This window comes from Bacillus sp. USDA818B3_A, assembly GCF_009928415.1.
In the GTDB taxonomy this organism is placed as follows: Bacteria; Bacillota; Bacilli; order Bacillales; family Cytobacillaceae; genus Neobacillus.
Map to the genome: position 1 here is coordinate 230,686 of NZ_JAABNN010000002.1, position 230,686 is coordinate 461,371.

The 230,686-nt window shown below is 38.1% G+C and carries 215 protein-coding genes (1 of these 215 cut by a window edge); 45 read left to right on the forward strand and 170 right to left on the reverse strand.

Features of this window, described 5'->3' with window-relative positions; genetic code table 11:
• Nucleotides 1-2 precede the first annotated feature (2 nt).
• The 3 genes from GXK58_RS04240 to GXK58_RS04250 all read right to left on the reverse strand — a co-directional run bounded on the left by GXK58_RS04240 (nt 3) and on the right by GXK58_RS04250 (nt 1,783).
• Nucleotides 3-632, reverse strand: coding sequence for an RsfA family transcriptional regulator (locus GXK58_RS04240; protein ID WP_160720184.1), 630 nt, complete (start codon nt 630-632; stop codon nt 3-5).
• 364 nt (nt 633-996) lie between these two features.
• Nucleotides 997-1,170, reverse strand: coding sequence for a 50S ribosomal protein L32 (gene rpmF, locus GXK58_RS04245; protein ID WP_024029176.1), 174 nt, complete (start codon nt 1,168-1,170; stop codon nt 997-999).
• Nucleotides 1,171-1,255: 85 nt separating this feature from the next.
• Nucleotides 1,256-1,783, reverse strand: a complete 528-nt coding sequence (locus GXK58_RS04250) for a YceD family protein (protein WP_160720186.1) — start codon at nt 1,781-1,783, stop codon at nt 1,256-1,258.
• A 265-nt stretch (nt 1,784-2,048) separates the two neighbouring features.
• Here GXK58_RS04250 and GXK58_RS04255 point away from each other — a divergent pair, with 265 nt between their 5' ends.
• Nucleotides 2,049-3,263 carry a nucleotidyltransferase gene (locus tag GXK58_RS04255; protein WP_160720188.1) on the forward strand — a complete coding sequence of 405 codons (1,215 nt, stop codon included), beginning with the start codon at nt 2,049-2,051 and terminating at the stop codon, nt 3,261-3,263.
• A gap of 46 nt (nt 3,264-3,309) precedes the next feature.
• On the opposite strand, the gene GXK58_RS04260 is transcribed toward GXK58_RS04255, so the two are convergent.
• Together GXK58_RS04260 and GXK58_RS04265 are read right to left on the reverse strand one after the other, a co-directional pair.
• Nucleotides 3,310-4,332 (reverse strand): SepM family pheromone-processing serine protease, encoded by a 1,023-nt coding sequence (locus tag GXK58_RS04260; RefSeq protein ID WP_160720190.1) that lies wholly within the window; start codon nt 4,330-4,332, stop codon nt 3,310-3,312.
• A 9-nt stretch (nt 4,333-4,341) separates the two neighbouring features.
• A complete protein-coding gene (locus GXK58_RS04265) occupies nt 4,342-5,121 on the reverse strand; it encodes a patatin-like phospholipase family protein (RefSeq protein ID WP_160720192.1) in 780 nt (259 codons plus the stop codon).
• Between the two features lie 219 nt (nt 5,122-5,340).
• On the opposite strand from GXK58_RS04265, the gene ylbJ reads away from it, so the two are divergent.
• Nucleotides 5,341-6,549: a sporulation integral membrane protein YlbJ gene (gene ylbJ, locus GXK58_RS04270; RefSeq protein ID WP_160720194.1), complete on the forward strand. Its 1,209-nt coding sequence runs from the start codon at nt 5,341-5,343 to the stop codon at nt 6,547-6,549.
• An 85-nt stretch (nt 6,550-6,634) separates the two neighbouring features.
• Here the strand turns inward: ylbJ and coaD are convergent, their stop codons facing one another.
• On the reverse strand, nt 6,635-7,117 hold the full coding sequence (gene coaD / locus GXK58_RS04275; protein ID WP_160720196.1) for a pantetheine-phosphate adenylyltransferase: 483 nt from the start codon (nt 7,115-7,117) through the stop codon (nt 6,635-6,637).
• A 15-nt stretch (nt 7,118-7,132) separates the two neighbouring features.
• Complete coding sequence (gene rsmD, locus GXK58_RS04280) at nt 7,133-7,690, reverse strand: 16S rRNA (guanine(966)-N(2))-methyltransferase RsmD (RefSeq protein WP_160720857.1); 558 nt, start codon at nt 7,688-7,690, stop codon at nt 7,133-7,135.
• Nucleotides 7,691-8,078: 388 nt separating this feature from the next.
• On the opposite strand from rsmD, the gene GXK58_RS04285 reads away from it, so the two are divergent.
• Nucleotides 8,079-8,468, forward strand: coding sequence for a DUF7147 family protein (locus GXK58_RS04285; protein WP_160720859.1), 390 nt, complete (start codon nt 8,079-8,081; stop codon nt 8,466-8,468).
• Between the two features lie 74 nt (nt 8,469-8,542).
• Here GXK58_RS04285 and GXK58_RS04290 read toward each other — a convergent pair whose 3' ends face one another.
• The 4 genes from GXK58_RS04290 to GXK58_RS04305 form a co-directional block, all read right to left on the reverse strand.
• Nucleotides 8,543-8,818: a YlbG family protein gene (locus GXK58_RS04290; protein ID WP_160720198.1), complete on the reverse strand. Its 276-nt coding sequence runs from the start codon at nt 8,816-8,818 to the stop codon at nt 8,543-8,545.
• A gap of 131 nt (nt 8,819-8,949) precedes the next feature.
• Nucleotides 8,950-9,381 carry a YlbF family regulator gene (locus GXK58_RS04295; protein ID WP_160720200.1) on the reverse strand — a complete coding sequence of 144 codons (432 nt, stop codon included), beginning with the start codon at nt 9,379-9,381 and terminating at the stop codon, nt 8,950-8,952.
• 139 nt (nt 9,382-9,520) lie between these two features.
• Nucleotides 9,521-9,760, reverse strand: coding sequence for a YlbE-like family protein (locus GXK58_RS04300; protein WP_160720202.1), 240 nt, complete (start codon nt 9,758-9,760; stop codon nt 9,521-9,523).
• A gap of 21 nt (nt 9,761-9,781) precedes the next feature.
• On the reverse strand, nt 9,782-10,192 hold the full coding sequence (locus GXK58_RS04305) for a YlbD family protein (RefSeq protein ID WP_160720204.1): 411 nt from the start codon (nt 10,190-10,192) through the stop codon (nt 9,782-9,784).
• 147 nt (nt 10,193-10,339) lie between these two features.
• On the opposite strand from GXK58_RS04305, the gene GXK58_RS04310 reads away from it, so the two are divergent.
• Nucleotides 10,340-10,825, forward strand: coding sequence for a PaaI family thioesterase (locus GXK58_RS04310; RefSeq protein WP_160720206.1), 486 nt, complete (start codon nt 10,340-10,342; stop codon nt 10,823-10,825).
• A gap of 17 nt (nt 10,826-10,842) precedes the next feature.
• Nucleotides 10,843-11,193 carry a hypothetical protein gene (locus GXK58_RS04315; protein ID WP_160720208.1) on the forward strand — a complete coding sequence of 117 codons (351 nt, stop codon included), beginning with the start codon at nt 10,843-10,845 and terminating at the stop codon, nt 11,191-11,193.
• A 234-nt stretch (nt 11,194-11,427) separates the two neighbouring features.
• Here the strand turns inward: GXK58_RS04315 and GXK58_RS04320 are convergent, their stop codons facing one another.
• A complete protein-coding gene (locus GXK58_RS04320) occupies nt 11,428-12,534 on the reverse strand; it encodes a CAP domain-containing protein (protein WP_160720210.1) in 1,107 nt (368 codons plus the stop codon).
• Nucleotides 12,535-12,712: 178 nt separating this feature from the next.
• Nucleotides 12,713-13,147 (reverse strand): CBS domain-containing protein, encoded by a 435-nt coding sequence (locus GXK58_RS04325; protein WP_160720212.1) that lies wholly within the window; start codon nt 13,145-13,147, stop codon nt 12,713-12,715.
• 192 nt (nt 13,148-13,339) lie between these two features.
• Between GXK58_RS04325 and GXK58_RS04330 the strand changes: the two genes are divergently transcribed.
• Complete coding sequence (locus GXK58_RS04330) at nt 13,340-13,699, forward strand: YugN family protein (protein ID WP_160720214.1); 360 nt, start codon at nt 13,340-13,342, stop codon at nt 13,697-13,699.
• Nucleotides 13,700-13,743: 44 nt separating this feature from the next.
• Here the strand turns inward: GXK58_RS04330 and GXK58_RS04335 are convergent, their stop codons facing one another.
• From GXK58_RS04335 to cyoE, 8 genes are all read right to left on the reverse strand, one after another.
• Nucleotides 13,744-14,919 (reverse strand): GNAT family N-acetyltransferase, encoded by a 1,176-nt coding sequence (locus tag GXK58_RS04335; protein ID WP_160720216.1) that lies wholly within the window; start codon nt 14,917-14,919, stop codon nt 13,744-13,746.
• A gap of 116 nt (nt 14,920-15,035) precedes the next feature.
• Nucleotides 15,036-15,497 carry a DUF420 domain-containing protein gene (locus GXK58_RS04340; RefSeq protein WP_160720218.1) on the reverse strand — a complete coding sequence of 154 codons (462 nt, stop codon included), beginning with the start codon at nt 15,495-15,497 and terminating at the stop codon, nt 15,036-15,038.
• Nucleotides 15,498-15,601: 104 nt separating this feature from the next.
• Nucleotides 15,602-16,504, reverse strand: coding sequence for a cytochrome c oxidase assembly factor CtaG (gene ctaG, locus GXK58_RS04345; RefSeq protein ID WP_160720220.1), 903 nt, complete (start codon nt 16,502-16,504; stop codon nt 15,602-15,604).
• Between the two features lie 140 nt (nt 16,505-16,644).
• The gene (ctaF, locus tag GXK58_RS04350; RefSeq protein WP_160720222.1) at nt 16,645-16,980 is read right to left on the reverse strand and encodes a cytochrome c oxidase subunit IVB; all 336 of its coding nucleotides are present in this window, start codon (nt 16,978-16,980) and stop codon (nt 16,645-16,647) included.
• A 1-nt stretch (nt 16,981) separates the two neighbouring features.
• Nucleotides 16,982-17,608 (reverse strand): cytochrome c oxidase subunit 3, encoded by a 627-nt coding sequence (locus GXK58_RS04355; protein WP_160720224.1) that lies wholly within the window; start codon nt 17,606-17,608, stop codon nt 16,982-16,984.
• Nucleotides 17,608-19,473, reverse strand: a complete 1,866-nt coding sequence (gene ctaD, locus GXK58_RS04360; RefSeq protein ID WP_160720226.1) for a cytochrome c oxidase subunit I — start codon at nt 19,471-19,473, stop codon at nt 17,608-17,610. Before ctaD ends, GXK58_RS04355 begins: the two co-directional genes overlap by 1 nt.
• Before the next feature lie 31 nt (nt 19,474-19,504).
• Entirely contained in the window at nt 19,505-20,563 is a 1,059-nt protein-coding gene (coxB, locus tag GXK58_RS04365) for a cytochrome c oxidase subunit II (protein ID WP_160720228.1), read from the reverse strand.
• Between the two features lie 192 nt (nt 20,564-20,755).
• Nucleotides 20,756-21,694: a heme o synthase gene (gene cyoE / locus GXK58_RS04370; RefSeq protein WP_160720230.1), complete on the reverse strand. Its 939-nt coding sequence runs from the start codon at nt 21,692-21,694 to the stop codon at nt 20,756-20,758.
• A gap of 617 nt (nt 21,695-22,311) precedes the next feature.
• Here cyoE and GXK58_RS04375 point away from each other — a divergent pair.
• A complete protein-coding gene (locus GXK58_RS04375) occupies nt 22,312-23,220 on the forward strand; it encodes a COX15/CtaA family protein (protein ID WP_160720232.1) in 909 nt (302 codons plus the stop codon).
• A gap of 37 nt (nt 23,221-23,257) precedes the next feature.
• Here the strand turns inward: GXK58_RS04375 and pyc are convergent, their stop codons facing one another.
• The 3 genes from pyc to GXK58_RS04390 form a co-directional block, all read right to left on the reverse strand.
• Nucleotides 23,258-26,701, reverse strand: coding sequence for a pyruvate carboxylase (pyc, locus tag GXK58_RS04380; protein WP_160720234.1), 3,444 nt, complete (start codon nt 26,699-26,701; stop codon nt 23,258-23,260).
• Nucleotides 26,702-26,763: 62 nt separating this feature from the next.
• A complete protein-coding gene (locus GXK58_RS04385; RefSeq protein WP_160720236.1) occupies nt 26,764-27,972 on the reverse strand; it encodes an FtsW/RodA/SpoVE family cell cycle protein in 1,209 nt (402 codons plus the stop codon).
• A 185-nt stretch (nt 27,973-28,157) separates the two neighbouring features.
• A complete protein-coding gene (locus GXK58_RS04390; protein WP_098527041.1) occupies nt 28,158-28,439 on the reverse strand; it encodes a YlaN family protein in 282 nt (93 codons plus the stop codon).
• A gap of 249 nt (nt 28,440-28,688) precedes the next feature.
• Here GXK58_RS04390 and GXK58_RS04395 point away from each other — a divergent pair, with 249 nt between their 5' ends.
• Nucleotides 28,689-29,186, forward strand: coding sequence for a peptidyl-prolyl cis-trans isomerase (locus tag GXK58_RS04395; RefSeq protein WP_160720238.1), 498 nt, complete (start codon nt 28,689-28,691; stop codon nt 29,184-29,186).
• A gap of 116 nt (nt 29,187-29,302) precedes the next feature.
• Here the strand turns inward: GXK58_RS04395 and GXK58_RS04400 are convergent, their stop codons facing one another.
• A complete protein-coding gene (locus GXK58_RS04400; RefSeq protein WP_160720240.1) occupies nt 29,303-30,631 on the reverse strand; it encodes a PhoH family protein in 1,329 nt (442 codons plus the stop codon).
• 211 nt (nt 30,632-30,842) lie between these two features.
• Between GXK58_RS04400 and GXK58_RS04405 the strand changes: the two genes are divergently transcribed.
• Complete coding sequence (locus GXK58_RS04405; protein ID WP_160720242.1) at nt 30,843-31,433, forward strand: YhcN/YlaJ family sporulation lipoprotein; 591 nt, start codon at nt 30,843-30,845, stop codon at nt 31,431-31,433.
• A 136-nt stretch (nt 31,434-31,569) separates the two neighbouring features.
• On the opposite strand, the gene GXK58_RS04410 is transcribed toward GXK58_RS04405, so the two are convergent.
• Nucleotides 31,570-32,025 (reverse strand): pyridoxamine 5'-phosphate oxidase family protein, encoded by a 456-nt coding sequence (locus GXK58_RS04410; RefSeq protein ID WP_160720244.1) that lies wholly within the window; start codon nt 32,023-32,025, stop codon nt 31,570-31,572.
• A gap of 163 nt (nt 32,026-32,188) precedes the next feature.
• Here GXK58_RS04410 and GXK58_RS04415 point away from each other — a divergent pair, with 163 nt between their 5' ends.
• Nucleotides 32,189-32,389 (forward strand): YlaI family protein, encoded by a 201-nt coding sequence (locus GXK58_RS04415; RefSeq protein ID WP_160720246.1) that lies wholly within the window; start codon nt 32,189-32,191, stop codon nt 32,387-32,389.
• A 40-nt stretch (nt 32,390-32,429) separates the two neighbouring features.
• On the opposite strand, the gene GXK58_RS04420 is transcribed toward GXK58_RS04415, so the two are convergent.
• Genes GXK58_RS04420 through typA form a run of 3 tightly spaced genes read right to left on the reverse strand, consistent with a single transcriptional unit; the run spans nt 32,430 to nt 34,908 of the window.
• Complete coding sequence (locus tag GXK58_RS04420; RefSeq protein ID WP_160720248.1) at nt 32,430-32,720, reverse strand: hypothetical protein; 291 nt, start codon at nt 32,718-32,720, stop codon at nt 32,430-32,432.
• A complete protein-coding gene (locus tag GXK58_RS04425; RefSeq protein ID WP_237389562.1) occupies nt 32,721-33,050 on the reverse strand; it encodes a YlaH-like family protein in 330 nt (109 codons plus the stop codon). It abuts the gene before it with no gap.
• Between the two features lie 19 nt (nt 33,051-33,069).
• On the reverse strand, nt 33,070-34,908 hold the full coding sequence (gene typA, locus GXK58_RS04430; protein WP_160720250.1) for a translational GTPase TypA: 1,839 nt from the start codon (nt 34,906-34,908) through the stop codon (nt 33,070-33,072).
• Between the two features lie 173 nt (nt 34,909-35,081).
• Here typA and GXK58_RS04435 point away from each other — a divergent pair, with 173 nt between their 5' ends.
• Nucleotides 35,082-35,267 carry a YlaF family protein gene (locus GXK58_RS04435; protein ID WP_160720252.1) on the forward strand — a complete coding sequence of 62 codons (186 nt, stop codon included), beginning with the start codon at nt 35,082-35,084 and terminating at the stop codon, nt 35,265-35,267.
• A 54-nt stretch (nt 35,268-35,321) separates the two neighbouring features.
• Here the strand turns inward: GXK58_RS04435 and GXK58_RS04440 are convergent, their stop codons facing one another.
• Together GXK58_RS04440 and GXK58_RS04445 are read right to left on the reverse strand one after the other, a co-directional pair.
• Nucleotides 35,322-36,119, reverse strand: a complete 798-nt coding sequence (locus GXK58_RS04440; protein WP_160720253.1) for an inositol monophosphatase family protein — start codon at nt 36,117-36,119, stop codon at nt 35,322-35,324.
• A gap of 255 nt (nt 36,120-36,374) precedes the next feature.
• Entirely contained in the window at nt 36,375-36,569 is a 195-nt protein-coding gene (locus GXK58_RS04445) for a hypothetical protein (protein ID WP_160720255.1), read from the reverse strand.
• Nucleotides 36,570-36,749: 180 nt separating this feature from the next.
• On the opposite strand from GXK58_RS04445, the gene GXK58_RS04450 reads away from it, so the two are divergent.
• On the forward strand, nt 36,750-37,382 hold the full coding sequence (locus GXK58_RS04450; protein WP_160720257.1) for a YktB family protein: 633 nt from the start codon (nt 36,750-36,752) through the stop codon (nt 37,380-37,382).
• Nucleotides 37,383-37,429: 47 nt separating this feature from the next.
• Here GXK58_RS04450 and GXK58_RS04455 read toward each other — a convergent pair whose 3' ends face one another.
• Together GXK58_RS04455 and GXK58_RS04460 are read right to left on the reverse strand one after the other, a co-directional pair.
• Entirely contained in the window at nt 37,430-37,702 is a 273-nt protein-coding gene (locus GXK58_RS04455) for a UPF0223 family protein (RefSeq protein ID WP_160720259.1), read from the reverse strand.
• A 39-nt stretch (nt 37,703-37,741) separates the two neighbouring features.
• Nucleotides 37,742-38,701, reverse strand: a complete 960-nt coding sequence (locus GXK58_RS04460) for an NAD(P)H-dependent flavin oxidoreductase (RefSeq protein ID WP_160720261.1) — start codon at nt 38,699-38,701, stop codon at nt 37,742-37,744.
• 214 nt (nt 38,702-38,915) lie between these two features.
• On the opposite strand from GXK58_RS04460, the gene GXK58_RS04465 reads away from it, so the two are divergent.
• Nucleotides 38,916-40,388 carry an aminotransferase class I/II-fold pyridoxal phosphate-dependent enzyme gene (locus GXK58_RS04465; RefSeq protein WP_160720263.1) on the forward strand — a complete coding sequence of 491 codons (1,473 nt, stop codon included), beginning with the start codon at nt 38,916-38,918 and terminating at the stop codon, nt 40,386-40,388.
• A 50-nt stretch (nt 40,389-40,438) separates the two neighbouring features.
• Here GXK58_RS04465 and GXK58_RS04470 read toward each other — a convergent pair whose 3' ends face one another.
• Nucleotides 40,439-40,561 (reverse strand): GapA-binding peptide SR1P, encoded by a 123-nt coding sequence (locus tag GXK58_RS04470; protein WP_160720265.1) that lies wholly within the window; start codon nt 40,559-40,561, stop codon nt 40,439-40,441.
• 279 nt (nt 40,562-40,840) lie between these two features.
• Here GXK58_RS04470 and GXK58_RS04475 point away from each other — a divergent pair, with 279 nt between their 5' ends.
• A complete protein-coding gene (locus GXK58_RS04475; protein WP_202171301.1) occupies nt 40,841-41,275 on the forward strand; it encodes a DUF1885 family protein in 435 nt (144 codons plus the stop codon).
• A gap of 32 nt (nt 41,276-41,307) precedes the next feature.
• Here GXK58_RS04475 and GXK58_RS04480 read toward each other — a convergent pair whose 3' ends face one another.
• The 6 genes from GXK58_RS04480 to GXK58_RS04505 all read right to left on the reverse strand — a co-directional run bounded on the left by GXK58_RS04480 (nt 41,308) and on the right by GXK58_RS04505 (nt 47,834).
• Nucleotides 41,308-41,559 (reverse strand): hypothetical protein, encoded by a 252-nt coding sequence (locus GXK58_RS04480; protein WP_337248161.1) that lies wholly within the window; start codon nt 41,557-41,559, stop codon nt 41,308-41,310.
• Nucleotides 41,560-41,767: 208 nt separating this feature from the next.
• Nucleotides 41,768-43,183, reverse strand: a complete 1,416-nt coding sequence (gene lpdA / locus GXK58_RS04485; protein WP_160720269.1) for a dihydrolipoyl dehydrogenase — start codon at nt 43,181-43,183, stop codon at nt 41,768-41,770.
• A gap of 5 nt (nt 43,184-43,188) precedes the next feature.
• Complete coding sequence (locus GXK58_RS04490) at nt 43,189-44,493, reverse strand: dihydrolipoamide acetyltransferase family protein (protein ID WP_160720271.1); 1,305 nt, start codon at nt 44,491-44,493, stop codon at nt 43,189-43,191.
• Between the two features lie 107 nt (nt 44,494-44,600).
• Nucleotides 44,601-45,578, reverse strand: a complete 978-nt coding sequence (locus GXK58_RS04495) for an alpha-ketoacid dehydrogenase subunit beta (protein ID WP_160720273.1) — start codon at nt 45,576-45,578, stop codon at nt 44,601-44,603.
• Between the two features lie 3 nt (nt 45,579-45,581).
• Nucleotides 45,582-46,697, reverse strand: a complete 1,116-nt coding sequence (gene pdhA / locus GXK58_RS04500; RefSeq protein ID WP_160720275.1) for a pyruvate dehydrogenase (acetyl-transferring) E1 component subunit alpha — start codon at nt 46,695-46,697, stop codon at nt 45,582-45,584.
• Nucleotides 46,698-47,174: 477 nt separating this feature from the next.
• Entirely contained in the window at nt 47,175-47,834 is a 660-nt protein-coding gene (locus tag GXK58_RS04505) for a YkyA family protein (protein ID WP_237389563.1), read from the reverse strand.
• 169 nt (nt 47,835-48,003) lie between these two features.
• Between GXK58_RS04505 and def the strand changes: the two genes are divergently transcribed.
• The 3 genes from def (at nt 48,004) to rnjA (ending at nt 51,137) form a co-directional block, all read left to right on the forward strand.
• Nucleotides 48,004-48,558 carry a peptide deformylase gene (gene def / locus GXK58_RS04510; RefSeq protein WP_160720277.1) on the forward strand — a complete coding sequence of 185 codons (555 nt, stop codon included), beginning with the start codon at nt 48,004-48,006 and terminating at the stop codon, nt 48,556-48,558.
• Nucleotides 48,559-49,253: 695 nt separating this feature from the next.
• Entirely contained in the window at nt 49,254-49,466 is a 213-nt protein-coding gene (locus GXK58_RS04515; RefSeq protein WP_160720279.1) for a DNA-dependent RNA polymerase subunit epsilon, read from the forward strand.
• A 3-nt stretch (nt 49,467-49,469) separates the two neighbouring features.
• The gene (gene rnjA, locus GXK58_RS04520; RefSeq protein WP_160720281.1) at nt 49,470-51,137 is read left to right on the forward strand and encodes a ribonuclease J1; all 1,668 of its coding nucleotides are present in this window, start codon (nt 49,470-49,472) and stop codon (nt 51,135-51,137) included.
• A gap of 34 nt (nt 51,138-51,171) precedes the next feature.
• On the opposite strand, the gene GXK58_RS04525 is transcribed toward rnjA, so the two are convergent.
• From GXK58_RS04525 to GXK58_RS04580, 12 genes are all read right to left on the reverse strand, one after another.
• Nucleotides 51,172-51,831: a potassium channel family protein gene (locus GXK58_RS04525; protein WP_160720283.1), complete on the reverse strand. Its 660-nt coding sequence runs from the start codon at nt 51,829-51,831 to the stop codon at nt 51,172-51,174.
• A 59-nt stretch (nt 51,832-51,890) separates the two neighbouring features.
• A complete protein-coding gene (locus GXK58_RS04530; protein ID WP_160720285.1) occupies nt 51,891-52,793 on the reverse strand; it encodes a DUF4349 domain-containing protein in 903 nt (300 codons plus the stop codon).
• Between the two features lie 111 nt (nt 52,794-52,904).
• Nucleotides 52,905-53,360, reverse strand: a complete 456-nt coding sequence (locus GXK58_RS04535) for a TlpA family protein disulfide reductase (RefSeq protein WP_160720287.1) — start codon at nt 53,358-53,360, stop codon at nt 52,905-52,907.
• A 59-nt stretch (nt 53,361-53,419) separates the two neighbouring features.
• Nucleotides 53,420-53,968 carry a peroxiredoxin gene (locus GXK58_RS04540; RefSeq protein WP_160720289.1) on the reverse strand — a complete coding sequence of 183 codons (549 nt, stop codon included), beginning with the start codon at nt 53,966-53,968 and terminating at the stop codon, nt 53,420-53,422.
• Between the two features lie 208 nt (nt 53,969-54,176).
• Nucleotides 54,177-55,301 carry an N-acetyldiaminopimelate deacetylase gene (locus tag GXK58_RS04545; RefSeq protein ID WP_442862455.1) on the reverse strand — a complete coding sequence of 375 codons (1,125 nt, stop codon included), beginning with the start codon at nt 55,299-55,301 and terminating at the stop codon, nt 54,177-54,179.
• A gap of 86 nt (nt 55,302-55,387) precedes the next feature.
• Entirely contained in the window at nt 55,388-56,089 is a 702-nt protein-coding gene (gene dapD / locus GXK58_RS04550; RefSeq protein WP_160720293.1) for a 2,3,4,5-tetrahydropyridine-2,6-dicarboxylate N-acetyltransferase, read from the reverse strand.
• 78 nt (nt 56,090-56,167) lie between these two features.
• The gene (locus tag GXK58_RS04555) at nt 56,168-57,055 is read right to left on the reverse strand and encodes a LysR family transcriptional regulator (RefSeq protein ID WP_160720294.1); all 888 of its coding nucleotides are present in this window, start codon (nt 57,053-57,055) and stop codon (nt 56,168-56,170) included.
• 49 nt (nt 57,056-57,104) lie between these two features.
• A complete protein-coding gene (locus tag GXK58_RS04560; RefSeq protein ID WP_160720296.1) occupies nt 57,105-58,592 on the reverse strand; it encodes an MDR family MFS transporter in 1,488 nt (495 codons plus the stop codon).
• A 298-nt stretch (nt 58,593-58,890) separates the two neighbouring features.
• Nucleotides 58,891-59,334 (reverse strand): cyclic-di-AMP-binding protein CbpB, encoded by a 444-nt coding sequence (gene cbpB, locus GXK58_RS04565; RefSeq protein ID WP_160720298.1) that lies wholly within the window; start codon nt 59,332-59,334, stop codon nt 58,891-58,893.
• A gap of 116 nt (nt 59,335-59,450) precedes the next feature.
• The gene (locus GXK58_RS04570; protein WP_098526949.1) at nt 59,451-59,687 is read right to left on the reverse strand and encodes a YkuJ family protein; all 237 of its coding nucleotides are present in this window, start codon (nt 59,685-59,687) and stop codon (nt 59,451-59,453) included.
• Nucleotides 59,688-59,905: 218 nt separating this feature from the next.
• Entirely contained in the window at nt 59,906-60,142 is a 237-nt protein-coding gene (locus tag GXK58_RS04575; RefSeq protein WP_160720300.1) for a hypothetical protein, read from the reverse strand.
• Between the two features lie 72 nt (nt 60,143-60,214).
• Nucleotides 60,215-61,426, reverse strand: coding sequence for an EAL domain-containing protein (locus GXK58_RS04580; RefSeq protein ID WP_160720302.1), 1,212 nt, complete (start codon nt 61,424-61,426; stop codon nt 60,215-60,217).
• 140 nt (nt 61,427-61,566) lie between these two features.
• Between GXK58_RS04580 and GXK58_RS04585 the strand changes: the two genes are divergently transcribed.
• The 5 genes from GXK58_RS04585 (at nt 61,567) to GXK58_RS04605 (ending at nt 65,940) form a co-directional block, all read left to right on the forward strand.
• On the forward strand, nt 61,567-62,421 hold the full coding sequence (locus tag GXK58_RS04585) for a C39 family peptidase (protein WP_237389564.1): 855 nt from the start codon (nt 61,567-61,569) through the stop codon (nt 62,419-62,421).
• Nucleotides 62,422-62,540: 119 nt separating this feature from the next.
• Nucleotides 62,541-63,407, forward strand: a complete 867-nt coding sequence (locus GXK58_RS04590) for a metallophosphoesterase (protein ID WP_160720304.1) — start codon at nt 62,541-62,543, stop codon at nt 63,405-63,407.
• A 118-nt stretch (nt 63,408-63,525) separates the two neighbouring features.
• On the forward strand, nt 63,526-64,005 hold the full coding sequence (locus tag GXK58_RS04595; RefSeq protein WP_160720306.1) for a YkyB family protein: 480 nt from the start codon (nt 63,526-63,528) through the stop codon (nt 64,003-64,005).
• A 226-nt stretch (nt 64,006-64,231) separates the two neighbouring features.
• The gene (locus tag GXK58_RS04600) at nt 64,232-64,432 is read left to right on the forward strand and encodes a hypothetical protein (RefSeq protein ID WP_160720308.1); all 201 of its coding nucleotides are present in this window, start codon (nt 64,232-64,234) and stop codon (nt 64,430-64,432) included.
• 353 nt (nt 64,433-64,785) lie between these two features.
• The gene (locus tag GXK58_RS04605; RefSeq protein WP_160720310.1) at nt 64,786-65,940 is read left to right on the forward strand and encodes an aminotransferase A; all 1,155 of its coding nucleotides are present in this window, start codon (nt 64,786-64,788) and stop codon (nt 65,938-65,940) included.
• Between the two features lie 47 nt (nt 65,941-65,987).
• Here GXK58_RS04605 and GXK58_RS04610 read toward each other — a convergent pair whose 3' ends face one another.
• From GXK58_RS04610 to GXK58_RS04645, 9 genes are all read right to left on the reverse strand, one after another.
• Complete coding sequence (locus GXK58_RS04610; protein WP_160720312.1) at nt 65,988-66,167, reverse strand: hypothetical protein; 180 nt, start codon at nt 66,165-66,167, stop codon at nt 65,988-65,990.
• Between the two features lie 76 nt (nt 66,168-66,243).
• Nucleotides 66,244-67,122 (reverse strand): NAD(P)-dependent oxidoreductase, encoded by an 879-nt coding sequence (locus tag GXK58_RS04615; protein ID WP_160720314.1) that lies wholly within the window; start codon nt 67,120-67,122, stop codon nt 66,244-66,246.
• A 171-nt stretch (nt 67,123-67,293) separates the two neighbouring features.
• Nucleotides 67,294-67,767 (reverse strand): hypothetical protein, encoded by a 474-nt coding sequence (locus GXK58_RS04620; protein ID WP_160720316.1) that lies wholly within the window; start codon nt 67,765-67,767, stop codon nt 67,294-67,296.
• A gap of 210 nt (nt 67,768-67,977) precedes the next feature.
• Complete coding sequence (locus tag GXK58_RS04625) at nt 67,978-68,613, reverse strand: FMN-dependent NADH-azoreductase (protein ID WP_160720318.1); 636 nt, start codon at nt 68,611-68,613, stop codon at nt 67,978-67,980.
• 112 nt (nt 68,614-68,725) lie between these two features.
• The gene (locus tag GXK58_RS26960) at nt 68,726-68,872 is read right to left on the reverse strand and encodes a hypothetical protein (RefSeq protein WP_202171291.1); all 147 of its coding nucleotides are present in this window, start codon (nt 68,870-68,872) and stop codon (nt 68,726-68,728) included.
• Between the two features lie 116 nt (nt 68,873-68,988).
• Entirely contained in the window at nt 68,989-70,701 is a 1,713-nt protein-coding gene (gene ptsP / locus GXK58_RS04630; RefSeq protein ID WP_160720320.1) for a phosphoenolpyruvate--protein phosphotransferase, read from the reverse strand.
• Nucleotides 70,701-70,967, reverse strand: a complete 267-nt coding sequence (locus GXK58_RS04635) for a phosphocarrier protein HPr (protein WP_160720322.1) — start codon at nt 70,965-70,967, stop codon at nt 70,701-70,703. Before GXK58_RS04635 ends, ptsP begins: the two co-directional genes overlap by 1 nt.
• Before the next feature lie 599 nt (nt 70,968-71,566).
• Complete coding sequence (gene glpK, locus GXK58_RS04640) at nt 71,567-73,057, reverse strand: glycerol kinase GlpK (protein WP_160720324.1); 1,491 nt, start codon at nt 73,055-73,057, stop codon at nt 71,567-71,569.
• Between the two features lie 60 nt (nt 73,058-73,117).
• Nucleotides 73,118-73,312, reverse strand: a complete 195-nt coding sequence (locus tag GXK58_RS04645) for a hypothetical protein (RefSeq protein WP_160720326.1) — start codon at nt 73,310-73,312, stop codon at nt 73,118-73,120.
• A 224-nt stretch (nt 73,313-73,536) separates the two neighbouring features.
• Here GXK58_RS04645 and GXK58_RS04650 point away from each other — a divergent pair, with 224 nt between their 5' ends.
• Nucleotides 73,537-73,725, forward strand: a complete 189-nt coding sequence (locus GXK58_RS04650) for a YkvS family protein (RefSeq protein ID WP_160720328.1) — start codon at nt 73,537-73,539, stop codon at nt 73,723-73,725.
• Nucleotides 73,726-73,806: 81 nt separating this feature from the next.
• On the opposite strand, the gene GXK58_RS27200 is transcribed toward GXK58_RS04650, so the two are convergent.
• Nucleotides 73,807-73,926 (reverse strand): DUF6254 family protein, encoded by a 120-nt coding sequence (locus tag GXK58_RS27200; RefSeq protein WP_237389565.1) that lies wholly within the window; start codon nt 73,924-73,926, stop codon nt 73,807-73,809.
• A gap of 147 nt (nt 73,927-74,073) precedes the next feature.
• On the opposite strand from GXK58_RS27200, the gene GXK58_RS04655 reads away from it, so the two are divergent.
• Nucleotides 74,074-74,685 (forward strand): CPBP family intramembrane glutamic endopeptidase, encoded by a 612-nt coding sequence (locus tag GXK58_RS04655; RefSeq protein WP_160720330.1) that lies wholly within the window; start codon nt 74,074-74,076, stop codon nt 74,683-74,685.
• 24 nt (nt 74,686-74,709) lie between these two features.
• Here GXK58_RS04655 and GXK58_RS04660 read toward each other — a convergent pair whose 3' ends face one another.
• Nucleotides 74,710-75,759, reverse strand: a complete 1,050-nt coding sequence (locus GXK58_RS04660) for a YkvI family membrane protein (RefSeq protein ID WP_160720332.1) — start codon at nt 75,757-75,759, stop codon at nt 74,710-74,712.
• Nucleotides 75,760-75,951: 192 nt separating this feature from the next.
• Here GXK58_RS04660 and GXK58_RS04665 point away from each other — a divergent pair, with 192 nt between their 5' ends.
• The gene (locus GXK58_RS04665; RefSeq protein WP_160720334.1) at nt 75,952-78,108 is read left to right on the forward strand and encodes an ATP-dependent Clp protease ATP-binding subunit; all 2,157 of its coding nucleotides are present in this window, start codon (nt 75,952-75,954) and stop codon (nt 78,106-78,108) included.
• Nucleotides 78,109-78,144: 36 nt separating this feature from the next.
• Here the strand turns inward: GXK58_RS04665 and GXK58_RS04670 are convergent, their stop codons facing one another.
• Nucleotides 78,145-79,839 (reverse strand): M3 family oligoendopeptidase, encoded by a 1,695-nt coding sequence (locus GXK58_RS04670; protein WP_160720336.1) that lies wholly within the window; start codon nt 79,837-79,839, stop codon nt 78,145-78,147.
• 90 nt (nt 79,840-79,929) lie between these two features.
• Nucleotides 79,930-80,370 carry a MarR family winged helix-turn-helix transcriptional regulator gene (locus GXK58_RS04675; RefSeq protein WP_160720338.1) on the reverse strand — a complete coding sequence of 147 codons (441 nt, stop codon included), beginning with the start codon at nt 80,368-80,370 and terminating at the stop codon, nt 79,930-79,932.
• A gap of 211 nt (nt 80,371-80,581) precedes the next feature.
• Here GXK58_RS04675 and GXK58_RS04680 point away from each other — a divergent pair, with 211 nt between their 5' ends.
• Complete coding sequence (locus GXK58_RS04680) at nt 80,582-81,817, forward strand: MFS transporter (RefSeq protein WP_160720340.1); 1,236 nt, start codon at nt 80,582-80,584, stop codon at nt 81,815-81,817.
• A 42-nt stretch (nt 81,818-81,859) separates the two neighbouring features.
• On the opposite strand, the gene GXK58_RS04685 is transcribed toward GXK58_RS04680, so the two are convergent.
• Nucleotides 81,860-82,375, reverse strand: coding sequence for a hemerythrin domain-containing protein (locus tag GXK58_RS04685; protein ID WP_160720342.1), 516 nt, complete (start codon nt 82,373-82,375; stop codon nt 81,860-81,862).
• 227 nt (nt 82,376-82,602) lie between these two features.
• Between GXK58_RS04685 and GXK58_RS04690 the strand changes: the two genes are divergently transcribed.
• Entirely contained in the window at nt 82,603-82,950 is a 348-nt protein-coding gene (locus GXK58_RS04690) for a hypothetical protein (RefSeq protein ID WP_160720344.1), read from the forward strand.
• Nucleotides 82,951-83,113: 163 nt separating this feature from the next.
• Here GXK58_RS04690 and GXK58_RS04695 read toward each other — a convergent pair whose 3' ends face one another.
• From GXK58_RS04695 to GXK58_RS04715, 5 genes are all read right to left on the reverse strand, one after another.
• On the reverse strand, nt 83,114-83,398 hold the full coding sequence (locus tag GXK58_RS04695) for a ferredoxin family protein (protein WP_098526926.1): 285 nt from the start codon (nt 83,396-83,398) through the stop codon (nt 83,114-83,116).
• A complete protein-coding gene (locus tag GXK58_RS04700) occupies nt 83,398-84,693 on the reverse strand; it encodes an FAD-dependent oxidoreductase (RefSeq protein ID WP_160720346.1) in 1,296 nt (431 codons plus the stop codon). The genes GXK58_RS04695 and GXK58_RS04700 overlap by 1 nt, the downstream gene beginning before the upstream one ends.
• Nucleotides 84,686-85,717 carry an electron transfer flavoprotein subunit alpha/FixB family protein gene (locus GXK58_RS04705; protein WP_160720348.1) on the reverse strand — a complete coding sequence of 344 codons (1,032 nt, stop codon included), beginning with the start codon at nt 85,715-85,717 and terminating at the stop codon, nt 84,686-84,688. The genes GXK58_RS04700 and GXK58_RS04705 overlap by 8 nt, the downstream gene beginning before the upstream one ends.
• 33 nt (nt 85,718-85,750) lie before the next feature.
• Entirely contained in the window at nt 85,751-86,575 is an 825-nt protein-coding gene (locus GXK58_RS04710) for an electron transfer flavoprotein subunit beta/FixA family protein (RefSeq protein ID WP_160720350.1), read from the reverse strand.
• A gap of 463 nt (nt 86,576-87,038) precedes the next feature.
• Nucleotides 87,039-87,281 (reverse strand): aspartyl-phosphate phosphatase Spo0E family protein, encoded by a 243-nt coding sequence (locus GXK58_RS04715; protein ID WP_160720352.1) that lies wholly within the window; start codon nt 87,279-87,281, stop codon nt 87,039-87,041.
• 415 nt (nt 87,282-87,696) lie between these two features.
• Between GXK58_RS04715 and GXK58_RS04720 the strand changes: the two genes are divergently transcribed.
• A complete protein-coding gene (locus GXK58_RS04720) occupies nt 87,697-88,482 on the forward strand; it encodes a carbon-nitrogen family hydrolase (RefSeq protein WP_160720354.1) in 786 nt (261 codons plus the stop codon).
• 140 nt (nt 88,483-88,622) lie between these two features.
• Here GXK58_RS04720 and GXK58_RS04725 read toward each other — a convergent pair whose 3' ends face one another.
• Nucleotides 88,623-90,917: a thiamine pyrophosphate-dependent enzyme gene (locus GXK58_RS04725; protein WP_160720356.1), complete on the reverse strand. Its 2,295-nt coding sequence runs from the start codon at nt 90,915-90,917 to the stop codon at nt 88,623-88,625.
• A complete protein-coding gene (locus GXK58_RS04730) occupies nt 90,917-91,930 on the reverse strand; it encodes a 2-oxoacid:acceptor oxidoreductase family protein (RefSeq protein WP_160720358.1) in 1,014 nt (337 codons plus the stop codon). Before GXK58_RS04730 ends, GXK58_RS04725 begins: the two co-directional genes overlap by 1 nt.
• Before the next feature lie 347 nt (nt 91,931-92,277).
• On the opposite strand from GXK58_RS04730, the gene GXK58_RS04735 reads away from it, so the two are divergent.
• Complete coding sequence (locus tag GXK58_RS04735) at nt 92,278-94,014, forward strand: B12-binding domain-containing radical SAM protein (RefSeq protein ID WP_160720360.1); 1,737 nt, start codon at nt 92,278-92,280, stop codon at nt 94,012-94,014.
• A 29-nt stretch (nt 94,015-94,043) separates the two neighbouring features.
• Here GXK58_RS04735 and GXK58_RS27470 read toward each other — a convergent pair whose 3' ends face one another.
• Both GXK58_RS27470 and GXK58_RS26965 read right to left on the reverse strand, forming a co-directional pair.
• Entirely contained in the window at nt 94,044-94,172 is a 129-nt protein-coding gene (locus GXK58_RS27470; protein WP_272928119.1) for a hypothetical protein, read from the reverse strand.
• Entirely contained in the window at nt 94,172-94,333 is a 162-nt protein-coding gene (locus GXK58_RS26965; protein ID WP_202171292.1) for a hypothetical protein, read from the reverse strand. Before GXK58_RS26965 ends, GXK58_RS27470 begins: the two co-directional genes overlap by 1 nt.
• 131 nt (nt 94,334-94,464) lie before the next feature.
• Here GXK58_RS26965 and GXK58_RS04740 point away from each other — a divergent pair, with 131 nt between their 5' ends.
• Together GXK58_RS04740 and GXK58_RS04745 are read left to right on the forward strand one after the other, a co-directional pair.
• On the forward strand, nt 94,465-94,818 hold the full coding sequence (locus GXK58_RS04740; RefSeq protein WP_160720362.1) for a DUF3905 domain-containing protein: 354 nt from the start codon (nt 94,465-94,467) through the stop codon (nt 94,816-94,818).
• Nucleotides 94,819-95,012: 194 nt separating this feature from the next.
• On the forward strand, nt 95,013-95,216 hold the full coding sequence (locus GXK58_RS04745) for an alpha/beta-type small acid-soluble spore protein (protein WP_160720364.1): 204 nt from the start codon (nt 95,013-95,015) through the stop codon (nt 95,214-95,216).
• A 47-nt stretch (nt 95,217-95,263) separates the two neighbouring features.
• On the opposite strand, the gene GXK58_RS04750 is transcribed toward GXK58_RS04745, so the two are convergent.
• The 4 genes from GXK58_RS04750 to GXK58_RS04765 all read right to left on the reverse strand — a co-directional run bounded on the left by GXK58_RS04750 (nt 95,264) and on the right by GXK58_RS04765 (nt 99,656).
• The gene (locus GXK58_RS04750; protein ID WP_160720366.1) at nt 95,264-96,376 is read right to left on the reverse strand and encodes an anti-sigma-I factor RsgI family protein; all 1,113 of its coding nucleotides are present in this window, start codon (nt 96,374-96,376) and stop codon (nt 95,264-95,266) included.
• On the reverse strand, nt 96,373-97,119 hold the full coding sequence (gene sigI / locus GXK58_RS04755) for an RNA polymerase sigma factor SigI (RefSeq protein ID WP_160720368.1): 747 nt from the start codon (nt 97,117-97,119) through the stop codon (nt 96,373-96,375). Before sigI ends, GXK58_RS04750 begins: the two co-directional genes overlap by 4 nt.
• Nucleotides 97,120-97,410: 291 nt before the next feature.
• Nucleotides 97,411-97,887, reverse strand: coding sequence for a hypothetical protein (locus GXK58_RS04760; RefSeq protein ID WP_160720370.1), 477 nt, complete (start codon nt 97,885-97,887; stop codon nt 97,411-97,413).
• A 188-nt stretch (nt 97,888-98,075) separates the two neighbouring features.
• Entirely contained in the window at nt 98,076-99,656 is a 1,581-nt protein-coding gene (locus GXK58_RS04765) for a peptide chain release factor 3 (RefSeq protein WP_160720372.1), read from the reverse strand.
• Nucleotides 99,657-99,913: 257 nt separating this feature from the next.
• Between GXK58_RS04765 and GXK58_RS04770 the strand changes: the two genes are divergently transcribed.
• From GXK58_RS04770 to GXK58_RS04780, 3 genes are all read left to right on the forward strand, one after another.
• Nucleotides 99,914-100,174 (forward strand): hypothetical protein, encoded by a 261-nt coding sequence (locus GXK58_RS04770; protein WP_160720375.1) that lies wholly within the window; start codon nt 99,914-99,916, stop codon nt 100,172-100,174.
• Nucleotides 100,175-100,315: 141 nt separating this feature from the next.
• On the forward strand, nt 100,316-102,052 hold the full coding sequence (locus GXK58_RS04775; RefSeq protein ID WP_160720377.1) for an AAA family ATPase: 1,737 nt from the start codon (nt 100,316-100,318) through the stop codon (nt 102,050-102,052).
• Nucleotides 102,053-102,169: 117 nt separating this feature from the next.
• Nucleotides 102,170-102,592: a YkvA family protein gene (locus GXK58_RS04780; protein ID WP_160720379.1), complete on the forward strand. Its 423-nt coding sequence runs from the start codon at nt 102,170-102,172 to the stop codon at nt 102,590-102,592.
• Nucleotides 102,593-102,691: 99 nt separating this feature from the next.
• Here GXK58_RS04780 and GXK58_RS04785 read toward each other — a convergent pair whose 3' ends face one another.
• Nucleotides 102,692-102,829: a YjcZ family sporulation protein gene (locus tag GXK58_RS04785; RefSeq protein WP_160720381.1), complete on the reverse strand. Its 138-nt coding sequence runs from the start codon at nt 102,827-102,829 to the stop codon at nt 102,692-102,694.
• Between the two features lie 19 nt (nt 102,830-102,848).
• Complete coding sequence (locus GXK58_RS04790) at nt 102,849-102,953, reverse strand: YjcZ family sporulation protein (RefSeq protein ID WP_160720383.1); 105 nt, start codon at nt 102,951-102,953, stop codon at nt 102,849-102,851.
• A 242-nt stretch (nt 102,954-103,195) separates the two neighbouring features.
• Here GXK58_RS04790 and GXK58_RS04795 point away from each other — a divergent pair, with 242 nt between their 5' ends.
• The gene (locus tag GXK58_RS04795) at nt 103,196-103,999 is read left to right on the forward strand and encodes a glycerophosphodiester phosphodiesterase (protein ID WP_160720385.1); all 804 of its coding nucleotides are present in this window, start codon (nt 103,196-103,198) and stop codon (nt 103,997-103,999) included.
• 37 nt (nt 104,000-104,036) lie between these two features.
• Here GXK58_RS04795 and GXK58_RS04800 read toward each other — a convergent pair whose 3' ends face one another.
• The 4 genes from GXK58_RS04800 to phaQ all read right to left on the reverse strand — a co-directional run bounded on the left by GXK58_RS04800 (nt 104,037) and on the right by phaQ (nt 107,620).
• Entirely contained in the window at nt 104,037-104,870 is an 834-nt protein-coding gene (locus tag GXK58_RS04800) for an undecaprenyl-diphosphate phosphatase (RefSeq protein WP_160720387.1), read from the reverse strand.
• Nucleotides 104,871-105,033: 163 nt separating this feature from the next.
• Complete coding sequence (locus tag GXK58_RS04805) at nt 105,034-106,233, reverse strand: C40 family peptidase (protein ID WP_160720389.1); 1,200 nt, start codon at nt 106,231-106,233, stop codon at nt 105,034-105,036.
• A gap of 396 nt (nt 106,234-106,629) precedes the next feature.
• Nucleotides 106,630-107,205, reverse strand: a complete 576-nt coding sequence (locus tag GXK58_RS04810) for a hypothetical protein (RefSeq protein ID WP_160720390.1) — start codon at nt 107,203-107,205, stop codon at nt 106,630-106,632.
• The gene (gene phaQ, locus GXK58_RS04815) at nt 107,183-107,620 is read right to left on the reverse strand and encodes a poly-beta-hydroxybutyrate-responsive repressor (protein ID WP_160720392.1); all 438 of its coding nucleotides are present in this window, start codon (nt 107,618-107,620) and stop codon (nt 107,183-107,185) included. Before phaQ ends, GXK58_RS04810 begins: the two co-directional genes overlap by 23 nt.
• 149 nt (nt 107,621-107,769) lie before the next feature.
• Here phaQ and GXK58_RS04820 point away from each other — a divergent pair, with 149 nt between their 5' ends.
• Nucleotides 107,770-108,552: an alpha/beta fold hydrolase gene (locus GXK58_RS04820; RefSeq protein WP_160720393.1), complete on the forward strand. Its 783-nt coding sequence runs from the start codon at nt 107,770-107,772 to the stop codon at nt 108,550-108,552.
• Nucleotides 108,553-108,630: 78 nt separating this feature from the next.
• On the opposite strand, the gene GXK58_RS04825 is transcribed toward GXK58_RS04820, so the two are convergent.
• From GXK58_RS04825 to GXK58_RS04885, 13 genes are all read right to left on the reverse strand, one after another.
• Nucleotides 108,631-109,710, reverse strand: coding sequence for an alpha/beta fold hydrolase (locus GXK58_RS04825; RefSeq protein ID WP_160720395.1), 1,080 nt, complete (start codon nt 109,708-109,710; stop codon nt 108,631-108,633).
• Between the two features lie 17 nt (nt 109,711-109,727).
• Nucleotides 109,728-110,300 (reverse strand): polyhydroxyalkanoate biosynthesis repressor PhaR, encoded by a 573-nt coding sequence (locus tag GXK58_RS04830; protein ID WP_160720396.1) that lies wholly within the window; start codon nt 110,298-110,300, stop codon nt 109,728-109,730.
• A gap of 17 nt (nt 110,301-110,317) precedes the next feature.
• Nucleotides 110,318-111,001 carry a hypothetical protein gene (locus tag GXK58_RS04835; RefSeq protein WP_160720398.1) on the reverse strand — a complete coding sequence of 228 codons (684 nt, stop codon included), beginning with the start codon at nt 110,999-111,001 and terminating at the stop codon, nt 110,318-110,320.
• A gap of 68 nt (nt 111,002-111,069) precedes the next feature.
• Nucleotides 111,070-113,679: a bifunctional acetaldehyde-CoA/alcohol dehydrogenase gene (adhE, locus tag GXK58_RS04840; RefSeq protein ID WP_272928123.1), complete on the reverse strand. Its 2,610-nt coding sequence runs from the start codon at nt 113,677-113,679 to the stop codon at nt 111,070-111,072.
• Nucleotides 113,680-113,912: 233 nt separating this feature from the next.
• Nucleotides 113,913-116,669 carry a phosphoenolpyruvate carboxylase gene (gene ppc, locus GXK58_RS04845; protein WP_160720401.1) on the reverse strand — a complete coding sequence of 919 codons (2,757 nt, stop codon included), beginning with the start codon at nt 116,667-116,669 and terminating at the stop codon, nt 113,913-113,915.
• Nucleotides 116,670-116,840: 171 nt separating this feature from the next.
• Nucleotides 116,841-118,163, reverse strand: coding sequence for a cadherin-like beta sandwich domain-containing protein (locus GXK58_RS04850; RefSeq protein WP_160720402.1), 1,323 nt, complete (start codon nt 118,161-118,163; stop codon nt 116,841-116,843).
• Nucleotides 118,164-118,339: 176 nt separating this feature from the next.
• Complete coding sequence (locus GXK58_RS04855; protein ID WP_160720403.1) at nt 118,340-118,789, reverse strand: CoxG family protein; 450 nt, start codon at nt 118,787-118,789, stop codon at nt 118,340-118,342.
• Nucleotides 118,790-118,891: 102 nt separating this feature from the next.
• The gene (locus GXK58_RS04860; protein ID WP_160720405.1) at nt 118,892-120,073 is read right to left on the reverse strand and encodes an LL-diaminopimelate aminotransferase; all 1,182 of its coding nucleotides are present in this window, start codon (nt 120,071-120,073) and stop codon (nt 118,892-118,894) included.
• 181 nt (nt 120,074-120,254) lie between these two features.
• The gene (locus GXK58_RS04865; protein WP_160720406.1) at nt 120,255-121,028 is read right to left on the reverse strand and encodes a nucleotidyltransferase domain-containing protein; all 774 of its coding nucleotides are present in this window, start codon (nt 121,026-121,028) and stop codon (nt 120,255-120,257) included.
• A 95-nt stretch (nt 121,029-121,123) separates the two neighbouring features.
• On the reverse strand, nt 121,124-121,777 hold the full coding sequence (locus GXK58_RS04870; protein ID WP_160720408.1) for a histidine phosphatase family protein: 654 nt from the start codon (nt 121,775-121,777) through the stop codon (nt 121,124-121,126).
• A 187-nt stretch (nt 121,778-121,964) separates the two neighbouring features.
• Nucleotides 121,965-122,159 (reverse strand): IDEAL domain-containing protein, encoded by a 195-nt coding sequence (locus GXK58_RS04875; protein ID WP_160720409.1) that lies wholly within the window; start codon nt 122,157-122,159, stop codon nt 121,965-121,967.
• A 157-nt stretch (nt 122,160-122,316) separates the two neighbouring features.
• Nucleotides 122,317-123,159, reverse strand: a complete 843-nt coding sequence (locus GXK58_RS04880) for an ABC transporter permease subunit (RefSeq protein WP_160720411.1) — start codon at nt 123,157-123,159, stop codon at nt 122,317-122,319.
• Nucleotides 123,152-124,060, reverse strand: a complete 909-nt coding sequence (locus GXK58_RS04885; protein ID WP_237389566.1) for an ABC transporter ATP-binding protein — start codon at nt 124,058-124,060, stop codon at nt 123,152-123,154. The genes GXK58_RS04880 and GXK58_RS04885 overlap by 8 nt, the downstream gene beginning before the upstream one ends.
• A 239-nt stretch (nt 124,061-124,299) precedes the next feature.
• Between GXK58_RS04885 and GXK58_RS04890 the strand changes: the two genes are divergently transcribed.
• A complete protein-coding gene (locus GXK58_RS04890; RefSeq protein ID WP_160720412.1) occupies nt 124,300-125,154 on the forward strand; it encodes an alpha/beta fold hydrolase in 855 nt (284 codons plus the stop codon).
• Nucleotides 125,155-125,187: 33 nt separating this feature from the next.
• Here the strand turns inward: GXK58_RS04890 and GXK58_RS04895 are convergent, their stop codons facing one another.
• Both GXK58_RS04895 and GXK58_RS04900 read right to left on the reverse strand, forming a co-directional pair.
• Nucleotides 125,188-125,787: a response regulator transcription factor gene (locus GXK58_RS04895; protein ID WP_160720413.1), complete on the reverse strand. Its 600-nt coding sequence runs from the start codon at nt 125,785-125,787 to the stop codon at nt 125,188-125,190.
• Nucleotides 125,784-126,920, reverse strand: a complete 1,137-nt coding sequence (locus GXK58_RS04900) for a sensor histidine kinase (RefSeq protein ID WP_160720415.1) — start codon at nt 126,918-126,920, stop codon at nt 125,784-125,786. The genes GXK58_RS04895 and GXK58_RS04900 overlap by 4 nt, the downstream gene beginning before the upstream one ends.
• 244 nt (nt 126,921-127,164) lie before the next feature.
• Here GXK58_RS04900 and GXK58_RS04905 point away from each other — a divergent pair, with 244 nt between their 5' ends.
• Nucleotides 127,165-127,944: an alpha/beta fold hydrolase gene (locus GXK58_RS04905; protein ID WP_160720416.1), complete on the forward strand. Its 780-nt coding sequence runs from the start codon at nt 127,165-127,167 to the stop codon at nt 127,942-127,944.
• A gap of 71 nt (nt 127,945-128,015) precedes the next feature.
• Here GXK58_RS04905 and GXK58_RS04910 read toward each other — a convergent pair whose 3' ends face one another.
• The 35 genes from GXK58_RS04910 to GXK58_RS05080 form a co-directional block, all read right to left on the reverse strand.
• The gene (locus tag GXK58_RS04910) at nt 128,016-129,080 is read right to left on the reverse strand and encodes an alpha/beta fold hydrolase (protein ID WP_237389567.1); all 1,065 of its coding nucleotides are present in this window, start codon (nt 129,078-129,080) and stop codon (nt 128,016-128,018) included.
• A gap of 21 nt (nt 129,081-129,101) precedes the next feature.
• Nucleotides 129,102-129,668: a polyhydroxyalkanoate biosynthesis repressor PhaR gene (locus GXK58_RS04915; protein WP_160720418.1), complete on the reverse strand. Its 567-nt coding sequence runs from the start codon at nt 129,666-129,668 to the stop codon at nt 129,102-129,104.
• Nucleotides 129,669-129,700: 32 nt separating this feature from the next.
• A complete protein-coding gene (locus GXK58_RS04920; RefSeq protein ID WP_160720419.1) occupies nt 129,701-130,291 on the reverse strand; it encodes a hypothetical protein in 591 nt (196 codons plus the stop codon).
• Entirely contained in the window at nt 130,284-130,754 is a 471-nt protein-coding gene (locus tag GXK58_RS04925) for a hypothetical protein (RefSeq protein ID WP_160720420.1), read from the reverse strand. Before GXK58_RS04925 ends, GXK58_RS04920 begins: the two co-directional genes overlap by 8 nt.
• 90 nt (nt 130,755-130,844) lie before the next feature.
• Nucleotides 130,845-132,470 carry a long-chain-fatty-acid--CoA ligase gene (locus tag GXK58_RS04930; protein WP_160720422.1) on the reverse strand — a complete coding sequence of 542 codons (1,626 nt, stop codon included), beginning with the start codon at nt 132,468-132,470 and terminating at the stop codon, nt 130,845-130,847.
• Nucleotides 132,471-133,026: 556 nt separating this feature from the next.
• Nucleotides 133,027-134,709 carry a 2-polyprenylphenol 6-hydroxylase gene (ubiB, locus tag GXK58_RS04935; protein ID WP_160720423.1) on the reverse strand — a complete coding sequence of 561 codons (1,683 nt, stop codon included), beginning with the start codon at nt 134,707-134,709 and terminating at the stop codon, nt 133,027-133,029.
• A gap of 268 nt (nt 134,710-134,977) precedes the next feature.
• Entirely contained in the window at nt 134,978-135,898 is a 921-nt protein-coding gene (locus GXK58_RS04940) for an aldo/keto reductase (RefSeq protein WP_160720425.1), read from the reverse strand.
• 96 nt (nt 135,899-135,994) lie between these two features.
• Entirely contained in the window at nt 135,995-136,954 is a 960-nt protein-coding gene (locus GXK58_RS04945) for an AraC family transcriptional regulator (protein WP_160720426.1), read from the reverse strand.
• A gap of 145 nt (nt 136,955-137,099) precedes the next feature.
• Nucleotides 137,100-138,401 (reverse strand): MFS transporter, encoded by a 1,302-nt coding sequence (locus GXK58_RS04950; RefSeq protein ID WP_160720428.1) that lies wholly within the window; start codon nt 138,399-138,401, stop codon nt 137,100-137,102.
• A 74-nt stretch (nt 138,402-138,475) separates the two neighbouring features.
• On the reverse strand, nt 138,476-138,790 hold the full coding sequence (gene rhaM, locus GXK58_RS04955) for an L-rhamnose mutarotase (RefSeq protein ID WP_160720430.1): 315 nt from the start codon (nt 138,788-138,790) through the stop codon (nt 138,476-138,478).
• 171 nt (nt 138,791-138,961) lie between these two features.
• The gene (locus GXK58_RS04960) at nt 138,962-140,611 is read right to left on the reverse strand and encodes a response regulator transcription factor (protein ID WP_160720432.1); all 1,650 of its coding nucleotides are present in this window, start codon (nt 140,609-140,611) and stop codon (nt 138,962-138,964) included.
• Complete coding sequence (locus GXK58_RS04965) at nt 140,598-142,448, reverse strand: cache domain-containing sensor histidine kinase (RefSeq protein ID WP_160720434.1); 1,851 nt, start codon at nt 142,446-142,448, stop codon at nt 140,598-140,600. The genes GXK58_RS04960 and GXK58_RS04965 overlap by 14 nt, the downstream gene beginning before the upstream one ends.
• Nucleotides 142,438-143,415 carry an autoinducer 2 ABC transporter substrate-binding protein gene (locus GXK58_RS04970; protein ID WP_237389568.1) on the reverse strand — a complete coding sequence of 326 codons (978 nt, stop codon included), beginning with the start codon at nt 143,413-143,415 and terminating at the stop codon, nt 142,438-142,440. The genes GXK58_RS04965 and GXK58_RS04970 overlap by 11 nt, the downstream gene beginning before the upstream one ends.
• 174 nt (nt 143,416-143,589) lie before the next feature.
• Nucleotides 143,590-144,741, reverse strand: a complete 1,152-nt coding sequence (locus GXK58_RS04975) for an iron-containing alcohol dehydrogenase (protein WP_202171302.1) — start codon at nt 144,739-144,741, stop codon at nt 143,590-143,592.
• Between the two features lie 76 nt (nt 144,742-144,817).
• On the reverse strand, nt 144,818-145,645 hold the full coding sequence (rhaD, locus tag GXK58_RS04980) for a rhamnulose-1-phosphate aldolase (protein WP_160720875.1): 828 nt from the start codon (nt 145,643-145,645) through the stop codon (nt 144,818-144,820).
• Between the two features lie 303 nt (nt 145,646-145,948).
• Nucleotides 145,949-148,285 carry a glycoside hydrolase family 3 C-terminal domain-containing protein gene (locus tag GXK58_RS04985; protein ID WP_160720436.1) on the reverse strand — a complete coding sequence of 779 codons (2,337 nt, stop codon included), beginning with the start codon at nt 148,283-148,285 and terminating at the stop codon, nt 145,949-145,951.
• Nucleotides 148,286-148,326: 41 nt separating this feature from the next.
• Entirely contained in the window at nt 148,327-149,100 is a 774-nt protein-coding gene (locus GXK58_RS04990; protein WP_237389569.1) for a YczE/YyaS/YitT family protein, read from the reverse strand.
• An 18-nt stretch (nt 149,101-149,118) separates the two neighbouring features.
• On the reverse strand, nt 149,119-150,009 hold the full coding sequence (locus GXK58_RS04995; protein WP_160720438.1) for a carbohydrate ABC transporter permease: 891 nt from the start codon (nt 150,007-150,009) through the stop codon (nt 149,119-149,121).
• Complete coding sequence (locus GXK58_RS05000) at nt 150,009-150,875, reverse strand: carbohydrate ABC transporter permease (protein ID WP_160720440.1); 867 nt, start codon at nt 150,873-150,875, stop codon at nt 150,009-150,011. Before GXK58_RS05000 ends, GXK58_RS04995 begins: the two co-directional genes overlap by 1 nt.
• Before the next feature lie 86 nt (nt 150,876-150,961).
• Nucleotides 150,962-152,290, reverse strand: a complete 1,329-nt coding sequence (locus tag GXK58_RS05005) for an ABC transporter substrate-binding protein (protein ID WP_160720442.1) — start codon at nt 152,288-152,290, stop codon at nt 150,962-150,964.
• A 367-nt stretch (nt 152,291-152,657) separates the two neighbouring features.
• Complete coding sequence (locus tag GXK58_RS05010) at nt 152,658-154,145, reverse strand: response regulator (protein ID WP_160720444.1); 1,488 nt, start codon at nt 154,143-154,145, stop codon at nt 152,658-152,660.
• Between the two features lie 3 nt (nt 154,146-154,148).
• A complete protein-coding gene (locus GXK58_RS05015; protein WP_237389570.1) occupies nt 154,149-155,831 on the reverse strand; it encodes a sensor histidine kinase in 1,683 nt (560 codons plus the stop codon).
• A gap of 194 nt (nt 155,832-156,025) precedes the next feature.
• On the reverse strand, nt 156,026-157,594 hold the full coding sequence (locus GXK58_RS05020; RefSeq protein WP_160720446.1) for an alpha-L-rhamnosidase-related protein: 1,569 nt from the start codon (nt 157,592-157,594) through the stop codon (nt 156,026-156,028).
• Between the two features lie 590 nt (nt 157,595-158,184).
• Nucleotides 158,185-159,003: a carbohydrate ABC transporter permease gene (locus GXK58_RS05025; protein WP_160720448.1), complete on the reverse strand. Its 819-nt coding sequence runs from the start codon at nt 159,001-159,003 to the stop codon at nt 158,185-158,187.
• Complete coding sequence (locus tag GXK58_RS05030; RefSeq protein ID WP_160720450.1) at nt 159,004-159,963, reverse strand: carbohydrate ABC transporter permease; 960 nt, start codon at nt 159,961-159,963, stop codon at nt 159,004-159,006.
• 83 nt (nt 159,964-160,046) lie between these two features.
• Entirely contained in the window at nt 160,047-161,330 is a 1,284-nt protein-coding gene (locus GXK58_RS05035; RefSeq protein ID WP_160720452.1) for an ABC transporter substrate-binding protein, read from the reverse strand.
• A 200-nt stretch (nt 161,331-161,530) separates the two neighbouring features.
• Nucleotides 161,531-163,537 carry a beta-galactosidase gene (locus tag GXK58_RS05040; protein ID WP_160720454.1) on the reverse strand — a complete coding sequence of 669 codons (2,007 nt, stop codon included), beginning with the start codon at nt 163,535-163,537 and terminating at the stop codon, nt 161,531-161,533.
• A 182-nt stretch (nt 163,538-163,719) separates the two neighbouring features.
• Nucleotides 163,720-164,781: a response regulator transcription factor gene (locus GXK58_RS05045; protein ID WP_160720456.1), complete on the reverse strand. Its 1,062-nt coding sequence runs from the start codon at nt 164,779-164,781 to the stop codon at nt 163,720-163,722.
• Nucleotides 164,774-166,597 carry a sensor histidine kinase gene (locus GXK58_RS05050; protein WP_160720458.1) on the reverse strand — a complete coding sequence of 608 codons (1,824 nt, stop codon included), beginning with the start codon at nt 166,595-166,597 and terminating at the stop codon, nt 164,774-164,776. The genes GXK58_RS05045 and GXK58_RS05050 overlap by 8 nt, the downstream gene beginning before the upstream one ends.
• A gap of 232 nt (nt 166,598-166,829) precedes the next feature.
• On the reverse strand, nt 166,830-168,299 hold the full coding sequence (locus tag GXK58_RS05055; protein WP_160720460.1) for an apiosidase-like domain-containing protein: 1,470 nt from the start codon (nt 168,297-168,299) through the stop codon (nt 166,830-166,832).
• 18 nt (nt 168,300-168,317) lie between these two features.
• The gene (locus tag GXK58_RS05060; protein ID WP_237389571.1) at nt 168,318-168,647 is read right to left on the reverse strand and encodes a GntR family transcriptional regulator; all 330 of its coding nucleotides are present in this window, start codon (nt 168,645-168,647) and stop codon (nt 168,318-168,320) included.
• A 140-nt stretch (nt 168,648-168,787) separates the two neighbouring features.
• Complete coding sequence (gene glpK / locus GXK58_RS05065; RefSeq protein ID WP_160720462.1) at nt 168,788-170,278, reverse strand: glycerol kinase GlpK; 1,491 nt, start codon at nt 170,276-170,278, stop codon at nt 168,788-168,790.
• 10 nt (nt 170,279-170,288) lie between these two features.
• A complete protein-coding gene (locus tag GXK58_RS05070) occupies nt 170,289-171,257 on the reverse strand; it encodes a transketolase family protein (RefSeq protein ID WP_160720464.1) in 969 nt (322 codons plus the stop codon).
• Nucleotides 171,254-172,084: a transketolase gene (locus GXK58_RS05075; protein ID WP_160720466.1), complete on the reverse strand. Its 831-nt coding sequence runs from the start codon at nt 172,082-172,084 to the stop codon at nt 171,254-171,256. The genes GXK58_RS05070 and GXK58_RS05075 overlap by 4 nt, the downstream gene beginning before the upstream one ends.
• Before the next feature lie 18 nt (nt 172,085-172,102).
• Nucleotides 172,103-173,539, reverse strand: a complete 1,437-nt coding sequence (locus tag GXK58_RS05080; protein WP_160720468.1) for an L-fucose/L-arabinose isomerase family protein — start codon at nt 173,537-173,539, stop codon at nt 172,103-172,105.
• A 388-nt stretch (nt 173,540-173,927) separates the two neighbouring features.
• Here GXK58_RS05080 and GXK58_RS05085 point away from each other — a divergent pair, with 388 nt between their 5' ends.
• Nucleotides 173,928-174,986 carry a LacI family DNA-binding transcriptional regulator gene (locus GXK58_RS05085; RefSeq protein WP_160720470.1) on the forward strand — a complete coding sequence of 353 codons (1,059 nt, stop codon included), beginning with the start codon at nt 173,928-173,930 and terminating at the stop codon, nt 174,984-174,986.
• A gap of 244 nt (nt 174,987-175,230) precedes the next feature.
• Here the strand turns inward: GXK58_RS05085 and GXK58_RS05090 are convergent, their stop codons facing one another.
• The 19 genes from GXK58_RS05090 to pgmB form a co-directional block, all read right to left on the reverse strand.
• The gene (locus GXK58_RS05090) at nt 175,231-177,600 is read right to left on the reverse strand and encodes an alpha-L-arabinofuranosidase C-terminal domain-containing protein (protein WP_160720472.1); all 2,370 of its coding nucleotides are present in this window, start codon (nt 177,598-177,600) and stop codon (nt 175,231-175,233) included.
• Nucleotides 177,601-177,670: 70 nt separating this feature from the next.
• Nucleotides 177,671-179,008, reverse strand: a complete 1,338-nt coding sequence (locus tag GXK58_RS05095; RefSeq protein WP_160720881.1) for a glycoside hydrolase family 30 protein — start codon at nt 179,006-179,008, stop codon at nt 177,671-177,673.
• A 211-nt stretch (nt 179,009-179,219) separates the two neighbouring features.
• A complete protein-coding gene (locus GXK58_RS05100) occupies nt 179,220-180,518 on the reverse strand; it encodes a prolyl oligopeptidase family serine peptidase (RefSeq protein ID WP_160720474.1) in 1,299 nt (432 codons plus the stop codon).
• A 24-nt stretch (nt 180,519-180,542) separates the two neighbouring features.
• Nucleotides 180,543-182,291: a DUF5605 domain-containing protein gene (locus GXK58_RS05105; protein WP_160720476.1), complete on the reverse strand. Its 1,749-nt coding sequence runs from the start codon at nt 182,289-182,291 to the stop codon at nt 180,543-180,545.
• Between the two features lie 89 nt (nt 182,292-182,380).
• Nucleotides 182,381-183,028: a YesL family protein gene (locus GXK58_RS05110; protein WP_160720478.1), complete on the reverse strand. Its 648-nt coding sequence runs from the start codon at nt 183,026-183,028 to the stop codon at nt 182,381-182,383.
• 95 nt (nt 183,029-183,123) lie between these two features.
• Nucleotides 183,124-184,011 (reverse strand): carbohydrate ABC transporter permease, encoded by an 888-nt coding sequence (locus GXK58_RS05115; RefSeq protein ID WP_160720480.1) that lies wholly within the window; start codon nt 184,009-184,011, stop codon nt 183,124-183,126.
• A gap of 18 nt (nt 184,012-184,029) precedes the next feature.
• Entirely contained in the window at nt 184,030-184,899 is an 870-nt protein-coding gene (locus GXK58_RS05120; protein WP_160720882.1) for an ABC transporter permease, read from the reverse strand.
• 340 nt (nt 184,900-185,239) lie between these two features.
• Complete coding sequence (locus GXK58_RS05125; protein WP_160720482.1) at nt 185,240-186,724, reverse strand: ABC transporter substrate-binding protein; 1,485 nt, start codon at nt 186,722-186,724, stop codon at nt 185,240-185,242.
• A 120-nt stretch (nt 186,725-186,844) separates the two neighbouring features.
• Nucleotides 186,845-188,464, reverse strand: a complete 1,620-nt coding sequence (locus GXK58_RS05130; RefSeq protein ID WP_160720484.1) for a response regulator — start codon at nt 188,462-188,464, stop codon at nt 186,845-186,847.
• Nucleotides 188,465-188,484: 20 nt separating this feature from the next.
• Nucleotides 188,485-190,209 carry a sensor histidine kinase gene (locus GXK58_RS05135; protein WP_160720486.1) on the reverse strand — a complete coding sequence of 575 codons (1,725 nt, stop codon included), beginning with the start codon at nt 190,207-190,209 and terminating at the stop codon, nt 188,485-188,487.
• 464 nt (nt 190,210-190,673) lie between these two features.
• A complete protein-coding gene (locus GXK58_RS05140) occupies nt 190,674-192,164 on the reverse strand; it encodes an ABC transporter substrate-binding protein (RefSeq protein WP_160720488.1) in 1,491 nt (496 codons plus the stop codon).
• A gap of 348 nt (nt 192,165-192,512) precedes the next feature.
• Nucleotides 192,513-193,355, reverse strand: a complete 843-nt coding sequence (locus GXK58_RS05145; RefSeq protein ID WP_160720490.1) for a polysaccharide deacetylase family protein — start codon at nt 193,353-193,355, stop codon at nt 192,513-192,515.
• 220 nt (nt 193,356-193,575) lie between these two features.
• Nucleotides 193,576-195,852, reverse strand: a complete 2,277-nt coding sequence (locus GXK58_RS05150; RefSeq protein WP_160720492.1) for a glycoside hydrolase family 3 protein — start codon at nt 195,850-195,852, stop codon at nt 193,576-193,578.
• 18 nt (nt 195,853-195,870) lie between these two features.
• The gene (locus GXK58_RS05155) at nt 195,871-196,746 is read right to left on the reverse strand and encodes a sugar phosphate isomerase/epimerase family protein (protein ID WP_160720494.1); all 876 of its coding nucleotides are present in this window, start codon (nt 196,744-196,746) and stop codon (nt 195,871-195,873) included.
• A gap of 261 nt (nt 196,747-197,007) precedes the next feature.
• Entirely contained in the window at nt 197,008-197,910 is a 903-nt protein-coding gene (locus GXK58_RS05160; RefSeq protein WP_237389572.1) for an alpha/beta hydrolase, read from the reverse strand.
• 192 nt (nt 197,911-198,102) lie between these two features.
• Nucleotides 198,103-198,984 carry a glycoside hydrolase family 43 protein gene (locus tag GXK58_RS05165; protein WP_160720496.1) on the reverse strand — a complete coding sequence of 294 codons (882 nt, stop codon included), beginning with the start codon at nt 198,982-198,984 and terminating at the stop codon, nt 198,103-198,105.
• A 19-nt stretch (nt 198,985-199,003) separates the two neighbouring features.
• A complete protein-coding gene (locus GXK58_RS05170; RefSeq protein WP_160720498.1) occupies nt 199,004-201,847 on the reverse strand; it encodes a family 78 glycoside hydrolase catalytic domain in 2,844 nt (947 codons plus the stop codon).
• Nucleotides 201,848-202,061: 214 nt separating this feature from the next.
• The gene (locus GXK58_RS05175) at nt 202,062-203,786 is read right to left on the reverse strand and encodes a glycoside hydrolase family 3 protein (RefSeq protein WP_160720500.1); all 1,725 of its coding nucleotides are present in this window, start codon (nt 203,784-203,786) and stop codon (nt 202,062-202,064) included.
• Between the two features lie 4 nt (nt 203,787-203,790).
• The gene (pgmB, locus tag GXK58_RS05180) at nt 203,791-204,453 is read right to left on the reverse strand and encodes a beta-phosphoglucomutase (protein WP_160720502.1); all 663 of its coding nucleotides are present in this window, start codon (nt 204,451-204,453) and stop codon (nt 203,791-203,793) included.
• A 300-nt stretch (nt 204,454-204,753) separates the two neighbouring features.
• Here pgmB and GXK58_RS05185 point away from each other — a divergent pair, with 300 nt between their 5' ends.
• On the forward strand, nt 204,754-204,942 hold the full coding sequence (locus GXK58_RS05185) for a hypothetical protein (RefSeq protein WP_160720504.1): 189 nt from the start codon (nt 204,754-204,756) through the stop codon (nt 204,940-204,942).
• A 128-nt stretch (nt 204,943-205,070) separates the two neighbouring features.
• Here GXK58_RS05185 and GXK58_RS05190 read toward each other — a convergent pair whose 3' ends face one another.
• Nucleotides 205,071-206,183, reverse strand: coding sequence for an alpha/beta hydrolase (locus GXK58_RS05190; protein ID WP_160720506.1), 1,113 nt, complete (start codon nt 206,181-206,183; stop codon nt 205,071-205,073).
• A 210-nt stretch (nt 206,184-206,393) separates the two neighbouring features.
• Nucleotides 206,394-207,149 (reverse strand): class I SAM-dependent methyltransferase, encoded by a 756-nt coding sequence (locus tag GXK58_RS05195; protein ID WP_160720508.1) that lies wholly within the window; start codon nt 207,147-207,149, stop codon nt 206,394-206,396.
• A 246-nt stretch (nt 207,150-207,395) separates the two neighbouring features.
• Between GXK58_RS05195 and GXK58_RS05200 the strand changes: the two genes are divergently transcribed.
• Nucleotides 207,396-207,635, forward strand: a complete 240-nt coding sequence (locus tag GXK58_RS05200) for a hypothetical protein (RefSeq protein ID WP_160720510.1) — start codon at nt 207,396-207,398, stop codon at nt 207,633-207,635.
• Between the two features lie 180 nt (nt 207,636-207,815).
• Here GXK58_RS05200 and GXK58_RS05205 read toward each other — a convergent pair whose 3' ends face one another.
• Together GXK58_RS05205 and GXK58_RS05210 are read right to left on the reverse strand one after the other, a co-directional pair.
• The gene (locus GXK58_RS05205; RefSeq protein WP_160720512.1) at nt 207,816-209,336 is read right to left on the reverse strand and encodes a glycoside hydrolase family 43 protein; all 1,521 of its coding nucleotides are present in this window, start codon (nt 209,334-209,336) and stop codon (nt 207,816-207,818) included.
• A gap of 493 nt (nt 209,337-209,829) precedes the next feature.
• Entirely contained in the window at nt 209,830-211,095 is a 1,266-nt protein-coding gene (locus tag GXK58_RS05210; RefSeq protein ID WP_160720514.1) for a glycoside hydrolase family 1 protein, read from the reverse strand.
• A 258-nt stretch (nt 211,096-211,353) separates the two neighbouring features.
• Between GXK58_RS05210 and GXK58_RS05215 the strand changes: the two genes are divergently transcribed.
• On the forward strand, nt 211,354-212,199 hold the full coding sequence (locus tag GXK58_RS05215) for an AraC family transcriptional regulator (RefSeq protein WP_160720516.1): 846 nt from the start codon (nt 211,354-211,356) through the stop codon (nt 212,197-212,199).
• A gap of 98 nt (nt 212,200-212,297) precedes the next feature.
• Here the strand turns inward: GXK58_RS05215 and GXK58_RS05220 are convergent, their stop codons facing one another.
• Nucleotides 212,298-213,398, reverse strand: a complete 1,101-nt coding sequence (locus tag GXK58_RS05220; protein ID WP_160720518.1) for a Gfo/Idh/MocA family protein — start codon at nt 213,396-213,398, stop codon at nt 212,298-212,300.
• Between the two features lie 65 nt (nt 213,399-213,463).
• Nucleotides 213,464-214,333, reverse strand: coding sequence for a sugar phosphate isomerase/epimerase family protein (locus GXK58_RS05225; protein WP_160720520.1), 870 nt, complete (start codon nt 214,331-214,333; stop codon nt 213,464-213,466).
• 280 nt (nt 214,334-214,613) lie between these two features.
• On the opposite strand from GXK58_RS05225, the gene GXK58_RS05230 reads away from it, so the two are divergent.
• Nucleotides 214,614-215,615, forward strand: a complete 1,002-nt coding sequence (locus tag GXK58_RS05230; protein WP_160720522.1) for an AraC family transcriptional regulator — start codon at nt 214,614-214,616, stop codon at nt 215,613-215,615.
• Nucleotides 215,616-215,634: 19 nt separating this feature from the next.
• Here GXK58_RS05230 and GXK58_RS05235 read toward each other — a convergent pair whose 3' ends face one another.
• The 6 genes from GXK58_RS05235 to nikA form a co-directional block, all read right to left on the reverse strand.
• Nucleotides 215,635-216,942, reverse strand: a complete 1,308-nt coding sequence (locus GXK58_RS05235; RefSeq protein WP_160720524.1) for an MATE family efflux transporter — start codon at nt 216,940-216,942, stop codon at nt 215,635-215,637.
• 94 nt (nt 216,943-217,036) lie between these two features.
• Nucleotides 217,037-217,846: a nickel import ATP-binding protein NikE gene (nikE, locus tag GXK58_RS05240; protein WP_160720526.1), complete on the reverse strand. Its 810-nt coding sequence runs from the start codon at nt 217,844-217,846 to the stop codon at nt 217,037-217,039.
• A 10-nt stretch (nt 217,847-217,856) separates the two neighbouring features.
• Nucleotides 217,857-218,684: a nickel import ATP-binding protein NikD gene (gene nikD, locus GXK58_RS05245; protein ID WP_160720885.1), complete on the reverse strand. Its 828-nt coding sequence runs from the start codon at nt 218,682-218,684 to the stop codon at nt 217,857-217,859.
• A gap of 5 nt (nt 218,685-218,689) precedes the next feature.
• Complete coding sequence (gene nikC / locus GXK58_RS05250) at nt 218,690-219,532, reverse strand: nickel ABC transporter permease subunit NikC (RefSeq protein ID WP_160720527.1); 843 nt, start codon at nt 219,530-219,532, stop codon at nt 218,690-218,692.
• On the reverse strand, nt 219,529-220,473 hold the full coding sequence (nikB, locus tag GXK58_RS05255; protein WP_160720528.1) for a nickel ABC transporter permease subunit NikB: 945 nt from the start codon (nt 220,471-220,473) through the stop codon (nt 219,529-219,531). Before nikB ends, nikC begins: the two co-directional genes overlap by 4 nt.
• Nucleotides 220,474-220,490: 17 nt before the next feature.
• Nucleotides 220,491-222,116: a nickel ABC transporter substrate-binding protein gene (gene nikA, locus GXK58_RS05260; RefSeq protein WP_160720530.1), complete on the reverse strand. Its 1,626-nt coding sequence runs from the start codon at nt 222,114-222,116 to the stop codon at nt 220,491-220,493.
• Nucleotides 222,117-222,433: 317 nt separating this feature from the next.
• Here nikA and GXK58_RS05265 point away from each other — a divergent pair, with 317 nt between their 5' ends.
• Complete coding sequence (locus GXK58_RS05265; protein ID WP_160720531.1) at nt 222,434-223,867, forward strand: MDR family MFS transporter; 1,434 nt, start codon at nt 222,434-222,436, stop codon at nt 223,865-223,867.
• A gap of 117 nt (nt 223,868-223,984) precedes the next feature.
• On the opposite strand, the gene GXK58_RS05270 is transcribed toward GXK58_RS05265, so the two are convergent.
• The 4 genes from GXK58_RS05270 to GXK58_RS05285 all read right to left on the reverse strand — a co-directional run bounded on the left by GXK58_RS05270 (nt 223,985) and on the right by GXK58_RS05285 (nt 229,853).
• Nucleotides 223,985-224,890: an alpha/beta hydrolase gene (locus GXK58_RS05270; RefSeq protein WP_160720533.1), complete on the reverse strand. Its 906-nt coding sequence runs from the start codon at nt 224,888-224,890 to the stop codon at nt 223,985-223,987.
• Between the two features lie 117 nt (nt 224,891-225,007).
• Nucleotides 225,008-226,294: an MFS transporter gene (locus GXK58_RS05275; RefSeq protein WP_160720534.1), complete on the reverse strand. Its 1,287-nt coding sequence runs from the start codon at nt 226,292-226,294 to the stop codon at nt 225,008-225,010.
• 205 nt (nt 226,295-226,499) lie between these two features.
• Nucleotides 226,500-229,001: a GH39 family glycosyl hydrolase gene (locus tag GXK58_RS05280; protein ID WP_160720535.1), complete on the reverse strand. Its 2,502-nt coding sequence runs from the start codon at nt 228,999-229,001 to the stop codon at nt 226,500-226,502.
• Between the two features lie 90 nt (nt 229,002-229,091).
• Nucleotides 229,092-229,853, reverse strand: coding sequence for a DeoR/GlpR family DNA-binding transcription regulator (locus GXK58_RS05285; protein ID WP_160720537.1), 762 nt, complete (start codon nt 229,851-229,853; stop codon nt 229,092-229,094).
• 632 nt (nt 229,854-230,485) lie between these two features.
• Here GXK58_RS05285 and GXK58_RS05290 point away from each other — a divergent pair.
• Nucleotides 230,486-230,686, forward strand: partial view of a helix-turn-helix domain-containing protein gene (locus GXK58_RS05290; RefSeq protein WP_160720538.1) — the beginning only. The gene runs 471 nt beyond the window's last position; the window shows 201 of its 672 coding nt (coding positions 1-201); the start codon lies at nt 230,486-230,488; its stop codon lies beyond the right edge, outside the window.

A 230,686-nucleotide genomic window follows, 5' to 3' on the forward strand; every position in this document is an offset into this window, starting at 1 on the left:
TTCTATTTCTCCACTCTCTCAAGATTCCCATTTTTGTCCATCTGGAATTTCACTTTTTGCTGACGATCTTCATCTTGCAGGACCACCATTTTTCGGGCTCTTTCCATAATCTCAATTAATGACCGGTAATCTTCTTCGATCGCCTTGAGGTTTTTTGACAATCTTTCATTTTCTGCAGCCAAGTAGTAAGTTTTCTTTTCTAATTCTTTTATTTTATCAACTGATTTTTTTCTCTCTGTTTCAAATCCTGAAGAGGCTTCTGCTTGTTTATAAAGATCCTCTAAAAAGTGAATCACAGCCGGGAAGGTAACTTTACTTGGTTTCTCCACATTAACAGCGGATTGAACAATTTCAACTTCCACAGGCTCAATTTGGTTTTCTTCCAAAACAGGAACATCTTGTCTTTTTATTTCTTTACGTTGCTTCTTCGCAAGTTCAATTCCTGTTTTATATTGTTTTCTCACATATGAATTCCAACGGAACCCACATGCTGCTGAGGTTCGCGATAATTGTTTGCCAACTTCCTCAAATGCCTGCAGCTGCGTGCCGCCTTCACGGATATGCCTTAAAACCACTTCAGCAAGCAACAAATCCTCATCCTGGGACCATGCATCTTGTCGAGTTGGTGACATTTGTTCATCCCTCCTAGTGTTTTTATATACATATGCATCTACTAGAAAAGATAGACTTAATCGGAAGTTGTCTTTTAATCTTTATACAATGTTTTTTATTGATAGGCTGTGTTGAACTGGGATGTTGACTTCCGTTCCAGGCGGCTTCGCTTTCCGCGGGCGTGCCGGGGAGCATCCTCGGCCCTTAAACGCCTGCGGGGTCTCCCCTGCCCCGTACTCCCGCAGGAGTCTTCGCCGCCTTCCACTCCAATCAACATCGTTACAAAATCAGCAATGATTGCTCCCTATCTTTAAACTTTTTAATAGCAAAAACGACAAAAGCACAAGGGCGTATAGCTCCTTGTGCTTTTTATCCTAACGGAAATTAGTCGTTAACAACGTCTTTTCCTTTGTATGTTCCGCAAGCTTTACATACGCGGTGTGCAAGTTTCATTTCACCACAGTTTGGGCAACTTACCATACCAGGTACGTTTAATTTAAAATGTGTACGACGTTTTCTTTTTGCAGTTTTAGAAGTTCTTCTAAAAGGTACAGCCATTCTTCCCACCTCCTTAAAGAGTATTAAGAAAGTAATGAAGGCCAGGAATGCTGGTTCTTCACTTTGCTTCTTAGATTTTTGCCGATTATGATTCGGAAGAAGAATTGTTTTCGTCAAAAAACTTTGCAAGACCTGCTAGTCGCGGATCAATCTTTTTTGATTGGTCTTCTTCAGAAACAACTTCCCAATCCTTTCCAGATTGAGGGGCTCCTTCATCCGACACGACATCCTCGCAAAATACTTGCATTGGAACCTCAAGTAAAAGAATTTCACGTATGATTGGCATAACATCAATCACGTCACCTTTTACCTGATGTGTCTCCTCTTCAGTTTCATAGACTGATCCTTGTAAGAGGAAAGTTTCAGTTGTGTCGACATTAATTGGAAGTTTTACATCCACTAAAGTACGAGAACAAGGAAGAATTAAATGACCTTCAATTTTTATATGAAACGTCACTTTCGTTGAATCGATATCTCCCCGACCAGTAATATGCATCGGAGAAACCTCTCGAATGGTGGGATCAACTTGTTTGATCTCGTCCACACGAATGATCTCATCAATGATAAAATCCTTGTTTCGATATTTTTGTAATTGATTTAATGTCCATTTCAATTGAATCACCCCAAGGCAACAAAGGTAATTATAGCCTTCGATAATATTTTTGTCAATGTTTTTTCTTTACACCTAAAAGGTGATTAGGATACAAAAAGTAATTGACCGTAAAAAGGTTTCCAGTATTAGTGTATCCAGTTGTATTCTTTACAAACATCTACAACATCTTATCATAATATCTGATTGGTTTCCTTAAAATTTTGCTATAATGTTAAAAAAAAATAATTTCCTAATATAACGGATCAATTTATCGAAGGAGAATGATATGAACGCAGTCGGTTTGATTGTAGAGTATAATCCTTTCCATAATGGGCATGCTTTTCACTTACATGCTTCAAGGGAAGCGGCAGGTGCTGATATAGTAATTGCGGTAATGAGCGGGAACTTTCTACAAAGAGGTGAACCAGCCCTTGTTTCAAAATGGTATCGTACAAATATGGCGTTACTAAACGGAGTCGATATTGTTTTAGAATTACCCTATATGTTTGCAGTACAGAAGGCGGAAATTTTTGCTAATGGGGCAATATCGATTTTAGATGCAGTTGGCTGTAAGTCTATTTGTTTCGGAAGCGAGAGCGGAGATCTTTCTTCCTTCTTGAAAACCATTGATTTTTTATCGGAACAAAGTGACCAATTGGAGGAAAATATTAATCAATTTATGGAAACTGGTGTGAGTTACCCAAAAGCAGTTTCCCAAGCCTATCATCAATTGACGGATTCATCGTCTTTTTTAGATTTAGGAAAACCTAATAATATTTTGGGAATCGAATACATAAAAGCGATAAAGAAACAAAAAAGTTCGCTCACCCCTTTAACTGTGGCACGGAAAAACGCTGACTATCATGATGAACATTTTGCCTCTGAAACCATTGCAAGTGCAACCAGTATCCGAAAAGCAATCTTTTCAAAAGACGGTAGTCAAGTATCTATTGGTCAATATGTCCCTGAACCCACAAAACTATTGTTATCCGAGTATTACAAAGAGTATCAAGTTTTTCATCAATGGGAAAATTATTGGTCCTTCCTGCAATTCCGGCTCCTTCAATCCAGTCCGGAAGAGCTGAGGGAAATCTATGAGGTGGAAGAAGGGCTTGAAAATAGATTATTAGCAGCCGCTATACGCTCGGGCAGTTTTCAGGAGTTTATGGAGAACATTAAAACAAAACGGTATACATGGACGAGGCTTCAGCGATTATGTGTCCATATCTTAACAAATACAAAAAAAGGTCAAATGGCGGGTCCAGAAGATAAAGCAGCTTATCTACGACTTTTAGGGATGACAAGCAAAGGAAAAGCATACTTAAATAAGCGAAAAAAGGATTTATCCCTCCCGCTTGTATCTAAGCTTTCCTCTTATAAAGGTGCAGGAATCCAACTTGACCTAAAAGCTGCCCGTATTTATTCCCTCGGTGTCGCTAATCAGCTATCAAAGGAGTTAATGATCCAGGAATTTAAGCAGCACCCCATAATGATCGGATAAAAAAAGCATTAAAATGGGGGAACCTCTAAGTTCCCCCCAAAAAAAGTCATTCTTTCATCGTTAACTTTTCAAGATATTTTACTGCTTCCTCGAACGTATCAACCGGTACAATTTTCATTTTTGTTTTAATATCACGAGCAGTTTTTACTGCATCCTGATAGTTAGAATCTTTTGAACCACTTTCATTAGGAGCAAAAAAGATTTCAGCCCCAGCCTGATCTGCAGCCACAATCTTTTGTTCAATCCCGCCGATTGGTCCGACATTACCTTTTTCATCAATGGTTCCTGTCCCTGCAATTTTATAACCTTTTGTTAAATCCTCACTTGTTAACTGATTATAGATTTCTAAAGTAAACATCAGGCCGGCAGAAGGGCCGCCAATTTCATCTGTCCTTACCTTTACTTTAGGATCAACAATAATAGACTTGTCATCTACTAATGAAATGCCAATTCCGATTTTTCCAGGGGCGTCTTTGAACCGCTTTAGACTAACCGTAACCGTGCTTGTTTTTTTATTTCGTTCATACGTTAAGGTGATTTGATCTCCTGCTTGTTTTTTGCTTACATAGTCAATGAATTTTTCAGAGGAAGCAAAAGTATGTCCATCCACCTTAAAGATTCGGTCGCCGGCCTGCAGTTTCCCTTCCGCCGGCATCCCTGGCACTACCTGAACCACATAAATGCCTTTATATTTATATTGGATAGGCAGCCCTGCTTTTCGGTAAGCAACTTCGATCGCATTAAATTTCGAGCCTGCCATCATTTGAAGCTGCCTTGCATTGTACTCATCTTCGGTCTCTTTTTCAGACAGGATCATATTCAAGGGATATATCTCTTCGTATTTTCGAATCTTCGCTTCAATGTAAGAATAAATATTTGCCCTTCCCATTCTTACGGTCGTCAGCATAAAGCTTCCTTCTTCTTCATAGCCGTCTTCAACCGTAATAATTGGTTCGAGTTCCTTTGCCATTCCCGGTTTTGAAACATAATAGGGCAATGGGTAATACATTCCTCCTATTAAAATAAAAGCCAGGAAAAATAGTGAACCTATATAAAATTTTCTGCGCATTGCTCGTTGTTACCCCTTCCACTTGTCGATGACGGTTTCTATCTGTTTAATCTGTTTTCTTGTTTCTTCTTTGCCGATATTAATGATTTCTTCAGTATTAGTGAAGGCCCGTGAGCTATACATTTCAACAGGCGGGCGGATCATAATATCAGCAGATATTTCTCTATTAAGGATAATTTCAGCTTGCATAATATCTATACTTTGCATTATCACGTCGTAAATAGTAGTCATTTCAGCGTTTCGTTTAACTCTTGACACATCCACAGCTATCACAATATCAGCACCCATGTCTCTTGCTACAGATATAGGGACCCTGTCGGCCACACCGCCATCGACTAAAATCCGCCCGTCATATTTTTCCGGCACAAATATACCTGGAATGGAGATACTGGCTCTTACTGCCTCAGCGACCGGACCTTTTTGAAAAACAACCTTTTCACCTGTTAATAAATCGGTCGCAACAATTCCAATTGGGAGCGAAAGGTCCTCGATGTTTTTTCCATGTGTAAAAACCCTGATAAATTCTTTAATTTTTTTTCCAGATATAAAGCCCATTTTAGGGACAGTAAAGTCTAAATAATACTTCCTTTTGAAGGCAGTCGATAATTTATACAAGCGTTCCAAATCTAATCCAGCACCATAGAAACTCCCTACAAGTGCCCCCATGCTGCTTCCGGCAATTAAATGAATAGGAATTCCAGCCTCTTTCAAAGCCATAATCACACCTAAATGAGCAAACCCGCGGGCACCGCCCGAACCAAGTGCCAAACCAATTTTTGGGTGCTCCATCACAACTGACCTCCCGTTAATATACTTCAGGAAAGAAAAACTAAAGAGAAACTAAAGAGAAACTCGTTCAATCTTATGGTCTAAATTACGTTTCTATGAGTATATTTGATTTAGGTGAGGACAAGGTCGATTTACCATGTATAAGTTTTAATCTATATTTTAGCATTGATAATATTGATTTGCACAATTTGAGCGATTGTTTGGAAGGAGGTGCCTTAAATGATTTTATCAAAACTAAAAACCATTGTTCTGTCCGTATCAGTTACAATCATAGCGGCATCATTGATCTCTTTTCCAAGGGAATCATTTGAAGCATCCATTCGTGGTCTTAATATGTGGTGGGAAATTGTCTTTCCTTCCCTTTTGCCTTTTTTTATTATTTCTGAAATGCTGATTGGTTTTGGGGTAGTTAAGTTTATCGGGGTTATGTTAGAACCCCTTATGAGACCTCTATTTAAGGTTCCTGGTGTCGGAGGGTTTGTATGGGCTATGGGGATGGCTTCCGGACAACCGGCAGGAGCAAAATTCACTTCCCGCTTACGTCAGGAAGGGCAATTAACGCAAATTGAAGCAGAAAGACTTGTCTCGTTTACCAATTCCTCCAACCCTTTATTTATCTTTAGTGCCGTGGCTGTTGGTTTCTTCAACAATCCAAAAATAGGATTACTTTTAGCGGCAGCGCATTATTTAGGGAATATCTGTGTGGGAGTAATCATGCGTTTTTACGGAAAGGAGACTCCTGAAGAATCAGAGGAAGATAGAAAAAAATTTAAAATTAGAACTGCCTTGTCCGCCCTGCACCAAACAAGAATAAAAGATAATCGTCCCATTGGTAAACTTTTAGGCGATGCTGTAAATTCGTCGATACAAACCTTATTAATGATTGGCGGCTTTATTATTTTGTTTTCTGTAATTAACCGACTGCTTTATGAACTACATATAACAGCAATTTTAGCAAAATCGATTGAGCTTTTGCTCTCCACCCTGTCCTTCCCTGATATGTTAAGCATTCCTTTTATTTCGGGAGTTTTTGAAATCACATTAGGAAGTCAATTGATCAGTGATGTGAAAGATGCTACCCTTTTACAACAAGTAGTTATTACAAGTTTTATCCTTGCATTTAGCGGTTTTAGTATCCAAGCGCAAGTTGCCAGCATCCTTGCCCAAACAGATATAAGATTTAAACCATTTTTCATTGCTAGAATTCTTCAAGGGATTTTCGCAAGCTTTTTTGCCCTGCTTTTATGGAAACCACTTTATATCCGCTTTACTAGTAATGAACAGCCCTCCAACGCCTGGCCTGTGTTTGGAGATGGCTCATTGTCAAACCATTACTATTCTCAAATGGTGGAGTTTGGGCCTATGATAACTATTTTCTCATTGTTTATTTATATCCTTATCTTATTTGCACGGTTAAAAAAGAGCTAGGCAAAGCTGCCAAGCTCTTTTACATATATCTATAGACGTTAAAAGGTGCACTCACCTAGTTTAATAACCAGCTTTTCTTTTTTTCTTACCTTCCAAACTTTTTGTGCAGTTCTTTTTCCACAATCGGCGGAACCAAAGAAGAAATGTCTCCATCATATTTCGCTACTTCTTTTACAATACTTGAACTTAAGAATGAGTATTGGCTGTTGGTCATGATAAAAAAGGTCTCAAGATCCTCGTTTAACACTCGATTCATCGAGGTGATTTGCATTTCGTACTCAAAGTCAGAAACAGCCCGCAGCCCCCTGATGATGGCATTAGCATTAACAGACTTCGCATAATCAACTAATAAACCTGAGTGGACATCTACTCTTACATTAGGAAGGTCCTTTGTCACAGTTTTGATTAAGTTCATTCGCTCTTCAATGGTGAATAACGGATTTTTAGATGAGTTATTTAATACACTCACATAAACAATATCAAATACCTTCGCACCTCTTTTTATGATATCTAAATGACCATATGTAATCGGGTCAAAACTTCCTGGACAAACTGCAATTCTTACCACCTGGACTCCTCCTCATCACTCACTGCTGCTAGAATAAATCGTCACAGCAATAATCCCATACTTTTCATGTTTTATCTGTTTAAATCGGCCAACTGTTTCAGGCAAATCTACATCAAAGCTATGTTCACAGACAATCATCCCATCTGTTTTAACCAGATCCTGCTGGACCATTTTTTCCATCAGGCTGACAAGCTGCTGCTTTTTATAAGGGGGATCTAAAAATATGTAATCAAATTTAATCTCTCTTTTTATGAGGGCTTTTACTGCTCTATCTGCATCATTACGATAAACTTCAGCTTTTTCCTCGAATTTACATGCCTTTAAATTTTCCTGTATCACATGGATTGCCTTAGACTCCCGATCAACAAAGATAACCTTATCTAATCCCCTGCTGAGTCCTTCTATACCTAAACCGCCGCTCCCTGCAAATAAATCTAACCCCATGCCTCCATCAAAATAGGGTCCAATCATATTAAACAAGGCTTCCTTCACTTTATCAGTTGTCGGACGGGTTGTATTTCCGGGAACAGCTTTAAGCGGTCTTCCCTTGCATACACCTGAAACCACTCTCATCGAAAGATCACCACATTTACTGAAATTCATTTTTCTTAATACATCCTACCATAATTCGTAAAAAAGACAATCTGTTATAAGTATCTTTTCACTTGTAAATCTACATTGTTCATCCAATTGGAAAATTTATAAAAAATACGTATAAGCTTTTGCGTAGTGGGGATAATGTAAGTAACAACATCAATTCGAGGATGTTGTTGCCAACCGCGGAGAAGACTTACGTTTCCCCATAAGTTCTTCCTCCGGTTTCTCCTCTCCCTTTGCCTTCTATCCTTAGATTTAGGATATAGAAGGACCCTGCGGATTATTCTGCAGGGTTTTTTTTTATTTATTTGGATGTCACAAAATGATAAAGTAGGGTTAATAAGCTTAAAGGAGAATGTCTAAATTGATACAGCGATTCATTGAACTAGGAGAAGGGTATTCAGATATTTATGAGCTGCTCGAACTGGCAAGAGCCAATCAACACCGCCTGCAGCATATGATGGCACTGCACACTAAAATTGGCGATAAGGATATGACCTCTCTAGTTGTCGTATTAAAACCTACCGATCCTGGTAAGTTCCAAGCACTATATATATGTCGGGAAGGGATTCCAAATCCGAATATTTTTCCAAACCAAAGGTTTGAATTATTTGCCCAAACAGCCGAATCCCTTGGAAAACAAATAATCGAACTATCTGTTAAACCATCGGTTATTTTTAACGAAAAAGAATTGTTTTTCCAGTACTTAATCGGAATTTTAAGACTAAACCATTATATTTTACCATTACAATAAGTAAAGCTTTAGGGCGACAGGTTTATGGGGCAGCTAGATGATATGAAAAAGGTGAGGGACATTTCCCCCACCTTTTATATTCCCATTTTATAATCATATTCCTTGGCTTTATCTGGTGCAGAATTCTCATACTCCATTCTTAAAAATGGTTTATATGATGGTTCTACTTGCTTCACAAAAGAGAAAGAATTTAATTTCTCCATAATGCCTTCTACTTCGTCTTGATTACAATATAACACGACGTATTTTAATTTTTTCGACACATAATGAACGTTGCCGAAACGCCTTAGCATTTTTGCTTGTTTTAAAGAATAAAGCCAAACAACCAATCCTTGTCTTTGAACAAACATTCTATATTCCCCTTCAGCAAAACCATCATCTTTTAGATAAGTCTAGCACATTAAAACGTTCTATTTCAATTCAAACTTGTCTCTTTTATCTATTATTTGCAAAAAAAGTCAGCTGACATAAGCTGACTTTTTTAACTGCATCCGCAGCTGCCTCCGCTGCCACAGCTATGACCCGTTTCGAAGAAAGGATTACCTGAAGGTACTTTGATATGTTGGGATACTGCTCCCCCAATTGATTTACTAATTTCATCCAAAAGAGTCTGCAAATCATTTTCGGCAAGCTTAAAATCTGCAACAAGCGGATCTAAATCCATTTCCCGTTTCGCTTCACGTATTTGCATCATGACACTTTTATAATCAGGATGGTATTTACCAAAACGCTGGACCTCCTCATAAAGGTCCTTTAATTTCGAAAATCGATTGATTTTACGCTGTGTTTCTTTATTTCTCTGCATTCTATATAAACAAGTTTGATATTGTTCTGCTATATCAGAATTTAAAACCATCTTCGCTAGATCTTCAGCGTATTCTAAAAGCTCCATTCTTTCTAAAGTAGCAAGCACTTTTCGCCCACCTCCAAGGATATTTTATCATATATACGCAGAGAAAGCGAAGGATCCTGTCGGCTTAGGGATATTTACCATACCTGTTATGGTTAAAAGAAATAAAAAAAGACCACAAAAATGACAGTGTAGTCTCTTCTTAATTTTGATTTTTCATTGCCTGAAACATATGATACATCATCGAGGCCATTTGAACACTATTAGAAAATTTCTCTACTTGATCAGGTATTGTCTTCTTATAATAGTGTAATGAGGCTATTTCTAATGTTTGCAGGTCATAAGGGTTTCTTGTAAGTTTTCTATACCATAGAGGCTGTTCTCGAATAAATTGTTTTAAATCCTTTTGGCGCTCCAGATAATCTAGTACATCTTTTCGCATTAGTTTTTAGGTCCTTCCCTATTAGTCTTTTCGGAAAGCAAAGGGATGTTTTGGTCCTTCTTGCTGCTTTATCGGGCCGGCTGCGGAATTAACATTTCCCCCTTGAAATTGGGATATCACGCCTTGAACTGCACCAAGAGCTTGACTTAAGTTATTAATATGACTTTGCATTTGATTGGGATCCATTTTTTTTACCATTCCCATGATATTGGATAACCAATCGTTTTTGGACTCTTGGCCAGTTTGAGATTCTGATTCCTTATCTGCCCCAATATTCCCCCATCGTTCATCCTCTTCCCCTAAAAGATACCAGTCTTCATATAATTCCTGCCAGGATGCCTTTCCGCTTCGAACTTCTTTTATGATTTGCGGATTATTTTTTACAAATTCTTTAAATTGGAGTACGGATGGATGTAATTTCTTTTGTGTCATTTTCATCTCACCTCTGCCCATATTAATCGCCAATAATACAATATGTATCAGAACATGAAATGTGAAATCAAATGAACGTAAATAATTTATAAATCTTCCTATAAGTGGTAAGATGGCAACAGATAAGTAATGAAAGAGGTAGAAAGTATGAATGAAGAAATACAATATTTATTAGAATACTCTCTCGAAAATGGTTCGGAAGAAGACCTGCAAGTTATAAAATTACTTCTCGAAGGTGTCAAAAAAAAGATCGAACGCAATCGACGCACCTATATTGATGGAATCTTGCATATGGACTTAAACTTTGAACAAGAATCGTGTGAGATTACCATCCCAATTACGCCAGTTATTCATAACAACCTTAATATTGTTCATGGAGGAATTACCGCGACTCTCCTCGATACCACCATGGGTGTATTGGCTAACCGCCTGCTTCCAAAAGGATTTGGGGCAGTCACCAATCAATTAAATATTCATTATATTGCCCCAGGTATTGGTGATACACTCCGTTGCAATGCTGAAGTTATTCATAAGGGTACAAAAACGATGGTTATTTCAGGCGAGGTCTTCCGCAATGATGGGAAAAAAATAGCTTATGCAACAGGCACCTTTTTTATGATTGAAAAAGCATAAGGGAGGCTCTGAACAAAATGGTCACTGCCATCCTAATTCCGATTATTTGTCTGTACTTTTATTGGTTGACGAAAAAAGAAATGAAAGAACAGGACAAAAAATGGCTTGAAGTTGGGCGAGTACGCCAAGAGTCCATTGTATACGGTGAAATAAAAAGCATAAGCGAGGAGCAGCAACGGTTTTACTACAACCGCCGCATACTTGTTCAAACACTTACGCTTCAAACAGACATTAAGGTCATACATGCCGTGAAGAAGACACCCCTAACAGCAAATGTAAAAACAGATACTTTCTTAGTTGGTACAGCGATAAAGTTATATGGAAGCTGGGAGGGAAGCAGCTTCATATTTGAACATTTCACTCATTAGAGGCTGACCCAAAAGGTGGTTAATGAATAATATTTCACACTCTGTTGATTGGAGCGGAAGGCGGCGAAGACTCCTGCGGGAGTACGGGGCAGGGGAGACCCCACAGGCGCAGTAGCGCCGAGGAGGCTCCCCGGCACGCCCGCGGAAAGCGAAGCCGTCTGGAGCGGAAATCAACAGACTAGATTAATGTATAAAAAATGAGGTGCCCCTAAAACTTTTGGGACACCCTCTTTATTAATCCTCCGCTTTACGTATAAAGTTTTGGGTATAATATTTTTTATAAACCCCCTCACCAAGATGGGAGTAAACCCCCACACCAAGATGAGAGAATTCTTCATTTAAAAGTGAATCACGATGTCCTTTACTATTAAGCCATCCTTCTACGACAGCGGGACCATCCGTATAGTTTGCAGCAATATTTTCACCAGCAGATTCGTAGGTAACTTTGGCTGTTTTTAACCGGTTAGCCAGGTCACCAAATTTTTTGGATGTATGGGAATAGTCGTTGTTCTCAGCCATATCTTTACTATGTTCATACGCTGCATTGGCCGTCTTTTCATCCCAAACTAAGGGTTTTAGCTTATTCCTTATTCTTAGGGCGTTAGTGATGTCAAAAATTTGCTGTTCTGTACTTTGATCGACTAAATTCAATTTTTCCTCGTTTAGTTCAGGTGCTTTAATAAGTTCCCCACGGTATACCAGTTCATAGGGCTGCTGTTTAACTAATGTTTCGGCGTTTAGAAATCGCACACTTGAAAGATTACCAGTAAACTTATCTATGTATAATTGAACGTAGATATCTCCTATTTTAACCATTGGACGTAAGTTTAAATCGGTATCGTTTAATTCAAATCGATACGTATTTCCATTTACTTTTAAATTAATATTAGTATCAAAAAATTGTGTATTAAAAATTTCTTCTACTGGCTGGCCAATCTCGAATGGGGCAATATTCAACGTCTCTCCAAGAGCGAATATAGTTACAACGCGCCCATTTTCAACCCCAGCTTGTAAATAGCGATTATAGTTCTGATTATAGATATACCATTGGTATCCATACATAGAATCGTCAATTCTTATTGGTTTTCCAAACTCTCTTTCAAGACTTGAAACATCTTGTCCAATCAACAATGCCAGCCCTTCCTTTGGCTTTTCCAATTTTGTTTGACTCCCGGTTGTATTGTTGGTATCTTGGGGCATCGATTGATTCATTTCTGATGTATGATCTTCTTTAATCAGTACCTTACTGTCATTATTTTTTTCATTTATACTAACGTAAAATCCAATTGTTAGGAAAACAACTGAGAGTATTAAGATTCTGCTTAGAGTACGCAGCGGCACTCACCCTCTCTATAACAATTTCTATCATTATATGTATTGATAAAATAATTATATCATTTATATACCTATAAGTAAGAGACATTACCCAAAAATGTTTGATTTATAAATAATCTAAAAATAAAACAGGCACATTATGCACCTGTTTCACAAATTAAAAGCTAATATTCATATAATAATTTTAATGCTGAACATCACCAAAGTTTTGTTCAGAGATCTCACTAAGTGCCTCTTTAGCTTGATCATCCGTAAGTTTACGAATAGCCATATCGCCAAGCGATACAATCCCGACAAGCTTACCGTTTTCAACCACAGGTAAGCGGCGGACCTGATGATCTGCCATTAATTTAGCTGCTTCCCTTGATGAAGTATCAGGGCTGACGGTGAACAATTCTTTACTCATAATATCTTCTACTTTTGTAGAACCAGGATGTTTTTCAGCTACCCCTCTAATAACAATATCACGGTCTGTAATCATACCAACAATTTTTTCCTGATCAACAATGGGAATCGCACCAACATTTAGTTCTTTCATCTTTAGGGCAACCTCAAAGACATTATCCAATAAAGTGCAGCACTCAATATCATCAGTCATAATATCCCGGACTTTTTCCATAATATTTTCCTCCAAAGTATTATTATTCCCCTTTTCAATAATTTAGGTTTTACCATTGCAAACGGTTTTATTCGCACAAATCTATTGATTGCAAGTTGCAGAAATTTCAACTATTATTAAAATGAATTATACTTGCTTTAATACCAATTTAGGAAAAAAGGGGCAGGCAACTGTTTTTTAGGAGGGATTTGAATGAAGTTCGAGAATACTGGGATTGAAAAGCTTAAAGCGGACTTAAACCGTTTGGATGATGTTATGCATGATTATGGTTTAGTCCGGGCCGGCCAATGGGATTATGACCGGGTTACATATGACCGTAAATTTGAACTAAAAGAAGGTGTATTTTATCTTCGTGTTCAAGGTTTTGCCGTAGAAGGCGATGTGGATATTTTTAAAGCAACGATTCAATTGCTGACACCATTACTAGGAAAGCATTATTATCCTCATGGTGTTGAATATGGTGAAGGAGAGAACTTTCCTGCTTCACTTGTAAATCAGTGTAAACAAATCCTGCAAAAGGTGAACGAAGAAATTAGTCAATTCGCTATCTAAAAGAAAGCACATGGAATTCCATGTGCCTTTCTTTTTACTTTAATTTAGAAAAAATCATAAAAAGCCGATTTTAGAGGTGGTATTAAAGCTTCGAAACGATTGATCTCCTCTTCTGAACCCTTAATAAGACCCATTTCATAGAGGTCAGCTGGCCTTTTATAGCCAAAAATAATCGTTGATAACTCATTTACGGTCATTTGAATACCCCTCTTTGGCGGGTTGACACAATGACTGCCCTGTTTTGCCTTAAACTCTTTTACTTCGTTATTTCCTACTAAGTAACTTCCATTATTCCAAGAACAAAATGGGTCTTCAAGATGGAGAAAAACTGGCTCTGCGTCCCTATTGAATGGAAACTTTTCCAAGCAAACTTTGGCATTCACAATTCTGCACATAAAATAAGGCATTGTTTCTGTCTTTAATTTCGGTTGATTTAAGTAATAGGGAAAAGGATCATGAACGGAAATGTTCACTGACACACTGTCAGCCATTGAATCATGCTGACAAACAAAATTCCACAGTCCGATCCTTGCTTCTTGGTCTAGACCTATCATTTCCTGAATATCCATTTTCCGATCCTTTACACTATATAAAATATACCCTTGTGCTTCGTTCGAAAGATTGTAGTAGACCGCTGTGTGTGATAGATCATCATAAACATGCTCCTTCCACCACTTTGTTTCACGGACAAGCATCCCTGTATAGTTTTGACAATACTTTTGATATATTTCCTCTATGTCGTCATGATGCTCCGCCTTAGAGAACCTCTTTATCCTCCCCGGTTGAGGGCTAAGGAATTTCAGATTCATTTTTTCAATCGATATTTTCCTGACATCACTTAAAATCTCCCAGCCAAATTTACGATAAAATGAAAAATCAAATGGAGCTAATAAGGAAACTATTTGTCCATCCTCCTGCATTTGTGATAACGCTTTAGTTATTAAGGATGTAACGTATCCGCTTCGTCTATACTCTGGATATGCCGCTACGCCTGCCAGTCCCCCCATAGGCCAGGATTCACCATTCATATACACATCTAACGGAATGATATGTAATTTTGCAGAAAGCTCACCTCCGTCTCTTATACCTAATAATTTATGAGACTTTAACATTTCTAATCTAGCAGGAATCTTTTCTTCTGGTACCCGGTATTGGAAAGCATACTCTGAAAGTCTCAAGGCTTCCAGATAATCATCCTCTTTAAGCAATTGAATATCCATTTATTTTTCCTCCCATTTGCTGTTACACATCTTCCTTTTTATAACTATTCAGATATCTTAAATTAATGTAATAAAAAGGCGCTCGTTACAGCACCTTTTTATTTAGGATATATTATTTATAATCCAAGTATAGCCTTAATCATAGAGGTCGTTTCTCCACCCTCATAAAAAACATATAATAAAAGGTATACAGCTACCCCTGTAATACCAGTAAAAAACCAGATAATACTGGTAATAGGACCGAGCCTTCGGTGAATGGGCAAATTGTTTTTATATCCTGTGACAAGAGAAACAATACCGAACACAGCTCCGATTGTTGCTAGAGTAATATGAAAAATTAAAAAGATCGTGTAATAAATTTTAATGTTATCTGGACCGCCAAAAGAGGTATTCCCTATAAAGATTGTCCTTGATGCGTAAATGATAAAAAAGATAAGAGCAAAAATAGCTGCAATATTCATTGTTTTTTTGTGAGCTTCAATTTTTCTTTGTTTTATTTGCCACCAGCCTACTGCAACGGTCAGCGCGCTTAAAACAATAAAGGTAGTACTTATAGTAGGTAAAATCGGTAAATTCATTACTTATCCTCACTCTCGAATATTCTAACCCCATTGTATTGCAGTTCTTCTTCCATTTCAAATAATACTCGTGATTTCATAAAAAAACTCCCTTAATAGGGAGCTTATTCCAAAGTAGGATTTAATTCATATTTTTTCATTTCACGTTCGGATTCTTCTTGATCCTTACGGTACCATTCAAAGAATACCTGACCTAATACAACCGCAAAAATAACTTCTTGAAGAATCTTCATGACTACTCCGCCGAGCCGCTGGTCTTCCACTGCCGACATAGAGCTAAACAGCTCTGGACCTGTTATGTTCAAATTATCAAACCCGGAACCAACACATAGACTCATTACTTTTGACCAGACATTTGGGTCATGGTAGGTCGCATACATTGAGCTATCTGAAAAAATAATCAGTGCACATGCAGGAGTGATCAGAATGCTATTTACAAAAATATAGGCAACCTTTTTAATACCAGTTATAGTTTTATATTCCGGCAGCGGGCAAACTAATGACCACCACATCCCAATAGCTAGTACAAATAAAATGAAAGAATACCCTGCATGAAGATATCTATTCTGCATGACATGGTCAAAAACCATTGGGATATGATAGAAAGAAAAGAAAGCATTAAACAATAGGATCGCGACAACCGGCTTAGAAAATAACTTAAATAACGATTCAAACAACTTTAGGTTCAATATGGCTCTCCACAGCCAATTCGGAATGGACAAAATAAATAAGGGCGGAACAAGGAAAACTAACAGCACCATCGTTATTCCATGTATATAGAACAAAAGATGCCCCATTAAATCAAGTGGCGAGCCCTTAATGGCATATAATAAACCAATCGATGTTAAGAAAAGAATCGCTTGGTTAACAGTTAATGGTTCGCTATTGTGGAACCTTGTTCTAAATGTTGTCGTAATCAGAAAGAAAGTAACCGTTATTGCAAGTAATATGATTAAAAAGTACGGGCTCCAAAGGGCTTTAAATCCAAAGATATCTAAAGAAAGCACCTTAATCTCACCTCATTATAGTAAAAGAATCTTACTTATATTATATCCTTCACAGTACAGCTTCGCAAAAAAATGAATTTTCATAACTTTTGCCATTAAAAAGAAAAATCGGCTAAAAAGCCGATTTTTCTTTTTATCATTTACCACCAAATAATAGTGGAAAAAGCCAAGATGGCTGTTAAACCTACAAATAAACCAGAAAACAAGAATAACGTAGGCGCCTCGTGTCCTTTATGACTCATATGCATGAAGTAAAATAACTGGAACACTACTTGAACTGCAGCTAACAAAATGATAAACGGAACGGTAAACCATGCTGTAAATCCTTTCATCGCTACTGCAGCAAAGGCCACTAATGTTAAGAATATCATCAGTGTAAAGGAAATGACTTGATAACGCATTTCTTCAGCGCTTTTTTTACGTCGATATTCAAGGTCAACTCTTGGATTACCTGAGCTTAATGGCTGATTTGTCATTTTATTCCACCATCCCCATTAAATATACTACAGTAAAGATGAACACCCAAACTACGTCAATAAAGTGCCAATATAGACTGGCAACATAAAATTTAGGAGCATTGTATAAATTTAGCCCGCGTTTAGAGTTTCGAATCATTAATGTTAAGATCCAGCATAAACCAAACGCAACGTGACCCCCGTGGAAGCCAACAAGTGAATAGAAGGCTGAACCAAATGCACTGCTTGTAAATTTATGTCCTTCATGGACATAATGTGTGAATTCATATACCTCAAGACCTAAGAAACCAAGGCCGAGCAGTACCGTAAGACCAAGCCAGAGCATCATTTTCTTAAAAGCGAAATTCTTCATGTGATACATAGCATATACACTTGTAATTGAGCTGGTTAATAACAGCATCGTTGCAACAAAGGTAAGAGGCAGTTCAAATAATTCTTTTGCTAAAGGCTGACTTGTATTTGGCACCTTATCTTTTAATGCAAGATATGTCGCAAATAAAGAGGCAAATAAAACTGTCTCTCCCCCTAAGAATAACCAAAAACCAAGAAATTTATTTTTTGCTTCAAGGGTAGATTTCTCCGGCTCTGCAGGCCATGTTTCAAACGTCATTTTCTCTTCAGCGTGCATTATGCCTTAGCCCCCTTTTCATCTTGTAATTCCTCTTTATGGATATGGAATCCATGATCATCTTTCACAGAACGAGTGAACATAGAACCAAATGTGATTAACAGCCCGATAATCATAACTGGCAGTGCCCATGCTACTTTATCAACGTGATACATCGCACCAAATGCTGCAATGAACAATCCTAGTGCAATCACAAATGGGATAAATGAACCGTTTGGCATATGAATATCTCCAAGGGGCTCAGCAGGTGTCATCCCTTTTTTGCCTTCCATTTTTTCAATCCAATAAGCATCTAAACCACGAACTAATGGAAGCTGCTTAAAATTGTAGAATGGCGGTGGTGAAGGAATAGCCCATTCAAGTGTTCTACCGTCACCCCATGGGTCATTACCAACCTTAACATTTTTCACAGAAGTCAAAACAACATTATATAGCAAGACAAGAACTCCTACCGACATAAATGCCGCTCCAACAGAGCTGACCATATTTGCCGTTTCAAAACCTTGACCTGGAAGGTAGGTAAATACGCGTCGAGGCATTCCCCATAGACCTAAGAAATGTTGAATAAAGAATGTTAAATGGAAACCGATAAAGAAGAACCAGAAAGTTATTTTTCCTAAGGTTTCATTTAACATTGTTCCAAACATTTTTGGCCACCAAAGATGTACTCCAGCGAAAACACCGAACACTACACCACCAACAATAACATAGTGGAAGTGAGCTACAACGAAGTAAGTATCATGATACTGATAGTCTGCGGAAGCAGCAGCAAGCATTACGCCTGTAACCCCCCCCATAAGGAAGGTAGGGATAAAAGCAAAAGCCCAGTACATTGGAGTAGTGAATTTGACACTTCCCCCCCACATCGTAAACAGCCAGTTAAAAATCTTGATACCCGTTGGTACACCAATTGCCATTGTTGCCACAGCAAAAATAGCATTGGCAACAGGTCCTAAACCAGTTGTGAACATGTGGTGTGCCCATACCATGAATCCTAAGAAACCGATTAACACCGTTGCAAATACCATGGATGAATAACCGAATAGACGTTTCCTTGAGAAAATCGGAAAGATCTCTGAAAAGATACCAAATGCAGGAAGTACTAAGATATACACTTCCGGGTGTCCAAAAATCCAGAAAAGATGTTCCCAAATAACCGTATTACCACCCATTGTTACATCAAAGAAATTAGCCCCAAAAAGGCGGTCAAACATCATTAAAGTTAAACCTACTGTTAGTGGAGGGAATGCAAATAAAATTAACGCAGACGCAACAAATGTGGTCCAAGTAAATAAAGGCATTCTCATGTAGGTCATACCTGGAGCACGCATATTGATAATGGTAACTAAGAAGTTAATACCACCGATCAATGTACCGATACCGGAAATCTGTAAGCCTAGCACATAGAAATCTATTCCGTGACCTTTAGAGTGAATGGCTAGTGATGCATATGAAGTCCAACCTGCATCAGGAGCACCGCCAAGGAACCAAGATAAGTTTAGAAATATTCCACCGAAGAAGAACAACCAAAACCCTAATGCATTTACAAATGGAAAGGCAACGTCACGAGCCCCAATTTGCAATGGCATTACCGCATTCATAAAACCAATTAACAACGGCATAGCCGCTAAGAAAATCATTGTTGTTCCATGCATTGTAATAATCTCGTTAAATGCACCTGCACTAACAAAATCATTATTAGGTACAGCAAGCTGGATACGGATAAAAACTGCTTCTAGTCCTCCGACTAAGAAGAAAAATCCGCCTGCAATAAAGTATAGGATGGCAATTTTTTTATGGTCGACTGTTGTTAAATAGTCCCATACTGTTGCGCCGAATCCCTTTTTTTGAGTAATGGTACTCACAATTTTACCTCCCTTTCAACCAATTCCTCTATTATTCCTGAACCTTTAAGCCCATTAAATAATCCGCTACTGCATCAATTTGGTCATCAGTTAAGTTTCCATATTTACCAGTCATCATATTACCTGGTTTATAGGTTTCAGGATTTTTAATCCAATTTTTAAGTTCTTTTTTATTATGATCTAAGATACCTGCAACACGGGATCTGTCTCCAAAGTTTGTTAAGTTTGGTGCTACACGAGCCGTGTCAGGCATTTTGTTAGCAGGTGTAACAGCATGACAGCCAATACAGCTTTGATTAAATATTTCCTGTCCTTTTGCAGCTGAAGCAGTTGTTGCTTTTTGTGGTTCTTTTACATTTTGCATGTCTTTAACCCACGCATCAAATTGATCACGGCTCATTGCTTTCACTTTGAAGTCCATCAAAGCGTGTGATGGTCCACAAAGCTCAGCACATTTCCCATAGAAAAGATTACCAGCTTCGTTCGAACGCTTATCATCGAATTCCAGCCAAAATTTATTGGCATTATCTGTGTTGGTATCGATCTTACCTCCGACAGCAGGAATCCAGAATGAGTGTTTAACATCCATAGATTTTAAATTAAAATAAACTTTTTCATTTGTAGGAACTACTAATTCCTGACTTGTTACAATTTTTTGACCAGGATATTCAAAATCCCACCAATATAAATGCGATCTAACATTTACAATAAGTGCTTTTGTATTCTTTTTGTCCATCTGACTTACATCAGCAAGCTTAAATGTTGACGCAACAGTTGGAACAGCCAAAATGAGTAGCAATAATATCGGAATCGTAGTCCAGATAATTTCTAACCGATGACTTCCCTCAACTTGTTTTGGGATATTTTCGTCTTTTCTTCTAAAACGGACAAATACCAAAACAAAGATTACTACTACCACTAGGATTACTCCTACCATGATATAAGTACTTAACTTCATTAAATCATATTGTGTGTCTGCAACTTCTCCAGCTGGATTTAACGCTGATAAATATGGTTTACCACACCCGGAAAGTACTAGCGCTAAGATCGCAAACAACGAAGCTAAACGCCACTTTGCAAGCCTTTTCATGCTTAATCAAACCCCTCTTTCGCTATTGAATTCTAAAAAAATTTGTTGGTCAAAGAAGTATGTACGTTGGTTCTCCCCTGCATTAGTTATGAGCGGCATCTGTTTTTTTACCCCTAAATATAAGCGCCTACAATAGCTAATTAGGAAAAAGAAAGAAACACTTTCTTTTTCCCGGATCGAACCTGGGCAAAACTAAATTAATGTAACTAGAACCATTGCTACAAAAATAATCGTTAAATATTGCAAAGAATAGACAAACATTAGTTTCGCCCACTTAATGTCATCTTTGACCTTATATCCATAAATCCCCAATACAAGCCATCCTATATTTAATACGCTGGCTAGAATCAGAAATGGGATTCCTAACTTAGTAAGGAAAAACGGAATTGGCAATAAAGCAGCCACCCAAACCACAATATGGATCTTTGTTGTTTTAAAGCCTTTAACCACCGGCAGCATTGGAACGCCTGCTGCTTTGTACTCCTTCACTCTTCTCATTGCAAGAGCATAGAAATGCGGGGGCTGCCAAATGAACATTAATACGAATAGCGCCCATGCCATCATATCAAGATTAGCATCAACGGCTGCCCAGCCAATTAAAGGCGGTACGGCACCAGAAATGCTCCCGATAATGGTATTAGATACTAATTGGCGTTTAGACCAAAGTGTATATAGGAAAACATAACTAAAAACTCCAAGCAGTCCAATTACTGTTGCAGTTATGGTCGTAAAGAATAAACACAGTGTTCCCAATCCGATAAGCACAATACCAAGACCCAACACTTTTCCAGGTATTACTTTTCCCGTTACCGTCGGTCTTGATTTGGTCCGCTCCATTAAATGGTCAATATCCCGGTCAACATAGTTATTGATTGCACAGGAACCCGCAATAATTAGAGAAGAACCAGCAACTGTAAAAAACACTATATCTAAATGATCTAAGAAGCTTTGTCCAGAAAAATGAAGTGCCAGCCATAACCCCGTAAAAGTTGTGATTAAATTGGAATTTACAATTCCTATTTTGATCAGGGCCAAAAAATCTTTCCAGGCTGTCGTTTTTTCTAATGTTCCTTGCAGACTTGCAGGACCATTTTCAATCGCCGAATCTCCATATGCCTTAGAGTTGGACATATTATTTCCTCCTAATCCTACTTACTATCAAATATTCACCAATTAAGGGACATCAATACTGATCAGTTTTATAAAAAAAATAGTGCTGACTTTTAATGAAAACTCTCTCTTAAATAGAAAGTCCTCTAAACCTATAAGAAGATTCAATCTTTAAAACACTTTCTCTGTATATTAAATCACACTTTTGGTTATTTTTGTGAACTTTTTTTGAATAATTTTTGAATAAATTATGACAAAACGTTAAGATACTTGATATTCTTTGCATTTTATATTCCCTGGATTTCTTTATTGAAGGATTTTGAGAAAATGTATGAAAATACCCGTACGTTTTATATTATTTTTTATTCTTTTAAGCGTCTTCTTTATTTTCTCTATAATTAATTTTACAGACTTAGAGCAAAGATTCAACCCTTTCAACTATTTTCACTATAATAATAGTGAAATACGGTTATTATTCATGCTCTGCTTTTTATTTGTAGATTCTCAACTAAAATTCTGTTCTTTTTTATCTATTTTCGATATGATTAATAGGGAATTTTAAATCAAGTTACTTTTGCATTTATTATACTGTCAGGATTAACCAATGACAAATTATTGAACTTTAAGAGGTGAATTTTTTGCGGCGTTCTTTGAAGTGGTTGGCAGTTGCAACTACCATTGCAATGATATTTATTTTGATTGGAGGTGCCTTGGTGACTAAGACTGGTTCTGGGATGGGGTGCGGAAGATCTTGGCCTTTGTGCAACGGCAGATTTGTTCCCTCGGAAATAACTCCAGAATTAATGATTGAGCTTGCTCATCGGCTCGTCTCTGGTGCTGGCGGTTTGATGGTACTTGCCCTATCCGTTTGGTCTTGGAAAGCAATCGGTCATATTAGAGAAACTAAGTTCTTATCCTTACTGTCCTTTTTCTTTTTGCTGTTACAAGGATTAATTGGTGCGGCCGCAGTATTATGGGGGCAATCAAGCTTTGTCCTGGCCCTTCATTTCGGTATCTCACTAGTATCGTTTGCTTCTGTATTCTTACTCACATTACTTATTTTTGAAATTGATAAGAAATTTGAAGCAGATAAAGTCTACATAGATAAGCGAATGGGGTTCCACATAACAGCTGTCTCCATTTACAGTTATTTTGTCATCTATACAGGAGCATTAGTGCGGCATTTGAAGGCAAGCTTGGTTTGCCTCGACTGGCCTTTTTGCTCAAATAATGCTTTTTCTCTTCCCTCCAACATATACGAATGGGTGCAAATGGGACATCGTCTGGCAGCTGGGCTGATTTTTGTCTGGATTGCTTATATTTTTTACCTTGCTGCACGCTATTATAAAAATCAAAAGGTAATTTATTGGGGATGGCTGATCGCTTTCATTCTAGTCTGCTTACAGGTCATTGCAGGTGCTTTTATTATTTTCAGCCTTTTAAATTTATATATTGCACTTCTCCATGCCTTTTTTATCACTTGCTTGTTTGGCGTTTTAAGTTATTTTCTGCTTTTATATTCCAGATCGCGAAGGAATCACCAATAAAAAAAGTTGCCAAACGGCAACTTTTTTTATTCTAACTTTATGCTTTAGACAGTTCAATTAATAAATCCCCTGTAAGAATGGCATCCCCGCTCTTAATGTATAAATCTTTTACTACACCTGAATACGGAGCTTGAACGGTGGTTTCCATTTTCATTGCTTCTGTAATGAGCAAATGATCACCTCGTTCTACTTTTTCCCCTTTTTCGACTAACACTTTAATTACTGTTCCTGGCATAGATGCTGAGAGATGTTCATCGTTTTTAGGGTCGGCCTTTAGTCTGGATACAACCGTTGCCTTAATACTTTCATCCTTTATAGATACTTCACGCGGCTGTCCATTCAGCTCGAAATATACGACTCTCGTACCGTCAGCCTGTGGCTGGCCAATAGAAACTAGTTTTACAATCAGGGTTTTACCTTTTTCAATCTCTACTTCAATTTCCTCACCCAGCCGGAGACCATATAAAAATGTTGGTGTATCAAGCATCGAAATATTTCCGTAACTTTCATTAGCCTTAATATATTCTAAAAACACTTTAGGATAGAGGGCATAAGATAATATCTCGAAATCTGTTACTTGTCTTCCCAGCTCTTCAAAAAGCTCTTCCCTAAGCTTATCAAAATCAACATCCGGAAGGAGTTCACCTGGTCTTACTTCTAAAGGCTTCTTTCCTTTTAGAATTACTTTTTGGAGTTCTTCAGGGAATCCTCCATACGGCTGTCCTAGGAATCCTTCAAATAATTCAACAACTGAGTCTGGAAAGTCTAAACTGTTTCCTTTTAATAGGACATCTTCTTCTGTTAGTTCATTTTGCACCATGAACAATGCCATATCCCCCACAACCTTAGAGGAAGGGGTAACCTTAACTATGTCCCCGAACATTTTATTGACACGGGAGTACATTTCTTTTACTTCATCCCACTGCTCACCAAGCCCTACTGCTTTTGCCTGTTGCTGCAGATTGCTATATTGTCCGCCGGGCATTTCATGCTGATACACTTCCGAATGCGGCGAAATCATTCCACTCTCGAAATCCTGATAGTACTTCCGAACATCTTCCCAATAAGAGGATAACTTTTCTATTCCTTCAATATTTACACTCGGCTTTCTCTTATTCCCTTCGAGTGCATAGTATAGTGAATTTGCACTTGGCTGTGATGTCAATCCTGCCATCGTACTTAGCGCGGTATCAACAATATCAACCCCGCCCTCAATCGCACGGGCATAAGTAAAAATACCATTTCCGCTTGTATCATGAGTATGAAGGTGAATAGGGATATCCACGGCTTCTTTTAATTCAGAAACTAACCTATAAGCTGCTTCAGGTTTTAAAAGTCCAGCCATATCCTTGATGGCTAAAATATGTGCCCCTTGCTGCTCCAACTCTCTTGCTAATGTTCGGTAATAGTTAAGATTGTACTTATCTCTAGCAGGATCTAAAATATCTCCGGTATAACAAATGGCAGCCTCTGCAATTTTTCCAGATTGACGGACAGAATCAATGGCCGTTTCCATACCTTTCACCCAATTTAGACTATCAAAGATTCGGAACACATCAATGCCTGCGGCAGCGGATTTATTAATAAATTCACGAATTAAGTTGTCCGGATAATTCTTATAGCCAACCGCATTTGCACCCCTTAACAGCATCTGAAACAGAACGTTTGGTATCTTTTCGCGAAGAGTTAATAGCCGGTCCCAAGGATCTTCCTTTAAAAATCTATAGGCAACATCAAACGTTGCTCCTCCCCACATCTCAAACGAAAATAAATTTGGTAATAATTTAGCCGTTTCTTCTGCAATATGAACCATATCAGTGGTCCGCATCCGTGTCGCTAATAATGACTGATGGGCATCCCGATAGGTTGTATCCGTTAATAAGACTTCTTTTTGGTTTTTTATCCACTGGATGAGGCCTTCTGCCCCATATTTATCTAATATTTGTTTTGTTCCGTCCTGATATGGAACATCAAAATTTAGATTCGGGATTCTAGGTTTTGAGAACACTGGTCTCTTCTTTTTTTCAACCCCAGGAAAACCATTTACTGTTACTGTACCGATATAGCTTAACAGTTTTGTTCCCCTGTCTTTACTAACTGGAAAGATAAATAATTCAGGTGTGGTATCAATAAACGATGTATCATATTCACCGTTTCTAAATTTTTCATGTTTGACTACATTTTCAAGGAAAGGAATATTGGTCTTGATCCCTCTAATCCTAAACTCTTGTAAATTCCGTACCATTTTGGCTGCTGCTTGTTCAAAGGTCAATGCCCATGTTGAAAGTTTCACAAGTAATGAATCATAATATGGCGTGATAACAGCCCCTTGAAAACCATTTCCGGCATCAAGACGCACGCCAAAACCGCCGCCTGACCGATAAGCCATAATTTTTCCTGTGTCAGGCATAAAATTATTTAGCGGATCTTCCGTTGTAACCCTGGATTGAATCGCGTACCCATTCAACTGAATTTCCCCCTGGGCAGGGATACCAATGATTGGGCCATGTAGTTCATGCCCTTCAGATACTAAAATTTGCGTTTGAACGATATCTATACCTGTTACTAATTCCGTTACAGTATGTTCCACCTGTACCCTTGGATTCACTTCAATAAAATAAAAATCATTACCGGCTACCAGAAATTCAACCGTTCCTGCATTTAAGTATTGAACATTGCTCATTAATTTTACCGCAGCTTGGCAGATTGAGTTCCGCAGTTCATCCGAAATAGACACACTTGGCGCCACTTCCACTACCTTTTGATGGCGCCTTTGAACGGAACAATCCCGATCAAAAAGATGAACGATATTTCCATGCTGGTCACCAATAATTTGGACTTCAATGTGCTTGGGATTTGCAATTAGCTTTTCTAGATACACTTCATCATTTCCAAAAGCGGCCTTTGCTTCAGATTTTGCCCGTTCGAAGGCTTCAGTAACCTCGTCAGCGGAGTTCACAATTCTCATTCCACGTCCGCCTCCACCTAAGGAAGCTTTAATGATGATTGGGAATCCGTGGGAAGCAGCAAACTCTTCCACTTCACGTATGTCATTGACCGGACCATCACTGCCCGGGATTACCGGAATATCGGCTAATTCCGCTTGACTTCTCGCTTTCACCTTATCCCCAAACATATCTAAGTGTTTAGAAGTTGGACCGATAAAAATAATTCCCTCTTCTTCACAGCGTTTGGCAAAATGGATATTTTCCGACAGAAATCCATAACCGGGATGAATGGCAGTAACTCCACTTTTTTTGGCAATGTCGATAATCCCGTCGATATCTAAATAGGCATCAATCGGTTTTTTGCCTTCCCCTATTAAGTAGGCCTCGTCTGCCTTATAGCGATGATAAGCCCCCGAATCTTCTTTCGAATAAATGGCAACAGTCCGAATATTCAGTTCAGTACACGCACGAAAAACCCTAATGGCAATCTCTCCACGATTAGCAACCAATACTTTATTAATCTGTCTTGTCACGTAAAGCACCTCAAGTTCCTATGTATTTTTAAACGCAAGGGAAATGAATCCCCTGCGCTTTACTAAAGATAAAAGACCTTCCCATCATCCGTTTTTAATTTTTTATCTGTGCTCCCTTGTTTGTTTTTATATTTACTTTCATATTTCACAAACATCGATACATTTACAAGAATACCAGAGGCTCCCGCAAGCATTAAGAGTGAAGAACCTCCATAGCTGATAAAGGGCAGCGGGACACCTGTTAGAGGAATGACTCCAGACACACCTGCAAGATTGATAAAGGACTGGATCCCTATCATACTCGAAATACCAAAAGCTAATAGGCTTCCAAATGGGTCCTTACACTTCATCCCTATATAAATTCCCCGTAACACAATATAGGCCAGAAGCAGAATAACAAAACCTACTCCCCAAACTCCTAATTCTTCAGCAATAATAGCCATAATAAAGTCTGTGTGGGACTCTGGCAGATAGCCCAGCTTTTGAATACTTTTACCTAATCCCAATCCGTTTACCCCGCCAGATCCGATCGCAATAAAGGAATTCGCCAAATGGAAACCCGCATCCTGAACGTATTTCTCATCGAACGGATTTCCCATTACCTCAAACCGGCTCATTTGTTCATTAGAAAAAATCTTTCCCCAAGACACTAGCACAATTGGAAGAAGCAGGATTAGCACCATCATTACTAATTTTGAGATCGTTTTAAAGTTCATACCTGAAGCAATAATAATTGTACCTGCAATCGCAGCAATAATAACAGCTGTTCCAAAGTCTGGCTGGGCTGCAATTAGGACACAGACAATAAAGAGATAGACTAAAGGCGGCAGTACACCCTTATTAAATTGGTTGATGTATGGCTGTTTTTTTGCATAAACTGATGCCAAATAGATAATAACTGCGAGTTTTACAAATTCAGCTGGCTGTAAAAGGAAAGTGCCGATAGCATACCAGCTTTGCGCATTGTTCTTTACCTGCCCAAAAACAAATAGACCTAGCAAGGATACAATCGAAGCAATTACCATCGGGGCCTGAAACCATTTTGTAAAATTCATTATTTTATAAGGAACAAACGCTGTAAATAAAAATATAACAGCAAATATTAACAAAAATATTTTTTGCCTCTGGTAGAAATAATCAGGTTGAACTTGATACCTTTGTACCGCGTAAGCCATGCTCGCACTATAGATCATCACAAGACCAAATGCACACAAAAGAGTAATGGCAACAATCAACGTGTAGTCATATGATTTTAATATTTTTTTCAGCATTTAAGACGTCCTCATTTTCAAATATTGATAGTATCCATTCTATTATAATAAAAAAATGGTTTTCTTACTTGAGGAAATCCTCATTGTTACAAGATTTTAATAAAGAGTATTTGACCGATCCTGCCCTTTATGTATAATAAAAAACTCAAACATTACGCTGTATTGTTTGAGTTCTTATTTATGCATTATTTTTTTAAGGATGCATCATGAAGAGCAGAAAGTTCTCTCTCTAATTGATCTAGAATTGTTTTTCCATCCTTAGCATCTATTAAGCCTAATCGCACAGCAAAGTCTATTTCTCTTGAAAGGCCAAACATTTGTGTATCCAATACCTCTTCATAAAGAGGGCATTGAGGCATCGTGAGATTGTCCATTTGCACTTTGATAAGCTTTAATATCTTTTCAGCGTCAGCCTGAAGCAAGGCATATGCTTTTTCATGGTGATTCACGATCATTTCAGACGCCAACATTGATCCCCCCATTTCAGAGCGATAATTCAACTTATCTATAAATTTTAACGTTTACACCACAAAAATGCAAGAACAATAAAGGAAATAACAAACAAGAATTCCTATTATGACAACCTTGATAAAACAAGTTATACTAAGAAAGAGTATCATGTTATCTAAGCGTGCAGTATTCTAGTAAAATTGAGTTTTCATGAGAGAGATGAACATACATTTTTTCATGCAGGCTAGCCTCGAGGGGGATGTATAATGGAAAATATTTTAACGATAACAGGGAATGTAAAATATACAATTACTCTTGATCCAAGCGTTTGGATTTTTGATGACCGCCGGGTTGATTTAACAACTTATTTTTCACTAGGAAATAAAACCTCTAATGCGGAAGAAGCTTATACCAAAGCAGTTTCTAAACATTGGGATCGTGAAATTATGGAGGGAGCTATTTATCCCCCAACATTGAAAACAGAAAAGAGATTTGAAAAAGAAAAGGTCCTGACAGGTACTTTCGGAATCCCATTCAAACCATTCCTATTAAATTCGGAACCTGATCAGACTGCAAAAACTTTAGTTGTTCATACTACGACGGAAGAAATAGAATATCCTCTTGAGGAGGCCTATCAGTTTATTTTAGGTTATTCAAAAAATGGTAAGCCGCTAAATCCTGATGGCCCCGTCCATATCTATTATGGTGATGGCTCTAATCGGGAAAACCCTGTTAAGAACATTACAGGATTTACAATAAAGTGAGCATAAACGGGCGCCTGACTGGCACCCGTTTTTATAATGGCTATGTTTTAGGGGGATGTTGATTGGAGCGAAAATCAACATCCTTACATAATCAACACTGATCTCCAACAAAGCCTTTATAATAAATCAGCTGCCAGTCTTGCCAGTCCTGAGCGTTCTCCTTTTAACAGCTTAACATGTCCAGAAATTTCCTGATCTTTAAACTTCTCAACCACATAGGTTAAGCCATTGTTATATGCATCAAGATATGGATGGTCAATCTGTTCAGGATCCCCCATCAGCACAATCTTACTGCCCTCACCTACACGTGTTAAGATCGTTTTTACTTCATGTTTGGTTAAGTTTTGTGCCTCATCGATAATAATAAACTGCTTTGGCAGACTTCTTCCACGTATATACGTTAGGGCCTCGACCTCGATTGAACCCATTCCGGCTAAAATGGCATCAAGCTCTCCTGGTTTTTTTGTATTAAATAGATATTCTAAGTTATCGTAGATCGGCTGCATCCATGGTCTAAGCTTTTCTTGTTTTTCACCTGGTAAAAATCCAAGATCTTTTCCAACCGGAACAATCGGGCGTGCGACTAAAAGCTTTTTATATTCTCTAAAGTCCTCTGTCTGCATTAGACCAGAAGCCAGTGCAAGTAATGTTTTTCCTGTTCCTGCCTTCCCGGTTAATGTAACTAGCGGGATATCTTTGCGCAACAATAACTCGATTGCCATCGTCTGCTGGACATTTCGGGAATGGATTCCCCAGACGTGCTCTTGATTTAACGTTAATTTTTTCACCTTTTTACTGGTTTTATCGACCATCCCAATGGCTGAGGCTGAACTGCCAAGGACATCCTTCATAATTAAGAACTGATTAGGATAGAATGGATGATTAGCTACCTCTGAGAGGGATAGTTCTCCCTTTTCATAGAAACGGCCTAACAGTTCAATCGGCAGTAACAGTTCAAAAAATCCTGTATATATATGTTCAATTTCTACGACTCGGTCGTTTAAAAAGTCCTCTGCAGTAAGTCCAATCGCATCTGCTTTTACTCGAACGAGTGCATCCTTGCTAACGATAATAACGGGCTTTCCATTTTCCTTTGCTTGTTCCTCTAAAAATAAATTTTTCGCCACCGCTAAAATGCGATTATCATTTGTTTTTTCAACAAAAATGTCTTGTAATTCGTGAAAAGAACGATGGTTTAACTCAATCCTAATCGTTCCTCCATTTTCAAGAGGAATTTTTTCATGCAGTTTCCCTGAGGCCCTTAGACCATCAATTAATCGCGATACGTGTCTTGCATTCCTGCCAACTTCATCCATATTTCTTTTCTTTGAGTCCACCTCTTCAAGTACGACTGCTGGAATGACAACTTCATTATCTTCAAAAGAAAAAATGGAATACGGATCTTGGAGCAAGACATTTGTATCTAACACGTATATTTTACTCAAAGCAACGCCTCCTGCTTCACTGGTGTGTGGTTTGTGAAAAATTAGTTTCAACAACCCTTTGCTAGATTGGACTTTGGTAAAATATATGTTTATTGGAATAAAGATAGAAGACGTTCCACACAATAATTGTTATTAAGACTATTTATTTTATATGAAAGACTACTGTTCAAGCCCATTTAACCATATTTAATCATCCTGGAGGTGGTTTAGAATGAAGAAGATCTTAGTAACAACAGCGATTGGTTTACTATTGACAGGCTGCAACATCACAAATCAGAAGGAGAATACACAAAACAGTAATCAATCACTAGTGAAAGTTAAAAACAGTTATATTAACAGTGTAGACCGGAAATCCGGGCAAGAAATTTCCAAGCATCTAGTTGAACTAGCAACTAGCATTCCAGATGTTTCAGATGCAACCGCGGTAGTGTTAGGCAGGTACGCCATTGTCGGTATTGATGTTAATTCAAAGATTGACCGTTCTCAAGTCGGTTCAATTAAGTATTCTGTTGCAGAAAGTTTAAGGAAAGATCCTTACGGGGCCAAAGCCATTGTCGTGGCGGACGCGGACACAAACCAGCGTCTAAAGGAAATCCAAGCAGATATAAATAAAGGCAGACCCATCCAAGGAATTATGGAAGAATTAGCAGATGTCGCCGGCAGATTAATTCCTGAAGTACCAGGAGATTTAATTACTCCAAGTCCGAAAAATGCAACAGAAAAACCAGATCAAAATCTGCAAGGCAAAGACGAAAAGAAACTTAAAAAAGAGCAGGATGAACAATCAAATCACCATAAGTAACCCGCTCGGCATCCCAAAACCTCTTTTTAATAGAAAGGCTGAGTTTAAAACTCATATTTAATTTTGTAACGATGTTGATTGGAGCGGAAATTAACATCCAAGTTTAACACAGACAATGAAAAAAGCTTAGTTATTACTAAGCTTTTTTCATTGCTTCCATGACTTGATTGTCAAGTCTCTCGGCAGCTTTTTTATCATAGGTTTTATCATACTGAACTTCTGTCACAATTTTTGAACCATAAAACATCACGTCTCTTACTTCATTGATCACTACTTCAACCAATGCAAGCTTTAAAGGCACTTCCGGTAAACGTTCTTCTTTTACGCGGGCTTCTCCTTGAATGGAGTATGTAGACTCATTTGCAATTAGGTTAATAACAACCTTATTATTTTTATTGATATTTTCTAATATACGAGACCGATTATCTACTGCAAAATAAATGGTTCCTTCATCTTTCGCCAGAACCCAAGAAATAGCACTAACGTTTGGACCGCCAGTTTCATAATCAACTGTTGCCAATGTTACAAATCGTTCCTTTTGAAGTTCATCAAATAATGGCTGGATGAGTTTTGGTTCTACCTGATTTGCCATGTTTACAACCCCTTTATTTATTCCTAAAAACAGATATTCTCATATTACTACTATCCCTATTTTTCATCAACTCTAACCAATTGATTTACCCCTTGATGGTATGTCATGGTATACTTATAGCAAATATTTTGTTTTTCTAATGAAGAAGTAAAGAGGTGTTTGAATGAGAGTTAAATGTGTGATCTGTGATAAAATAGAATCCATAAATGATGAGTCATTAGTCGCAAAGCGACTTCGAAACCGTCCCATCCATACATACATGTGTAATGAGTGCAGCAATAGAATCACCGAAAAAACAAATGCCCGAGTGGAATCAGGCAACTTCCATTTGTACCGGCCAAAATCTGATAAGGATGAGTGGTAATAAAGAAAAAACGCTTGTAAACTACAAGCGTTTTTCTTATTTAATCGAGCGGATAGTCTTTATACTTCTCGGGCTCTTGATTAATCTGGTTAATCATTATTTCAATTAACTCCCGAGGATAGCGTCCTTTTTTTGTTTCGTTTCCATGCTGGTACGAAATGTAATACATCACATCATCTGTGGTTATTTCAATATTTGAAACGTGATGCTGTGTGCTAAGGATTTCCTCAAAGAACTCCCTTGTTTCAATCGCAGCTGCGTCATCAGGCCGGGCATCACAAACGACTTTAATCGTTAGCCAATTATAAAGGGCATCCTGCAATGAGTGCATTTATTTCCCCCCAGTGACTTCTTTTTGCGTCTGCCTTTTTGATTGGTGAAGGCGGATTTTATAAACAATCAATAATAACGCTGCGACTCCCAACCCTTCTGCAATCGGTAAGGCATAGGAGAAAAACAACATCAATACGCATCCAACACAGAGGCTGAAATAAATTACAATATTTTTACCAATGGACAGCTTTTTTGCAAAACCCAGACGATAGACAATAACTGATAAAATGACAATAAAAACATATTGCAGCATGACACCAGTTTGAATATCATTCGTAAGTTGAATAAAGAATCTTAAACTTGGTGAAAAGGATCTTAATTCTTCCACGGTTTGCACCTCATCATCCTTAACTCAATTCAGCATACTTTTTCTTTTTAGCCATTCTTTCCCGTTCATTCTTATCAAGAATTTTCTTTCTCAAACGAATAGATTCAGGTGTGACTTCACAATATTCGTCGTCATTTAAGTACTCTAGTGATTCTTCTAAAGTCATAATCCTAGGTTTTTTAATAACTGACGTTTGATCTTTGTTTGCAGAACGAACATTGGTTGCTTGTTTTACCTTCGTGATATTAACAGTAATGTCGTTCTCACGAGTATGCTCCCCAACGATCATTCCTTCATATATTTCCGTACCAGGCTCAACGAAGATAGTACCGCGATCTTCAACCTGCATAATTCCATAAGTGGAGGCTTTTCCAGATTCCATTGAAACTAGAACCCCTTGACGTCTTCCGCCCACCTGTCCTTGAAGCATTGGCTGGTAACTGTCAAACGTGTGATTGATAATTCCATAACCACGAGTCATTGTTAAAAACTCCGTAGTATAACCAATTAAACCACGTGCTGGAACATTAAAGATTAAACGGACTTGACCTGAGCCATTATTAATCATATCAATCATTTCGCCTTTACGTGCACCGATTGATTCCATTACTGATCCGGTATGCTCTTCAGGCACATCAATTTGTACACGTTCTACTGGCTCACAACGAACTCCATCAACTTCTTTTACAATTACTTCCGGTTTTGAAACTTGAAGCTCATAGCCTTCGCGACGCATATTTTCGATTAATATAGATAAATGGAGCTCACCACGGCCCGAAACAATCCATGCATCCGGTGAATCTGTATTTTCTACCCGTAAGCTTACATCTGTCTGCAATTGAGCACGAAGTCTTTCTTCAATCTTTCTTGAAGTCAAGTACTTACCTTCTCTACCTGCAAATGGGCTATTGTTTACAACAAAGGTCATTTGTAATGTAGGTTCATCAATTCTTAAGATCGGTAATGCTTCTTGTTGTTCAACCGGACAAACGGTTTCACCTACATTGATGTCCTCCATACCGGAAACAGCAATTAAGTCACCTGCTTTTGCCTCTTCTATTTCTTGACGTTTTAATCCAAAGAAGCCGAAGATTTTGGTAACACGGAACTGCTTAACAGAACCATCAACCTTCATTAGTGCTACCTGCTGTCCTACTTTCATCGTTCCGCGGAATACACGCCCGATACCAATACGGCCAACATAATCATTATAATCCAATAATGCTACTTGGAACTGAAGCGGCTCATCACTATTGTCTACTGGAGACGGGATATGTTCGACAATCGCGTCATATAATGACTGCATGTTTTCATCTTGCTTCTCAGGGTCTATACTTGCCGTACCGTTAATTGCAGATGCATAAACAACCGGGAATTCAAGCTGGTCTTCGTTCGCCCCAAGCTCAATAAACAAATCAAGTACTTCATCAATAACTTCTAAAGGACGGGCAAAATCACGGTCAATTTTATTGACAACAACAATTGGGGTTAGGTTTTGTTCTAAAGCCTTCTTTAACACAAAACGTGTTTGCGGCATACAGCCTTCGTAAGCATCCACGACTAACAATACCCCATCAACCATTTTCATGATCCGCTCTACTTCACCACCGAAGTCAGCGTGTCCTGGTGTATCCAAGATGTTAATACGAGTATCTTTGTATTGGATCGCTGTATTTTTCGCAAGAATCGTGATTCCACGTTCTCTCTCTAAATCATTGGAATCCATTGCACGTTCTTCGACATGCTCATTAGTACGAAATGTTCCTGATTGTTTTAACAGTTGGTCCACCAGCGTTGTTTTACCATGGTCAACGTGGGCAATAATCGCTATATTTCGAATATCATTTCTTAAATTCAAACAATTCCACTCCTGCCTTTTATTCATAAAAATTAAGTTTAATTATAGTTTTACATTCACAACTAAAACATTATACCACAAATAAAGTGGAAACTTAAAATGATTTTATGTAAAATTAAAATATGCTTAGAAATTATACCATACCATTTGAAATGAAAAAGGGGTAAGTGCATATGAACAATGTCAAATGGCCGTTACTTTTTTATTCAATTCTTGCAGCGGCAAGTATTGTCGGAATCGGTATTGCGATTAGTGAACAGAGCCTGCTTGCGGCTTTAGGCTGCATTCTTGCTGTAATTGTTATTATGGGAATGGGTTTCAAGACAAAAAAGAAAATGAGAGAAAATGGGGAATTATAAAAAAGCTTGGGTGATCCCAAGCTTTTTTACTTTTTTTAGTGGAGGTTTTTCCTTCTACCATTGTCCTCCCTTTAAATAGTCTTTTAGAATCGATTCGTGAAGACCTGGCTTTGCCGCAAATAATGAATCATTGGAAAGAAGATCAAGCTTCTCCCCTCTAAGATTAGTTACAACTCCGCCTAGTTCCTCTAGGATAACAGCTCCCGCAGCCACATCCCATGGTGCAAGGCGCATAGAAAAATAGGCATCTACCCTCCCGGCAGCTAAAAATACTAGTTCAAGTGCGGCCGTTCCATATGATCTTGTTCCCCTGGCAGCTTTTACTAAAGGGATCAACAGGTTATGGTCAATCCTTTTATTTTCCACGACCCATGTAGCATTAAGGGCAAGTATCGATTCGTGAATAACAGCCTCATTCAGTGCTGGTATTGCTTTTCCATTTATGTAGGCACCCTTGCCGCTTATAGCATGGTATAGTTCATCGTGAACCACATCATATATAAGTCCTATTTTTCCAACACCATTTTCGTATATTCCAATTGAAATAGCAAAATTCCTTTGTTGATGAACAAAGTTCATTGTCCCGTCAATCGGGTCTATGAACCATACAATTCCTTCCAAGCTTTGAAGTTTGTCGCCAAACCCCTCTTCCCCCATTATTTTATGGTTCGGATAAACCTCCTTAATATGCTTGATAAAGAACTGTTCAATTTCTTTATCCATATTTGTTACTAAATCATTTGCATTGGATTTAGTTTCAATATCTAACGTTGCACTAAAGGAGGTACGGATCCTTTCTCCGGCCTCTTTCACCCACTGCTTTGCATGGGTGTCGATTTCTTCCCAATTCATAAACTTCCTCCATTCATTCCAGATTTTCCAATGTATGTAGTATGAAGCACTGTTAATTAATTGATGTACTATTAGCTTAATAAAATTAACCTGACACAGCAACTTTTAAACTTCCGTCCGTTTAATCTTTCACACACCAAGGCACAATAATAAACGAACTCCTCTTAACCCTCAATTGGAGTTCGTTCAAATCAAGCGATGTATTATCTCTTCAAAGTTCATTCCATCTTTATACTCCCTTAGATTATAAATCGATCAAAAAGCTTTTAACCGTAATAAATCCAGGCGGATTTTTTCTAATTTTTGCTTACATTCTTTGATTTTCTTTTCATTCTTCTCTTCAATCGCCTCAAATAATGTTGCTAATTCATAATCCATTTCTAATCTTAATACCGCTCTTTTTTCCTTTTCAGTTGCTTTTTTTAGGGATGTATTCATTAATTGTTTCATCCAATCATTTCCCCCTTTCGGTATGTTTACTAATTTTTCTGATTATTTGTTTTAATGTATAATATGAGCCAGGTGTATATGTTGCAACAAATATGTGCACTAACCCATACGAGCAACACACTTCTTGGTTTTTCTATCTTATGCTACAATAATTGACAAACAACTGTTGGAGGTAAGAGGATGGAGTTCGGCGGATTTACGAACGAGGACTTTGATGTATTTTTAATAGATGGTTTAGAACCTAGAATGGAAGCTCTAAAAAATACCATACGACCCAAATTAGAACAGCTCGGTGAGTACTTTGCGCCTGGTTTAGCAGCTTTAACTGGAGATGAAATGTTTGTCCATGTAGCTAAACATGCCAGACGGACCATTAACCCGCCTAAGGATACCTGGGTAGCATTTGCTTCCAATCCCCGTGGTTATAAAATGCTTCCCCATTTCCAAATTGGTCTATGGAATACGCACTTATTTGTTTGGTTTGCAGTGATTTATGAAGCACCGCAAAAAGAGGTCATGGCTGAGCGGTTTATAAAAAAAGCTGCAAAAATCTATAAAGAAATACCAAAAGAGTTTTCGTGGTCTTTAGACCATACCAAACCAGATACAATTAAACACGAGCAATTATCAAAGAATGATCTACTTGCCCAATTTGAGCGATTGAAGACCATTAAAAAGGCAGAATTATTATGTGGTTTCACTATGGAACGGGATCGTGCGATTGAATTAGGATCACAAGGATTACTGGAACAATTAGAAAGTGTATTTACTACCGTTGCCCCATTGTATAAAATAGCTCAAAATATTAAATAAAACAGAAAAACTCCCGATTGCCTTTCGGCAATGGGAGTTTTTCTGTTTTATTTCATGATAATTCGATCTCCAGACACGGATTCCTTTGCTTTTTTTATTGTTCTGTACGATGAATAACCGCTTATTTCTTCAAATTCCCCGCAAACGGTCTTTTCCTCTGCTTTGCTGGGGACAATCTCTTTGAACCTGCGATAAGCATTCATTACCTCATCTCGTTCAATGCCTTTTTCATAAGCCCTTTCAATTGTTTCAAAAAATTTAATTACATCAACAATTTCATCTGTTGACCAACTATAGTCAATTGGGTATTGATAATCCAAACTTTCACCTACTTTACCTTTGCTAATGGTATGATATCTCTATTTTCCCCATTTTGCACGGATTTGTTCCGCCTCATTAATCATTCGGTCAAAGAGTTCGGCCACTCTAGGTACATCTTTAATCAGCCCCATAACTTGTCCCGCCCATGCAAATCCCTCTGATGGATTCCCATCGTATATGTAACGCCGATTAGCTTTACCGCTTATATAATCTTTTAACTGGTTGTAATCGCCATGGTTTTTTTCTATCTCAAGTATTTTTTCTGTCCAGCTACTAGCAATAGCCCTGCCAGGTGCTCCGAGTGTCCTTTTAATCACAACTGTTTCACTTTCCGTTCCCTCAACTAATTTTTGTTTATATACATCATGAGCGTGAACACATTCAGTGGTCGCAATAAATCTTGTACCCATCTCAATTCCCTCTGCCCCTAGGCTAAGTGCTGCCATCAGTCCTCTGCCATCACCAATCCCGCCTGATGCAATCACAGGAATAGACACAGCATCAACTACTTGTGGGATCAAAACAGTAGTACCGATATCATCTCTTCCAAGGTGACCGCCCCCTTCCTGACCAACAACCATTACTGCATCGGCCCCTAACTCCTCTGCTTTAACCGCCTGTCTCCTCGCTGCTACAAGCACGAGTGTTTTTATCTTTGTTCCTTTTAATTGGTGAAAAATCGGGGCGGGATTTCCTCCGGTCATTGACACAACGGGGACTTCCTCCTCGATTGCCACCTGAAGATAATCAGCAAACGGTCTGCCTTGCTGTCCAATTGCAAAATTTACTCCAAATGGTTTTTCGGTTAATTTCTTTACCTTACGGATCTCTTCTCTAAGTAATTCAGGTTTACTTAGAGACATTGCTGTGATTTGACCAAGTCCCCCTGCATTCGATACTGCGGCAGCTAATTCTGAGTAAGCCAAATAGGCTAACCCCCCTTGAATAATAGGAAACTGTATATCTAAAAGTTCAGTAACCCGCGTTTTCCAATTCACTCCAAATCCCCCTTATTTTATTGTTATTTTGTTTATTCTTCTTAAAAGGTTAATTTCCCTTTCTTTATGGGAAACTAACTTTAGTCAAAATATATCTGTAAAAGTTCAATTTAGTCCTTTAAAATACTGTGGAATAATGCTATAATTCCTTTGTTTTGATGTCGAATATAGACGAATAATCTGAGCATTTTTTTATAAAGAGGTGTATTTATCATTGTCACAAGACCAAACACCGTTATTTAGCGGTTTAGTAGAACACGCGAAGAAAAAACCCGTTCAATTCCATATTCCCGGCCATAAAAAAGGGGCTGGAATGGATCCAGACTTCCGTCAATTTATTGGTGAAAATGCCTTGTCAATTGACTTAATTAATATTGGCCCTCTTGATGATCTACATTCACCAAAGGGAATGATTAAACAAGCACAAGATTTAGCAGCTGAGGCTTTCGGAGCCGATCGCACCTTTTTTTCTGTACAGGGAACAAGCGGTGCGATTATTGCGATGATTATGGCTGTGTGCGGGCCTGACGATAAAATCATTGTTCCACGGAACGTGCATAAATCCATAATGTCCGCTGTTGTTTTTTCAGGTGCAATCCCAGTATTTATTCATCCAGAAATCGATAAAGAATTAGGAATTTCACACGGCATCACAACTGATTCTGTGGAAAGAGCCTTGGAGCAGCACCCGGATGCAAAAGCTGTGTTAGTCATTAACCCAACCTACTTTGGAATTTCTGCAGATCTAAAGAAAATAGTTGAAATTGCCCATTCTTATCATGTTCCCGTTCTAGTTGATGAAGCCCATGGCGTTCATATTCATTTCCATGATCAACTACCGCTTTCAGCCATGCAGGCAGGGGCAGATATGGCAGCAACAAGTGTTCATAAACTTGGCGGTTCTATGACCCAAAGCTCCATTCTTAATGTCAGAGAAGGGCTCGTATCAGCTAAGCATGTACAAAGTATCTTAAGTATGCTAACAACTACTTCAACTTCCTATTTGCTTTTGGCTTCTCTAGATGTTGCTAGAAAGCAGCTTGCAACTAAAGGAAAAGAGTTAATTGATAAAACGATTAAGTTAGCTCAGTCTACTCGTAAAAGAATTAATGAAATAGACCATATTCATTGTGTTGGTGAAGAGATTTTAGGTTCAAAAGCGACGTTTGATTATGATCCAACGAAACTTATTATTTCGGTTAAAGATTTAGGCTTAACCGGTTATGAAGTAGAAAAATGGCTGCGTGAAAAACATAATATTGAGGTTGAACTATCAGATTTATATAACATTCTCTGCATTATCACACTAGGTGATACAGAGGCAGAAACAGACATATTGGTCAATGCATTAAAAGAACTTGAAATGGAATGTGAGCACCGTGCAGGACAGATGGTACCACTTGAGGTACTGCTTCCTGAAATCCCTGTGCTTGCTCTTACACCAAGAGACGCATTTTATTCAGAGACAGAGGTTGTACCTTTTGAAGAATCAGAAGGCCGTATTATTGCAGAGTTTGTAATGGTATATCCTCCTGGTATTCCAATTTTTATACCTGGTGAAATTATCACTAAAGAAAACCTCCATTATATCCGGAAAAACCTTGAAGTTGGACTTCCTGTACAAGGTCCTGAAGATGATGAAATTAAAACCATTCGTGTGATAAAAGAATATAAGGCCATTCAGTAAATGGCAAAAAAAAATGGATTCCTGCAAAGGAATCCTTTTTGATTTACTATTTATATTTCTTCTTCATGTTTATATTCATCACAGCAATTGCATTTAGAGTAGAGCACAGTGACTTTTTCATCTTCAAAGTGATCGATAGTAGAATTACATGTTTGGCATACAAGTGTACCCATTTGTTCAATCCCCTTTTCTTATTGAATGATGATGATTTTAAAACGCTTTCTAATCTCCTTAATCCAATAATAATATAACACATTTCATTTTTCAAGCCCAAATCGTATATCACATTAAAATATTTTTTAGCATTAAAGACCTTTATTAGGTCTACTATTGATACTAATAAAATATATAGAATAGTTAGTAAGGTTATTTTGGGTTTATTGTTGTCAGTACTTTTTAATCAGTGCTAGAATAGAGTTGCATAAATTATGAACGTTAAAGGGGGAATGATGATGGCTGTTAATGCATTTATTAAGCTCGTGCCCTCATCTGTTAAACAAACAATTACCATTGAAGAAGTGAAAGAACTGTTTCATTATTATAAAGATATAACTTCAAAAACGGGCGACCAGTTAAATTGGCAGTACGGAGAATCAGCATTTCCTTATCAACTAAAAGAATCAAACGGGAATAACACAAATGCTTTTTATTTATATTCTGACCATGAACGCTACCGGGCAATTTTGATTGGTGTTGATAAAGAATCGATTAAAGAGGAAGATGGGACAGAAAGAGAACAACAATACATACAAGTGACGCTTCCAGAACAATCGACCCACGGTGATAAAGGAAAAGCAAATGAGTTCTCTAAATTCCTTGCTAAAAAACTTCAAGGTGAGCTTCACCTTTTTAACGACAGGGTCATGTATTATTATCCTAGAAAATAAGATGGGAAAGACTCCTTTTTACGGGGTCTTTTTTAATGGACAACAAGCGCAAAAGTATAATGAAGGGAGGTATAGATAACCAGGCTTAGGGCTGTTATAAAAAGTGTCTTTTTACGGGATTTGGTCACATAATTTCCAAATGCAAATGCCAAGTAAAAAAAGACAAAGAACATAATGACTTTATAAATAAGCTGATCGCGTGTCGAAAGCCACTCAATCAATGTATAACCGCTCCAAATAATAAATTGGAATATAACTACAAGATAGACCTTCAATTTTATCACCACACAAATTACATTGATCTTTTTATTTAAGAACAAAGTCCTTGGCTAGTGTTATAAATATATGTTCTTTTATCAGCGGTTAGAGATGAATTTACATATTCTTTTGGAAGTCCTCCTTCCTTTATAGGTTTATATATTAGATAAATTCGCCCTAAAAACACAAAGTCCTTTCCGCATTTAACGGAAAGGACTTTGTATTAAATATATATTATTTAATAATATGAATTGGAGTTCCTAGAACCACTTCAGCAGCTTCCATCGTAATTTCTCCAAGAGTTGGATGAGCATGGATGGTAAGGGCTAAATCCTCTGCTGTCATACCAGTTTCAATAGCTAGACCTAATTCAGCGATCATATCTGAAGCACTTGCCCCAGCGATTTGAGCACCGATTACTACGCCATCTTCAGCACGAGTGATTAATTTCATGAAACCGTCGCTTGAGTCTAAAGATAACGCACGGCCATTTGCAGCAAATGGGAATTTCGCTGCTTTAACCTTAATTCCTTCTTCTTTAGCTTGCGCCTCAGTATAACCAACAGAAGCTAATTCTGGGTCAGAGAATACAACGGCAGGAATACCTAGGTAATCAATCTCTGATGGATGACCAGCAATAGCTTCAGCAGCGATTTTCGCTTCATAAGAAGCTTTATGAGCTAATTGAGGACCTGCAACAATATCACCAATTGCATAAATATTGCTGATATTTGTACGGCATTGCTTGTCAATCTCAATTAATCCACGTTCGCTTAATTTGATTCCAACTTGTTCTAAGCCCATTTCATCCGTGTTTGGACGGCGTCCAACCATGACGAAAACATAGTCAGCTTCAATTTGCTTTGCTTCACCTTTAACTTCAAATGATACTACAACACCATTTTCAGTTTCTTCTACACCTTTAGCAAATGCATTAGTATAGAATTCTGCTCCGCGTTTAGCCATTGTACGCTTAACAAGTGAAGCCATCTGCTTATCAAATACTCCAAGGCCTAAAATTTCATCAGCACCTTCGAGGATGGTAACTTGGCTGCCAAAGTTTGCATAAGCACCGCCAAGTTCAATTCCGATTACACCGCCGCCGATGACAACGATTTTTTCAGGAACTTCATTTAAATTCAAAGCACCTGTTGAATTAAGAATGCGTTTTGAATATTTAAATGATGGTAATTCAATTGGACGAGAACCAGTTGCAATAATAGCATTTTTAAATGTATAAGTTTGGGCAGAATTTTCATCCATTACACGAAGTGTATTAGCATCAACAAAGTATGCTTCACCACGAACGATGTTAACTTTATTTCCTTTTAATAGCCCTTCTACACCGCCAGTTAATTTCTTAACGATTCCTGATTTAAAATCTTGAACCTTAGTAAAATCAACCTTAACGTTTTCAGCTGTGATACCGAATGACTCTGAGTGAACAGCTGTTTCATAACGGTGTCCTGCAGCAATCAACGCTTTAGAAGGAATACAACCTACGTTTAAACATACGCCGCCAACATATTCTTTTTCAACAATTGTTACTTTTTGTCCTAATTGAGCGGCACGGATTGCTGCTACGTATCCTCCAGGACCCGCACCGATGACTATAGTATCTGTTTCAATTGGGAAATCTCCAACTACCATTTTTCTTACGCCTCCATTAACAATAGTTCTGGATCGTTTAATAAACGTTTAATATGATTCATTGCATTTTGAGCTGTTGCACCATCGATCATGCGGTGGTCAAAACTTAAAGATAATGCTAATACAGGAGCAGCTACAATTTCGCCGTTTAGTACGATTGGCTTTTCAGCAATACGACCAACACCTAAAATAGCCACTTCTGGATGGTTAATAACTGGAGTAAACCATTGTCCGCCTGCAGAACCAATATTAGAAATTGTGCAAGAAGCACCTTTCATTTCGTTTGGAGCAAGTTTACCATCACGTGCTTTACCAGCTAATTCGTTAATTTCATTAGAAATAGTAAACACAGATTTACGGTCAGCATCTTTAACAACTGGTACTAAAAGGCCTTTTTCAGTATCAGCAGCGATACCAATGTTGTAATAGTGCTTATGGATGATTTCACTCGTTGCATCGTCAAGAGATGTATTTAATACAGGGAACTCTCTTAATGCGCTAGTTAATGCTTTTACGATATATGGTAAGAATGTAAGCTTAATGCCTTTAGCAGCAGCCACTTCTTTGAATTTTTTACGGTGTGCAACAAGCTTAGTTACATCGATTTCATCCATTAATGTAACGTGTGGTGCAGTATGCTTAGAGTTAACCATTGCTTTTGCAATAGCTTTACGGATACCGCTCATCTTTTCACGTGTTTCTGGATATTCACCTTGTGGAATTGGAGCAGCAGCTTTTGGAGCTTCTGCTTTAGCTTCTTCTGCTGCAGCAGTTGTTGCCGCAGGAGCTGGGGCAGCACCACCATTTAAGAATGCATCAATATCAGTCTTAAGAATACGTCCGTTTTCTCCAGAACCAGTAACTAAACGGATTTCAACACCTTTTTCACGGGCATATTTACGAACAGAAGGCATCGCAATCACACGGCGGTTTGGATCTGCTTCTGCCTGCGGCTGAGCTTGTGCAGCTTGTGCTGCAGGAGCAGCTTCTTGTGCAGGCGCAGCAGGTGCTTCTGCTTGTTTAGGAGCTTCTTCGGCATGATCATCGCCTTTAAATTGTAGGTTTTCATATCCTGGTGCATCAAATGTAACTAGTACTTGACCAACAGTTGCCACAGTTCCTTCTCCAACTAATACTTCTTGAACAGTACCTTCGACTGGGGATGGAATTTCAACAACAGCTTTATCATTTTGGATTTCGCATAGGACATCATCTTCTTGAACCTTATCACCTGGTTTTACAAACCATTTGACGATTTCACCTTCGTGAATACCTTCACCGATATCAGGCATTTTAAATTGGAATGACACAGAGATTCATCTCCTATTTTTCATGTATTTTAATCAATGTATAAGAAGGCGTGGGAAAAGAAAGCTTTTCCCCAGCCATGTTAGTTAATTATGCTGCTATATAAGGATTAGAAATTTAATACCTTTTTAGCAGTCTCAAGAACATCTTTATAGTTTGGAAGCCATACTGACTCTGCTTGCGGGAACGGGAAGATTGTATCAGGTGCGGCAACACGTAATACAGGAGCTTCTAAGCTTAAAATAGCACGATCGTTAATTTCAGCAACAACATTTGCTGCAATACCTGCTTGTTTTTGTGCTTCTTGAACCACAATTGCACGGCCAGTCTTTTCAACAGATGCTATAATTGTCTCAATGTCAATTGGGCTTACTGTACGTAAGTCAATTACTTCTGCAGAGAAGCCTTCTTTTTCAAGTTCTTCCGCAGCTTTTAATGATTCATGAACCATTGCACCGTAAGTAATGATTGATACATCAGTTCCCTCACGTTTCACATCAGCTTTACCTAGTGGAATCGTATATTCTTCTTCAGGAACCTCTTGACGGAATGAACGGTATAATTTCATATGCTCTAAGAAAATAACAGGATCATTGTCACGGATTGATGAAATCAATAGACCTTTTGCATCATAAGGAGTTGATGGGATAACAACCTTTATACCAGGAGTTTGCGCCATAAGTCCTTCTAAGCTGTCTGCGTGCATATCAGGAGTATGTACCCCTCCTCCGAATGGTGAACGGAAAACAACAGGTGCATTAAATGTTCCACCTGAGCGGTAACGCAGGCGGGCTAACTGACCTGCAATTTGGTCAAATACTTCAAATACGAATCCAAAGAACTGAATTTCTGGTACAGGACGGAAGCCTTGCAATACTAAACCTGAAGCTAAACCGCCGATCCCTGATTCAGCAAGTGGTGTATCAAATACGCGATCTTCTCCAAACTCTTGTTGAAGTCCTTCAGTCGCACGGAATACTCCGCCATTTACCCCTACGTCTTCTCCGAAAACCAATACATTCGGGTCATTGCGTAATTCAGTCCGAAGTGCATCAGTAATTGCTTGAATCATTGTCATTTGAGCCATGACTTACTTCGACTCCTTTGCTTGAAAAATTTCATATTGTTCTTTCAAATTGCTTGGCATATCTGAATAGGTAATTTCCATTAAATCAGTAACCTTTTGTTTTGGTGCTGCGTCCGCTAGCTTAATCGCTTCTTTAATGTCTTCTTTAGCTTGTTCGATTACTTGTGTTTCTTTCTCCTCGCTCCAAAGACCTTTATTTTCAAGGAATTTACGGAAACGTACAAGTGGATCTTTCTTTTCCCACTCGTTGTCAAGATCAGCTGTACGGTAACGTGTTGGATCGTCTCCAGCCATTGTGTGTGGGCCATATCGGTAAGTTAACGTTTCAATGAATGTTGGGCCTTCTCCATTAATCGCACGTTCTCTTGCTTCACGAACCGCTGCATAAACAGCTAATGGATCCATACCATCTACTTGGATACCAGGAATACCAGCAGCAACCGCCTTTTGTGCTAAAGTTTTAGCAGCCGTTTGTTTTTCACGAGGTGTTGAGATGGCAAATTGGTTGTTTTGTGCAATAAAGATTGCTGGTGATTTAGCTGCACCTGCAAAGTTCATTCCTTCATAGAAATCCCCTTGTGAGGTACCGCCGTCTCCTGTATAAGTAATGGCTACAGCTTTCGCTCCACGTTTTTGTAATCCAAGTGCCACACCAGCAGTTTGAACATATTGAGCACCGATGATGATTTGTGGATGAAGTACATTAACGCCTTCAGGAATCTGCATACCATGGAAATGTCCTCTTGACCACAAGAAAGCTTGGGACAATGGTAATCCATGCCAAATGATTTGCGGAACATCACGGTAACCAGGTAAGATGAAGTCTTCTTTTTCCAAAGCAAATTGAGAAGCAAGCTGTGAAGCTTCTTGTCCTGCAGTTGGCGCATAGAATCCAAGTCTTCCTTGGCGGTTTAATGAAATAGAACGTTGATCAAGAATACGAGTATAAACCATACGACGCATTAATTCTTGAAGCTGTTCATCTGTTAAGTCTGGCATTGCCGCTTCATTTACTACTTCGCCTTCTTCATTAAGAATTTGAAGTGTTTGAAATTGATCTTCTACTGCCTCAAGTGCTTTTTTAGCATCTATCTGGGCGTTTTTAAGTTTAGAAGCCATGTGTCAACTCTTCCTTTCTATTTAGGGCCTATTTTTAAAAATAAAATCCACTATTTTAGATTACCCAAAAATTGCGATTAACCATTAGTAAAAAGCAAGATCCATTTGGATATCTACTTCGATATTACATAAGATTCGAGGCCTGAATATGGATACGTACTATGAACTAGTGTTTCACAGAAAAGATAAGATAAAACGAAAAGTTCTCTCTCTTATGGCATTTTATTCTGTATCACTATTTTATGTAACATCATTAGTACAATTTTTATCACATCTATGAGTTTACAACTTTTATTTTATGCCGTCAAATACTAAGTTTCATTATTTCGTAACAATTTCAATGTCTGAAAAGATGTAATTTTACACAACTGTACTACTTGATTTATCAAACTGTTATATAAGTTGTCACATTTTTGTCACTTGTTATAATATAGAAAAAATCGGCTGAAATTCAGCCGATTAATCGAATACCTTTATTTAGTTAGTTTTTAGACCTGCCTGATGATAAAATGTGAGTTTTTTTTCATTATATTGGCTGGTATATTTATTAAATTGTTCATTTGATGCATATACCTTTTCATAACTGGCATTCAGCTTATTAATTTGAGTCTCCAGATCTTCATAAGGGAGATTTTTATTTTTAAACATTTGGTATAATTCTTTATCATTTTGAAGTGCCTCAGAGTATTGCGAATATAAATTTCGATGAGCTTCATATCGTTTCATCATGATCTCGTAAAGTTCATTTGCCGTTTTCTTTTGTTTAGTATCATCCAATTGGCTTTTTAGGTCTGCCACTTTAGAAAATTCCTGTTCTGATTCCTTAAGACTTGCTGTTTCTTTATCCAAAAGTTCTTTCCTTTTATCTGCTAAAACAAGAGCTTCATCGGAAAGTTTAACAATCTGATCATATTCCTTCAATCCTTGTTTTAAAATTTGATCATAAATTTCTTTTTCCTGTTTTTCTAATTTGACCAGTGGTTCTTGCTGCTCCTCAAAAGTTTTTTCTTTGGCAGCCACACTTTCTAAGACCGTATACATTTTTTCAACTGGGGTCTTTTCATTAGAACATCCTGATATGATAAAAATTATTGCGGTAATCATGATTATAATGCAGTTGCTTCTTTTGAGTCTCAAATGGAAACCTCCTTACTAGGCATTATACTTACTATATCTAGATAAATTTTGTTTGACAACATTTTATCTTGAACAGAACTCAGGCAGAGAAACAATGATTAACATTTCACCTGTAGTTTGATAGACTAATGCATGTGAATAACTTATGGAACTTTAGGAGTGAATTTTCATGTTAACAATGGAAGATATCATTCGGGACGGGCATCCCACTCTTCGAAAGGTTGCGGAGGAAGTTGTTTTGCCAGCATCCGATGAAGATAAACAAATATTAGCCAGTCTTTTAGAATATGTTAAAAACAGCCAAAACGGCGAGATTGCTGCAAAATATAGCCTTCGCCCAGGAATTGGATTGGCTGCGCCGCAAATAAATGTATCAAAAAGAATGATTGCCATTCATCTGACAGACGATAAAGGTACATTATATAGCTATGCATTATTTAATCCCAAAATTGTCAGTCATTCTGTTGAGAAGTCTTACCTCCAATCGGGTGAAGGCTGCCTGTCAGTAGATGAGGCCATACCAGGCTATGTGCCTAGATATGCAAGAATTACCGTAAAAGGAACAACTCTTGAGGGCGAAGAGGTCAAACTTCGTCTCAAAGGTTTGCCAGCCATCTGTTTTCAGCATGAAATCGACCATTTAAACGGGGTTATGTTTTATGATCATATCGATAAAAACGATCCTCTTAAACCTATTGACGGGGCAACCGTTATTGAAAGATAAAACACTAGCTTTGATTGGCTAGTCAGGCTGTCGAAAAATCATCGACAGCCTTTTAATATATCTATAAACTTCAATAAATTACCGCGTTAATCTCCTATATAAATAGTATAGGCTGTCAATTAGGTCTGTTGCTTAGCGCTCCAGGCACTTCGCTTTCCGCGGGCGTGCCGGGGAGGCTCCAGGACCTCCCCGCGGAAAGCGAGTGCCCGGAGCGGAAATCAACAGACCTATTTGCAAGGTCTTATATTAATTTGACTAGCTTTGATGAGCTAGTATTTTTTTATTAACAATTATTCCAAATTTAACCACGAGATATTACCTATTTTCAACATATAATAATAGTAAAAAAAGATGTATGGATAAAAAAATTTCAATTATCTGCCATAGCCTGCTTTACTTTGGACAAGGTTCGTATAAAATAAAGGTAAGGAGATGATCCACTATGTTAAAGAAGCTAAGGAAGAAGCTCTTAAAACAGTGGAACGATTTACTTAGAAAGAAATCTATTGCCTAAATTTAGAGGGCCCTTCAAACTTGCGAAGGGCTCCTTCATTATTGTAAATTGTAGTAATATGATTCACAGTTACATACTTTTCATATATAGTACAAGGGAAAACCTTAAGAAAATAAATGAAAAAGATGATAATATTTAATATAATAGAAAAAGTTACGATTCAGTAAGGAGCGAATTTATCATGATATTTAAAGTGTATTATCAAGAGAGAGTTACAGAAGTTCCGGTTAGAGAGAACACTAAAACAATTTTTGTTGAAGGTGAATCGGTAGTAGATGTCCGAAAAAAAATCGCCGATCGCGGTTATAATGTGGAACATGTACAAGAAGTTAAAGGCGCTTATTTAGAATACGAACAACAAAATGAAGACTTTAAAGTATTGGAGATTGGATAATTTATGAAATTTGTAAAAAATGATCAAACTGCTGTTTTTGCCTTGGGCGGTTTAGGGGAAATAGGCAAAAATACGTATGCAGTTCAGTTCCAAGATGAAATAATATTAATCGATGCGGGAATTAAATTTCCTGAAGACGAATTATTAGGTATCGATTATGTTATCCCAGATTATACCTACTTGGTAAAAAATGAAGATAAAATTAAAGGGTTATTTGTAACCCATGGACATGAAGACCACATTGGCGGAATTCCTTATTTACTGCGTGAAATAAATATTCCGATTTATGGAGGGAAACTGGCCCTTGGGTTAATTAAAAATAAATTAGAAGAGCACGGACTATTACGAAATGCAAAGCTTATTGAGATTGTAGAAGATGATATCATTAAGTTTCGCAAAACATCCGTTACGTTTTTCCGAACCACCCACAGTATTCCTGATTCCTATGGTATTGTCGTAAAAACCCCTCCAGGACAAGTCGTCCATACAGGTGATTTTAAATTTGATTTTACCCCCGTTGGAGAACCTGCCAATTTGACAAAAATGGCTGAGATAGGCAAAGAAGGGGTTTTATGTTTACTTTCGGATAGTACTAATAGCGAAATTCCGGATTTCACCATGTCTGAACGCCGAGTTGGTGAAAGCATCCATGATATTTTTAGAAAAGTAGATGGCCGTGTTATTTTTGCCACTTTTGCGTCAAACATCCACAGACTACAGCAAGTAGTAGAAGCCGCTGTAGTGAACGGGAGAAAAGTAGCTGTGTTTGGCCGAAGCATGGAAGCTGCCATCAATATTGGGCTCGACCTAGGTTATATTTCTGCCCCTAAAGAGACCTTTATTGAGGCAAATCAAATAAACCGGTTACCGGCTGATAAAGTAACTATACTTTGTACAGGAAGCCAAGGTGAACCAATGGCTGCTCTTTCGAGAATTGCCAATGGAACTCACAGACAGATTCAAATTATTCCTGGTGACACTGTTGTATTCTCTTCTTCACCAATCCCTGGGAACACCATTAGCGTCAGCAGAACAATTAATATGCTGTACCGAGCCGGGGCTGAAGTTATTCACGGAAAGTTAAGCAATATTCATACTTCTGGTCATGGTGGACAAGAGGAACAAAAATTAATGCTTCGCTTAATTAAGCCAAAATTCTTTATGCCGATTCACGGTGAATATCGCATGCAAAAAATGCATACCAAACTTGCAGTGGACTGCGGTGTAGATGAAGAAAATTGCTTTATTATGGACAATGGTGAAGTATTAGCCTTATCTGATAGTACGGCGCAGGTTGCTGGAAAAATCCCATCTGGGTCTGTCTATATAGACGGGAGCGGCATTGGTGATATTGGAAATATCGTCTTAAGGGACCGTCGTATTCTTTCAGAAGAAGGATTAGTGGTTGTAGTTGTAAGTATCAATATGAAAGAATTTAAAATTGCTTCAGGTCCTGACCTTATTTCCCGCGGATTTGTATACATGAGAGAATCCGGCGATTTAATCAATGATGCTCAAAACCTGATTACAAAACACTTAAATAAAGTAATGGAACGAAAAACCAGCCAGTGGTCTGAAATAAAGAATGAAATTACAGATACACTTGCACCTTTCCTTTATGAAAAAACTAAACGACGTCCAATGATTTTACCAATCATTATGGAAGTATAAAAAAGCGGAAGTGCACAAGCACTTCCGTTTTGCTTTATTCCAGTACTTTCTTTTCAAATCGGTCAATATCATGATCATTGCCAATCACAATTAAAACATCATTACTTTGAAAAGTTTCTTTTGCTTGCGGGGAAACGATAATTTCTTCGCCCCTTTTGATTGCTACGATATTCAATCCGTATCTCTTTCTAATATCTAAATCCATAATGGTATTCCCAATAAGCTTTTGGTTGGCTGCAATTTCCACAATACTGTGCTCCGCTGACAGTTCAAGGTAATCGAGTACGCTGTTGGAAGCCATATTGTTAGCGATCCGCCTGCCCATATCCCTTTCTGGATGAACGACATGATCGGCTCCAATCTTCCGAAGTACTTTCTCATGGTAATCATTTTGTGCTTTTGCAGTTATACATGCTACCCCCAGTTCTTTTAAGATAAGGGTAGTAAGAATACTAGCCTGAATGTCATCCCCGATGGCAACAATTACATGATCGAAATTCCGAATCCCTAAACTTTTCAGGACATTTTCATCCGTGGTATCTCCGACTACTGCATGTGAAGCAATCATGCTATACTCATTTACGCGTTCCTCATTGACATCAATACCTAATACTTCCATTCCTTCTTCGGTTAAGGTACGGCAAATGCTTCCGCCAAAACGTCCAAGCCCAATGACTGCAAAACTTTTTTTCATGAAAAAAACTCCCTTGTTTGTATCTATAAAGGCAATTTACTAACATTCGGTGCAAGGTATTATTCCTGTTTTCTTTGCCTATTTCTCTTATTATAATATAGGAATATCAGAAAGCCCACTAAGACGAAAACAAACAGAATTGGCAGGTTTCCTAAGATAAAAACTACAATTCCTGATAGAGCAGCTAATAATAGATTGGTGCTTTTCATAAATTGTTTCTTGATCTTTTCCCAAGTATTCAGCTGGTCTTTATCAAGATTCGGGATAACTACTTTTGTTTCGTATAGGGTAATATTCACCGTAGAAAAAGACGTTTGATTCTTTAAATATTTCATCCTGCCTTCAATAACCTCAATTTCTTCTTGAACGGAAGCTAAGTCATCTGATATCTTTAGGAGATCCTCTGTTTTAGCCGCATTTTTCATGAAACTTAAGAGCCGCTCCTCAACCGCCTTTTTAGACTTTAATCGAGATTCCAGGTCTACATATTCCTCTGTTACATCCTGCCCATTAATATTTCTTTGCAGCACCTCAACTGCCTGCCCCTCGGCATCTGTTAGGAAGTCTTGAAAATGTTCTTGAGGTATTCTCAATTTTAATAGCCCGCTTACTTGTTCATTCCCGTCTCTCGTTACATTTGATTCCGCTATATAGCCGCCGTAGTTTTTCACTTTATTTTCTAAGTTTTGGACTGTTTTTTCAAAATTTTTCACACGCAGCTCCAAATCAGCTTGGTAAATGACCATTTGATTAACTGGCACTGTATCTGCTGTCTGATCTTTCTCCGTATTTTCACTGGCAGACAAGGCCTCTTCACCTTTACCAGACTGGGCCGAATCCATCATTTCTTTATTTTCCGTACTCATTTTTGCACTTTCATCTTTAGCTTGCGAACTGCACCCACTTAAACCAAAAAACAACACCATACACACAATCGATAATACCTTTAACGACTTTCTCATTTGCTGGCCCCCTCTTTTTCTATTTGTAAATATCGACGTGTGTGGCAAAGGAATGTTACACGGTTAATAAAAAAGAACTGTTCATTAAAGAACAGTCCTTTCCAAATAGATTTATTCTGTTACTCCCATTTCATCTAAAATACGATTAACGCGTTTTTCAAGCATTGCCATGCCGCTTCCACCCGCTTGATAATGGCGGAGCTTACCTTCGTGGTCAAAAACATAGTAAGCAGGCACATATTGATTCTCAAATGCATCAGTTAGTTTATGTTCACCATCTATAAAAATCGGCTGAGTAATACCATGTTCTACTGCCACTTTTTTAATTTCCGCCACATTCAAATCATCCTCTGAACGCGGCATATGAACAGCCACAACATTTAATCGATCTTTATAATCATCACGGAACTGATTAACCTGCGGCATTACTTCTTTACATAAATGACAGCTGATTGACCAGAAATGAAAAAGAGTGGACTTCTCACCTATTAATTCATCTTTTGTTACCTGCCCATTTAACCATTCAGTTGCCCCGGTTAATTCCGGCATTTGTTCTCGTAATTTCACACTTTAGCCCCCTATTTTAAAAAAGACCTAACTTATTCGTTAGGTCTGCCTTAACTTTACTATACATTCAGCGTCGCTTGCCCCGGCTTCCAGTTTGCTGGGCACAGACCGCCAGTTTGTAATGCTTGGAGTACACGCAGTGTCTCATCCACATCACGGCCGATATTGTTATGGTTAACTACTGAATACATTAATTCACCTTCAGGACTAATAATAAATAGACCTCTCAGTGCTATCCCCTCTTCCTCAATCAGCACGCCATATTCTCGCGAAACCATATGGTTTGTATCAGCAGCCAGCGGATAGTTGATGTCACCTAGACCGTTCTCTTTACGATCCGTTTTAATCCATGCGAGGTGAGTGTGGATTGTATCGGTCGATGCACCGATAACAACTGCATCTAAATCTTCAAACTCATCAAAGCGGTCAGACAAAGAAGTAATCTCAGTAGGACAAACAAAAGTAAAATCCATTGGATAGAAGAAAAGCACAGTCCATTTATCATTTTTCATGTTTTCTTCAAGGCTGACTTTTCCAAATTCTTTATTTGGTAATACAGCTTCCATTTCAAAGCGCGGCGCCTGTTTACCCACCATACGTTCTGGCATTGTTTTACCTCCAATAAAAAAATGAGTCTTTATTAAGCCAATCCAGCAGCTGTCCTTTTAGACCATAATAGCTTTATTTCCCTTAGTCAGTGTCAGTTTTTCCTAATCAACCAAAAATAAACGACACCATTCAACATTAACCACTTGATTTTAACATAATTAACCAGTAGAACTAAAGAAAAATTAGCTCGGACTCAACAACACATTTCTAGTTGCCTTTAAAAGAGAGATAGCTAGTCATTACCTTCACTGCCACATCGATGGCTGACTCATTTGGATTAAGTCTTGCATGATGGAGTCCAAACGGTGAATCGACCCCTAACCAAAACATGAGCCCAGGTATTTCTTTTAGCATATAGCCAAAATCCTCACCAGTCATAGCCTCTCGACATTCAACTACCGATACATCTGTTTCACTTCTAACATACTCCATGAATTCTCTAGTAACCAATTCTGTATTGTAAACTTGATGATACATCGATCCGTAATCAATCTCCACTTGACACTCATAGCCTGTCTCGATTCCTTTTACCAGGGCTTCAATCCGATGTTTCACCTTTTTCATCGCTTCAGGTGATAAGGTTCTGATTGTTCCCTCAAGCCTTGCTTTCTCGGCAATAACATTTTGAACGGTTCCTCCGGTAATTTTTCCAATCGTTATCACTGCACTGTCTAACGGATCGATATTTCTGGAAATAACTGTTTGCAGCTGATTAACCAGGGTACACGCAGCAATCACCATATCATTGGTCTGATGTGGATAGGCCGCATGACCACCTTTACCTTTTAGGTCTATAAACAACTCGGACGTATTGGCAAATAATAGACCTTCTTTTAAAGCAATCGTTCCAGCAGGATATTCTGGTGCAATGTGAAGAGCAAAGATTAAATCCGGCATCCACTCCTGCATTTCGGCCGATTTAAGCATTGGTTCCGCTCCTCCTGGGCCTTCCTCTGCTGGCTGGAATATAAACAGTAGATCATCTTTTATTGGATTGTTAATAAAGTATGACACGATTCCTAAAGCGATGGTCATATGAAAATCGTGACCGCAAGCATGCATCCTTGCTTCATGTGTGGAGGAAAAGTCAAAACCAGTTTCTTCTGTTATTGGAAGTCCATCTATATCCGCTCTATATCCAATCGTTTTAGTCGGTTTTAAACCATGAACTTTAACCAGCAATCCCGTTTTCCACTTTTTAATAGCCATCCGTTCTTGCGGGAATGACTCTAGAATTGATAAAAGATAGGCTTGAGTTTTATATTCTTGAAAACCTAATTCGGGAATCTGATGAAGTTCCCTTCTTATTTCAATTAATGATTTCATAAAGATACCTGCCTTTTTAGTCCCTATAAAAGAAGCGTGGATGAGCGTCCACGCTTTCTTAGTTCAAAAAATTTGCACTATGCTTGTCCGCCTTATAATTGACGAAGCTCTTGCATGATTTCTGTTTTTGATTTTGTTTTCTCATCGATATCTTTAATTTTCTTAGCTGGTGTTCCTGCAACAACTGTATATGGAGGTACATCCTTCGTAACAACTGCCCCTGCAGCAACAACAGAGCCCTTACCGACTTTCACACCTTCAAGGACAACTGCGTTGGCACCAATCAGAACATCGTCTTCAATGATAACAGGTTGTGCGGACGGCGGCTCAATGACTCCAGCTAATACGGTGCCTGCTCCAATATGGCAATTCTTGCCGACAGTTGCTCTTCCGCCAAGAACTACACCCATATCGATCATTGTTTTTTCACCAATAACCGCACCAATATTGATGACTGCGCCCATCATAATAACCGCATTATCCCCAATTTCTACTTGGTCACGAATAGTGACACCCGGCTCAATTCTTGCATTAATGTATTTTGTATCCAGCAATGGAATAGCTGAATTTCGACGGTCGTTTTCAACCACGAAATCTTCAATCTTTCCTTTGTTTGCTTCTAATACTGAATTAATTTCAGACCATTCACCGAAGACTACGCCTGTATTTCCACTTATAAAAGCTTTTGCGTCACTTCCGAAATCAATACCCTCTAACTCACCCTTCAGGTAGACCTTTACAGGTGTTGACTTTTTACTATTTGCAATAAAAGCAATAATTTCATGTGCATCCATTTTTCTAGCTTGCCCCCTATAATCGTGTACTAAAAAATACTTTAACAAACAAAAGAAGCGAAGACAAGTGAAACAACCTTATTCTTCAGAAGATTCGGCGATATATTCTTTAATTAGTTCCATAAATGCATGGACCTGCTTTAGTTGGAATGCAGATTCATACCCTAATAACCAAGTATCCCGTTTGAGCGGTTGTTTATTCTCATCCACCAAAGGTATTTTAAAAATATCCCGATCAGCTTTCCTAAGTGTGATAGAAGGCAGAATCGCGTAGCCTATTCCATTAAATGCCATCTGCTTGCATGTCTCAATTTGATCAACTACCACTGTTCTCTTCGGCGATGTTTTATAATTGCGCATCCACCAATCTTGTATCTCTTGATAATAATTTGAATCACTTTTAAATTGAATAAACGGACGATTGGTTTTTAAAACCTGCTCTGGTTTGGTAATTTCTCGATCGACGAGATATAGGGGATCATTGAACAAATGTACTTTTACCCCTTTCCAGTCAGGTGTCCCCCGAATAATCCCAATATGCACCTGATCATCATACAAACATTTTAAAATTTCACTGCTCCAGCCTGTTACGAGTGAAATCTTTACTTGCGGGTATCTATCTATAAATTTCTTTAAAACCTCTGGGAGCCAATTTTGTCCAACGATTGATGCAACAGCAATTTTTAAAGTACCTGAAATTCCCTCCTGCAGCGAATCAATCGTTTCACGAACCTTTTCCTGCTTTTCTAATATTTCATTAACAAAATCAATGACATGCTCTCCTGCAGGTGTTAACGATAACCCTTTTTGTGAGCGGATAAATAATTTGGTTCCCCATTCTTTTTCTATCGTTTGTAATCTTTGAGAAAGAGCTGGCTGGGATACAAACAAGCGCTCCGAAGCTTTTCTCATATTCATTTCTTGTGCTAAAACGGATAATAACTGAAATTCTGATATAGAGGACATTCTATAACCCCTCTTTAATATGTGTTTTCCCTTTTAAATTAACACAGTCCTACAATTTCCTTTTGGGAATAAATAATATAAGTAAAAAACTGATTACAGCAAAAGTTAAGACAACATAATAAACCGAATGTAATGAGAACGTAAGCCCATCCTGCAATATACTCTTAATAGATCCCGTCAATTGATTCCGTTCCTCGACTTTTAAAAGCTTATTGGCATCATCAACTGTTAAAGACATGTTATGTTCCTTGAAAAAATGAAGCATTCTGTTATTTAGAATACCTCCCAGTAAGGCTGCACCAATGGTATTGCCTAAGTTCCTCATAAACATATTGGCAGCGGTCGCAATTCCTCTTTGCTGCCACTCTACTGTACTTTGGATCGACACGATAAAGGCGGTTGAAGTAAATCCCATTCCAGCACCAACTAAGAAGGAGCCGAAAGCTGCCCAAATTGGCCCTGAAGATGCAGACATCGTTACGAAAGTCATGCTGCCTATTACCAATAACACGCCACCAATAATCGAGGTATTCCGATAACCGATACTAACCAGCATCCGCCCTGAGAGGGTAGAAGCAATCGGCCAGCCAATGGACATGGTTGTCAAGGTAAAGCCCGCGATAATCGGTGTTTGTTCCATAACACCTTGAACAAAGGTAGGCAGGAAACTAGATATCCCTATTAGGATAATCCCCGAAGTTAAGGATGATATATTTGCGATAAAGATGGATCTCTCCTTCCAAATCGAGAAAGGCATGACAGGTTCAGCAGCTCTTTTCTCTTGAAACACAAACGCTATTAAAGCAACAGCGGATACGGCGACTAGAGAAATACGCATGAATGACCCCCAGCTTCCCCCTTCGACAAGGAGAAACATAAGCGTAGAAATGGTGAGCGTTAATAATGCAGCACCCAAATAATCGATTTCATGTTTTTTCTTTGACACTCCTTCATGCAGGAACAGCCATAGACCTGCTAAAGATAAAATCCCGAGTGGAATATTAATCCAAAACACATAATGCCAGCTGACATATTGAACAAGTAAACCACCGACAGCAGGACCGGTAACAGCTGATATCCCCCATACACTTGATAGATATCCCTGAATTTTAGCCCTTTCCTCTGTAGTATAAATGTCCCCTACAATCGTTGTTGCAATCGGGGTAACCGCTCCTGCCCCAAAACCTTGAATCAACCGGAAAATAATCAATGATTTCATTGACCAAGCGAAGCCACACAAAATAGAACCGATTAGGAAGATGATAATACCAATGGTTAGAATTGGTTTCCTGCCAAATAAATCGGAGAGTTTTCCATAGATAAGGACTGTCACTGAGTTCATTAGAAGGTAGGCAGAAAAAACCCAGCTATAAAGAGTGAATCCACCCAAATCGGCAACAATGGCGGGCATGGCTGTAGAAACAATGGTTGCCTCGATCGCCCCCATAAACATAGCCAGCATCACAGAAATTAGTACTAGCGGCTTTTTGGTTTGTTTTCTTTTGGAAGTGCCAAACGCATCGGTATCAATACTCATTACACACCTCAATTTGTAAAAAAATAGAGCCCCCAAGTGGGAGCAAAAAGGGCACTGAAAAAGTCACTTTTATTTAAGTTGCGCAATAAACTTGGCTGTTGATTTCCGCTCCAGGCACTGCGCTTTCCGCGGGCGTGCCGAGGAGCCTCCTCGACGCTGAAAGCGCCTGCGGGGTCTCCCCTGCCCCGTACTCCCGCAGGAGTCTTCGTGCCTTCCGCTCCAATCAACAGATGGTCTTTTACATGGCTAAATTAGTAAACAGGACTTTTTTTAGTGCCCTTGAAGTAATCACTGGCGGCTATTTTTTAAATCTCTTCATTACTTTATTTAGTTGATCTAAGACTGTACTTCTTGGCAGGATTCCTTCAAAGAAGCCATCTTCATTTTCAACACAAAGGAATGGATGGTTTATCAATAAGTCTAGACACTGACTAATGGAGGCAGATAGTCTTACCCGTGGAATAGATTTTTTCATTACTTCTTCCACCCGTTTATTTTCTAACTGTTCAAATTCTATCCGCTCAAGTCCTAATATCGAATCCATTATGATGGGGGTACTTATGAGCCCGTGCAGCTTATAATGTGGATCAAGTACCGGTATAGCAGTATACCCACTCTTTGTTAAGACCAATAAGGCATGTTCAAGGCTGTTTCCAATTTGCACATGGGCAACTCGCTCGGAAGGTACCATTAATTGTTTAATCGTTAATTCTAAAAATTCCCCGCTCGGAAGACTAATCATACGTCGAAAACTCCTCAATGAATGTTATTCTACAGACTTATTCTATCACAGTTTTCAGGGGTCCGTGGTAATTTATAAACCGTTTTCCATAGAAAAAAAGGAACCACAAGTGGTCCCTACTGAATAAGATCAAAGATTTCAATCGTAATCATATCGATGTTATCAAACTGATATCTTTTTGGCTTTTCCTTTTCATTATATATTTCTAACTCAAATGTTTCCGTCTTTGGATGAAATGTTACCTGACATTTTCTTTCACCATTCACTTCAAAGTAACGTTGGGCAGGCTCCCCGCTTGTAGATTGTTCCTGAAGGTTTTTTAATCTTGTTAAGATACCTTGTAGCTGTGACATTGAAATATCCTCCTTTTAACACACAACAAACTGTTTACAGTTATGTTTCTCATTTGACATCTTTCTATCCTAATTCAAAGATTTCAAATTTTGACAGTCTAAATTTTATGCCAATATTAAAAGAATAAATTAACATACTCCATTTGTCCAAGTAAAAATAAAGAAATAATGATTTTTTTAACATTTAAAGAAAAATAGGTCCCTTTGGAAGAGACCTCTTAATAAAAGTTAATAGCAAAAAAGAGAATAATAAACAAAAGTAAAGCAAAAAAGATTCCATATGCCAGAAAAATCGGATTCTTGGAATAAACATTCTTTTGAACATGTTTAGAAATTTTAGCATCTAAGTTCCCTTCTACAGCCTTATGCTGCCTGGCAACGGAAAAAGTATATAGGAGGGAAAATGCCAGTACGGCGATAATCACAATGGAAAGAATATTAACAAAGAGATTCATGAACAAAAACTCCTTTTACTCAAAGTTAACATTAAATTTCCACTCCATGGATGATTCTATACCATCTACCTGTTACAACAAGTCGTCATGTTCAAATAAGTATCGATAGGAGATATCAATAAATAAATACTCGCTGTCGTTCATCGGATAGGAAAAAGTCCGTATGGTTTCCCCTGTTTCAATGTCGCAATATACATCCGATAGTCTCCCTTTTTGTTCATGCCGCATTTTAACGATATTTTCCAAGAAATAGGGGCGCCAGCTCCAATTTTTATTTAAGTATACGGATTGAGTGGCCCAGCCATTTTCACCCTTAAAGATATTAACTGATTTCTGAAATCCATCCTCATCACATACATACATTCGAAAAGCAATTTCATCCATTTCTCTAATCAATGCTTGGAATAAAGCTTCATACCCTGACTTTTTGTTTTTATTAACTATTTCCTGTACCATTGTTTGAAAATATCCGGCGGTGGTAAAAACAGCTTCTAATTTCCGCTTTTCGTAAGTAATAAAATCATGAAATTTCTCCTTTAAGCGATACTTGAGAAGATCACGATGAATAAATCCCTCAGCGGGCGGATGTAAATAAAAACCTTGATAATAATGCCCCCCATTTTTCCAGGCAAACTGAAGCTGATAACTCATTTCTATATTTTCAAATAGAAGAACAGCCCCTATTTTCCTTGCTAACAGCGATAAAGAGAACAATACATCATTAAAATTCACACCAATCGCGCTTGACTTAAGTGCCTGCAAGTTAATTTTCAAAATATCAGGTTCGAGCTGTCCAATCCGTTCAAAGTAGTGACTTTCATCACCAATACTAGCAATCGCTATTTTTATACCATATGTCCTGTAATATTGAAGAAGATGGTCAAATTGGTCTAAATCTCCTTGATATTTCCGATCGGAAATTTCCAAGATAATTCGCTTTAAACTCAACCCCTTTTTCTCAAACTCTAACAGTTCCTGCAAAAATGGTTCCCCATGTCCGTACATCAGTAACTCTGCATTTCTGTTTAAAAATAGTAAGATATCCTCGTCAAGTTCCAACGCCTTTTCGAGGGCCTTTTTAACCACCAATAAATCCACTTCAAATTTATATTCATCAGGGATCTGATCATCGTGAAAAAATGGTCCTAAGCTGATGACATTTCCCTTTGATTGATATCTCCCCAAAACTTCATAAGCAATGACACGTTGTTCATCCGCATTAAATATCGGTTGAAAATGAGGATAGACATTTTCAAGGTCCGATAATATTTCCAATGCATCCATCCTGAGTTCCTCCAAATAATTTTTCTCATTATACGATACGTTTAGATTCCTTAACTCGTTCTTTTCCAAAAGGATACCATTATAGTACCGATGATACAATCATAACCTAAACTCGGGGCTTCCAGAAAGGAGGTTGTTTAATGAAAACCCTATGCTTATTAACATCTATGTTGGCAATGATAGGCTGCAGTCACTCTAATGAGGTTTCTAACAAAGCTGTAACTGAAAAAAATAAAACAACTAATTCCACGACCGTTGTTAAAAATAATAATAATAAAGCTGCAGCACCTGAGCAGATAAATAGGCAATCTTATTCAATAAATGAATTGAAAGCCCAGGTAAATAATGTTGAAGGTCAGAAGAAAGCAGAGCGTTCAGCAAGTACTGCTCCGAGAAAACAGTCTACATTACTTAATGTAGTTTTAATTGAACAAAACCCGGAATTGCGATACGGTTGTGAGGTAACTAGTCTTGCGATGGTCCTAAATTATGCAGGTGTAAAAACAAATAAGATGGATTTATACCGAAAAATACAGAAAGATCCTGACCCGCTAATTAAGTCAGCAAAAGGCGATATATTACGCTGGGGGAACCCGAGTGATGGTTTTGTGGGGGATATGACAGGCAGACGTGCGGGCTACGCAGTCTTTGATGGCCCCATGATCGACCTAATCAATCAAAAGCTTCCTGGGAGAGCAGTAAATTTAACCAATCAGCCCTTTGACAGAGTCTTGTCACATGTGTCTGCAGGTTATCCTGTAGTCGTCTGGACCACCGGAGATTACCGCCTGCCGGACCGCTGGGAAAGCTGGTATCACGGAAAGCAATTCATTAGAACACCACTAGATTTGCACGCTGTCGTCCTTGTCGGATATGATTCCAACCATGTATACTTAAATGATCCTTTATCTGGGAGAAAACAAGTCAGAGTAAATAAGGAACAATTTATTAGATCTTGGAAAGCATTGCAATCACGTGCTGTTAGTTATAAGTAGAAAGCAGTCACCTCGACTGCTTTTTTAGCATTATTTCTTTTTTTTTGAATAAACACTTACAAATAACCTTTTTAATAGACAGTTATTAACTAAGAAAAAAGGGCAGGATGGTAGATGGTATGATTAGAAAACAAACAAGAAGGACATTTATAAAAAGGATGATGGGTTCGTTCTTGGCTGTTCTAGGATTAAGTTCAGGCGGTTATTTTTATGCCAACCGTATCGAGCCCTCGCTCTTGGAAATTAATGAACTGGAAATGAAACATAGCTTAATTCCTAAAGGTTTTGAAGGATTAAGGGTAATACAATTTAGTGATACTCATATAGGATTCCAATACAATTTAGCTGAATTCAAAAGATTAGTAAATAAAATTAATGATTTAAAACCCGACATCATTTTGTTTACTGGTGACTTAATGGATGCACCAAATAAATATACGAAAATAAATGAATTAGTCTCTATATTAAAAAGTTTACATGCCCCGCTCGGGAAGTATTGCATCTTTGGAAACCACGACCACGGTGGTTATGGCTCAGAAATATACAGAAATATTATGGAATCCACAAACTTTAAGGTCCTATTAAACATGTCAGTTAAAATTAGAAAAGATGGGAGCACGATTTACCTTATTGGAATTGATGATGCCATGTTAGGAAATCCAGACCTGCCTTTAGCTCTTAAAAATGTTCCTAGAAGCAGCTTTAAAATATTGTTATCCCACGCACCTGATTTAGCAGAATCAGCCGCCCAATATCCTATACAATGGCAAATCAGCGGACACAGTCATGGTGGACAAGTTAAATTGCCTTTCCTAGGTGCCCTCATCATGCCGCCATTTGCCCAAAAGTATCCCGAAGGACTCTACACTATTAAAGGCAGCTATCCCTTAAACCTTTATGTTAATAGAGGGATTGGGACAACCAGGCTCCCTTTTCGCTTTATGGCTAAACCAGAACTCACCATTTATACACTAAAATCAATATGAAACGCGCACATTTTTTAAGCGAATTGTACGAAAAGCCGGAAAATTATCTTCACCTTATTTCTATTTTTCTTAAAACAAGTTATAATATAGATGTTTTTAAAGAATGAAAGGAGCCCATATGTTGAATCACGATCAGAGTTATCCTCGTAACAAATTAAATCTAACCATTGAAAACCTCTCCCAAGCTGTCTTTATCGTGAATCGTCATGCTAAAACAGCAACGAACCCCAAATATTTATACAAATTGAAAAAAGAATCATTGAAAAAACTAATTGATGAAGGAAAAGCTAGGAAAGTGGGTCTCCATTTTTCTGATCATCCTCGGAACAGCCAGCAGCAATCAGATGTACTTGTAGAATGTGGAAAATATACCTTCCATATTCCCCCTTCAAAATCTGATTTTCATGATCTTCCCCATCTAGGGAAACTAGATGGAAGTGTTAGGAATCCGAAGGCACATATCTCTCTTAATGCTGCTAAAGCTCTATTGCAATCCTATACAGGAATCAGAGAATCAGAAAATCAAAATCCTTCCCCACGACAAAACCAAAGAGCGTACCAGAAACCTATATTTAAAAAATTAGGCGAACGCTATTAATAATACCTAATCAAAGTCAGGAAGCTTCCTGACTTTTTTCATTGCTAACAGTCCACAAATCCTTTTCAGCGCCTCTCATTTGTAAGCGTTTTTTTATTTTTGTAATATCTTCTTGATAATTTTGTGAACAACGAACCAAACACATAGACTAGCAAGTAAATCCGACTTACAATAATGACGGAAATAATAATTAACCAGAATAATCCATTAAAGAGGTGCATTTACAATGAAGGGGACTGCTATCCTTTTTCAGGAGCGGAATATTACGTTTATTGAAGATGTTGAACATTCCTTTTATGAAGAAATCAAAGATCAGTGCGATTGTGAACATTGCAACTGCAAAATTAATAACAAAACAGTTGATTTCGGTTCAGTTTCACCCGTTTTTTGGCATGAAGATGATATTGATTGGGATTATGGATATTAAGACCATTTTTCATATAAACCATAAAAAAACGGTTTCGAGCTAAAACTCTGCCGTTTTTTTGCAAACTTTATTAAAAGAATGGCTGTGTTAAAGAAAATTGTTGATTTTTAAACCCACTGTTGATTGGAGCGGAAGGCACGCAGACTCCTGTGGGAGTACGGTTCAGGTGAGACCCCGCAGGCGTAAGCGCCGAGGAGGCTCACCGAAACGCCCACGGAAAGCGAAGTGCCTGGAGTGGAAATCAACAGCCATGTTTAACACAGCCTAAAGAATAATAAAAACACTCTTTTGTAGATACTTCCCTCTTAAATAGTCTATAATCAGAATAATTATTGTTTGGAAGGATGTACATAATGGAGCATTTAATCAATCAAAGAGTAAAAAACATTGAAATCTCTGGAATTAGAAAATTCTTCAATCTTGTCGCAGATATGGAGGATTTAATTTCCTTTACCATTGGTCAGCCGGATTTCCCTACTCCTGATCATGTAAAACAAGCAGGAATACGTGCAATTGAGGAAGATTTCACTTCTTATACACATAATGCCGGTACGATTGAATTAAGAAAAGCTGCCTGTCAGTTTGTCGATAAAAAATACGGCTTACACTACAAACCTGAATCAGAAGTGATCGTCACGATGGGAGCAAGCGAAGCTATTGATATTGCCTTTCGGACGATTTTAGAGGAAGGGTCTGAGGTTTTATTACCCGGGCCGATTTATCCCGGCTATGAACCAATTATCCGTATGATGGGAGCCGTTCCTGTTCATGTCGATATTCGTAACAATCAATTCCGATTTACATTAGAAACGATGAAACCCTTTATTACAGATAAAACTCGCTGTATCGTGCTGCCTTATCCTTCTAATCCAACAGGAGTCAGCTTAACAAGCAAGGAATTAGAGGAAATAGCCTTCTTTTTAAAGGATAAGGATATTTTTATCCTAGCAGATGAAATATACAGTGAGCTTACCTTTGACCAAACACACACATCTATTGCCAGCTTCATTAAGGAAAAAACGATTGTCATTAACGGGTTATCAAAATCACACTCGATGACAGGCTGGAGGATTGGCTTTTTATTTGCGCCTGAATCCCTTGCTAAGCATATTTTAAAGGTCCATCAATATAATGTATCCTGTGCCAATTCCATCGCTCAAAAGGCGGCATATGAGGCTTTAACGGCCGGCATTAATGATGCAGACTTAATGAAAGAGGAATATAGCAAGAGAAGAGAATATGTTTATAACCGATTAATAGGAATGGGTCTAGAGGTGGTCAAACCGGATGGTGCCTTTTATTTCTTTGTAAAAATTCCGGAAGCCATTGGTTTGAATAGTTTTGATTTTGCTTTTAAGCTCGTTCAGGAGACAAAAGTGGCTGTTGTTCCCGGAAGCGCATTTTCTGAATTTGGGGAAGGGTTCTTTCGGCTATCATTTGCCTGTTCAATGACTAACTTAGAACGGGGTCTTAACCAAATGGAAGTATTTTTGAAACAGTGGATATAAACAAAAAAGTACACCCTCACAATTTGTGTGAGGGTGTTTTATCTTATTTATTGCCCCTTATATTCTCCGTTATTTTTCGGGGCTTTTTCTTTTCTCGCTTTATCTTTATGGATCTTATTTGTAGCTGCTGAACCCATTTCATGGGCAAATTCTGTGTTTAATACAGCAGAATCAAACCCCTTTTTATTCTTTTGCTGCGGGTCATTTTTTTTGGTCCGTTTAGCCATGATCATCCCTCCTATCAAGAATTAGTTTCTTGAAGTCAGGCTGGGTTTATTCGAGCCAAAATATGGCCTGATCATGCTAGTTTTTCCAATACTTATAAAGGGCATGGGTACCACTGTCTTCTTCGCCCATTTCTGCAACCTGCTCATACAACGCCTTTGCTAATGATAGGCCAGGTACTGTCATATCCATTCTCTCCGCCTCTGCTAAAGCAATTTTCATATCTTTAATGAAATGTTTTATGTAGAACCCTGGCTCAAAATTCCCTTTAAGCATTCTCGGAGCAAGGTTGCTTAACGACCAGCTTCCCGCTGCTCCAGTAGATATGCTCTTTAAAACAATCTCAGGGTTTAAACCTGCTTTCTCTGCATAAATGATCGCTTCGCAAACCCCAATCATGTTGGAAGCGATAGCGATTTGGTTAGCCATTTTTGTATGCTGTCCTGCTCCAGCTTTACCCTGGTATACAATATTTTTTCCAATCTTTTCAAATAACGGTTTAACGGCTTCAAATGCTTCTTGATCGCCACCAGCCATAATGGATAATGTTGCTTCCCTGGAGCCTACATCCCCACCAGAAACCGGAGCATCAACGGTCTCAATCCCTTTTTTCTTAGCTTCTTCATGAATAGTGATAGCAAGGGAAGGAGAGGAGGTAGTCATATCAATATAAAAACTGCCTTGTTTACCATTTGCGATCAACCCGTTCTCACCCAAATAAATCTCTTCAACATCTGTTGGGTAACCAACAATAGTAAAAATAAAATTGGCCTTTTCAGCGACTTCTTTTGGGGTTTCTGCCCATGCCGCACCGCTTTCTAACAATTCATTTGCTTTTTCCTTTGTTCTCGAATAAACAACTAACGGGTAGCCGGCTTTTAATAAATGCCCTGCCATACTTTTTCCCATTACACCTGTTCCAATAAAACCGATTACAGTATTGTCTGGTACTAACAAAATATCTGTCCTCCTATCTTTTAATTCTCTCCATTTTAACACTATTAGTTAATATAGGCATGAAAATTGCACGTAAGTAAGACCGGAACGTCAAACGTCCGGTCTTAGTGCTCCATCTCCAAATTTATGCACATACTAAGATTCCCCTATTAAAATAAATCTTAAACATCTTTATAACTCAGAAGAAAAATTTGTTAAAAATGCACGGCCCAGAACTTCTTTATCATTAAATACTTCAATTGAAACGGCTTGATCTCTCTCAATCATATTTCGCAATTCCTGAATATGCAGGTCTTCTTTTAAAGGAATTGGATCCATAAAAATATATTTCTCACGAGTCCCTTCTGTTTCTAAATAATCTCCGTTTTGAACTTGTTCCTCGCCATAAATAATTTCTCTTTTTCCCATAGCCCCGGCAAGTTTGTCATCATGAATAGTTACTCTTACTTTATATAATTGGTGTCCATCAAGGATTTCATTGTTAATCCGAAACCGGAATTGTAGTTCATTATTTTTTGTGAGTAAGGCGTCTGCATAACGGTTAACGATTAACTCATTCGAATAAAGTAAGCTGCATCCACTAATAAAGCCGATACATACGACCCCTAAAAAAAATATACCTATTTTTCGGATTAATCCATTCATTCATAACACTCCCTTATATGTTTACCTTAGACATAATTAATTGGTAATAAACGTAAAGAAAGGTTAAATTATGAGAAAATATTAGATGGATTTAACTAATCAATCCTCCTTATCACTATTTATTTTCTATTATACAGAAAATCAACAGGGAACTCTTGGAAAGGGAATGAAAAAATGAGACAGTTTTCTGTCTCATTTCAACTTTTACACTTAGAATGTATGAGCTAAATCCTTTGCCCTGGCAATTGCATTTTCTTTTATTTCCTGAGCCTTTTCTGGCATAGCATTATGGCCTTCCACAAATAGTCCCTCTAGTGACGGTACACCAAAGAAACTCATCATCACACCTAAGTAGCGATGGCCCATCTCTAATTCAGCAGCAGGGCCCTCCGAATAGATTCCTCCGCGTGCTTGGATGTGTAAAGCTTTCTTTTCCGGCAAGAGACCCACAGGCCCACTTTCCGTATATTTGAATGTTTTTCCGGCTACTGCAACAGAATCAAGGTATGCTTTCATAATTGGAGGAAAGGAAAAATTCCAAAGCGGTGTAACAAATACATATTTGTCAGCTGCTACAAACTGATCGCTCAGTTCATTCAACCTTCCAACCTTTGCTTGTTCCTCTGCTGTAAGCTGATCAAAGCCCTGTCCGGACCGAAGCTTACCCCAGCCGCTGAAAACATCTGCATCGATATGTGGAATATTCTCCTTATATAGGTCTATATGAACGATTTCATCATTCTGATTCACTTGTTTATATTCTTCAAGAAAAGCTTTACCTACCGCCATACTGTAGGACTGTGATTCATCATGCGGATGTGCAGTAATATATAAAACTTGGGCCATACTGATTCACCTTTCATGTTAATTTAAAATTCATTTTAGTATGATTCAAACAGGAAGATATTAATCAAAAAGGAACTTGCCAATTTAGCCAAATTCCTTTTTAAAGTTAGCTTTATTCGTTTGAAACAAATGAGTAAGGATTTTGACCTATGTTCTGTCTCATCTCATCAGTCATTTGAAATGGTTCATTAACCAATGCCTCCGCTGCCGCCTGACCTAGATGTGAACTGCCATCATAATGTACCGGTTTTTGTTCCAACAACATTCACCTCCACTTGAATCTAATTGTTAGCATATGTACTTTTAGTCCTATTTACTTACTCCTTAAATATAAAAAAGACCAACTATCACTAGTTGGTCTCCCCTTGGAACATTTTATTTTACAGCATTATTTACTGCTTCAATAACTTGAGCCGTTGTTTGCATATTTAATACTTCTTGTGCCAGTTTTTCCATATCAGACTTATTCAGGTTTCTAATAAGTGAACGTGCTTTTAAGATAGAAGTTGCACTCATAGAGAATTCATCTAGACCTAACCCAAGCAGAACTGGAATGGCAGTCTCATCCCCAGCCATTTCACCACACATCCCTGTCCATTTTCCTTCAGCGTGTGATGCATCAATAACCATTTTAACTAATCTAAGGATTGAAGGGCTGTAAGGCTGGTAAAGGTATGAAACACGCTGGTTCATACGGTCTGCAGCCATTGTGTATTGAATTAAATCATTTGTTCCAATACTAAAGAAATCTACTTCTTTAGCAAATTGGTCCGCTAGAACGGCAGTAGAAGGAATTTCTACCATGATTCCAAGTTCAATTTTATCAGCTACAGTTTGACCTTCTGAAAGAAGCTTTGCTTTTTCTTCCTCAAGTAATGCCTTTGCAGCACGGAACTCATCTAGTGTAGCAATCATCGGGAACATGATCTTTAAATTCCCATAGCTGCTCGCACGTAATAATGCACGAAGCTGCGTACGGAAAAGGTCCTGTTCTTCTAAACATAAACGAATCGCCCGGAAGCCCAAGAATGGGTTCATTTCTTTTGGAAGATCTAAATATGGAAGCTCTTTATCTCCGCCAATATCCAATGTACGAACAACTACCGGCTTGCCTTTCATTCCTTCTAGAACAGCTTTATAGGATTCAAACTGTTCTTCCTCTGTTGGGAATTGGTCACGTCCCATGTAAAGGAATTCTGTACGATATAAGCCAACGCCCTCACCGCCATTATTGATAACACCTTTTAAGTCGTTTGGTGTACCAATGTTGGCAACTAATTCAACGTGATGTCCATCGGCAGAAATGGTTGGCTCATTAACAAGCTTAGCCCATTCTGCTTTTTGAACTTCATAGTCTTCATGTACTTTACGATATTCGGCAACTAGTTCAGGGGTCGGATTAATATGTACTTCCCCTTTAAGTCCATCGACAATAACAAGGTCGCCATTTTTAATCTCCTCAGTAGCTGTTTTGGTACCAACTACAGCTGGGATTTCCAATGAACGTGCCATAATTGCAGAGTGGGATGTACGTCCGCCAATATTTGTCGTAAACCCTTTTACAAAATTACGGTTTAGTTGAGCTGTATCAGATGGAGTCAAGTCCTCTGCCACAATAATGACCTCTTCCGCAATCATGCTTGGATTTACAAGCTGAACACTTAACAAATGGGCTAGTACACGCTTGGTTACATCACGAATATCAGCTGCGCGCTCTTTCATATATTCATTATCCATTTGTTCAAACATCATAACGAACATATCCGCAGTTTCTTTTAAGGCCGATTCAGCATTTACTTTCTCAGACTGAATTTTATCTTCAATCGGTGCATTTAATTCAGGATCGGCTAGAACAAGAAGGTGCGCTTCAAAAATCGCTGCTTTATCAGCGCCAAGGTCTACATTTGCCTTGTCACGAATCGCTTCAAGTTCAGATTTTGATTTTTCCATTGCCTGTCGGAATCGTTCTACTTCAGCCGTTGTATCTTCAACTGATTTTTTTTCAAACGATAAATCCGGTTCAACAAGTCGGTATGCTTTCGCGATTGCAATGCCGTTTGATGCAGCAATACCCTGTAAAAAGGTCATTATTCAGCCAATCCTTCTTTTTTCAATGTATCTTCTAGAGCTTGTAATGCATCGTTTGCATCGTTACCTTCAGCAGCAATTGTAATATCTGCGCCTTGGCCTACACCTAGAGACATAACGCCCATGATAGATTTTAGGTTAACTGTTTTACCTTTATATTCTAAAGTAATTTCTGAATCAAATCTGCTAGCTGTTTGTACTAATAAAGTTGCTGGACGAGCGTGAATACCTGTTTCTGCAACTACTTTAAATTGTTTTTCTGCCATGATAAATCAAACTCCTTTAATAAATAATAGTAAGAATAAAACTTGCCTTATTAAAAATAAACATTTCTAATCATTTAGTCAACTAAGACGCAAACGACTAGCCATTAAATTAGTTCATTTCGCTTATTTTTCCAAAAATAAAAATTATCATACAGGATTTTCACTTTGGTAAGCGGTTATTACATACATGATAGAATACCATTTTCGTCTTTTTCAGACAACTACTTCGTACAAATTTTTTAAACGTTCACAATTCTGTCAAATACTTTCAAATTACGCCATAAACTGTCATAACTTAACCAACGAAAAACGACATATAAAAATGGATATGGCTCTTAAACAAGTCTGTTGATTGGCGCTCCAGTCACTTCGCTTTCCGCGGGCGTGCCGGGGAGCCTCCTCGGCGCTTTGCACCTGCGGGGTCTCCCCAGCCCCGTACTCCCGCAGGAGTCTTCGTGCCTTCCGCGCCAATCAACAGAGTGTTTTCAAATAGACTTCAACTTTTAATTAATATAATAATACCCATTTTTCACAAAGAAAACTGTCTAAAATGACAGTTTTCAGATTGGTTATATAAAATCAATTAATAATGTTTATCATTATTTAAAACTCATAGTGGCATTGACTGCTTTTTTCCAGCCCTCGTATAAGCTATTTCTATTTTCGTTAGACATTTCAGGGGAGAATTTTTTATCGATTGCCCACTGTTTGGCAATCTCCTCTTTATCTTTCCAGAAACCAACTGCAAGGCCAGCCAAGTAGGCAGCACCCAATGCGGTGGTCTCGTGAACAATCGGTCTTTCAACAGGAACGTTTAGGATATTACTTTGAAACTTCATTAAAAAATTATTCATGACTGCTCCTCCGTCTACACGGAGCGTCTTCAAATCAATTCCTGAATCTGCTTCCATTGCAGATAAAACATCTCTTGTTTGATAAGCAAGCGACTCTAATGTCGCCCTGACAAAGTGTTCTTTTGTAGTACCGCGTGTCAGACCAAATACAGCCCCTCTAACCTCACTATCCCAGTAAGGAGTTCCAAGCCCTACAAAGGCCGGTACCACATATACCCCTTCAGTGGATTCAATCGTTTCAGCATACCTTTCACTTTCTTTTGCATCCTTTAACATTCTTAGTCCATCCCGAAGCCATTGAATGGCGGAACCTGCAACGAAAATACTGCCTTCGAGCGCATACTCTACCTTTCCATTCATTCCCCATGCAATGGTCGTTAATAAACCGTGCCGAGAGCGGACTGCCTTTTCACCGGTATTCATTAACATAAAACAACCAGTGCCATACGTATTTTTCGCCATCCCTGTTTCAAAACACGCTTGACCGAAAAGGGCTGCCTGCTGGTCCCCTGCAACACCGGCGATGGGGACCTCACAGCCAAAGAAATGACTTCCTATCGTCTCCGCATAGACTTCTGATGAAGGCCGAACTTCCGGGAGCATAGATTCAGGGACATCTAAAATAGTTAATAATTCCTTATCCCATTCTAAATCATAAATGTTAAACATTAACGTCCGTGATGCATTCGAGTAATCCGTTACATGGGCCCTGCCGCCGGAAAATTTCCAAATCAGCCAAGTATCTATCGTTCCGAAAAGTAACTTCCCTTGATTAGCTTTCTCACGGGCCCCCTCGACATGATCCAAAATCCACTTAACCTTTGTTCCGGAAAAATAGGGATCAATGAGTAAGCCTGTTTTTTCACGAAAAAGATCATTGTATCCTTCTTGCTTTAATTGTTCACAAATGGCATTCGTTTGCCTCGATTGCCAAACAACAGCATGATAGATAGGTTCTCCTGTTTCTTTATCCCACACCACCGTGGTTTCACGCTGATTTGTAATCCCAATCCCTGCTATTTGTTCCGGTTTTATTCCTGATTCGGATAATACTCCAGCAATGACGGACAAAATAGACCCCCAAATTTCATTTGCATTATGCTCAACCCAGCCAGGTTTAGGAAAAAATTGTGTAAATTCTTTTTGGGAAGTATGAACGATTTCCCCTTTTTTATTAAAAAGAATTGCCCTCGAACTCGTAGTCCCTTGATCTAAAGATAAGATATATTTCTCCACCTAATCCTCTCCTCACGATTTTAATCACACACCTTATTGCAGGCCCTTCATACTAGGACGTCAGCTTCGTGGTTCTTTTAGATATTGATATAGAACGTCTCCGCCCCGCTGGCCAATCCCACGGAAATGTTTAAAATCTTGTCTCTTGACTAAAACACTTCTAAACTCCATAAAATCTTCATTCTTAACATAATACTCAGACAGTTCTCCTGTCATAAGTTGATTTAAAATTTGATTTATTAGTTCTTCATTCATGTGCAGCTCACCTATTTCCTTTTCATTTTACTAGAAATACGTTTCATTCTTTAGAATGTAAGCGTAGCCTATTCTTTTTTTATGCCAATCTACATATATTATATTATTCTGTGACAATTAACATAATTGTCAAACAAAAACCTTTACGAAATGTAAAAGATAGTGCAAACTGTTATATAAACACTTAAATAATAATAGTTTTGTGAGGACAAGGAGAGAGGCTAATGAAAAAAGCAGAAGTTGGTAATATTATTGAATTTCGCGGCGGCCTGCAAGGAATAGTTGAAAAGGTAAATGAAAACTCTGTTATAGTCGATCTAACTATTATGGATAATTACCGAGACCTGGAATTAGATCAGCGTACAGTAGTTAATCATAAAAATTATAAAGTGATAAAAGAAAGCGCTTATTAAGTAATATTTTGGAAGAAATGGCAGTCGTTAGCTGCCATTTCTCTTTTGCTGAAACTCACCAAATTGGTGAGTTTTTATTGTTTATTTCCCCTTTTTGGCATTTTCCGAAAGCTGCTTAAAGGATTTCACTTTACCATGGGGATTCTGATCCTGTTTACGAACAGTCCATTCCCTTTCTTGCTGACTTTTTGATTGACTCATTACACTCACTCCTTTCTTACTTATTTTTTTCATTTAAAGAAGTTCTTATCATCGAAAATGGTTAAAATGTTTAAAGAAATCATTTCCTTTTAAAAAACATCTTTGTTAAAATAAATTTTATGATTTTGTAAAAAGGAGCTTGTAAAGATGGATAAACGCATCCTAGATATCCGGCTTATTCTCGGTTTCATTATTGCACATGGACTTATATATTTTTCATTTCATGATAAAACAATCTTTTGGTACATCTTTTCCGGATCCATTCTTATCCTAATTGCTTTTGCCATGCTTCAAGGTGAAGTGGATGATGAGGTATCGTTCGGAAAATATATATCCTTGGGAATTTTATCTGGTTTGATGTTATATTTGTTATTTTGGTTAGGATTTCATGCGTTTCAATTTTTAGACCTCCCTGTTGAGAAGTCTGTTAAAAAATTGTACCGCTGGTATGAGCCACAAGCTTTTTGGCATTATATTGCCCTGGTTTTAGTTGCTGCACCTGGTGAAGAACTTTTCTGGCGGGGATTTATTCAAAAAAGTCTCTTAAAGAATCTCAAATTTATTTGGGGCATATTATTAGGAGCCGTTCTCTACTCTTCGGTTTCAATCTATTCTGGCTCCTTTCTGTTAGTGTTTGCATCCTTTATCGCTGGTTTGGCATGGGGACTATTGTATTATTGGAAGAAAAGTATGCCGCTAGTGATTGTTTCACATATCATCTTTGATATCATGATTTTTATCATACTTCCTTTTAATTAGAGAACAGCTGTCGACTGACAGCTGTTATTTTTTTACTTCCGGATGAAAAGGTTTCATCCACAGCAAAATAAAAAAGGTCATGCAAATATAACCAAATAACGGATATAAATAGGATAATAACGTTCCATAGTTAACCAGACTGATTAGATAGGAAACAAAAAAAATAGCAGTTACTGATAGGATGGTAGGGATGGAAAAGTATTGCTTTATCTGCCGGTCAAGACCAAATACATTCCCAATCACAGATGTAAATATTTCACCATAAATGACTAAAACATAAATCCAATAAAGAAAAGGGGCAAGATTCTTCATTACGATCGCCATAGGAATATTGTACATTTCTAGATTAGGCAGCATGATTAAGGTGAAATGACTGGCACCTAAGATTAGTGTTAAAGCGGCCCCTCCAAGAATCCCTCCCCATTTTATTGTCCAATCATCTTTCACCTCAGCCGCAATTGGCACAAGAACGGCTTGAGCCAATCCGAGATTTAATGCCACGTACGAGAATGGGGCTACAACACTTTTCCAGCCATCTTCAGCATGTGGGATATATAATAGTTGATCTATAAAATGCGGCATTTGAACTGAGTAAATCATCAGAATTAAACTGAAACTAATCATTAACGGGACTACAAATGTATTTACCGCAAACAGCCCTTTTGTACCAACTAGCATAACGGCTATTGAAAGAATAATCGTTAAAAAAACACCAAGGTTTTTCGACAGTCCCAGCTGCTCCTCAAACACAGCTCCAGCCCCAGACAGCATGACGGCACTAACCCCAAGGAGCATACCAAGCATAAAGATATTAATAACCCTGCTTGGCCACTTTCCAAATAAATACGTATTAAACTCCTGGTATGATTTTGCATCTATATAGGCGGCCATCCTCATCATCTTTGACCCTAACATGATAAATAGATATCCGCTCATTACTATACTGATTAGTCCAAAAAAGCCGAATCTTGAAAAAAACTCAACGATCTCTTTTCCTGTTGCAAACCCGGCCCCTACTACAGTTCCTACATAAACTGCAGCAATTTGAAAAGCTTGAGTCCAATTCTTCTTCACATCATCTCCCCCTTATCATCAATATATGAGAGAAGGGACAAACAAAGACGAGTTTTTCGAGTTTAGAAATTATTTCCTTAAACAAAATACTTGAAAGTCAAAAAAGGTCAGAGTATACTGTGCTCATAAGGTCAAATATAGTCAAAGTCAAACTTTGATTCAATATATATTATAGTAGGAGGTTATTTGCTTATGCTTTGTCAACAATGCCAGCAAAATCAGGCTCATGTACAATTAAGTTTTACCATTAATGGACAACGTAAGGAAATGAAACTCTGCCACGAATGTTATGCTAAAGAAAAGCAATCCCTTGGAACAGGATTTAGTCCAAATATGAGTTCATTTCCCAACTTCCCTTTTGAACACTTCTTTATCGAGAAAGGGTTCCCACAAGACTCAAGTTTGATGGACCAGCCATCAGCCGCTAAAGGCAGAAAAAAGGGCCAAAACGGTTTTATTGATCAGTTTGGACGAAACCTTAGCACAATAGCTAAGGCAGGTTTAATAGACCCTGTCATCGGCCGTGATGCTGAAATTAAGCGTGTCATTGAAGTTTTAAATAGAAGAATTAAAAATAATCCAGTCCTAATCGGTGAGCCAGGTGTCGGTAAAACGGCCATCGCAGAAGGATTAGCATTAAAAATTTCTAGCGGGGATGTTCCTTCGAAATTACGCAATAAAGAGGTTTATTTATTAGATGTTGCCTCTCTTGTTGCCAATACCGGTATCCGTGGTCAATTTGAAGAAAGAATGAAACAGTTAATTTCTGAATTACAAGAACGAAAAAATATTATTCTCTTTATTGATGAAATTCATTTATTGGTTGGGGCCGGCTCTGCTGAAGGGTCGATGGATGCAGGAAATATTTTAAAACCTGCGCTTGCCCGCGGTGAGTTACAGGTAGTAGGTGCAACCACTCTAAAAGAATACCGTCAAATTGAAAAAGACCAAGCATTAGAACGGCGCTTCCAGCCTGTTCATGTACTTGAGCCTGCAGTGGAAGCTGCCATTGAAATATTAAAAGGGATTCAAAAGAAATACGAGGACTATCATGAAGTTACTTATTCTGATGAAGCGATTCAAGCTTGTGTCATGTTATCAAAGCGCTATATACAAGACCGCTTCTTACCGGATAAAGCAATTGATTTACTCGACGAGGCCGGATCTAAATTAAATCTAACTTCCGACAATAAACACTCAGAGCAAATGGAAAATCGCTTAAAAGAAATTGCTCGTGAGAAAGAAGAAGCCCTTAAAGATGAACAATATGAAAAAGCAGCCATGCTTAGGGATGAGGAAGCTAAACTAGAAAAAGCAGTAAATGCCGACTCAGCTGGTATAAGACCTGTTGTAACAGTCTCTCATATCCAAAAAATCATTGAAGAAAAAACAAAAATCCCAGTTGGAAAACTACAGCAGGACGAACAGCTTAAAATGCGCGAACTAGAAACGAACCTTAATAAAAAGGTGATCGGCCAAGATAAAGCCGTGAAAAAAGTAGCGAAGGCCATCAGACGCAGCCGCGCAGGACTAAAATCAAAACATCGTCCAATTGGTTCCTTCCTATTTGTTGGTCCTACTGGGGTAGGTAAAACCGAACTAACCAAAACACTCGCTGAGGAACTATTTGGCAGCAAGGATTCGATGATTCGACTTGATATGAGTGAGTATATGGAAAAACACAGCGTCTCAAAGCTTATTGGTTCCCCTCCAGGTTACGTCGGCCATAATGAGGCTGGACAATTAACGGAAAAAGTCCGCAGAAACCCATATAGCATTATTTTATTGGATGAAATTGAAAAGGCACATCCGGACGTTCAGCATATGTTTTTGCAAATTCTTGAAGATGGCCGTCTAACCGATAGTCAAGGCAGAGTCGTAAGTTTTAAAGACACAGTTATTATCATGACAAGTAATGCAGGTGTAAGTCACAAGCCAATCCACGTAGGTTTTGGAGCTAGTGAGGCGGTGGAAGAAGCAAGTATTCTTGACTCTCTCGGCAGTTTCTTTAAACCAGAATTCTTAAACCGTTTCGACAGCATAATTGAATTTAATGCTCTGGATAAGGAGCATATCTTATCCATTGTCGACCTAATGGTCCAAGAATTACAATATACATTAGATGAACAGAACATTACATTTACAATTACAAACGAGGCAAAAGAAAAATTAGCCGAACTTGGATACCACCCTGCTTTTGGTGCCCGTCCACTCCGCAGAGTCATCCAGGAACAGCTTGAAGATAAAATTGCTGACTTTATTTTGGAAGAGCCAGAGGCAAAACAATTTGTAACTGTTCTTGAAAATAATGAACTAAAGGTAGTATCTGAAACCATTACAGCTCTATAATCATTAAAAGCGAAGCCAATAGGCCTCGCTTTTCTTTTATAATTTTTGATCATCAACGGTATTTAACCATTCCTCGATCACACCAACAACAGACTCAACACAACCATTTTCAAATGGCGAAATTAGGTTGGCTTCTTTGACAAGCTTTGTAAAAGAAAGGCTGCCGCCAAGATTACAAAGCTTCACATAATCTGCCCATGCCTCATCCCTGTTTTCTACAGAACACTTCCAAAATTGGAAGGCACAAATTTGTGCAAGCGTATAGTCGATATAATAAAATGGTGAATTATAAATATGTCCTTGACGCTGCCAAAAGCCCCCGTTCTCTAGGTAAACATTTCCGTCATAATCTTTATGCGGTAAATACTTCTTCTCAATTTCACGCCACTGGTCTTTGCGTTCTGCAGGTGTTGCTTGAGGATTTTCATAAACCCAGTGCTGGAATTCATCGACAGATACCCCGTACGGAAGGAACAACAACGCCCCGCTGAGATGGGTAAACTTATATTTATCAGTATCTTCCTTAAAAAATAATTCCATCCACGGCCAGGTGAAAAACTCCATACTCATCGAATGAATCTCAGCTGATTCATAGGTTGGCCAGTAATATTCAGGAATTTCAAAATGACGGCTGGAATACACTTGGAAGGCATGACCTGCTTCATGGGTCAATACATCAATATCACCTGATGTCCCGTTAAAATTCGAAAAGATAAATGGAGCCTTATAATTCTCAATAAATGTACAATAGCCTCCTCCTGCTTTTCCCTTCTTCGCAACAAGATCCATTAAATGATTTTCCTGCATATATTTAAAGAATGCGCCCGTTTCTTTAGAAAGGTCTTCGTACATTTTTTGTCCATTTTCAATAATCCATTCGGGGTCACCTTTGGGAATCGCATTTCCTGACAGAAAATTAAATCCTTCATCATAATATTTTAAAGAATCAACACCAATTCGCTGCTGTTGGCGTTTTTTTAATTTTGTTGCAATCGGTACAATATAGTCCTTTACCTGATTCCGGAAGTTTGCAACCATTTCCGAATTATAATCAGTCCTCATCATTCGATAATAGGCAAGTTCGACAAAGTTTTTAAACCCTAATTTCTGAGCAATTTCTGTTCTTACTTTGACCAAATCGTCATAAATTCGGTCGAGCTGCTCTTCATGTACAGCGAAAAATCCAAATTTCGCTTCACTTGCCCTTTTACGCATGGCACGGTCCTTTGACTCGGTAAATGGATCTAATTGTGCAAGGGTTCTTTCTTCCCCTTCAAAGTCAATCTTTGCTGAGGCTAGTAATTTTGTATATTCCGTAGACAAGCGGTTTTCCTTTTGCAATAAGGATACGATTTCTGGTTTAAATGTTTTTAACTGTCCTTCAGCAAGGGCAAACAGCTGCGTTCCCCACTTTTTTTCTAACTCAGGGCGAAACTTGGATTCAACTAGCGCCTGATAATACTTTGTTGTCAATCCTTCCATTTCAGGCTGAATTTCATCCATGTAATCTTGCTCTTCCCTATAAAATTCATCATTCGTATCAATCGAGTGGCGAATATAACAAAGGTTAAACATGGTGCCCAAATCATTTCTCAGCTGGTTGATTTCTCCCATAAACCGGCTTTGTTCCTCCACTGATTCCGCAAGTTTAAATCCTTCCAACACCTGATCAAACTTTGTCTTTATCTCATCTAGATTTGGTCTGACATATGTATATTTTTCAAAACTCATGAAAAACAACTCCTTCCATTTCTCAAGTCTATCATTTCGCCATACTTAAATAGTATTCCTTCCATAAAAAAAATACGACCATAGGCCGTATTAAAATTTCCCTGCAGGTATTCCTATTTTTTTTAATAGGTCAATCGCAGCCGTTTTTTCAGAATCGGACAGAACTGACATCAGCGTATCAATTTGTTTTGCATGTTCTGGAAAAATCTCATCAATAAACGATTTTCCTTGCTCAGTAATTTGAGCATATGTTACCCGCCTGTCATTGGGACAGGCTATCCTTCTTAAAAATCCTTTTTGCTCCAGTTTGTCAACAACGTAGGTAATACTTCCGCTGGCAAGCAGGATTTTCCCGCCAATTTGCTGCATCGGCTGGTCCCCTTTATGATATAGAAGCTCTAAGACGGCAAATTCAGTTGGATTCAAACCTTTCACTTGAATTGCCTTATTTACATGTTCATTAATTGCTTTATATGCTCTTGAAAGGACAATAAATAACTTTAATGACTTCTCTACTGTTTCGTTTTCCATAAGAACTCATCCTTTTGATTATAATAAGATGTTTGACAGAATCCATCTTAGAAAATTATCTTGATTTCAAAGTTTATTATAAAAAAATTTTATATGACTGTCAAATTGCCTCACAATAGTGCTTAAATTTCGAAAATAGAAATAATTGTTTCTTATTTTAATAAATAAGTAGTAATATAAAAAAAAACAATACAAATAAAGAAGGGATAATATGACTCAACCAGCTGCACTTTCCTCAAAGACTTCGAAAACTGCGGAATCAACGATGTTTAAAATTCTGTTTATCATCGGGCTCTGCCATTTATTAAATGATGCTATTCAAGCTGTAGTACCTGCAATGTTTCCCATATTAGAAAAGTCAATGGGACTTAGCTTTACCCAGTTGGGGATTATAGCATTCTCGTTAAATATGGTCTCCTCTGTCATGCAGCCGATCGTTGGCTATCTTACAGACAAAAAACCGATGCCCTTTGCTCTGCCAATCGGCCTTACCTTCACTCTATTTGGCGTTCTTGGTTTAGGATTTGCGGGCAATTTTTCAATGATTGTTTTTTCCGTTCTTTTCATTGGACTAGGATCAGCTGTCTTCCATCCTGAGGGCTCAAGGGTTGCGTATATGGCAGCGGGCAGCAGGAGAGGACTTGCCCAATCTATTTACCAGGTAGGCGGGAATACTGGCCAAGCATTGGCACCTCTCATTACTGCACTTATATTGGTTCCTTTAGGTCAGATAGGGGCTTCATGGTTTACCATTGTTGCCGCCGTTGCTGTTATTTTACTTGTGTATATAGCGAACTGGTACCATAAAAGATTGTTAATTTCCCCTAGAGTGAAGAAAAAGAATACTTCTAACGATAAGAGCCGGGGGGTGTCTAAAGAAGTCAAAAACACATTGGCATTAATTTTGCTGTTAATCTTCGCTAGAACTTGGTATACTTCCGGCATCACTAACTTCTATACATTTTATGCTATAAAAGAATATGCCTTTTCCATTAAGGAATCTCAATTCTTTTTGTTTGCATTCTTAGTATCAGGGGCAGTTGGGACCTTTTTTGGAGGACCGCTGGCAGACCGGTTTGGAAAGAAAAAGATTATATCCTTATCGATGTTAGCGACGGTTCCTTTTACAATCCTGATTCCCCATGTTCCACCTGTGCCCGCATTTATTTTTCTGGTGCTGACAGGTTTTATTTTGATGACTAGTTTCTCAGTTACTGTCGTATATGCCCAAGAATTGGTTCCGGGTAAAATCGGTACAATGTCCGGTTTAACTGTGGGCCTTGCGTTTGGAATGGGAGCTATCGGTTCCGTAGGGCTGGGTTCGATAGCAGACTGGATTGGTTTGTCATCCATGATCACCTGGCTTGGTATCTTGCCAATCCTAGGATTACTTGCACTCCTCCTCCCTAGTGATCAGAAAGTCTGGGAGTGGAATCAGCGAGGGTGATTATAAAATAAAACAGGAGGGGCAGCCCCATCCTGTTTTATTTTATTTCTTAAATACCCGCAATAACTCTGCCTTTTCCTCGTCGGACAGCATTCTTTCAGCCATTGGAAACAACACATTTTCCTCTTTTGAAAAATGGTCCGTTAAGATAAAATAGGCATTTTGTATTAATTCAGCTAACTTTTTCTTTTCTTGCGGAGAAGATTCCCCTGCCTCTGCTTGATCAAGAAAGGCAGCAATATTTGTTTTTGCCTGATCATGTTCATATTCCATAACAGCAATTGGTCCTGAGGTGGTGCCAATATAAACGCCCATCATTGGGAATAAGACTCCCTCTTCTCTCTCAGAATGAGGTTCTAAATCATTCTTAAATTCTATTACCTTTTGGATTAATTTATTAAAATTCTCTTCGATCTCATTTTCTTGATTAATCTTCTGTGTTAAATCATATAAACCTTCCATTTGGGCCCTTAAGGGAGGATGTTCACTTTTTAGGCGGGCAAGACCTTCACTTAGTTCCCCTTGGGTTGTTCCTCCAAAACCACTCATGCAGCTCATGTATCATTCACCTCTAAATTCATTCTTCCTGAGATAAGTATATAAATATCCACTTGAATATGTAGTGACAGAGGTCACATATTCACAATCAATTCTTTACATAATGATTCAAATGTGATAATTTTATGAAAACGTAAAAATTTTCCGAAAACTTTTAACATTTATCACACAAAAAAGGGGGTATGGTTTCATATAATAAAGATAAATCAATAAGGGAGGTTATAAAAATGAGAACTCCAAACTATCATGATTTTTATGAAAAGGCATTAGTTCCAATCGGGCTAAATGATCTGAAATCATTACAAAAATCTGACGCCTATTGTCCTGACCAACCCTTTACTCATTGGCTTATCGCAGTTGAAGGTGTACAACTGCCGCAGTCCACAATATATTTCCATTGGAAAGTCAGTATCTACCCTGCAACCGTTGAGGGTGATTTTAACTGGAAATCTCCATATTATTGTTCACCAAATATGGAATTAATCGATTATGCCAATACATTGGCATCCTCCTTAGTTCAATCAAGTAAAAAGGATGAACTTTCCTCTGCCACTTTACTAGAGAAAATCAGCTAAATCCACTTCATAGTACCCTTCTGCTTCACCTTCTTTTTACTCCAATTTGTGAAAAAACTTACATATGATAATAAACATACATATACTATTAATTCATCCATTCATTCCGTTCACATAATTAAAAGAAGTGCTGATTTTAATAAAATCAGCACTTCTTTTATATTTAAGCTAATCGAAAAACGATTCCATGACCGCCTTTTGGATATTCCCATTTAATGTTCTGATACGGGCAGCCGATTCGGCAGCTGCCGCACTCATGACAGCCTTCATAACCAACCTGCATCCTTGTTCCTTCCCACTTATATACTTCTGCAGGGCAAAATACTGTACAAATTTTATCGGGACATTTTGTCATACAGATGTCGTGATCAAGCACCGTCAAATGAGACTTGGTATCACACTTAAACCTTAGCAGATACTGCTTTTCCTCGATATTCTTCGTTGACATTATTTCACCGCCTTCCAAGCTCGATAAATATCCTGAATCACTCGAATGGTCCCTTTTTCAGCTGTCATACTCTTGATAATTTGTTTTTGTTTTTCACGTTTCGGTGTGCCATCGACAGTAAAAAATTTGCTCATTGCTTTATTCATCATTGGTAAATACTCATTGAAATATTGCGGGTACTTTTCAAACGTGTGGGCCGCATCTTTATACTTTTCTAAGTCTTTGATTATAAAACTATCATAAAGCTTTTCACGGTATAGATTTAAAGTTGCCTGTGAATAATCCCCTCTTGACTTTGCCTCTATCACCGTTTCAGCTGCGAGTAATCCTGAATGCATTGCCATATTGGAACCTTCTCGATGGATTGCATTTACCAATTGTGCTGCATCACCCACTACAATGACTCCGTTACCGGCAACTTTCGGAACCGAGCGGTAGCCGCCCTCGGGAATAAGGTGGGCTAGATACTCAGCTGATTCGCCTCCCGCAACCAACGGTTTGACCATCGGATGGTTTTTTAAATAATCCAGCAGCTCATACGGCTTTAATTTCGCTTTTATCATACTTGAAAGGGTTGTTCCTACCCCAATATTTAAACTATCCTTATTCGTATAAAGAAAAGCCGTTCCCAGGTTACCTTTTGTTGAATCTCCGAATATTTCAATGGTGCATCCCTGGTTATCCTCTAAATTAAAGCGGTCATTAATTTTATCTTTTGGAAGGTTAATAACTTCCATCACAGTTAAGGCTACTTCATCTGGGCGAAATTCTTTATGAAAGCCTAATTGTTTAGAGAGAAGTGAGTTTACACCATCCGCGAGAACCACCACATCAGCATAGACATCACCATCTGGGCGGTCTGTTCGGACACCAACAACCTTACCATCTTCAACAATACATTCTGTTACGACTGTTTCATTGATGAGAAGTGCTCCGGCTTCAACTGCTTTCCCGGCAAACCATTGGTCAAATTGGGCCCGCAGCACGGTGAAATTATTATAAGGTTCCACTGCCCATTCCAAACCTTTATAGCCAAAAGAGACAACCGACTCCTTATCCATCATCCAAAAGCGCTGCTCGATGACGGGCCTCTCAAGAGGAGCTTCCTTCCAGAATTCAGGAATCAATTCTTCCATTTGTTTTCGATATAATACTCCACCCATTACGTTTTTGGATCCAGGATATTCTCCTCTTTCAATCAGCAAAACCTTCAGTCCGCTCCGTGCGCATGTGAGTGCACATGCAGTACCTGATGGCCCAGCCCCTACGATAATCACATCAAATTTCTCAGACATAACTTAATTCACCGCCCTTTTCCGTCTTGAGCTGCTTAAATTGCTCGATTAGTCTTGGAAGGATCTCCATTGCATCCCCAACAATCCCGTACGTTGCAACGTCAAAAATCGGTGCATCTGGATCCTTGTTAATGGCGATAATAAACTCTGAATTTTTCATACCGACCACATGCTGGATCGCACCAGATATCCCTATGGCAAAATAAATTTTTGGTGTGACTGTTTCACCAGTTTGACCAACTTGCTGTTCGTGCGGAAGCCAGCCAGCTTCAACCACATCACGGGTACCGCCTACACTCGCACCAATCGTGTCCGCTAATTCATGAATGAGCCTGAAATTATGCTGGTCCCCCAATCCTTTGCCGCCGCAAACAATAACATGAGCCTCGGCTAAACTTGCCTTTTTTGTTACTTCATTCACAATTTTCAACACTTTTGTGCGCATATCTTCTTCTCTTAGGTCAATTTTCTCTTCAATTACCCTCCCAAGTCTGCCAGCATCCGGAGCTAATGCTTTCATAACTTTTGGTCTTACGGTTGCCATTTGCGGCCTGTGCTTTTTACAGTGAATGGTTGCCATAATATTACCGCCAAATGCCGGCCTGCTTGCCTCTAACAATCTATTGGTTACATCGACATCGAGCATGGTCGTATCGGCCGTCAACCCCGTAGATAGATCGGTAGCAACTGCACTAGCTAAATCCTTCCCATTTGGAGTCGCTCCATATAGAATAATTTCAGGATTAAACTTTCCAGCTAATAACAGAACACCCTGCATATAGGATTCCGTACGGTAGTCCCTTAAGATTGGCTGTTCAATCACGTATACCTCATCCGCACCGAATGCAATCACTTGGTTAATTAATGGTTTGATCTCATTCCCTAATAAAAAACCCGCTAATGGAACTTGCAGCTTATCAGCAAGCTTTCTTCCAGCTCCCAAAAGCTCCAGTGAGACTCCTTCAATCTTATTATCGTTTTGTTCAATAAATACCCAGACTCCCCGATAATCGTCAATATTCATATAAATCCCTCCAAAAGGCAGAAAATACTATTATTATTTAGATGACTGGATGGTAAATAGGTCCTTTTTATCTATTAGTACTTCCATGAGCTGTTTTACCTGCTCATCAACTGTACCTTCCATTCTTTTCCCGCCTTCAGGCCGTGGAGGTGCAAACATTTTCCCTACGATTGTTGGTGAGCCTTTTAAACCAAGCTGAGCGCGGTCTACATTTTCAAGATCACTGACTGCCCAGATAACAGGTTCGTATCTTGCAGCTTTAAGCATATTTGGCATTGGGGAGTATTCGATTTGGTTAATCTCCTTTTCCACCGTTAATAAACAAGGAAGCTTTGTTTGAATTAATTCATAACCATTTGATAGTTTCCGTTTGATTAAGACTGACTTTTCCTTTAAATTGACCTCTGCCACTTCGATTACATTAGTTACAGGGGGAATATCCATTCTTCTTGCAATCCCGGGTCCAACCTGTCCGGTGTCACCATCAATGGCATGTTTCCCACAAATCACCATATCAATTGGGATTTCCTTGCCTATTTTTTCTAAAGCCTTTGATATTGTGTAACTGGTTGCTAGAGTATCTGCACCGGCAAATGCACGGTCAGTTATCAAATAGCCTCTATCTGCCCCTATTTCAATACTTTTTTTAATAATGGCAGTTGCCTGCGGCGGACCCATGGACAAAACCGATATAGTCCCACCCGTTTTCCCCTTGATTTTCACCGCCTCTTGAACGGCATGTGCATCATAAGGATTCAAAATAGCTGGTGCACTCCGCCGGTCGAGTGTGTTTGTTTTTGGATTAATTTTAATGATTTTTGTATCGGGTACTTGTTTGATACAAACTACAATGTGCATGTAGGACTTTCCCTCCTCCATATAAACTGTGATTATTGAAAGCGCTTGCTTCCATTGGCTATAAAAAATGCTTTTATTAACGATATATGTATCGCAATAGAAGCATATTACCAAACAAAAGAGTTTTCTTTTCATTTAAAATAATTGGGAAAGAATCATGCAGAATCTAGGAGTATTCCGGGCAAAAGAAAATAGTTGTTGAGATGAATAAATGTGGTTAGTTACATAGAAGCTTTGAGCAGCTATTCCATAAAGTGCTCCTACAATAACTATAGTAAATAATATGATTTTAACAATGATAAAAATCACAGGTTCTTCTTTAGAAAGCAAGAAAGGGATATTGCTATGCGGGGAAATTCGTTGATTGGTACTAGGGGGTAAATAATGAAGTAATTTTGATCCGGAAGGCCTTCTTACTGGATTAATTAGATAAATATATTACTGAAGACCTTCAATTAGTATGTCAGACTAAAATTTTGGGCCAGACCATAATCATGTCCTTAAAAGCAAACTTTACTTCCTCATTGGATTTATCTGATGAACGAATTAACCTTTGATAATGATTAATCAGCTCATCTAGCTCTTGGCTGTATTTAAGAGTTTGCGGATTTGTATAGCCAAGTGTAGTTGCACTATTAATCATTAATTCTCTTTTAGCCTTTATCTCTTCAATCATTTCCGATTGATTATTATTATACTTGTACAATTTTATCTCCTACCCTTACACGGTTACTAGAAATACGTCAAAAAAGTAGACTACTTGAAGAATTATGACAAGAAATTTATTAAAAGTAAATACAATCGCAAAAGTAGACAAAACATCCTAAATCTTTCGTTTTTCGACAATTTCTCTTTCTTTTCCTGATTTTATCGACAAATTTCCTCTGGCTGGTATGGTAAACTACTAGAGGACATTTAAAAGATGGTATAATTTTCATACTTTAAAGGAATAAATCGAAACTTTCGTAGGATATTATTGATTCTAAAGAACTATTTTAACTTCACTGCCCCTTATTTTCCTAACTTTGATAAAGTTAAATTTATATTGATATTCGCGGAAGAAATGGTATAACTTTAATATTAACTTGATAAGAGAAATAGAAATTCATGAGGTGAAGAATTTGAAAATAAACGTTTCCTGTCTGCAAATGGATATCGCCTTTGGTAACCCTGAAAGCAATTATCAATCTGCAGAAAATCTTATTGAAAAAGCGATGGAGGAGCAGCCTGATATTATTGTCCTGCCCGAGCTTTGGACAACAGGATATGATTTAACAAGATTAGAATTGATTGCCGATGAGCATGCTCAGAAAACAATTGCCTTCCTTCAATCAGCAGCCAAAAAACACCAGGTCCATTTTGTTGGAGGTTCTGTAGCAAATCGCGGCGAAAAAGGTGTAAAAAATACACTTCTTATTGTTACGAAAGATGGTAATGTGGTCCATCAATATGATAAACTCCATCTTTTTAAATTAATGGATGAGCATCTTTATCTAGAAGCCGGCACTGAAAAAGGTTTATTCAAGGTAGATGATCAATTATTCGCAGGTGTAATATGTTATGACATTCGTTTCCCAGAATGGATTCGCGCCCATACTTCAGAAGGCGCTGAAGCCTTATTTGTGGTTGCCGAATGGCCAGCCCCCCGCCTAGAGCATTGGCGTGCTCTCTTAATCGCCAGAGCGATTGAGAATCAGTGTTATGTCATTGCCTGCAACCGTGCCGGCAGTGACCCAAACAACCAGTTTGCCGGACACTCACTTGTGATTGATCCATGGGGTAAGGTATTAGCAGAAGCGGGGGAAAAGGAAGAAATACTAACAGCAGAAATTAATCTCGATTTAGTTAAAGAAGTACGTAAGCAAATTCCTATCTTTGAAGATAGAAAGCCTAACTCATATAATTAGTTCCTTATCACCACGCAAAAAGGCAATCCCGTTTGGATTGCCTTTTTTAATATAACTTTTTCTAAAGTTGACATAAAAAACAGAGAACGTAAGGCACTTCCATACCTTCACGCTCTCTGTCCCCGAATGCTCATTGTATCTTAGAGCATAGGATTTTCGTGCTTTGCTTTAAGACGCTGCCATCTCTTCTCAACTTCAGCCTCAAACTCGTCTAAAATAGGTTTATTTTCATCCTTTAAAAGGTGTTTGGTTTTCCCCATATATTTCAACCATTCTGAAAGGGGAACACGTTTATTCTTCTCTTCTGGATTATACGTAATAGCCGTTACCCCTTGTTCAACTTCATATAGAGGGAAGAAGCAAGAATTTACAGCCTCTTCAATAATCTTTGTACCGTAACGGTCATCTGATTTCCAGTTTAATGGACAAGTGATAAGAAGTTTACCATATACTGGTCCCACATTCTGTGCATACCACTGTGCTTTTGCGCCTTTTTTCACTAAATCCTGAGGGAATGCTTCAGAGCCTGTAAATACATATGGAATATTGGTTGCTGCCATGATCTGGACAGTATCCTTATGGTGGAATGCTTTACCACGCTGAACTTTCCCGACACCAGATGTGCTTGTCATATGTCCAATTGGTGTGGAATAAGACATTTGTGAACCAGTATTCATGTAACCTTCGTTATCATACTCAAGCATAATGAGTTTATGGCCGCGGAGCGCTGTACCGATCGCTGAACCCATCCCTATATCCATACCACCGTCACCGGTAATCATAACAAAGGTTGCATCGTCAGATACGTTAATTTCACCACGTCGCTTTAATTCCATAAAGGCTTCAACCGTTCCGGATAATGTTGCTGCACCGCTTTGGAACAAGTTGTGTATCATCGTCTGCTTATGTGAAGTACTTGGATATCCAGTCGTCGTTACATAAGCACAGCCTGTTTGGAATAATGTGACAATATCCCCTTCAATGCCCTTAAAGAATAACTCTAAACCTGCAAAAATACCGCAGCCTGGACATGCACCGTGTCCCGATGCAATCCGCTTAGGCTTACCTGTTAGAGCACGAAGCGGCGGAATTTTTACTTTTAATTTATTTGTTGCTTCATCCATTTTCACATCAATTAATCCTGTTTTATACACGTCACCATGCTGTGGTAAAATAACAGGCTTCAGAACGTTTTCCGGATTACCAGGCACATGACCATAATAATCAAAGGATTTTTCGGCATAACCTTTTTCCATTGCATCTATTGCCATATCAAAGAATGCGTGCGCATCATCCGCATAGAAATCCTTGCCGCCAAGACCGAATACACGGCTTAACACGATGGTTTGATTTTCTTTATCATCTTGGAGAGCCGACTTCACTTCATGTGTTAAGTTCGGTCCATTTGCACCATAAGAGTCTGCCCGTTCTCCGACTAGTAATGCTTTTACATTTTTAAGTGCTTCACGAATTTCCTTTGCAGGGAATGGGCGGATAATATTAGGGCTGATCACACCCGCTTTAATCCCTTTTTCACGAAGTTGGTCAACAACATCCTTTGCTGATTCAGCAGCAGAGTTTAATAGAAATAAAGCAACTTCGGCATCTTCCATTTTATATAAATCTAAAACAGGATACTCTCTGCCTGATAGTTTCGCATACTCGGCAGCCACTTCTTTAAATACCTCTTTAGCATTGTAAATGGCTTCGGATTGTTGGTAGTGGTTGTTTAAGAAATCGTCACCGCTCATATGAGCACCAACTGTTACAGGCTTGCTCAAATCTCTAACAAAGTTATAATCGGTCGGGCATTCACCAACAAATTGCTGAACCACATTACGGTCCTTAAAGTACTCAACTCTGCGTTTTTGGTGGGATGTAAAGAACCCGTCATAAGCGACAATCACCGGTAATCGCACTTTAGAATGTTCGGCAATTTTTAATGCCATAATATTCATGTCATAAACAGCTTGAGGTGTTTTCGCTGTTAAAATAACCCACCCTGTATTCAAGGCATAATAAAGATCCGAGTGATCACCGCGAATATCAAGCGGACCACTGACTGCCCTAGTAACAAGATTCAAGACCATTGGATAACGAGTCCCTGATTGCACAGGCATCTGTTCAAGCATATAAAGGAAACCATTTGCACTAGTGGCATTGATGACACGTGCACCAGTAATGGCAGCTCCGTAGCAAATACCTGCTGAGCCATGTTCTCCATCGGCAGGAATCAGTTTTATATCATGCTGACCGCGTGTCTTCATTTGATCTAAAAATTGAGCAACCTCAGTAGAAGGTGTAATTGGGAAGTATCCCATAATATGATAGTTAATTTGTGCTGCTGCAGTAGCTGCCATTTCATTACCCGATTCAAAGGTAGAAAGTTGCTCTGCTACACCCTGTTTTGTTAATTTATCTTCTAAAATAGCCATTATCGTACCCCTCCTGCAATATAAGGAAAGTTTTGCTTTACACGGTTTTCATCCGCATAACCCATGATTTCACGAAGATCTCCCAATGCATCAGTTGGACATGCTTCAATACACTTTAAGCAGCCCTTGCAGTATTGATAATCGATCCCCTTTAGGAACATTTGCTTTCTGCCTCGTTTATCTTCTCCTTCTTCCCAAACAAAACAGAAATCCGGACAAACATTATCACAAGCAGCACAGTGTATACATTTGTCTTGCTTGTATTCTGGAAGAAAACCTTGTCGTGATCCGCTTAAATCTTTAAAGATGCTGTTTGCTTGTGAAACCATGACACCGCCAATTTCCTGTGTCAGATATCCCAGCTGTGGAAGCGGACGAGTAAATGCTTTTCCTTCCGCACCTTCTGGTACTTCATAGGTTTTAAATTGAACTTCATTATATCCGCGGTCAAATGTGCGAATATTTGGTTCAACTAGATGCGGGTATTTCTTTGTAAAGGTTTTTCGAATCACATCTCTCATCGATTCAGGATCTAAGAAATCACAAATTCGATACAGGGCTCCAAGCATAGCTGTATTAACTTTGGTTTTTTCCTCAACAGCAATAGTTAAAGCATCTATGATTGCAAGAGTTCCATATTCTAAATGTAAATCTTTTTTAACATCATCAAATTGTCTAGCAGTATTTACCAGAACAATTCCATCAGCATCTAAACCGCTGACAACATTAACGGTTTTATATAATGCCTCATGAAAAACACCAACAATATGCGGCTGCTCGATTGGACTGTGGTCCCTGATTTCCACTTCTGGTTCACAAAAACGAATGAAACTCTTTACTGGTGAACCTTTCTTTTCAGAGCCGTAAGATGAAAAGTTTGAGCCTCGTAAACCAAGACTTAACACACCAGCTTCAGCTAACATTTTACCAGCAAGGTTTGCTCCCAGGCCGCCAATAGATTCTAATCGGATTTCAAAAAATCCGAGATCATTCTTTTTCGGTAAAATAGACATAATGTCCCTCCCCATTTCATCCCAAAATTACGAAATAACGATTTATTGTTTTCTCCACAGTTATTGTAGGACAATTTTGAAAGTTTAGCTGTGACAAAAGTCAAACATCTAGCAAATAATTTTATAACACATTATTTTTTTTAAAAGAATCATTATTATGTCAGACTTAAGAACGCTTACTTAATTGTATAACAGAAAATTTATTGTAATATAACAGAATGAGCAATAAATACATCATTAAAGGGGATAGGGGCTATCGTAGACTGAAAATGGGTTTGTCTTATACTCTTTTGGTCAAAAATAAGTTATAATTATTATTTGGTTATAATGAAAAAAGGAGCAACCTTATGAATGTTATTTGTTCTACTCTGAATGCCAAGTTTATTCACACCAATCTTGCCATTCGTTATTTGAAGGCTTATGCAGCCCCAGAATTTCAAATCAATTTAAAAGAATATACGATTAAAGACCCTGTGTTAAATATTGTTTCGGATCTATACCAGGCTAAACCAGATGTCATTGGTTTCAGCTGTTATATTTGGAACATTGAGGAAACTCTAAAAGTGGTAAATATGTTAAAGAAGGTTGATCCTTCTGTTTTAATTGTGCTCGGCGGTCCTGAGGTCACATATGATACTGCGGAATGGATGGAGAAATGCCAGGATATTGATTTTATCGTTATCGGTGAAGGAGAACAGACCTTTAAGCAGCTATTAAATGAAATTTCTTCTTCCAAAGAATATCGCAACGTTCATGGCATTGCTTACCGCGAAAATGGACAAGTAAAGATGACCCCGCAAATGAATAAATTAGACCTTAAAGAATTGCCTTCTCCGTATCGATTCCCTGAAGATATCGCTGATTTAGGAAAGCGCGTCACCTATATTGAAACAAGCAGAGGCTGTCCATTTAGCTGTCAATTCTGTCTTTCTTCTATAGAAGTTGGTGTAAGGTATTTTGACCGGGAAAAGATAAAAGCTGATATTCTCTATTTAATGGAAAACGGGGCAAAAACCATTAAATTTGTCGATCGGACTTTTAATATCAGTAGAAGTTACGCTATGGAAATATTCCGATTCCTGATTGATGAGCATCTTCCGGGTACTGTCTTTCAATTTGAAATTACAGCTGATATTATGCGCCCTGAAGTTATTGAATTTCTAAATCAAGAAGCACCCCCGGGACTCTTCCGTTTTGAAATTGGGGTGCAGTCAACAAATGACTTCACGAATGAGCTCGTAAGAAGAAAACAAAATTTTGCCAAGCTGACGAGAACAGTAACACTGGTGAAAGACGGAGGAAAAATTGATCAGCATCTCGATTTGATTGCAGGCCTTCCTGAAGAGGATTACTCATCTTTCCGTAAAACATTTAATGATGTATTTGAGATGAGACCTGAAGAATTGCAATTAGGATTTTTAAAAATGCTTCGGGGTACCGGGGTGCGTTTAAGAGCAGACGACCATCAATACGTATATATGGATCATTCTCCCTATGAAATTCTAAGCAATAACGTACTCTCCTTTGACGATATTGTTAGAATCAAACAGGTGGAAGATGTATTGGAGAAATATTGGAACGATCATCGGATGGATTATACCGTTGAATTTCTAGTCAGCAAAGTATTCCCATCTCCATTTGACTTTTTCCAAGAGTTTGGTTCCTACTGGGATGATAAGGGATGGTCAAGGATTGGTCATCAGTTGGAAGATTTATACCGCAGATTATATTCGTTCCTGGAGGAACGCTCTGTTGATGAACTTGATGTGATTGAAGGACTTATGAAGTATGATTACTTAAGAAATCATAAATACAAACCTAGAAAACCTTGGTGGGAGGCATCCTTAGACAAAGGTGAACGCTCAAGGCTTTATAAACAGATACTAGATGATCGGATAAAAATAGAAAATAGAGATTCTCAGCTGGTACTTGATGAAAAGGATTTATATAAGCATACCATGCTAGAAGAATTGACCTTTAACTTAGACCATTATTTATCGACAGGGGAAATAAAAAGAAAGCAAGAGCATTTACTAGCATACTTCACCCCTAGCAATAACCAAACACAAATTTTCACCTTATAGGTTATAGAAAGCCGGGGCAAAGTCCCCGGCTATTTATTTTTTCTAATTTTCTTCATATGCTTTTTTGTTTCATAAAGCTTTACTCCATTTACCTCACCAATTTCAACACTAAACTCTTCCATTGGAATAGAGGTTTTCAGGTTTGGTACCTTATGCATTAGCTTCTTCCCTTTTTACCTTGTTTTGAATTTCTATTTTGAAAACGAATGGCATTATTATTATCGGCGAACTCCGCAGAAAATTCACTTTCCTGTACATTTTTATGTGGTGTTTTCGAATATTTTTCGACTGCATTAAACTCTGCTTTGCGCTTGGCCACTTTTAAACCCTCCCAACGAAATGATAATACATACTTAGTTTGAGCAAACTTTGAGGTATCATTCCTTTCCTTATTTTTCATAAATAATATTGTCGGGACAACAAAAAAATAAAGAAAAAGGAGTGAAATCTATGACAGAATCCAATCAGAACAAAACAAACGAACAAGTATCCATTAACGAAACCATGCCACATCAAATGAATGCCCCGAGCTTTGAAGGTACCGGTATTAAAATGCAGGCCCCCTTTGTCAATAAATATGGGGTAACGATCGGTGACAGTTTATATGCTTCCGATCATTCACCCTTAGAAAACTGGTCAGAGGATACAGACCCTGCTATTATGTCTGGCGACGAGTGGGTTCATCCGACAAATGACATCGGCTGGAATACCGCTGAAAATCGTGAGCTGCTAGAAGAGAAAAAGAAACCACAGGCTTTTCCATTTATGCATCCGACCAAAGATGTCAGCCATGGTTCGGATTAATGGAATTATCCAAATCCGAAAAACATTACCACTTATGAAAATCTACAGAAAATAAATACTATCAATAGAGAGGGACAAAAGTTCCTCTAGAACCTTAATATATCTACCCGATGCAATTAGCTGCACTAGGTTAATTAATCAAACAAGGAAGTCTCATAAGAGTTCCTACTTCAAACAACAAAGGAGTGAAAATTATGGCGAGCAGCAGCAATAAATTATTGGTACCTGGAATCGAACAGTATTTAGATCAAGTCAAATATGAAATTGCCCAAGAATTTGGAGTTCAATTAGGTTCAGATACCGTATCAAGAGCAAATGGGTCTGTAGGTGGAGAAATTACCAAAAGACTAGTCCAACAAGCACAAGCTGAGTTATCAGGACAATTTAACAACCAATAATTGAATATCATGGAAAAAAGTCCGGATTCATTATCCGGACTTTAATATTATTTATTATTATTATTTTGTTGAGGTTTTTGGTTAATTTTCTTAGGCTGGTTTACTGTTTTTTCTTTAGTTTTTGCATTATCTTTGCTTTTTGGAATTTTCTGCTGGGTCACTTTTTGAGTCTTTGGCTTCGTTTTTTTTACATTGGTTTTAGATGGATCGACTGCTTTCTTTACTTGACCTGGAGGCAATTTAGCCACATGTGCAGTCTTTTTGGCAGCCGATTGCCCTGCATCAGGGGCAGGCTCTTTAAAAGTTTGCTTATCTTCCACTTTCTTTTGCTGTCCTGCCGGAATGGCGGCACTTGGCGATGATGCAGCTTTGTCATCATTCTTGGTGTGGTTCTTAGGTTTTTGTTTTTCTTTCTCACCAGATTGATTCTTTTTTTGCTGCTTATTATCCTGCTTATTATCCTGCTCCTTATTTCCTTGCTTTTCAACTTCCTGCTGGAATTTATCCTGCTGATATTCTCCAGTTGACATACCAAGCTCGTGTGCCTTTTTTCGATCCTTTTGAGTTGCTTTTATAAAGGTTAACTCAAGATCAGCCTTGCCTGCTAGTACTTTTATCTCATCAATATTCTTTTTAAGTTCTTTTTCTGATTGTTCGTCCTCATCTGCCGTACTGACAGCGGAAATGATCACCGGCTCGCTCTCATCACCACCCGCTTGTTTGATCTCACCTAGGATTGACTCCGTAATGATTGAAACATCTTTTTTCTTCCAATCTTTCAACTCCGAAATAATCTGTTTACCCTCTTTATTTATTCCAATCATTTCCACCACTTGCATATTCTTATTTACACCAAGTTCGATACTTGAGTTCGCATCAATCGTCATATAGGCATAAGCTTTATTATTTTGACGTATCGGAATCAAGGAGCCTAGTAAGATGAAAAGGGCTGCTGTGATCGTCCAAACGGTTTTAGCAGTAAAAATATTCTTTATAGATGTAAATGAAATCCTATTTTGAACATTTGTAATTGGAAAAAAGTGTACTTCTTCACCAAGGTTATAGAGTTTGTCTTGCTTTTTAGATCGGAGGAATTCACCTTCGGGGGTAAGCAGCGTTATGAAACAATCGTCTATTTCCATGATAATTCCTTTTTTCATATATCCAGCACCCCCTTAATATAGTCCTTCATATATACATAATCGCTAGATAAAATAAGTGCAACTGCAATAATATATTTTCGATTCCGTTCAATTGTTTTTCGGCTGACACTAACCATTTTTTCTAATTGTTTAATAGGAAGCCGCTTCTTTTCCCATAGCATCTGTCTTAATTCTTCATTAGCGACGAGCATTTTTGCAGTGAGAATAGCACTTTTACGGGCATCTGCATGTTTGGGTGAATGTTCAACTAAGTCGCTAAAACTCAAATCAAAGTCAGTTAAAACTTTTTGGAAATGAATGATTTCATCTTTCCTTAATTCTTCATCGTTCTTCTTATTGAATTCATCAAGGGAAAGTTCATTAACAATTACGGATCCCGGTGATTCTTCCTCTTGTAAAGGATTGGTAATATCGATGCTTATATGTTGATTTTTAGTTTGTTTACGAATATAGTCTATAACTCTTCTTTTAATAATGACCTCAGAAAAACTTAACAAAGAATTTCCCCGGTCTGGTGAATATTTTTCAATTGCCTCATTAAATGCAATAAGTCCAATGCTAAATTCATCGTCCGATTCATAAATATAGCGTCTGCAGACGGAAGACACAGTTTTAGCTATAAAGGGTTTGTAGGAATCAATTAATTGATTCAGCAGTTGTCGGTCACCTTGTTGAATCAACAAAACGGTTTCTTCCAAGGTTCTATTTTTCTTCTTGCTCATAAACAATAAACTAAGCATTTGCTCACCTCTATTCGTCCCATTATACCATACATATAGTACATAAGGACTTCATAGGGATAAGCAATTTCATTAAGTTAAATCCCTTGATCTAGGGCTTTTCAGGGCTTTTGTTAATTGTTAAACTTACCCATTTCCCTGTTTACTATTGGTTGCTCCTCTCCGCTAATTGTTGTTATCTCATTACCCTATTTTTCAATTCATTACATATGTACGTTATTGGTAAATTTGGTGTGGGGGTAGAAAAAAATTAATTTTATTCACTCAAAAAGCCTTAAATCGAAGTTTGATTTAAAGCTTGTTCGAGTTCCTATAATTAACAGCTAATATTTGTTGAATTATTCCTCCAACAATCAAACCGGGGATTAAAAAGATCATAGGTAAAAATATGGGGCCAGGGTGAATTTGAAAAACTGTAACCTTCGGCGAGAGCATTAAACCAACTGTGACAAAGTAAGCACCAAAAACAAACGGCAGAAAAGAATACTTTTCCTCAGCTGACATAGCAAATCGATAGGCATCCCAAATCGAAAACATATAAATACAAGGGTAGAACATAAGCCATTGATAGTCTAAAATTTCCTCTGCCTTTTGAATTTCACCTAAGAAGCTAAACATAATCCCACTGTTAAAATGACTATTAACATTCATAATGAACTCTAAAACAACAAATAAGACCCCTTTTATATACTGGCCAGTTAACAGTTGCGTAAAACCAGGAAATGCAATATTCCACAGTACAGCTTCCAATTTGCTCATTTTTTTCATTAGTCTATCCCGCTTCTATATGGCATTTTAGATAAAAAACTACTCCACTTATCTTATCCATTACTATCCGAAATTAACGGGTATAGACTGAAAATTTCCCATATAATTTCCAATTTATTCAATTTTACTTTTTTGCTTAAAATGAAAAATAAAAAAACAGCAGAAAAATTCCGCTGTTTTAACATAATTTATTCGTGCTGGTCCATTGGATTATATAGATTAATCGCAGGATTTTTTTCTTGGAACCATCTTAATGCAAAATCATTTTCAAATAAAAAGACATAATTTTCATAACGGTCCTTAACCAGCAGGCTCCGTGAGCTCGATAAGTTTTCATCTACTGTATCATTTTCAACCCATCTGGCAATTTTTGAGCCCATGCGCTCCATCAATACTTCTGCGTTGTATTCATTTCTCATCCGATGCTCAAAAACTTCAAACTGAAGCTGACCAACCGCACCTAATAAATATTCTTCCATCCTAACCGTCTTAAAAAGCTGGATAGCTCCTTCCTGGACAAGCTGCTGAATGCCTTTGTAGAAGGATTTTTGCTTCATAACGTTTTTCGCAGAAACCCTTACATATAATTCAGGAGTAAACTGTGGCAGCCTTTCATATTGGAAGTCGTTTTTACCGATCGTTAACGTATCACCAATTTGATAGGTACCTGTATCATAAAGCCCAATAATATCCCCGCTTACCGCCTCTTCAACAGTGTTACGTTCTTCTGCCATAAAGGATGTAGATTGGGATAACTTTAATTGTTTACCTAATCGCGGGATATTAACGGTCATTCCACGTTCAAATTTACCGGAACATACCCGTACAAAAGCAATCCGGTCGCGGTGAGCCGGGTTCATATTGGCCTGGATCTTAAACACAAAACCTGAAAATTGTTCTGATAATGGATCAATTTCACCAATCGATGAATTACGGGCTTTTGGCGGCGGTGCAAATTGCAAGTAAGACTCAAGGAAAGTCTGTACTCCAAAGGTCGTTAAAGCACTGCCGAAGAATACAGGTATTAGCTCTCCTGCGGCGATTTTTTCAGGCGAAAACTGATTTCCAGCTTCATTAAGCAGTAAAATCTCCTCAAGGGTTTGATCATAAAGGCCTGATGTTTTTATTGGGTGGTCCCCTTCAATTTCACCATCGTCATTCAATGGAATAAATCGATTTTCATCATCAACTCGGAACTGTTCCACCCTTTTATGAAAACGGTCATAAATGCCTAAGAATTCTTTTCCCATTCCGATTGGCCAGTTCATTGGATAGGATTCAATACCAAGAACCTCTTCTAATTCAGCAAGAAGTTCAAGTGGTGTTTTACCTTGGCGATCCAGCTTATTTATAAAAGTAAAGATTGGGATTCCGCGCATACGGCAGACTTTAAATAATTTAAGGGTTTGTTCCTCAATCCCTTTTGCTGAGTCAATAATCATCACAGCACTGTCAACAGCCATTAGAGTTCGGTAAGTATCTTCACTGAAATCTTGGTGTCCAGGGGTATCGAGAATATTGACCCTAAATCCCTCATAATCAAATTGCATAACACTTGATGTAACGGAAATTCCACGTTGTTTTTCGATTTCCATCCAGTCACTCGTGGCAAACTTTCCTGTTTTTTTTGCTTTAACTGTACCAGCGTCTCTAATAGCTCCGCCGAATAATAGTAATTTTTCTGTTAATGTCGTTTTACCAGCATCTGGGTGGGAAATAATCGCAAATGTCCGGCGTGACAATACATCTTCTTTAAAATTGTTACCCATCTTGTCTTCCTCTCTTTGACAAAGAAGTTAAACTTCCTTTAAATAAGGTTCTATTCCCTCAGGCAAAAGGTGAAGGAACAAAATTGCTAAATGACAGTATGCCTTTATAGCAAGATTTTTTTATCCATAACTTCAATCTTATCTCGCAAACGTCAACTTTGCAATATATCTGATATTTTCACATAATTTTTTCTTTTATAATGGCAATTAAAGGAATATAATGGAGATAACATAATTTCTAATTCCTAGGAGGAAAAATGAATAATCAGTCAGTAGATCAACAAACCTTGACCTTATTGCATAAAGCTTTCGAAATAGTACTTGAACAAAATAATATCACCTATAATAAAATTGGTATCGCAGAAGAAGGGGATCAACTCTTATTTTTGTATGAAACCAAGGATGAAAAGGTTCATGTTTTTAAATGGAGCAAGGCAGCATCTGTCGGAATGAGTATTGGCACATTGGCCCAAAGCGTGCTAACTCCGATTATTCCCCAACTCCGCTTATTATCATGAATTCCAACACACACATCCTATCAGGAAGGTGTGTTTTTTATGTCCATTGTCTTACTTAATTCTTCCACTGATTTCCACATCCATTTTTCTGGAAATACATTATAATAGTTTATAGAACTCTGTTAGAGGAGATGAAGTTAATTGAATAAAAGTAAAAAGATAGTTTCAAAGTTTATTCCGCTATTTACAGCGATAATTATAGTCATCACTGGGATCATTTGGTATGTTCAAACTTCTCATAATGAAATCACGATTCCTTTTTCTTCCGTAGAAAAAACCATTCAGAAGCAAAATGGCAAGGCTGTTACACTGACAGAACGAGCTGACGGCAGTCTGTATATGAAAGCAGGCAACGTCGAATATGTTTCCCATATTCCACCGAACAGCCAAATGATTGAGAAACTTGTTGAAAAATACAATATTGATTACACCTATACTACCAGCAGCCGTTATGGAAAATGGATAATGGGCGGTGTTATTCTATTGTTTGCAGGTGCTGCTCTTGCCCTGCAAAAAACTAAGGGCGGATTTGGGCTTCACAATTCTATGAAAAATAGTGTGGCCAAATCGCGGCCGCTGCCATCGATTACCTTAAATGATGTGGGCGGAATTGCAGAGGAAATGAAAGAGGAAATTTTGCAAACATTATCTACTTTAAAAGAACCAGAGAGGGCTGTTAAGCTAGGAATAAAACCGCCAAAAGGGATCCTATTATATGGGCCTCCAGGGACAGGTAAAACCTTACTAGCTCAAGCAATGGCAAGGGAGCTAGATGCTGCATTTTTCTCTGCTAGCGGTTCAGCCTTTAATGAGATGTTTGTCGGCGTTGGTGCAAGCCGAGTTCGTTCTCTATTTCAAACTGCTCGTAAACAAGCACCTGCTGTTATCTTTATTGATGAGGTAGACGCACTTGCCGGTAAGCGTAAAGCACATGGTGGTGAAGAAGCGGAAAAAACGTTAACAGAACTTCTTGTACAGTTAGACGGCGGACATGCTAATGATGGAATCCTGTTTATTGCCGCGACGAATAGAAAGGACATGCTCGATGATGCTTTCCTTCGTCCTGGACGAATTGACTTCTCCTTCAACGTTTCACTTCCAGATACAAAGGGAAGAAGAGAAATCATCGGGATTCATACGAAAGGAAAAGCTCTTGCAGAGGATGTGTTTGCGTCACTTGATGATCTTGCAGAAAGCACCTCCGGATTTTCAGGAGCGGAACTGCAGTCCCTTTTTGAAACGGCCTCAAGACGTGCTGTCCGAAATGGCCAAGATTGGATTACAAAGCAGGATTTAGATTATGCCCTTGACCGTACAATTCTAGGCAATACCTCCCGATCATTACAGGATGCTGAAACAAAGCACAGAGTTGCTATCCATGAAGCTGGCCATGCAATCGTTGCTTCACTAACAAAACCAGGCTCAGTCCGAAAAGCAACGATTATTCCACGCGGCGAGGCTCTTGGTTATGTAGCGCCAATTCCAAAAGAACTGCATTTATCAACAACCAGTGACTTGCTTGACCGTGTAGCTATGGTCTTAGCCGGAGGTGTGGCTGAAAGAATGTTCCTTGGGGAACACAGTATTGGTGTTAGTGGTGACGTGCAACAAGCAAAACATCTGATTGAACAAATGGTCGATACTGGTATGCTCGAGGATGGCTTTACACTAACCTTTAATAAGCAAGATAAAGAAATGAAGATGCAGGAACTTTTTGCAAAAGGATTAGAAAAAGCAGAAACCCTAATTAATAACCATCAAGATCAGTATCAGCAATTAGTTGATGCATTATTAAAAAAAGAAACATTAGAGGGATCTGAAGTGGAAGAAATTGTTGCAGGTCCTTCAGAAATAACTGAACAACTTATTTTCGCATAATCAAACCAGGTGCTCATTGCACCTGGTTTTTCTTTTATGTGTTTGGGGTAAACATTTAATGAAAATATATATTTGGAGGCAAACTAAGTTTGAATTCCGTTAAAGGAAGTGAGACATATGTACAACGAAGAGGAACTTATTGGAAAAGAGCAGAATAAATACATTAACAAAGCGAAAGAATTCATCGGCAATCCCCAAAAAATAAAAGACTTGCTAAAAAGAGCGGCCGATAAAGCAACGGAAAAAAAAGGTCCCTTAGGCGATGTTTGGGATAAACTTCTTCTATTTGTTGAGTTGGTTAAAGCCTACTCCAAAGGAGAATATAAAAATGTACAACCGAGTACGATTGTAACCATCATCGGAGCCCTGTTGTATTTTGTTTCCCCGCTTGATATCGTTGCTGATTTTATTATTGGTCTTGGACTGCTTGATGATGCTGCAGTGATTGGTTATACACTTAAGAAAGTGTCAAAAGAACTGGATCAATTTGAAAAATGGAAAAGTGATAAAAGTATACCACTAGAAAACCCGCTGGATTAACCAAGCGGGTTACTAGTCCATTTACATAATTTCACCTTAAACAACTGTGATACAGGCTCTTACCCCCATATCACGTGTTGTAAAGCACTTTAGACTAGACTACCATCTAAAGCAAGCAGCACCTACAATAATCAATAGAATAAATAATACAACGATTAATGCAAAGCCGCCGCCAAATCCGCCGCCATAGCCACAACCACCATAGCCGTAGCCACCAAATCCACCATATCCAAACATTTAAATTCCTCCTTTTATATTAATAGAATCCGCAACCCCAAGAAGCACCAATTATAATTAATAAAATGAATAAAACGACTATTAGGGCAAAGCCGCCGCCGTAGCCACCTGCTGCACCAGACATTTACATTACCTCCTTTATCGATTTCCATATATCCTATTCACCTAGTTAGAGATGTGCGATAGACAAATATCCATAATGGGCTTATTCACCAAAAAAGAATAAGCCCATTCTTTGTACATAAACTTCCTGCCATTCTATATATTTGTCCATAAAATTGAAGAGAGTATCTAGGTAAAAACACAGTTGACATTCTACTGCGTTTTTCTTACCATGTTCAAAAAAGGTGTTGGGGGTATAACTAATTGAGAATAACCACTACATTTTGGAAATCGTTTTTACAGAGGAAATTGGTTAATGATACGGCTTCTACATACCACTATCCCATTAAGATCGGCCACCGTGGTGCAGCAGGATACTGCCCCGAAAATACCTTTGCGTCCTTTCATAAAGCTTTGCTGCTCGGGGTCGACTTCCTGGAATTGGATGTACAAATGACAAAGGATGGTGAGTTGGTTGTTATTCATGATCCTACCGTCAATCGAACGACAAATGGGAAAGGAAAAGTGAAAGACTTTACACTGAAGGAAATTCAAACTCTAGATGCTGGCAGTTGGTTTCACCCTCGCTTTAGCGGGGAAAGAATCCCTTCTTTCTGTCAATTCCTAGATGAATTTGCCGGTAAGATTGGCATATTATTAGAGATAAAAAATCCAGCCCTATACCCGGGTATTGAGGAAAAGATTGCAGACGAGCTGTTAAACCGCGGACTCATTAACAGTGAAGGCCCACAAGTAATTGTACAGTCATTTGACCAGAATTCACTTAAACGCTTTCATCAACTTGTTCCTTCTGTCCAATTAGGAGTTTTACTGAAGAAACTCACCGGTAAAGGAATTTCTAATAAGGAATTTCTTTCTTTTGAAAACTATGCCTCCTATGTTAACCCAAAAATCACTATGGTAAATAAAAAGCTTATCCGCAGGATTCATCAGCACGGTTTTAAAACATTTATATGGACAATTCGAAAAAAAAACGAGGTCACTCTTTTAAGGAATGTTCATGTGGATGGATTGATTAGTGATTATCCAGATTTTCTTAAAGAATAAAAGGGCAGCTCCTAAAAATAAGAGCTGCCCCCTTCTATTATGATAAGAAAAACAAATAAATAATTAGAGCTAATACAATCCGATAAATGGCAAATGGCAATAGTTTTATCTTATTGATTAATTTCAGGAAAAAACGAATCGAAATTAATGCAAAGATGAATGCACTAATAAAACCAGCGATAAAAATTGGCAAAGCATCGACTGTCATAAACTCCCAATTTTTTAATAAGGATAAAAAACTGGCTCCAGCCATGATTGGCACGGCCATAATGAAGGTAAAGTCAGCTGCCGCACGATGGCTCATTCCCATCAAAACTCCTCCTGATATGGTTGAGCCTGAACGTGAAAAGCCTGGCCATAGGGAAAAGCATTGAAACAAACCCACCATAAAGGCTTGCTTATACGTGACTTGATCGACTGTTTGTGTTGATGGATGTTTAGGTCCCATTAAATCAGCAAGAATCATAAAAATAGCACCAATTACTAAGCCCACTAAGACGGTTTTTGTAGAGAATAAATGATCATCAATATAATCATTAAACAGCACCCCTAATACCCCTGCAGGCACCAGCCCTACAATAACCTGGGTTAATTTTAGACGGCTTTGTTTGTTGACCGTTTTTTTGGTCAATCTGCCTAGACCTAATAAGTCAATAAAACGGTCTTTAAAAGTAACAACCACAGCAAGAATGGAGCCAAGCTGAATCACAACTTTAAAGGTATTTGCTCCATGAGCAGTTAAAAAAGTTTCAGACTTTAACCACATATCGTCAACTATAATCATATGTCCTGTTGATGAAACGGGAGCAAACTCTGTTAAGCCTTCGACGAATCCTAAAATAATTGCTTTAATAAGCATAAGTAAATCCATGTTGTTAAACTCTCCTAACTGGTTGTTTAATAATTAGTTCTGACAAGCATCTTCCCTATTTTACTAATTCCCCTTAGCAAATGGCAATACTAATATTTTCATATTTTACCTTATCAGTAACAAAAAGAACAAAGCAATGCAAAAGAGCATCGCTTCGCTAATTTTAATTATCAATAATTCTCATCACACGACCATTAAACTTTTCCAGGTAATAACCCTTTGTCATATCGGCAATGGCAATTCCTGTCCTGCTCTGAGATCCAATAAACTTTCCACCGCCTAGATAAATACCGACGTGCCCGTCAATTTTATATGTATCAAAGAAGACAAGATCACCTGGACGGGCCTCACTAAACGGAACTTTTTTACCTGTATTTTTTAATATATCCGTATGGGCGCCTACTTTAATCCCTGCTTCGCCAAAAGCCCATGCCACAAATCCTGAACAATCGAATCTGCCTTGTGCAACATCATAATCATTTCTTCCGCCGCCAAAGACATAGACGGAATTTCCTATGAACCTTTCCCCGGCATGAAGGACCATGTTTATTGTTTTGTTAGATGTTGTTGGGATAGGTGTATCTGAAGGTGCCGGTACTGTATCAGATGGATCTGTTAGTACCTTTTGATTTAGCTCAGCCTCTTTTGAAGCAAGCGTCTGCTCTTCTTGATGCAGCTCCGCTTTGTGAGAAAGTTTCTGTTGTTCTAGTTTTTTCAATTGTTCCTTTAAAGCATCATTTTCTTCTTTTTGTTGTAATATTTGTTCCTGCATTCCTTCAAGCTCTGTTTTTAACTCTTTAAAATCTTTTAGCTTTTTTTCTGCAGAGGCCTGCTTTGCTAAAACAGCCCTTTGGTCCTCCTGATATTGTTTTACAAGGTCTTGATCTGCTTGGACCAATACAGCAACTGCTTGAAGACGTCCAACGAAGTCTTCAAAACTGGAGGAGCCCAGAATAACATCTATATATTTAACATTTCCCGCGCTTTCTTGTAGAGTTAAGGCTCGCTTTTTTAGAATTTCATTGCGCTTATTAATTCTATCCTGAATGGTGTTTATTTCTTGCTCAAGTTCAGATATTTCCTTCTGAGAAGCCTCCACTTTTAATTCCATGTCTTTTATCATCTTGTTATTATCTATGATGGCTTGATCAACTCTTTGGATTTGTTCTGTTAGTTTAGTTAGTTCTACCTGTACTTGAAGCAGTTCTTGATCTGTTTTCTTTATCTCGGACTGGATCCCGGTGCGCTCCTCTTGAACTCCTTTAAGGCTTGTTGTTTCCGCAGATGTAGCCGATGGAAGGGAGAATGCACTTACAACTCCGAATAGAATCGATGTACTGAGGGCAGTAAATCTTTTTTTCATTCCAAGTTCCCACTTTCTTCAACTTTCAAATTACTTAAACTAATAAGTTGATCGTTTGAAGACTCGTGCTGTTATGTAGGTTCGTTTTAGATTTTCTGTAATAGAGGACTTTTAATTTACAATATCATCCTTTTTTGTCTTTCAATTAGAAGTATATCATTTTATTTCCTCTATTGAGTTATTAAAATATTACATTTATATTTCATATTTAGGTGGTCTTAGCGCTTCGGACTCAATCCTACTTTTTCCCCCACCAGCTGTCCGAACCAGCTCAAATTAACATAAATAAAAAACCACAATCTACTTTAAAAACTGAGAGATTGTGGTTTTTTATTTATTATCAAGGATATTAAGGTAAAACAATGATGTAATTTCCCCTTGTGTATGAAATAAAGATTAGCGTGTCTTAACAAGTTCTTTAAGACTGTTTTTACTACGCTCAACAAGATCTAAATGTGCATTTTGTGTTTTTTTAACATATTCCTTACGAACCTCTAACCAAGCGTTTCTACGGTCACGATCGTTAGCAATAGTGGATTCGGTATTCTTTTCAAAACTATCTTCCAATTGATCGATAATGTGGAAAAAGTTGCGTACTGGTGTTAATGCCAATTTTTCCATTTGCCCTGTTACTTCAGCAAACTGTTTTTTTAGTTCTTCACTATCTTCGGAGTGGTTGTCTTCCTTTTCTTTTCCTGGATTAAATTGAGTCATTAGTTCAGACACTACATCCTTATTTGTCTTCTTAGCTTGCTCATAAAATTTTGCAAGAGACTCACGGTACTGTTTATTGAATTTAACAACCTCTCTTACAGTGTTAATATAGGCATCCTCACGATTTTCTCGAAGCTGTCTTGCCCTTTCACTTGATTGCTCGAACTGTTCCCAAAACGTTTTAACAAATGAAGCACCTGGTATCGATTCTACTGCTTCTTCAGCAGGAACCGTTTCATTTTTCTTCTGAACCATCATTTTTCCTCCTCCTAGTATTGGTCACTTTCTCTATTGGATCCTTCTTCTGAAATGAAGGGATATAGAGCTCAAAAAAACTAGAATACATCTTGAAGAATTGATCTAAGATGGATTGATACGTCTCAAGTTGGTTGGCATATCCTTTTAAGTATGTAATCCCAGCTTTAGTAATTGAATACCTTCTTTTGGCCGGCCCGCTGCCTGTTGTATCCCATTCCGATGAAACAAGCTCATCCTTTTCTAGTTGTCTTAGCATCCGGTATAAATTCCCTTGGTCAAGGGCCTTAAACCCGAATGTTTCAAGTTTTTGGCTGAGTTCGTAGCCATGAAGAGACACTTTACTCAGAAGCAATAAAATAAATGGCAGCACAAAATTTTTGGATGGATTAACTGATTGGTTTTCTTGATTCACCATATTTTATATCACCTCACCTATATGTATTTTACACCTAAGAGTAATATTTGGCAATATTTAAAATAAATATAAATTAAATTGAGATTTGCATGTTTACAACTTACTTAAGATGGTAATAAACTTATTTAAAATGAAAAAGGTGGTGTAATATGGAAGTTGCTAGAATTAGCAAATTCGGTGTGCCCTATTTGCATTTTGGAAGAGGAGAACCCCTTGTGCTCATACATGGTTTAGGAGAAGTCAAAGAAGGCTGGAGCAACCAATTTGAATTAGCCGATCAGTTTGAGTTAATTATCCCTGATTTACGTGGTCATGGGGATTGTACAAAAACAGACGGAATTTCTATTCCGACCTTTGCCTCAGACATCATTGGATTATTAAAAGAGTTAAAATTTGAAAACGCTAACACACTTGGTCTGTCAATGGGTGGAGCCGTTGCACAGGAAATTTACCGCCAGGCTCCAAACCTCTGCCGTTCACTCACCTTGGTTAGTACCTTCCACTATTTTCCTAAGAAATTAAGGCACCTTATATTTAACAATCGCCGAGAAAAGTTCGAGTCTGTTAAAGCTGCAGGTAATCAAACGGAATACCTAGCACAAATGGCCCTTTATTCTTGGAATAAAAATATGGTGGATACATTTAGCCATTACTTCCGCCCAAAACATCCCATCTTTCTTAAATCGTTAGAAACTTGTTTAACGGTTAATAACCGTGCCTTATTGCCTGAAATTAAAGTGCCTACGCTTATAATCGGCGGTCAATATGACTCTGTTTTACCAGTTTGGATTCAAGCCTGCATGCACAAACTCATCCCGCATTCAGAATTTGTTATTTTGAGGAATACCGGTCATCTTGCCAAACTTGAAGCAAAAGACCGGTTTAACCACCTATTGCGAAGGTTCCTTAATCAGCAAAAAACGGCTGTTTAAATGCAAGAAGAACGGGAAGTGACCGGCCCCCCCAGGTCCTTCCTCCCGTTCTTAATACACTCCCCATATTATTTTATACTATACGTTTGCCTCATCAAGGGTCTTAGACCGGGTCTTAAGCCACTTATCAGCAAATATCGCAAACATGCCTGTAAGCGCCAAAGAAACATGGCCTCCTTCGAAGACTTCATAGGTTTTATCCTCACTTGAAATCATATCTATTACCGGGAGGCTCTGACCTTCTAAAATCAGAGTATCTCTAGATGTAGAGAATACAAAGACAGGGCAAGTAATATTTTTCAAATCTACTTTCCTGCCTCCAATGGTAAGCTCTCCCTTCAGAAGTTTGTTATCCTTATAAAGATCATTAAACATCTGTTTAAAAGCAGCACCGGAGAATGATGCCGTATCCTTTGTCCATTTGTCCATTCTTCGCCACTTCTCAACATACTTTTCATCATGGGCACGTGTAAACAAGTTGACCCATGGAGATACATAGACCGGAGATAGGCCTCTAAACATTAGGTACAAATATTCAGAAGGAATCACACCATACACATCTGAAAAGCGATTAAAGTCGATGGCCCCGTTTTGAAGTCCCTTTAACCATTTGTCAGGTACAATTCCTATACTGAAATCAATAGGTACAGCTGCAAGAACTAGATTCTTAATTGGTAGTTTTGTTATCGAAGTGAAAATGGCTGAAATCGTTCCACCTAAACAATAGCCGACCATTGAAATTTCCTTTGCCTCTGAATGGCGCAGTGCCCGTTTTACAGCGTTCTCTAGATAATCATTTATATAATTATCTAAGGTAATATCACGATCTTCATAGCCAGGAGAACCCCAATCAAGGAAGTAAACATCATACCCTCGCTCGGTAAGACCGCCTACCACACTGCTTCCTTCCCCGATGTCTAAGATATATGATTTATTCAATAATGAATAAACCAAAAACAGTGGAATCTCATATTTTTTTTCTTTAGCAGGATGATAATACAATGTAGATTTATTCTTTTTCCAAATGATCTCCCTAGGTGTGGGGATAATATCTGGTTTAGGCTCAGTTAGTACTTTGTTAATTTGATCCCATCTCACTTTTTCCTTTTCCATGTCAAGGATGGGGATAAAATTTTTTAATGATGCTGCTGCACTCATCTTCTTTACTCCTTTCATTAGGATTCGGAAGTGCCGGCAACAGCTAGCACTAGGTCGTTTTCCTCATCCTTGACCTTCCCTGTTTGCAATAGATTTTTTAAACTAGATAGTTCTGCTTTCAAATCGGTTAACTGATTAAGCTCTTGCTTAAATTCCTTTAATTCCATTTGAACGGAGGACAGCTCTGCAGCTTGTTTTACTTCAGCTGTATGAACATCATTCTGCAACTGTTTAACGACGGTTACCATTTCTTCGAACATGTCAGTTATTTCTTTATTTGAATACCCAATTACATCTTGTATTTTCCAGATTTGTTCTTCCAATAAATCTATCTTTTCTTCAGCCTGGATAGAAAGCTTAGCTACATTCGCTACATCTTTCTTCGTTGGGATATTCATTAATCCTGCTACTATTTCTTGTCTTTTCCTTACGAGTTCTAAATATCGGGCATGACCATCCGTTCCCGCCTTTAATAGTTTGACGAATTCATTGTTGTCACTCATCATGTACAACAAACCATTTAGCTGCCTTTCCCACATTGCACTTAATCGCTTAACCCCTTCAAAAGGTTCATATCTTTCTTTTGTCATACGGCATCGCCCCTTGATTATATTTTTGTAAGCTCTTCTGGCTTTTCCAAGTACTTATTAAGCGGAAACATTAATATCCTAATTTGTCTGGCAAATAGATTTACAAATGCCTTTTGGTTTTCGTAAATCAGGTTTCCTACTTGTTTGACAGTATTAATATATTGCTGTCTACTTCTCTTTCTAAGGGAAATAAACTGTTCAATTACCTCTAAATACTTATCGAAAGAAAGTGTACTGGCCACCCGTTGGCATGGGGCAGATAAAAGGCTAAGTGTTTTTTCCTGAATCTGATCAATCTGCTTATTAATATCTTCATAGGACTTTAGCGGGAAGAAATGCTGGAGGCTTGTGGTCGACATTAAAAATTCCTCTCTAGCTGCTAATTCCCATTTAGAGAATTCTTGATTAAATTGGGCAGCAAGTTCTCTGAGATTCCCCTTATTTCGCTCAATGCTTTCAGCAAATTGATTGGCAGCTTTTAAGAAAATGGCATCCCGCTGATCTGCGCGTTTCACCCACTCATCTAACTCACCATATGCATGGGACCAAAGCAAATCTAAGCTTGATAACTGTTCATTACTCTCAGCTTTTTTCACATCAGCCTCTCCTGCTGGTTGTTCGTTGGTCCGAGGGTCATCGACCTTGCTTCTATTTTGGTCAGTTTCCATTTTCAAGTCTGTTTCATTTTCTTTTTTAGCCATTTTCTACACACCCTTCCAGTGAAAAAAATTGGAATTTTTTAATTACTGTTTTAAAAAAGAGATTAGCATTAGACTCCTTCAAAAGCCTGTTGATAAATTTCCGCAAGTTCACTGATAAACGGCTGTTTTGGATTGGCAATTGTATCTTGATCATCGAAGGCAGTCTCTGCCAGTTGGGCGATCTTACTTTCGAATATCTCTTTTTTTACACCATTGGCTTGAATACTCATTGGAATATCCAGCTCGTTGGCTAAACCAATCACAGCCTTTATTAAACTATCAATTCCTTCCTCAGCAGTACTCGCAGGAAGACCAAGAAATCTAGCAATTTCTGCATAGCGTTCATCCGCAATAAAGTATTCATATTTAGGATAGGTCATGAATTTATTTGGTTTTGCGGCATTATATCGGATCACATGCGGTAAAAGTATGGCATTTGCACGACCATGCGATAGATTAAATTCAGCTCCTAACGCATGTGCAAGGCTATGGTTGATTCCTAAGAAAGAGTTAGCAAAAGCCATCCCGGCGATCGTTGAAGCATTATGCATTTTTTCCCGGGCCAGTTCATCACTGCCATCCCGATACGCTCTTGGCAGGTATTGAAATACAAGCTGTATCGCTTTTAGTGCAAGTCCATCTGTATAATCATTTGCCAGAACCGAAACATACGCTTCAATTGCATGTGTCAGAACATCCATTCCTGTATCAGCAGTTACCTGTTTTGGTACAGTCATTACGAACTGTGGGTCTACTATCGCTACATCAGGAGTTAATTGAAAATCGGCAATCGGAAACTTAATATTCACTTTTTTGTCTGTTATAACAGAGAATGCCGTCACTTCTGACCCTGTCCCAGAAGTAGTTGGAATCGCCACAAATTTTGCCTTGGTCCCCATGACAGGGAATTTAACAACACGTTTGGACGGATCAAAGAATTTTAGAGTTAAGCTCCGGAAATCTGTGTCAGGATGTTCGTAGAAGAGCCACATGGCTTTGGCTGCATCCATAACCGAACCACCGCCAAGTGCAATAATGCAATCTGGCTGGAACTGACGCATTCTTTCAGAACCATCCATGACAGTTTCTATACTCGGCTCAGGTTCAATAGTAGAAAAAGTTTCAAATTGAATACTATTTTGATTCTTCTTTAAGTAGTATAAGACCTTATCGACATACCCATTTTTCAACGGACTCCCACTTGTAACAATAAATGCTTTGTTGATACCTGGAATAGCGGCTAAGGTTTGAATGGAGTTCCTCTCAAAGAAAACTTGTGATGGGACTTTAAACCACTGTGTAAACGTCCTTCTTTTCGCCACCTTTTTTATGTTCATGAGATTTTGGGCTCCAACGTTCTGTGATACTGAGTTTCCTCCATAGGTTCCGCATCCTATTGTTAATGAAGGTAATGATGTATTATAGATATCTCCGATCGCACCATGAGTGGATGGGGTGTTAACGATAATTCGTCCAGCTTTCAACCGGATGGAAAAAATATCAACTAAATCCTGGTTGGATGTATGAATGGCTGCGGAATGGCCTAATCCTCCATATTCCAAGGTTTCATCGGCAATCTGTACGCCTTCAGCAAAACTATTAACCTTGTAGCATGCCAATATCGGACTTAACTTTTCGCAGGATAACGGCTCATTCGGACCGACTTCCTCTAACTCAGCAATTAATATTTTAGTATGGGCAGGAACCTTTATTCCGGCAAGCTTGGCAATCATAACAGCAGGCAGGCCTACAATTAAATTATTAATTGTTCCTTTTTTTCCAAAAATGACTGCCTTTTCCAGCATTTCAAGTTCTTGTGGACTTAGAAAATAGCAATTATTAGAAATGAACTCCTGCTTTACCTCTTTATATATTTCTTGGTCAATAATTAGGGCTTGTTCTGAAGCACAAATCATACCGTTATCAAATGTCTTAGAGAGAATAACGTCGTTGACAGCCCTCTTGATATTGGCTGTTTTTTCAATATAACAAGGGACATTCCCTGCGCCAACTCCTAGTGCAGGTTTTCCTGAACTGTAGGCCGCCTTTACTAAGTTAGGTCCGCCTGTAGCGAGGATAAGTGAGATCTTCGGATGTCTCATTAAGATACGAAAGGCTTCATGTGACGGTGATTCAATCCACTGGATGCAATTGTCGGGAGCTCCTGCTCTCATTGCCGCCGCCTTTAGTATTTCTGCTGTTTCTGAACAGCATTTTTGACCATATTGTGGAAAGGCAAAAATAATTGGATTTCGAGTTTTTAGAGAAATTAAAGATTTAAAGATAACCGTAGATGTAGGGTTAGTTATTGGGATGACACCAGCTATGATCCCTACTGGCTCGGCAATCTCGACCATCCCTTCATTTTCATTCTCACTAATGACCCCAACTGTCTTCATATCACGAATATTATTGTAGATAAATTCTGTAGCGAACATATTTTTAAAAACCTTGTCTTCATATACACCACGTCTAGTTTCCGTCACTGCAAGTTTGGCTAATTGTTTATGATTTTCAAGTGCGGCTAATGCCATTTCTTTCACAATTCTATCGATCATTTCCTGTGTATAGCAGCGAAATTCACCTAAAGCCTTTTCGGCATTCGTTGCTAACGTATCAATAGCGTTTGAAACTGTTTGTTTTTCTTGAACTGCTTTTTCTTCTACAGCCATTAGGATCACCTCAAAATTTGTCAATCTTCTACAAATACAAAATGAACGAACAAACGAAAACTCCAATTTTTACTTCTGGCTAAAATATATCACTTTGGAAATGTCGAAATACGTAGAAATTTGCGAGGAAATGAATGAATAGCCATTCATTTTGTAAAAGTTCAATAAATGTTCATAATTAGCGATAAAAAAAGGCCATAAACCCTATATGAAAGAGTTTATGGCCTTTTCGTTTGATATCAGCCTGTATTACGAAGTCCCGCTGAAATACCACTAATGGTAAGGAGCACTTCGGTTAATAGTTCATCATTGGTATCTTGCTTACGCAGTTCTTTAATCAGTTCAACTTGTAAAAAGTTTAATGGGTCTACGTATGGATTTCTTCTAAAAACTGATTCTTTAATATTTGGAGTATGGTCTAGTAATTCCTTATCTCCAGTAATTTTTAGCAGAATATCTTTTGTTGTTTCGTATTCCTCTAGGATATTCGTAAATATCCTGTCCGCAATCGTTTTATCTTCAACAAGTGATAAATATTCTTTTGCAGTATGGATATCAGCTTTCATTAACGCCATGTTCAAATTATCAATCGTTGATTTGAAGAATGGCCATTTTAAATACATTTCCTGTAGAAGCTGTAAATTGGCCTCATCTTTGGATGCAAAGCTTTCTAAACCTGTTCCAGCAGCATACCAAGCAGGTATAAGCTGACGGCTTTGTGTCCAGGCAAATACCCATGGAATGGCCCTTAAGTCCTCAAAGCGGCCTTTATTTTTACGGCTCATCGGTCTTGATCCGATGTTTAAGTCGCCAATTTCCTTAAGTGGAGTGGCTTGATTAAAGTAAGTAAGGAAATCAGGGTCTTCAAAAACAAGTGACTGGTATTTGGATAAGGCATAACCAGAAATTTCCTCAATGGCTTCTTCCCACGCACCGTCGCGTAACTCCTCCTGACCTTTTTGCGAAACGTGTGCAACTAATAGAAGGAGGGTCGATGTTGCCTGTTCTAAGCTGCGATAAGCAATATCTTCCAGTAAATATCTCGAAGATAAAACCTCACCTTGCTCAGTGATTTTTACCCCATCACCAACGGTTTCAGCCGGCTGCGATAGAATGCTCTTATTTAGCGTACCGCCGCCTCGGCCTAATGAACCGCCTCGGCCATGGAAAAACTTCGGACCGATGTTGTATCTTTTCGCCAACTCATGAATTTCAATCTGGGCTTTATACAGCTTCCAGTTCGCCGTTAATGTCCCTCCGTCTTTACTTCCATCGGAGTAGCCAAGCATGATCTCCTGCTGGTTCCCTAAAATTTCCAAATGTTTACGGTAAATTGGCATTTCAAATAGGGTTTGCATAATTTCCGGACCCGCTGTTAAGTCATCAATCGTTTCTAAAAGCGGTGCAACATTTAGGTGGCTTTCAAGTGTACCGTCCGCATGAAGACGATATAGACCAGCTTCTTTAGCAAAAACAAGTACTTCTAATAAGTCACTTGCAGATCTTGTCATACTCACAAGATAAACGGAGATTGCACGTTTGCCAAATACATCATGTGCCTCCTTTATCATTTGGAATACTTTGATCATTTCTTGTGTTTCTGCTGTATAGTCTTCATTCAAAAGTAAAAGTGGGCGTGGATCCATTAGGATCTTTTCAAGCAGCTGTAATTTTTCCTGTTCAGAAAGCTCTGCATAGTTTTCAGTCATTCTGACTTTGCGCAGGATTTCTGTCATTGCCGCCTCATGTTCTCCGCTATGATTTCTGATATCAAGCGTAGCCAAGTGGAAGGCGAATAATTGTACTTGTCTGATTAACTTTTGGATGGTCTTTAACTCATGATCACTAGGATGATGTTTTTTAAGACTTCTATTAATCATTTTTAAGTCAGCGAGTAATTCATCTGCTGTATTATAGCCAATCTCTGATTTACCTACCTGCCTAACGCGTTCAATAATCACCGCAACGACACGACGGTAAACCTCTGTTTGATTTGGCCACTTTTTATCATCTGTTAAGTATAAATCTTCTTTTTCCTCAAGGAATGTAAGAATTTCCTGATCGACATTCACCCTTGTTGAAGAGTGGCTGTATCTTTTCATAATTTCTACTAACACGCTTTTATATTTCTTTAATACTAATCTTCGATGTCTTTTTAATGTTTCCCATGTTACATCACTGGTTACGTTCGGATTACCATCGCGGTCCCCGCCAATCCATGATCCAAAACGTAGGAAGTTAGGAACATTCCAAGAGCTATCTGGGTAATATCTTTCAAGGCAATTTGCTACCTCCTGATGAATTTCAGGAAGGACCTCAAAAAGGGTTTGATCAAAATAATAAAGACCATTACGTACTTCATCCAACACTGTTGGCTTGTGGTCACGTAATTCATCGGTCTGCCAAAGAATCGCTACCTCGTTAAATAGACTGTCCTCAAGCTTTTTCTGTTCCCTAGCCGATAAAAGCGGATGATCCAAATTTTTTAAAATAGCGGCAATTCTCTGCTGAATCTCGAGAATAGAACGTTTGGTAGCCTCAGTCGGATGAGCAGTTATGACGAGCTCTAGAGATAATGTGTTTAAGGCCTTTTGAATAATATCTTCACTAATTTCATGCTCTTTTAACTTAAGAATGGCACTCTCAATAGATGCAGGCTGAACATTATTTCCTTCTTCCATCTGATATTGTCTGCGTCTGCGAATACGGTGATTTTGTTCCGCGGCATTTATTAAATGGAAATACATTGAAAATGCTCGGATGACTTGTTTACGCAATGGAGTATCAAGGCTAGAAATCTCCTTCTTTAATTCCACGTAAATTCCTTCGTCAAAGTGCTCGCGTAATGTTTTACACATGAGCCTTATCTTTTCCACCTTATCTAATAGCTCGGGACCGACATGATTAACAAGGATTTCACCAAGCATATTTCCTAGTAATTTAACATCGCGACGCAATGGAAGACTGCTGTCATTTACTTTCAATTCTGTTGTCATTCTATCACCTTCCCCTTAATTCAAAAAATTCATTAAATTTTTTATATATAAATATAACATATATTTTCAAAACATGTTCAACTTTTTGTCTCGCTATTCTATTTTTTCTAAAAAAAATAAACCTGACTGTCATTTTACAGGTTTATTTTTCTTTATTTACTAGGCTTCTCATTAACTCTCTGTTCTATCAAACACTAGTACATAGGTTTTCCGATCAGTGTCATCGTAGGTAACCCTAATGGAAATAACTGTTTTATTATCCTCGTCTAACTGGATGGTTTTACTAGTTCCACCTTCAATTGTAATATCCGAACTGCTGGAACTTGCTGTTGGACTGATAGTAACCGTTTGTGTATCACTTGGAACGGAAATATGGTAGGTATACTCGCTTGAAGTAAATGTGCTGTCCCATGTTCCTTCAGATACAGTCAGTTTTGACAGGGTAGCATTACTCGTTTTTTCAGTGGTGCCTGATGCTCCCTGCATAGCCCCCGCACCAGTTTGATTGGTTGTGTTCGTTTGACCTGAAGCAGGACTTCCAGCCTGAGCTGCGATTCCACTTCCGCTTTTTCCTGAAACATTACTTCCACTTTGAGTGAAACTGCTACTTCCTGATGGAACGGATCCTCCATTACCGGATGGGGTTGATCCACCGCTTCCTGTTGAGGTTGACCCACTGCCTCCTGATTGAGTTGATCCGCTGCTTCCTGATTGAGTTGATCCGCTGCTTCCTGATTGAGTTGATCCGCTGCTTCCACCTTGTGCAGGGGTTTTACCTGTTTCTTGCGATGCAGCTTGACGTTCCACATGAATCGTATACCTTAGTTTCGAGCCATTCTCAGCAGTCACCGCAATAAGTATATCCGATTTGCCTACAGGTATATTCACCAGCACACCGTTCTCGGTAACTTCCGCCCCATTTAGTTCCACTACTGCTGTTTTTTCTTCAGCAGTTGGCAAAACTGTAATAGTTTGTGTTGAATTAGGCAGTTGTACATTATATTCTTTCACGGCTGAAGAAAAGGCAGGAGATAGTTTCCCCGTTGATAATTTGATATTTTGCAGTAAATTATTACTATTTTGCTCTCTATTTACAGTTAAAGTGTAGGTATTCGTTAAATTTGTGCTGGAATCCTTTACTGTGATAAGAAAGATATTTTGCCCGGTTTGCAATGAGTATGAATCAGCTGTACCGCTTGCCACCGTTTTATTGTTGATGCTGATTATGGAATTGGCATTGCTTCCTTCAACAAAAATTTGAATGGATTCCGTTTCATTGTCAACTGCAGCTGAGTATTGATTAATATCTGCTGAAAAGTCTTGATCGAGCTTGACTCCTTCAATTTCGAGTTTGGCAAGTGTATTGGATGTTTGACTTACTTGTGTCACAACCTCTTCAGCATAGACAGTTGGCAGATTGTAGCCTGTTCCGAGACCAAGTATGGAGACAATAAGGACAGCATTGAGTCCCTTTTTGGGTATTTTGGTTAGCATGGTTAATCCTCCCACTTTTACTAAGTGATTTTGGACTAACCTTACCATGGGATGCTTAAGATAATCTTAATTTTTATTTATGTACCCGTTAAGTGTTTACCCTCTTACAAAATGAATGAAACCTACTTTTTTAAAAAAATACCCCAACCCTGATAAGAGGATTGCGGCTTGGACAGCTACCTATTATTAAATTCTTCGAGTTTGGAAGAGATGGCAGCTGCCACCTCCTCATCGGACAGGTTGACGCCCTTTTTGAAAAGAGTATTGGCGAGTGTTCCCATGGGGCCTGTTGCATTTATATCAAGGAATCCGGTCAGCCGTGTCCTTTGTTTGTTTAATGCTTTTGCCTCAAAGTATCCCTCCCCAAGATACTTTTCATTTTTTCGTCGAAGTTCAAAGCTTACTTTGCTTGGTTCATTCCACTCTTTGATATCAATTATTAAAATGACCTTTTTTTTCATAACGCCAAGATCACTTTTAAATTCCCAGCTGATTTGCCGATCATTTATTTTTTGATGTTGAATATAGCCCGGGACTAGCGGTGCCCAATTATTTTCATCTCGAATAAAGTCCCATATGACTTCAATCGGGATATCTAATTCTAAGTGTTGTAGTTCGCTTGGCATGATTGTATCCCTCTTTCATTAGCAATGTAAAAGACCTTCATGGGCTGAAGGTCTTTTTTTAAATATATATATGTTAGCTTAATTGTTAATAGAATAATATCGTTAATTGTTTATTAAACGCTCAGTTAAAAATTGCTCAATTCTTTCAGCTGCCTGGGATAGTTGTTCGCTAGGCTGAACTAAGGCAATGCGGACATACCCCTCCCCTAGTGCACCAAAAGCGTCACCCGGGATAACAGCTACACCAGCTTTTTCAATTAATTCAAACGCAAATTGACGAGACGTCCATCCCTCAGGTATCTTCGCCCAGACAAACATCGTGGCTTTTGATTTTTCGACCTGCCAGCCGCTTTTCAAGAGCCCGGAAATCAATGTATCCCTGCGGTGCTCATATTCCCTGACCTGCTCGCGAAGATAGGAAAAATCCGAAGTTAGTGCTTTTACTGCTGCCTGCTGAATCGGATAAAATACCCCATAATCGATATTCGATTTAAATGTTGCTAATAGATGAATGGCTTGTTCATTTCCGACCACATACCCAATCCGGCAGCCGGCCATATTAAACGTTTTAGAAAGCGAGTTAAATTCTATCCCTACCTCTTTTGCCCCTTGAACAGACATAAAACTAATTTGTGGATGATTATCAAAAATTAGTTCCGAATAAGCAAAATCATGCACAACTAAAATGTTATATGTCTTTGCAAATTCTATAACTTCTTCAAAAAAAACCTTATCTCCCAAGGCGGTTACCGGATTCCCAGGGTAACTAAGAATCATCATTTTCGTCTTCTGTAAAACTTCTTTAGGGATCTTATTTAAATCTGGTAAAAACCTATTCTCTGCAAGTAATGGCATCGGATAAATAATGCCGCCGGCAATATTGACACTCGCTTCATAAATGGGGTAACCAGGGTCTGGCACTAAAACATATTCCCCAGGGTTAATGATGCTAGTTGCTAAATGAGCCAAACCGTCCTGAGAACCCATCAGCTGAAGGACCTCTTTTTCAGGATTCACATCTACCTCATACCGCTGTTTATAGAAGTAACAAACTGCCTCATTAAATTCAGCGATTCCTCTTAAGGTATATCCATATTTACTTGTATCTTTTACTGCTTCTGCTAATTGCTCGACAACAAAGGACGGCGGCGGCATATCCGGACTTCCGACACTTAGGTCGATAACGTTTTTTCCTTTTTTCATTGCCTCCATTTTCCTGTCAGCGACTTCTTGAAAAATACTTGCTGACATTTTTTGCAGTTTTTCAGAACCGATGAGCTTCATAGACATTCCCCTCAAATTTTGATACTTTCATAATTTTTTATTATTTTAACATATTTCTAACTATATTGACCTTTTGAACTATTCTTTAAAAATAATTACGGTCACATCTGCAAAAGAAACTTTACTTGAAAAATTAAATAACAAAAAGCCCTCCAAATGGGGGGCTAAAATAAATCGTTTTTTACTTATTCCAGACTTCTTCCAGCATTTCTCTGAACAAGTGATCTAAATGGGGACTCATAACTATCTTGGATACATTTTGTCTAGCGGCATATTCCTCTAAATGGTTAATTTCCTTATCAATGAACTCTTGAAGGATAGAAAGTTTTCCTTTATAGCTTGTCTGGTCACGATTCACTTTTCTGTCTATTAGAGATTGAATTTCGAACTTTACCACTTCCTCATTGATCACTTGCTCGATTAAAAGGGACAATTCATTTGGCGGGAAGCTGTTGTGCTTTTCTATCCATTTGCAAGCTAAGATAGGACGAATGACGTTCAAGCACCGCTTACTGTTCACGGAGATGCTTTGTTTACTATCCTTTAGACTACCTTTTGCCATTTTTAAATAATGAAAGAGAGCTGACTTTGGTTGGAATAATTGACTTTCGAGCTTTTTCATTTTTTTTAGCAGGGAAAATTCTTCATAGTAGACGATATGTGAATGAAGCCATTCCAACAAAGAAGGGTTTGATTTTTTAAAAAGCTGGAGGGCCTTTCGCAAATCCCATCCATTCATATCGAGCTGCTCATTGATTGGCAGCTCAATGACGTCGCGTTTTTGATCGATTGACAGGTACCAATCTAACGTATGAAGATAAATGAAGCGGACATCATAGTCACTATCCTCTGAAGAGGTTCCCCAGGCCCGGCTTCCCGTTTCAACAGCAAAACATATTTTCACTTCAAATTGCTGCTCGATCTTTTTTAATTCCTTAATGATGATTTCTTCCACATGACCCTCTCCAAAGATAATTTTTATTTTCTATTTTCCACTAATCAAACAGCTTTTATAGAAAAAAGTAACAGGACCAAATTTGGCCCTGTTACTTATTGATTAAAGGAAATGACCTTAAATAAATCCGTTGAATACTCGAGAATAGAGACACTGGAGTTTTTAATTTCCATGGCATGGTCAAATTCCTGAGAAAATTTACTAACAATATTTCTGATGATCACCCCGTGAGTCACAAGCAGTATGTTTTCATTATCACGTGAATTGGTTGAGATGATCTCATTTAGTCCTTTTTCAATTCGTTCCCATAGCTCAAGATAATTTTCAGCATGATGAAACGGGTCCGATTGCTTAATAAAGTTCATTACTTCTTCCAAGGTATGCTTTTGGAACAATTCCTTCGGGCTCGAACAGCCATTGTCTTGTGCAATTTGACGAAAGGCAGCTTCTGAATATTCTCCCTCAAAGCTTCCAAAAAAGCTTTCTCGAAAGGCTTTTCTTCTGTTGATGGTCAAATTGTTTTTGGATTGATTTTGCTGGAGGATTAATTCAGCTGTTTCAACAGTCCTGCCTGAATCACTTGTATAAATTCTATCAAACTGTACTTCTGAAAGTCGTTTCCCCGTTTCCATTGCGACAGCTCTTCCTTCTTCTGTCAGTGGACTATCAGCCCAGCCCTGCATCTTTTTATATCGATTTAAATAAGTTTCTCCATGCCTTATTAAATATAAATTAAATTTCGTATCCATCTCATTCACCTGCACTATGTTTGTTTTTGTCATTTAACACTCGTTGAAATTGATTATATCAGTATTGGATCCCTATTTGTAACAACACTTTTTATTAAGGGATTTCGCTAAGTCAGATAAGCAGAAAAAAACCCTTATCCTGTTCATGGATAGGGCCTTTTAAAATATTCGATTAGAATAATAAATGTTATGAAATCTTCTTTAGCTCTTCAGTTAACTGTAGGAATAGTTCTTTATTCCCTTCTTGTAATGTTTGGTCGATTTCCTTTCGGATCTTCTCCCTTTTAAATTCAAGCAGGACATTGTTTAGGAACATTTCAGCAATAACAGCATCTTGATTCTCATCCGAATGTTGTGGCGAATTAAGTAATTTCTTTTCCATGGAAATCAACTCCTTGAGCTTTTTTTCATTATACAAGGAGTTTTCTAAAAATTCAAACATTTTATTTCAATTTTTTAAAAAAATTTTTGTGATACCCTTTTGGTGCCTGGCACCAAAGAAAGACACTGTTCATACCAAGTGCACACTCGTAAGACATTTAGTGGATTTGGCTTTCAAATAATGTGTTTCGCTGATTATATTTTGTAATGATCTTTAGTAAGAAAACATTGGCAATCAGGAGGCCTGCCCCGATGAGGAGGAGTATGAACGGACTTAAGAAGAACATACCACTTGCCTGGCTGATAATAAGGCCTACTACCGGCAGGACCATCATGCCGCCAAATTGCTGGGCTTCTTGAAAGGATTTCACTCTTGCTGACACTAAAACGTTTAGAATAATGTTAAAAATAACCACTGCCGGAATGACCCACAACATTAATAAAAGCCATGTAGAATTTAAAAATAATACTTCCTTAAAATACGGGTATGTAATTAAATTTACCATAACCGCATTGATTATAAAGGCGGCAAGGGAAATAAGCAGGGAAGGAATAAAAGCGGCAATCACTTTCCCAACAAACAGCTCCTTTACGCTAATCGGAGCAAACAATAATGTTTCTAATGTGTGCCTTTCTTTTTCTCCGGCAAAACTATTAGAAGCTGTTACCATCGAATTGATTATCGCTGCCATTAAGAAAAAGGGAATCATCATAAAGTTTACAAAGAAATAAACTGATTTGTATTCTAATGTTGGCAATGAAGCGAGTGTGCTCCGCATTTTTTCATCCGGAAAGCTTCTAATAAGATCATTGATCGGCTTTTCTAAATCATTGCCTGAATCTCCTAAGAAGCTCGTATGAATACCAATGTAGGCAAACAAAGCCGGAAACAAAATACAGAGGAATACAGGCAGGATGATCATTGGAACCCAAACCTTTTTGGAAGAAAAAGTTGACTTAAGATCCTTTTGGACAATGGCCGTTAGAATTCGTTTATTCACGGTCCTCACCTCTAATTTTGAAATAAAGTGTTTCAAGTCCTCTATTCATAATCTCACTGGAATAAACCCAGGACTCTGTGAGGATTTCCTTGAGGAGCGGGCTAATCTCTTCCCTTGATTGCAGTGTGAATTCCAGTTCGGTCATACTTTTTCTAACGTATGGATATCCCCTATAAAACTGAGGATCAGGTGGCTGTAAGCCTGTTTCTACTAAAAGTTTAATTTCCGTTAAGTATTTTTCCTCCAACTCTCTCCTTGTTCCCTTTTCAATCAAACGCCCTTCTGAAAGGAACAGAAAAGAATCACAAACGGTTTCAAGCTGGTGAAGGACATGGGAGCAAATCAAAATCGTCACTCCTTCTTCTTTGTTCACCTTCTTCAATAATCGTATAACATCATTAATCCCCTCTGGATCGAGCCCATTTGTTGGTTCATCAAGAAATAACAGTCTTGGTTTATGAATCAATGCTTTTGCTAAGGAGATTCTTTTCTTCATACCTGTTGAAAACGTACCAACCAGTTGGTCTTTTTTATCGTAAAGTTCAAACTGCTCTAACAAGTACCTAATCCGCTTTTTGTCGTAGGTATTGTAAATCTTTGAAAAGAATACAAGATTGTCCCACGCGCTCATGTCATGGTAGAGAGCCGCACTCTCTGTTACAATGCCTGCTCTTTCACGAATTTTATCTCCGTGAGGTTTAGGATCAAGATTTAATACCTTCATGGTACCGTTTGTGGCATCAATAACCCCATTAAGCAGCCGAATAAGTGTCGTCTTGCCAGCTCCATTTGGCCCAAGAAGGCCATTAACCGTACCTTCACCAATTGAAAACGATACATCCTTGATAATCGAACGGCCATTAAACTCCTTATCGACATGGTAAGCCTCTATAATATTCAAATCTTCTCCCCCCAAACGGTGCCAGGCACCATTAATATACATTTGTCCATATAGAGCGAACACTAGATTGGATGTCTTTTATTTAATCTTAACAGATTAAGTTAGTCATTTTGTACTACTTTTTTGAAATTTGGGCCACTTTTCCCTTAAATTTCCTCATCCTATTTGTGGCATTTTTTCTGGGAGATGGGGGAAATTAAGGGCATCAATTCTTTGTGGAGCAGGCAGGAGGGATATGTATGGAGCAGAATGCTTTTACCGGGCATCAAACGGTAAATAATATTAATGTTTATTACGAATTTTATCCTCATCAAACAGCTAAAGAGACGTTTGTTTTATTACATGGATTTCTTTCTTCTACCTTTACCTTTCGCCATTTAATCACCTTATTGAAAAAAGATTATCAGGTTTTATCCATTGATCTTCCTCCATTCGGCAAAAGCGAGAAATGTAATCAATACGTGTATTCATATAAAAACCTGGCCCATACTGTGATAAAACTGACTGAATCCTTAGGACTAACAAAGATGACCTTTATCGGACATTCCATGGGAGGGCAAATCGTCCTGAATATCCTACATATCATGCCGGATATCGCAGATAAAGCGATTCTTCTTTGCAGCTCGGCTTACTTAAAACGTTCTAAATTACCTTTAATCTTAACCAGCTATCTGCCTTATTTTCATCGCTTTGTTAAATATTATTTTGCCCGTACCGGAGTAAAGAAAAACCTCCAGGAAGCCTTATATAACCATTCCATTATTAATGAGGATATGATTAACGGTTATCTCCAGCCGTTTTTACAAGACGAAATTTTCAGAGCCCTAACGAGGATGATCCGTGACCGGGAAGGAGATTTGCCCGGTGAAGTACTTAACCAAATTCAAACACCATGTTTGTTAATTTGGGGCGACCACGATAAATCCATGCCTCTTAAAGTGGGTGAGCAGTTAAATAAGGATTTAGTAAATTCTGAACTGATTGTTCTAAAAGAAACCGGTCATGCTGTTCCAGAAGAACGTCCACATGAGGTTTTTGAATATATTAAAAATTTTCTTGAAAAATACCAAAGGATAGTCGAAAGCGCCACTTAAGCAAAAACAAAGGTGTATTCCTGGGAATACACCTCATTTAAACCAGCCCTTTTCTTTTGATTGGGTGATAGCCTCGATTCTGTTTTTTACTTCCAGTTTGTCTAAAATAATCGAAATATAATTCCGTACGGTACCTGTTTTGATGCTCAAAGTCTCAGCGATTTCTTTTGTATTTTTTCCATCTGCCACTAGCTCTAACACTTCTTTTTCCCTGTCAGTCAATGGATTTTCTTCCCCATACACATCATCCATTAATTCAGGGGCATAAATACGCCTGCCTGACATTACGTTTCGAATGGAGCTGGCCAACTCTTCACTCGGACTATCCTTTAACAAATACCCGCTGACTCCTGCCTTTAAGGCACGCTGAAAATACCCGGTCCGTGCAAAGGTAGTTAAAATAATAACCTTACATCCAAGACCTTTCAGTTCTTCCGCAGCCTCTAAACCGCTTTTACCTGGCATTTCAATGTCCATGATGCAGACATCAGGCTTATATTTCTTAACAAGTGCGACAGCCTCTTCTCCATTTGTAGCTTTTCCAACCACTTCCATATCATCTTCCAAATTTAACAGAGAGCCAAATGCGCCTAGAAGCATTTGTTGGTCTTCCGCAATCACAATACTAATCATTTGCGTCCCTCCTCATCGATTGGCTTAACATCATTTGGTACAGTAATGATTATAGTAGTTCCGTTTTCGGTTAATAACTCTAAGTTGCCGTTAATAAATTCAAGACGTTCTTTCATACCAATTAATCCATGGCCTTCACACAGCTTATCGGGAGCCCCTTTAAAGACACCATCATCATGAATCTTCAAAACAGTTTCCTTCGATAATTGTGAAATGGAAATAGAACAAGTACTTGCCCCGCTATGCTTCACCACATTGTTGACTGCTTCTTTTAAACACATACTTAGGATATTTTCGGTTAGCAGCGAAACATTCTGCAAAGCAAACTCACCTTGGGATTCAAAGTTAATTTGAGCAGCTTTTATCATTTGTTTAACCCTGAATATCTCATCTTTCAGTCTAATACCCCGCATAGAAGAAACCAGTTTTCTTACTTCGCTTAAAGCCGTTCGTGCCGTCTGCTGGACATCCTTTAGTTCATCTCTTGCCTGCTCAGGATCCTTCAAAATTAATTTTCGAGCCAAATCCGTTTTTAGGCCGATAAGGGACAGTTTTTGTCCAAGTGTATCATGCAAATCACGGGCAATCCGATTTCGTTCCTCCATTATAACGAGTTCTGATATCCTCTTATTCGCATCCTCAAGCTTTTCTTCCAGTTGGCCGCGCTCTTTCCTGTTATGAATACTGAATGGCAGGAGAATGACACTAATCCAAATAATAATGACAAATGGCAATTGTTGAAGGAACAGTTTTTCTTGCATCACTATATTATAGTTTATCGATACGGAGGTACATATTAAATGTATAAAGTATAAGGTTAAAAAGGCAATTCGGTCTTTGATGTTGCCGATAAAATACGCAAGAAAAAAAGCAAAATACACATAACTATAGAGACTGGATGCGGTAATCGAAATCCCAATGAGTATTAAAGTCCATAGATAGACAGGCCATCCCTTGGAGATAAACGCAATCCGGTATAGGATAAAAAACACCAAAGTCAGTAATATTCCTAGGACAATACCAATCGTAGATGACGACTGGAATATAAAATAAAAAGGAAGAATACAAAGAATGGTCCAGATATACGGGGCAATTCCATTATTTTTTTCAAAAGCTAAATATCTTTTTATCATATTCATTACCTCAGGTTCATGCTGGTGGAATTTTTTTCTTCTTAATAATCCATTTTAACTGATATCCTCCATTCTTAAAACAAATTTCACTTCCAAGACTGAGTTTCCTACATACATGTAAATTACACATATTGGTAATAAATGAACCTTACACTTTATATAATTAATTACCAGAATTTTATATAAGTTTACACCTTACAAATCTTGGAAACATATGTTTATAAAAACACTAGGAGGAATTAAATTGGGAGATTCTTTTATTGGCTGCGAAAGCATCCCATATTTGCGATTTGGTGAGGGTGAACCATTGGTTTTTATTCATGGCTTGGGAGAAGTAAAAGAGGGCTGGTCAAACCAGTTTGAATTTGCTGATCAGTACGAGTTAATCATACCTGATTTACGCGGCCACGGTGAATATCAAAATCCTGGAGAGATTTCAATTAAACATTTTGCCGAGGATATTATCAGTCTGTTAAAAGGTCTAAAGATTGAAAGCGCGCACATCTGCGGCTTATCAATGGGAGGTATGGTTGCCCAAGAAATTTACCGTCAAGCCCCTCAAATGTGCCGTTCATTAATGCTTGTTAGTACGTATCATTATGCACCAGAAACACTTGGAAAACTCTTTTTAAAATTTCGCCAATCAAATGTTGAAAATCAATCACCCGATGTTTTAAGAGAAACAGTGGCAAAAATATGCCTTTATTCTTGGAAAAGGGATAATTTTGAAAAATTTTATGAGTTTTACCGGCCAAATCGTGAGTACTATTTTAAATCGCTCGAAGCATGCTTAAAAGTGAATAATTTAAGTTTGCTGCCAAAAATCAAGGTTCCTACCCTAATTATTGGCGGACAATATGATTCCGTCATTCCTGCTTGGGTACAGCTCCTCATGCATAAACAAATTCCTCATTCTGAGTTTGTTATTTTCAGAAACACAGGCCATATTGCAAAACTCGAAGCAAAGGAGAGTTTTAATAACGTACTTCGAAGCTTTTTAAACAAGCATAAAAAAGCAAGTTGAAGGAGGAGTGCATCCTCCTCCTCTTGACTATACATATTATATATTTACTTGTACCTAGTATTATGACGATTTTAAAGTGGATTTGAACGACTAGAAGCCCATTGATGAACAATCTTTGCTAACAGGCCTGTTAATGCTAAGCTGACATGGCCGGCTTCAACCGTAATATAGGTCTTGTCCTTACTAGAGACTAAATCCATAATCGGTTTACTTTGATCTTCGAGAATCAAATTGTCCCTTGATCCCGAAACAACAAATAAATTGGACTTAATATTTTTTAAGTCAACCTCTTTATTTCCGACTACTATTCCACCTTTTACAAGCTTGTTCTCTATAAAGAAATCATTAGCCAATTGACGATACGCTTCACCTGCAAATGGAACCTGATCTTGTGTCCATTTATTCATCCTGCGCCATTTATCAACATACTTTGAATCATGGGCTCTATGTAATAGCGTGGTATAATTTGTAAAATAGATAGGTGTTCCAATTGCCCTGAACATTCCTTCCACCATTTTTGGAGGGATATTTCCATACGTGTCAATAAAACGATCGAAATTAATATCCCCTTCTCTAAATCCTTCCGCCCACTTATCTGGTCCCATAAATGGCTCAAAATCAATCGGAACGGTGGCAACAATTAGATTTTTGATGGGCTCATCGGCAATGGAAGCATATATGGAAGCAATCGTACCTCCTAAGCAATAACCAATCAATGTGATTTCCTCCGCACCTGAATGGCGGAGGGCCCGTTTCACTGCGGTCCTTAAATATTTGTCAATATAGGTGTCAATTCCTATTTTCTTGTCTTCATAGCCAGGTGTTCCCCAGTCTAACAAATAGACCTCATAGCCCATATTGGTAAGCCCTTCAATGACACTAGCCTTCGGAGCAATATCTAAAATATATGGTTTATTAAATAATGAATAGACAAAAAACAAGGGAATTTCATATCTCTTCTGTTTTGCAGGATAATGCCATAAAACCGATTTATTTTTCCGCCAAACTTCAGTTTTTGGGGTTTGACCAATTTTAGGCTCAGGTTCGTTTAAGATCTTAACTATATTTTCCCAGCGCTGCATTTCGTTATCATAATCAAAAGTGGGAATGGACCCTGTAAAAGCTGAATCTGCCAATGTAATATTCTACCCTTCTAATTAGTCTCCTGAAGATTTGCCTGCCAGCACTGGTTCTTCGACTTTATCCATTTTAATTAACTCTTTAATCGTCTCAAACTCCTGCTTGAAGTTATTCAATTTTAATAGTTCAAATTTTAATTCCTGCAGCTCAGCACGGAGACTCTTTGTTTCTGCTAGTTCTTTTTTCGTTTTAACCAATTCATTTTTTAATTGTTTCGTTAGTTTAATGATTTCTTTGGATACATCGACAACAGTTTCAATCTCTTGATTCTGTGACTTCACAGCATCCTGCAGGCCCCAAATTTGCTCCTTTAAGGCCTCCATTTTCTCTTCAGTTTGCAGAGTTAAGTTAGCCACATTGGCCACATCATTTTTCGTAGGTAAGTTAAGAACACTTGCCAAGGCTTCCCGGTTCTGTTTAAACGACTCGAGATAACGTGAATGCAGATCCGTCCCTCTATTTGTCAAACTATTAAATTCTTTATTATTGGTTAGAAGATAGATAAAATCATTGATTTGCTTTTCCCACAATAAACTTATTTTATGAAGGGATTCATATGGATCGAATGTGTTATTGTCTGACATCTGCCTTCACCTCTAGTGTTTTTGTTTATCTATTACTTTTGCAAATATTTTTGAAAAGGTAATATGGCTGATTTAATTTGTTTCGTAAAGACATCAACGAATAATTTTTGGTTTTCATATAGGACATTTGTTGTTTTCTTCACACTCTCAAGATATTTTGCTCGTCCCTTTTCCCTCATGCCGACATATTGTTCAACAGTCTCTACTAACTTATCAAGAGCTTGAATTTGGCCAGTTGTGATTTTCTGTACTGGAGTAATTAGTATTTGTGCTGTTTTATTCTGGATATCTTCCAGGACTTGATTAACTTCCTCGTAGGATTTAACAGGGAAAAACGACTGCAGCGATGTTGTTGTCATAAGAAGCTCTTCCCGTGTGGATTGTTCCCATTCCTTTAACTCCACTCCAAATTGAGCGGCAACTGTAATTAAATTTTCTTGATTTTGTTTTGCCTTCTCTACATAGTTTCTTACAGCCTCTAAGAAACGCTCATCTTGTTTATTAAAACGTTCAGCCCATGCATCTAATTCATCAAAACCCAGTTTCCATATAAGATCGAGACTTGAAAGGTCCCTCTCTAACTCCTCTGTTTCTTGATTTTCTAACACTTTTTCTTCAGCCATTATCCATTTCCTCCTTATTAAATTCCATTTTGAATGATTGCTTTAATTCTTCAAGATCGTCTTCCAGAGTTTTAATCGTTTGGCAGCGTTGTTCTTGAACCTCGCTCTTTAAATAGATGGACCATTCTTCCAACATTCCCCGAACCATTCTAAGCCTTCTTTGATTCGTTTTTTGCATATTGATCATCTGGTAAATAGATTCATCCAAGGAATCGATTTCTTCCTCAACCTCTACTAGTCTATTAGAAAGAACAGCTAATTCATCTTTAGTAGCAAGGTCCATGCGATTTAACCAGCTTGTTGTTAATCGCTTATATTTCCTTACTTCTCTAAGATGCGAATCCATGGTCTTTCCAACTGCGGCAGTAAAGGTCCGGGAATTGGTACTGGCATGAATTCTTTTATTTATTTCTGCTTCAAGTTGTTTATAAAAAAGGATGGTGTCTTGTTGTTTAGAATTCATGGTTACCCTCTTACGTTACAGCCGATTAATCGGTTTTTATCTTCCAACTTATATTAATTCTTTTCATATGCATTAAATCCCTTCTTTCTATTAAACTTTTACTCTTTCTTGTTCCCGCAGGACCCTTCTAAGTAGTTTACCTACGGATGATTTTGGTAATTCTGAAAGGATTTCTACTACTTTAGGTGCCTTATAGGGAGCAAGATGGTCCCTGCCAAACTGTTTAATTTCATCTTCGGTAACAGAATAGCCCGCCTTCACCTTTACAAAGGCCTTAACCGTTTCACCCCGGTAGGTGTCCGGTATCCCAATGACAACCGCTTCTTCAATGGCTTCGTGTTGATAAAGTACATCCTCAATCTCACTTGGATACACATTGAATCCGCCTGCAATAATCATGTCCTTTTTACGGTCAACAATATAAAAATAACCCTCTTCATCCATCTTTGCGATGTCGCCTGTAAACAGCCAGCCATCTTTAATGGTTTCCATGGTTTCCTCTGGATGGTTCCAATATCCTTTCATGACTTGAGGGCCCTTGATGACTAGTTCACCCTCTACTCCAACAGGAGCGTCAATGTATTTACCATCGCTAGGGATGACTATTCTTGCTATGGTGCTTTGTACAGGAATTCCAACACTTCCAAACTTCCTAGGGACGAACGGGGGACTGAATATAGCCGTTGGTGCTGATTCTGAAAGCCCATATCCGTCCAGCAATTTAGCGCCTGTTCTTTTTTCGAATAATTTCGCTGTTTCTACAGGAAGAGGTGCCCCGCCGCAGCTTATATAATACAACTGATCAAATCCAGAATCTTCGAGCCCTGGCTGGCTGTTTAAAGCAAAATACATGGTTGGAACCCCAGACATTTGAAAAGGTTTTTCACGTTTAACGGTTTCCATGACTTCCTTAGGATCAAAGCGCGGAAGGATAATCTGATTGGCCCCTTCCCTGATACCACAAAGTGCTGTACTTGATAATCCATAAACATGGAACATAGGAAGAACGGTAATCATTTTGAAATCCTCAGGTTTTTTAACTGTTTTATAGGCAAAATCACAAGTTTGATTGAAATTAGCTAATAGATTAAGATGTGTCAGCATGACCCCTTTTGATGGTCCTGTCGTCCCACCCGTGTATTGAAGCAATGCTACATCATTTTCACGGTCAATATGTACATCAGGGATGTGTATGTTCTCATGGAGGAATTCTTCAAAGTATTGGTCTCCTTCTGCCAGAGGCACTTTCTCGCCTCCTAGGCTGACCACGATTACTTTTTGTAAGGATGTTGTTGGTTGGACTTTTTTAACTTTGTTGTATAGAGCATCTAGAACGACAATAAATTGTGAACCTGAATCGGTTAATACATGTTCAATTTCTCTTTCTACATACATAGGATTTACCTGAACAGCTATACCGCCAATCTTAAAAATCCCAAATAAGCTAAAAATATAATGCGGGGAATTGGGAAGCATGATAGCAAAGCGATCACCTTTTTTGAAGCCATTTTTATAAAGACCTGCTGCAAATCGATCTGTAACGGCTTTTGTATCATTAAAACTCCAAACTCTTTGATAAAAGGTGAGAGCAGGTTTAGCATTATATTGATTAACTGCTCCTTGTAAAAAGTCATAAAGGGAATGGTGTTCAATGTACACATGCTCATCAATTTTTGGATCATAGAATTTTAACCACGGCTTTTGTTGATAAACCATAAAAAAGATACCTCCTAAGAATGATCAAAACTTAGTAAATATTCTTTTTAATAACGCCGCATTTCTAAGAAGCAATCTACCTTATTAATAGAATATCAATATAATTACAATTATTGTAGGGAAATTCCGTTTTGTAAACCCTTCCTTACCGACATTATTCTGCATTTTTCTAAGTTCTCCAGTTTACTTTTTTGGCCTTTCCCAACACACCCTTTAAATATCGGTACTTTTATAAGCCTCTTCATTTATTCGAATACAGGCACACGAAGAAATTTGTCGAAATATTTCTTTTTGGATGCGTTTTCAAAAGTAACAGTTTACACGAGTTTCAATTATTTTTACCAATAATCCCCACATTTTTACATCCTAAAAATATTCTCCTATAAGATTTTTTACATTAATGTTCCTAGCAACTTCGAAATTTAGCTGGCTGAAATTCAGTAAACACTCTTTCAAATAAAAATGCCCGATAAAGTACAATCGGGCATTCTGTAAAAACAGTCTTATATTGTTAGGCTTGGGCAGTAATCGGGGATGGATTGGCAGATAACCAAATTCAAAATCTCCCCGACCTAAAAATTGATAATAATAGTAAAACAGACATCGTTGTACCTAAACCGAAACCAATTTCAATGAGAGGTACTTTTGAGAGAAGGACTGAGGTTTGTCCCGTCATTGCTGCCCCAATAATTAGTCCACCCATGATGATACTAAAAGAGAGTAATAGAATACTAAACGAAAACCGATTACTGATCCGATTCAATTTTTTTAGAAATTCGTCCAGCTCAGGACTCGATAGTTCAATTCTCATTTTTCCCTTTTTCATAACAGAGGTAAAATCTTTAACAGTTCTTGGCAGTTCATTCACAATGGTACTGTACTCAAAAAACTGGTTCCAGACCTTCTCCGCAACATTTTTTGGATTAAGGCGGTCCTTAACCATTTGTCTGCCAAATGGTTCCGCCACTTTAATAATACTTAAGTCCGGGTCAAGTTTTTCAACAATCCCTTCAATCGTAAGTAAGGTTTTCCCCAATATGGTTAGATCAGTAGGAATTTGAACTCGATGCCGGTAGGCTACTGAAAAAAGTTCATTTACCGCCTGACCTGCTTTCATCTCACTAAACGGAATACTGATATACTTTTCTCTAAGTTGATCCACATCTGCCCTCAGTTTGTCCTGATTAACATCTTCCGGAACTAATCCCATATTTGTTATGGTTTTTACTACTTCGTCTGTATTTTGATTCATCAAAGCGATCATAAAAGAGGCCACATGTGTCTTCATTTGCGTTGTCAGACGGCCAACAATTCCAAAATCCAAAAAGGCAATCACCTCTCCGGGTAATGCTAGAATATTTCCTGGGTGAGGGTCGCCATGAAAAAAACCATCTACTAAAATCTGTTCGAATACAGAATGAACCACTCTTTCAGCAAGGATTTTTTTATCATAACCTGCCTGCTCCAATTTAGCTGTTTCATTTAACTTAATGCCTTCCATATAATCCATGGTCAAGACTTTGGGGGTGGTATAATCCCAGTGTATCTTAGGAATCATTACTTTTGGGTTTTGCTCAAATTGCCGGGCAATCCTTTCGGTATTTCTTCCTTCATTCTCGTAATCCAGTTCCAGCCTGATAGATGCGGCAAGTTCTGAGACAATGTCGCGGATTTGGTATCTAACCGCCCAATCTAGGCGTGATTCAGCTAACCTTGCCAAATCTTGCAAGATTTCCAAATCCGTTTCAATCATCGGCTGAATGTTAGGACGCTGCACCTTGACGGCTACGCGTTCCCCTGTTGAAAGTACGGCATCGTGCACCTGTCCTATGGAGGCCGCTGCTAAGGGAAACTCACTGAATTCCACAAATAAGTCTTCTATTGGCTGATCAAATTCCAATTCAATTATTTGTTTTACTTCTTGATACGGAAAGAGCGGTACCTGATCTTGGAGCTTTTCAAGCTCTTGGATGATTTCATTTGGAATGACATCCGGTCTGGTACTGACAATTTGACCAATTTTAATAAAAGTGGGGCCTAATTCTTCCAAAAATAATCTGAGACGCTCACCCGTGGTTTTATTGCGAATTGTCTTATTTCCTTCCGTAAATACCTTTTTAGGGACGGACAAAAGATCTAACAGCCCTAATTCATTCATAACAAATCCAAACCCGTATCTGGTAAAAGCATAAACGATATCCCGGTAGCGTTGGAAATGGCGAATCCTCTTTTTGAGCATGTACTACACCTCTATGCCAATTTTAAAACTTTTTGTTATTTCAACGGTCTCACTTTTTTATCCCATAATCAAGCGATTTTGGTAATATTCGCAAAACATTCATTTTCTCCTTTTACAACACTTGAAACATGAATCTAAATTTATGTTTTTATTAACAAACCACATCATGTCATTTTTGTACATTGTAATACCAAAAACAGCTCTAACTAAAAATTCGGTTTCAAAGAAAATAAGAAACGGGCTGAAATGATCCAGCCCGTTTTCGTTCTTATGGGATGATATTGCCTGCTGCTTTATAAATTTGATACCATTCTTCTCTAGTCAATCTAATATCAGAACCAAGACATGCGTCTTTTAGACGTTCAACTTTAGTCGTACCAAGCACTACTTGAATGTTTGCCGGATGCCGTGTAATCCATGCCGTGGCAATAGCTGTATTGGTCACACCATATTTTTCAGCGATACCGTCAACGACCTCGTTTAACTTTGGATAATGTTCCAAATCCCCTAAGAAGGAACCCCCAAAGAAACCATGCTGGTATGGGGACCAGGCTTGGATCGTAATATCGTTTAAGCGGCAGTATTCCAGCACACTCATATCGCGATTAATCGCTTGGTCAGTCTTCATGTTAAGCGTAATCCCTGCGTCGATCATAGGCGTATGCGCAATACTAAACTGAAGCTGGTTTACCACTAACTTATGCGGTGTGTATTTTTGCAGAAGTTCGATTTGCGCAGGATTATGGTTAGAAACACCAAAATATCTAACTTTTCCACTTTTGTGAAGTTCATCAAATGCCTCTGCTACCTCAGCAGGTTCCATTAATGGGTCAGGACGATGAAGAAGTAAGATATCCATATACTCCGTGTTTAATCTCTTTAAAATTCCATCCACTGACTCCAGTATATGCTCCTTGGAAAAATCAAAGTAACCGTTGCGAATGCCGCATTTACTTTGTAAAATCATCTTTTCACGTACAGCAGGGGTCATTTGAATGGCCTCTGAAAAAAGCTCCTCTGATCTGCCCTTACCGTAAATATCGGCATGGTCAAAAAAATTAATTCCCTCTTCCATCGCCGAACGTATGAGGTTCTCTGCTTCAGCTGTTGAAAGCTGCGGCAAGCGCATATTTCCCATAATGATATTGGATACTTGAAGATCCGTATTTGCAATGCTTATGTATTTCAATTGTTATTCCTCCCTTCTCATTTCCTTTTTATTATACCTTACATAAAAAGCGGGAACCAAATGATTCACGCTTTCATGACATCCTAACATTATCTTTTATGGCCTGTTCCTAAACTCTTTTGGTGTCTGGCCGTATTTCCCCTTAAAAATACGATAGAAATAGCTGATATTATCATAGCCAACTTCTTCAACAACCGATGAAATGGGCATGTCTGTACTCTCTAACAATTCTTTTGCTTTTACTAGCCTTCTTTCTTGAAGTAATTCCTTAAAAGTGTGTGAGGTTGCTTTCTTAATGGTTTTACTAAGCCCGTAATGTGATTGGTTTAGTTTATCAGCCAACTCATAGAGGGAAGCATTCTTGTAATGTTCTTCAATATATTGAAGGGACTCGACAACCAAATAGTGGTTCATGGATGCGTCTTCTTTTCTTTCAACTAGGTCTGTATACTTAATTAATTCAATCATCAAAAGACCCATATATAGTTTAATAGTAGATTCAGAAAAAGTAGACGGATGCATGATTTCATAAATGATTCTCCCAATCAGATCCTGGATGGACTCCACCTCAGCCACTTTAAAATAGAGGAATTGCCCATTTTGCGTGTTATTATATAGGCCGCTGATTAAGAAGTCACTAACGATATTCCCGGAATTTAAGAATGAAAAAATAAAATCAAAAAAGGCAGGCCGGATGATGAAGTTTATAACAATATCTTCCGTTGCACATGCTTTTATTTCATGTTCAATATGCTGGTTTAGCAGAAGCAGTTCCCCTTTTTTTAACCTAATAGGCCTGCCGCCTGCTGTTTGCTTCAATTCCCCATTATAGACATAATTAATCTCAATATAGTCATGCTTATGCAAGGGGAAGTCAACAAAGCGAGTATGCTTGCGAACCATAATCATCTTGTCTTTACTCAAGAATTTTTCACTTTCTATAATAAAGTTTGTCTTACTCGTATAAAGTTCTTTACTTACATTTTTTCGCTGATCGAGAATCAGTTTTTCTTCATCCGTTACCTGTAGAAGTTCATCTAAAAGGCCCTGGTTCAATGTGATTCACCTTTTCCAAAAACAGTTTTTCTTTTATAAGCCAAATCATATCATATTTTGGAGTATGACCTGAAAAATAACCAATAAGAACAGTAAAAAAACCTGGATCAACGAAAAGTTGATCCAGGTTTTTTAAAGAATTCAATTATACAGCTTTGCCCTTGATTGCTTTAGGTTTGCCAAAGCGCTCTTCTTCAATTTGTTTCAATGTTTTACCATTCGTATTTGGAGCAAGAAGAATACCGATGACACAATGAATGGCTAAGAATACTAGCATCACAATTCCAGCTGTTTTAAATCCTAATTTATCCATAACAGTTGGTAAAATGAATGACCAGACCGCAATGCCAAGTCTTACTAAGAAGTACATGATTCCTTGTGCACCTGCACGATATTTTGTAGGGAATAGCTCACTTGCCCACAAACCGTAGAATGCCTGGGCACCAAAGCCGGCAGCACTGCCCCAAAGAATAACAAAGGCAAACAGTGAGAACCAGTTCATTCCTGTGAATGTTAAAATTAACCATGCTGCAATTCCCATTACAGCTCCAATTCCAAACAGGGAACGTCTGCTAAATTTGTCTCCTAGTTTCATGAATACAAAATAAGTCGTTGCAACAGTTAAGCTCCAGAGAAGAACTTGAAGTAAATTCGCTTGAGTACCTGTTAATCCCCCAACGTTTTGATAGATATATGGCATGAAATAACCCATTGCACCTGCAGTTAAATTCCAGAACAAATAAATTCCGATTAAAAGAAATAATGCTTCACGGTTCGGTTTTAGACTTATCAATGCTTTTAATACACCTTTATTTTCCTTATTGCCTTCTTTCGCTTCTTGAGCCTTTCCTTCTTTCCAGATTGCTGATTCAGATAATCCTTGGCGGATGTACCATGTAATAAAGGCGATGATCAATAAGTGGATAAAAATGATACGGCTTCCTAATAATCCTAGTGGTGCAAGTAAGACTGCGAGTAAAAAAGTAATCGCTGGACCTGTGGACCATGCTAACTGTGCAGTCCCAACATGTGCAGCCCTTTTTTCAGCTGGAGCTTCTTCCGCAATGTATGTCCATGAAGCTGGAACCCCGGCACCTACTGCAATCCCTGTAATGATTGTTCCAATTAACAGCATTGGGAAGTTGACTGAAACCGCAATCAATAATACACCAATCATATAAGCTAACAAGTCATAGGTGTAAATAAATTTACGACCATATTTGTCACATAAATAACCACCGAACAACGCTCCAATTGCAGCACCAAATGCATTTGCGCTTAGAGCACTTAATAGTCCCACAGCAATATTATCTAAATGCAGATATGCTTGCCACATGGTTAAACTACTTGCTGCAGCAATGATGGATCCCGCCTCAATGTAATTGGCCATTGCAACAGAGATGGTGGCTTTCCAGCCAGTTGTTTTTTTAGCACCAATCTTAGCCATTGTACTACCTCCTAATAATTTGTTTTCATTTAAAGTCAGCAAACGGTTTCATTTTTGAAACTAATCCAAAACCACTATTCTAAATAGAAGACTTCCTCTAAATCTATTGAGACCGGGCTGTTATCAGCATTCGTGTCCATCAATGGCTCCATATACGCCCACCATTTTTTACAGATCTCTGTTTGTGACATATGCGCCCATTTCTCTTCATCTTCAATTTCCAAATAGGCAAATAGCCTGCCAGTTTCTTTATCTAGGAAAATAGAATAATTATGGGCCCCATGAGTCTTTAATTCTGCTGCCATCTCCGGCCAAATTTCATCGTGGCGGCGTTTGTATTCATCATAGCTGTCACGATTCACAAACATGATACTTGCTTTTCTAATCATATTTATTTTCCTTTCTAGATTGGAATTTATCTTATAGTTAAACTATACCTTTCTAAAACGCTTTCTTATAGGAGACAAAATTCAGTTAGGGGGGAGATTATTCAGGAATTTGAAAGTGTTTTCAATCAAAAAAGAGTCAAGGAACATCTCGTCCTTGACTCTTTCAATCACCTATTTATCTATTGCTAATTTAAAGTAATGTTCCCGGAATTGTGAAGGTGTCTTCCCTAGCCATTGTTTAAATAAACGGCTAAAATATTTCGTATCTTGATAACCAACAGCCAAGGCAATATCGTAGATTTTTAAATCTGTTTTCTCTAATAATTCCTTCGCTTTCTCAAGTCTGGCACTCGTTACATAATCTAAAATAGTTTCCCCTGTTTGATTCTTAAAATAGTCACAAAAATAGTTGGGATTCATATAGACTTGCTGAGCAATTTTCTTTATAGAAATGTTGTCCCCCAGATTATTTTTTATCCACTCTTTGGCAACCTGAATAGGATTGTGCTGCTCTTTTTTCAGCCCGGCCATATTATCCATTACATCGAGAATCCACAACTTCACTTGATCCTTCAGCTGAACAAAGTTTGGGGCATTTTTTGTACTATTCAAAGCATCTGTTAGTAAATCCGGATTCTCATTATATCCTTCGTTTTCAATCCAATAACCCACAATACCAATTATTAAATAATGAACCACTTCATTTATCATTACAGGTGACGGTAAAGTTTCCACCTCACGGAAAAAAACTTGTAACGCCTTAAGTAAATCATCTTTTTCCCCTTGCATAAACGAGGTAATCACTTGTTCTGTACTCCTTTGAATAGCAGATGAAATCCCCTTTGATTTCTGAGCTTTCAGTTGTTCAATCATCTCTACCTCAAAGACTCGATTTCCTCCTTGGATGATTCGAAACTGAAGCAGGGTAAGCAAATCGTTTTTCATTATGCTAAACAGGGATAAATCTTTAAATTCATTTCCTATCGCAACTGACGCAGTAAAAGGGGTTATTTTTTGAATGGTACCTCTTAATTCTTCGGCGAATAGTCGAGATAGCTCTAAAAAATCATCCATTTCACCTTCTTCTTCCAAATGCAGGAGGAGCCAATAACTAAACGTACTGCCCCTCCACCACCAACTATGAATCTGGTGAATTCTCATGTTAGCTTCAACTGTTTCTGCTAAAATTGTCTCAATTGCTTGAGACCATCTATTCCATTCTTCAGGTGAAAATTCTTTAGTTTGTGAAAAAAACTGGTCAATACTGATATGAATTAATTGATAACGGCCATTTGGAAACTGACGGGTCCAATCGAAAAATGCAATATCCTTATCTTCCTTCCAAGTCATTTCACCTAAAAGTTGAACCTGTTTCGTATACTCCAATTGCGCTGCTTTTTCTTGCATGATGACCCATTCTTGTTTTTCTTCTTGAACCTTCTGGATCTTTCGCTTCACTTCATACATTTGGATTTGAAACTGCTCTTTATCAATCGGCTTCAAGATATAATTAACAGCACCATCTCGGAGGGCGGTCTGCAAATATTCAAAATCATCGTATCCGCTTATAAAAATGGTCAGGAAGGACAGGTGGCTTTTCAGTTTTTTATTTAATGTTAATCCATCCATCTCCGGCATTCTTATATCTGATATAAGAAGATCGAAAGAAATGGATTGGTTAATGACCGCTTCATATACTTCCAATCCGTCAGAAAAGATTCCGGCGATATCCCATTCTTCCCCTAACGAACGAACCATACGTTCAATCCCTCGGCGAATTCTTCCTTCATCATCGACAATAACTGTTCTAATTTGCTTCATTTCTTACACCCTCCTCTTGAATACCGGAGTAATTCATTACTTCACTCCTTCTAATCGCTGGAGTTTGAATTGTAACTTCCGTTCCTTCTTCTAGGGAACTATGAACTTGTAATTCATAATGATCTCCAAACATCATCATTACTCTGGCGTGAACATTTAAAATACCAAAACCGGACTCTCTTTTTCCCATTGGATCTGATTTCAGCTTACTATTTAACTCAGCCAGCTTCTCTTCATTTATTCCTGGGCCATTGTCCCGAACAGTAAATAAAATATCTTGGTTTCCGTATTTATTAAGAATCTGTTTTACATTGATCTCTATATTTAATCCTTTCCGTTTCTCTAATCCATATTTAATGGAATTCTCAACGAGAGGCTGAAGGATAAATTTAGGTGTAAAATAAGAGCCTGAGTCAAGTTCCGTGTTCACACTGTAAGTAAGCCTTTCTTCAAACCTGTATTTTTGGATTTTTAAATAATCCTGAATATGGTCGACTTCTTGTGAAATAGGCACCAGTCTTTCCTTGTTGCTAAGTGAATAACGAAGCATTCTTCCAAGCAGGGTGACCATTTCAACAACCGTTTCAGACTCTCCATCTTCAACGGCCATATTAATTGTTTGCAGTGTATTGTACATAAAATGAGGATTAATTTGCGATTGCAGTGCATATAGTTCGGCATTCTTTTGTCGTATTTCAATTGAATAATTTTTCCGGATCAAATCTCTAATTTCTGTAAGCATGGAATCGAAACTTTGGGCTAGGACACCCACCTCATCATTTGAATAAATGGGGATGGAAACATGAAGATTCCCCTGCTTGACCTCTTGCATGATATGCCCCAGCTTTTTTATCGGTTTAGTCACTGACCAGGCAAGAAAAACTGAAATGAGACTCGTGATGATAACAAGCGTAAAAAAAGCTAAAACGATTACATTTCTGACCATGTCGGTCCCCATTGTTAAATGTTTTAAAGGAATACTATGGACTAAAATCCATTTATGTTTTGCTGATTTATTTACGCTTATGAGTGTTTTCTTATGAGCTGTTTCTATCTGAAAACTGCCGTAATTCAAAGGGTAGTCATTTATTTCACTGAAAACACTACCAATTTTAGATGGATCCGTATGAAAAATGACCTGCCCATTTTCATCCATCACCCACATAGTGGCATTTTTTTCTTCTTCTAAGTCGGCTAGAACATTTTTAATAAAAGATAACTTAACCGCTAAGAAAAGCGTTCCAAGCGATTTCCTATTATCAAAATCTGTTACCTGTTTCATTATTAAGAGATAGGGAGGATTACCTTCAAACTTCAAACTTGCTTGTTTCGGAAGTATAAGTTCAATTTTCTCCCCTAGATCATGTTCTTCACCATAGGGTAAGGATTGATTTCCTAAGTTAAATCCCTGATACGGAATACGCGTACTGACAAACGATCGATTTTTAGATAAAAGAAACGCTCCTAAGATTTCTGAGCTGTTTCCAAGATAGGTATTAGTAAGAAAACTTTCTACCACAAATTGATCCCGATGTAACTCTGATTGATTCTTATAACTGCTGTCTCTTAACACAGACATAACATCACTAGAGCTATAAATTAATTCCGGGAGCCTTTCTAATTCACCCAGATTATTTTCTAGGTTATTATTGGCTTGCTTTAATAGTTTTGGTATATATTCGCCTACTTTTTCTTCAATGGATTTCGTATATTCATAGTAAGCTAAAACTCCTAAAAGACCCATTGGAATAACTGTTAACAAAATATACGTGATGATAAGTTTCGTTGACAACCGGGAGTTTTTTAATTTTATTTTTTCAAGATGCTTAGAAATCATATTGGTCAATATTCTCCCTTGTAAAATCAATCGGCAGTCCCATTATCACGGTATCACCTTTAATTTTGATATTACCAACTTTTCCGATATGCTGCCCATCCTTAAGCTTATCGCCATTCAATAATTCCTTCGCTAAACTTACTGTTAAATAACCAAGTTTTTTAGGGCTCCATAAAGTAATCATTTGTGCTGATTCATCTTTTAGATAATTCCGCATTAGATTAGGGGTGGATAGTCCTGTTACGGCAACCATACCGGCCTTCCCTGCATCTTTCACTGCCTGTGCCGCAGCAGGTGGTCCGACAGATGAACTGCCTAATATTCCTTTCAAATCCGGATAAGTTTTCAGTAGTTTTTCAGCACCAGCATATGATTTTTGGGGATTGTCTTCCGTCTCCACTACTTCTACTAATTTCATATCCGGATATATTTCTTCTTGCTGTTCGATGATATAGTTCATCCATTCTGACAAATTAGCCGCCACATGTGAACCGGTCAATATGGCATACTCACCTGTTTCCCCCATCTGGGAAGCCAGATTATCCATCAAATGCCGGCCAAGGTTTTCCGGGTCCACCATATTGATAAATAATTCTCTAAATTTAGCGTCTGTATCCGAATCCCATGTAATTACTCTAATCCCTTTTTCTTTTGCCTTTTGCAGCACCGTACCTAATCTTTCCGGATCATTAGCCGATACTGCAATTAGATCCACATCTTGCCGAATAAAATCTTCAATTATATTCTTTTGCTGTTTCCAATCTGCAATCGGCGGACCTTCATATAGGACCTTTAAATTTAGGTCCTCCCCCGCCTCGAGGGCTCCCTCTTTCACTGCATTAAAATAAGGAATCCCACTCACCTTAGGAACTATCGCAATGGTATAATCTTCTATACTTTTATTCTGTGTATTGTGCTCCTTCTTTTGTTCATCGTTATATATAATTTGATATTTTTCAGAACGCAATTCGCAACCGCTTACAAAACAAACAATCAGAAAGCATAAAAAAAATTTAAAGAAACGTTTTATGTTAAACACCTCACAAGAGAAAGCTTATAAATATAAAGAGGAGGTCAGCTTATAGCCTTGACCTCCTTCATATTATAACATATCTTGATATAGTTTTTATTGCTTTAGAGTTTATAAAATTTCTTTAAACATCTCAATCACTTCTTCTTTAGTAGGCTGGAATGGGTTTCCTGGTGCACAAGCATCCTTTAGGGAGTTATCAGCTAGTTTATTTAAATCTACTTCTTCTACACCTAATTCTGCTAACTTACTAGGAATTCCAACCTCTTTTGATAGGGCTTTAATTGCTTTAATCACTTCTTCTGCACATTGCTCATCTGTTTTTCCTGCAATATCCAGACCAGCAGCCTTAGCAATCGCACGGAATTTTCTTGGATCACGTTTGGCGTTTTCTCTTTCCACAATTGGAAGAAGCATTGCATTACAAACACCATGCGGCAGGTCATACACACCGCCAAGCTGGTGTGCCATTGCATGCACGAAACCAAGTCCGGCATTATTAAAGGCAATCCCGCCTAGGAACATCACATAAGTCATTTGTTCACGTGCTTCAATATCATGACCGTTCTTAACCGCACGAGGTAAATAATTAAAGATGATTTCAACAGCGGCAAGGGCTGTCGCGTCAGTTACAGCATAAGCACCTGGAGTAACAATCGCTTCAATCGCGTGTGTGAGAGCATCCATACCTGTCGCTGCAGTTAATGCCGCCGGCTTATCCAGCATTAACTCAGGATCATTTACAGAAATAGTAACTAAACTATTTTTATCTACCATAACCATTTTCACTTCACGTTCTTTATCGGTGATTACATAGTTGATGGTAAATTCACTTGATGTACCTGCAGTGGTGTTGACGGCAATGATCGGAATGGATCTATTTTTCGTTTTATGAACGCCCTCATAATCACGGATGTCACCGCCATTTGTTACGTAAAGACCGATCGCCTTTGCTGTATCTTGCGGGGAACCGCCCCCAACGGATACTAAACAATCACATTCATTTGTTTTAAACACATCTACACCGGTATAGACGTTTTCAATGGTTGGGTTTGGCTTTACTTCATCATATACAATATATTCAAGATTAATTGACTCTAATTCTGCTAGAACTTTACCAGCCACTCCGCTTTGATTTAAAAATTTATCGGTAACAACCATTGCCTTTTTAAAACCAAGATCTTTTACAAGCGGCGCTAACTCCTTTAGACAGCCTCTACCCATTAAATTTGTACTTGGCACATAATAAACACTCACTGTTATTCCTCCTTTTTATGTTCACTACTTCACAAATTTATTTTTAAAATTAAGAGACATTGTCCCCTAATCGTAAATCCATTTATAAATTTAAGATTCCTGGTCTAGGTACCACATGGAATGCGTCAGCAAGGTCTTGAAGCTGTTGGTCCGTAATGGTTTGTTTTTTCCCGCCTTGAGCACATACAAAGGTATAAACCTGAGCTGCTTTTTCAACTGTTTCAATTAGTCCAAAGGTTTCATCCATGGTTGTTCCAGCTCCGAAGATACCATGGTGCGGCCACACAACAAGGCGTGTATGTTCCATTTTTTTTGCAGTTGCCTCGCCAATTTCATTCGTTCCTGGAATAATCCAAGGAATGACACCAACACCATCAGGGAATACAACAATACATTCAGTACACATTTCCCAAAGAGTTTTGGTAAAGTCTTCTTCCTTCAAGCTATGTGAAAATGTCATCGCAATCAAATTAGTTGCGTGGCAGTGCATGATCACACGGTGGTTCTTGTCTGCCTCTAACCGTTTGATATGATTCATTAGATGTGTTGGAAGTTCACTAGTTGCCACTCCGCCATCTTCAAGGCCCCAAAGGATCTCGTAGCTTTTTCCATCTTCTGCAATACGGATAACTCCCAGGTTTGATGATGGATCTTCTTTTACATTTTTGAAGTATTTTCCAGATCCAGTAACGGCAAAGTATCTGCCTGCAAGTCCAGATGCATCAAAATTCATCGGCACTGTTCTAACCACATTATCAACATCCAGATAAGGTAAAACCTCATATTCATTTAGTAAATAACTAATATTTCCGCCATTACGTTCATCCCAGCCTAATCGATACAGGTTAGAAGTTGCTTCCATCATTTCTTGGATAAATGGTGCTCTATATATTAAATTTCTCACGTTCATACTCATATTCAATCTCTCCCTTTAAATATTGAATTTATGTTTGATTTCTTTAATTTTCTTCTTTATGTGTTTATAATAACCCCACAACAAACTTAAATCAACATAAACGAAGAAATTATTTCTGTTTATTTTTGTTTTATTAACATTATCGTCACATATTTTATTTGTTTAATTCTGATTAACCAAAAAAACAGACCTTTTAGGTCTGTTTTTTTGGTTTTATATTTGACTTAAAAGGCCATAATAATTTGCTATACGCCATTCTTCATTCCAATCGAAATAAGCCGTTTCCAATAGCTGTTCTCAATGGTTCACAAATAATTTATGGCGAGCATCGTCTTTGATTTCCACACATCGTTTTAATTCGTCATTTAATTTCTGAATTAATTCTGAAAGCATTTCTTCGGTAAAAGCACCCTCACAAAAATTTATAAGTCCCCTTAATGGCATATATCTCATGGAGGCCTTCAACATCCTGGCCATGTCGCCATCACCTTCTGCACTAGCTGCTAAAGGGTTGTATTTATTTGCCTCAGTAAGTAATTCCGTTGCCAATGGTGCAAGAATTGGATCGGAAAGCAAATCGCCCATAAGTGTATTTCGATGAATCTCTTTTTGTAGAGTAATGGTTGAATGAACATGAATTGTTTCTTTAAGAATAATCTCTTTTGACGATTTTCCAATTAATATTTCAAACTCACCAGTTTCCACATGAAAATCTTTTATGTCAACGTTATAATACGCAAAAGCTCTTTTATCTAATGTAAAGGTAACTGTTTTTTCTTCACCTGGCTGCAATTCTATTTTTTCAAGGCCTTTTAATTCTTTATTTGGTCTTATCACACTGCTTGCTACATCTCTGACATAAAGCTGGACAATTTCTTTCCCGACAAAATTACCAACATTTTTTATAGTTACATTTACTGTGACCGTGTCCGTATCGTTTATTTCCTTTTTACTGATATACAAATCCCTATATTCGAATTCTGTATAGCTTAATCCATAACCAAATGGAAATAGCGGCTCGATACCTTTCGTATCATAGTAACGGTAGCCTACAAAAATACCTTCTCTATATTCTACTCTGTCTCCTTCTCCCGGGAAGTTAAGAAATGATGGATTATGAGCTAATTTTTTAGGGAAGGTCTCCGCCAATTTCCCGCTTGGGCTCACCTCACCAAATAATAAATCGGCAATTGCGCCACCTAATGCCTGACCGCCGAGGTATCCTTCAAATAAGCCTTTTACCTGATCAACCCAGGGCATTTCAACAGGAGCCCCATTGCTTAAAATAACCACTACGTTATTTTGAACCTCTGCCACAGCTTCAATCAATCGGATATGATTTTCAGGCAAGCGTAAATGCTCCCTATCATATGCTTCAGATTCATAACGATCAGGCAAGCCAACAAAAAGGACGGCCGTTTCAGCTTGCAAAGCAGCTACTTGGGCTTCATTTATTAAGGATTCATCAATTACATCATTATCAAGATGATAACCCTGGGCATATAATATGTTTACATTTTGGCCAGCGGTCTTTTCAATTTCTTCAAGAATGCTTTCAAGTTTCGTTGGATTAACATGGGAGCTTCCGCCACCTTGATATCTTGGTTTTTTCAGGAATTCTCCAATCACCGCAATGGTGCCTTGTTTTTTCATTGGGAGAACCCTATCAACATTCTTCAAAAGGACGATGCTCTCCCTTGCCACTTCTCTCGCAAGTTGATGGTGTGTTTCTTGATCATATACAGCATTTTCGTTTCTTTTATCAACAGCCATAAAAATAATTCTCAATAGCCGTTCTACAGCCAGATTAAGCTTTTCCTCAGATAACTTTCCGCTTAAAACTGCGTTTACAATCTTCGATTCACCGATTCCTCCACTTGAAGGCATTTCAAGCTCTAAGCCTGCTTCCAAGCCATCAGTAAGTTCACTTACAGCACCCCAGTCAGATATAACAAAGCCTTCAAATCCCCATTCATTCTTTAATATATCTGTTAATAATTTCTTATTTTCTGACGCATACTCTCCATTTATCCTGTTATAAGCACTCATAACAGTCCATGGCTGAGCATGTTTGACCGTTTCTTCAAAACTAGCTAGATATATTTCTCTTAGTGTTCTCTCATCGACAATGGCATCAACAGACTTTCTTCTATGTTCTTGGTTATTGACGGCAAAATGTTTAAGGGAGGTTCCTACCCCTTCACTTTGGACCCCCCTTATATGGCTTGATGCCATCTCTGATGAAAGAAATGGATCCTCAGAAAAATATTCAAAGTTTCTTCCGCATAACGGGGAACGTTTAATATTTGCTCCTGGTCCAAGAAGTACTGCTACATTTTCTGCTTGTGCCTCCTTTCCCAGTGCCACCCCTACTTTATGAATTAATTCACGATTCCAGCTGCTTGCCAAACCAACAGCAGAAGGAAAACAGGTTGCCGGAACACTTTTATTTAAACCAAGATGATCAGCATCCCTTAATTGTTTACGAAGTCCATGCGGGCCATCAGACACCATAATGGAAGGAATTCCTAATCTTTCAATTCCTTTTGTATGCCAAAAATCTAATCCAGAGCATAAACTAGCTTTTTCTTCTAAAGTCATTTTTGCAATTAACTCTTTTATATTTTTACTCATTAAATCACCCTCATAAAAAGTAATATTTGATCATATAACCCTTACCCCTGTTTACCTGTTTCCGATTCTGTTTCCGTTACCGTATGAATCACAATTAAACGATTATAATAGTCTATTAAAAATCCTATTCCAAACACAAACAGAATAGTGCCTAATCCCAAACCAGATAGATGATGATGAAGAATAAAAATAACAATGCTTAATGATAAAGGAATAGACATACATATGATTGTTCCAACAGTATAATTTTTCAATAGCCTTCCAAAAGCCTGGAGTAAATAATCAAAAGGTAAATACAGAGATCCCAATTGAAAATACATGCATACAGCTGCTGCAATTAGATTTATACCGACTATCAAATATAAACAACGAACCCAAAAGTTTTCCGGTATATAAACCATGTGCTGTATATGTTCAAAAAAGTCAATAAATAGCCCGAACACGAAAGTCAGAGCCATACTTCTTAAGGCAGTCATTAATGTAATCTTAATTTTCATTATATAACTCAATAAAAACGAACAAAAATTCAAAAAAATTATGCAAATGCCAAGAGAAATTGGGAGTATTGACGCAAGGTTTTGCGCAGCAGCTGTCCAAGGGGCACTGCCAAGGTTAGCTGTTATCATGAAACTATTTCCTAATGCATTTAAAAAAATTGAACCAACAAACCATAATAAGTTTCCATTAACAATTCCGATCTGCTTTCTAATAATCTTATACTTTTTCAAATTATTACTTTTAATGGCAGCAAACAAGTTAATATCTCCTCTTCTCCTAAAAAAGAAGGATGGACGGTTCTGTAATGATGAAATCACAGTCCCATCTCACCCTTTTTATTTCACAGAACCAGCCGTCATACCTGCTACGATCTTCTTATTGAAGAAAATAAATAAAATAAGCGGTGGAAGTGAGATTAATAGAATGTTCGTGAATAATAAGTTCCACTGAGTTTGATACATGCTTGTAAAATTATAAAGTGTCAGCTGTAATGTTACGTTTTCAGCACCAGGATAAAAATACAATGGATTAACAAAATCGTTATAAACTCCAACTGCAGTCAACACAATAACGGTTGCGGAAACCGGTTTTAATAGTGGAAGGATTATATTGAAATATAGCCTAAATTTTCCGCAGCCATCAATCAATGCTGCTTCATCAATTTGGTTAGGTATCGTTGCCATAAATCCTTTGTATAACAGTACGGTAAAAGGCAAATGAAGCGCGACTTCTACAAAAACAATCCCTGGCATCGTTTTAAACAATCCAATGTTTTCTAAAACCCAAATGGTTGGTACAACTGCTGGAGGAATAATCAATCCTGCAAGAATGAGAAAGTTAAAGAATGGCGTTACCTTAGTTACTTTCCTGTGTAAAACATAACCTGCCATCGAACCCACAATGATTAATAGGATGATAGAAAACCCTGTGATCATAATACTGTTAAAAAAAGCACGAATGACCATACCATCATGAGAAGTTAACACCTCTTTCATATTTTCAATTAAATGAAAGGATGATGGCCATGCCATATTTAACAATGAAGATTCACTTGTATTTTTAACAGCATTAATGAAAACGAAGTAAAAAGGAATACCGAACACTACAAGTGTTAATAAAACGGCTATTACTTCCGTAGTAAATTTATTTACCTTTTTACGATTCAGTTTTCTCGTTCCTTCGAGTGCAACAGAGGGAATTGCAGTTTGGTTGACTACTTTACTCATTAAATATCCACCTCTTTTTTGTTTAAATAGGTATACAGAGGGAATGCGAACAAGGACACTACAATAAAAAGAATGACGTTCCCAGCAGTTGAAAGTCCGTAGAAACCGCTCTGATACTGTTTATAGATAATAGAGGCAATCAAGTCTGTACTGAATCCGGGTCCACCTTTAGTCATTGCCCAAATCAAGTCGAACGATCGCAAACCACCAATAAATGCAAGGATAATAACTGAATTCATTGCTGGACGGCTAAGAGGTAAAATTATGTTCCAAAATTTATGGAATGCATTACCACCATCAATCTTCAGCGCTTCATAATAATCTTCCGGGATGGACATTATTCCTGCGATAAAAATGACGGTTGCCATCCCAATTCCTTTCCATACATCTACCAATGCAACCGACAACAGCGCAATATTTGTATCACCCAGCCAATCAGGACCAACGATTCCAATTGTCTTAAGTGATAGATTGATTAACCCTTGTGAAGGATGCATCATCATAGTGAAGGCAATCCCGACAGCAATTGTACTTAAAAGAGTGGGAAAAAATATCATAGAACGAATAAAATTGATAGTCCTTAGTTTCGAACTTAAAAACACTCCAAGCAGCAGTCCAAGAACTACCTTTAAAACACAAGTTACAACAGCATAAATTACGGTGTTTTTGAATCCAATATTTAAAGAAGGCTCACTTAAAAATGTTTTAAAGTTTTCCAATCCAATAAATTTCCAATCTATTAAAGACCACCATGTCATACTGAAAAAGAATGAAACAATTGTCGGAAATAAGAAAAATAATAAATAAATGATTCCTGCAGGAAGCAAGAAATAATAAGTATAATTTTTGTTAGTTAGTGTATTCATATCTTTGACTCTCCCTCCTGTTATGTTTTAAAAAATAGACCCTACTTGCATTAGGCAGGGTCCATTATCCGACTATCAATGCTCGTTTACCATCCTTTTAATCCAAGCTGTTTCGCCTGCTTTTCAACATCTTTATCATAAAGTTTTGCACCGTCTTTAGCTCCACGAATTCCACTGCCTACTTCAGTAGTAATTTGCGGTAAGCTTGGTCCTTTTACAGGGCTTAAAAATTCAAGAGCAGGAGTGATCTTTCCTGCTTCAAAAAACGGAAGCATTTCTTTAACAGCTGGGTAAACTTTGTCAGGTAAATCAATGCCTTTGATGGCGAATGGCCCATTTGGATTTATCTTTGTTAGATATACGTTAACTGCTTCTTGAGAGACAAAGAACTCCATCCATTTCTTTGCTGCATCTACATGCTCGCTATTTTTGTTTACATAGATTCCAGATGGCATCCAGATGGTAAATCCATTTTTATCTGCAGAGTCACCAGGCTGCGGGAAATACCCAATATCTTGTATTTTATCTGGAGAATTTGTTGCAATGGTCCCTAAGCCCATGCTTAGCATTGGATATTGTACGCCTTTTCCATCAGCCAACATTTTTAATCCTTGGTCATAAGTAGTGGCGAGAAAGTCTTTATTCATATAACCTTTTTTGTGGATTTCTGCCAATTTCTCAAAACTTCTTAACGCAGCGGGAGTATTGGCAAATTTAGCTTTATTTGCAGTAAAGTCATTAGCGAACGATGGTGATTCTGCAAGTACATTATGATTATCAGCCAAGAAAATCAACTGGCTAGTCCAATCGTCCTTGTAAGTTCCGATAACGGCTGTTTTACCTGCAGCTTTAATTTTCTCATTATTCGCCATTAATTCGTTCCATGTTTTTGGAACTGAAAGACCAAGTTCTTTATACACCTTTTTATTATAAAGCCATCCGCCTACACCAAAAGTTGATCCCGGAATCCCGTAAGCTTTGCCATTTATAGAAACGGCATCTTTAAAATCATCCATTACATTTTCCATAAACTTTTCATTCGTCAGATCAACAAAGTTTTTCTCAGGATTAAGTGCCTGAAGTAGAGAACCGGAATTATACCAAACTAAATCGGTCATATCTCCTGTAGCAAGCCGTGTTTTTACGAGGTTATCTCCTTCCCCTCCGGCAGGACGGGTTTCAAATTCCGTTTTAATGTTATACTTCTTTTCAAATTCCTCCGCAACCGCCTTTACTCCATCGATTTTCGTTTGGTTATCTACCAAAAATGTGAGTGTTACCGGTTCTGAATCTTTCCCTTTCGAAGCGTTTCTATTTGCAGTGCTTTCTTTACTGCCTCCACATCCAGCCAAAACTCCAGTAAGTAGAGCTGCTGAGCATACCACTGACAATAATTTGTTTCTAGATTTAAACAATTGAATGTCCCCCTTTGTACTATTAAATAATTTAGAAAGATAATAAACCGCCAATAGCCTTACTCTTCATAATTTTGATATTTAAAAACTTTCTTTTAGAAGATAGGTCATTGACTTGCCTTATTTAATTTAATTGTAAGTGTTTACACTTTGTTTCGTAAGCGCTGCATTTTTTGTATTATGTCCGTTTTTTTTTGGGTGGGTGGAAAATTACCGATTCTATCTTTTCTCTGTTTTATTTATCCTAATTAATATTTTCATTTTCTTTGAAGTAACAAAAAAAGCCTGCTCTCTTTTACTTTGAGCGAGGCTATCCATATTGTTTCTCTTTTATAATGTTAAAAACAAACGTTCAATAAAATGTTTCTTAAAAGGAACCACGATACTGTCCCGGATTCACTCCAACATATTTCTTAAATATTGCGGAAAAATGCCGGTAGCTATGGTAACCCACCTTTGCACTCACTTCCCCTACTTTGTGTCCTTCCCGAAGAAGTTTCTTTGCTTGTTCCATTCGTATCTGACTCAAATATTTGATATAGGATTGATGCATTTCTTCTTTAAATAATAGACTAAAATAGGTAGAATTCATACCAACGTATTCAGATACTTCTTGCAATGTAATATCCCGAAAATAATTTTCTTTCATGTACTTGCATGCCTTCTCCACAGACCCGTGCTTTATTTCCTTGCGTACTTCAAGTGACAAATCCATCAATTTTTCCATCTGCTTAACGAACCACTCATACAATTTTTCTTTTGTACTCTTGGACCTAATCTCAACATGCGGGAAAAAATCAACACCATTAATTTTTAAAATATCGTCTCCAACCTCCTTTACTACTTCCATTCCAAGATAAATGATCTTTAATATTTCTCTTTCAATCAGGTCAGGATTTAATCTTTGCCCTTCAAGCTGTTTAATAAAGGAATTTAGCTGTTTGATTAGACCTTCTTTATCACCAGTACGTATATAAAAAATAATAGCTTCTTCTTGTTCTGATAGATTAACAGTTCTTTGGGGATGTTCTCCAATATCCTCAAAACGAGTCCAGCCGGCCTCATCCATGAACTGGCCATACCTTAATGCCTGTAACGCCTCTTTGTAGCTTTTCTTAGCATCTTCTATATTTTTATAAGTATGACCTGAACCTATTGCAATTCCCATCTGTTCCGGACATGATAATAATTGCTCCCACATATCCTCTATTTCATCATGAAATTGAAAAACAACTAGCAAATGTTCCAGCCCGTTACGGACCTGAACTACCTTGTATGAAAAATGTTCTTGTAAAACTGTTTCCTTTCTTGAAAGGGCTAATACTGTAACGCCTACGACAATATCAGCTTCTACTCCAAAACTTTCGCGCCATTTCGGTGTTGCCTCCTCCCCTATCAAGAGCAAGTCCAATGTGGCCTTTTCAAGTAGTTCCTCCCTACTCGCCTCCCACTTTGACTGGATTGAAGTGATATTTTTTTGATGGCTTATTTTTTCGGTAATTCTCTTAATAGTATCCTCAATCATCGGAATCGTAATCGGTTTTTCCAAGTAATCGGCAACACCTAATTTTAAAGACTTTTTTACATACTCAAATTCATTAAAACCACTAAAGACAATGCAAATCGTTTCGGGTGCCATGGACAATATTTTCTCAATAACCTGTAACCCGTCCATTTCCGGCATTCGAATATCTGTAAAAACAATGTCAGGGCGGCATGCTTCAAATAATGCAATAGCCTCCTTGCCGTTCGTTGCTGTTCCTACTAATTCAATATCGTATTTGTTCCAATCAATCATCATTCGTAAACCATGAAGTACAATATACTCGTCGTCAAATATTACAGCCCTTAACACCTGTTACTCCTCCCTTGCATTGTTTTGAAATTTTATTTCAATGCACGTTCCTTCGTTTACCTTACTTGAGATTGTAAGGGTGCTTTCCGGTCCATAACACAACATTAATCTTTCCCGAACGTTCCTTAGCCCAAAACCTTTCTCAGTCACACTTATGTCTTCAATCCCGACTCCATTATCTTCCACAGTAAACCTTACCCAACCATCTGTTATTGTTCCGGTTAACTCAATGATTCCTTCCCCTACTTTCGGCTCCAAACCATGATAAATGGCATTCTCTACTAGTGGTTGAAGCAGAAGCTTTAAGATTTTTTTATCCATTAAGACTTGTTCCACATCTTCTATATACTGAAAGCGATTCTGATAGCGAAGATTTTGAATTGTCATATAGTGGCGAATATGCTCTAATTCCTTTGAAACCGGAATCATGTCTTCTCCTTTGTTCAAGCTCAATTTAAAGCTTTCCGACAAAGCAATTGCCATTTTGGCAATATCATTATTATTTTGCAGGATCGCCATCCAATAGATGGAATCCAATGTGTTATATAAGAAATGAGGTTTAATTTGTGCCTGGAGAGTCCGGAGTTCGGCTTCCCGTTCCTTTAATTGAGCTCTAATAAGTTTTTCATTTAATTCAATATTTTCCACAGAGACCCTTTGAAAAATATTCCTGAGATGGATTAATGGCCGAGAGAGCTTGCCTGACAAAAAGAACGATAGAACCAGAGCAATCAACCCCAGGATGGATGAAATAAGTACTGTAGCTACCCCTATTTGGTTAGATTGTTTAAGCAGCTCTTTTTCCTTTATGAAATGAACAAAGGTCCATCCTGTTGATTTGTTCTTATAACTACTGATAAGGTAGCCTCTCTTCTCCAACTTATTTAGTAAAGAGTTGAGGTCCATTGTGCTATTACCCACTAGATTAAAAGTCGATGTATTACTGAAAACAACATTGCCTTTATTTTCAGTTGAATCCAAAACAGCCCATTCATTATTGCTGCTTTCTTGAAAAACTCTTGAAAATAGAGATTTTTTTACATTTACAACTAGTAAACCTATTTTCTTAGGGTTAAATACATTTTGTGGATCTTTTAAAAGTTTGACTGATGAAAAAGTAGATTGGTCATCTTGATTAAGGACATTATAGCCAATAAATACAGGCCTCCCTTTTGCTTCTGCACTTTTTTTATACCAGGTTGAATAAGAAATAGATCGATAAATCCCGCCATTTCCATATCCTCCTATACTTTTTGAACTCCCGTAACACACAGATCGGTAATTCACGTCGAAAAGGCAAACAGAATCAATATATTGTGTATCAATTAGATATCTGGAAATTAAATTTTGCATTCTTTTTGTTGTTTCATTATCCATTATGTTCTGGCCAACTCCTGCATACTTTGCACTATCAATCAGTTCACGGCGTGTATCACTGTTCCATGAAATAAGCCGCTCCATATTGATAATATTTCGAAATAATAAATCAGCAGCCTCACTGGATGTTTTAAGATAATTTTTTGTTGTTTGCAATTGATTCTCAATTAATGTTTCTTTTGCAATATTAAACGAAATAAATCCTAATAAAATAAGTGGAAATATAGAAATCCCTATCATTAAAAGAAAATATTTCATTCTAACTTGATCACTTTTTAGGTTATTCCTCATTTTTATCATTGCTTTCATCTGCATTCCAACCTTTTAAGTTGTAATATTTTTTTATTATAACAAATATTCATACACAACTTATTAGCTCATATCCCTCAAATGGACTATATTAAGAAAAAAAGCCCCGAGCAGCTCTTTTCCACTCAAGACTTTTTTAATATGCCGAACTAAAATAACTTTCTGATTAATGGCCTATAACCATTATATTCCTCTTATAAATCGTACTTCCTGATTAAATAAGTCGGCGTGCAGCTCCAGGCATGGCAATAGCTGTTGATTAAATAGCTTCCGTAAGGTGAAAACTCTTTATTTTTAGGATCATATAATTCCCAGAACGTATCCGCTCCATCTCGGATCATACCACCCCAGTATGTTTTCATTTCTGCTACCGCCCGTTCTTTTTCTCCGGAAACTATCAACGCTTCTACGAGATGATGGTACATATATGGGGTAGCAATACCTATCATAGGCTTTTCTATTAAAAGATGATTCATCAGTTCTTTGTTCTCATCCTTGGTCAACACACCTGCAAGCACCATCCAAATTTGGCTTGCCCAGGATACTTGACGGTCGGAACCACTGATAAAAAATTGCTGTTTTTCGTCCCACAAATAAGTTTTTGTGGCCTCCACAATTTCTGCCAAACGGACTTCCAATGTCTCCTTTTGAGGAGTATTCAATTCCTCTGCGAGACGGATTGCCCGTTTCATTGTATAAATTAAAACTCCTTGTGACGGGGTTTGCTTATTTAATCCCTCCTGCCAATCAATGAATGACCACCAGTCTGATGAATCTTTCACAATATCATTCTCATCCAGTCGTTCGAGGGCAAGTTCAATCTGACGATAGGCAGTAGGCCATAATTCTTCTAATGTTTCCATATCATTTGTTGCATAATAGTAATCATGCAAAGTTACCGCAAAGAACAAGGAGTAATCGAAAATATAGAGATCATCAGCGATCAGCTTTGGTTCTACAAATACATTTGCCGGCACCTTTCCTGTATCATTTGGAACACCTGCAAACATGTAAAGACATCGTTTAACGAGATCATTTGTTCTGTAAGTTTTATAGTTTGCCAGTGCTTGCAATCGCAGGTCCCCCAACCAAAGTCTGCGATCGCGTTTTGGTCCGTCTTCAAAAACATCCTGCATGCAATCTGCAAGTGTTTTTATGCTGACTTCATCTATTTTTTGAAGTTCAGGATCCGGGTGGGAGATAATTTGAACATCTTTTATTTTTGCAGAGGTAACAGCCCTGCATTCTACATTTTCAAATACAACTCTGTACTTCTTTGATGTATCCACTATGTCAAATTTAACATACCTAAAGCTGTAACGGCGCGGTAATGTTATGGTAGCAGGCAATACATCAACAAAAATCGTTTCTTCCTGCAGCCAGGAACTGCTAAGCCATCCATTATAATTTTCAAAGGGCTGAGCCATCTCAACCGGCATTTCACCAATTGTTATTTTTAGCTTAAAAGGTGCATCTGGTGGACTTCCAGTGGGGCGGATATTTATCGAAAGATATCCAACTTGATGATTACCAAAATCAAGAATAAAGGAATCATTTTTTCCAAATTCTTCGTTTGTAAGAGTTGAAGCAGGAGCAACATCAACAGTTTTCCAGCCATGAATCACATTTGAGTCAGCCTTTACTTCCACTATAGCTTTTGGCTTCACAATCGTTTCAAAAAGCTGCGGCTTTAGTTGTTCTGCTTGTTCAATAAACTTATCATTTCGTATCGTAAACTGTTTTTCAAGCTTTTGTATACTCATGCCTTAATCTCCTGAATTCTCTCGCTTAATACTATGCGTATCTAACTGACACAGATTTGCGAGTATATTTAAGTTAAACGAGTTGTCCTTTTATTAAAACGCTTTCGAATTCACATACAATAAACAGTACTTGCAACTAGGAATTATGGTTACAAATAAGTTTATATTAATTAAGAGGGTAATGTAAGTGCTATATTTTTTGGATAATGTCTGCTTTTTTTGGTTGATTTACAAAAATAAAGCTCAGCAATGCCTTTCGGCAACAACTGTGCTTTTATATTTTACTTGATGTTCATTTTACCTTTGAAATCTTAACTATCAATCAGAAGAACAGGCTCTTTAAATATGAAACTTCACAAATGGCTTAAACACATTAGATATAAAGAATAGTATCCAGTTTTCACAAGTATTCGATTGATAAGATTTAGTTGTATTTATTCAAAAACAAAAGTTTTAAGAAAATCAGGTTCCAAAGTTTATTGCCTATTTTTTTCATCTCGTTAAAATTAAAACAAAAACCGCTTGCAAAGAGCAATGCGGTTTTTGTCTTGATTATGGATAAAGCAATGTCGATTAAAAAGAATAGTAGATTATTTGATAGCACCTTCCGCAATTCCCTTAAGAATGTACTTCTGGAAGATGGCGTAAAATACCACGACTGGAAGTGCTGTAATAATTAAGCCAGAAAGAATTTTCGGCCAATCACTATTGTATTGTCCAAATAACATATTAATTGACAGCATTAAAGTATAATTATTAACATCTGTAAGCATAATCAAAGGCAATAAAAAGTCATTCCAGAGCCATAAAATATCCAAAATTAAGATCGTTGCCGTAATTGGCTTCAACAGTGGGAAAATGATTTTAGTAAAGATCTGAAAATCATTGCAGCCATCGATTTTCGCAGCTTCCTCGAGCTCTTTCGGTATGGATTTTACGAAACCATGGTATAGAAAGATGGCCATGTTCACCCCAAGTCCAATATAAATAAGACCTAATCCCCAAAGAGATCCCTGGACATGTACCCCTTTGGCCATTTTTGTTAAAGTAATCATAATCGAGTGAAACGGAACAAGCATGGATGCGAGAAATAATGTGAAAATAAAGTTACTTAACTTCCCTGGTGTCCTGGCCAGTTTATAACCCGCCAATGATCCACAAAACACAATGCCTGCTAACCCGATTACCGTTACAATAACAGTGTTCCAAGCACTATGGAATAGATTCAATTGATCAAATACTCCGGTATAGTTTTCAAAGTGTAATTTAGTAGGTAACGTTAATACAGACTTAAAAATTTCCCCTTGAGTTTTAAACGAATTAATTAACGCCATGTAAATAGGGAAAAACGAGATAGCTGCAAAAATGCCCAGAATAAGTGTAGTTAGAATCCCAGAAACTCTTTTCATTTAAGCCTCCACCTCTTTCTTCTTCAACACTCTTGTTTGAATTAATGTAATTACTAGTACGATTAAAAACAAAATCATTGCTTTCGCATTGGCATAACCATATCTGAAATTATTCGAAAATGCTTCTTCATAAATATTAAGAGCCATAACCTGCGTCGATCTGCCCGGTCCGCCTGCGGTTAATGCATATACGACATCAAACACCTTAAAGGCACCATTCAATGTTAAAAAGGCGCAGATTGTAATTGCATGCATAATCATCGGAATTGTAACATGAATAAGTCGTTGGAAAGGATTTGCTCCATCAATCAGAGCAGCTTCTTTAAGATGTGCCGGTACACCTTGCAGCGCAGCCATATAAATAACCATCATATAGCCAATTCCATGCCATAAGGACACAATCAGAATCGAATAGAAGGAAACATCTGCATCCCCAATCCACGGTTGATCTAGAAAATGAAGGATAGCCTTTTTAGATAGTTCAGGAAGAACATTTGAAAAAATAAATGAAAACATTAATGCACTAATAATTAGACTTAACATATTTGGCATAAAGAATATGGTTCGGAAAAGGCCTTTTGTTCTCACTCTAGTTTCAATAAATAATGCCAGAAGCAAGGCAATCACATTTTGAAATACAAACATGAAAGCTGTATATTTTAGCGTAAAGAAAAACGAATGACGGAAATCTGGATCGTCTTTAAACGCTTCAATATAATTATCAAAGCCTACGAAATTAAATGTTTGCGATAGAGCATTCCAATCCGTGAAGCTGTAGAACCCTGCCCCCACAGTTGGGATCAATAAAAATACAAAGTAAAAGATAAAGGCCGGAAGTACGAATAATATTAAGCTTAGCGTCCCTTTTTGTTTATTGAAACGTACAGAACTTTTTGAATCGGTTTTCGTCGGAACCTGGTTAATCACCACGTCACTGTTATGTTTGCCTATTTGCGGCATAACTTCACACCTCACCTATTATTTGATTAATGATAAAGGCAGCTGTAAAAAGCTGCCTTTATCAATGGCTGATTATGACTGGTTTACTTATTATTTTTATTGGATTGCTCCCATGCACGGTCCAAGCCTTTAATAACTTCAGCCTTGGATGCATCACCTGCAAGATAGCTTTGGAATAATTTTTGCGACTCGTCTTTAACAGCAATTGGAATTGCTGGGTCTTGTACAGTTTTTCCTTGTGATACATATTCAGATGATTCTTTTAACCAAGGAAATGGCTCAAATGTGTGAACTTTCGAGATTGGATTAAATCCAAGACTCTTATAGAAGTCACTAGAATCTTTGTCATCCAGGATATAATTAATTAAATCCTTTGCAACATCTTTGTTCTTGCTCATTTTTGAAACAGCTAGAGAAGTTGATGTACTTAAATTCAATAAGGTAGCTTTTGGATCATCGTTAATTGGCATTGGTGCAACACCAAATTCAAAGTCTTTATTTGCTTTCAAAATCGATTCTGCCATCCATGGACCTTGTACCCACATTGCAGCCTTTCCATTTGCAAAATCCGCTGCTCCCTGATCCTGACCGTTCTCAAATGCACGTGTTGTCCCATTAGAGTTTGCTAAATCCATCATAGTAAACATGTCTTTAATCTCTTTAAAAGAACCTTTACCTGCATTCATGTCTTTCATAAAATCAGGTGTTTCCGTACTAATGGTTCCACCTACAGTAAGCGGTAAAAATAACTGCGGAATGTATGCATCTTTATAAGTTAACAAAAATGGTGTGACCTTATTTTGTTTTAGTACTTTAACTGTCTCTTTCATTTCAGAAACCGTCTGTGGCAATTTTAAGCCTAGGTCATTAAAAATTTTCTTATTGTATAAATAGCCCCATTGAAGTGTTTCGAGAGGAACCGCCACTACTTTTCCATCTGTTGTTGTTACAGCGGGTTTAATCGTATCATACAACTTATCAGCAAATGGCTCCTTTGATAAATCCTCTAAGTAGCCTGCTTTATTAAATACAGGAATGTCATTTACAGCGTGAAGACTAAAGATGTCAGGGCTATCACCTGAAGCAAGTCTTGTTTTTAATAGCTGTGATGCCTGGTTAACATTTGGAAGCTCCAATTTGATTTTTACATCAATATTCTTTTCGGCTTTTTCTTTTTTCACAAATTGATCAAAATACGTTTCATACTGTTCTTTAAATCTTGGCTGACCGATAAAGATTTTTAATTCAACCTGTTTTCCCCCATTTTCCTTACCGTCACCTGAAGCTGAATCATTTGCAGAACCGCATGCAGCAAGCATGCTGATAACCAAAACAAAAACAAGTATAAGTGAGAACGCTTTCTTCATTTCTTGTTACCCCCTGATTGGTTTTTCTTGCTTGTCTCTATACTAACTTTTTTACTCGGTTGAGAAAATTGAAAATATTAGCGCTTTCATTTGTACTTTTTTAGTTTCACCAATTGTCTAATAATAACAAAGCCATCCTTCGAGGCAGCTGCTCCTTGAAGAATGGCCAGTAAAAATATAAATCTCAGAGAAAAACCTAGTTAATTCTCTTCAATAACAAGTACTCCCCATCGCTCAATGTCCAATAGTTGTTCACTGGCAATAGTAGTGTTAGACAGTAATTCTACCCCTTCTCCGTATGGATACACAAAAGATCTAGTGCTATCGGAATAATTGAAATAGTAACGAATTGTTTTCCCAAATTCATTGATGCCTGACTTCGTAATCAGCGGGAAGGCTAATTCCTGGTCCACACCCCAAAGATCAGCTTGCTTCACAGCATGCTCCAGCACTTTATTCATTGCCGCCTCACTGATCATCGCTCCAATATAAGTAGCAAGCCCTTTTCCGAAACGATTCTGGGTGATCGCTGCATATTGCCCCCAATGCGGATGATCGTAATAGGCCAATACCTCTGCGGATACAGGTGTGATCAGCTCCATCCACGTATCAACGGTATTATGCTCTTGTCCCACACCGAAAGGATCGCCTTTTAAAGAAACGTTTTTCGGCTCTACAAACATGCTGTAAATAATTCCGCACGCCTCACTAATAATACCAGGCTGCTGTACCGTTCTGACTTTAACTGTTTCATCGGTAAAACCGCTTTTGAACGTATAAACAATATGCCCGCCATTTTTTACAAACTCGTTCAAACGGTTCAATAACTCGTCAGAAGCCGTGTATAGTGCAGGTACAATGAGCATGTCATAATCTTCGAGGGTTTCGCTGGACGGATTCACAAAATCACAGCCAATATTCATTTTGTAAAGCTGATCATACATCATTCGGACAACATCATTGTACTTTTTGCTGCTGGAAGAATTGAATGTAAACCATTCAAGCGCTGTTAATGATTCATTGCTAACGAGCATGGCTGCCTTGTTCTTTTTCTTCAGATTGACAAGATGCGGAGAAAGTCGTGCAAAATCATTACCAATTGTTTTGGCTTCATTGTACACAGGGTTGGGCTCAAAGTCGTGGCTTAACAAACCCTTCCAATAAGTTTCGAAGGAGTTATGAATCGAATGCCAGTGCCAATAGGCAACCATATTAGCCCCTGAAGCAAGATGGCTGAACGCCTGCTGCCTTAGCTGGCCGGGATAGGGTACCCAATTGGTAAACGCCTGAGCCTCCGTTTCTATGACTAGATAATTACTTCCTTTCGTCGAACGTGCGACATCCCCCCCGAAGGAGATTTCAATTCCGGTTAGATCATCCTGTGAAGGGTGGTATATATCCACACCTGTTATGTCAAACGCCTTGGAAGCTTTGAAATGGTCCACACTTGGTTGAATACCAAACGAATAACCTCTCCATTCAAAATCAAAATTCTGTGTCACAAACTGATCAGGACGTTTATATTCATTAACGAGGGAGACCTGCCATGCAAGAAAATCTGTAACGAGTTGACGCTGGAACCTCGCAAACTCCGATCCCAAACTTCCATTAATTGTACCGACCACTGAAGGAAAGTCCTCCCAGCTGTTTATCCGGTTGCTCCAATAATCTAGTCCGAATTTTATGTTGATATTTTCCAGTGTCTTGAACTTCTCTCTCATATATTTCACAAATAATAATTGAACATTGGGACCTGCTGTGTGATAATGCTTAGTTTCATTATCTGTCTGATAGCCGATGACTGCAGGATGGTCTTTTACACGTCCAATTAATTTCCGGATAATTCTTTCAGCATAAAACAGGTAGGTGGGATTCGTTATATCCATGATTTGGCGGGCGCCATATTTTCCCGGGCCCTGCGCAGTCACGGCTAATACATCTGGATGCTCTTTTACCATCCAGGTTGGAACCGCATAGGTTGGTGTTCCGACAATAACCTTAATTCCGGCCTTATGCATGGCATCCAGCACCCGATCTACAGATGTAAAATCAAAGATCCCATTTTGCGGTTCGTGTGTGCTCCACGTTGATTCGGCGATCCGGACAACATTTATTCCAGCCTCTTTCATCATTTTAATATCTGTTTCCAGACGATCGTAAGGCATGTACTCATCATAATAGGCAACACCATATAATAGCTCTTTCATTTTAAAACCCCTCTCTGTGTTCCATTTCTGCAAGATCGATAGGCAGAGCCTTTTTATAGAATCTGATGATAAGCGCATCTGTGTTCACGCTTTCAAAAGTAGACTCCTAAACTCTTACCTAATCTTATTACAAACTTTTTCAAGAGGGACTTAATAATATTAGCGTTTTCAATTGTATATTTTTAACTTGTTCTCATTTCTCCTGGTGAAATTTTAAAATATTTCTTGAATACACGATAAAAATAGGAAACATCTTCATAACCAACCCTTTGTGCAATACTCTTGATCTGCAGTTCGTTATCCTGAATCAGCTTCTTGGCCTGTTCCATTCGATGGCTGACAATATACTCGGTAATATTGCATTCATACTTCAGCTTAAATGCTTTGCTTAAATACTCTTTGCTGACAAAGAACTTGTTTGCCAATATCTCCAGGGAGATATCTGAATCCGTATAATTGCGGTCAATATACTCCTTAATCACTTGCAAATCTACTCTTGACTTCTTTTTGTTCAACTGAATGATAGACTCCATAAAGTTCTTTCCTAACGAAAGCTGATGGTCCAGCATTCCTTGGGACGTAAACTCCAATTCTTCCGGACTGCCAAAAAAGTTGGCGATCTTGCAATTGTGCTTTACCATTTGCTCCTCAAGAATCGCAATAAACTCATGGTGTATTTTTAGTAACAGGTTATGGTCGAGAGGACCGAATGATTGCAGTTCACGATAAAATCGCTGAAGGGCATTTTCAAACCCCGATACGTTTAAATCTTGCAGAAAAGAAGCTATAGCTTTTTTGTACTCAATAATCAGTTGGGAGACATCTTGGTTCACTATTGAAAACGGCTGATAAAAGACAAGACCAGACTGTTTTTTTATCTCTTCCATGCATCTTTCAATAGCTAGATTCAAATCGTCAGGATTGATGGGTTTGAGTAAGTATTCTCTCGCTTTTGATCGGATTGCCTGTCTCATGTAAACAAAATCATCATAACCGCTCGCCACAATAAGCTGAATGTGTGGAAAACGCTCCTTCACGACTTGAAGAAGCTCCATTCCGTCTACTCCTGGCATTTTCATATCGGTAATCACGATATCCGGACCCAGCTCCTCAATTAGCTCTATTGCTTCCTTTCCGTTGCTTGCTTCCCCTGCCACTTCAATCTGGTATCGATCCCACTGTCCAAATTGTTTAATGACTTCTCTTGTCCATTTCTCATCATCCACTATTAACATCTTATACATTTTTCTTTCCCTCCAAAGACTTCTCTGCAGGAATCCTAATGATCACTTTTGTCCCGCGGCCAATCTCACTTAAAATATCGAGACCATAATCATCCCCGTAATAAAGTTGAATTCTTGCCATAACATTTTGGATTCCGATGCTTCCTTTAGCCCCCTGAGGTTTATTGGAATTAGCCCGCAGCATCTCCCTTATCTCTATTAAGTGTTTTTCCTCGATTCCAATTCCATTATCGGTAATAGTAATTTCAATTTCATCGAATACTTTTTGCACATCAATCGATAGTTTCCATCTACCAACCTTTTGTTCAAATCCATACTTAAATGCATTTTCAACAATGGGCTGAATGGATAGCATGGGAATAAAAGCAGAATCCAGCCCTTCCTCCACGTAAATATCCGTCTCTACGTTCCCCGTAAAACGCATATTCTGAATATACAAGTAATTTTTGAGATGTTCCATTTCTTTTCTAATCTCGACAATATCCCCTTGTTTTCCAGTAATATATCTAAACATGTCACTTAATGCAGAAATTACGGAATATATCTCCCGAGCATTGTTTGCGATGGCCATTCCCCCTACTAATTGGAGTGTATTATACAAAAAGTGGGGATTAATTTGAGCTTGTAAAGCCATGAATTTTGCATTTCTTTTTTCAATTTCATTTCTATACTCTTTCTCTATTAATTCCTTAATTCGATGAATCATTGAAGTAAAACTTTTTTCAAGCATCCCGATTTCATCTTTCCGCTCTGTTTCTATTTTGACTTCGAAATTGTTGTCCTCGACTTTTCGCATGGCGTGAACAAGCCTGATAATTGGTCTCGTTGTTCCAAGTGCAACTAATATAGAAAGAATAATAGTTAGAATAATGGACAAAACACTAACCAGTATTCCAAATTTGAGTGTTTTCATCGCTCCGGTTGAAACCATTGAGTTCGGGATTGCTTTGACAACTATTACATCACCATGTACTGCTTTCCTAAAGAAAATGTAACCTTCGTTGGTTTTAATATAAGATACATCTTTCTTCATTTTATTAATTCTTTTAGCGGCACTCTCCATTTTTACAAATGGCTTCTTTACTTCATCAGGATTATAAATAATTTCCCCCGCTTTATTCAGTAAGAAAACCTCACTAGCATCTTCGGATTCTAACATATCAATGACACTATCGACCATGTTCCAATTCATCTTCACCGATATTCCCCCCGCTACTTGCTGATCCTCGAATCTAACAATACTGCGGGTTAAGGAAAAAAGTCCCTCTCCATCAAAACTTTGAAAGCTAGAATCTGGGGTACGTTTAAGATCTGTCCAGTTTGTTTCTGACTTACTTGGCATATTTCTAATCCTAAAATCTTCAGCTTCTATGTAATAAACTTTCTGATTCATTTTTGAATATAAGGAAATACCTTCCATATTTTCATTGCCATAATAAATGGAATATAATTTATCTTGAATATAATCCAATTGATTAAACTTCAATGAGGCGTTGTAATCATTCGCCTGGCTTATCGCAGGCACCAATTTTTCGTCAATTAAACTGAAATAGAGAATTCGATCTGCTTGTCTTACCTTCTCATCCACATATTTCCCAGCTAAAACAATTCTAGCTTTATTAGAATTAACAATTTCTCTCTCAAAGGTATTTTGCGAAACATCCATAGCAAATAAAATTAGGATAAGCAGCGGCAGCAGCATAACCATGATCATAATCAGCATCAGTTTATAGCGAAAGCTCCTCACTACCCTCTGATATACATGGCGATACATCGTAATAATAATCGCATTCCATTTCTTCTTTAGGTATGACATAGCGTTCTTCCTTTTCAGCTTTTCTTTGGAGAGATTATGAATTTCCTAATCATATTTAATCAGAATTATAGCATAGAAGAAGAAGTTACAATTATAGGTAAATATTTCATAAGAATATATTTTTAAATCGCATCCTATTTGGATAAATTCTCTTTTTTTCTTTTACACAAAAAAACCAAACACTTTTTGGTGTTTGGCTTATAATTTATTAAATTAATATTTATTTAAGAAATCACCACATAAATGTTTTCTTAATTTCAGGCGGTACAGGCAATTCACCATAAATTTTTGCTAGGCCGGGAATTGTTGAGTGATTATTTCTATTCTCTATCAAGCAAATCCAATCCTGCTCATATCCACGATTAGGTGTGATTATTTTTAAAACGCCTCTCTTTTCATCTATACTAATTGCTTGATCTGATATAACATTCTCTTGTGTATAGCATTGTCCATCTCTGGGATTAAACCACCAAATTTGAATTTGATCTAGATTCAATCTACTTAAATCTACCGTTTCTTCTCCACCTGATGGAAAGTATAGACAAGCGAAATTCCCTTCCTTTTCTACACATGCCTGAATGTGTTCATCAATACTATCTTCCATCTTATCATTCTGTTCCATTAATAATTCCTGACACGGAATGCACTTACTTAAATCTCTAGATTCCAAAAAGTCACGGAGGATTTTCATCTGCCATGCGCCAGGCTGGTCCAAAGCCTCAAACCAAGAATACTCTCTAAAACTATCTCTTTCCTTTTCCGAGATCATCCAACAAACGGATGGATGACCGTAAGTATGACCAAAGGACCCTGCAAATAAACTCCAATAAGCACGTTTCCTCACCATCCAGCCTCCGTGGAAATCAGTTCCGATTGGCCATGACGTCGGCATATGTTCATAGGCGGGTTCTCCATCAAAAACAGGCATAGGGTTTTTTCTATTATAATCATTTTCCACCAATTCATAGTTTTTAGGTGTTAATCCATGACCAGATTGAATCATAATAAATGAAATCCAAGCCTCATCATCGGTCCAATAGGACATGGTTGAGCATTCCCCTGTCTCTGCTTCATGGCATGCATGATAAGTTAGTAAAAGCTTCTGCCAATCAGGATCTTTTACGTTATATGAAAGTTCCTTATCTAGAACCCCTTTTGCAAGCCCTTCAGCCATATTCCGCCAAACATCCTTGTAATCTACCCCTAGATGAATGGGCTGCCTGTCTCCGCCTAAACACCAAATGATATTTTTTCTATCCTTATAGCGGTTCCCAATCCATTTTCCGTATTCAAAAGCATTTTCTGCTGTAACAATCTTTTCTGAAAACTCACCCATCCAGTTATGACCTACTACAAGTTCTCCCCATACAGGAAGTAATAGGACATAAAATCCATATTCTTCTGCTTTGTCTATGATCCAGTCCAAATACTCAAAATATTTTTCATTCGGAGTGTTCAGATTATCATTTAATAAAGCCTTTTCTCCGGCAGGATTTCTCATTTCCTTGTCTTGCTCCGGGTCGAGTGCTACAATCTGCAATACAGTAAATCCTTGCGATTTTCGCTTCTGCATCAAATATTCTGCATCGTCCCATTTTAATCTATGTGCAATGGTCCAATCCGTATCTGCCAGCCAAATAAATGGCTTCCCATCCTGATCTGTAAAAAATCTTCTATTTTCTGAGATTTTTAACCTATTCATTTTCTTATCTCCTTAAGATTAAACAATTAATCGTTCTTTATGTTTTTGAGTTGAATCTCTGATAATTAATTCAGGTTTAAAAAGGATATCCTTTTCCCATTGTATTTCTCTATTTTCAATCTTATTGATTAGCATATCGGCTGCACGTACACCCATTTCAACTTTTGAAGATTGAAGACTGGTTAACTTGTCCAACACCCCAAGAGCATGTCTTACCGTATGCCTGCTTATATGAAACTGTTCAGCAATTTCTTTTTCAGAAGGTATTCTTCCCGCTTTTATAAACTGTCCTGTAACCAACCATGATTGAATTTCTTGCTTAAGTTGTATATATTTTGGTTTTTCCATGATTCACCCTGAAATACTGTTTGACGTCTTATTTAATTCTCTTTTAAAAAAATTATTTCTATAAAAAACAGCCTAAATAATTTAGGCTTTTGGGTTTCAATTAGTCATATAATTTTTAATTTATTTTTCAAGCAAGATTACTAACTTACTAAGACACCATTTACCGACTGCTTCCACCCATGATAATATTTTTCTCTCTCATCACTGGTCATCAAAGGCTGATACAATTCATGTTCCTGATTTAGTTGGTTGATCTCATCTGTCGATTTCCAAATACCTACTCCTAAACCAGCTAGATAAACAGAGCCCATCGAAGATAATTCGGCTACTTCTGAAGCAATCACATCGATATCTAACATATCAGCCTGGTATTGCATTAAGAAACGATTGCTTGTTGCTCCTCCATCCACTTTTACACTCTGAATCAGAATATTGGATTCGGATTGCATCAGTTCAATAACATCCTTAACCTGATAAGCGATACTTTCTAAAGCTGCACGTACAATGTGAGGTCTCCCGGTATTTCGGCTTATTCCCATAATGGCAGCCCGAGTATACGGTTTCCAATAGGGAGCTCCCAAGCCTACAAATGCTGGTACAAGATAGACACCTTGATTATCTGAAATCGAACACGCTAACTGCTCTGCCTCGCCAATTTCATCGATTAATTCAAGCTGCTCCTTTAGCCATTTTATCGTATCGCCGGTACTATTAATAATCCCTTCTAGTGCATAGCTCACTTTTCCATTCATTCCCCATGCTATTGAAGTAACCAAACCATTGGTACCATCTACCATTTCTCCCGTTTGCATGAGAACAGAAGTACCTGTTCCATATGTCGCTTTTGCCATTCCAGGCTCAAAGCATTTCTGTCCAAATAATGCACCTTGGGAATCTCCAATGACACCCGAGATAGGAAGTCGTGTAAACGGAAGAGGTGGATCGTCAGTTACGCCAAATAGTTCATTGGAATCTTTTACTTCAGGAAGCATTTCTCTTGGGATCTCAAATAAGTTTAGCAATTCTTCATCCCATTGAAGAGTATGGATATTAAAAAGAAGAGTCCTGCTTGCATTGGAATAATCTGTTGCATGGACCTTTCCGCTAGTTAATTTCCAGATAAGCCAACTATCAATCGTTCCTAGTAAGAGCTTTCCTTCTCTCGCTCTATCTTTGACGCCATCTACATGATCCAAGATCCATTTCACCTTGGATGCAGAGAAATAGGGATCTGCCTTTAACCCGGTTTTGGATTGGATGATCGATTCATATCCATGTTCTTTCAGCTCTTCACACATGTCTGATGTTCTTCTGCATTGCCAAACAATAGCATTATAAACCGGAATTCCTGTTTCTTTATCCCATACCACGATCGTTTCTCTTTGATTCGTTATAGCCAATACAGCCAACTCATCTTCTGGAACAGAGGTGGTTTGAACCACCTCTGTTAAAAGGGTTTTAACATTTTCATAGATTTCAACCGGGTCATGCTCTACCCAACTAGTTTGAGGATAGTGCTGCTTATGACTGGCAGAACATTTATGAGTGATTTTCCCTTTTGAATTAACAAGCAAAACTTTTGTTCCTGACGTACTTTGATCAATGGCCAGGATATATTGCTCGTGAGACATTAGGAACACCTCATCCTTTATTTACCATCTGAATGGCAACCTTCTTGACATTGTCGACACTTAATCCATAATATTCAAATACTTCCGCTGTTTTTCCGGCAATAGCAGGTTCGTCTGGAAGACCAATAATTTTAACAGGAACCGGATGATTTTGTGAAACAACTTCAGCTACAGCTGAACCTAAACCGCCATATATACTGTGCTCTTCAATGGTGATAATTCTTCCTGTTTCCTCAGCCGCTTTTAGAATTGCTTCCTCATCTAACGGTTTGATTGTATGCATATTAATCACTCTGCAATCAATACCTTCCATTTGAAGTGCTTCCGCGGAATCCAAAGCAATTCTGACTGTCTCCCCAGTTGCAATAATCGTAATATCTGTACCTTTTTTCATCGTAACAGCTTTACCGATTTGGAAGTCATAGTCTTCAGAAACATATGAATCCTCTACAGGATTGCGGCCAATCCGAAGATAGACCGGTCGATCATAATCCACTAATGCTTCAATCATTTTTTTAGCCTCATGTCGATCAGCTGGCATCATGACATCCAGACCAGGTATCGCACGGGTTACAGCAAGATCCTGCAAAGAATGGTGAGACATACCAAGCGCCCCATAACTAACGCCGCCGCTTATGCCGATTAATTTAACATTTGTATTGGAGTACGCCACATCTACCTTAATTTGTTCAATACTTCTCATGCTTAAGAAACAAGCCGGTGAGGCAACAAATGGTTTTTTTCCAGCTGCAGCCAATCCAGCAGCACCCCCAACTAGATTTTGTTCTGCAATCCCTACTTCTACAATCTGATTAGGTAATTCTTTACCAAAATCTACAAGAGATGCCGATCCTCTAGAATCACTTGTTAAGACTAAAATATCTTTATTTTCCTTCGCTAAATCTAGTAAAGTCTCACTGATCGCTTGACGATTGGCAATTTTATTTCCTTTTGCACTTTTTAGAGCAACAATACTCATTGTAGCACCTCCAATTGCTTAGAAAGTTCTTCCATTGCTAATTGATATTCTTCTTTACTTGGAACGTGATGGTGCCATTTTGCTACATTTTCGGCAAATGAAATACCTTTGCCCTTTACTGTATTGGCAACAACAAGAGTTGGTTTCCCAGCAGTTTTTGGAGCTTCCTCGAAAACTTCTACCAACTGTTCAATATCATTTCCATCTACTTCAACAACTTCCCAGCCAAACGCTCTCCACTTTTCGCCGAATGGTTCAAGGGACATAACATCTTCTGTGCTTCCTGTGATTTGCAATCTATTGCGATCAATGATAGCCACTAAATTATCCAGCTTGTAATGAGAGGCAGCCATAGCCCCTTCCCAAACCGATCCTTCTGCCTGTTCTCCGTCTCCCATTAAAGTAAAGACGCGATACGATTTCCCATCCATTTTAGCAGCCAAGGCCATACCAACAGCAACTGGCAGCCCATGACCCAAGGCACCAGTATTCATTTCCACGCCAGGTACTTTATTGTTTGGGTGACCTATTAATCTAGTTCCAAATTGAGAGAATGTTTTTAATTCCTCTTTAGGAAAGAATCCCTTATCTGCTAAGATGGCCCAATAAGCTTCTACTGAATGGCCCTTACTCTGAATATATCGATCACGATCTTCCCACTTCGGATTCTTTGGATCAACATTCATAATATGATAGTAAAGAGCCGTTAAGATATCTGTACTGGATAGAGAGCCGCCTGTATGCCCTGTACCCGCTTCATAAATCATTGTTAGCAATTCCATTCGAATTTCAGTTGCTTTCCGTTTTAGAAACTCAATATTGTTCATTCTCTTTGCCCCCTCGCTTTATTTATTAAGGTCGCTGCCACGAAGCCATGCTTTGATTTCATCTACAGTTGGATCTACTGGGTCAGGATTCAATCCTGGGATATATTCGCATGCCTCAAACAGAGCTGGGATTACATTGGCATGGACACCTACTGAATGGTGAATATACGGACCTTTTACCAGTGTTTCTTCCCATAATGGCCAGTCATTTACTTCTATCCATACATACGATCCTCTCGAGAACGGCCCTTCAATCCCTTTGGCTTTTCCTAGGAAGATTGAATATTCACCATGGTCTCCGTCAAAACGGGCAATTGTCATTTCTCCACCCTTAATTTCCCCTTCATGTGTACCTGGAGAATGATCGTCAAATAAGAAGTGTTTGTTTAACTTTGGCTTTTCTTCAACACTTAACGATACTGGGAAATTTCCACAGTGGAATAATAATTCGCCATTAGGATTTTCTGGATGACGAATAGTAATATCAGCAAAGAATGTTGGCTTAGTATTCATGGTAGCCGCTTGAACCATAATGGAGGTAATCGCTCCATGTATGTCTGTTTCGCAAGTTACCGGAATCTGTTCGTCTGTCAGAATGGCATTAGCCAAACATGGCATGATGCCAATAATATCCTGCAAGGTTGACCAGCATTGAATGGCAATTGCTGTACTTCCTGTATCTGCAGCCAGTTGTTTCATTGCCACTTTTAAGGAAGCGATCCGCCTGACATCCTGTTCTGTAACTGCACTCCAGTCGAGCTTTTCTTTAATATAGCCGATTGCTTCGTTTAATTCTGGACTATCAGTCTTCTCAATTTTCAATGTTGCTTTTTTCAATTCATCAAGTGTGATTGGGTGAATTTGAATTCCAAATGTTTCTAACAATTCACCTTCATTGCAGATGACTGACCAAAAATCAGAAGGTCTTGTGGATATTTGCAAGATTCGTAGATTATTAAACTGCTTTACAACATTCGCTGCAGAAATGAAATTCTTAAACCCTCGTTCAAACACAGGACTATCAACAGCACTGTTGGTGATATATGTAAATTTCACATTAAATCTTCTCAACACTTTACCTGTTGCAAAAATTCCGCATTGTGTGTCACGAAGACGCATTCCATCTTCCAATGGAGCTTCGTCTCTTGGCCCCCAAAGTAGAACTGGTTTGCCGATTGCTTTAGCTACACGGGCAACTATATCTTCTGTTCCAAAGTTACAGTGAGGGAAAAATAATGCATCCACTTCGGCATCTCTAAAGCGCTTTATTATCGCTGATTCTTCTGAACGCTCATACAGCAATCCTTCATCATTGATTCCTTCTAAATCAACGATCTCCATATCAAAGCCAAAGCTCTCAATTTTTTCTCGAATTAAGTTTTTAAACTTTAATGCATCTTCTTTGCTAAATACAAATCTCCGAGTTGGAGCGAATCCAAGCTTAAACGTTTCCATTATTTATGCCTCCTAATTTTCACAAACTCAATTTCAAACTATCCTCAAATAAAGCGCATACAAGGGCAATCAACATTTATGAACTAAAATAATTTAGTTATTATTTAAACTTCTTGGAATTATAATATCAAACAAGACAACTATCAGTCAATCAATTTTATAAAATTATTTAGTTAATATATAAATATAGAATAAATTTGTTTATGATTTTTCTTTTTTCAATTCTGTATTTTAATAGTATATAAATTCTATTATAATAGTGTTTCTTATAGAAAAACCAGTCGATTTTCACGACTAAAAACTAACTAAACTAATTTATATGTGGTATACTTAATTAAAACATTTATATAAATAATAAGTTTTTATCTAACAGGCAGGTGTAGTATTAATGAAAATAGATGATATTGCTAAATTAGCTAATGTTTCGAAATCAGCCGTTTCTTTGGCTTTGAACGGAAAAAATGGTGTCAGTCAAAAAACACGCGAGAAGGTCTTGCGAATCGCTCAAGAACATGGATATATTCCTCGTCCCATTATTAAAGCTGATCAATTTTTTCAGCCAAATACAAAACTGTTGAGATTTGTTGCGATCACAAATGCAGGCATCGTTACAGAGCAATATGAATCTCTCCCTTTTTTCACGGATTTAATTCATAATCTTGAGAGACAAATTGGAACTAGCGGTTATTCACTTATGGTTTCTTCCATTAGTATAGATAACATCCAAGATGAGATAACCAGACTCGAACAAGAACAAAAGTCCGCAGGTATATTATTGTTAGGTACTAACTTAACTCCAGAGCAAATTAACCTCGTTGCAAATGTTCAGCCGAATATTATTGTTTTGGATACTTGTTTTGAAACAATGGATGTAAGCTTTATCGTCATGAACAACCTATACGGGGCTTATCAAGCAGGACAATATTTAATGGAGTTAGGACACCAGCAAATTGGTTATGTTGGTTCAAATACTAGAATGTATAATTTTGACATGAGGAAAAAGGGTTTTTTACAAGCACTTAGTGAAAATGGGTTAAAAATCGCAGAAGTCGATTACTTTTCAGTATCTCCAACAGTCATTTCATCCCAGGATGCATTTAAAGAGAAAATTAAAAAACGGTTAAATCAATTGCCTTCAGCCTTATTTTGTGAAGCGGATTATATGGCAATTAGCGTGATTAAATCTCTCACTGAATTAGGTATCAGCGTTCCGGATGACATTTCAGTGATTGGTTTTGATAACATCTTTGAATCACAAGTGATAACTCCCGAATTAACGACAATTCATGTAAAAAGAGACAGAATTGCCTTACTTGCAGTTGAAAAACTAATAAAACAGATTGAGAATAATGACACTGATAAGATTAAATTGTTTGTGGATACAGAACTCATTGAAAGAAAATCCTGTGTAGTATACACACCGAAAGAAAGTACACTTAAAGTCTAAAAAATAAAAACCTTAGCTGGTATTTCTATATGAATATCAGCTAAGGTTTTTATTTTGATATTCAGCTGCCGATAACAAAAAAGCCGGCTCTAAGTTTCAATAGAAATTTAGAGCCGGCTTTTTAATTTCTTTTTTTGATTGGTATATCTATTGATTAGTAACTAATTTCGTAGGAATGATAATGCTTTATTCTAAATAATCCAATAAAAATACGGTCAGGAATTTTCCTGACCGCAGAAACACATTATAACTCTATTTTTAAAATTACGACACTATAGGAAGGGATTTCATAGACATTACTGTCCAACCATAAAGCAGATTCAATAGGAGTAACCTTGTCAGGCTCTTCCATTGTATTTGTATTATTTGGATCGTCTGATGTTAGAATGATTTGTTTACCCACAAGTTTCTTTTTACCATCAACGTCAATGATGGTTTCAAGACTATACTCAGAGGCATTTACCAATTTAACGATCACTTGATTATTCTTTTCATCAAGTGTCGAGACGGAAGTTAGATATGGAATTTTAGACAATTTATATTCATGTACCAGTTGGTCATCAAGATAACAATAAATAGATTCATTCTCAATCTTAATACATAGATGATGTCCATCAGGATGCACATTTAAAGTCTGATTAGGGCTCAGCTTCACACGGGACCATCCATTGATGTGAACTAAGCGGTTCTCACCATTCGAATCAAATTCCCAAAGAAAATAGTTTTGCTGCCATTCTTTTGTACTTTCCAAGAAACCAATCTTTAACCCATGTGACCCTATGAATGCTTTCATGTCAATGTGATAGTCTTTCCAAGAAATATCGCCAATCTTTAACCCATTCCATTCAAGGCGAGTTGACGGCTGATCCTTAGATAAGTGATCACTCTTAAATAGCAATTGTTCACCACTTAAAATACGAATATCTTTAATATGTGTAAGGTCGCTTTCTCTAAATGACACTCCACCATTAAAATTAGAGAAGCGATTTTCCGTTTCCACCTTACTATCCAGTACCACTTCTCCCCTGTTTTCAGCAAACAGCTTTTGTACATGATAAGAAGGTGTTACATAAGACTCTGTTCCATTAAAATAAATCAGGTTTGGAGTCCAGTTGGTATGACGGACATTGGCGAATAGAGGAGCATAAGAAGACATTGTGACAATGTCCTGATTACGTTCCATTCCTGTCATAAAAGCCGCTTCGCTGATGGCCCCTTTAAGTTTGCCTGCTCCCTCGCCCAGGATCATCGCATATTCGCCGACATAGATCTTCGGACCGTTGCGGTCATACGTATCATACATATCGTGATACATCACATAATAATCATAATCAGCATAAAAATGTTCATCAACAATTTCTACTGGTAATCCTTTTGTTTCTGTACCAACTTCCCAATGGGTATTCCAAATCGTGATAATTTCAGGATATTTTTCTTTTAAAGCATCATAAAACTTTTTGTAGCGGACATTATATTCAGGTCCAAAATTTTCATTTCCAATTTCGATATATTTCATGTTAAATGGAGCTGGATGGCCATTTTCTGCCCGAAGTGCCCCCCACTTGCTTGTTACAGGGCCGTTCGCATACTCGATTGCATCGAGCATGTCCTGAATCCAATCATCGAGATCATCTAATGGGATATGCTCCCCAGGTCTGCCTTGACAGGTGAGTCCGCAGTTGACGACGAACATCAGGTCTAACCCTAAATCCTCGGCCATTTGCAAATACTCATGGTAGCCTAAACCGTTGGTAGTCCGATAATTCCAGAGTGTCCAATGTGAACTTCTTTCCGTTACATCCCCGATGGTTTTTTTCCAGCGATAGGCTGTCTCTACTGAGAAACCTTCAACAAAGCATCCGCCAGGAAATCTCAAAAATTTTGGTTCTAGTTCTTTTACCCTTTTTACAAGATCTGACCGTAAACCATTTTGTCTTTCCATAAATGTGTTTTGCGGAAATAAAGAAACGAACTCAAGCCAAAACGTCCCTCTAGCACCTGTTGAGAAGGCAAGAATGCCTTCAGGCTCCTCAACCCTGCTTTCTAAAACGAACTCATATTTCTGCCAATTTTCGGATGTTACTTCACAAGAGATTGAGGATAATTTTTCTCCTTGTTTATTTTCTAGTGTTATTTCTAAATTTCCAGAGAAGATCCCGTCCCTTTTTGCATAGAAAGATAGATTATATTTTTCATTTTTTTTCAGTGGAATTCCCCAAAAACCTTCATTATATACAGAAATACGGTTGTCTAATGCCTCTAGAATCTCCACCTTAAGAGAGAGAGGGTTTTCACTATTAAGAGGGTCGTTTTCATCTAGTGAAATGCTGGCTTTACTTGCTTCTGAATCTTTGCGTAAATGCCAGCCAGGAATGGAACCAGGTGCTTCTTCAAACGGAGATACCCACCCTGCTGGTGAATGCAATTCACATCCCTTTACTTCACAGCGTTCAGGAATAAGGGTATCCTCGAAAGACCGATTTCGAATTAGCTCCGCATAGATTCCTCCATCACCAGCACGGTTAATTTCTTCAAAAAATAGACCGTATAAAGAAGGACTTACCGGAAATCTTTTATTGTTTGTATCAATCATTACTTTTGCTGACTTATTCATCAATATACCTCCACACACCAATGGTTTATAAAAAAGGTGACCCCGGCAAATTACCGGAGTCGCTTGGCTTTTATTTTAGAACAATCGTATTAAAAGATTCAGATTTCAAATTAAATTGATAGGATTTACCCTGCATTTCAAATATCAATTCCCGTTCTCTCTTAAGTGGATTATTCACAATTAGGACAATCGAATCATCCGGGTTTTGGAATGCAAGCGCATGGGCCGTTAAATGGCCTTTAGTTTCTAGTCTTACTGCTCCATTTTTTACAAAATGAGAATAATGTTTAACTACATAAAATTCAGGATTGTAGGTGAAGCTTTTCGTTTCTGGATCTACAGTAATCATGGAGTTTTGTTCCCAGCCCCACGTGCTGCGGCCTTTTGGCTCTAAAACGGCATTCCAGTACACATATCCGTTAGCTCCATTGACAAAATAATGGCGGAACAGGTTGCTGACATATTGAGCATATTCCCATGTGTTTTTGCCGTTTCCACATTCATTTTCTGTTTGTAAGTAGCGTAACTCAGGGTAACTCTCAGAAGTCCGCTGGATGGCATGTTTACCCGCCCATTGATAGCCGACACCGCTGATATACTTGTACGCTTCAGGATCACTAAGAACAAGACCTGCATACACATCAAAATCAGATGTGGTATCTGTCATTAATTCTTGCCAAGGTTCTGGAGCATTGATGGTTCCAAGCCAAATTTCTGTATTTAGATTATGCTTTTCAAATGCTGGTCCTAGGTAATCACGGATAAATTCCTGTAATTGTTCTCCTGTCCACTTACATGAAGGGAATTTTTGATCAGCCATTACTTCGTTTTGTACATGAATTTGGTTGATTTTGATTCCTTCTTTTTCATAAGCCTGAACAAACTTCACAAAATATAGCGCGTACGCTTCAAGAACTTTTTTCTCCCAGCGCAAGGTTCCATAGTTATAAGCCTTAGGAAACTTTAACCAAGTAGGAGGGCTCCAAGGGGAAGCGAAAAATTTCATATCCGGGTTTCTTTTTTGTGCCTCTCGAATGTAAGGGATGATGTATTTTTGATCCCTTTCAATCGTGAAATGTTCCATTTCATAATCTTCATCGGTTTCATTATGGCTATACCATTCTAAGGCATAATCACTTGCACCTATTGGCAGGCGGCAAAGGGTAAACTGACAATCGCCATCCGCTGCGAATAAGGAGTCCAGCACTTTTGTACGGTCTTCTTCAGACAAGTGATTAAGCGCATACATACCAAGTTCATTAAAACAGCTGCCGAAGCCCTCAACAACTCGGCCTTTATTATTGGTTATATTCAGATTGCTTTGTTTATCAGTGGTTTCGCTTGGCTCATTCTGTTGCCAATATGAATTCCTTGTTGATTCAATCCATGAAACTGTTTTTGCTGCCATTTCATTCATTCCTTTCAAACTTAATCCTCATTATGTAAACGTTTTATTTAGTTTATATTTTTTTAAAAAAGATTTATGGTATTTTCTACGGAAAAATAGTATTAATTTAAGTTTAATCCTTAAAGATAGTTATTTTTTCTGGGTACACCAATCTACGCAAAAAGCCAAACACATGGTTTGGCTTTTTTATCCCTGCTTTTCAAATCACTATTTATACATAGGTTTTAGAGATTTGGTTTATTTTTTTTGACTGCAGCGCCAGCCATTGGAGAAGAGTTACATCTTTTCCATTTGCCTTTACTGGGGAACCATCATAGTCAAATGCGCATTCGTCTTTGAGCATGTAGATCCAGGTACCATGACCGAAGAATTCAAAGGGGTTACCTTCAGAATCTTTGAAAATGCCTGAGGTATCAACTACATTATCAAAATAGGAAAAATGAACATTCGGTGCACCAGCTTCTAACAGACGCTCATACGTTGGTATCACTGTGATCTCAGGTTTAACTATTTCATCATTTTTGGCATGCGTGAACCAGATAGGAGTATTCTTTATATCATCAATATTTTGATCGGTAATCACGTTATCGTAGAGTGCTTCACATACAGGATATGCTGCTGCGAAGAAACCAGGATAATCGATAATCATACGCATCGTCATGAAGCCGCCATTGGAACAGCCGCCGATGTAGATACGATTTGTATCTATGTCTGGATGTAACTGAATAAACTCATCAATCAGCGCTTTAAGTGCTAACACATACATTGAATTTCCGCTCGTAGTATACTCACCGCTGCCATCGTCCATCCACATAGTAGGTACTTGTGGAGCAAGGACATATGCGCCGCCAAATAGTCTCTGTACTTTTTCACTTGATAGATTTACAACGTTATTTCCGGTATAGGCGACCGATGTGTCATGTCCGCCTTCGCCTGCTCCATGGAGCCAGATGATCAATGGACGTTTTTCACTTCTCATTTTTGGTGTAAAATAGCCGAACCGTAAGGGCATCTCAGCATATGATGACTCGCTGTTTACCCAGCCTTTTATTTGCTCCATGCGGCCGCCGCTGAAATGATCGTAAACTAGCCCTGAAATTGAAATACTATCGGTTTGAATTTCTTTTACCTGCGTAATGCGAAAATCGCAGAAAACATAAACATTATGTTCCTTTACAAACGCATTTTCAGAGTTCAAACGGTAGATCGCCTCAACTTCAAGTTCTAACGTGGCGAATTGGCCAATATCGGTTTTGTTTCCTTCACCGTCTGATGTATAGGCATTTTTAACATGACTATATCCTTTTGACGGATAAAGTTCCTCCGAATTCCAATCTTTTCTTAGTTGAAGCACCTCGCCTGTTTCTTTGCTTCGTCTCTCGACATAAACGTTGAAAGTATCTTCCGATAATGCCTCTGATTTAATAGATTCAGGAAGCTTCAGTACGATTTTTGTAATATAAGGGCCATAGTCAGTAACTTCGGTCACAGTCATATAAGAACGATTCATTTTTACTCTCCTCCTATTGATAAACTAAATTTTAGTCATCCTAACAGCCATAAACTGTTTACCTGGAAGGTCTATTCTAAATTTCCCTTCATAGACACCTTCGAGTTCATTAATCGTCATATTCCAAGTATCGATGACTGACACTTTATATTGAGTGCCAGGTTTCATCCGGTACTGTCTAAAACTAGGTCGATTAAATCCATAATAATATAAATAATATTGGTCAGGAATTCCCGCAGAAGGTGCATCCCAATCCGATTCTAAAGGGTTCAATCCCTCTTGCGGACCCTCTTCCATGATCCGCCTCAAGAAACCAATTCGCTCTGGACTGTCTCCATACAGCTTCCCGCCTTTGGACCACCATAAAATATCTTCTGGATGAAGATAGGTTTCACCATGTCCAACATAACCGCCTCTAACTGCACCTTCCCAAAACCGCCGTACCATTTCTTCCCCTGTAATATTTCCCCAGCCTTGGTCAATATTCCCCTCATACGCACATTCGTCGATTACAATTGGTTTATGCCATTGTTTTCTCCATTCATCCGTACTTTCAGCTGTTTTATATACATCAATTCGTTGAACACTGCAGTGTGTAATCCAAGGCCGTGTATAATCATAGAATCCAAAACAGTTATGAATGGAAATGAGGTGCTGGTGAGGGTCATTTTCCGTGATAATCTTAGCAAAGCGTTCCCAATCCTCAATTTCTTTCGCCCACATTAAGTCATATTCATTCGCTAATGACCACCAAAGATTTCTGTAAGCTGAAAGACGAGCGGCAAGATATTTCAAATAACGATCATCCTCGGCCTTTTTCATTTCCGCAAATCCCCATCTGTCATAGGCATGGTACAGGATAAGGTCGGCTTCAATTCCTAGCTTCCCAAGATCTGCAATCCTTTGTTCTAAGTGTTGGAAAAACTTTGGATTAAAGCGTGAAAAGTCAAAGCCTTCCTCAAGAGAACCCTCAAATGGATAGTAGAGAGGCTCATTAGAGTTAAATTGATAGAATTTAGGAAACACACACATGCGCATTTTATTGAATGGAGATGCCTGTAAAGTTTCCAAAGTTTGTTGGATTAATTCTTCCTCCTGATGGATCCATGCATAGCATGTCGTTCCTACAGGAATATAAGGGGTTCCATCCTCATACGAAAAATGATATGTATTTTTAACGCGGACAGGACCATGGTTATCTTTAGAAGGACTTACACATTCGAATTTACCCTCAATACCTGCCAAAGATCTGGCATTGCTCGTTGTTTGAAATGTCCAGATTCCCTCAGCATCAGGCATGAATCTGATTCGATAGATCCCCTCACCATCATAGAATCCAAGTGCTTGATGATGTTTCTGTCCATTAAAGATAAATTCCGCTTCCAGCGTGACGTCTGTAAAAGGATTGCCGTGCTGCGGACCATGAAGTTCAACATCAAAGACAGACCATTTTTCTACTTTGCTTGGGGTACTAACTTTAGCAGACCCCAAACTTACTGACTCAGATTCATAATTAGACACCGGTGCAATATAACCAGTTTCTTCTTCCAACTCTTCAACCTTAGCCAACTCTGAATATAGTTTTTCTACAATAGCCTCTGTACGTTCGGACTCAGGAAGTCTTGGAATTAATTGTTCCAACGTACTAAATTTAACAAACATAATTGGGAATTCAGTAGGTTCCAATAATTGTGGCACGTATTTTCGCAAGACCTCTTTAGCATTTTTATTAGCTAGGATTTTACCCATTTTCATATTTGGTGAATAACTCATATCAACTGTTATCCCCTTTCTCAAAAGATTATTAGTTTCATTTTGGAGAAGAAATGCAATAGTAGCCCTTTTAGCTCTCCCTCAAGGAATTAAAGTGCCTCTGTTCTGGTCCCTTTTACTGTATGAATGGCAGCTTTATTCACTTTTACAAATACATAGTTACTTTGCCACATAAGTAAATAAGCGATAAGACTTCCGCTAAAAAACAGAATGACCCCTGGTATTTTTAAAAAGATAAAACAGAGGAATCCAGTCAAAGTAGCCATAATAAAAGTAGAGATGGGATTAAGCGTCATTAAAATAAATGAATTCTTAATGGCTTCTCTGAGACGAACATCAAAATGGACCAACACTGGAAAAAGATAAAATAAGGTAAGTATAAATATGAGAATGACAATCACATTCGGAATATAAAGTAATTTGAATGCTGGAACAGTCGTTGCTTCCACAATTCTAATATTTGAGTACAATAAGAAACCAATGATACCTATAATTAACCCTAATAAATTCCCCTTAACAAATTCCTTTTTATATGTCATCCAAAAGGTCTTAAAAACGGGAGTATCCGTCTGCTTTAATAGCCATTTACGAATGACTGTAAACATAGCGATTGTGGCCGGAAAAAAGCCAAAAACAATTAAACCAAGCAAGGTAAATGAGATCCAAAGAATATTTACATAAGCAAACCTCATAATCCACTCGGAGATACTATAAAATCCATTCACAAACCCCTTCATCCACCATTCCCTCCTTACTTATTTCGCCCTTAACCTCGGAAATATTAAAGGAGGGTAATTGTTTACCAATCGCCCTCCAAAACTATTAAAATGAATCAACCTTTCACAGACCCTAATGCAATCCCTTTTACTAAGTATTTTTGGAAGAATGGGTAGGCAATCAGGATCGGAAGAATACCGATTACTGCAATGGCCATCCGTACAGCTGTAGTTGGAATTTGTGCTGCTGCCGTGCTTGTGTTTGAACCTAAATTGCTGGTAGCTAAGAATTGAATGTCTGACAGCATCCTGTTCAAGATGTTTTGAATACTAAAGAGTGAAGGTTCTGTGATATAAACAAGTCCATTAAACCAGTCATTCCAATAAATGATCGTTTGAAGCAGGCCAATTGTTGCTAGGATTGGCAGTGAAAGCGGTAGAACAATCGAGAAGAATGTTCTAAATTCACCTGCGCCATCCATCCGTGCTGATTCAATTACCGGCTCTGGTATTGAAGTCATAAAGAATGTTCTCATTAACAAAACGTTAAATCCATTCATGAGTAACCCTGGAACGATTAATGCCCAGATGGTATTTTTAATATCAAACACTTGCGTGTACACAAGATACGTAGGAACAAGTCCACCGTTGAACAATAGGGTAAAGAAAACGATGAAAGCAAAAACATTTTTGTATGGTAAATCACGTCGTGAAAGACCGTAAGCTAAAAATGCTGTCATTGCCAAACTTACAAAAGTACCAAATACGGTAACGAATACTGTAATACCATAAGCCCGTAAGATGCTTGAAGAATTAGCAAGCAGGTAATCATAGGCCGCAAAACTTACTTCCTTCGGGATAAAGGAATACCCTTCCTTTAGAATGGATGCCTCATCACTCAGGGAAGAAGACAAAAGAATGATAAAAGGAATGATGCTTCCTGCCGCAAGTATAATTAAAACGATATGTGATACCCATTGTGTAATTCGATCAGATTTATACATCCTTTTCCACCTCCAATTTTAAAATAATGCATTGTCTTTACTTTTTCTGCGAACGAGATAATTCGATAATAATACAAGTGCAAATCCGACAATGGACTGATATAAACCTGCTGCAGCTGACATACCGATATCTCCAAGCTGCATTAAACCACGGTATACATACGTATCAATAACATTGGTAGTATCATAGAGTGCACCTGAATTCATTGGTACTTGATAGAATAATCCGAAATCGGAGTAGAAAATACGTCCAATGGCCAATAAAGTCATCATAATAATAACTGGCATGATAGAAGGAATCGTAATGTGAATGATTTGCTTCCATTTATTCGCTCCATCTAATGTCGCAGCCTCATAATATTCTTGGTCAATCCCGATAATAGCGGCCAGATAAATAACACATAAGAACCCTACGCCCTTCCAGATATGGATAAAGGTTAAGATATATGGCCAGTATTTGGCTTCGTTATACCATGAGATACTGTCGATACCAAGCATTGGTAAAATAGTTTTATTCAAATAACCAACATCTTCACTAAGGAAAGCAAATCCCAAATAGCTGACGATAACCATAGAGATTAGGAATGGCAAAAGAATAACACTCTGGTAAAAGCTTTTTGCCAACTTATTTTTTACCTCATTTAGCATAATCGCTACAGCGATGGCGATTGTGGTAGTTAATATAATAAAGCCGCCATTGTAAAGAATGGTATTACGGGTTATGACAAAGGCATCTCTTGTGCTAAACAGGTATTCAAAGTTTTTAAAGCCAATCCAATCACTACCGAGAATCCCTTTCGCATAGTTAATATCCTTAAACGCAATAATCAGGCCGAACATTGGTAAATAGTTATTGATCAGTAAGTAGACTAATCCGGGCAGCATCATAATCAATAATGGCAAAGCCCTTTTAAATTTGATCAGCTTCGTGTTTACTTTTTTCACAGGAACGGCTTGGACCCCTGCTTCTACTTTCTTTACTGTCACTTCTGACATCCCTTTTCCCCCTTGTCTCAATAATTGTTTCCGCTTACAAATTTATTTTCCAACCTTATAACCTTATTTTATAAAACTAGTAATATCGAAACTATCCAAAATACGACTTCTTATTTTAGTTTATCCGACTTTTCTGAATATAATTTAAATATATAAGGTGGAAGCAAGAGGACCGTCCCCATACTTCTTTGAAAAAAGAGAACTAGAAACTCTAGCTCTCTTTTTCTGTTCTTTATTGCTTTTCTTTAAAAGCTTCAAACTGCTTTTTCTTTTCAGTGATAATTTTATCAAGGCCTGCTGCTTTCAGCTTTTTATTAAATTCAGGCAGACTTTTTTCAGGATCCAATGTCCCTGATTCTAGGCCCAATTTAAATTGATTAATTACATTCGTTGAAGCCGCTAGTTCTGTTTTCACTGGATCTGGGTTAAAAGTAAAACCAAACGCAGGTGAAAAAGTAGCAGAATCATTGTGTTTTTGCATAACTTCCCAGTAATTAGCTGGATTTCCTTCCCAAGGATAAGTTAGGAAGTTATTCCCGATTTGCCATTGACCAAACACATATTTTGATTTCTGTACATTATCAGGCAATTTAATCGTACCATCAGATTTAACCTGATAATGCTTCCCTTCGACACCATTATCTATCAAGTTCATAATATCTTTATCGGTATAGAGTAAATTGATAAATTCCATTGCCTTCTCTGGGTTTTGGCTGTTTCGTGCAATGGACATATTAAAGCCTGTTGCTGCATCCGTATAAGAATACACATCTGTCAATTTAACAGATACCATATCATACCCTGTGATTCCTTTTTCCTGAACATCATAACCTGGCTTCATGTGATTAAGATATCCAAATGCTTTGCCTGCCTTTACAAGATTAGCAGAAGCTTCTTGTGAAGTAGCTGCATTCTTAAGACTATAGCCTGCCTTGAACCACTTTCTTGCTAACTTGACCGCATCGACATATTCCGGTTCTTCAAACATATTGACGATTTTTTTATCTTTAAAAGATACAACCCCAAGGTTATCCCCTAAAACATCAAACTTACCACCTGCAATAATAGAAGCAGTCGTAATGGTTCCTGCGTTGGCAATCGGAGTTAAAGTTGGTTCTTTTTCTTTAACGATTTTAAATACATTTTCCAGATCAGCAAATGTTTTGACTTGAGAAAGATCAATTTTATATTTATCGACAATATCCTTTCTCATGATATATCCATAATACGAACCCCAATCACGTATACTTGGAATACCATACATTTTGCCATTCACCTTGTTACCTTCTAAAAGACGTTCTGGTACGGAATCCAAAATGCCCTTGCCATGTGATTTAACCAAATCATCTAATGCAAGGAGCTGACCTTTAGTAGCCTGTGTAGCGTAGCCTAAATTGGCCCCAGTCACGACCAAATCTAGTTTGTCGTTACCTGTCAGCATTAAGTTTGTTTGCTGTTGGTAATTCGCAACATTAATTGGTATTAATTTAACAGTGGCATTAATTTTCTTTTTAGCGATTTTATTTATTTCATCTTGTACTAATGGGAGATCTTCCATCTCTGTAAAGGTTAAGTATGCCATATTAATTTGATATGGCTGGTCCTTTGAGTTTGATCCTTCACTAGTACTACTTTCCTTCGAACTGCAGCCAGCTAAAACTAAAACAGCTGACATGACGAGCAGTAAAAAACGTGTGAATCTCTTAAAATGTTTCATCTTTCCTTTCCCCCTTATTTTCTAGTTGTTCTACACTTTTGAAAACGTTACCATGTAACTAATTTTAGTATAGAGGATTGGATAAAAAACACTTACTAAAAATCCGACTTTATATTTTTGTTATAACGACTTTTCTGACAATAGCGACTTTTTTCGATATTCCATTGGATTCAATTTTGTTGACTTTTTGAAAATTGTAGAAAAATAGGAAAAGTTAGAGTAACCAGCTGATAACGCCACTTCACTCACAGGAAGATTGGTTTCTAATAATAACTTTTTTGCGTATTCAATCCGCTGCAGCTGTAGATAGTCTGAAATGGATAGACCCGTTTGCTTTTTAAATAGTCTTGTTAAATAATCCGGATTTAAATAAACAAAATTGGCAATATCTTCACGAGATAAACGTTGTTCTCCAAGATGGTCAAGAATATATTTTTTCACGATATCTACTACTGATCCTTTTTCATGCGGCTGATGAAGCTGATCCATAGCGATATCTGCAATATAAACCACCCACTCCTTAAGCGAGTTCAATGATTTCAAGACACGTTGCGGCTTTTCGGTCAATAGATTTTGTGAATACACTTGATTGGCCTGAATTCCTTTTACCTGAAGAACATAAAAGATTAATTGAAGAAAATCTTGATAAAATAAATGCAAGGATTGTGCGGTAATATTTTTATCAGTCATCTTCCAATTAGTAAAATATAGACTAATAGCCTCTAATAATTTCTCTTTTGGACCACTTTTCATTAATATGGTCCACTCAGCAGTTGGAAGAAGTGGTGAAGAACCAAGGCCTTTTTTTTCCTTATGAAAGACCATTGTTTTATTACTTTCGGTCACGTTATTTCGTTCAAACTCCTGTAAGGTTTGGACCATTCCAACAAATTCCTCAATAGGAACCTGATTACCGATGTACCCGCAAAGGTCACATGAAAAGAATTGAGCAAATTCCAATATAAACTGATTACAGTTTTCCCGAAACTCTTTCAAATTGATGGGAGTATCAAGAGTAATAATCATTAATACATATCCATTTTCTAAATTAAGGACATACCCATCCATATAATACTTTTCTATTATTTCAGCAAGGGCTTTCTTCAAAGCATACTCGCTTACCTTTTCTTCATGTATTGATAGATTTTCTTTCCACTCCTGAACATGGAATAAAATGGGCAGAAAGGAATTATCATCTGTATAGGACAAATGATAATTCTTCATATGTTTTTCAATCGTTTCTTTTGTAGCAGGGACAACTTGATGAATTAAATCCAACCAGAACCGTTCTTCCATAACAGAATGGTGTGACTTTTTTAACCGAAGATATGATTCCTCTACCATTTTTGCTTCCCGTTCTTTTTTGATTTTTTCCAATGCATCATGGATTACTTCTTCAAGCTCTTGATAGTCCACCGGTTTGAGTAAATAGTTAAAACTTTTTAATTGCAAGGCTTGCTTCGCATAGAAAAAGTCTGAATGGCAGGTTAAAAAAATCGCTTCCGTTTCAGAGTAGTGCTCCCGGACCCACTTTAACAAGTCCAGGCCGGAGCCTTTAGGCATCTCAATATCACATAATAACAAATCAACTTTGTGATTTAAGAAAATCGCTTGAGCTTGTCTTAAATTATTTGCCGTAAAAACGGATGTGATATTATGCTTATCCCAATTAACCCCGGCCTGCACACCTCGAATGGAATGAACTTCATCATCAACGATTAGAACATGAAATTGACTCATAAACCATACCACCTTTTAGTTTATATTAACTCGTTTGGAATTCGTATTTCGACCGTTGCCCCCTTGCCCTGTTCATTGAAAAATCTTATGGCAGCCTTTTCTCCATATAACAAACTTAGTCTCTGTTTGACGTTCCAAATCCCCATCCGCTCCCCTTCTTCATTTGTTAAAGGCTGGTCTGCAATTAAACTATGTAAAACCTCCTCTGGGAACCCCTCACCTGTATCTTGCATTCTAATTACCAAAAACTCAGGGTCCTCTTCTTTCATCACTTCTATGAAAATATTAAGTGAATCATCAAGATTAAAAGCATGTTTAATTGAATTCTCCACAATTGTTTGAATGATTAAAGGAGGTATCTTGCAATTTAAAAATTCCGGTGGTGATTCAATATAGTATTTAAAGGAATTTGGAAAACGAAGTTGTTGAATTTTCAGATAATTATCCGTGTGCATTAGTTCATCTTTTAATTTAACAAAATATGAATTACTGCGGCACATAAACCGAAAATAATTTGCCAGACATTTCGCCATTTCTTGAATGACAGCAAAATCCTTTACTGTTGCCAAATTATAAATAATATTTAATGAATTAAGGAAAAAGTGCGGGTTGATCTGTAGCTGCAAATGCTTCAATTCTGCTTTTTGCAAATTTAACCTTTCTTCATATACATTTATTTTTAAATCCTTAATCTCAGAAACCATATGGTTAAAGTTTCCATTCATTAACCTGAATTCTGTTGAATTCCTATTGACAGGAAGGCGAATATCTAAATCTCCTGATCGCAGTTTCTTCATGGCAAAGACAATACGATTAATCGGTTGAAGAAAAACTTTTCTCATTATGAAAATAAAGAATAGTAGAAACAATACAGCTAATACAGTGATCAAGGACGAAATCCTCTGTAAAAATGGAAGTTTCTCGAGGATCTCTTTCTCTGGAATCAATGCTGCAAGATAGAAATTTGCTTGTGATGATTTTTTCTTCATTAATACAAATTGGTCATTTCCCCCAGTCATGACATACTTTTTCTGTCTCATCGTTAAATCTATCATTTCTTTCTCAATAAAGGCTTTATTTGTAATAGGTTTAAAGTTAGAAGTTGCCAGGAGTGCTCTCCCTGTATCACCAAAATCAATATATTTAAACGGGGTAATAAGCTTGTCCATATTCACCCAGGCACCAACATATACTCCATTAACGTTATAATATTGAATCAAGTAATAATCTTCTGCCCCCTTCCAGATATTCCATCTCCCTTCTATGAGATCTTCTGGATGCTTCTCGAGTAACTGATAAATTTCATCCCTGGCTGCATAACGAGCATAATAATCATCTGATGAATTTTGTGTAAACAATAAATCCTTATAGGCTTCCGAGTAGATAAAAATAGAATCAATGGAAGTGTATAAATACGACTGATTAGTAATCGTATTGAAAAGACGTATTTTTGCTTCCTCATAATTATTGGAATCTAGGGTTTCATTATATTGAAGAAAATATAAATCAGTATTGTCCTGTGTTATTTGAAAGATATATTTACCAACACCATCCAATCCTTTGTCGATTTGGTCCATATAAATATTCAGCATATTTTTGTTTGATTGGGCTACCTGACTCCTTATCACTTCGACTGCATAATAGTTATTCACAATATGAACCACAATTAGTGGTCCAATAATTAAAAACACACTTAAAAAGAGTTTGAATAGCAACGAGTTAAAAATAGGCTTAATCTTCGACATAGGTAGCCTCCCTGATGTAATCCCTTACAAACTACATTATACATGATTATTTTTGAATATTTGAAAAGTTTTTAAATAATTTGTCAACAAATTATTCCAAAAGTCCTATGTTTCTATTCAGCTAGTAATGAAAAAAAGCCTTGAGCATTCACTCAAGACTTGTATAAAGTATTATTATATTAGACTTTTAGTGATCCATATATGACAGATTACAGTCTGGCTGCTAAAAATCCTTATAATTCGGCAGCATTTGCTGCATATAAAAAGCTGAAAATTTTCCTTTAGGCAAATAGTCACCCATGTTCCTGACATTCTATTCCAGCCCAATTAACCAATAGGGCTATTACTTTCAGACACCAGTGGATTTAACATGACCTGCACTCCCAGACCATAGCAGTATCCTGCCAGACGGTCCCAAGGAAAAAGAGAACTGGAATATCTTCCAGCTCCCTATTGGACCTATATTACTTATTTTTTTTCCACTTATCATATTGCTTTTGTTTTTCAGCAATGATCTTTTCCAAGCCAGCTTGTTTTAACTTCTTATTAAATTCTGGTAAGCTCTTATTCGGATCTAATGTACCTGATTCAATCCCTATTTTGTATTGATTGATAACGTTAGTAGTTGCAGCAATTTCGGTTTTCACCGGATCTGGATTAAATGTAAAACCAAATGCTGGGGAATAAATGGCGGAATCATTATGCTTTTGAAAGATTTCCCAATAATTTGCCGGGTTTCCTTCCCAAGGATAGGTTAAGAAGTTGTTACCAATCTCCCATTGACCGAATACATATTTGGATTCCTTAACTCCATCCGGTAATTTGATGGTTCCATCAGATTTAACCACGTAATGCTTCCCTTCAATACCATTCGCAAGTAAATTCATAATGTCTTTATCAGTGTATAGTAAGTTCATTAACTCCATTGCTTTTTCAGGATTTTCGCTGTTTCTCGCAATGGACAGTCCAAAGGATGTGGCGGAATCAGTATAGGCATATACATCTGTAAATCGTACAGCAACCATTTCATGCCCTGTAATTCCTTGTTCTTGTACTTCAAAGCCTGGCTTCATATGTGAAAAATAACCAAACCCTTTTCCTGCTTTTACGATATTAGCTGCAGCTTCTTGTGATGTTGCTGCATCCTTTAAAACATACCCATCTTTGAACCATTTTCTTGTTAATTTTACTGAATCTAAATAATCCTGGTCTTCAAACATATTGATGAATTTTTTTTCTTTGAAGGACATTACCCCCAAACTATCACCAAGAACATCATATTTACCGCCATTAAGGACGCTTGTCGTTGTTAATCCTTGAGTATTAACAATTGGAGTTAATGTTGGTTCTTTATCTTTGACAACTTTAAACACTTTCTCTAAATCTGCAAAAGATTTCACCTGTGAAAGGTCGATGTTATATTTGTCAACGATGTCCTTTCTCATAACAAAACCATAATCAACACCCCAGTCTCTTGCACTTGGGACTGCATAGAGTTTTCCGTTCACTCTGTCTCCCTCTAGGAGAGTTGTAGGTACTGCTTCTAAAATGCCTTTACCGTATTTTTCAAGGAGGTCATCCAACGGCAAGTACTGTCCCTTAACAGCAGATGTATTGTAACCAAAGAAGGATGAGGATACGATTAAGTCAAGTTTTTCATTACTTGTCAGCATTAGGTTGGATTGCTGTGACCAAGCAGAGCCGTTAATTGGCACTAGTTTTACGGTTGCATTGATCTTTTTCTTGATAATTTTATTGATTTCTTCTTGAACCAATGGAAGATCATCAATCTTAGTAAAAGCCAAATATGCCATGGTTAATTCATAAGGTTTACCATTTGAATCAGAATTACCTTTGCTAGTCGTCCCGCTTTGCTTCGTAGAGCATCCAGTCAGAATTAAAAAAACTGACATGATGACCACAATAAACCTGACAAAAAATTTCCCCTTTTTCATCGTTTTCCCCCTTATTTTTGGCTTTGAAGGCACTATAGTGGAAGCGCTATCAAAATATACTTTAAGAAGTTGACGTTATCTCCTTCTCCATTTCATTTTAAGTGAGGATATGAAGACAGACTTACTAAAAAAACGACTTTTTATTTTAAATTTTCCGACTTATTTTTTAAATTTTCCGACTTTTATCCAAATTATTACATACTAGCATGTCGGGTTATCTCTATGTACTTCTTAACGTGTTGTCCTTTTTAATTGAACTAGGTATCTTATTCAAGAAAGTACCCCTCTCAAAACAATCAAGCCCGAAAATTGGATTTTTTTCATTCGTCCAATTTCGGGCTTCATTCATCACATTTTTCTTTGACGATTACGCAAATCACGCCATTGTATCAGTTGGATTTCTTCTGAACGCAATAATTCTTGGATTTCTTTGTCCCGAAATACATCAAATTCAAACCGCCTCATTGGCCAAGTTTCGGTGATGCCTTTTAATTCGCTGGTATCCAAGGAAGGATGGAACACTAACTCCGTTACACCTGGTTTTAATGAACGTATACAGTTAATGGCTGCATCTTTTGTGATTTGATACTCTGGTTCTGTTCCTTCAGGTGAAAAGAAAGGTAACATTTCAATATAATCTGGTAATTGAATCCCCTTTTTTTCTGCAAGCGCGATAATTTCTTCATGGTTTGCCTGCGTTCTGAATGAGTGGCCTTGTTTGGCATATCGTAATGGCAGTTGGTACTTTTCACACAAATCTAACAGGATTTCCATGGTGTGGTGCATGCTTCCCATGTGATTGTCAATGTTGGTGGGGTCTAGACCTAATTTAAGAGCAAATTCCATTTGAGCTATCGCTTCTTCACGAAGTTGTACTGGATCTGCCTGTGTGATAACGGTTTGTGTATCTGCAGGAAAATACCCATTTTCGTCCACTAGAGTAGACATATTGGATTTTAGAGGCCCCCATTTGTAGACATTCCATTCGGCTGTGTGGGTAAAGTGAATCCCTACATCCAACTGTGGATTTTGCTTAATGAGTTGGACTGCTTCCAATGTCCAAGGGCATGTCATCATGAGACTTGTAGACGTAATTGAGCCTTCTGTAAGGAGTGTATGAATGGCCTGATTTGTTGTATGGCACATTCCGAAATCATCCGCATTAAGTATTAAATAACGTTCGTTGGACACTATTGTCTCCCCACCTATAAATAATAGTTTGATAGATACCGTTTCATTTACCCTGCGAGCTTCTTTCATCCCATCCCGGTAAATGAAACGGCCTTTCATTTACCCTGCGAGCTCTTTTTTCTCCTCCTCGGGCAATGAAACGGCCTTTCATTTACCCAAGGACCTAAAATTATTCAAGTTGGGGTAATGAGCTCCCCTCTATTTACAAAAGGCATACTAATTATTTAGTAATTTGATATTTTTCGGTTCTTTCATCCTGAATCTTACCAGCCCAATTTAGACCAAATGCAAAGTCATAAATATGTCCTTCAGAGTCCACATGACATTCCATGTCGTGAGCAACATCTTCCAATTGCTCTTCGACGGTTTTCATGTTCGCAGGCATTTGCATTGGCAGAAGACCTGAAGGCTCAGCTGCACCTGTTAAAATATCAAAAATAGCTTGATCTTGTACTCCAAAATTAGCAATAATCGCATCTACGTCCTTTTCAAACTCTTCCACAATGGTTGGGTTGGAAAGCAGTAGCGAAACGATAACCGGTTTCCCCTTCATGGCATCAACTGTCTCTATGACATTATTCAAATCAGTCGTATTGCTTGGAGTCACTGTTTTGCCTTTATACGAACGGTTTAAAACGTCACTTGGACGTGCATCCCCAGCAAGACTTGTTTCGCGGGCGAAGGTTGCTGTATAAGGTTTGTATTGAAGGCTGATTGGTACATATCCATTTCCGCCTTCTTCTACATCATCCTGACTATAACCATTCCCAGACTTTGGTGTACTAATAAAAACCAAACCAAAATCTGCTTCTTCAGGGTTATCGGTCACATTGAAATATTTCTTCGCTACATCGATATTGACTGGATACTCCAATCTTTCAGGTGTTTTATTTCCAAACCAATCTGTGCCTGCAGGGGTAAATCTTTTAGGAATATATACGGTCTTGTCCTTAGTTATTGGCAAAATATTATTCTTGTTTTTCAACATCACAAGAGACTTAAGCTGTACATTGTATCCTTCCTGCATATACTCTGGTTTTCCCACTTCTTGAATTGTTTCCTCTATTTTGAGATAAGGATTTTCAAACAGTCCCAAGCGGAAGATATTCTTTAAAAGACGGACCGCTGATTCTTCAAAGCGGTTTCGCATAAAGGCTTCACCATGTTCAGCAACCCCCATTTGGTAGGCTTCTAAAATAGGACCAGCTTCATTATTTCCTCCGAATTGGTCGACACCTGCCATGAGTAATTTATAATGCCGTTCAGCGACGGTTAAATGTTCAACTCCCCAAGGCTTCCCGCCGACAAAGGTGTCAATATTTTCTGGTTCATCTGCCGTAATAATCCAATCCGTACAAACCACACCGTCATAACCATATTCTTTACGAAGTAAATCATTGATTAAGTAAGAGTTGTAAGAGTTACCGACATTTTCTCCATTTACAGGATCTTGATCTACTGAGATCGTATAGTATGGCATAACGGCAGAAGCCATCTTTGTTTTACCAGGTAACTTAAAGGCCCCTTCTGTAAAAGGAATTAAATGTTCCTCAAAATTACCGCCTGGAAATACAGCATATTTCCCATATCCATAGTGGGCATCCCTGCCGCTCTCACCCGATCCGCCGCCCGGCCAATGTTTGACCATGGCATTGACACTATCATATCCCCATCCTTCAGCAATTTCTTTCTCACCCGCTGAATTCTGAAAGCCTTCCACATAAGCTCGAGCCATATCCGCAGAAAGCTGTGAGTCTTCCCCAAAAGTTCCATTAAAACGGAACCAGCGCGGATCTGTGGCAATATCAACTTGCGGTGATAATGCGGTCGCAATCCCTAATGCCCGATATTCCTTTGAAGCAATTTCTCCAAATCTTTCAGCTAGTTCTGGAGTAAACGTAGCGGCAAGACCCAGCGACTCAGGCCACATTGAGATTTTTCCGCCTGATCCTGCATTAAATTCAGCACTTGAATCTGAACCATGGCGTGGATCTGAGCTGTTGTTTGCCGGGATACCAAGCCCGATTCCTTCTGCAAAAGCCTGAACCTTGTTATTCCATCGAGCAGCTGTTTCGGGACTCTCTAAAATGGTTACGAGTACATGCCTTAAATTATCTTTTGAAAGAAACTCAATTTGCTCATCGGTTAAATCCCAAGGTTTTGCGCCGCTTTCTTCGTATGGCTTGCCGCCATACGAACCATCAAACCAGCCTCTGCTGCCAGCTGGAATGGATTGATGCCTGCTGTATAACATTAGCCCGGCAATCTGCTCAATCGTCATTTTGGAGGCAAGGTCCTTCGCTCTTTTCTCAGGCGTTAACCGCCAATCTTCATACTTATCTATTTTTCCATCTTTGTTTAAATCCTTAAAAAAGTGTCCCTCTTTTTCAATGATTGTTACTCCAGAAGTTTCGGAATAACCTAGTGTTGGCCCGCCGTTATTTTCGACATATTTGATTTGATTATCAGTGTTGATTGTTGTAATATGCTCAGTCATTCTATATCTCCATTCAAATTATCTTTTAATATATCCAATTACATTATTCTCCATCACTTGTAAATCACTCGCAATGCTAGTAAATTTATCTCCAACCTGTCCTTCGTTTTCCACAATCGCATAACGAATCGATCCTAATTCATTCAGCTTTTGATAAGTATCTTGGAAGTTAACAATTCCTGTACCGAGGTTAACGAAATCAGTTGGCTTCACAAGCTCTGTATATAGTTTCATCAGATCCGCGTTGTCCTCTTGACTTGATGCAAATAAATTAACGGTTTCTACATGTTTCCCTAAGTCCTTTTGATGGATCATATCACAGCGGCTGCCTAATTTTTCAAGCAATGCCAATGGTTCATATCCACCCCTCATAACCCAAACGAGGTCCAGCTCAAATTTCACGTTCTTTGGATCTGTATTTTCAACAAGAAGGTCAAATAGGGATGTTTCTCCAATTCTCTTAAACTCATGTGCATGATTATGATAGTAGAAGCCTAAACCTGCCTCGTTGCACTTTTTCCCTAATAGATTTAGTTGTTCAGCAGTTTGGAGGGCATCCTCACGTCCAGAAATAAAGGCCATTGGAAAGACAATAGACTCTGCACCAAGTGTTGCATTTTCTTCAATAATTTTATCCCAATCAGCAGCCAGTAACGATTGTCCTGGAGCAACACCTTCATGTGCGGCAAACGCCTTTAATCCTAGTTCGTCAAACTTCTTTTTAATAACCGGAAGGGTAAAAGTATCAGTAAACCGCTCTCCCGTTGCAAAGTTGGCAGAAATCAACTCTATGTTTTTGTAACCCATCTCAGCTACTTTTTCTAAGGTACCAAAATAATCTTCGTTTAACTCTCTAAATACTGAAAATAAATTTAATCCAATTTCCATTGCCATTTTTATCTGCCCCTTTTTTTAAATTACAAGCATAGATTTGTTTGAAGGTTCTAAGCTTGTGAAAACTGTTCCTGCCACCCACTTCTTTAACCTTCTTTTTTAAAATATTTGAGTGGCCAATATTAAATAGTCTTTTCTACTTTAAAGATACACCATATGTAAGCCCTTTCCTACCCATAAATACGACCTATTATTTTCAAATTTCCGACTTTTTTAATATCAAACAAACCAAACACTTTTTTGTGATTGGCTTGTCTTTACCTACTTTAAATGTTTGTCTAGGAAATCAAGAACTTTTGAGATATTTTCTGGTGTATCAAACTCAGGACCGCCATGACCGGCATCTTGCAGCAGTTCAAAAAAGATCTTATCAGCACCTAGGACAGATTCTAATTTAGCCGCGAAATGGACCGACTGCAGCCGTGGAATAATGTTATCAATCGAACCGTGCTGAATAAATACCGGTGGACAATCTTCCGTGATAAATGTTTCAGGATTATGCTTGGAAACCAGTTCAGGGATCAATGTGATCTGCTGACCCATCAGTTTCGATTCAAAAGAATCGGCTGAATTGTGGATCTGGCCCTCAATTCCAATCTCTATAAACTGTTCGTCCATGGTCAGAAAATTGATAGGACCGTACCAATCGATCGCCGCCTGGATTTTGTCCGAGACATCTACATTGCCAAGATTCGGGTTCTTAAATTCAGCAACATCGCCCGAAGCTGCACACATTGCTGACAAAGCACCGCCGGCAGATCCACCCCAGGTGGCGATTTTTTCCGGATTAAGAGAGTACTTTGCCGCATTGGCCCTAACAAAACGAATGGCCGCTTTCACATCTTCAACGTCCGCAGGAAATTTAGCTTCCCCACTCAAACGATAGTTTACCGATACGATTGCATAGCCCCTCTCCAAACCTTTTAGCGCTGACACACAATCAGAACCGCGGCTATCACCAAACGCGAAGGCTCCGCCATGGATACATACTATAACCGGAAAAGGACCGTCTCCCTCCGGCAAGTAGATATCTAGTGTTTGGGTTGGTGATAGATTTGCATATGGAACATCCAAAATTTTTCTATCATAATAATCCACATTTACCATTGGTAATACGACACCTGGTATGACTTCAACCTCAAAACTTGGCTTTATTTGAACCAAAATTAACACTCCTTTGCTTATCCTTAAATATTACAAATGATCGAGCGCTTACTTCCATTTTAATAGTTTGGCAGATACTTTTCAGGTTCATTTTTAACCTTTTTTATGTCATTTCCTAACATATTTACTTTATAAAAAACAACATGCGCTGTTAAGGGAAATCCTCTCCACAACGCATGTTTAATAGAAAATTTAAACTAGCAATAAACCATCATTAACCTCTTTTATTCTTTTAAACTGTGGTCTTTCCTTGTACAAATCATTTGGATAATGTAAGGCGTACATCCAATCTTTTGCCTTGGTTTGGAATAACATTCCGTGACCTCCGTTTTCACTGTAAAGAGGTGTTTCCAAGTGGTGCCATTTCCCGTCGATTTCTCCATTATCTGAAATGGCCACACCCACGGCATATCCTTTTGCTCCCCAACTAGACCAGAGCATTAGCAGCTTCCCTGATTCTGTCCGATACATACAGGGACCATCAACAAAATAAACGTCCCCATCCATTCCGAATTCCTTTTTTGCAAACGGGATCGGAACCGACCATGGTGCAGTGGAAGCTTCAAATAATAGTTTTGGTTCACCTACAGCCATTCGTAAATCCTGTGATAATTCGATTGCATGCATTTCACCGTTTGGGTTATCCTCAAAGGAATGTCCAAATATCATATAAGGTGTTCCGTCAGCACTAAAATAAAGAGTCCCATCCAAACAATTCCAATCTTTTGGAGTAACTGGTCCATCACTATGAGGCTGAAACGGTCCGGTTGGTGAGTCAGAAATGAGTATTTGCGTTCCTAAATTTTGAATAGCTGATCGGAATGAAGCGACTAAGTAAAACGAGCCTTTATAGTAGTAGCATTCTGGTGCCCAATAGCATCTGTCTGCCCAGAAGTCTCCATGATTGTGGAAAATTTCAATCGGACCTTCCCAATTTTCCAAGTCCTCACTTACATAGCAGTCAAAGCCATCTGCAGGTCCCCAAGTGGTTGCACTTCTTGTTCCATAAAGATAGTATTTTTCTTCATGATTTAAGATGTAAGGATCCCTTATATTAATTTCGTTTGTTTTCATTTTTTATATCTCCTAGAGATTATTGAACAACTACTTTTATTTTCCCAAGCTTTACATCCAGCTCGTCTAAAACCTCTGCAGAGATTGGCAAGAACGGCATATGGGACAATTCTCTTAAGGATTGATGCCCTAAGTTGGCAATCATCTCCTCAGGTAAAGCGGCCGCTTGAGGTGCAGTTTCTGCCAATACTGCTTTTACCTCGTCAGAACCCATTAATTCACCAAATGGCAGATGAGTACTGTAGTATTTTATATATTCAGCTTCCGGCATATAATCGAATTCCCAAGTCCCACTGTGCAGCTCAACCTGTACCCTTTCACCGCTCTGTCTAGCAGTAACCTCTACGTCCCTTAAGGATTTTCCATTCAGCAGTACCTTATCTAAGTCAGCATCAGGCAATTCAACTGTAGCTGTGGCATTAAAAGGAATGACAAACTTAAATGCCAGCTTTCCACTTTCATTTAATTCCCACTGACTTTCATATGAACCAGCCGCAGAATCCAAGGACGCCTTTGCATACTTCAAGCGATAATCAGGCTGAGGCGCCAGCCTCACATGTCTAAATCCTGGCTGATCTTCCACAGGATTGATACCAGCTACATTTCGATACATCCATTCCACAATCGAACCATAAGCATAGTGATTTAACGAGTTCATATCCGTTCCACTTATCTTACCGTCCGGCAATACAGAGTTCCAGCGCTCCCAAATTGTTGTTGCTCCCATCGTTACCGCATACAACCAGCTTGGGTAATCCTTGTTTAGTAGTAATGTATAAGCTAAATCATTGTTTCCATTTTCAGACAACACTCTGCATAGATACGGTGTCCCTACAAATCCGGTCTTTAAATGATTCTTATCCTTTTTCAATCTTTGACGTAAATCATTCGCTATTCTATCTTTATGTTCTTCCGGAACAAGATCCATGAATAGGGAAACAATGAACGCAGTCTGATTATTTAAGGCGAGTCTTCCAGTAGAAGTGAAGTACTCTCCCTGGATGGCCACTCTTACTTCATTTGATAGCTGTTCGTACTCCGAGGCAATTTCCTCCTTACCAAGAACCTTTGCTGCTTTAGCAACTAGCATAGAAGAATAGCAATAATAGGCAGAGGAAATAAATGCTGTTTCGGTACCGCCCATCGGTGATTTTGGATCCTCGCCATCCAATGCCAGCCAATCCCCAAAATGGAAGCCCGTAGTCCATAATCTTTTGGCACCTGAAGCATCATCCGCTCTCTTGATAAAGTCAACCCAGCCCTTCATGCTCTCAAATTGCTGTTCCAGAATGGCTTTATCCCCGTAATGTAAATACACATTCCATGGAATAACAGTTGCTGCCTCTCCCCAGGCACTTGACCCCCCGCCTTTAACCGTTGCCATTGGAACAACCATCGGAACCATTCCATCTTGTGAAGATTGTTCCTGTGCAAGGTCATATCCGTATTTAGTAAAGAAAGCATAGGTATCCATATTGAAGGCTGCTGTTCCAGAAAAGACTTGAGCATCACCAGTCCAGCCCATCCGCTCATCCCGCTGCGGGCAGTCGGTCGGTACATCAAGGAAGTTGCCTTTTTGACCCCATAATGCATTTAAAAATAATCTGTTTACTAATGGATTGCTAGTTTCAATACTTCCTGTTATATCCATATCAGAATATAAGACGCATCCTGTAAAGTCATCTTTATCCAATTCCACATTCCAGCCGGAGACTTTTACATATCTAAAGCCGTAAAAAGTAAAATGCGGTCTTACGGTAGATTCTTCCCCATTGGATATGAACCTAAATTCTGCCTTTGCAGTACGGAGATTGTCTTGATAGAAATTGCCTTCTTGGAGAAGTTCAGCATACTGTAATACAATTTCAGTCCCCTTCGGAGCAGATGTTTTAAATTGTATCCAGCCTACCATATTCTGGCCCATATCCAACACGGTTTCTCCCGCAGGAGTTTTGATTACCTCAATTGGTTTTAATTCTTCCTTTACAACTACTGGCAGGCTCAATCTTGCTTTTAATCGGTCATATCCCAAATCTATTTCCTTAACATTATAGGAAGTAGCATCGTTTGCATTTGCATCAAATATCTCTCCGTCATAAATACCACTGAAAAGAATTGAACTCTTTCTTGCTTTCCACGAATCATCTGTATGAATAACAGTCTTTGTTCCATCCTGATGGGTTACGATAATTTCACATAGTAGAGCAAATTGATTACCGTAGATTTCCGATTCTCCGCCCTCAAAACCAAAGCGCCCCTTGTATAATCCATTTCCAAGACTAACTTCAACAGAGTTTTGACCGGGTCTGACTAGATTAGTAATATCATAGGTTTGGTATTGTACCCATTTGTCATAAGCGTTGAAATTTGGAGATAGATACTCATCTCCAGCCTTTTCACCATTAATCTCTATTTCATATAACCCCAAACCGCAAACATAGGCACGTGCAGAAACAATGTCTTTTGACACATCAAATTCCCTTGAGATTACAGGGTGGATGTCCTTATCAAAATCAGGGGTAATCCACTTGGCATCCCATGATTCTGCTAGTTTTGCCGTTTCAAACCAAGCGATGTCACTTGTAGCCACATCCCCATTATCCGCCCAAACGGTCACACGCCAGTAGTAGCGAGTGTAAGACTCTAATTGAAATGGCAGTTCGTATGCCAAACTATCAATCTCCGTGCTTTTCCCGCTGTCAAATACTAGGTTTGTAAACTCTTGATCTAGCGCAACCTGTATTTGCGCAGCTGTTTGTTTTTTAGCCGTAGTTTCATAAGTAACAAAAGATAATCTCGGTCTTCCTAAATCAAATCCCAGTGGGTTTGTAATTCGGTTCGTTTTTAAATTTTTTATTTTCATCTGTAGACTTCCTTTCAATATGATAATAAAACATAGGATGATTGTGTTTTCTGCTAATTTAATTTTAGCAAACGCTTTAATATAATTTAATATTGAAATGAAAGATTTTATATTGCTCGATTCAAAGATAACTCCTATTAAGAAGTAAAAGGCAGTTCACTCTGCCGTGAAAAGGGGCAGCACTCCATCCTCATAATGGAGTGCTTAATTTTATTTAAAATCTTGTATCCCATTTCCCGCAAAACGGATCGACAGGATTCTTCCCTTTAAACTCTGATTTCCCTAAAATTTTATCCACAACTGCTCCTACTACATATTCATTTGATGAATAAGCATTAATATAGGTCTTAACCATTGGTACGTCCTGTAGATGGTAAGGGTTAGCAACCGAAACAAATAATGTCGGGATATCTTTAACAAACCATGGAGCGTTGGCATTTAGCGGCTGCTGCCAATTAATTCTGACCGACGTTTGGTTACTTGCTGTTTCAAGGTTGGCTACATAGATGATAAGATCATAGTTCTTTTTAAACTCGTTTACACTCATAAACAGCTCTTGGAAATTAACTTGCTTGTCATTATATAAATCTACTTCAAAGCCAGCACTTACAAGAGAATCGATAAACGGTTGAGTGACGGAGCCGCCTTCCTTTAGCCCTCCATCTTGATCACCTAATACATATAGTCGAACCCTTTTATACTGGTCAGCACTAATAGGCAGCAGTTTTTGTGTGTCCTTTACTAATGTAACGGATTGGTCTGCACATTCTCTTGCCCAAACCTTATGTTCCTCACACTGTAATACCGATAACTCAGCTGCGTCAGGTACTAAAGTTCCCATTTCCTTTTGTGCATGAAGACCTAACGATGCTTTTAGAGCAAGTACTCTAGTAACTGCTTCGTCTACTCTTTCTAAGGTTAGAATACCTGTCTCAATCCCATTCAACATAAACTCATAATCTTCTTTTATATTACGATTGAAGAGGAACATATCACAGCCTGAGGCAATTGCCTTAGGTACTGCAACTTCTCTTCTTTCTGAAGTAGTAAACCCTAGCATTGGGGATGCATCAGTCACAATTAAACCATTAAAACCTAACTTTTCCCTTAATAATCCATTTAGTAACTCTGGTGCTAGTGTGGCCGGCATGATTTGTTCATCTTTAATACCCGGCACAAGTTCTCTGGAATATTCAGGGAGCATGATATGTCCCGCCATAATTGATTTCGTCCCGCTGTCTATCATTTCTTGATAAACCATTCCAAAGGTTTGATCCCATTCTTCGGCAGATAAGGTATTTACAGATGATAAAAGATGTTGATCTCTGTCATCCACTCCATCTCCTGGGAAATGCTTGACAGCCGCTGCAAGGCCGCTTTCGTGTATTCCCTTCATAAAGGCTTTAGACATTTGAGCAACCCTAATCGGGTCAGACCCGTACGTTCTTACATTGGTGATTGGGTTTCGATAGTTCATATCTATATCAACAATCGGTGCAAAAGCCCAGTTACAACCGGCCACACGGCCTTCACGACCTGCAACTAATCCTAATTTATAGGCCATTTCTTCATTATCTGTTGCAGCCACCTGCATCTGTTTTCCAAAATAGGTGCCATCGGTTGCAATCCCATTCCCGCCAGCCTCCAAGTTGGCAGAGATTAGTAAAGGAACTGGCGATAACTCTTGTAACAACCGATGTGTTTCCTGTATTTTTGCTCCTATATCCGGCCGGTACATGATGCCGCCAGGATGATATTCCTTAATGAAGGCTTCTAACTCTTGTTTATTGTCTGAACCGCCAATGGGACAAAATAATTGCCCCACTTTTTCATGTAAGGTCATGGATTGAAGAGTTTCTTCCACCCACTGAATTTCTTTTTCATTAAGAAAAAATGGTTTGCTTTTCAAGAAAGTTAGGTTATCACTTAATTTCAGCATAGTCTTAGCTCCTAATCATGTTGAATTCTAGTAACTTTTCTATTTCTATATTGGTTAAATCGATTAATTTCATATCAGCGTTTACGCAGTTAACAGCTGACCCTACACCCACTGCCTTCATACCTGCAGCTTTTGCAGCATCAATTCCTGCTTGTGCGTCTTCGATAACTGCACATGCTTCGGGCTGTATTCCTAGCATTTGGGCAGCCAGCAGAAAGACCTCCGGATCAGGTTTACTGTTTTTGATGCTATTTCCATCCGCAATGGCATCAAAGTTCGAAGTTAATCCAATCTGCTCTAAAATAAAGGGCGTGTTTTTACTAGAAGAGCCGATGGCGATTTTTATATCCCTAGCCTTTAAACTTATTAAAAGATTAATAACCCCTGGTAAAATGTCATTGGGTGATAACTTGTTAAGCAGTTCACAATAGATTTCATTTTTTCTTTGTGCAAGTTGAAGTTTCTCATTTTCACTGTAAGCTTTATCTGAATGACTCAGAATAATATCGAGACTTTCCATTCTGCTTACACCGCGAAGTCTTTCATTTATTTTTCTATCAAAATAGATGTTTTCTTGATCGCTGATTTGTTTCCATGCTTGGTAATGATATTCATCTGTAGAAACAATTACACCGTCTAAATCAAAAATAACTGCTGATATATTCATAGGCCCCATCCTCATTTATCAAAAAGTAAGCAACGCTGCGCCATTTGCGCAATTATCTGTAAGCGTTTCCTATTGCAATTACTATGATATAAGAAATAACACCTGATCGCTTTCCCCTTTTTGGCTGAAAATAGGCTGATATTTGTTCTAATTATGATTTACAGATTTATCCAAAAAGCTAAAGAAAGTAAAAAAAGAACCAGGTTAGCTTAACTGGTTCCGTTTTTTTGTAGTAAAATAGCTATGTCTGATTTTGTTTGTTAAAAAATAATCATATTATTTCACACTAGAGGTTATTAAATGAAGGTATATAAATTAAAAAGGCAGTTTGTTGGATATAAAAAAGGAACACAGTTTTTCTTGATTAGTGAATCGGAATTTATAGGTGTAAAAGAATTTGTATTGAGAACAAAAGATTTAGCGCAGAAACTATCGATCAATGAAAGTGAACTTCATAAGAATTTTATATTTATAAAAGAAATCTTTTAATTAGATACTATCTTAGCCATTGAGTAAATTTCATGTTTAAGGATAGGAGACTCTATAAAAAAGGAACCCTCCTACCACAAATCGGAAATGATGGGTTCCTTTTCTTTCTTTACTTATATCCTTAATATTTATAAATCCTTAATTGCATTAGCTATCTCAATACACAAATCTTCTGCCTGCGGAACATGTCCCAATTTATCGATAAACGCATGGGTCATCCCTTTATAACGGAAACAAGTTGTTTCTACTCCTGCATCCTGAAGCTGCTTGGCATAAAACTCTGTATGAATGCGCAAACCATCAAATTCTGCTCCTGCTAGAATTGCTTTTGGCAGACCTTCGTGTGATTCGGCAAGCATTGGACTAACATATGGATTATTGATATCTTCCTTATCTGGAATATAGGCTCCTAAGAAAAGATTATCTTCATGTTTTGAAGGTCTTCCGAGTGAAATAAGTCCAGTGATGATGTCCTTGTGCTCCTCGGACTTTTCAAAGAAGTTCTCACTCCACTCATATCCATCAACCATGGCATCCGCTTGTGTAACGGCCGGATAAATCAGTACCTGCATGGCAATTTTGGGTGTCCCTTCCTCTCTTGCTTTCAAACAGACTGCCGCTGCATAATTCCCACCAGCACTATCTCCGCCAACACTGATTTTTTCAGGGTCAATACCGTAGGCTTCGGCATTCTCATAAACATGCTTTACCGCATAATAATTGTCATTGAAACCATGAGGGAATGGCTTTTCTGGAGCTAAGGAATAATCAACGTTAAACACAACGGCATCTGCTAATTCAGCTATCAATTTACAGAAGTTTTCAACCGTATAGACGGTGCCGCCAATCCAGCCGCCTCCATGAAAAAATACGAAAGCAGGCCGTTTTGAATTCTTTTCTGATTTTCTTGGATAGTAACGCCATAATCCTACTGTATTTCCGCTTTCTGTAATCTCTTCATATTTTGTATGTATTTCTACTGTGTTTAGATTATAGTTTGGGAACCCCATGTTTTCTCTCATAATGGGAATTAATACTTCCATCGGCGGCATGGCTGCAGGTTCTTCCCCATCTAATTTTCCGGCCCAATGATTATCCATAAGGCTTAATTCCATAGGATCTAGATATCCTGGTCTATCTTCACCAGGGCTTGGTTTTACGATAACCTTAACTCCGTTGTTTTCGATAGTTGTAGTTTCCTTTTGTAGTTGTTCAATAGCATTTGTATCATATTTGCGCACGGTTCTAACATCCCTTCTAAACTCTTATTAATAATTCTTTAGACTATCTACCTAGCAAAGTTTCTTTTAGTTGGGCAAGGAACAGAATTCGTAAACCGCTTTCTTTTACCGTTTTAATAATATAATGGATTTATATAAAATTCATCCCCTTTTTTGACTGAAAATAGGCAATTTTTTGTCCTAAGTAAAATATAATCCGCGTTTAATAAATTACACATTCTCCAAATAGCTTCTAGTGATATTTGGGATAACTATTTTCCCGTTTCTGCTGTATCTTTCAAATAAATTCGATAATGCAGTAATGAAAGACTGATACTCCTTGTCGGTCTTTTTTGGTGAGTAGGAAGCGGATAAGTATCTGCCTAAAAATCCATCTAAATCAAATGGCAAGTCATTACGAAAGTACTTTAGTTCATACTTTCCATCTTTAAAAAATTGTTGAAATGCAATTGGAGTCTCCTCCATACCGCCGCTAAAGCCTTTAAAACTTGGGCAGTACTTTTGGCAAACCTCAGCACTTTCCTTGTTTAGATCACTTGCCCCATCCCGGCTGTTCCAGACAAGGGCCACTCTTCCATCCTGTTTCAAGATTCGTTGACATTCCACTCTGAACGGCTCCATGTCGAACCAGTGAAACGCCTGAGCTACGGTTACTAAATCAATTCTATTATCATTTATAGTTGTGTTTTCAGCCGTGGCCTTTACTGAAATAAAACCGGAATATGGCTTCAAAGTTTGTTCCGCAACTGTTCTCATATCATCATTTGGTTCGACACCGATTACTGTATATCCCCTTTCGAGAAGCTGCCTGCTAAATATACCGGTTCCAGAGCCAATATCTGCAACCATAGAATCCTCATTTAGACTAACTTCAGAAATTAAATAGTCAATATATTCACTAGGGTAGCTGGGACGAGATTTTGCATATACCTCTGCTTTATCTGTGAATTTATCAGTAGATTTCATAAAACCACACTCTCCTTTCGACCAATGCCTTAACAATTTTTAATTTATTGTATTATTCTTTTAATAATTACTATTTCCTTCTTCATTGAACACCCATAATTAATGTGAATTTGAAGTTATTTAAAAATGGTTATCTTAATATGGGTAGGTGTATTAATAGAGATTTTGAACTGGCATCTATTGGGGTTATAATAAAAAACAGAACCATAAGATGTTACAATTTTATATTTTTAGGAGGCAAAAAAAATGGACAAGCAGGGACAAGAAATGTTCTTAAATTTTATTTTACAAAGGGTTCAAGAGGGCAAGGAAGATGAAGCAAAATCTATATTAACAGAAAACTTTAAGAAACAAACGGAAGGCACTTTTTCACAACAAGATATTCAAGAGTTTATCCCTAAGATGATTAGTTTATTAAAGCCGGAAAAATTAGATGAAGTACAGGCAGTTGTGAAGCAATTTTCTGGAGATTTTGGGAATAAATAAGTCAACAAATCTAAACAAGATGTTTTCCAATCTATTTTAGACTCTATCCGTTCTTTTTTGAACAATATTGGGATTTTAAAAGACTTATTGAGGAAGATAACGAATAGTTAAAAGAGAACCAAGATTGTCTAATTTACAATTTTGGTTCTCTTCATTTATTAGTTCCATTTTAACCAAGAATTAATTGCTATACTCAAACCAATCAAAATAGGCAGGGGCACTACTTTTTGGTCTAATTCCTGCTGCATATAGTCCAAAGTATACACCCGTAAATCCACCAGCTACTTCAGTGGATAAAAGAGAACATTCTCCCGAGCCTAGAATAACAGCCTCTCCGTCTTGACGTTGATAGGAAAAAGTATAATTTTTTGCATCAGCATGCACGTTTAAAATAATCGCTTCCTCAGTATATACATGCTCAGACTCAACCTTCCAAAGGGACCCGATTCTTCGTCTTACAAAGACCTTCTTTACACCATCCCTTATTCCTAATGCTATTTCATAATGAAATCTCTCATTCATAAAGACGGTTAAACCTGCCTCTTCCCCATCCTTAGTTGGAGAGAATTCTAAGAGTGTTGAAACTTTGCAATCAAAATGTTGCTGCCTCCGGCCGACGAACGCTTGTGAGCCTAGGTCATTCAGGCTGGTTGAAGCTCCATATAATGTCAGGTATCCAGGTCTGTCCGTTAAAGACCAGCATTCTTCACTAGGATTACGCAAGAAATTCCATGAGAAAGCTAGATTAGCATCATTAAAGTCATCTTTTGAACTTAACTGATCTTTTTCCTCTAGCTTGAGCGTTCTTCCGTCCATTTCTAATTCGACTTGAGCACCAATTACCGGCCATCCTTCCTCATTCCAATCGACTGGGGCCAAGTAAGTTTCCCTGCCAAGATGATGATGTTTTCCACTAAACGGAATAGGGGCAGGACGTATTCCTAAAAACACTGTCCACCAGCTGCCATCAATATATTGAACCAAGTCCGCATGCCCGGTTGCTTGGATTGGACTGTCGCTGCTGCGATGGGTCAAAAATGGGTTATTGGGATGGCTTTCAAACGGACCAAAAGGCTGTTTGCTTCGCGCCATGGTTACCATATGCCCATATTCTGTTCCACCTTCTGCGATCATTAAATAGTAATGATCTTTTATCTTATAAAGATGTGGTCCCTCTGGATGGGCACCGCCTGTACCTTGCCAAATTAAGCGGCGCTCAGTAAGAATCTCCCCAGTTTCCACATTAATTACCGCCTGATAAATCCCTGAAGCTTCCCCACGGAAGATGTCTTGTGTTCCTGTTAGGTAAACCTTCCCATCTTCATCAAATAATAGAGAAGGATCTATTCCAGGCCAATCAAGCCAAATGGGTTCTGACCAAGGGCCTTCAGGGTTTTCAGCCCAGACGATAAAGTTTTTTCCAATTGTTAGATTGGTAGTAATCATATAAAACTTGCCATTATTGTATCGAATAGTTGGGGCAAATATCCCCATAGAACTCTTCGATTCATGTAAAGGTAATTGACTATCACGAGTTAAACAATGTCCGATCTGTTTCCAATTGACAAGATCCTTTGAATGAAAAATCGGTACACTTGGGAAATATTCAAAAGTACTGGTGACTAGATAAAAATCTTCTCCTACTTTACAAATGCTTGGATCAGGATGGAAGCCGCTGATAACTGGGTTTTGATATTTCAAATTGAATTTCCCTTCTTTCTCATATAATGTTGATTAATAGGTATATATCATAAACCCATTTGTGAATGGCACTTAATTCTTACAAGCTGTTCTAATATGAACGGGATCTAATTACCTTTTTTCCTCGAATCTCAGGTCTCATCCCCTGAAGGCGAATGAATTTGAGCGCTTTGACCGATGAGCTCGGGTCTCATCCCCTAAAGGTGAATGAATTTGAGCGCTTCGACCGATGAGCTCGGGTCTCATCCCCTGAAGGCGAATGAATTTGATAGCTTCGACCGATGAGCTCGGGTCTCATCCCCTGAAGGTGAATGAATTTGAGCGCTTCGACCGATGAGACCGAGTCTCATCCCCTGAAAGTGACGGAATTTGAGTGCTTCGACCGATGAGACCCATCCTCATCCCCTGAAGGTGAATGAATTCGAGCGCTTCGACCGATGAGACCAAGTTTCTCCTGAAGATTTATCGGGCGGATCTATCGATTTGTTTAAGACTATTCATTTACAGCATTGGTCTTAGAAATCTCACCCAGAAGACGTCCACTATCTTTTACAACTCTCTCTTGCGTTTCTCGGTTGACCCCAATAATCCCAAAATGCGGATCATAGCCAAACGTCCATTCATAGTTATCAAACGTGGACCAATAAAGGTAACCTAAAACTTGAATCCCCTCCTCCATACACGCATACAGCCCTTTAAGTCCTCGCTGAATAAACTCAATTCGCCGGCTATCGTCATCTGTGGCAATACCATGTTCTGTTACCAAAATAGGGATATCTAACTCAGCAGCTACATTTCGGATGGTTCCAGCAAGTGCTTCCGGATAAAATTCATATCCCATGGCTGTTACTTCTTTTCCTTCAGCAAGCGGAACTTGTCCTTCTGGACCATACACTTCACGGGTGTAGTTCTGTACTCCGATAAAATCATCACCTTCAATGGCAGACTTGAATTGTCCAAAATATTCATGCCAAACTTTTGCAGCCTGCTCTTCCCCACCCTCAATGGCTTGGATTTCAGGCAATGCCAATGATAATCCTACCTTAGTGGATGGATTGACTTTTTTCATCACTTCTCTAGCCTTACGGTGGGCATCTTTCACAATATCTAAAGAAGCCTCATCAGATGCCATATGGAAGGTAAAATATTGATCAATCGTTGTTCCGCATTTTGCAGCAGCCGATTCACGCCAGCCTGGAGCTGTCCATGACTTGGCATCCATCCCCACAGGAGGCATAAAGTTCATATTAATAAACAATTCTTTTAACATGACTGGTAAATTAACTTCATTCATCGTTAAGACGTAAGGAATATCCTGACCAAACTCCTTGAATACGACCTCACAATATCCCGCAAATAGGTCCGCCGTCTCAGGATTCTTCCAGCCGCCTAGTTTCATCAGCCACTGTGGAGAGGTAAAATGCATCATGGTGACGACTGGGGTGATATTGTGGTCATAACATGTTTTAATGACGTCACGATAATGATCCAATTCCTTTTTTGAATAGACACCTTGCTCCGGTTCAATTCTCGCCCACTCAATCGAAAAACGGTAGCTGTTTAAACCTAAGCTTGCCATCAACTCAATATCCTGTTTGTACCGATTATAGTGATCGACGGCATCACCTGAATAATCTCTGTAAGGAGATCCTTCTGAATATTCTTCAGCCCACATATCTGATTTATCATTATTTCCCTCTACTTGGTAGGCAGATGTAGCCGTCCCCCAAAGGAAGGATTTTGGAAAAACATATTTCATTGATAGTTACCCCCTGATCTCAATTCTTATAAATTAATAGTAACTATCAATAACTCAAGATATAATGTTAAAAAACGAGATATTGATTGCTCGAATCATAGTTTTTAAAATTTGCATTATTTGATTTGGTAATAATACGCGTTTAATCAAGATCATTTTTCCAAGTATGTGTTAATATATGGATAAATCCATTAAGCAGACAAGGTACATATTCATAGACCTCGTAGTATTTACATATATGTGGAAGGGGAACATTGAATGGACACAGAAATTCTCGTTTGTGGTTATTCTTACCATAGGAAACCGTTCATCCTTAAAAATGAAATTCTTGATACTTTTCTTTTCAGACTTCAAGTCCAAGGGAAGTCCATGGTCCGTATAAATGGCAATAGTTTAGATATGGAGCCTGGAAATCTATTACTCTTGAAACCTGGTGATTTATATGAGTTAAAAGTGGATGGAGAATCGAGAAGCGGCGATTATTTCATATTATGCAAAGGGACCTGGATCCAAGATTGGTGGGAGAGCTTTGAACCACAACCATTTAACCGTATTCCCTTGGATGAAAGAATCCTTTCTTTATGGGACCACCTCTATTTAGAAAATCACCAAACACTCATACCTGATAATCAACTTGTGGATTATTTGTTTCGTTCCTTATGCTTGTCACTAAAACGAACGATTCAAGGCACGAATGCGGTTCACAAACAACCGCCTAATACAAAGTTCGTAGCTGATTTAATTAAAAGATATATTGAAGATCACTTTATGGAGCAATTCAGCATTGAAGATTTAGCTAAAAACGTTGGATTGAGTGTTTCTCGAGCAAGTCATCTTTTTAAAGAGACATACGGAATAACAATCATACAGTCTGCCATAAACATGCGGCTCAAAAATGCCATTGATCGCATGAGATATACTCCTATGACATTGGAGGTCATTGCCGAGAGTTGCGGTTTTGGAAGCTATTCTTATTTTCACAAGGCCTTTAAGAAGAGATTTGGAATTTCCCCTAAGGAATATCGAGACATGTTTGACCAAGTTGATCACAATTTTAATGAAAAGCTAACTCGCATCACTGCGGAGCAGTTTACTAACGATTAATTCTTAACAGATCTCGGGTCCAGCTTCTTTAACAAAGGGAATATCGGTCGTCTAACCAACAAAAAGAGGGGAGACATCCCCCCCTCTTCCTCCTGGGATTACAAATAAACAGGTTTCCCTGATCTGGAAGACTCGTAAATAGCATCCAGAACTTGTGTTACGACGATAGCCTGTTCAGCTTTGACAAACAATTCTCCCTCACCTTTTAGCGCTGCAACCCATATTTCATGTTCTTTAGACGGAGGAGTATCTCCGCCACCAAATCCAGGAATAAATGGATTGACTTTTTCTCCTACTTTAGTGATGGAAGGTTGACCGGCAACTACATGATTCAGTCTTACTCCATCATAAGTATCGAGTCCGCCTTTCGTTCCGCAAAGCAATACCATCCCCGGATTTGTGACAATATTAAGTGCCCACGAAGCCCTCAGGTTGATCGTCGCTCCATTCTTCATTTTGATAAATCCCATAGCAGAGTCTTCTACATCATAGGTCTCATTATTCCATGGATCAGGTGACCCATCGCGCCAGCTCACCTGACCCTGCTGTTCAGGAGGCAGCATTCTGCCTAACTTCTCATAGGAACTTCCGACAACGTAGTCAACCTCGTAGTTATCCATCATCCAAAGAGTGAGGTCCAAGGCGTGAGTCCCGATATCAATCAACGGGCCGCCCCCTTGTTTTGACTTATCGGTAAAGACGCCCCATGTTGGAACCCCTCGGCGGCGGATGCAAGTGGCTTCCGCGTAGTAGATATCGCCAAGCCACCCATCATCTACTACCTTCTTGGCAATAGCATTTTCATGGAAATGACGGTATTGATAGCCAATGGTAAGCATTTTACCTGATCTGTCCCTTGCATCCAACATCTTCCGTGCTTCCTCAGAATTGATGGCCATTGGTTTTTCACATAAAACATGTTTTCCTGCATCAAGTGCTGCTACAGTTATTTCACTATGTCCGACGTTTGGAGTCAGGACATGGACTGCATCAATAGACTCGTCCGCAAGAAGTTCACGGTAGTCTGTGTAAACCTTAGCATCTGGGGTCCCGTATTTTTTGGCAGCCTCCTCAGCTCTTTCAATCACAAGATCGCAGAAAGCTACAAGGTCAACACCCTTTTGTTGTGCCATTCCAGGGAAATGCTTTAGCTTGGCAATATCTCCACAGCCGATAAATCCGATTTTAACGTTTGCCATAGTTTACTCTCCTTCACATTTTTACTAGAAAACGAGTCTCGTTTTGTTCATCTTTTTGTAGGAACTTATACACTTTGTGTATTTAAAATAATTTTTTTCTTTAGAATTTCTAGGTCCTTTGCCACACTAGCAATTTTATTGGATTCAGCATATTCATTTTCAACAATGGTGTATTTAACAAATCCCAATTCATTAACCTTTTGATATAACCTGTCCAAGTCTAATGGAGCGATATCCGGAAGTGACTCGGAATCTAGAAAATAAGGTTTATATATATCTGGGAGTTCAAACTTCGGGGGTTCAAAGCCTTCTTCAGGTACAAATGGATACAGTTCTTTCTGATGAATCACGTCACAACGAGCACCTAGCCGCTCCATCAAGCCAATCGGATCAACTCCCGCTCTATGTGCCCAAAGGACATCCAATTCAAAGAATACATGATCGGGATCCGTGTTTTCTAACAGGACATCATACAAGGTTTCCTGCTCGTTGATTTTTCTAAATTCAAAATGGTGGTTATGTAAATACAGCTTTATCCCGTTTTCATTCATCTGTTTCCCAATATGGTTCAGCTGTTCGGCTGTCTTTAATGCTTCCTCCCGAGATAACATAAAGGCAGATGGGATCGCAATCCATTGACACCCAATCTCGTAATTATATTTAATAATATGATCCCAGTCGTTATCCAATAGACTTGTGCCTGGGGCTCCTCCGCCATCATGTGCGCCAATAGCAGTCATATTCAATTCTTCCAATTTATTACGTAAAGTCTTCGCTGATACCGTATCACTAAATCGCGAGAGGTTTTTCATATTCGTCGCAATCAATTCCACGTTCTTGTAGCCAATAGCTGAAATTTCCTCGAGAGTACGGAAATAATCTGTACTTATCTCATCTTTTACTGAAAAAAGTTGTAGTCCAATTTCAAGACTCATGATTTCTCCCCCTGTACATCCAATATTTTGTCAACGCTTACATTCTGTATAATAGATGGAATATTTTTATCATTCAGAATGTATGAATGTATAATAACATAAGTATTTTATCTAAGAACATACTCATAACTTATAAAAACATCTCCTATCCTGCTAAAAGTCAAAAGAAGGCGTAAATGATAGTTACAGGTATTAGTGCCTCTTTGTACTAATCGTTAGAATATGATTATAATAAAATTAAGTAATTGATTACTCTAATTTTTAATCATAGGGAGTATATATGGACCGACTACAACTTGAAGGCTACTTAGACAGCTATCATTTAGGGCCAATTGATAAAGAAAGAGTTTTAAAGGAGTATCATCCTCTTACTGAAATGGTAAATGGAGAAGTTGTTTATCTATTTAATAAAGCATTTGATATAAACGATTCACTTATTGATGAGAACATATCCATCTCTCAGCAGCCCTATGGCTCAGATATTCCTCTACATATGCATGATTACATAGAGATGATGTTTGTCTATCGGGGAACCTGTACCGTTTTAATTAGAGGAAAAAAGGTTCATTTAAAAAAAGGGGAGCTAATTTTAATTAACAAAGAAGTGCCTCATAGCGTAGCTGCCACCACCAAAAATGATATTGTTATTAATACCATTCTGAAGCAGGACTATCTATCACCGAGTTTTTTAAGAAGAATGTCACAGAAAAGTATTATCTCTCAATTTATGATTGAATCGCTCGTAAGCCATCGGAAACAAAATCAATTTTTGATTTTTAAACCAGGGGGCATTAAGGTTACGGAAATCATGGAGAATATCATGTGTGAATTTTTTGACCGTGATTTTTGTTCTGCAGAAATTATCGATTCTTATTTAGTCGTTTTATTTTCAACATTAATTCGATCCAATAACACCCAGACAAGATATGAATCTGAGGACAATAAAAACATGGTTTCTTTACTAGATTTTTTGAAGTATATTGAGGACCATTACCGCGATTGTTCGCTTGTTAAAATGGGACAGACCTTTGGATTTAATCCTAGTTACCTGTCCACTTTGCTAAAAAAAGGGACCGGGAAATCATTTAAAGAGCTTCTCCAGATCCAACGGTTGAACCAGGCTGCCTTGTATTTGTCCAATACTGATTTACCTATACCTGAGATTGCTCAAGAAGTAGGCTATTCCAGCCTTACTTTCTTTTATAAAAAATTTAAGGAACTGTTTAAAGAGACCCCGCATTGCTATAAGGAAAAGCATAAAAACCAAGGGTTTAGCATTTAGTCTCCCTTGGTTTTTGTTATCATGTTGTTTCAAACAATTTCTTATTTAATCTAGGAGTATACATGATTAGAAATCCAGACCTTCCAACGGTATAAACAATGAAAGCGAGCCATAGGCCATGATTATGCCAGATAGGGGTAACCGTAATTTGTAAAAGGATATAGACAATCATTGCGTAAATCATAGAGTTTCGAACGGGAGCAATTTCAGTTGCTCCTGTAAAAACACCATAAATAACAAGGCCAAAACACGCTGCAAACGGATAAAGGATTAGCCATTTTCCATACGAATTTGAAAGTTCGATAACACTTGGTAGATTGGTAAAAAGCGCAATAATTTGTTTTTGAAATAATCCATAAATACAAGCGATAACAAAAGCGATAATGACCGACCATTTTTTTGATAAAGAAAGTGTCTTTTTATATAGTTCCTTGTCATTTGATCCTACCGCTTTACCGACGAGAATACTCGTGGCGTTCGCAACCCCCTCAAAAAAATAAGCCATTATGTAATGAATTTGAAATAGAACAGCATTGGCAGCTAACAAGTCTGTTCCAAACGAAGCACCTTTTGCTGTAAACATATTAATAACAACTAATAAACTAATGGTTCGAATAAACAAATCCTTATTAACGTTAAACATCTTTTTCATAGACTGTGTATCTATTAATTTTTGAAATGATGGGAATTGCCACACAAATGGTGATGCCTTTAGTATAATAACTAACCCTACTACAGTGGCTGTTACTTCAGCAATCAACGCGGCTGTTGCGACCCCTTTTACTGCAAAAGAAAAGACATGGACAAAAAGAATGGCTAAAATCATATTCAAAACATTCATTAACACTTGTAAAAATAGTGATTCTTTAATCTTAGCCATCCCCATTAGCCAGCCAAGGATCACATAGTTCATCAACGTAAAAGGTGCCCCCCATATTCTGATTCGAAAATATTCTGCGGCAAACTGACTGACATCAGACTCAGCGGAAAACAATTTCAGAGCCAAATATTCAATGGGCCATTGAAGTAGAATAAAACAAGTTCCAACTACAATCGCTAATAAAAAGGGACGAGCTAAAGCAAGTATTTCTTGATCCGGGTCGCTTGCCCCGTTCGCTTGTGCAGCAAAAGCAGATGTACTAACCCGTAAAAATCCGAAAACCCAATATAACGTATTAAAAATTAAAGTCCCTAATGCAACTCCTCCAATATAAGCTGGATCGGGAAGCTGCCCTACAACGGCTGTATCTACAGCACCTAACAAGGGCGTTGTCATAGTCGAAATGGTTAAGGGGATCGCCAAAGATAGGTACGCCCGATTATTCATTTGTAATAACCTCCTATTATTACTTTAAATTAAAACAATAGCCCCGATTTTGTAAAGAAAATCGAGGCACTTGAAACTGCGGATACTTTTTAAATTAAGCACGTCTAACCGATCGAAAACGTGGGTACTCGGCGAGCATTGAATCCCTCATCTCTTTTACTACAGGATGTCCTGAAGTAAAAAACTGATTTTTGTCATCGTATAGCTCCACCAATTCTCCTTTTTCTAGTACACCTAATCTATCACTAATCGTATAGGCAGCTTTAATATCATGTGTAATAAAAAGAAACGATAGTCCGAAGTCCGCTTTTAACTGTTTAAGTAATTCCAAAATCAGGGTTTGATTCACCATATCAAGACTACTGACAGCTTCGTCCAAGACAATCAGCTTTGGCTTAAGTGAGATGGCTCTCGCAATATTGATTCTTTGCAGTTGACCGCCACTAAATTGGTTCGGATATTTTTTTAAGTCCGCTTCACTTAGCCCTACCCTTTCCAATAATTCAATAACATTCCGTTTTTGTTCAGAGAGAGTAAGCTTTTCAAAGTTCTCTAACGGCTCTGAAATAATTTGTTCCGCCGTCATTCGAGGGTTGACCGATGAATAGGAGTCCTGAAAGACTGCCTGGAGGTCACGGCGAATTTTCCGAGAACTGTTTTTATCTGAATTATAAATATCATGCCCTTGAAAAAGAACCTCTCCATATTGCGGTCGTTCCAAACCAAGAATCACTTTTCCTAAGGTACTTTTCCCAGCTCCACTCATACCAAGCAAACCTAAACAAGTTCCTTCCTCAAGAGAGAGAGAGATGTTGGAAAGTATTTTTTTAGAACGGTCTTTCCAGTTAATAAACTTTCGGGATCCATAGCTATGAGTTACTTCATTTAATTGTAATAAACTCATTTTCTCCCTCCTAAGCCAAATGGATGACAGACTGATCGAATGGTAATACTGTTCGTGCACGTAAAAGTTTTTTCGTATATTCATGCTTTGGCTCATCAAATAGTTGGAACACGTCAGCTTTTTCTACAATTCGTCCATTCTGCATAACAGCAACTTCATCTGCCATTTCAGAAATGACCCCAAGGTCATGGGAAATTAATAATATAGCTGAGCCGTACTCAGAGCGAATTTTATCTAAATGGTATAGTACTTTCTTTTGATTATTGACATCAAGTGCGGTTGTCGGTTCATCGGCAATAATGACCGCTGGGTGTAAGCATGCTGCCATCGCAATCACCAGCCGTTGAAGCATACCACCACTTAATTGAAAAGGATAGTACTTTAATAGTTTAACAGGATCTGGTAAGTTGACATGATGCATCGCCTCAATGGCCAGCTCTGTTGCTTGTTTTTTATTCCATTGTGTATGTGAACGAATCGTTTCAATAAATTGATGGCCAATTGTAAAAACAGGCGTAAAAGCATTCATTGGATTTTGCATAATAAAGGCGATATCCTTACCACGAATTCCACGCATTTCTTTCTCACCTAAACCGATCAATTCATGTCCTTGTAATTTTATGCTCCCTGTCACTTTAGTGGTTTTCCGATCTTGCAGCTGAAGAATGGACATACTCGTAACGGTTTTACCGCATCCACTTTGTCCAACTACGCCAAGAACCTCCCCACGCTTCAGTTCAAAATTTATATCTTGAACGAGAGTGGCAGCCCCATTCTTTGTTTTTACCTCTACATGTAAATTTCTAACTTCTAGCACATTCGACTGTTCATTACCCATCATTCTCATTCCTTTTTAAAATCGCGTTTGACTCCGTAACGTTCTGATAACGCTTCTCCTAATAAATTGAAGGTAACAATAACAAGCATGATCATTAACCCAGGATAAATCATCAAGGCAGGGTTTGTACGAATATACGACTTTCCTTCATGAATCATTGCTCCCCATTCAGGTGTTGGCGGTTGTACTCCTAATCCGAGAAACGACATAGCGGAAATATCCATAATGGCCCAACCCATTTCTAGTGTACCCATTACGACTAATGGAGGGAGTACATTCGGGATAATATGTCTTTTCATAATCTTCCATTGAGAGGAGCCACTTATTTTTGCGGCTGCAATAAAGTTTTGTTCCTTCAAACTTAGGACCATTCCTCGGAACATTCTTGCGTAATAGACCCATTGGACAAGCATTAGCGCCAAGATGACCTGTGAAAGTCCAGGTCCGAAAATACCAACCAAACCAAGGATAAGGATAAGACTCGGAAAAGCCATCACACCATCACAAAATCTCATCAAAACATGATCGATCCAGCCGCCTTTATACCCTGAGAAGGTTCCAACGATTAAACCAATCACTAAGGATGAAATGAAAATGAGCATCGCAAACCCTAAAGAAATTCGTGCCCCATATAAAAGGCGTGATAAGTTACATCTTCCTAAATGGTCGGTTCCTAATGGAAATTCCCAAGAAGGAGGCTGTAATTTATAAACTAAATTGACCGCAGTTGGATCATTGGGTGCTAGCCAGGGGGCAAATATCGCCATAATAAAAAGAATAGCTAGAATTATCGAACATATAGGAATCACTTTTTGACTTATGAATTTCTTACGTATGCTGGTTATCATAAGCGATTCCCTTCTTTCCTGGATATACGCGGGTCAATATACATTTGAATAAGATCCACAATCAAATTACTAAAAATAAATAAGGTAGCTGCAATAAATACATAACATTGAATGACAGGTATATCACGGTTAAAAATCGCTTCAATAAAATAACGTCCAAACCCAGGCCAAGAAAAAACGGTCTCCACGATAATCGTTCCCGTTAACAGTTTACCAAGATTCATCCCTAGTCCCGTAATCATCGGTGAAATGGCAATCCTTAAGACATGCTTGGCCATGATCGTTTTTTCCTTAATCCCCCTTGTTCTTGCGAAAAGCACATAGGGCTCTTGTAAATTTTCAAGGATGCTCGTACGCAACAATCTTGTATACATTGCAATTAATGGAAGAGCTAGTGTAACGGAAGGCAGAACAAGATGCTGCCAAGTCCCAAACCCCTCTACCGGGAAAAGATCTAGCTTTACAGAAAAGAAAAAAATTAATAGATAACCTAACCAAAAAGATGGAATGGACGCCCCCACAAAGGAAAGTATACGACTAAAATGATCAATCGCACTGTTCTTTTTTACCCCTGCGAAAAAGCCAAGGGGGACACTGATGAGCACTGCTATGAATAAACTTCCTAAAGCTAGCTGGAGCGTTGCAGGAATTCGGTAGATCACCTCGTCCCAAACGGACTTATTTGAAACATAAGATTTTCCAAAATCAAGTTGGCCTATCTTCTTAATTGTGTTTACATATTGCATAAAAAATGGTTGATCTAAACCAAACTCATGTCTTTTTTGAGCCAAAATCTCATCGGTCGGTTCGATATGTGCGGCTGTTAAATAGGCCTCGGCCGGATCCACCGGAGAAAGGTGGATCATCCCGGTCGTTAGAAGTGCGGCCAAAAGAAAAACCGGGATAATGGACATTATTCGTTTTATTATATAAGTGCCCATAAAAGCCTCCTACCTTCTTACTGCTTGATAGTAATTCCTGTGAATGGATTTTCGTCACGATTCGCAGAGAATTGGAAGTTCGTAACATCTTTTTGATAAACCGCTGTTTTCTTAATATAAGAAATTGGAACAATTGCTCCCTGGTCTTGCAATGATGTTAAAACAGATGTGTAAAGCTGTTGACGTTCTGCTTCGTCAGTTGTCTGTGGAATGCGTGCGATTTGCTTTAGTAATTCCGCTTTGTTCGGATAGGCCGAAATGGCTTCATTAAATCCAAATCCCTCTTTTGCCACAATGTTGATAAATGTATGCGGATCATATGGAGCACCATAGTTACTAAAGAAATTAATATCAAAGTCATTATCTTTAAATCTTTGAACCTGATCCGCCAGCTCTACCCCAGTAATATTTAATTTAACACCAATGGCTGCCCATTCTGACTGTAGTGTTTCTGCCATTGCTTTTTGAATGGATTCTGCTGAATCGTACATCATCTCAATTTCTAGCGGTTGTCCATCTTTTACACGAACGGTTTTCCCTTTAGGAAGTTTCCAGCCTGCCTCATCCAATAACGCTTTTGCTTTTTTTACATTATAATCCGTTGATTTAACATCAATTTTGGAAGTGTAAGGCAAGTTTGTTGGTAAAATAAAATCTGCTGCTTCTTCTAGTCCCGAAGTAATACCTTCTACCATTGCTTCCTTATTAAATCCATACTGTAGTGCTTGACGGACACGCTCATCGGAAAGCTGTTTTCTATTTGTATTCATAACCAGCTGTCTTGTCGCTACTGGCTCAGAAATACTAGTTTCGTATTTACCTGTTGATTTCAATTGGTTAAAGGCGTCTAAACTAATAACCCCTTCTCCGTATATTAAATCTAGTTCACCTTTTTCAAAGGCTAGTACTCTCGTTTCAGCATCAGGAATCACTTTCACTTTTATTTTTTCTACTTTCGGAAGTTCGCCCCAATAGTTTTCGTTACGTTTGAAAATCGCATATTCATCCGCTTTATACTCGTCCAAAACCCATGGCCCTGTTCCAACTGGTTTCTTAATCCCTTTTGAAGTATCACCATCTTCAGGGAATCCAGCTTCGCCTAAGAAACGAACTGGTCGAACAACAGCGAGCTCCTGAATCGTAGGATAATAGGCTTCAGTTAATGTCATTTTAAACGTATTATCGTCAACAACTTCCGTACTTTGAATTTTTGAAAGAAAACCCAACCAACCATGTAAATCCATATGTTTCAAAATGGTATCAAAATTCTTTTTCACAATTTCAGCATTAAAACTTGTTCCATCAGAAAATTTCACATCTTTCCGCAGATGAAAGGTATATACTTTTCCGTCCTGAGAAATGTCCCATGATTCTGCTAGATGAGGTTTTAACTCGCCACCTTCTCCGTAGCTTACTAACGGCTCATATACCATGGACTGAGCAAATAATTGTGAAGGATTATACACATGCGGATTCATTTCACCCACATCTCTCGCCCAAGCGATTGTTAGCATGTTATCCTTTTTCTTTTCTGACGTTGCATCCTTATCACTAGAATTGGTACAACCTAGTAATATTGTTGATAATAGTAAAATAAAAACAGAAGTTAGTAAAAAATTCCGACTATTTATTATATTAAACATGTAACTTCCCCCTAAATGACGCTGATAATCATTTTCAATTGTAAAAGTATTACATAGTCTTGTCAATGTAATCTTAGAAAAACTATATTAACCTACTTTACCCCCGATCAATAAATTACTTTACATTAACATAGAAAGAATCAATAGTTTGTTAACAGGACATTGGCTTTTTTCTTCATATATATATAAAGGCTGCGTCACATTTCCAGCTTTCAACAATTCTGAATGTTCATAAATTGACTTAATTAATTGTGGACACTAAAATGTAACAAGTAACACTCAAAAAAAATAGATTTATAGGGATGTGGGCATAAATAATGAAACAATATAATACCAGGGCTATCATGGCGTCACTGCTTATCTGCGGTTTCGTCGGCATGTTCAGTGAGACAGCTCTTAACATTGCGATTAGTAATTTAATGGTCGTGTACCACATTTCAGCCGCGACCGCACAATGGTTGACGACGGGGTTCCTGCTTACTCTCGGCATTTTGATGCCGATGACTGGATTACTCCTGCAATGGTTTACAACGAGACAATTGTTTATCGGTTCACTGATTAGCTCGATTGCAGGCACCTTAATTGCGGCTCTCTCTCTTAATTTTGAAATGCTTATGGTCGCCCGCGTTCTTCAGGCTGCCGGCATGGGCCTGCTAATTCCGCTTATGTTCAATACCATCCTCGTCGTGTATCCGCAAGAGAAGCGTGGAGCAGCGATGGGGTTTGTCGGACTTGTGATTATGTTCGCACCGGCGATTGGTCCTACCGTGGCAGGTCTTTTAATCGAATATTTAACATGGCACTACATCTTTTGGATTTCACTGCCATTTTTAGTAATAGGGTTGTTAACAGGACTGAAGTACTTGGAAAATGTTACTGAAGTCACAAAGCCCCGCATTGATCTGCTGTCTGTCGTATTATCAACCATCGGCTTTGGAGGTGTTGTCTTTGGCTTTAGCAAGGCGGGCGAAGGGGTGGAAAACTGGACCAGCCCGGCCGTGGTCTCTTCCATTGTCATTGGTCTTGCTGCACTCCTGCTTTTCATACTAAGGCAGCTGTTTATGCGTGAACCGATGATGGACCTTGGCGTCTTTAAGTACCCCATGTATAACGTGGGGCTCCTAATGGTGCTGGCTTGTATGATGATTATCTTGTCAAGCATGATTATTCTGCCTATGTTTCTTCAAAACGGTATGAAACTATCCGCGTTCACTGCAGGGCTGATGCTGTTGCCCGGCAGCGCGCTGAACGGCATCCTGTCGCCGCGCATGGGCCGGTTGTTTGACAAATATGGGCCCAAGTGGCTTGTCATTTCAGGCCTGGTTATCGTTGCGATTATGTTATGGCTTTTCTCGAGCATGTCGCCTTCATCTTCGATTGGATTTATCGTTGCCTTGCATGTGGGACTAATGGTTGGCATCTCCATGGTCTGGATGCCGGCGCAGACGAATGGCCTGAACCAATTGCCGCCTGAGCTCTACCCACACGGTACTGCAGTCATGAACACACTGCAGCAAGTAGCAGGTGCGATCGGTACAACGATTGCGATCATCCTCCTGACAAGCGGGATGGAGAAGTATATGCACGAATCTCAAGCCCCAACCAAATCCAGCGAGATAGCTAACGCGATGACTTCCGGTTCACAGAATGTGTTCTTGTTTGCATTGATCGTGACGCTGATTAGTCTGGTCCTATCGTTCTTTATCCGTCGTGTCATTGTCAAACATACGGTAATGAATTCGATACATTAATGTTCAAAGGGAGCCTGCAACGGGCTCCCTTTTTTCATCCGATGATAATTACCCTTCCATCGCGATAAGGAAAATGAAAAAACCATCTCAACAGCAGATGGTTTTTTCATTGATATTCTATTTAAAATGCTTCTTCAACCAATTATGAGCTAAATCAAACCAAACCTTACATTCTGGGTTTAGATGGCTGGGTTCCCCCGCAGTAGTCTCATCACAAAGAGACAATCCATGTACACCGCTTTCAAAAACATGCAGCTCATAAGGAACCTTATTCTTTGCCAACATGGTTGCAAACCTTAAAGAATTCTCTGCATAAACTAAGTCATCGTCAGCCGTGTGCCAGATGAATGTCGGCGGCGTCTGAGGTGAAACATAATTTACTGGACTAGCCTCTGAAAGTTGTTCGTCACTAGGATTGGGAGTACCAAATACTGCTTTACCGGAAACGTCCCAGAAACCTTTAATAAACTCATTAGCCTCTGTTTCCACTTTCTCCTTCATTAACTGGTAATCTACTAACGGATATCCAAGAATAACTGCGTTGGGCTTGAATACTACCTGATCAACTTTGAACTTATCTTGTAATAATTTGCTGTTCCAATGAACACCCATGCTTGCTGACAAATGCGCACCTGCAGAGAAACCACATACAGCAATTTTATCTGTATCTACTAGCCACTTTGATGCGTTTTCTCGGATGATCATCATCGCCTTAGCTAGGTCAAACATTGGCTGCGGGTAAGCTGATTTCTCATTAGGATCCGGGAGATTATTGAAATCTCGAACCTTTTCCTTAAAATAAGTGTTATAACGAAGCACGAACGTATGATAGCCAAGAGAAGCAAAACGCATCGCTACCGGTTCAGCTTCCCGATCGGAAGTTCCTAAATATCCTCCGCCAGGGCAAATAACTACTGCAGGGCGCAGCTGATCCTTTTGGAATTCCATTGAGTTATGAAGAATGTAAGTATGTAAGGTTACAGTTTCACTATCATCCCAAAGCTGGATTTTTTCGGTTAACATATTAATCTCTCCCTATCGGTTTTTCATTTCCTATTTTTACTATAATATGGTTTTATCTAAACAACAATAGGGATGAATCTATACACTTGTATAATTCATCCCTATTTCAATTATAAATTAAACCGCTTCACCAATATCATTTTTAACTTCCGACTTTGAGTCCATTTCCGGGATTGGAAGGACCACAACTGCAGAAAGGATAGAGAACACAGCTAAAACTAGGAAGAAGAGTGTATAGCCGTCTCCGCCAAATAATTTTACACCTAAAGCGATTAAGGCAGGTGCTGCAAAATTTACTAGTGTTGAAGCCAAGTTTGTTGTTGTATTCATGATCGAGATATCTTTTGCCGCATTCTCTTTGGAAGGCAGAATTCGGTTTACAAGGGCATTATCTACTGCACCATACATTCCAAAACCGAAGTTGAAGATAAAGTTACCGATGATCACCCAGGTAATGCTAGTTGAGAAAGCAAAGGCGATTAAACAGATTCCTGTTATAACGGCTGCCCCCATAACAAATGGCTTTTGCTTTTTTACTTTGTCTGATAAGAAACCACCCAATATTCCTGATGCAACCATCAATGCAATCGTAGGAGCAGTTAGCGCCATGATTTGGAAAATTTTAGCCTCAGCTAAATGAAATCTTGCAATATAGAATAATGTTAACATGTTCATCCCTGCATTAGAAAAGTTAATTAACAACTTCGTTAATAATGCCCAGGTATAAGAAGGATACTTTTTAAAGCTTGGATAAAAACCACGAATCCCAGTTGACTTCTTCTCACTCTTTGCTGCTCCAGCAAAATAATTATCTTTAATTAACAGGGCAGCTATAAATCCACCAATCAGTTGGACAATAATAATAGTAATCATTTTCTCTTCAAGAGTTGATTTAGCAAAGGCTCCCATAATCATTTGACCAGTCATAACGAACGCTGGGGCGGAGGCACCGATTAGACCAGACACGCGGCCAAACTTCTCCGGTTCCACTTGTTCAGGAACAACGGCGTAACATGAGAGTGAAACCATACCATAAAAAAAGTTAGTTAAACACAAAGTGATGACAAAAACAGGAATGGATGAAGCAAATGTTAAAGCTAACATAGAAAGAGCTCCGCCAACACTGCCCGCGATCATCCAAAACCTTCTTCTTCCCATTTTTAGCTTGGTTTTATCTGCAATTACTCCGCTAAAAAGTCCAAAGATAACGACTGCTATACCGGAGATCCCTGTCGCTGTCGCAAAGGCAGCGGTTGCATGTTCTTGTCCAACAATCCTTATAACAATAAATGTAGAAAGTCCAAATCCTAATAGAACTAACGGTGCGATCGAGGTTCCAACACCAAGCATTGCTGCCACTATTAATCTCACAAATGGTGTCTTATTCATCATAGTTTTCTCCATTATTTTTACCTCCTAAAGGTTAAACGCTTTAATTTCTTTAAAGCTTCGTACTGGAAACGCTTCCTGATGTACTTAATTATAGAGTTATGAAACCCTTTACACTATCCGTTATTTGTTCAAAGCAGGTACCTAAATTGTCATTTCTGTTTTTTATGGTTCCTTTTTACTAGTTTCCCACAACAAAAAAAGGCAGGTTGATTCCTACCTAAAGGTGTTTTTGAGGAATAATCTCAAATAATTGTACTTCGTGAGCCTCAAGAGTTGCGGTTATAATGTAATTTTCTTCAATACGTACTTCACTTACTTGAAGTTTAGGCACACTTGAGTGAATTAAATAGCTTATTTCCTCCTCACTCATATGTTCAGGTGCACCCATTTCGACCCATTTATCAAAGGAACTTCCATGTTGTCTGTTTAGTTGGTACTGTTTTATTTTATAGGTTCCTTTTTTAAACTCATTTAAAACCATCTTAATTTCAATCGGTGATTGATTAAGGAATACATTGTAACGATTTTCTAAATCAATATTTGCATGCTGGTTCATACAATAGAGTCGATCATAATGACAATAATGATAAAGAAGAAGCTGATAGCCCCTTGAACTTTTTGTAAGGAAATAACCATCGCCTTGTGCAATCAGTTGATTCCCCAATTTACCTAGCAGTTGATAAGCGAAAAAAGCGGATTTTGGAATGTTATTGCGGGTAATTAGCCCTAATCCTCCATGAAAGTGGTTTTTTGAAGCTCTTCTTTCTTCAATTAAATCAGTTATCGTCCAATAGCCAAAGCTTTGAATGGTATCAATATTTTCCAAGAGATTTTTTACAATAAAGGCTGCTTTGAAGCTAGTATCATTCGTTAAATCTCGGTGATAGGCCGTAGAGTTCCATTCAGTAAGGTGAATTTCAATGTTATTTAAATGATTCTCTATCAACATTTGCTTGAGATCAGCTATCCGGTTTTTCAAGAATTGTTCATCTCTTGAAATATAACCGGATTCCATTGCATTTTCATTTGTTAAATTCTTTTTCTTATTTATATCCATTTCTTCATGTGAGTAATTATGGAAAGTGATAAAATCAGGAATACATTTTTCTCTTTTACAAAAATCTAAAAATTGCTGCAGCCAGTCACTGTTCTTTATGGAAACAATACTTGGTCCGCCTACCTTATAAAGAGGGTTGATTCCCTTAATGGTTTCATAAGTATTTTTATAAAGAATGCAATATTCTTCGAACGTCCCCCGCCAAAACACATAGAAGTCGGGCTCATTCCATACTTCAAAATACCATTGCAATACTTCTTCTTCTCCATAAAGATTCTCATAATGAAAAATAAACGCCTTTAAAAGGTTATTCCATTTCTCGATATCCTTTGGTTTACTGATGTTACTCTCTTTATAAAATACCGTTTCATCACTAGCGGCTAATTCTGATGGCATGAATCCTAACTCAACAAATGGCCTTACGTGAATGCTCCGCAAAAAATCGATTAACTTGTCTGTATAAAGAAAATTATATTCAGGAATTCCTTGCTCGTTTTCCCCATAAACCATCATCTCATCATCAAAAATTCCATGAAACCGCAGGTATTTAAAATTAGTTGCTTTTTTCACCTGCTTGAGCTGGTTTTGAATATCGGAATAAAGACATTCTTTGGCTTTACCAATGGTCATAAGATTCTTCCATGTATGGTTAAGTTTATCTACCTTTTCTTCTACATTAATTTTGATTGTCTTTTTCAAAATAGCTTTATGTTCAACTACTAATGATTGTTCTTTAGACGGCAAAAAAGCAAATAGCTGATCAAATGCTTGTGTTTTGTCTATTTCCACGTAGTTAGCAAGTGTCACCTTATTACTTTCCGTTTTCTTTGGTTCCATCTCCACCGCACGGCGATATTCGCTCGGCGTCTGATGATAAAATTCCTTAAAAGCCCGGTTAAAAGCTTTTACGCTTGCAAACCCATTATCAAGGGCAATCTGTGTGAGTGGAATATCGGTAAAGACAATATCTTTAACCGCATGATCAAGCCGGATGCTATCCACATATTTTGAAAATGCCATCCCTAAGTGTTTTTGGATGAACTTTGATAAATAATGCACAGACAAAAATTCAATCTGCGATAATTCATTCAAAGTAATCTGCTGCTTAAAATTGTCCTTTACATAGGAGGTAATCCTTAGTAAACGCTCGATATGCTTTTGGCTGGAAAGCTTGCTTTCCTTTTCTGTCTCTTCTTTAAAGTTTTTCATCAGCAAATAAACTAACTGAAAATAAAGGGACTTTATTTGTAATTCATAGCCTTCACTCTCTTTATTGATGACCCACATCATCTGGGCAAGCAAAGAACGCAGTTCATTAAACTCTGCTTGATGATGCTCATCATACAGAAAAGATTTACAAGAGAAAACGTAGGAATCGACTTTGATATTTTCTTTTAAATCAGGAATGGGCAGCTGAATCGTAAGTAATAAATTCTCATCTTGGTGCTGAATCGCATGAATATCGTTTGCATTAATAAGAAATACATCTTTTTCCTTTAATTCAAAGCGCTTATCGTTAACAGATACGCCAACTTTTCCTTTTAGAACAAAAATGATCTCAATACTGTCATGCCAATGGTTGGATACATAATCCACACTGTTTAAAAAAATATGCAGGGGAAGTTCTTTATTCATTTCAATGATTTCATAGGTAAAATTCATTTGGGTCACCCGTCTTAATTGAATTACTTATTTTATCTAGTATACATCCTTGTGTCGAAATATGTAAAAAAACAGACCGTTTGTGGTCTGTTAGTCTACAATTAATAATTTAACTTTTTTATCTTCAAGATCTCTTTTCGTTTCTTCATCTATTTTTGAATCGGTAATGATGCAATCGAGGTTTGAAACAGGGTTAATCCTTGAAAAAGCACGTGTTCCAAATTTACTAGAATCAACCATAAGAATGGTTTCATCAGCTATTTCCATCATCTGTTTCTTCAGTAAGGCTTGGGATTCATTAAAATCACTTAATCCTCTTTCTAAATGGACTCCTTTGCAGGAAAGGAATGCTTTATTCACATGATACATGCTGAGTGATCGTTCGGCTAACGGTCCGACATAGGATAAGGACTGAGCTAGCAATGTTCCGCCAGTCGAAATCACTTTGATTTGTTCTTTTTTACTGAGCTCAATCGCCACTTTGATTGAATTTGTCAAAACGGTTAGCGGCATATCTGGCAGTTCTTTGGCAACATACCATGCAGTGGTACTGGCATCTAACACAATTTGATCACCCGGCTCAATCAAACGAACTGCAGTCGCAGCAATCGCTTTCTTTTGTTCTGCATTGGTGATTTCTCTTTCTAAATAAGAAACCTCCCCTTGGTCCTTTTCAATACTAACCGCACCGCCATGGGAGCGCATTAGTAAGTTTTCTTTCTCAAGCTTTTCAAGATCCCGGCGAATGGTTTCTTCTGTTACAGAGAAAATCTTGCTTAGCTCCGTTACCCGAATGCTTAATCGTTCGTTTACCAATTCAACAATCTTTTTTTGTCTTTCTGCTACCAGCACTTGTTCTGCCCCTTTCTGACCCATACTTTTTATTTATGTTGTTTTATATTTGTTTTTTACTTATTCTCACTATAACTATAACATATTTTTTTGGAAAACAAACACATATAATACAAAAGCAAATATATTTTTGTTTTTTAAGCAAAAAAGGACAGGCACTCCACACGCATCTATCCTCAATCACATCAACCTATTTAAAATGGCTCCTTAGATGGAACTAAGAAGAGGACCTCACTTTACTGCTTTAACGCTTTATTAACAAATTTCGGGCCGGTATTAACAAAAATCCAAGAGATATTAACAAAATTTCATTCCGTATTAACAAAAATTGATACCTTATTAACAAAATTCCATTATTTATTAACAAATCCCCCTATAACGGCAAAAAAAGCCAATCACCTTAAAATGATTGACTCAAACTAGTTCCATTAGAAATTAGTCAAATAATTCATTTGTAAGCTTTTCTACTTCTCTTGAAATTTAGGAGCCAAGCCACTAGTTAGTTTCCGCAAGAAGAATAACTTCCTGATTTTTAAACCAGGCGAAGAATCGCTAGAAATAAAACTGAATTACCTACAACGATTTGTCATGAATATTACAACTGTTTTGTTATACTTCAGGGTTCAGGGCGTTTGTTAGATTTGGAAACAGGACAAGTCGATCCACTTTCGGCACATTCACTTTGTCAGCAGCTTCCAGGGAAAACATATTCTTTATTCATAGAGTCATCCGAACCTTGGTTTGAATTTCATATTAGTATCGGTGAATCTACCTTTCAATCACTTGCTTCATTAGAACTGTTAAATCTAGTAACTCCTGTTTTTGAATTAAAC

Bases quoted from the DNA above. Each gene is read 5' to 3' on its own strand.
- GXK58_RS05140 (WP_160720488.1), bottom strand. From the start codon at position 192,164: ATGAAAAAGGGGAAATTTTTTGTCAGGTTTATTGTGGTCATCATGTCA.
- GXK58_RS04685 (WP_160720342.1), bottom strand. From the start codon at position 82,375: ATGAGCTGCATGAGTGGTTTTGGAGGAACAACCCAAGGGGAACTAAGT.
- GXK58_RS04725 (WP_160720356.1), bottom strand. From the start codon at position 90,917: ATGGCTATTTTAGAAGATAAATTAACAAAACAGGGTGTAGCAGAGCAA.
- GXK58_RS04850 (WP_160720402.1), bottom strand. From the start codon at position 118,163: ATGCTAACCAAAATACCCAAAAAGGGACTCAATGCTGTCCTTATTGTC.
- GXK58_RS27200 (WP_237389565.1), bottom strand. From the start codon at position 73,926: ATGAGTCAATCAAAAAGTCAGCAAGAAAGGGAATGGACTGTTCGTAAA.
- GXK58_RS05055 (WP_160720460.1), bottom strand. From the start codon at position 168,299: ATGAATAGGTTAAAAATCTCAGAAAATAGAAGATTTTTTACAGATCAG.
- ppc (WP_160720401.1), bottom strand. From the start codon at position 116,669: ATGACAACAGAATTGAAAGTAAATGACAGCAGTCTTCCATTGCGTCGC.
- GXK58_RS04810 (WP_160720390.1), bottom strand. From the start codon at position 107,205: ATGATGGTTCAGAAGAAAAATGAAACGGTTCCTGCTGAAGAAGCAGTA.
- GXK58_RS04790 (WP_160720383.1), bottom strand. From the start codon at position 102,953: ATGTCTGGTGCAGCAGGTGGCTACGGCGGCGGCTTTGCCCTAATAGTC.
- GXK58_RS05235 (WP_160720524.1), bottom strand. From the start codon at position 216,942: ATGAATAATCGGGCGTACCTATCTTTGGCGATCCCCTTAACCATTTCG.
- GXK58_RS05025 (WP_160720448.1), bottom strand. From the start codon at position 159,003: ATGAAAAGAGTTTCTGGGATTCTAACTACACTTATTCTGGGCATTTTT.
- GXK58_RS05220 (WP_160720518.1), bottom strand. From the start codon at position 213,398: ATGGCAAACGTTAAAATCGGATTTATCGGCTGTGGAGATATTGCCAAG.
- GXK58_RS04450 (WP_160720257.1), top strand. From the start codon at position 36,750: ATGGAGTTCGGCGGATTTACGAACGAGGACTTTGATGTATTTTTAATA.
- GXK58_RS05165 (WP_160720496.1), bottom strand. From the start codon at position 198,984: ATGAAAACAAACGAAATTAATATAAGGGATCCTTACATCTTAAATCAT.
- GXK58_RS04570 (WP_098526949.1), bottom strand. From the start codon at position 59,687: ATGTCACAGCTACAAGGTATCTTAACAAGATTAAAAAACCTTCAGGAA.
- GXK58_RS05045 (WP_160720456.1), bottom strand. From the start codon at position 164,781: ATGTATAAGATGTTAATAGTGGATGATGAGAAATGGACAAGAGAAGTC.
- ubiB (WP_160720423.1), bottom strand. From the start codon at position 134,709: ATGCTCAAAAAGAGGATTCGCCATTTCCAACGCTACCGGGATATCGTT.
- GXK58_RS04625 (WP_160720318.1), bottom strand. From the start codon at position 68,613: ATGGCCCAAGTTTTATATATTACTGCACATCCGCATGATGAATCACAG.
- nikE (WP_160720526.1), bottom strand. From the start codon at position 217,846: ATGAGTTTATTACAATTAAATGAAGTAACTCATAGCTATGGATCCCGA.
- GXK58_RS04800 (WP_160720387.1), bottom strand. From the start codon at position 104,870: ATGGATTTACTTATGCTTATTAAAGCAATTATTTTAGGATTCGTCGAA.
- GXK58_RS04780 (WP_160720379.1), top strand. From the start codon at position 102,170: ATGTACAACGAAGAGGAACTTATTGGAAAAGAGCAGAATAAATACATT.
- GXK58_RS04870 (WP_160720408.1), bottom strand. From the start codon at position 121,777: ATGGATACGAAATTTAATTTATATTTAATAAGGCATGGAGAAACTTAT.
- GXK58_RS04440 (WP_160720253.1), bottom strand. From the start codon at position 36,119: ATGAATTGGGAAGAAATCGACACCCATGCAAAGCAGTGGGTGAAAGAG.
- GXK58_RS05280 (WP_160720535.1), bottom strand. From the start codon at position 229,001: ATGAATTTTACCTATGAAATCATTGAAATGAATAAAGAACTTCCCCTG.
- GXK58_RS04820 (WP_160720393.1), top strand. From the start codon at position 107,770: ATGGAAGTTGCTAGAATTAGCAAATTCGGTGTGCCCTATTTGCATTTT.
- GXK58_RS05230 (WP_160720522.1), top strand. From the start codon at position 214,614: ATGGACCGACTACAACTTGAAGGCTACTTAGACAGCTATCATTTAGGG.
- GXK58_RS04770 (WP_160720375.1), top strand. From the start codon at position 99,914: ATGAATAATCAGTCAGTAGATCAACAAACCTTGACCTTATTGCATAAA.
- GXK58_RS05170 (WP_160720498.1), bottom strand. From the start codon at position 201,847: ATGAAAATAAAAAATTTAAAAACGAACCGAATTACAAACCCACTGGGA.
- GXK58_RS05115 (WP_160720480.1), bottom strand. From the start codon at position 184,011: ATGTATAAATCTGATCGAATTACACAATGGGTATCACATATCGTTTTA.
- GXK58_RS04965 (WP_160720434.1), bottom strand. From the start codon at position 142,448: ATGATTTCTAAGCATCTTGAAAAAATAAAATTAAAAAACTCCCGGTTG.
- coxB (WP_160720228.1), bottom strand. From the start codon at position 20,563: ATGAAAAGGCTTGCAAAGTGGCGTTTAGCTTCGTTGTTTGCGATCTTA.
- GXK58_RS04830 (WP_160720396.1), bottom strand. From the start codon at position 110,300: ATGACAAAAGAAAGATATGAACCTTTTGAAGGGGTTAAGCGATTAAGT.
- GXK58_RS04305 (WP_160720204.1), bottom strand. From the start codon at position 10,192: ATGACACAAAAGAAATTACATCCATCCGTACTCCAATTTAAAGAATTT.
- GXK58_RS05210 (WP_160720514.1), bottom strand. From the start codon at position 211,095: ATGAAATATGTTTTTCCAAAATCCTTCCTTTGGGGGACGGCTACATCT.
- rpmF (WP_024029176.1), bottom strand. From the start codon at position 1,170: ATGGCTGTACCTTTTAGAAGAACTTCTAAAACTGCAAAAAGAAAACGT.
- GXK58_RS04620 (WP_160720316.1), bottom strand. From the start codon at position 67,767: ATGAATGGATTAATCCGAAAAATAGGTATATTTTTTTTAGGGGTCGTA.
- GXK58_RS04635 (WP_160720322.1), bottom strand. From the start codon at position 70,967: ATGGCAGAAAAACAATTTAAAGTAGTTGCAGAAACAGGTATTCACGCT.
- GXK58_RS04690 (WP_160720344.1), top strand. From the start codon at position 82,603: ATGAGAACTCCAAACTATCATGATTTTTATGAAAAGGCATTAGTTCCA.
- GXK58_RS04665 (WP_160720334.1), top strand. From the start codon at position 75,952: ATGCTTTGTCAACAATGCCAGCAAAATCAGGCTCATGTACAATTAAGT.
- GXK58_RS05130 (WP_160720484.1), bottom strand. From the start codon at position 188,464: ATGAGTCAATTTCATGTTCTAATCGTTGATGATGAAGTTCATTCCATT.
- GXK58_RS05035 (WP_160720452.1), bottom strand. From the start codon at position 161,330: ATGAAGAAAGCGTTCTCACTTATACTTGTTTTTGTTTTGGTTATCAGC.
- GXK58_RS04760 (WP_160720370.1), bottom strand. From the start codon at position 97,887: ATGAAAAAAATGAGCAAATTGGAAGCTGTACTGTGGAATATTGCATTT.
- sigI (WP_160720368.1), bottom strand. From the start codon at position 97,119: ATGCTTAGTTTATTGTTTATGAGCAAGAAGAAAAATAGAACCTTGGAA.
- GXK58_RS04825 (WP_160720395.1), bottom strand. From the start codon at position 109,710: ATGAGTGCAGCAGCATCATTAAAAAATTTTATCCCCATCCTTGACATG.
- GXK58_RS05225 (WP_160720520.1), bottom strand. From the start codon at position 214,333: ATGAGTCTTGAAATTGGACTACAACTTTTTTCAGTAAAAGATGAGATA.
- GXK58_RS04805 (WP_160720389.1), bottom strand. From the start codon at position 106,233: ATGAAAAAAAGATTTACTGCCCTCAGTACATCGATTCTATTCGGAGTT.
- GXK58_RS04330 (WP_160720214.1), top strand. From the start codon at position 13,340: ATGAAGTTCGAGAATACTGGGATTGAAAAGCTTAAAGCGGACTTAAAC.
- GXK58_RS04585 (WP_237389564.1), top strand. From the start codon at position 61,567: ATGAAAACCCTATGCTTATTAACATCTATGTTGGCAATGATAGGCTGC.
- GXK58_RS04335 (WP_160720216.1), bottom strand. From the start codon at position 14,919: ATGGATATTCAATTGCTTAAAGAGGATGATTATCTGGAAGCCTTGAGA.
- GXK58_RS05020 (WP_160720446.1), bottom strand. From the start codon at position 157,594: ATGAGTATACAAAAGCTTGAAAAACAGTTTACGATACGAAATGATAAG.
- GXK58_RS04340 (WP_160720218.1), bottom strand. From the start codon at position 15,497: ATGAATTTACCGATTTTACCTACTATAAGTACTACCTTTATTGTTTTA.
- GXK58_RS04925 (WP_160720420.1), bottom strand. From the start codon at position 130,754: ATGAATTCTAAACAACAAGACACCATCCTTTTTTATAAACAACTTGAA.
- GXK58_RS05200 (WP_160720510.1), top strand. From the start codon at position 207,396: ATGGACAAGCAGGGACAAGAAATGTTCTTAAATTTTATTTTACAAAGG.
- GXK58_RS04950 (WP_160720428.1), bottom strand. From the start codon at position 138,401: ATGGCTAAGATTGGTGCTAAAAAAACAACTGGCTGGAAAGCCACCATC.
- GXK58_RS04540 (WP_160720289.1), bottom strand. From the start codon at position 53,968: ATGCCAGAACGTATGGTGGGTAAACAGGCGCCGCGCTTTGAAATGGAA.
- GXK58_RS04985 (WP_160720436.1), bottom strand. From the start codon at position 148,285: ATGAGTAAAAATATAAAAGAGTTAATTGCAAAAATGACTTTAGAAGAA.
- GXK58_RS04785 (WP_160720381.1), bottom strand. From the start codon at position 102,829: ATGTTTGGATATGGTGGATTTGGTGGCTACGGCTATGGTGGTTGTGGC.
- GXK58_RS04890 (WP_160720412.1), top strand. From the start codon at position 124,300: ATGGAGCAGAATGCTTTTACCGGGCATCAAACGGTAAATAATATTAAT.
- GXK58_RS04410 (WP_160720244.1), bottom strand. From the start codon at position 32,025: ATGGCAAATCAGGTAGAACCAAAACTCATCCAGCCATTATTTGATGAA.
- GXK58_RS04435 (WP_160720252.1), top strand. From the start codon at position 35,082: ATGAACAATGTCAAATGGCCGTTACTTTTTTATTCAATTCTTGCAGCG.
- GXK58_RS04860 (WP_160720405.1), bottom strand. From the start codon at position 120,073: ATGAAGCTCATCGGTTCTGAAAAACTGCAAAAAATGTCAGCAAGTATT.
- GXK58_RS05110 (WP_160720478.1), bottom strand. From the start codon at position 183,028: ATGAAGGGGTTTGTGAATGGATTTTATAGTATCTCCGAGTGGATTATG.
- GXK58_RS05090 (WP_160720472.1), bottom strand. From the start codon at position 177,600: ATGAATAAGTCAGCAAAAGTAATGATTGATACAAACAATAAAAGATTT.
- dapD (WP_160720293.1), bottom strand. From the start codon at position 56,089: ATGGATGCACATGAAATTATTGCTTTTATTGCAAATAGTAAAAAGTCA.
- GXK58_RS04445 (WP_160720255.1), bottom strand. From the start codon at position 36,569: ATGAAACAATTAATGAATACATCCCTAAAAAAAGCAACTGAAAAGGAA.
- GXK58_RS04735 (WP_160720360.1), top strand. From the start codon at position 92,278: ATGAATGTTATTTGTTCTACTCTGAATGCCAAGTTTATTCACACCAAT.
- pdhA (WP_160720275.1), bottom strand. From the start codon at position 46,697: ATGGCTTCTAAACTTAAAAACGCCCAGATAGATGCTAAAAAAGCACTT.
- GXK58_RS04610 (WP_160720312.1), bottom strand. From the start codon at position 66,167: ATGGCTAAACGGACCAAAAAAAATGACCCGCAGCAAAAGAATAAAAAG.
- GXK58_RS04315 (WP_160720208.1), top strand. From the start codon at position 10,843: ATGGTCACTGCCATCCTAATTCCGATTATTTGTCTGTACTTTTATTGG.
- cyoE (WP_160720230.1), bottom strand. From the start codon at position 21,694: ATGTCCAACTCTAAGGCATATGGAGATTCGGCGATTGAAAATGGTCCT.
- GXK58_RS04265 (WP_160720192.1), bottom strand. From the start codon at position 5,121: ATGGAGCACCCAAAAATTGGTTTGGCACTTGGTTCGGGCGGTGCCCGC.
- nikB (WP_160720528.1), bottom strand. From the start codon at position 220,473: ATGGGCACTTATATAATAAAACGAATAATGTCCATTATCCCGGTTTTT.
- ptsP (WP_160720320.1), bottom strand. From the start codon at position 70,701: ATGACCTTTTTACAGGGTATTGCTGCATCAAACGGCATTGCAATCGCG.
- GXK58_RS05275 (WP_160720534.1), bottom strand. From the start codon at position 226,294: ATGGAGAAAACTATGATGAATAAGACACCATTTGTGAGATTAATAGTG.
- GXK58_RS04675 (WP_160720338.1), bottom strand. From the start codon at position 80,370: ATGGAAAACGAAACAGTAGAGAAGTCATTAAAGTTATTTATTGTCCTT.
- ylbJ (WP_160720194.1), top strand. From the start codon at position 5,341: ATGATTTTATCAAAACTAAAAACCATTGTTCTGTCCGTATCAGTTACA.
- GXK58_RS04420 (WP_160720248.1), bottom strand. From the start codon at position 32,720: ATGCACTCATTGCAGGATGCCCTTTATAATTGGCTAACGATTAAAGTC.
- GXK58_RS05175 (WP_160720500.1), bottom strand. From the start codon at position 203,786: ATGCTGAAATTAAGTGATAACCTAACTTTCTTGAAAAGCAAACCATTT.
- GXK58_RS05085 (WP_160720470.1), top strand. From the start codon at position 173,928: ATGAAAATAGATGATATTGCTAAATTAGCTAATGTTTCGAAATCAGCC.
- GXK58_RS04650 (WP_160720328.1), top strand. From the start codon at position 73,537: ATGAAAAAAGCAGAAGTTGGTAATATTATTGAATTTCGCGGCGGCCTG.
- def (WP_160720277.1), top strand. From the start codon at position 48,004: ATGTTAACAATGGAAGATATCATTCGGGACGGGCATCCCACTCTTCGA.
- GXK58_RS04300 (WP_160720202.1), bottom strand. From the start codon at position 9,760: ATGCGAAAAGATGTACTAGATTATCTGGAGCGCCAAAAGGATTTAAAA.
- GXK58_RS05105 (WP_160720476.1), bottom strand. From the start codon at position 182,291: ATGAGTTATTCACCAAATATGAAAATGGGTAAAATCCTAGCTAATAAA.
- GXK58_RS04575 (WP_160720300.1), bottom strand. From the start codon at position 60,142: ATGAATCTCTTTGTTAATATTCTTTCCATTGTGATTATCGCCGTACTG.
- GXK58_RS04740 (WP_160720362.1), top strand. From the start codon at position 94,465: ATGACAGAATCCAATCAGAACAAAACAAACGAACAAGTATCCATTAAC.
- GXK58_RS04310 (WP_160720206.1), top strand. From the start codon at position 10,340: ATGAATGAAGAAATACAATATTTATTAGAATACTCTCTCGAAAATGGT.
- GXK58_RS05135 (WP_160720486.1), bottom strand. From the start codon at position 190,209: ATGTCGAAGATTAAGCCTATTTTTAACTCGTTGCTATTCAAACTCTTT.
- GXK58_RS04240 (WP_160720184.1), bottom strand. From the start codon at position 632: ATGTCACCAACTCGACAAGATGCATGGTCCCAGGATGAGGATTTGTTG.
- GXK58_RS04525 (WP_160720283.1), bottom strand. From the start codon at position 51,831: ATGAAAAAAAGTTTTGCAGTCATTGGGCTTGGACGTTTTGGCGGAAGC.
- GXK58_RS04405 (WP_160720242.1), top strand. From the start codon at position 30,843: ATGAAGAAGATCTTAGTAACAACAGCGATTGGTTTACTATTGACAGGC.
- GXK58_RS04470 (WP_160720265.1), bottom strand. From the start codon at position 40,561: ATGGGTACACTTGTATGCCAAACATGTAATTCTACTATCGATCACTTT.
- GXK58_RS04750 (WP_160720366.1), bottom strand. From the start codon at position 96,376: ATGAAAAAAGGAATTATCATGGAAATAGACGATTGTTTCATAACGCTG.
- GXK58_RS05040 (WP_160720454.1), bottom strand. From the start codon at position 163,537: ATGAAAGAGCTATTATATGGTGTTGCCTATTATGATGAGTACATGCCT.
- GXK58_RS04855 (WP_160720403.1), bottom strand. From the start codon at position 118,789: ATGCCAAGCGAACTACAACACTTAGAATTAGATATCCCGATTGAAGTC.
- GXK58_RS04560 (WP_160720296.1), bottom strand. From the start codon at position 58,592: ATGAGTATTGATACCGATGCGTTTGGCACTTCCAAAAGAAAACAAACC.
- GXK58_RS04395 (WP_160720238.1), top strand. From the start codon at position 28,689: ATGGAAAATATTTTAACGATAACAGGGAATGTAAAATATACAATTACT.
- GXK58_RS05060 (WP_237389571.1), bottom strand. From the start codon at position 168,647: ATGGAAAAACCAAAATATATACAACTTAAGCAAGAAATTCAATCATGG.
- GXK58_RS04875 (WP_160720409.1), bottom strand. From the start codon at position 122,159: ATGGAAAAGAAATTACTTAATTCGCCACAACATTCGGATGAGAATCAA.
- GXK58_RS04680 (WP_160720340.1), top strand. From the start codon at position 80,582: ATGACTCAACCAGCTGCACTTTCCTCAAAGACTTCGAAAACTGCGGAA.
- GXK58_RS05100 (WP_160720474.1), bottom strand. From the start codon at position 180,518: ATGAATCGTTCTTATATGACTGTGACCGAAGTTACTGACTATGGCCCT.
- GXK58_RS05155 (WP_160720494.1), bottom strand. From the start codon at position 196,746: ATGGCAATGGAAATTGGATTAAATTTATTTTCAGTATTTAGAGAGTTA.
- nikC (WP_160720527.1), bottom strand. From the start codon at position 219,532: ATGATAACCAGCATACGTAAGAAATTCATAAGTCAAAAAGTGATTCCT.
- GXK58_RS05075 (WP_160720466.1), bottom strand. From the start codon at position 172,084: ATGAACAATATTGAGTTTCTAAAACGGAAAGCAACTGAAATTCGAATG.
- lpdA (WP_160720269.1), bottom strand. From the start codon at position 43,183: ATGGTAGTTGGAGATTTCCCAATTGAAACAGATACTATAGTCATCGGT.
- GXK58_RS05095 (WP_160720881.1), bottom strand. From the start codon at position 179,008: ATGGCAGCAAAAACAGTTTCATGGATTGAATCAACAAGGAATTCATAT.
- GXK58_RS05150 (WP_160720492.1), bottom strand. From the start codon at position 195,852: ATGACTGAGCATATTACAACAATCAACACTGATAATCAAATCAAATAT.
- GXK58_RS05215 (WP_160720516.1), top strand. From the start codon at position 211,354: ATGGACACAGAAATTCTCGTTTGTGGTTATTCTTACCATAGGAAACCG.
- GXK58_RS04705 (WP_160720348.1), bottom strand. From the start codon at position 85,717: ATGAATATTGACGATTATCGGGGAGTCTGGGTATTTATTGAACAAAAC.
- GXK58_RS04355 (WP_160720224.1), bottom strand. From the start codon at position 17,608: ATGCACGCTGAAGAGAAAATGACGTTTGAAACATGGCCTGCAGAGCCG.
- nikA (WP_160720530.1), bottom strand. From the start codon at position 222,116: ATGTTTAATATAATAAATAGTCGGAATTTTTTACTAACTTCTGTTTTT.
- GXK58_RS05050 (WP_160720458.1), bottom strand. From the start codon at position 166,597: ATGTCATACCTAAAGAAGAAATGGAATGCGATTATTATTACGATGTAT.
- GXK58_RS04580 (WP_160720302.1), bottom strand. From the start codon at position 61,426: ATGGATGCATTGGAAATATTATCGGACCTTGAAAATGTCTATCCTCAT.
- GXK58_RS04260 (WP_160720190.1), bottom strand. From the start codon at position 4,332: ATGCGCAGAAAATTTTATATAGGTTCACTATTTTTCCTGGCTTTTATT.
- GXK58_RS04920 (WP_160720419.1), bottom strand. From the start codon at position 130,291: ATGGCTGAAGAAAAAGTGTTAGAAAATCAAGAAACAGAGGAGTTAGAG.
- GXK58_RS04290 (WP_160720198.1), bottom strand. From the start codon at position 8,818: ATGTTTGTTCAAAGACAAGGATTGGTTGTTTGGCTTTATTCTTTAAAA.
- GXK58_RS05265 (WP_160720531.1), top strand. From the start codon at position 222,434: ATGAAACAATATAATACCAGGGCTATCATGGCGTCACTGCTTATCTGC.
- GXK58_RS04590 (WP_160720304.1), top strand. From the start codon at position 62,541: ATGATTAGAAAACAAACAAGAAGGACATTTATAAAAAGGATGATGGGT.
- glpK (WP_160720462.1), bottom strand. From the start codon at position 170,278: ATGTCTCACGAGCAATATATCCTGGCCATTGATCAAAGTACGTCAGGA.
- rhaM (WP_160720430.1), bottom strand. From the start codon at position 138,790: ATGATTAGAAAAGCAAGTATCATGTTTGTGAATCGTGACAGCTATGAT.
- GXK58_RS04730 (WP_160720358.1), bottom strand. From the start codon at position 91,930: ATGTCTATTTTACCGAAAAAGAATGATCTCGGATTTTTTGAAATCCGA.
- GXK58_RS04385 (WP_160720236.1), bottom strand. From the start codon at position 27,972: ATGCTGAAAAAAATATTAAAATCATATGACTACACGTTGATTGTTGCC.
- GXK58_RS04515 (WP_160720279.1), top strand. From the start codon at position 49,254: ATGATATTTAAAGTGTATTATCAAGAGAGAGTTACAGAAGTTCCGGTT.
- GXK58_RS05070 (WP_160720464.1), bottom strand. From the start codon at position 171,257: ATGAGTATTGTTGCTCTAAAAAGTGCAAAAGGAAATAAAATTGCCAAT.
- GXK58_RS04475 (WP_202171301.1), top strand. From the start codon at position 40,841: ATGGCTGTTAATGCATTTATTAAGCTCGTGCCCTCATCTGTTAAACAA.
- GXK58_RS04930 (WP_160720422.1), bottom strand. From the start codon at position 132,470: ATGGTTTATCAACAAAAGCCGTGGTTAAAATTCTATGATCCAAAAATT.
- GXK58_RS04645 (WP_160720326.1), bottom strand. From the start codon at position 73,312: ATGAATGAAGAACTAATAAATCAAATTTTAAATCAACTTATGACAGGA.
- GXK58_RS05195 (WP_160720508.1), bottom strand. From the start codon at position 207,149: ATGAAATCTACTGATAAATTCACAGATAAAGCAGAGGTATATGCAAAA.
- GXK58_RS05080 (WP_160720468.1), bottom strand. From the start codon at position 173,539: ATGGAAACGTTTAAGCTTGGATTCGCTCCAACTCGGAGATTTGTATTT.
- GXK58_RS04695 (WP_098526926.1), bottom strand. From the start codon at position 83,398: ATGTCAACGAAGAATATCGAGGAAAAGCAGTATCTGCTAAGGTTTAAG.
- GXK58_RS04670 (WP_160720336.1), bottom strand. From the start codon at position 79,839: ATGAGTTTTGAAAAATATACATATGTCAGACCAAATCTAGATGAGATA.
- GXK58_RS04700 (WP_160720346.1), bottom strand. From the start codon at position 84,693: ATGTCTGAGAAATTTGATGTGATTATCGTAGGGGCTGGGCCATCAGGT.
- phaQ (WP_160720392.1), bottom strand. From the start codon at position 107,620: ATGGTGAATCAAGAAAACCAATCAGTTAATCCATCCAAAAATTTTGTG.
- GXK58_RS04765 (WP_160720372.1), bottom strand. From the start codon at position 99,656: ATGGGTAACAATTTTAAAGAAGATGTATTGTCACGCCGGACATTTGCG.
- GXK58_RS04655 (WP_160720330.1), top strand. From the start codon at position 74,074: ATGGATAAACGCATCCTAGATATCCGGCTTATTCTCGGTTTCATTATT.
- rnjA (WP_160720281.1), top strand. From the start codon at position 49,470: ATGAAATTTGTAAAAAATGATCAAACTGCTGTTTTTGCCTTGGGCGGT.
- GXK58_RS04835 (WP_160720398.1), bottom strand. From the start codon at position 111,001: ATGGCTAAAAAAGAAAATGAAACAGACTTGAAAATGGAAACTGACCAA.
- GXK58_RS04530 (WP_160720285.1), bottom strand. From the start codon at position 52,793: ATGAGAAAGTCGTTAAAGGTATTATCGATTGTGTGTATGGTGTTGTTT.
- GXK58_RS05000 (WP_160720440.1), bottom strand. From the start codon at position 150,875: ATGAATACACTAACTAACAAAAATTATACTTATTATTTCTTGCTTCCT.
- GXK58_RS04900 (WP_160720415.1), bottom strand. From the start codon at position 126,920: ATGATAAAAAGATATTTAGCTTTTGAAAAAAATAATGGAATTGCCCCG.
- GXK58_RS04745 (WP_160720364.1), top strand. From the start codon at position 95,013: ATGGCGAGCAGCAGCAATAAATTATTGGTACCTGGAATCGAACAGTAT.
- GXK58_RS04595 (WP_160720306.1), top strand. From the start codon at position 63,526: ATGTTGAATCACGATCAGAGTTATCCTCGTAACAAATTAAATCTAACC.
- nikD (WP_160720885.1), bottom strand. From the start codon at position 218,684: ATGGGTAATGAACAGTCGAATGTGCTAGAAGTTAGAAATTTACATGTA.
- pgmB (WP_160720502.1), bottom strand. From the start codon at position 204,453: ATGAATATATCAGCAGTTATTTTTGATTTAGACGGTGTAATTGTTTCT.
- GXK58_RS05030 (WP_160720450.1), bottom strand. From the start codon at position 159,963: ATGCCGCAAATAGGCAAACATAACAGTGACGTGGTGATTAACCAGGTT.
- cbpB (WP_160720298.1), bottom strand. From the start codon at position 59,334: ATGATTAGTCTTCCGAGCGGGGAATTTTTAGAATTAACGATTAAACAA.
- GXK58_RS04600 (WP_160720308.1), top strand. From the start codon at position 64,232: ATGAAGGGGACTGCTATCCTTTTTCAGGAGCGGAATATTACGTTTATT.
- GXK58_RS04325 (WP_160720212.1), bottom strand. From the start codon at position 13,147: ATGGAAAAAGTCCGGGATATTATGACTGATGATATTGAGTGCTGCACT.
- GXK58_RS04555 (WP_160720294.1), bottom strand. From the start codon at position 57,055: ATGTCCTCTATATCAGAATTTCAGTTATTATCCGTTTTAGCACAAGAA.
- rhaD (WP_160720875.1), bottom strand. From the start codon at position 145,645: ATGAACGTGAGAAATTTAATATATAGAGCACCATTTATCCAAGAAATG.
- GXK58_RS05015 (WP_237389570.1), bottom strand. From the start codon at position 155,831: ATGAAAGCAATGATAAAAATGAGGAATAACCTAAAAAGTGATCAAGTT.
- GXK58_RS04495 (WP_160720273.1), bottom strand. From the start codon at position 45,578: ATGGCTCAAATGACAATGATTCAAGCAATTACTGATGCACTTCGGACT.
- rsmD (WP_160720857.1), bottom strand. From the start codon at position 7,690: ATGAGAGTGGTTTCAGGTGTATGCAAGGGAAGACCGCTTAAAGCTGTT.
- GXK58_RS04895 (WP_160720413.1), bottom strand. From the start codon at position 125,787: ATGATTAGTATTGTGATTGCGGAAGACCAACAAATGCTTCTAGGCGCA.
- GXK58_RS04915 (WP_160720418.1), bottom strand. From the start codon at position 129,668: ATGTCAGACAATAACACATTCGATCCATATGAATCCCTTCATAAAATA.
- GXK58_RS04605 (WP_160720310.1), top strand. From the start codon at position 64,786: ATGGAGCATTTAATCAATCAAAGAGTAAAAAACATTGAAATCTCTGGA.
- GXK58_RS04710 (WP_160720350.1), bottom strand. From the start codon at position 86,575: ATGCACATTGTAGTTTGTATCAAACAAGTACCCGATACAAAAATCATT.
- GXK58_RS05185 (WP_160720504.1), top strand. From the start codon at position 204,754: ATGAAGGTATATAAATTAAAAAGGCAGTTTGTTGGATATAAAAAAGGA.
- ctaF (WP_160720222.1), bottom strand. From the start codon at position 16,980: ATGACAAATCAGCCATTAAGCTCAGGTAATCCAAGAGTTGACCTTGAA.
- GXK58_RS27470 (WP_272928119.1), bottom strand. From the start codon at position 94,172: ATGCATAAGGTACCAAACCTGAAAACCTCTATTCCAATGGAAGAGTTT.
- GXK58_RS04960 (WP_160720432.1), bottom strand. From the start codon at position 140,611: ATGAAGCAAATTAGAACAGTTATTGTCGATGATGAAGGAAGAATTCGC.
- GXK58_RS05270 (WP_160720533.1), bottom strand. From the start codon at position 224,890: ATGTTAACCGAAAAAATCCAGCTTTGGGATGATAGTGAAACTGTAACC.
- GXK58_RS04995 (WP_160720438.1), bottom strand. From the start codon at position 150,009: ATGAGTAAAGTAGTCAACCAAACTGCAATTCCCTCTGTTGCACTCGAA.
- GXK58_RS05120 (WP_160720882.1), bottom strand. From the start codon at position 184,899: ATGATGCTGCCCGGATTAGTCTACTTACTGATCAATAACTATTTACCA.
- GXK58_RS04415 (WP_160720246.1), top strand. From the start codon at position 32,189: ATGAGAGTTAAATGTGTGATCTGTGATAAAATAGAATCCATAAATGAT.
- GXK58_RS04255 (WP_160720188.1), top strand. From the start codon at position 2,049: ATGAACGCAGTCGGTTTGATTGTAGAGTATAATCCTTTCCATAATGGG.
- GXK58_RS05125 (WP_160720482.1), bottom strand. From the start codon at position 186,724: ATGAAACATTTTAAGAGATTCACACGTTTTTTACTGCTCGTCATGTCA.